Annotated in this window: 214 protein-coding genes, 5 tRNA genes and 1 pseudogene (2 of these 220 cut by a window edge); 160 read left to right on the top strand and 60 right to left on the bottom strand. The window is 70.5% G+C overall.

Features of this window, described 5'->3' with window-relative positions; all coding sequences use genetic code 11:
• Positions 1-701, top strand: partial view of a proline--tRNA ligase gene (locus tag ABIE38_RS05315; RefSeq protein ID WP_354054354.1) — the 3' portion only. It extends 1,051 nt beyond the left edge of the window; only the last 701 of its 1,752 coding nucleotides appear in the window; the start codon falls outside the window, past its left edge; its stop codon occupies positions 699-701.
• A 4-nt stretch (positions 702-705) separates the two neighbouring features.
• Here the strand turns inward: ABIE38_RS05315 and ABIE38_RS05310 are convergent, their stop codons facing one another.
• Positions 706-1,110 carry a DUF4439 domain-containing protein gene (locus ABIE38_RS05310; protein WP_354054353.1) on the bottom strand — a complete coding sequence of 135 codons (405 nt, stop codon included), beginning with the start codon at positions 1,108-1,110 and terminating at the stop codon, positions 706-708.
• Positions 1,107-1,580 carry a ubiquinol-cytochrome c reductase iron-sulfur subunit N-terminal domain-containing protein gene (locus ABIE38_RS05305; protein WP_354054352.1) on the bottom strand — a complete coding sequence of 158 codons (474 nt, stop codon included), beginning with the start codon at positions 1,578-1,580 and terminating at the stop codon, positions 1,107-1,109. Before ABIE38_RS05305 ends, ABIE38_RS05310 begins: the two co-directional genes overlap by 4 nt.
• 107 nt (positions 1,581-1,687) lie before the next feature.
• On the opposite strand from ABIE38_RS05305, the gene rimP reads away from it, so the two are divergent.
• The 22 genes from rimP (at position 1,688) to ABIE38_RS05195 (ending at position 26,827) form a co-directional block, all read left to right on the top strand.
• Entirely contained in the window at positions 1,688-2,233 is a 546-nt protein-coding gene (gene rimP, locus ABIE38_RS05300) for a ribosome maturation factor RimP (RefSeq protein ID WP_354054351.1), read from the top strand.
• Positions 2,230-3,216: a transcription termination factor NusA gene (gene nusA, locus ABIE38_RS05295; RefSeq protein WP_179525437.1), complete on the top strand. Its 987-nt coding sequence runs from the start codon at positions 2,230-2,232 to the stop codon at positions 3,214-3,216. The genes rimP and nusA overlap by 4 nt, the downstream gene beginning before the upstream one ends.
• Before the next feature lie 140 nt (positions 3,217-3,356).
• The gene (locus ABIE38_RS05290; protein ID WP_354054350.1) at positions 3,357-3,659 is read left to right on the top strand and encodes a YlxR family protein; all 303 of its coding nucleotides are present in this window, start codon (positions 3,357-3,359) and stop codon (positions 3,657-3,659) included.
• A 166-nt stretch (positions 3,660-3,825) separates the two neighbouring features.
• Positions 3,826-6,654: a translation initiation factor IF-2 gene (gene infB, locus ABIE38_RS05285; protein ID WP_354054349.1), complete on the top strand. Its 2,829-nt coding sequence runs from the start codon at positions 3,826-3,828 to the stop codon at positions 6,652-6,654.
• A gap of 112 nt (positions 6,655-6,766) precedes the next feature.
• A complete protein-coding gene (gene rbfA / locus ABIE38_RS05280; RefSeq protein ID WP_354054348.1) occupies positions 6,767-7,228 on the top strand; it encodes a 30S ribosome-binding factor RbfA in 462 nt (153 codons plus the stop codon).
• On the top strand, positions 7,225-8,193 hold the full coding sequence (locus ABIE38_RS05275) for a DHH family phosphoesterase (protein WP_354054347.1): 969 nt from the start codon (positions 7,225-7,227) through the stop codon (positions 8,191-8,193). Before rbfA ends, ABIE38_RS05275 begins: the two co-directional genes overlap by 4 nt.
• A 34-nt stretch (positions 8,194-8,227) precedes the next feature.
• Positions 8,228-9,571 carry an MATE family efflux transporter gene (locus ABIE38_RS05270; protein WP_354054346.1) on the top strand — a complete coding sequence of 448 codons (1,344 nt, stop codon included), beginning with the start codon at positions 8,228-8,230 and terminating at the stop codon, positions 9,569-9,571.
• Positions 9,568-10,494 (top strand): metallophosphoesterase family protein, encoded by a 927-nt coding sequence (locus tag ABIE38_RS05265; RefSeq protein ID WP_354054345.1) that lies wholly within the window; start codon positions 9,568-9,570, stop codon positions 10,492-10,494. The genes ABIE38_RS05270 and ABIE38_RS05265 overlap by 4 nt, the downstream gene beginning before the upstream one ends.
• Positions 10,491-11,198: a 4'-phosphopantetheinyl transferase family protein gene (locus ABIE38_RS05260; RefSeq protein ID WP_354054344.1), complete on the top strand. Its 708-nt coding sequence runs from the start codon at positions 10,491-10,493 to the stop codon at positions 11,196-11,198. Before ABIE38_RS05265 ends, ABIE38_RS05260 begins: the two co-directional genes overlap by 4 nt.
• 10 nt (positions 11,199-11,208) lie before the next feature.
• Entirely contained in the window at positions 11,209-12,120 is a 912-nt protein-coding gene (gene truB, locus ABIE38_RS05255; protein ID WP_354054343.1) for a tRNA pseudouridine(55) synthase TruB, read from the top strand.
• Between the two features lie 23 nt (positions 12,121-12,143).
• Positions 12,144-13,121 carry a bifunctional riboflavin kinase/FAD synthetase gene (locus tag ABIE38_RS05250; protein WP_354054342.1) on the top strand — a complete coding sequence of 326 codons (978 nt, stop codon included), beginning with the start codon at positions 12,144-12,146 and terminating at the stop codon, positions 13,119-13,121.
• A 113-nt stretch (positions 13,122-13,234) separates the two neighbouring features.
• Positions 13,235-13,504: a 30S ribosomal protein S15 gene (rpsO, locus tag ABIE38_RS05245; RefSeq protein ID WP_107747462.1), complete on the top strand. Its 270-nt coding sequence runs from the start codon at positions 13,235-13,237 to the stop codon at positions 13,502-13,504.
• 336 nt (positions 13,505-13,840) lie between these two features.
• The gene (locus tag ABIE38_RS05240) at positions 13,841-16,108 is read left to right on the top strand and encodes a polyribonucleotide nucleotidyltransferase (protein ID WP_354054341.1); all 2,268 of its coding nucleotides are present in this window, start codon (positions 13,841-13,843) and stop codon (positions 16,106-16,108) included.
• A gap of 98 nt (positions 16,109-16,206) precedes the next feature.
• Complete coding sequence (locus ABIE38_RS05235; RefSeq protein WP_354054340.1) at positions 16,207-17,526, top strand: M16 family metallopeptidase; 1,320 nt, start codon at positions 16,207-16,209, stop codon at positions 17,524-17,526.
• 34 nt (positions 17,527-17,560) lie between these two features.
• The gene (gene dapB, locus ABIE38_RS05230) at positions 17,561-18,310 is read left to right on the top strand and encodes a 4-hydroxy-tetrahydrodipicolinate reductase (protein WP_354054782.1); all 750 of its coding nucleotides are present in this window, start codon (positions 17,561-17,563) and stop codon (positions 18,308-18,310) included.
• 8 nt (positions 18,311-18,318) lie between these two features.
• Entirely contained in the window at positions 18,319-18,798 is a 480-nt protein-coding gene (locus tag ABIE38_RS05225) for a hypothetical protein (RefSeq protein ID WP_354054339.1), read from the top strand.
• Positions 18,795-19,247 (top strand): flavodoxin family protein, encoded by a 453-nt coding sequence (locus ABIE38_RS05220; protein WP_354054338.1) that lies wholly within the window; start codon positions 18,795-18,797, stop codon positions 19,245-19,247. Before ABIE38_RS05225 ends, ABIE38_RS05220 begins: the two co-directional genes overlap by 4 nt.
• A 36-nt stretch (positions 19,248-19,283) precedes the next feature.
• Positions 19,284-20,036 (top strand): FAD-dependent thymidylate synthase, encoded by a 753-nt coding sequence (thyX, locus tag ABIE38_RS05215; protein ID WP_354054337.1) that lies wholly within the window; start codon positions 19,284-19,286, stop codon positions 20,034-20,036.
• 58 nt (positions 20,037-20,094) lie between these two features.
• Positions 20,095-21,042 carry a 4-hydroxy-tetrahydrodipicolinate synthase gene (dapA, locus tag ABIE38_RS05210; protein WP_354054336.1) on the top strand — a complete coding sequence of 316 codons (948 nt, stop codon included), beginning with the start codon at positions 20,095-20,097 and terminating at the stop codon, positions 21,040-21,042.
• On the top strand, positions 21,039-23,273 hold the full coding sequence (locus ABIE38_RS05205; RefSeq protein WP_354054335.1) for a ribonuclease J: 2,235 nt from the start codon (positions 21,039-21,041) through the stop codon (positions 23,271-23,273). The genes dapA and ABIE38_RS05205 overlap by 4 nt, the downstream gene beginning before the upstream one ends.
• A 5-nt stretch (positions 23,274-23,278) precedes the next feature.
• Positions 23,279-23,935 carry a TIGR03085 family metal-binding protein gene (locus tag ABIE38_RS05200; protein WP_354054334.1) on the top strand — a complete coding sequence of 219 codons (657 nt, stop codon included), beginning with the start codon at positions 23,279-23,281 and terminating at the stop codon, positions 23,933-23,935.
• Positions 23,936-23,995: 60 nt separating this feature from the next.
• Positions 23,996-26,827 (top strand): DNA translocase FtsK, encoded by a 2,832-nt coding sequence (locus tag ABIE38_RS05195; RefSeq protein WP_354054333.1) that lies wholly within the window; start codon positions 23,996-23,998, stop codon positions 26,825-26,827.
• A gap of 11 nt (positions 26,828-26,838) precedes the next feature.
• Here the strand turns inward: ABIE38_RS05195 and ABIE38_RS05190 are convergent, their stop codons facing one another.
• Positions 26,839-27,120: a YciI family protein gene (locus ABIE38_RS05190; protein WP_354054332.1), complete on the bottom strand. Its 282-nt coding sequence runs from the start codon at positions 27,118-27,120 to the stop codon at positions 26,839-26,841.
• Positions 27,121-27,197: 77 nt separating this feature from the next.
• Between ABIE38_RS05190 and pgsA (ABIE38_RS05185) the strand changes: the two genes are divergently transcribed.
• The 9 genes and pseudogenes from pgsA (ABIE38_RS05185) (at position 27,198) to ABIE38_RS05145 (ending at position 33,950) form a co-directional block, all read left to right on the top strand.
• A complete protein-coding gene (gene pgsA, locus ABIE38_RS05185; RefSeq protein WP_354054331.1) occupies positions 27,198-27,785 on the top strand; it encodes a CDP-diacylglycerol--glycerol-3-phosphate 3-phosphatidyltransferase in 588 nt (195 codons plus the stop codon).
• A 19-nt stretch (positions 27,786-27,804) separates the two neighbouring features.
• A complete protein-coding gene (locus tag ABIE38_RS05180; protein WP_354054330.1) occupies positions 27,805-28,317 on the top strand; it encodes a CinA family protein in 513 nt (170 codons plus the stop codon).
• 16 nt (positions 28,318-28,333) lie between these two features.
• Positions 28,334-28,666, top strand: a complete 333-nt coding sequence (locus ABIE38_RS05175) for a helix-turn-helix domain-containing protein (protein ID WP_354054329.1) — start codon at positions 28,334-28,336, stop codon at positions 28,664-28,666.
• Positions 28,667-28,763: 97 nt separating this feature from the next.
• Positions 28,764-29,487 (top strand): annotated as a pseudogene (locus tag ABIE38_RS05170) (PspA/IM30 family protein); the annotation flags it as partial.
• A 173-nt stretch (positions 29,488-29,660) separates the two neighbouring features.
• Positions 29,661-29,855, top strand: coding sequence for a DUF3046 domain-containing protein (locus ABIE38_RS05165; RefSeq protein WP_354054327.1), 195 nt, complete (start codon positions 29,661-29,663; stop codon positions 29,853-29,855).
• A 222-nt stretch (positions 29,856-30,077) separates the two neighbouring features.
• Positions 30,078-31,184, top strand: a complete 1,107-nt coding sequence (recA, locus tag ABIE38_RS05160) for a recombinase RecA (RefSeq protein WP_179525417.1) — start codon at positions 30,078-30,080, stop codon at positions 31,182-31,184.
• A complete protein-coding gene (locus ABIE38_RS05155; RefSeq protein ID WP_354054326.1) occupies positions 31,184-31,792 on the top strand; it encodes a regulatory protein RecX in 609 nt (202 codons plus the stop codon). The genes recA and ABIE38_RS05155 overlap by 1 nt, the downstream gene beginning before the upstream one ends.
• 26 nt (positions 31,793-31,818) lie before the next feature.
• Complete coding sequence (gene miaB / locus ABIE38_RS05150; protein WP_354054780.1) at positions 31,819-33,387, top strand: tRNA (N6-isopentenyl adenosine(37)-C2)-methylthiotransferase MiaB; 1,569 nt, start codon at positions 31,819-31,821, stop codon at positions 33,385-33,387.
• Positions 33,375-33,950 carry an Rv2732c family membrane protein gene (locus tag ABIE38_RS05145; protein WP_354054325.1) on the top strand — a complete coding sequence of 192 codons (576 nt, stop codon included), beginning with the start codon at positions 33,375-33,377 and terminating at the stop codon, positions 33,948-33,950. Before miaB ends, ABIE38_RS05145 begins: the two co-directional genes overlap by 13 nt.
• Positions 33,951-34,025: 75 nt before the next feature.
• Here ABIE38_RS05145 and ABIE38_RS05140 read toward each other — a convergent pair whose 3' ends face one another.
• Positions 34,026-35,411 (bottom strand): DUF349 domain-containing protein, encoded by a 1,386-nt coding sequence (locus ABIE38_RS05140; RefSeq protein ID WP_354054324.1) that lies wholly within the window; start codon positions 35,409-35,411, stop codon positions 34,026-34,028.
• Positions 35,412-35,604: 193 nt separating this feature from the next.
• On the opposite strand from ABIE38_RS05140, the gene ABIE38_RS05135 reads away from it, so the two are divergent.
• The 3 genes from ABIE38_RS05135 to ABIE38_RS05125 are packed head-to-tail and all read left to right on the top strand — an operon-like array spanning position 35,605 to position 38,005.
• Positions 35,605-36,303, top strand: a complete 699-nt coding sequence (locus ABIE38_RS05135; protein ID WP_354054323.1) for a class III extradiol ring-cleavage dioxygenase family protein — start codon at positions 35,605-35,607, stop codon at positions 36,301-36,303.
• On the top strand, positions 36,300-37,262 hold the full coding sequence (gene miaA / locus ABIE38_RS05130) for a tRNA (adenosine(37)-N6)-dimethylallyltransferase MiaA (RefSeq protein WP_354054322.1): 963 nt from the start codon (positions 36,300-36,302) through the stop codon (positions 37,260-37,262). Before ABIE38_RS05135 ends, miaA begins: the two co-directional genes overlap by 4 nt.
• Complete coding sequence (locus tag ABIE38_RS05125; RefSeq protein ID WP_354054321.1) at positions 37,259-38,005, top strand: IclR family transcriptional regulator; 747 nt, start codon at positions 37,259-37,261, stop codon at positions 38,003-38,005. The genes miaA and ABIE38_RS05125 overlap by 4 nt, the downstream gene beginning before the upstream one ends.
• A 141-nt stretch (positions 38,006-38,146) precedes the next feature.
• Here ABIE38_RS05125 and ABIE38_RS05120 read toward each other — a convergent pair whose 3' ends face one another.
• Positions 38,147-40,327: a malate synthase G gene (locus ABIE38_RS05120; RefSeq protein WP_354054320.1), complete on the bottom strand. Its 2,181-nt coding sequence runs from the start codon at positions 40,325-40,327 to the stop codon at positions 38,147-38,149.
• A gap of 118 nt (positions 40,328-40,445) precedes the next feature.
• On the opposite strand from ABIE38_RS05120, the gene dapF reads away from it, so the two are divergent.
• Both dapF and hflX read left to right on the top strand, forming a co-directional pair.
• Positions 40,446-41,372 (top strand): diaminopimelate epimerase, encoded by a 927-nt coding sequence (dapF, locus tag ABIE38_RS05115; protein WP_354054319.1) that lies wholly within the window; start codon positions 40,446-40,448, stop codon positions 41,370-41,372.
• Between the two features lie 14 nt (positions 41,373-41,386).
• Positions 41,387-42,835, top strand: coding sequence for a GTPase HflX (gene hflX / locus ABIE38_RS05110; protein ID WP_354054318.1), 1,449 nt, complete (start codon positions 41,387-41,389; stop codon positions 42,833-42,835).
• 39 nt (positions 42,836-42,874) lie between these two features.
• Here hflX and lexA read toward each other — a convergent pair whose 3' ends face one another.
• On the bottom strand, positions 42,875-43,543 hold the full coding sequence (gene lexA / locus ABIE38_RS05105; RefSeq protein ID WP_179525407.1) for a transcriptional repressor LexA: 669 nt from the start codon (positions 43,541-43,543) through the stop codon (positions 42,875-42,877).
• A 289-nt stretch (positions 43,544-43,832) separates the two neighbouring features.
• On the opposite strand from lexA, the gene ABIE38_RS05100 reads away from it, so the two are divergent.
• The 3 genes from ABIE38_RS05100 (at position 43,833) to ABIE38_RS05090 (ending at position 45,333) form a co-directional block, all read left to right on the top strand.
• Complete coding sequence (locus ABIE38_RS05100) at positions 43,833-44,135, top strand: hypothetical protein (RefSeq protein ID WP_354054317.1); 303 nt, start codon at positions 43,833-43,835, stop codon at positions 44,133-44,135.
• Positions 44,136-44,249: 114 nt separating this feature from the next.
• Positions 44,250-44,705, top strand: a complete 456-nt coding sequence (nrdR, locus tag ABIE38_RS05095; protein ID WP_179525405.1) for a transcriptional regulator NrdR — start codon at positions 44,250-44,252, stop codon at positions 44,703-44,705.
• Positions 44,706-44,937: 232 nt separating this feature from the next.
• Positions 44,938-45,333, top strand: coding sequence for a glycosyl-4,4'-diaponeurosporenoate acyltransferase CrtO family protein (locus ABIE38_RS05090; protein WP_354054778.1), 396 nt, complete (start codon positions 44,938-44,940; stop codon positions 45,331-45,333).
• Between the two features lie 47 nt (positions 45,334-45,380).
• Here ABIE38_RS05090 and hrpA read toward each other — a convergent pair whose 3' ends face one another.
• Both hrpA and ABIE38_RS05080 read right to left on the bottom strand, forming a co-directional pair.
• A complete protein-coding gene (hrpA, locus tag ABIE38_RS05085; RefSeq protein WP_354054316.1) occupies positions 45,381-49,295 on the bottom strand; it encodes an ATP-dependent RNA helicase HrpA in 3,915 nt (1,304 codons plus the stop codon).
• Positions 49,296-49,342: 47 nt separating this feature from the next.
• Complete coding sequence (locus ABIE38_RS05080) at positions 49,343-49,531, bottom strand: hypothetical protein (RefSeq protein ID WP_354054315.1); 189 nt, start codon at positions 49,529-49,531, stop codon at positions 49,343-49,345.
• 48 nt (positions 49,532-49,579) lie between these two features.
• Here ABIE38_RS05080 and ABIE38_RS05075 point away from each other — a divergent pair, with 48 nt between their 5' ends.
• Positions 49,580-50,359, top strand: a complete 780-nt coding sequence (locus tag ABIE38_RS05075; RefSeq protein ID WP_354054314.1) for a hypothetical protein — start codon at positions 49,580-49,582, stop codon at positions 50,357-50,359.
• A 7-nt stretch (positions 50,360-50,366) separates the two neighbouring features.
• Here the strand turns inward: ABIE38_RS05075 and ABIE38_RS05070 are convergent, their stop codons facing one another.
• Together ABIE38_RS05070 and ABIE38_RS05065 are read right to left on the bottom strand one after the other, a co-directional pair.
• Positions 50,367-51,026 carry a potassium channel family protein gene (locus ABIE38_RS05070; protein WP_354054776.1) on the bottom strand — a complete coding sequence of 220 codons (660 nt, stop codon included), beginning with the start codon at positions 51,024-51,026 and terminating at the stop codon, positions 50,367-50,369.
• Between the two features lie 106 nt (positions 51,027-51,132).
• Positions 51,133-51,795 carry a potassium channel family protein gene (locus ABIE38_RS05065; RefSeq protein WP_354054313.1) on the bottom strand — a complete coding sequence of 221 codons (663 nt, stop codon included), beginning with the start codon at positions 51,793-51,795 and terminating at the stop codon, positions 51,133-51,135.
• 113 nt (positions 51,796-51,908) lie between these two features.
• On the opposite strand from ABIE38_RS05065, the gene ABIE38_RS05060 reads away from it, so the two are divergent.
• The 3 genes from ABIE38_RS05060 (at position 51,909) to dxs (ending at position 57,246) form a co-directional block, all read left to right on the top strand.
• A complete protein-coding gene (locus tag ABIE38_RS05060) occupies positions 51,909-53,900 on the top strand; it encodes an APC family permease (protein WP_354054774.1) in 1,992 nt (663 codons plus the stop codon).
• Positions 53,897-55,222 carry a class I SAM-dependent RNA methyltransferase gene (locus ABIE38_RS05055; protein ID WP_354054312.1) on the top strand — a complete coding sequence of 442 codons (1,326 nt, stop codon included), beginning with the start codon at positions 53,897-53,899 and terminating at the stop codon, positions 55,220-55,222. Before ABIE38_RS05060 ends, ABIE38_RS05055 begins: the two co-directional genes overlap by 4 nt.
• A 116-nt stretch (positions 55,223-55,338) precedes the next feature.
• Complete coding sequence (gene dxs / locus ABIE38_RS05050; RefSeq protein WP_354054311.1) at positions 55,339-57,246, top strand: 1-deoxy-D-xylulose-5-phosphate synthase; 1,908 nt, start codon at positions 55,339-55,341, stop codon at positions 57,244-57,246.
• Positions 57,247-57,258: 12 nt separating this feature from the next.
• Here dxs and ABIE38_RS05045 read toward each other — a convergent pair whose 3' ends face one another.
• Both ABIE38_RS05045 and ABIE38_RS05040 read right to left on the bottom strand, forming a co-directional pair.
• Positions 57,259-58,497, bottom strand: a complete 1,239-nt coding sequence (locus ABIE38_RS05045) for an HRDC domain-containing protein (protein ID WP_354054310.1) — start codon at positions 58,495-58,497, stop codon at positions 57,259-57,261.
• Positions 58,494-59,081: a DUF3000 domain-containing protein gene (locus ABIE38_RS05040; protein WP_179525398.1), complete on the bottom strand. Its 588-nt coding sequence runs from the start codon at positions 59,079-59,081 to the stop codon at positions 58,494-58,496. Before ABIE38_RS05040 ends, ABIE38_RS05045 begins: the two co-directional genes overlap by 4 nt.
• Positions 59,082-59,187: 106 nt before the next feature.
• Between ABIE38_RS05040 and hemE the strand changes: the two genes are divergently transcribed.
• The 3 genes from hemE to hemQ are packed head-to-tail and all read left to right on the top strand — an operon-like array spanning position 59,188 to position 62,388.
• Positions 59,188-60,303 carry a uroporphyrinogen decarboxylase gene (hemE, locus tag ABIE38_RS05035; protein ID WP_354054309.1) on the top strand — a complete coding sequence of 372 codons (1,116 nt, stop codon included), beginning with the start codon at positions 59,188-59,190 and terminating at the stop codon, positions 60,301-60,303.
• A 3-nt stretch (positions 60,304-60,306) separates the two neighbouring features.
• Positions 60,307-61,689, top strand: coding sequence for a protoporphyrinogen oxidase (gene hemG, locus ABIE38_RS05030; RefSeq protein ID WP_354054308.1), 1,383 nt, complete (start codon positions 60,307-60,309; stop codon positions 61,687-61,689).
• A 3-nt stretch (positions 61,690-61,692) separates the two neighbouring features.
• Positions 61,693-62,388 carry a hydrogen peroxide-dependent heme synthase gene (hemQ, locus tag ABIE38_RS05025; RefSeq protein ID WP_354054307.1) on the top strand — a complete coding sequence of 232 codons (696 nt, stop codon included), beginning with the start codon at positions 61,693-61,695 and terminating at the stop codon, positions 62,386-62,388.
• A 76-nt stretch (positions 62,389-62,464) separates the two neighbouring features.
• Here the strand turns inward: hemQ and msrB are convergent, their stop codons facing one another.
• The 4 genes from msrB to ABIE38_RS05005 are packed head-to-tail and all read right to left on the bottom strand — an operon-like array spanning position 62,465 to position 66,433.
• The gene (gene msrB / locus ABIE38_RS05020; protein WP_354054306.1) at positions 62,465-62,905 is read right to left on the bottom strand and encodes a peptide-methionine (R)-S-oxide reductase MsrB; all 441 of its coding nucleotides are present in this window, start codon (positions 62,903-62,905) and stop codon (positions 62,465-62,467) included.
• Between the two features lie 9 nt (positions 62,906-62,914).
• The gene (locus ABIE38_RS05015) at positions 62,915-64,111 is read right to left on the bottom strand and encodes a glycosyltransferase family 87 protein (protein WP_354054305.1); all 1,197 of its coding nucleotides are present in this window, start codon (positions 64,109-64,111) and stop codon (positions 62,915-62,917) included.
• 49 nt (positions 64,112-64,160) lie between these two features.
• Positions 64,161-65,690 carry an alpha/beta hydrolase gene (locus tag ABIE38_RS05010; RefSeq protein WP_354054304.1) on the bottom strand — a complete coding sequence of 510 codons (1,530 nt, stop codon included), beginning with the start codon at positions 65,688-65,690 and terminating at the stop codon, positions 64,161-64,163.
• On the bottom strand, positions 65,687-66,433 hold the full coding sequence (locus ABIE38_RS05005) for a dihydrofolate reductase family protein (protein ID WP_354054303.1): 747 nt from the start codon (positions 66,431-66,433) through the stop codon (positions 65,687-65,689). Before ABIE38_RS05005 ends, ABIE38_RS05010 begins: the two co-directional genes overlap by 4 nt.
• A gap of 50 nt (positions 66,434-66,483) precedes the next feature.
• Between ABIE38_RS05005 and zapE the strand changes: the two genes are divergently transcribed.
• Entirely contained in the window at positions 66,484-67,500 is a 1,017-nt protein-coding gene (zapE, locus tag ABIE38_RS05000) for a cell division protein ZapE (protein ID WP_354054302.1), read from the top strand.
• A gap of 25 nt (positions 67,501-67,525) precedes the next feature.
• Here the strand turns inward: zapE and ABIE38_RS04995 are convergent, their stop codons facing one another.
• From ABIE38_RS04995 to ABIE38_RS04975, 5 genes are all read right to left on the bottom strand, one after another.
• Positions 67,526-68,095 (bottom strand): GNAT family N-acetyltransferase, encoded by a 570-nt coding sequence (locus ABIE38_RS04995; protein ID WP_354054301.1) that lies wholly within the window; start codon positions 68,093-68,095, stop codon positions 67,526-67,528.
• A gap of 26 nt (positions 68,096-68,121) precedes the next feature.
• Complete coding sequence (locus tag ABIE38_RS04990; RefSeq protein WP_354054300.1) at positions 68,122-68,352, bottom strand: hypothetical protein; 231 nt, start codon at positions 68,350-68,352, stop codon at positions 68,122-68,124.
• A 110-nt stretch (positions 68,353-68,462) separates the two neighbouring features.
• Positions 68,463-68,537: transfer RNA gene (locus ABIE38_RS04985), tRNA-Val, on the bottom strand.
• A 28-nt stretch (positions 68,538-68,565) separates the two neighbouring features.
• Positions 68,566-68,639, bottom strand: a tRNA-Cys gene (locus tag ABIE38_RS04980).
• A 48-nt stretch (positions 68,640-68,687) separates the two neighbouring features.
• Positions 68,688-68,760: transfer RNA gene (locus ABIE38_RS04975), tRNA-Gly, on the bottom strand.
• A gap of 265 nt (positions 68,761-69,025) precedes the next feature.
• Here ABIE38_RS04975 and ABIE38_RS04970 point away from each other — a divergent pair.
• Positions 69,026-69,097: transfer RNA gene (locus tag ABIE38_RS04970), tRNA-Val, on the top strand.
• A 77-nt stretch (positions 69,098-69,174) separates the two neighbouring features.
• On the opposite strand, the gene ABIE38_RS04965 is transcribed toward ABIE38_RS04970, so the two are convergent.
• Positions 69,175-69,837: a DsbA family oxidoreductase gene (locus ABIE38_RS04965; RefSeq protein WP_354054299.1), complete on the bottom strand. Its 663-nt coding sequence runs from the start codon at positions 69,835-69,837 to the stop codon at positions 69,175-69,177.
• 159 nt (positions 69,838-69,996) lie between these two features.
• On the opposite strand from ABIE38_RS04965, the gene thrS reads away from it, so the two are divergent.
• The 18 genes from thrS to ABIE38_RS04875 all read left to right on the top strand — a co-directional run bounded on the left by thrS (position 69,997) and on the right by ABIE38_RS04875 (position 87,966).
• Positions 69,997-72,084, top strand: coding sequence for a threonine--tRNA ligase (gene thrS / locus ABIE38_RS04960; RefSeq protein ID WP_354054772.1), 2,088 nt, complete (start codon positions 69,997-69,999; stop codon positions 72,082-72,084).
• Entirely contained in the window at positions 72,081-72,659 is a 579-nt protein-coding gene (locus tag ABIE38_RS04955; RefSeq protein WP_502914717.1) for an ATP adenylyltransferase, read from the top strand. Before thrS ends, ABIE38_RS04955 begins: the two co-directional genes overlap by 4 nt.
• A 15-nt stretch (positions 72,660-72,674) precedes the next feature.
• Complete coding sequence (pgsA, locus tag ABIE38_RS04950; RefSeq protein WP_354054298.1) at positions 72,675-73,319, top strand: phosphatidylinositol phosphate synthase; 645 nt, start codon at positions 72,675-72,677, stop codon at positions 73,317-73,319.
• Positions 73,316-74,224 (top strand): phosphatidylinositol mannoside acyltransferase, encoded by a 909-nt coding sequence (locus ABIE38_RS04945; protein ID WP_354054297.1) that lies wholly within the window; start codon positions 73,316-73,318, stop codon positions 74,222-74,224. Before pgsA (ABIE38_RS04950) ends, ABIE38_RS04945 begins: the two co-directional genes overlap by 4 nt.
• A gap of 7 nt (positions 74,225-74,231) precedes the next feature.
• Entirely contained in the window at positions 74,232-75,347 is a 1,116-nt protein-coding gene (locus tag ABIE38_RS04940; RefSeq protein WP_354054296.1) for a glycosyltransferase family 4 protein, read from the top strand.
• Positions 75,337-75,924, top strand: coding sequence for a LemA family protein (locus ABIE38_RS04935; protein ID WP_354054295.1), 588 nt, complete (start codon positions 75,337-75,339; stop codon positions 75,922-75,924). Before ABIE38_RS04940 ends, ABIE38_RS04935 begins: the two co-directional genes overlap by 11 nt.
• A 95-nt stretch (positions 75,925-76,019) precedes the next feature.
• Positions 76,020-76,925: a pyridoxal 5'-phosphate synthase lyase subunit PdxS gene (pdxS, locus tag ABIE38_RS04930; protein ID WP_354054294.1), complete on the top strand. Its 906-nt coding sequence runs from the start codon at positions 76,020-76,022 to the stop codon at positions 76,923-76,925.
• 7 nt (positions 76,926-76,932) lie between these two features.
• Complete coding sequence (locus tag ABIE38_RS04925) at positions 76,933-77,850, top strand: acyl-CoA thioesterase (RefSeq protein ID WP_354054293.1); 918 nt, start codon at positions 76,933-76,935, stop codon at positions 77,848-77,850.
• Positions 77,847-78,464, top strand: a complete 618-nt coding sequence (gene pdxT, locus ABIE38_RS04920) for a pyridoxal 5'-phosphate synthase glutaminase subunit PdxT (RefSeq protein ID WP_354054292.1) — start codon at positions 77,847-77,849, stop codon at positions 78,462-78,464. Before ABIE38_RS04925 ends, pdxT begins: the two co-directional genes overlap by 4 nt.
• An 81-nt stretch (positions 78,465-78,545) precedes the next feature.
• Positions 78,546-79,298, top strand: a complete 753-nt coding sequence (locus ABIE38_RS04915; RefSeq protein WP_354054291.1) for a YebC/PmpR family DNA-binding transcriptional regulator — start codon at positions 78,546-78,548, stop codon at positions 79,296-79,298.
• 59 nt (positions 79,299-79,357) lie between these two features.
• Positions 79,358-80,029: a crossover junction endodeoxyribonuclease RuvC gene (locus ABIE38_RS04910; RefSeq protein WP_354054290.1), complete on the top strand. Its 672-nt coding sequence runs from the start codon at positions 79,358-79,360 to the stop codon at positions 80,027-80,029.
• The gene (ruvA, locus tag ABIE38_RS04905; protein ID WP_354054289.1) at positions 80,026-80,625 is read left to right on the top strand and encodes a Holliday junction branch migration protein RuvA; all 600 of its coding nucleotides are present in this window, start codon (positions 80,026-80,028) and stop codon (positions 80,623-80,625) included. Before ABIE38_RS04910 ends, ruvA begins: the two co-directional genes overlap by 4 nt.
• Positions 80,625-81,740 (top strand): Holliday junction branch migration DNA helicase RuvB, encoded by a 1,116-nt coding sequence (gene ruvB, locus ABIE38_RS04900; protein ID WP_354054288.1) that lies wholly within the window; start codon positions 80,625-80,627, stop codon positions 81,738-81,740. The genes ruvA and ruvB overlap by 1 nt, the downstream gene beginning before the upstream one ends.
• 96 nt (positions 81,741-81,836) lie before the next feature.
• Positions 81,837-82,142, top strand: coding sequence for a preprotein translocase subunit YajC (gene yajC, locus ABIE38_RS04895; protein ID WP_354054287.1), 306 nt, complete (start codon positions 81,837-81,839; stop codon positions 82,140-82,142).
• A gap of 147 nt (positions 82,143-82,289) precedes the next feature.
• Positions 82,290-83,951 (top strand): protein translocase subunit SecD, encoded by a 1,662-nt coding sequence (secD, locus tag ABIE38_RS04890; RefSeq protein ID WP_354054286.1) that lies wholly within the window; start codon positions 82,290-82,292, stop codon positions 83,949-83,951.
• Complete coding sequence (gene secF / locus ABIE38_RS04885; RefSeq protein ID WP_502914716.1) at positions 83,948-85,003, top strand: protein translocase subunit SecF; 1,056 nt, start codon at positions 83,948-83,950, stop codon at positions 85,001-85,003. Before secD ends, secF begins: the two co-directional genes overlap by 4 nt.
• The gene (locus ABIE38_RS04880; protein ID WP_354054285.1) at positions 85,000-85,557 is read left to right on the top strand and encodes an adenine phosphoribosyltransferase; all 558 of its coding nucleotides are present in this window, start codon (positions 85,000-85,002) and stop codon (positions 85,555-85,557) included. The genes secF and ABIE38_RS04880 overlap by 4 nt, the downstream gene beginning before the upstream one ends.
• A 45-nt stretch (positions 85,558-85,602) precedes the next feature.
• On the top strand, positions 85,603-87,966 hold the full coding sequence (locus tag ABIE38_RS04875; protein WP_354054284.1) for a RelA/SpoT family protein: 2,364 nt from the start codon (positions 85,603-85,605) through the stop codon (positions 87,964-87,966).
• A 22-nt stretch (positions 87,967-87,988) separates the two neighbouring features.
• Here ABIE38_RS04875 and ABIE38_RS04870 read toward each other — a convergent pair whose 3' ends face one another.
• Positions 87,989-88,918: a peptidylprolyl isomerase gene (locus ABIE38_RS04870; RefSeq protein WP_354054283.1), complete on the bottom strand. Its 930-nt coding sequence runs from the start codon at positions 88,916-88,918 to the stop codon at positions 87,989-87,991.
• A gap of 204 nt (positions 88,919-89,122) precedes the next feature.
• Between ABIE38_RS04870 and ABIE38_RS04865 the strand changes: the two genes are divergently transcribed.
• Positions 89,123-89,788 carry an MBL fold metallo-hydrolase gene (locus tag ABIE38_RS04865; protein ID WP_354054282.1) on the top strand — a complete coding sequence of 222 codons (666 nt, stop codon included), beginning with the start codon at positions 89,123-89,125 and terminating at the stop codon, positions 89,786-89,788.
• Positions 89,789-89,854: 66 nt separating this feature from the next.
• Entirely contained in the window at positions 89,855-91,117 is a 1,263-nt protein-coding gene (gene hisS / locus ABIE38_RS04860; RefSeq protein WP_354054766.1) for a histidine--tRNA ligase, read from the top strand.
• Positions 91,118-91,132: 15 nt separating this feature from the next.
• On the opposite strand, the gene ypfJ is transcribed toward hisS, so the two are convergent.
• Entirely contained in the window at positions 91,133-92,047 is a 915-nt protein-coding gene (gene ypfJ / locus ABIE38_RS04855; RefSeq protein ID WP_354054281.1) for a KPN_02809 family neutral zinc metallopeptidase, read from the bottom strand.
• A gap of 246 nt (positions 92,048-92,293) precedes the next feature.
• On the opposite strand from ypfJ, the gene aspS reads away from it, so the two are divergent.
• Positions 92,294-94,096 carry an aspartate--tRNA ligase gene (aspS, locus tag ABIE38_RS04850; RefSeq protein WP_354054280.1) on the top strand — a complete coding sequence of 601 codons (1,803 nt, stop codon included), beginning with the start codon at positions 92,294-92,296 and terminating at the stop codon, positions 94,094-94,096.
• Positions 94,097-94,107: 11 nt separating this feature from the next.
• On the opposite strand, the gene ABIE38_RS04845 is transcribed toward aspS, so the two are convergent.
• Entirely contained in the window at positions 94,108-95,412 is a 1,305-nt protein-coding gene (locus tag ABIE38_RS04845; RefSeq protein WP_354054279.1) for an alkaline phosphatase family protein, read from the bottom strand.
• Between the two features lie 174 nt (positions 95,413-95,586).
• Here ABIE38_RS04845 and ABIE38_RS04840 point away from each other — a divergent pair, with 174 nt between their 5' ends.
• The 6 genes from ABIE38_RS04840 (at position 95,587) to ABIE38_RS04815 (ending at position 102,649) form a co-directional block, all read left to right on the top strand.
• On the top strand, positions 95,587-96,939 hold the full coding sequence (locus ABIE38_RS04840; protein WP_354054278.1) for a replication-associated recombination protein A: 1,353 nt from the start codon (positions 95,587-95,589) through the stop codon (positions 96,937-96,939).
• A 92-nt stretch (positions 96,940-97,031) separates the two neighbouring features.
• A complete protein-coding gene (locus tag ABIE38_RS04835; protein WP_017836862.1) occupies positions 97,032-97,187 on the top strand; it encodes a hypothetical protein in 156 nt (51 codons plus the stop codon).
• A gap of 165 nt (positions 97,188-97,352) precedes the next feature.
• Positions 97,353-100,013 (top strand): alanine--tRNA ligase, encoded by a 2,661-nt coding sequence (gene alaS, locus ABIE38_RS04830; RefSeq protein WP_354054277.1) that lies wholly within the window; start codon positions 97,353-97,355, stop codon positions 100,011-100,013.
• Positions 100,010-100,483 carry a Holliday junction resolvase RuvX gene (gene ruvX, locus ABIE38_RS04825; RefSeq protein WP_354054276.1) on the top strand — a complete coding sequence of 158 codons (474 nt, stop codon included), beginning with the start codon at positions 100,010-100,012 and terminating at the stop codon, positions 100,481-100,483. The genes alaS and ruvX overlap by 4 nt, the downstream gene beginning before the upstream one ends.
• A gap of 92 nt (positions 100,484-100,575) precedes the next feature.
• Positions 100,576-101,748 carry an endolytic transglycosylase MltG gene (locus ABIE38_RS04820; protein WP_354054275.1) on the top strand — a complete coding sequence of 391 codons (1,173 nt, stop codon included), beginning with the start codon at positions 100,576-100,578 and terminating at the stop codon, positions 101,746-101,748.
• Positions 101,738-102,649, top strand: a complete 912-nt coding sequence (locus ABIE38_RS04815; protein WP_502914715.1) for a shikimate dehydrogenase — start codon at positions 101,738-101,740, stop codon at positions 102,647-102,649. Before ABIE38_RS04820 ends, ABIE38_RS04815 begins: the two co-directional genes overlap by 11 nt.
• A gap of 40 nt (positions 102,650-102,689) precedes the next feature.
• On the opposite strand, the gene ABIE38_RS04810 is transcribed toward ABIE38_RS04815, so the two are convergent.
• Complete coding sequence (locus ABIE38_RS04810) at positions 102,690-104,207, bottom strand: flavin-containing monooxygenase (RefSeq protein WP_354054274.1); 1,518 nt, start codon at positions 104,205-104,207, stop codon at positions 102,690-102,692.
• Positions 104,208-104,277: 70 nt separating this feature from the next.
• Here ABIE38_RS04810 and ABIE38_RS04805 point away from each other — a divergent pair, with 70 nt between their 5' ends.
• The 38 genes from ABIE38_RS04805 (at position 104,278) to secG (ending at position 143,422) form a co-directional block, all read left to right on the top strand.
• Entirely contained in the window at positions 104,278-105,351 is a 1,074-nt protein-coding gene (locus ABIE38_RS04805) for an AraC family transcriptional regulator (protein WP_354054273.1), read from the top strand.
• A 38-nt stretch (positions 105,352-105,389) separates the two neighbouring features.
• Complete coding sequence (gene aroC, locus ABIE38_RS04800) at positions 105,390-106,592, top strand: chorismate synthase (RefSeq protein WP_354054272.1); 1,203 nt, start codon at positions 105,390-105,392, stop codon at positions 106,590-106,592.
• A complete protein-coding gene (locus ABIE38_RS04795) occupies positions 106,589-107,140 on the top strand; it encodes a shikimate kinase (RefSeq protein ID WP_354054271.1) in 552 nt (183 codons plus the stop codon). The genes aroC and ABIE38_RS04795 overlap by 4 nt, the downstream gene beginning before the upstream one ends.
• Positions 107,141-107,197: 57 nt before the next feature.
• Positions 107,198-108,325, top strand: coding sequence for a 3-dehydroquinate synthase (gene aroB, locus ABIE38_RS04790; protein ID WP_354054270.1), 1,128 nt, complete (start codon positions 107,198-107,200; stop codon positions 108,323-108,325).
• Positions 108,322-109,422: a M24 family metallopeptidase gene (locus ABIE38_RS04785; protein ID WP_354054269.1), complete on the top strand. Its 1,101-nt coding sequence runs from the start codon at positions 108,322-108,324 to the stop codon at positions 109,420-109,422. The genes aroB and ABIE38_RS04785 overlap by 4 nt, the downstream gene beginning before the upstream one ends.
• Positions 109,423-109,497: 75 nt before the next feature.
• On the top strand, positions 109,498-110,061 hold the full coding sequence (efp, locus tag ABIE38_RS04780) for an elongation factor P (protein WP_182610780.1): 564 nt from the start codon (positions 109,498-109,500) through the stop codon (positions 110,059-110,061).
• A 2-nt stretch (positions 110,062-110,063) separates the two neighbouring features.
• Positions 110,064-110,609 carry a transcription antitermination factor NusB gene (gene nusB / locus ABIE38_RS04775; protein WP_354054268.1) on the top strand — a complete coding sequence of 182 codons (546 nt, stop codon included), beginning with the start codon at positions 110,064-110,066 and terminating at the stop codon, positions 110,607-110,609.
• 68 nt (positions 110,610-110,677) lie between these two features.
• Positions 110,678-111,262 (top strand): bifunctional pyr operon transcriptional regulator/uracil phosphoribosyltransferase PyrR, encoded by a 585-nt coding sequence (pyrR, locus tag ABIE38_RS04770; protein WP_354054267.1) that lies wholly within the window; start codon positions 110,678-110,680, stop codon positions 111,260-111,262.
• Complete coding sequence (locus ABIE38_RS04765) at positions 111,259-112,200, top strand: aspartate carbamoyltransferase catalytic subunit (RefSeq protein WP_354054266.1); 942 nt, start codon at positions 111,259-111,261, stop codon at positions 112,198-112,200. Before pyrR ends, ABIE38_RS04765 begins: the two co-directional genes overlap by 4 nt.
• A complete protein-coding gene (locus tag ABIE38_RS04760; RefSeq protein ID WP_354054265.1) occupies positions 112,197-113,513 on the top strand; it encodes a dihydroorotase in 1,317 nt (438 codons plus the stop codon). The genes ABIE38_RS04765 and ABIE38_RS04760 overlap by 4 nt, the downstream gene beginning before the upstream one ends.
• On the top strand, positions 113,510-114,058 hold the full coding sequence (locus ABIE38_RS04755) for a PH-like domain-containing protein (protein ID WP_354054264.1): 549 nt from the start codon (positions 113,510-113,512) through the stop codon (positions 114,056-114,058). The genes ABIE38_RS04760 and ABIE38_RS04755 overlap by 4 nt, the downstream gene beginning before the upstream one ends.
• Positions 114,055-115,278 (top strand): glutamine-hydrolyzing carbamoyl-phosphate synthase small subunit, encoded by a 1,224-nt coding sequence (gene carA / locus ABIE38_RS04750; protein WP_354054263.1) that lies wholly within the window; start codon positions 114,055-114,057, stop codon positions 115,276-115,278. Before ABIE38_RS04755 ends, carA begins: the two co-directional genes overlap by 4 nt.
• Positions 115,278-118,640: a carbamoyl-phosphate synthase large subunit gene (gene carB / locus ABIE38_RS04745; RefSeq protein WP_354054262.1), complete on the top strand. Its 3,363-nt coding sequence runs from the start codon at positions 115,278-115,280 to the stop codon at positions 118,638-118,640. Before carA ends, carB begins: the two co-directional genes overlap by 1 nt.
• Positions 118,637-119,488: an orotidine-5'-phosphate decarboxylase gene (gene pyrF, locus ABIE38_RS04740; protein WP_354054261.1), complete on the top strand. Its 852-nt coding sequence runs from the start codon at positions 118,637-118,639 to the stop codon at positions 119,486-119,488. Before carB ends, pyrF begins: the two co-directional genes overlap by 4 nt.
• Positions 119,489-119,927: 439 nt before the next feature.
• Complete coding sequence (gene mihF, locus ABIE38_RS04735) at positions 119,928-120,251, top strand: integration host factor, actinobacterial type (protein ID WP_007631925.1); 324 nt, start codon at positions 119,928-119,930, stop codon at positions 120,249-120,251.
• A 7-nt stretch (positions 120,252-120,258) separates the two neighbouring features.
• Positions 120,259-120,864 carry a guanylate kinase gene (gmk, locus tag ABIE38_RS04730; protein ID WP_354054260.1) on the top strand — a complete coding sequence of 202 codons (606 nt, stop codon included), beginning with the start codon at positions 120,259-120,261 and terminating at the stop codon, positions 120,862-120,864.
• Between the two features lie 71 nt (positions 120,865-120,935).
• On the top strand, positions 120,936-121,220 hold the full coding sequence (gene rpoZ / locus ABIE38_RS04725) for a DNA-directed RNA polymerase subunit omega (protein ID WP_107747549.1): 285 nt from the start codon (positions 120,936-120,938) through the stop codon (positions 121,218-121,220).
• The gene (gene coaBC, locus ABIE38_RS04720; protein ID WP_354054259.1) at positions 121,217-122,497 is read left to right on the top strand and encodes a bifunctional phosphopantothenoylcysteine decarboxylase/phosphopantothenate--cysteine ligase CoaBC; all 1,281 of its coding nucleotides are present in this window, start codon (positions 121,217-121,219) and stop codon (positions 122,495-122,497) included. Before rpoZ ends, coaBC begins: the two co-directional genes overlap by 4 nt.
• 58 nt (positions 122,498-122,555) lie before the next feature.
• A complete protein-coding gene (gene metK, locus ABIE38_RS04715) occupies positions 122,556-123,767 on the top strand; it encodes a methionine adenosyltransferase (protein ID WP_354054258.1) in 1,212 nt (403 codons plus the stop codon).
• A 43-nt stretch (positions 123,768-123,810) separates the two neighbouring features.
• The gene (locus tag ABIE38_RS04710) at positions 123,811-125,856 is read left to right on the top strand and encodes a primosomal protein N' (RefSeq protein WP_502914714.1); all 2,046 of its coding nucleotides are present in this window, start codon (positions 123,811-123,813) and stop codon (positions 125,854-125,856) included.
• An 81-nt stretch (positions 125,857-125,937) separates the two neighbouring features.
• Entirely contained in the window at positions 125,938-126,492 is a 555-nt protein-coding gene (gene def, locus ABIE38_RS04705) for a peptide deformylase (protein ID WP_354054257.1), read from the top strand.
• Between the two features lie 2 nt (positions 126,493-126,494).
• Positions 126,495-127,427 carry a methionyl-tRNA formyltransferase gene (gene fmt / locus ABIE38_RS04700; protein ID WP_354054256.1) on the top strand — a complete coding sequence of 311 codons (933 nt, stop codon included), beginning with the start codon at positions 126,495-126,497 and terminating at the stop codon, positions 127,425-127,427.
• Entirely contained in the window at positions 127,424-129,004 is a 1,581-nt protein-coding gene (locus ABIE38_RS04695) for an RsmB/NOP family class I SAM-dependent RNA methyltransferase (RefSeq protein WP_354054255.1), read from the top strand. Before fmt ends, ABIE38_RS04695 begins: the two co-directional genes overlap by 4 nt.
• A gap of 6 nt (positions 129,005-129,010) precedes the next feature.
• A complete protein-coding gene (locus ABIE38_RS04690; RefSeq protein ID WP_354054254.1) occupies positions 129,011-129,949 on the top strand; it encodes an alpha/beta hydrolase in 939 nt (312 codons plus the stop codon).
• An 84-nt stretch (positions 129,950-130,033) separates the two neighbouring features.
• Entirely contained in the window at positions 130,034-130,702 is a 669-nt protein-coding gene (gene rpe, locus ABIE38_RS04685; RefSeq protein WP_354054253.1) for a ribulose-phosphate 3-epimerase, read from the top strand.
• 50 nt (positions 130,703-130,752) lie between these two features.
• Positions 130,753-131,748 carry a bifunctional diaminohydroxyphosphoribosylaminopyrimidine deaminase/5-amino-6-(5-phosphoribosylamino)uracil reductase RibD gene (gene ribD / locus ABIE38_RS04680; protein WP_354054764.1) on the top strand — a complete coding sequence of 332 codons (996 nt, stop codon included), beginning with the start codon at positions 130,753-130,755 and terminating at the stop codon, positions 131,746-131,748.
• 42 nt (positions 131,749-131,790) lie between these two features.
• A complete protein-coding gene (locus tag ABIE38_RS04675) occupies positions 131,791-132,414 on the top strand; it encodes a riboflavin synthase (protein WP_354054252.1) in 624 nt (207 codons plus the stop codon).
• 75 nt (positions 132,415-132,489) lie between these two features.
• Complete coding sequence (locus ABIE38_RS04670) at positions 132,490-133,746, top strand: bifunctional 3,4-dihydroxy-2-butanone-4-phosphate synthase/GTP cyclohydrolase II (RefSeq protein ID WP_182609493.1); 1,257 nt, start codon at positions 132,490-132,492, stop codon at positions 133,744-133,746.
• Complete coding sequence (gene ribH, locus ABIE38_RS04665) at positions 133,743-134,219, top strand: 6,7-dimethyl-8-ribityllumazine synthase (RefSeq protein WP_354054251.1); 477 nt, start codon at positions 133,743-133,745, stop codon at positions 134,217-134,219. The genes ABIE38_RS04670 and ribH overlap by 4 nt, the downstream gene beginning before the upstream one ends.
• Positions 134,216-134,719, top strand: a complete 504-nt coding sequence (locus tag ABIE38_RS04660; RefSeq protein ID WP_354054250.1) for a PH domain-containing protein — start codon at positions 134,216-134,218, stop codon at positions 134,717-134,719. The genes ribH and ABIE38_RS04660 overlap by 4 nt, the downstream gene beginning before the upstream one ends.
• A 6-nt stretch (positions 134,720-134,725) precedes the next feature.
• Complete coding sequence (gene uvrC / locus ABIE38_RS04655; RefSeq protein ID WP_354054249.1) at positions 134,726-136,852, top strand: excinuclease ABC subunit UvrC; 2,127 nt, start codon at positions 134,726-134,728, stop codon at positions 136,850-136,852.
• 3 nt (positions 136,853-136,855) lie between these two features.
• Positions 136,856-137,728, top strand: a complete 873-nt coding sequence (gene rapZ / locus ABIE38_RS04650) for an RNase adapter RapZ (RefSeq protein WP_354054248.1) — start codon at positions 136,856-136,858, stop codon at positions 137,726-137,728.
• A gap of 4 nt (positions 137,729-137,732) precedes the next feature.
• Positions 137,733-138,734, top strand: a complete 1,002-nt coding sequence (locus ABIE38_RS04645; RefSeq protein ID WP_354054247.1) for a gluconeogenesis factor YvcK family protein — start codon at positions 137,733-137,735, stop codon at positions 138,732-138,734.
• Positions 138,735-138,756: 22 nt separating this feature from the next.
• Positions 138,757-139,740, top strand: coding sequence for a DNA-binding protein WhiA (gene whiA / locus ABIE38_RS04640; protein ID WP_179525331.1), 984 nt, complete (start codon positions 138,757-138,759; stop codon positions 139,738-139,740).
• 117 nt (positions 139,741-139,857) lie between these two features.
• On the top strand, positions 139,858-140,874 hold the full coding sequence (gap, locus tag ABIE38_RS04635; RefSeq protein ID WP_354054246.1) for a type I glyceraldehyde-3-phosphate dehydrogenase: 1,017 nt from the start codon (positions 139,858-139,860) through the stop codon (positions 140,872-140,874).
• Positions 140,875-141,027: 153 nt separating this feature from the next.
• Positions 141,028-142,245, top strand: a complete 1,218-nt coding sequence (locus tag ABIE38_RS04630; RefSeq protein ID WP_354054245.1) for a phosphoglycerate kinase — start codon at positions 141,028-141,030, stop codon at positions 142,243-142,245.
• A gap of 29 nt (positions 142,246-142,274) precedes the next feature.
• On the top strand, positions 142,275-143,060 hold the full coding sequence (gene tpiA, locus ABIE38_RS04625) for a triose-phosphate isomerase (RefSeq protein WP_354054244.1): 786 nt from the start codon (positions 142,275-142,277) through the stop codon (positions 143,058-143,060).
• Positions 143,061-143,188: 128 nt separating this feature from the next.
• Complete coding sequence (secG, locus tag ABIE38_RS04620) at positions 143,189-143,422, top strand: preprotein translocase subunit SecG (RefSeq protein WP_107747569.1); 234 nt, start codon at positions 143,189-143,191, stop codon at positions 143,420-143,422.
• 132 nt (positions 143,423-143,554) lie between these two features.
• Here the strand turns inward: secG and pgl are convergent, their stop codons facing one another.
• Genes pgl through tkt form a run of 5 tightly spaced genes read right to left on the bottom strand, consistent with a single transcriptional unit; the run spans position 143,555 to position 150,038 of the window.
• On the bottom strand, positions 143,555-144,277 hold the full coding sequence (gene pgl / locus ABIE38_RS04615; protein ID WP_354054243.1) for a 6-phosphogluconolactonase: 723 nt from the start codon (positions 144,275-144,277) through the stop codon (positions 143,555-143,557).
• 52 nt (positions 144,278-144,329) lie between these two features.
• On the bottom strand, positions 144,330-145,250 hold the full coding sequence (locus ABIE38_RS04610; RefSeq protein WP_354054242.1) for a glucose-6-phosphate dehydrogenase assembly protein OpcA: 921 nt from the start codon (positions 145,248-145,250) through the stop codon (positions 144,330-144,332).
• Positions 145,247-146,827, bottom strand: coding sequence for a glucose-6-phosphate dehydrogenase (zwf, locus tag ABIE38_RS04605; RefSeq protein ID WP_502914713.1), 1,581 nt, complete (start codon positions 146,825-146,827; stop codon positions 145,247-145,249). The genes ABIE38_RS04610 and zwf overlap by 4 nt, the downstream gene beginning before the upstream one ends.
• Positions 146,824-147,930, bottom strand: a complete 1,107-nt coding sequence (gene tal / locus ABIE38_RS04600; RefSeq protein ID WP_354054241.1) for a transaldolase — start codon at positions 147,928-147,930, stop codon at positions 146,824-146,826. Before tal ends, zwf begins: the two co-directional genes overlap by 4 nt.
• Positions 147,927-150,038, bottom strand: coding sequence for a transketolase (gene tkt / locus ABIE38_RS04595; RefSeq protein WP_354054240.1), 2,112 nt, complete (start codon positions 150,036-150,038; stop codon positions 147,927-147,929). The genes tal and tkt overlap by 4 nt, the downstream gene beginning before the upstream one ends.
• Positions 150,039-150,198: 160 nt before the next feature.
• Here tkt and ABIE38_RS04590 point away from each other — a divergent pair, with 160 nt between their 5' ends.
• On the top strand, positions 150,199-151,230 hold the full coding sequence (locus ABIE38_RS04590; RefSeq protein WP_502914731.1) for a heme o synthase: 1,032 nt from the start codon (positions 150,199-150,201) through the stop codon (positions 151,228-151,230).
• Between the two features lie 4 nt (positions 151,231-151,234).
• Here ABIE38_RS04590 and ABIE38_RS04585 read toward each other — a convergent pair whose 3' ends face one another.
• Complete coding sequence (locus tag ABIE38_RS04585) at positions 151,235-152,203, bottom strand: quinone oxidoreductase family protein (RefSeq protein WP_354054238.1); 969 nt, start codon at positions 152,201-152,203, stop codon at positions 151,235-151,237.
• A gap of 114 nt (positions 152,204-152,317) precedes the next feature.
• Here ABIE38_RS04585 and ABIE38_RS04580 point away from each other — a divergent pair, with 114 nt between their 5' ends.
• On the top strand, positions 152,318-153,919 hold the full coding sequence (locus ABIE38_RS04580; RefSeq protein ID WP_354054237.1) for a hypothetical protein: 1,602 nt from the start codon (positions 152,318-152,320) through the stop codon (positions 153,917-153,919).
• A gap of 80 nt (positions 153,920-153,999) precedes the next feature.
• On the opposite strand, the gene ABIE38_RS04575 is transcribed toward ABIE38_RS04580, so the two are convergent.
• The 4 genes from ABIE38_RS04575 to mptB are packed head-to-tail and all read right to left on the bottom strand — an operon-like array spanning position 154,000 to position 158,370.
• The gene (locus ABIE38_RS04575) at positions 154,000-154,998 is read right to left on the bottom strand and encodes a COX15/CtaA family protein (protein WP_354054236.1); all 999 of its coding nucleotides are present in this window, start codon (positions 154,996-154,998) and stop codon (positions 154,000-154,002) included.
• Positions 154,999-155,036: 38 nt separating this feature from the next.
• Positions 155,037-155,828, bottom strand: a complete 792-nt coding sequence (locus ABIE38_RS04570) for an ABC transporter permease (protein ID WP_354054235.1) — start codon at positions 155,826-155,828, stop codon at positions 155,037-155,039.
• Positions 155,825-156,760, bottom strand: coding sequence for an ABC transporter ATP-binding protein (locus tag ABIE38_RS04565; protein WP_354054234.1), 936 nt, complete (start codon positions 156,758-156,760; stop codon positions 155,825-155,827). The genes ABIE38_RS04570 and ABIE38_RS04565 overlap by 4 nt, the downstream gene beginning before the upstream one ends.
• A 23-nt stretch (positions 156,761-156,783) precedes the next feature.
• Positions 156,784-158,370 (bottom strand): polyprenol phosphomannose-dependent alpha 1,6 mannosyltransferase MptB, encoded by a 1,587-nt coding sequence (gene mptB / locus ABIE38_RS04560; protein WP_354054233.1) that lies wholly within the window; start codon positions 158,368-158,370, stop codon positions 156,784-156,786.
• 160 nt (positions 158,371-158,530) lie between these two features.
• On the opposite strand from mptB, the gene ABIE38_RS04555 reads away from it, so the two are divergent.
• From ABIE38_RS04555 to ABIE38_RS04520, 8 genes are all read left to right on the top strand, one after another.
• A complete protein-coding gene (locus tag ABIE38_RS04555; RefSeq protein ID WP_354054232.1) occupies positions 158,531-159,268 on the top strand; it encodes a helix-turn-helix transcriptional regulator in 738 nt (245 codons plus the stop codon).
• Complete coding sequence (gene sufB, locus ABIE38_RS04550; protein ID WP_354054231.1) at positions 159,265-160,722, top strand: Fe-S cluster assembly protein SufB; 1,458 nt, start codon at positions 159,265-159,267, stop codon at positions 160,720-160,722. Before ABIE38_RS04555 ends, sufB begins: the two co-directional genes overlap by 4 nt.
• A gap of 5 nt (positions 160,723-160,727) precedes the next feature.
• Entirely contained in the window at positions 160,728-161,936 is a 1,209-nt protein-coding gene (sufD, locus tag ABIE38_RS04545; RefSeq protein ID WP_354054230.1) for a Fe-S cluster assembly protein SufD, read from the top strand.
• Positions 161,937-161,991: 55 nt separating this feature from the next.
• Positions 161,992-162,762 carry a Fe-S cluster assembly ATPase SufC gene (gene sufC, locus ABIE38_RS04540; RefSeq protein ID WP_179525313.1) on the top strand — a complete coding sequence of 257 codons (771 nt, stop codon included), beginning with the start codon at positions 161,992-161,994 and terminating at the stop codon, positions 162,760-162,762.
• A gap of 18 nt (positions 162,763-162,780) precedes the next feature.
• Positions 162,781-164,040, top strand: coding sequence for a cysteine desulfurase (locus ABIE38_RS04535; RefSeq protein ID WP_354054229.1), 1,260 nt, complete (start codon positions 162,781-162,783; stop codon positions 164,038-164,040).
• On the top strand, positions 164,037-164,489 hold the full coding sequence (gene sufU, locus ABIE38_RS04530; protein ID WP_354054228.1) for a Fe-S cluster assembly sulfur transfer protein SufU: 453 nt from the start codon (positions 164,037-164,039) through the stop codon (positions 164,487-164,489). The genes ABIE38_RS04535 and sufU overlap by 4 nt, the downstream gene beginning before the upstream one ends.
• A gap of 6 nt (positions 164,490-164,495) precedes the next feature.
• Positions 164,496-164,966: a metal-sulfur cluster assembly factor gene (locus tag ABIE38_RS04525; protein ID WP_354054227.1), complete on the top strand. Its 471-nt coding sequence runs from the start codon at positions 164,496-164,498 to the stop codon at positions 164,964-164,966.
• A gap of 220 nt (positions 164,967-165,186) precedes the next feature.
• Entirely contained in the window at positions 165,187-165,843 is a 657-nt protein-coding gene (locus tag ABIE38_RS04520) for a DUF8692 domain-containing protein (protein WP_354054226.1), read from the top strand.
• Here ABIE38_RS04520 and ABIE38_RS04515 read toward each other — a convergent pair.
• Positions 165,840-167,006, bottom strand: a complete 1,167-nt coding sequence (locus tag ABIE38_RS04515) for a lycopene cyclase family protein (RefSeq protein WP_354054225.1) — start codon at positions 167,004-167,006, stop codon at positions 165,840-165,842. The two genes, ABIE38_RS04520 and ABIE38_RS04515, sit on opposite strands and share 4 nt — an antisense overlap.
• Before the next feature lie 30 nt (positions 167,007-167,036).
• Here ABIE38_RS04515 and ABIE38_RS04510 point away from each other — a divergent pair, with 30 nt between their 5' ends.
• The 3 genes from ABIE38_RS04510 (at position 167,037) to ABIE38_RS04500 (ending at position 170,374) form a co-directional block, all read left to right on the top strand.
• Positions 167,037-167,828 (top strand): thioesterase family protein, encoded by a 792-nt coding sequence (locus tag ABIE38_RS04510; protein WP_354054224.1) that lies wholly within the window; start codon positions 167,037-167,039, stop codon positions 167,826-167,828.
• Between the two features lie 118 nt (positions 167,829-167,946).
• Positions 167,947-169,578 carry an ABC-F family ATP-binding cassette domain-containing protein gene (locus ABIE38_RS04505; protein WP_354054223.1) on the top strand — a complete coding sequence of 544 codons (1,632 nt, stop codon included), beginning with the start codon at positions 167,947-167,949 and terminating at the stop codon, positions 169,576-169,578.
• A gap of 358 nt (positions 169,579-169,936) precedes the next feature.
• Positions 169,937-170,374, top strand: coding sequence for a universal stress protein (locus ABIE38_RS04500; protein WP_354054222.1), 438 nt, complete (start codon positions 169,937-169,939; stop codon positions 170,372-170,374).
• A gap of 55 nt (positions 170,375-170,429) precedes the next feature.
• Here the strand turns inward: ABIE38_RS04500 and ABIE38_RS04495 are convergent, their stop codons facing one another.
• Entirely contained in the window at positions 170,430-171,647 is a 1,218-nt protein-coding gene (locus tag ABIE38_RS04495; RefSeq protein ID WP_354054221.1) for an alpha/beta fold hydrolase, read from the bottom strand.
• 52 nt (positions 171,648-171,699) lie between these two features.
• A complete protein-coding gene (locus tag ABIE38_RS04490; protein ID WP_354054220.1) occupies positions 171,700-172,911 on the bottom strand; it encodes an ATP-grasp domain-containing protein in 1,212 nt (403 codons plus the stop codon).
• A gap of 102 nt (positions 172,912-173,013) precedes the next feature.
• Between ABIE38_RS04490 and ABIE38_RS04485 the strand changes: the two genes are divergently transcribed.
• Together ABIE38_RS04485 and ABIE38_RS04480 are read left to right on the top strand one after the other, a co-directional pair.
• A complete protein-coding gene (locus ABIE38_RS04485) occupies positions 173,014-173,715 on the top strand; it encodes a GAP family protein (protein WP_354054219.1) in 702 nt (233 codons plus the stop codon).
• A gap of 67 nt (positions 173,716-173,782) precedes the next feature.
• Entirely contained in the window at positions 173,783-174,130 is a 348-nt protein-coding gene (locus ABIE38_RS04480; RefSeq protein ID WP_354054218.1) for a hypothetical protein, read from the top strand.
• A gap of 72 nt (positions 174,131-174,202) precedes the next feature.
• On the opposite strand, the gene ABIE38_RS04475 is transcribed toward ABIE38_RS04480, so the two are convergent.
• The 5 genes from ABIE38_RS04475 to acnA form a co-directional block, all read right to left on the bottom strand.
• Entirely contained in the window at positions 174,203-175,747 is a 1,545-nt protein-coding gene (locus ABIE38_RS04475; protein WP_354054217.1) for a pyridoxal phosphate-dependent decarboxylase family protein, read from the bottom strand.
• Positions 175,744-177,123 (bottom strand): MFS transporter, encoded by a 1,380-nt coding sequence (locus ABIE38_RS04470; RefSeq protein ID WP_354054216.1) that lies wholly within the window; start codon positions 177,121-177,123, stop codon positions 175,744-175,746. The genes ABIE38_RS04475 and ABIE38_RS04470 overlap by 4 nt, the downstream gene beginning before the upstream one ends.
• Before the next feature lie 118 nt (positions 177,124-177,241).
• Entirely contained in the window at positions 177,242-178,084 is an 843-nt protein-coding gene (locus ABIE38_RS04465; RefSeq protein ID WP_354054215.1) for an aldo/keto reductase, read from the bottom strand.
• A 27-nt stretch (positions 178,085-178,111) separates the two neighbouring features.
• The gene (locus tag ABIE38_RS04460; protein ID WP_354054214.1) at positions 178,112-178,681 is read right to left on the bottom strand and encodes a TetR/AcrR family transcriptional regulator; all 570 of its coding nucleotides are present in this window, start codon (positions 178,679-178,681) and stop codon (positions 178,112-178,114) included.
• Between the two features lie 91 nt (positions 178,682-178,772).
• Complete coding sequence (gene acnA / locus ABIE38_RS04455) at positions 178,773-181,586, bottom strand: aconitate hydratase AcnA (RefSeq protein ID WP_354054213.1); 2,814 nt, start codon at positions 181,584-181,586, stop codon at positions 178,773-178,775.
• 250 nt (positions 181,587-181,836) lie between these two features.
• Here acnA and ABIE38_RS04450 point away from each other — a divergent pair, with 250 nt between their 5' ends.
• The 8 genes from ABIE38_RS04450 to ABIE38_RS04415 all read left to right on the top strand — a co-directional run bounded on the left by ABIE38_RS04450 (position 181,837) and on the right by ABIE38_RS04415 (position 190,128).
• Positions 181,837-182,367, top strand: a complete 531-nt coding sequence (locus ABIE38_RS04450) for an Rv1476 family membrane protein (RefSeq protein WP_354054212.1) — start codon at positions 181,837-181,839, stop codon at positions 182,365-182,367.
• A 392-nt stretch (positions 182,368-182,759) separates the two neighbouring features.
• Complete coding sequence (locus tag ABIE38_RS04445; protein WP_354054211.1) at positions 182,760-184,265, top strand: NlpC/P60 family protein; 1,506 nt, start codon at positions 182,760-182,762, stop codon at positions 184,263-184,265.
• 185 nt (positions 184,266-184,450) lie between these two features.
• Complete coding sequence (locus ABIE38_RS04440) at positions 184,451-185,515, top strand: AAA family ATPase (RefSeq protein WP_354054210.1); 1,065 nt, start codon at positions 184,451-184,453, stop codon at positions 185,513-185,515.
• Positions 185,512-186,492, top strand: coding sequence for a DUF58 domain-containing protein (locus ABIE38_RS04435; protein WP_354054209.1), 981 nt, complete (start codon positions 185,512-185,514; stop codon positions 186,490-186,492). Before ABIE38_RS04440 ends, ABIE38_RS04435 begins: the two co-directional genes overlap by 4 nt.
• Positions 186,489-187,469, top strand: a complete 981-nt coding sequence (locus tag ABIE38_RS04430) for a VWA domain-containing protein (protein WP_354054208.1) — start codon at positions 186,489-186,491, stop codon at positions 187,467-187,469. The genes ABIE38_RS04435 and ABIE38_RS04430 overlap by 4 nt, the downstream gene beginning before the upstream one ends.
• A gap of 54 nt (positions 187,470-187,523) precedes the next feature.
• Positions 187,524-188,255, top strand: a complete 732-nt coding sequence (gene fabG1, locus ABIE38_RS04425) for a 3-oxoacyl-ACP reductase FabG1 (RefSeq protein ID WP_354054207.1) — start codon at positions 187,524-187,526, stop codon at positions 188,253-188,255.
• Between the two features lie 2 nt (positions 188,256-188,257).
• A complete protein-coding gene (inhA, locus tag ABIE38_RS04420) occupies positions 188,258-189,082 on the top strand; it encodes an NADH-dependent enoyl-ACP reductase InhA (RefSeq protein ID WP_354054206.1) in 825 nt (274 codons plus the stop codon).
• On the top strand, positions 189,082-190,128 hold the full coding sequence (locus ABIE38_RS04415) for a ferrochelatase (RefSeq protein ID WP_354054205.1): 1,047 nt from the start codon (positions 189,082-189,084) through the stop codon (positions 190,126-190,128). The genes inhA and ABIE38_RS04415 overlap by 1 nt, the downstream gene beginning before the upstream one ends.
• 33 nt (positions 190,129-190,161) lie before the next feature.
• Here ABIE38_RS04415 and ABIE38_RS04410 read toward each other — a convergent pair whose 3' ends face one another.
• A complete protein-coding gene (locus tag ABIE38_RS04410) occupies positions 190,162-190,974 on the bottom strand; it encodes an Rv1486c family protein (RefSeq protein WP_354054204.1) in 813 nt (270 codons plus the stop codon).
• A gap of 77 nt (positions 190,975-191,051) precedes the next feature.
• On the opposite strand from ABIE38_RS04410, the gene ABIE38_RS04405 reads away from it, so the two are divergent.
• Positions 191,052-191,864: a DUF3097 domain-containing protein gene (locus ABIE38_RS04405; protein WP_502914730.1), complete on the top strand. Its 813-nt coding sequence runs from the start codon at positions 191,052-191,054 to the stop codon at positions 191,862-191,864.
• An 18-nt stretch (positions 191,865-191,882) separates the two neighbouring features.
• Here the strand turns inward: ABIE38_RS04405 and ABIE38_RS04400 are convergent, their stop codons facing one another.
• Entirely contained in the window at positions 191,883-192,539 is a 657-nt protein-coding gene (locus ABIE38_RS04400) for a TVP38/TMEM64 family protein (protein WP_354054202.1), read from the bottom strand.
• A 134-nt stretch (positions 192,540-192,673) separates the two neighbouring features.
• Between ABIE38_RS04400 and ABIE38_RS04395 the strand changes: the two genes are divergently transcribed.
• The 3 genes from ABIE38_RS04395 (at position 192,674) to meaB (ending at position 197,938) form a co-directional block, all read left to right on the top strand.
• A complete protein-coding gene (locus ABIE38_RS04395) occupies positions 192,674-194,521 on the top strand; it encodes a methylmalonyl-CoA mutase family protein (protein WP_354054201.1) in 1,848 nt (615 codons plus the stop codon).
• A 1-nt stretch (position 194,522) separates the two neighbouring features.
• Entirely contained in the window at positions 194,523-196,838 is a 2,316-nt protein-coding gene (gene scpA / locus ABIE38_RS04390; RefSeq protein ID WP_354054200.1) for a methylmalonyl-CoA mutase, read from the top strand.
• 134 nt (positions 196,839-196,972) lie between these two features.
• Entirely contained in the window at positions 196,973-197,938 is a 966-nt protein-coding gene (gene meaB, locus ABIE38_RS04385) for a methylmalonyl Co-A mutase-associated GTPase MeaB (protein ID WP_502914712.1), read from the top strand.
• Positions 197,939-197,962: 24 nt separating this feature from the next.
• On the opposite strand, the gene ABIE38_RS04380 is transcribed toward meaB, so the two are convergent.
• The 9 genes from ABIE38_RS04380 to ABIE38_RS04340 all read right to left on the bottom strand — a co-directional run bounded on the left by ABIE38_RS04380 (position 197,963) and on the right by ABIE38_RS04340 (position 205,487).
• The gene (locus ABIE38_RS04380) at positions 197,963-199,216 is read right to left on the bottom strand and encodes an RNA polymerase sigma factor (RefSeq protein ID WP_354054199.1); all 1,254 of its coding nucleotides are present in this window, start codon (positions 199,214-199,216) and stop codon (positions 197,963-197,965) included.
• Between the two features lie 40 nt (positions 199,217-199,256).
• Positions 199,257-199,604 (bottom strand): YciI family protein, encoded by a 348-nt coding sequence (locus tag ABIE38_RS04375; RefSeq protein ID WP_354054198.1) that lies wholly within the window; start codon positions 199,602-199,604, stop codon positions 199,257-199,259.
• A gap of 174 nt (positions 199,605-199,778) precedes the next feature.
• A complete protein-coding gene (locus ABIE38_RS04370; protein WP_182640207.1) occupies positions 199,779-199,976 on the bottom strand; it encodes a hypothetical protein in 198 nt (65 codons plus the stop codon).
• A 74-nt stretch (positions 199,977-200,050) separates the two neighbouring features.
• Positions 200,051-201,337, bottom strand: a complete 1,287-nt coding sequence (locus ABIE38_RS04365) for an acyltransferase family protein (protein ID WP_354054197.1) — start codon at positions 201,335-201,337, stop codon at positions 200,051-200,053.
• A 223-nt stretch (positions 201,338-201,560) separates the two neighbouring features.
• The gene (locus tag ABIE38_RS04360; RefSeq protein WP_354054196.1) at positions 201,561-202,559 is read right to left on the bottom strand and encodes a nucleoside hydrolase; all 999 of its coding nucleotides are present in this window, start codon (positions 202,557-202,559) and stop codon (positions 201,561-201,563) included.
• Positions 202,556-203,065, bottom strand: a complete 510-nt coding sequence (locus tag ABIE38_RS04355) for a mycothiol transferase (protein WP_354054195.1) — start codon at positions 203,063-203,065, stop codon at positions 202,556-202,558. The genes ABIE38_RS04360 and ABIE38_RS04355 overlap by 4 nt, the downstream gene beginning before the upstream one ends.
• A complete protein-coding gene (locus ABIE38_RS04350) occupies positions 203,059-204,507 on the bottom strand; it encodes an SDR family NAD(P)-dependent oxidoreductase (RefSeq protein WP_354054194.1) in 1,449 nt (482 codons plus the stop codon). Before ABIE38_RS04350 ends, ABIE38_RS04355 begins: the two co-directional genes overlap by 7 nt.
• A 33-nt stretch (positions 204,508-204,540) precedes the next feature.
• The gene (locus ABIE38_RS04345) at positions 204,541-205,236 is read right to left on the bottom strand and encodes a hypothetical protein (protein WP_354054193.1); all 696 of its coding nucleotides are present in this window, start codon (positions 205,234-205,236) and stop codon (positions 204,541-204,543) included.
• Between the two features lie 165 nt (positions 205,237-205,401).
• Positions 205,402-205,487, bottom strand: a tRNA-Leu gene (locus ABIE38_RS04340).
• A gap of 188 nt (positions 205,488-205,675) precedes the next feature.
• Here ABIE38_RS04340 and ABIE38_RS04335 point away from each other — a divergent pair.
• Positions 205,676-206,218, top strand: a complete 543-nt coding sequence (locus tag ABIE38_RS04335; protein ID WP_354054192.1) for a YbhB/YbcL family Raf kinase inhibitor-like protein — start codon at positions 205,676-205,678, stop codon at positions 206,216-206,218.
• A gap of 3 nt (positions 206,219-206,221) precedes the next feature.
• Here ABIE38_RS04335 and ABIE38_RS04330 read toward each other — a convergent pair whose 3' ends face one another.
• A complete protein-coding gene (locus ABIE38_RS04330; protein WP_354054191.1) occupies positions 206,222-207,289 on the bottom strand; it encodes a quinone-dependent dihydroorotate dehydrogenase in 1,068 nt (355 codons plus the stop codon).
• A gap of 34 nt (positions 207,290-207,323) precedes the next feature.
• Entirely contained in the window at positions 207,324-208,355 is a 1,032-nt protein-coding gene (locus tag ABIE38_RS04325) for a hypothetical protein (RefSeq protein WP_354054190.1), read from the bottom strand.
• Between the two features lie 150 nt (positions 208,356-208,505).
• Between ABIE38_RS04325 and ABIE38_RS04320 the strand changes: the two genes are divergently transcribed.
• From ABIE38_RS04320 to mshC, 5 genes are all read left to right on the top strand, one after another.
• Positions 208,506-209,375, top strand: a complete 870-nt coding sequence (locus tag ABIE38_RS04320; RefSeq protein WP_502914729.1) for an undecaprenyl-diphosphate phosphatase — start codon at positions 208,506-208,508, stop codon at positions 209,373-209,375.
• Between the two features lie 40 nt (positions 209,376-209,415).
• Positions 209,416-210,123, top strand: a complete 708-nt coding sequence (locus ABIE38_RS04315; protein ID WP_354054189.1) for a histidine phosphatase family protein — start codon at positions 209,416-209,418, stop codon at positions 210,121-210,123.
• Positions 210,124-210,184: 61 nt separating this feature from the next.
• A complete protein-coding gene (locus tag ABIE38_RS04310; protein WP_179525278.1) occupies positions 210,185-210,772 on the top strand; it encodes a DUF3090 domain-containing protein in 588 nt (195 codons plus the stop codon).
• Complete coding sequence (locus ABIE38_RS04305; protein WP_354054188.1) at positions 210,769-211,551, top strand: SCO1664 family protein; 783 nt, start codon at positions 210,769-210,771, stop codon at positions 211,549-211,551. Before ABIE38_RS04310 ends, ABIE38_RS04305 begins: the two co-directional genes overlap by 4 nt.
• A gap of 27 nt (positions 211,552-211,578) precedes the next feature.
• On the top strand, positions 211,579-212,829 hold the full coding sequence (gene mshC / locus ABIE38_RS04300; protein ID WP_354054187.1) for a cysteine--1-D-myo-inosityl 2-amino-2-deoxy-alpha-D-glucopyranoside ligase: 1,251 nt from the start codon (positions 211,579-211,581) through the stop codon (positions 212,827-212,829).
• Between the two features lie 26 nt (positions 212,830-212,855).
• Here the strand turns inward: mshC and ABIE38_RS04295 are convergent, their stop codons facing one another.
• Positions 212,856-213,782, bottom strand: a complete 927-nt coding sequence (locus ABIE38_RS04295; protein WP_179525275.1) for a PAC2 family protein — start codon at positions 213,780-213,782, stop codon at positions 212,856-212,858.
• Between the two features lie 49 nt (positions 213,783-213,831).
• Here ABIE38_RS04295 and metH point away from each other — a divergent pair, with 49 nt between their 5' ends.
• The 6 genes from metH (at position 213,832) to hisG (ending at position 221,955) form a co-directional block, all read left to right on the top strand.
• Complete coding sequence (gene metH / locus ABIE38_RS04290; protein WP_354054186.1) at positions 213,832-217,392, top strand: methionine synthase; 3,561 nt, start codon at positions 213,832-213,834, stop codon at positions 217,390-217,392.
• 64 nt (positions 217,393-217,456) lie between these two features.
• Entirely contained in the window at positions 217,457-219,364 is a 1,908-nt protein-coding gene (locus tag ABIE38_RS04285; protein WP_354054185.1) for a heavy metal translocating P-type ATPase, read from the top strand.
• Between the two features lie 112 nt (positions 219,365-219,476).
• Entirely contained in the window at positions 219,477-220,004 is a 528-nt protein-coding gene (locus ABIE38_RS04280; RefSeq protein ID WP_354054184.1) for a hypothetical protein, read from the top strand.
• Between the two features lie 75 nt (positions 220,005-220,079).
• Positions 220,080-220,796 (top strand): HAD family hydrolase, encoded by a 717-nt coding sequence (locus ABIE38_RS04275; RefSeq protein WP_354054183.1) that lies wholly within the window; start codon positions 220,080-220,082, stop codon positions 220,794-220,796.
• Positions 220,793-221,056, top strand: a complete 264-nt coding sequence (locus tag ABIE38_RS04270) for a phosphoribosyl-ATP diphosphatase (protein ID WP_354054182.1) — start codon at positions 220,793-220,795, stop codon at positions 221,054-221,056. The genes ABIE38_RS04275 and ABIE38_RS04270 overlap by 4 nt, the downstream gene beginning before the upstream one ends.
• 47 nt (positions 221,057-221,103) lie before the next feature.
• The gene (hisG, locus tag ABIE38_RS04265; RefSeq protein WP_354054181.1) at positions 221,104-221,955 is read left to right on the top strand and encodes an ATP phosphoribosyltransferase; all 852 of its coding nucleotides are present in this window, start codon (positions 221,104-221,106) and stop codon (positions 221,953-221,955) included.
• A 61-nt stretch (positions 221,956-222,016) separates the two neighbouring features.
• Here hisG and ABIE38_RS04260 read toward each other — a convergent pair whose 3' ends face one another.
• Entirely contained in the window at positions 222,017-222,784 is a 768-nt protein-coding gene (locus ABIE38_RS04260; protein ID WP_354054180.1) for a thioesterase family protein, read from the bottom strand.
• Positions 222,784-223,704: a RecB family exonuclease gene (locus tag ABIE38_RS04255; RefSeq protein WP_354054179.1), complete on the bottom strand. Its 921-nt coding sequence runs from the start codon at positions 223,702-223,704 to the stop codon at positions 222,784-222,786. Before ABIE38_RS04255 ends, ABIE38_RS04260 begins: the two co-directional genes overlap by 1 nt.
• 57 nt (positions 223,705-223,761) lie before the next feature.
• Between ABIE38_RS04255 and ABIE38_RS04250 the strand changes: the two genes are divergently transcribed.
• The 7 genes from ABIE38_RS04250 to ABIE38_RS04220 all read left to right on the top strand — a co-directional run.
• The gene (locus tag ABIE38_RS04250) at positions 223,762-224,601 is read left to right on the top strand and encodes a tRNA (adenine-N1)-methyltransferase (protein ID WP_354054178.1); all 840 of its coding nucleotides are present in this window, start codon (positions 223,762-223,764) and stop codon (positions 224,599-224,601) included.
• Between the two features lie 115 nt (positions 224,602-224,716).
• Complete coding sequence (gene arc, locus ABIE38_RS04245; protein WP_354054177.1) at positions 224,717-226,417, top strand: proteasome ATPase; 1,701 nt, start codon at positions 224,717-224,719, stop codon at positions 226,415-226,417.
• Positions 226,418-226,449: 32 nt separating this feature from the next.
• On the top strand, positions 226,450-227,931 hold the full coding sequence (dop, locus tag ABIE38_RS04240) for a depupylase/deamidase Dop (protein WP_354054758.1): 1,482 nt from the start codon (positions 226,450-226,452) through the stop codon (positions 227,929-227,931).
• Between the two features lie 45 nt (positions 227,932-227,976).
• Positions 227,977-228,153: a ubiquitin-like protein Pup gene (locus ABIE38_RS04235; RefSeq protein ID WP_354054176.1), complete on the top strand. Its 177-nt coding sequence runs from the start codon at positions 227,977-227,979 to the stop codon at positions 228,151-228,153.
• A gap of 6 nt (positions 228,154-228,159) precedes the next feature.
• Positions 228,160-229,566, top strand: a complete 1,407-nt coding sequence (pafA, locus tag ABIE38_RS04230) for a Pup--protein ligase (RefSeq protein WP_354054175.1) — start codon at positions 228,160-228,162, stop codon at positions 229,564-229,566.
• Positions 229,567-229,576: 10 nt separating this feature from the next.
• Entirely contained in the window at positions 229,577-230,545 is a 969-nt protein-coding gene (locus ABIE38_RS04225) for a helix-turn-helix transcriptional regulator (protein ID WP_354054174.1), read from the top strand.
• Positions 230,542-230,686, top strand: the start of a protein-coding gene (locus ABIE38_RS04220; protein WP_354054173.1) for a helix-turn-helix transcriptional regulator. It continues 827 nt past the right edge of the window; the window shows 145 of its 972 coding nt (coding positions 1-145); its start codon is at positions 230,542-230,544; its stop codon lies beyond the right edge, outside the window. Before ABIE38_RS04225 ends, ABIE38_RS04220 begins: the two co-directional genes overlap by 4 nt.

Below are 230,686 nucleotides of genomic sequence, written 5' to 3'. Positions count from 1 at the left end.
CCCTGCTCGCGGGCGGGGTCCGGTACCTGGTGGACCCGAGGGTGGTCGACGGGACAGCCTGGATCACCGGGGCGGACGAGCCGGGCAGACACGTCGTGGACCTGGTCTGTGGCCGCGACTTCACCCCCGACGGCACGATCGAGGCAGCCGAGGTCAGGGAGGGTGACGAGGCCCCCGACGGCCACGGCACGCTCACCCTCGCGCGAGGGATCGAGATCGGCCACATCTTCCAACTCGGCCGCAAGTACACCGACGCCTTCGGATTCGACGTCCTCGGCGAGAACGGGAAGCCCGCCCGGGTGACGATGGGCTCCTACGGAATCGGGGTGTCCCGGCTCGTCGCGGTGTTGGCCGAGCAGTACGCCGACGCCAAGGGCCTGGTGTGGCCGGCGGCCGCGGCTCCTGCCGATGTCCACGTGGTGATAGCCAACAAGGACGAGGCGGCGACCAGCGGAGCCGCGACGCTCGTCGAGGCTCTCGACCGGGCCCGCCTCGAGGTGCTGTTCGACGACCGCAAGGCCTCGCCGGGGGTGAAGTTCAAGGACGCCGAGTTGATCGGCGTCCCGTGGGTCGTCGTCGTGGGTCGGGGATGGTCGGAGGGGACGGTGGAACTCCGCGAGCGCGCCACCGGGGAGATCACCCAGGTGCCGGTGGACGGAGCCGCGGACGAGATCATCCGGCTCATCGGGGCCGGCCGCTAGTCAGTCAGGGCGGGGGAGGGAACCCGGGCAGCGCCTCGAACGGCGCGCCCGGCACCAGCGTCCGCCAGCGCTCGAGTTGAATCGAGGCGGCCGTGAGGGCGTCGAGGCAGAACCTCCGGATCTCGGTCGACCGCGCCGCCGCGATCTCCGTCCGCCACGCCACGCAGCAGTCCGATTCGAGACGGATCGCCAGGAGCACGGGCGAGGTCGGGGTGTCGGGGGTCGTCAGATAGCCGACAGGCGCGGGCGGGGAACCGGGCCACAGGGCCTCCGCGGCATCCCGGCGGGCGCGGTGGGCGGCGAGCTCCCGTCGGACCGCCGCCTGGATACCGCTGTCCGCCCCGGCCAGTACGAGGCCGTAGCCGAAGACGGCGGCGTCCTCGGACGCCAGCCCGGGTGGGGTCGTCATGCGAGCACCACCTCGACCGCCGTCGTGCAGGCCGCCGACACCGCGGCCGCGAGTGCGGCGCGCTCACCTCGAGAGGCCACGGCGACCTCCCCGGCTCGTCGGGCGTCGTCACGCAGTCGCGTGCGGACCTCCCCGATGGGTGGGCAGACGGCGGGCGGGCCCGCCGCGGCCCCGTTCGAGGGTGTCTCCCCGGTATCGGTGGGTCCGATCTCGGCGGAGAGCCGCTCGGCGTGCGTGCGGCGGGCGTCGGCCATCCGGTGGAGACGGGCGACGTCGTCCCCGTGAGAGGCATCCGCGGCGGCGAACTCGCGGGCGTCGCGGGCAGCGGCCGCGGCCAACGGCACCAGGGGGTCCGGCTCGTCGTCGACCAGCGGTAGGGCGCAACCCCCGGCCGCCGCCACTCCGGTGGCGACCGCGGTCATCGCGACGAACCGTCGGCGCGACACGGGGGTGGTGGAGGAAACGGGCACCCCGACATCCTGCCAGGGCCCGTCGGCCGCCGGACCGGGGGCGGTACAGTGATCCGGCCCGTCCGCAATCCGGATCGGCACCCACCAGCAGCGACGCCAGGAGCAACGTGATCGTCCCCGAGCCCGACAGGGCCCATATCCGTAGAGCGGTCGCCGACCGTGGACTCGAACTCGAGGAGATCCGGGAGGATTCACGGGCCGCCGACTGGCACGTGACCGTGGTCGTCGACGGCGACTCCGGTGTCACACTGGACGATCTCGCGAGACTGTCCACCGAGCTCGACGCCGTCGCCGAACAGTGGGGTGGGCCCGAGCGGGCCGTGACGTTCGAGGTGACGAGCCGCGGTGTGGACGCCCCGCTCGAGGCCCCCCGGCACTGGAGGCGGGCGCGAGGTCGCCAGGTCGACGTGAGTTATGTCGACGGTGTCACCGGCCCGGCCCGTGGGCGGATCGGAGACCTCGACGAGGCGACGGGAACCGTACGTCTGGTCTGCAGGTCGGGTCGTGGGATGCGTGTCGACTCGGTACCGTTGGACGACGTGGCACGCGCTGTGATCCGGGTCGAGTTCCGGCCCGCCCCGGAGGACGAACTCGCCCTCCTGTCGGAGCCCGCGAACCCCGGACGTGGCGTGCGAGAAGGAGAAGACAGTTGAACATCGACATGGCGGCGCTGAACATGTTGTCCCAGGAGCGGGAGATCCCCCTGGACGACCTGGTGAGGACCCTGGAGAACGCACTGCTCACCGCGTACAAGCGCACCGATGACGCGCACCGGGTCGCACGGATTCAACTCGACCGGAAGGCCGGGACCGTCGCGGTCATGGCGGCCGAGGTCGACGACGAGGGCAACCGGATCGGCGAGTTCGACGCCACCCCGTCCGATTTCGGCCGGGTGGCCGCGGCGACCGCCAGGCAGATCATCCTGCAACGCCTCCGCGAGGCCGAGACCGAGCGGATCTACGGTGACCTGGTCGCCCGGGAGGGCGAGGTGGTCAGCGGGGTCATCCAATCGGATTCCCGTGCGAACGCGCGGGGGATCGTCGTGGTGCACATCGGGCCCGAGAACGGCGGGACCGAGGGCACCATCGCACCGGCGGAGCAGGTCCCGGGCGAGACCTACCAGCACGGTGACCGCATCAAGTGCCACGTCGTGGGGGTTCACAAGGGGCCACACGGTGCCTCCGTCTCCCTGTCGCGCACCCACCCCGACCTCGTCCGTGGTCTGTTCGCCCTGGAGGTGCCGGAGATCGGTGACGGATCCGTCCGGATCTCGGCGATCGCCCGCGAGGCCGGCCATCGGACCAAGATCGCCGTGGAGACGACGGTGTCGGGCCTCAATGCCAAGGGAGCCTGCATCGGGCCGAACGGCGCCCGGGTCCGGGCGGTGATGGCGGAGCTCAACGGGGAGAAGATCGACATCGTCGACTTCGACGAGGACCCCACGGTGTTCGTCGGTAACGCGCTCTCTCCGGCGAAGGTCATCTCCGTGACCGTCGCGGACGCCGAGACGAGGGCTGCGCGCGTCGTGGTTCCCGATTACCAGCTCTCGCTCGCGATCGGCAAGGAGGGGCAGAACGCCCGCCTGGCCCACCGGCTGACGCAGTGGCGGATCGACATCCACAGCGACGCCGAGTGACGTCCGGCACGGGCGCGGTCCACGCGGTCGGGCGCGCCGTTAGTGTCGATAGTCAACGACCTGTAGACTCGGCTGATGTCACAGTGACTTCACGTCCACCCACTCGCGTGGGAGGGACGGCGAGAAACCGAGGCGGCCTCATGCGGGTGCATCACGACCAGCAGAAGGGCTCGGCCGAGGTGCCGGGTCCGGTAAGGACCTGCGTCGGCTGTCGCCGCCGGGATTCCGATTCCCGGTTACTGCGGATCGTTCACGATCCGCGGGCGTCAGCGCTCTCGCCGGACCCCGACCGGCGAGCGGTCGGGCGGGGAGCCTGGGTGCACCGTGATGAGCGGTGCATCGCGACAGCACTCGACCGCAGGGCCTTCACCAGGTCCCTGCGGGTCGCCGGGAACGTGTCCCAGGATGCGATCTCGGAGGTGCTCGGGACGCTATCGTCGTGAGCACGAGACCACCCGTCGGCCGCATGGGCCGACCGGGGGAGCACAAGAGAAGGAACGGACCAGACACGATGAGCACACCGTGAAGTTCCAGCGATGAACGTCCATCGAATGTAGACCGAGGTCGCGCGGCCAGCCCTGCCGTGAAGACCTCGCAGTGAGGAGAGCAGTGGCAGGCAAGCCCCGGGTACACGAACTGGCAAAAGAGTTCGGTATCACCAGTAAAGAACTTCTGACGAAACTCCGCGATCAGGGAGAGTTCGTCAAATCCGCATCGTCGACCCTCGAGGCCCCGGTGGTCCGGCGTCTCCGTGCGTCGCACGCACCGTCCGACGGTGGGAACGCTTCCGCACCGCCGACCCCCGGCTCCGGTGGACCCGCGGCGCCGAAGCCCGGCGCGGCGCCCACGCCGGCACCGGGCCCCCGACCGGGGGCGGATCCCCGCAAGGCGGCTCCGAAGCCCGCGGCCGATCGGCCCACCCCGGGCGCCAAGCCCGCGGCACCGGCCCCCAGGCCCGCGGCTGATCGGCCCACCCCGGGCGCCAAGCCCGCGGCACCGGCCCCCAAACCGGCGCCAGAGCGTCCGGCCCCGGAGGCCTCTCCCGAGGCCCCGGCCGCGCCTGCGGCCTCCCGCCCGGCGCCCGGCCCGCGTCCCGCGGGCCCGAAGCCGGGTCCGAAGGCCCCACGCGTCGGCAACAACCCGTTCTCGAGCGGCACCACTCCGGCGCCGCGTCCGCAGGGCGGTCCCCGTCCCGGTGGGCAGCGTCCGGCTCCCGGACAGGGCGGTCCCCGTCCGGCTCCCGGCCAGGGTGGTCCCCGTCCGGCTCCCGGGCAGGGCGGTCCCCGTCCGGCACAGCGCCCGGGCGCAGCGGGTCCGGGCGGTCCCCGTCCCAGCCCCGGCCAGATGCCCGGGCAGGTCGCACGTCCCGCCGCGGGCCGCGGTAGGCCGGGAGGCCCCGGTGGTCGTCCGGGTGGCGGAGGCTTCCGTCCCGGTGGCGGCGGCGCCGGTGCACCCGCAGCGGGTGGCGGCGGTTTCCGCGGTCGTCCCGGCGGCGGCGGAGGCAACCGTGGCCGCAGCGGTGCGGCCGGTGCGTTCGGCCGCCCCGGAGGCGCGCCCCGCAGGGGCCGCAAGTCCAAGCGGCAGAAGCGTCAGGAATACGACTCGATGCGGGCCCCCGAGGTCGGCGGCGTCCGGCTCCCCGACGGTCGTGGGCAGGTCCTGCGGCTGGCACAGGGTGCCTCGCTGAGCGATTTCGCGGACAAGATCGACGTCAACCCGTCGCAGCTGGTCCAGGCGCTGTTCAACCTGGGCGAGATGGTGACGGCCACGCAGTCCGTCACCCCGGAGACCCTTCAGCTCCTCGGCGAGGAGATGGGTTTCAAGGTCCAGGTCGTCAGCCCCGAGGACGAGGACCGCGAACTGCTCGACTCGTTCGATCTGTCCTTCGGTGAGGACGAGGGCGGCGAGGACGATCTCGAGATCCGTCCCGCGGTCGTCACCGTCATGGGTCACGTCGACCACGGCAAGACCAGGTTGCTCGACAGCATCCGGTCCGCGAAGGTCGGCGAGGGCGAGGCCGGCGGCATCACCCAGCACATCGGTGCCTACCAGGTCACCGTGCCGGTCGACGACATCGACCGGACGATCACCTTCATCGACACCCCGGGTCACGAGGCGTTCACCGCCATGCGTGCCCGTGGCGCCAAGTCGACGGACATCGCGATCATCGTGGTCGCGGCGGACGACGGCGTGATGCCGCAGACGGTCGAGGCGATCAACCACGCGCAGGCGGCCGACGTGCCGATCGTCGTGGCGGTCAACAAGATCGACAAGGAGGGCGCACAGCCCGACAAGATCCGTGGCCAGATGACCGAGTACGGGCTCGTCCCGGAGGAGTACGGCGGCGACACCATGTTCGTCGACATCTCCGCGAAGCAGGGGCTCAACATCGAGTCGCTCCTCGAGGCGGTCGTCCTCACCGCGGACGCGTCGCTGGACCTGCGGGCCAACCCGGACATGGACGCGCAGGGCGTGGCCATCGAGGCGCACCTCGACCGCGGACGCGGTCCGGTCGCCACGGTGCTCATCCAGCGCGGAACGCTGCGGGTCGGCGACTCGATCGTGGCGGGCGACGCGTACGGCCGGGTTCGTCGCATGGTGGACGAGCACGGGGAGGACGTCGTGGAGGCGACCCCGTCCCGTCCGGTCCAGGTGATCGGCCTGACCAGCGTCTGTGGCGCAGGCGACACCCTGATGGTGGTCGAGGAGGATCGCACCGCACGGCAGATCGCGGACAAGCGAAACGCGCGCAAGCGCAACGCGCTCGCCGCTCGGTCCCGCCGTCGGATCAGCCTCGAGGACCTGGATTCGCATCTCAAGGAGACGAGTCAGCTCAACCTCATCATCAAGGGCGACAACTCCGGTACGGTCGAGGCCCTCGAAGAGGCCCTCATGGGCATCGAGATCGACGACGAGGTGCAGTTGCGTGTAATCGACCGCGGTGTCGGTGCGGTCACCGAGACGAACGTCAACCTGGCGGCCGCATCCGACGCCGTGATCATCGGGTTCAACGTCCGCGCGGAGGGCAAGTCGACTGAGCTGGCCAACCGCGAGGGCGTGGACATCCGGTACTACTCGATCATCTACCAGGCGATCGACGAGATCGAGAGTGCGCTCAAGGGCATGCTCAAGCCGATCTACGAGGAGAAGAAGCTCGGTCAGGCGGAGATCCGCCAGCTGTTCCGCTCCTCCAAGCTCGGCAACATCGCGGGTTGCATGGTCCTCGACGGGATCATCCGACGCAACGCGAAGGCCCGTCTCATCCGCGACGGCAAGGTCGTCGTCGAGGAGATGACCGTCTCCTCGCTGCGGCGCGAGAAGGACGACGCGACCGAGGTCCGCGAGGGCTTCGAGTGTGGTCTGACCGTGACGTACTCCGACATCAAGATCGGCGACGTCATCGAGACCTACGAGCTCGTCGAGAAGCCGCGCGACTGACGTCGACGGCGACACCCGTGGGGGCAGGTTCCGTGGTCTGCGGGCCTGCCCCCGCGGCATTCTGGGTATCGAGCGGCTGCCAGGCGGCCGCACCACGTCAAGGAGGATCGCCATGGCCGGAAAGGGACGGGCCGGACGGCTCGGCAAACGGATCGGGGAGATCGTCGCGACGGCGATCGAGCACGAGATCAAGGATCCGCGTCTCGAGTTCATCACCATCACGGATTCGCGCATCACGGCGGACCTGAGGGTGGCCACCCTCTACTACACGGTCCGGGGGAGGACGCTCGACGAGGAGCCCGACATCGCTGACGCGGGCGAGGCCCTGGCGAACGCACGGGGCCGGCTGCGCACGATGGTGGGTAAGCAGACGGGGGTCAAGTTCACTCCCGAGCTGACCTTCCGGCTGGACTCCGTGCCGGATGCGGCGCGCCAGATGGAGGAGTTGCTCGCCAAGGCCCGCGCTCAGGACGAGGAGGTCCGCCGCGTGGCGGAGGGCGCGCGTCCCGCCGGGGACGAGGACCCCTACCGCAAGGACGACGAGGTGGGGCTACCGGAGGACGACGACCGGTGACCACCCTGGTGGACGCGGGTGGCGCGGCCGAGGTGCTCGCGCGGCACCGTGAGGTGACCGTGCTGTGCCACGTCCGCCCCGACGCCGACGCCCTCGGGAGTTCCGCGGGCCTGGCCCGTGCACTGCGGGCGATCGGCGTCGTCGTCCACCAGTCGTTCGACCCGGGCACGGTCCCGGAGGCGCTCCGGGTGATCCCGGGCACGGAACACGTGGTGCCGATCGGCGAGGTGCCGGAGCACGACGGCCTGGTGGTGACGGTGGACTGTGCCAGCCCGGACCGGGTGGGCGACTGGGGACGGCTGGCCCGCTCGGCGACCGAGGTCCTCGTGGTGGACCATCACCGTTCCAACCCGGGATTCGGGACGCACCTGCTGTTGGATCCCGAGGCCGCCTCCACCGCGACCCTCGTACTCGACGTCCTCGAGGCCGGTCGCTACCCGGTCGACCCGGACCTCGCCACCAGCCTCTACGCCGGTCTCGTCACCGACACCGGGTCCTTCCGGTGGGGTGGGGCGGGTTCGCACGACACGGCCCGCCGACTGCTGGCGGCCGGGGCGGAGTCGAGGGAGCTCGGTTTCGCGCTCCTCGACGCCCACCCGTTCTCCTGGCTGCGGGTGCTGGGGGATCTCCTGCGTACCGCCCGCCTCGACACGGACGCGGCGGGAGGGCGGGGCGCGGTGTGGTTGACGGTCCCGCACGATGTCGTCGCGTCGGTCGGCGAGGCCGACCTCGAGTCACTCGTATCCCACCTGCAGGGGGTCCGGGAGGCGGAGGTGGCGGTCCTCGTCAAGGAGATCCGGCCGGGCGAGTGCGCGGTCTCGCTCCGCTCCCGCGGTGGCGACGCCGTGGACGTCTCGGCCGTGGCGTCGACGCTCGGTGGGGGCGGACACCCGGCGGCGGCCGGGTGCACCGTGAGCGGCGACCTCGGACTCGTCACGGCGAGGCTCAGTGAGCTCCTCGCCTGACCCGGGGCGCCGGTCCACTGCTCCGGACGTCGGAGTGGGTGAGATCGGTCGCCGTCTGTGGTCGATCGCGCTGCCCGTGCTGCCGGTGCTCGCGGCCGAACCGATCTACCTGCTCGTCGACGGGATCGTCGTGGGCCGGCAGGGCCCCGAGGATCTCGCGGCGCTCGGGGTCGGCGCGCTCGTCCTGTTGGTGCTCGGAACCCAGATGAACTTCCTCTCGTACGGCACGACCGCCCGGGCGGCGCGACTCCACGGAGCCGGGCGACGTCCCGAGGCGGTGGCGGAGGGGGTGCAGGCGACCTGGATCGCGCTGTCGGTCGGGGTGGTCGTGGTGGCGGGTGTGCACGCGTCGCTGGGGCCCCTGACGCGCGTGCTGGCCGCGGACGCCGAGGTGGCGGCGGGCGCCGCGGACTGGCTGAGGGTGGCGGTGTGGGGAATCCCCTGCATCCTGGTCGCGTCCGCCGGACACGGGTGGATGCGGGGGGTGCAGCGATTCAGGACGCCTCTGGTCCTGGTGGCCGCGGGGATCGGTGTCTCCACCGTCGGCTGTGTGGTGCTGGTGCCCGGTCTCGGTCCCGCGCCCGCACTGGGTCTGGTGGGGAGCGCCTGGTCCAACCTGGCCGGCCAGATGATCATGGCCGGTGGGTTCCTCGGCGCACTGGTGATGGAGCACCGCGGCTCCCTACGTCCGCGGTGGACCGTGATCGCCGACCAGCTCCGTCTCGGGGTGGACCTGGTCATCCGCACCGCGTCCTTCCAGGTCACCTTCGCCGTGGCCACCACGGCCGCGGCGGCGGCGGGGGTCGACTCGCTCGCCGCGCACCATCTGGCCCAGCAGCTGTGGGCTCTGTACACCCTCGTCCTCGATTCGGTGGCGATCGCGGCGCAGTCGCTCGTCGGTGCGGCGCTGGGAGCCGGGCTGGCAGCCCACGGCCGCGCCCTGGCCCGTGCGGTGGTCGTGTGGTCGGTGGGCCTGGGTGTCGGGGTCGCGGTGGTCACGGTGCTCTTCCGCTCACCGATGTCCACCCTCCTGTCCGGTGACGCCGAGGTCGCGGGCCGACTCGTCGTGGCGTTGACCGGGATGGCGATCGTGGTGGTCCCGGCAGCCCTGGTGTTCGGGCTCGACGGAGTCCTCCTGGGCGCGGGGGACGCCGCGTACCTCCGCACCAGCACGGTGGTCGCGGCGCTCTTCGGCTTCCTCCCGGTTCTCCTGGCGACGAGGCACTTCGGGTGGGGACTCGCCGGCATCTGGTGGGGGATGGGCGTGTTCGTGGCGATGCGCCTCATCGCGGTCGTCGCGCGGGTCCGCGGCGACCGCTGGATGGTCCTGGGCGCGCAGACCCCGGCCCGTCGTGCCTCCGAGGGGGCTCCGGCGTGACGGGCCGACCGAGTCTGCGCGCGGTGTCCGACCTGCACGTCGGCCACCGGGGCAACGCGCACGTCATCGACGACATCCGGCCCGCACATCCGGGGGACTGGCTGATCGTGGCCGGAGACGTCGCGGAGAAGACCGACCACGTGGTCGGCGCGCTGGAACGCCTGGCCGACCGGTTCGAGCGGGTGATCTGGGTGCCGGGGAACCACGAGTTGTGGATCGCCTCCGACGACGACGGGATCACCTCCACCACCAAGTACGACCGCCTGGTGGACGCCTGTCGGTCGATCGGGGTGGACACCCCCGAGGACCCCTACCCGCTGTGGACCGGTCCGGGAGGCCCGGCGTGGGTCGTGCCGATGTTCCTGCTCTACGACTACTCGTGGACCCGCTCACCGGGCCAGTCCCGGGCATCGGCACTCGCGGGGGCGAGGGAGCGACGGGTGGTGGCGTCCGACGAGTTCCTCATCGATACCGCCCCGTACCCGGACGCCGCCTCCTGGTGTTCCGCTCGCCTGGTGGCCACGACCACCAGACTGGCGGCCCTGGACCCGGCGCACCCGACCGTGTTGGTGAACCACTGGCCCCTGCTGCGCGCACCCACGGAGGTCCTGCGGCACCCCGACTTCGCGCTGTGGTGCGGGACCGACCAGACCGCGGACTGGCACCGCCGGTACCGAGCGGTGGCGAGCGTCTACGGGCACCTGCACATCCCGCGCACCACCGTCCACGACTCGGTCCGGTTCGAGGAGGTCTCGCTGGGTTACCCGCGCGAGTGGGCGGCCCGCGGCCGCCCCGACCCACTCACCCGTCAGATCCTCCCCGCCCCCGACCACCCTCAGGTGAGGTGGATCCGGGACCGGGACGGGCTTCCGAGGATCGCCCGGCCCGGCGAGGACGGCCCCGACCTCGAGGAGGAACGGTGATCAGGGACGTACTGCCGGACGACGTGGTGGCCGTGGCGTTCGACGAACTCGGCATGACCGATGCGGCGGCGCTGGCCGCCATGTACCCCGTCGAGGTCGAGCAGATCGGCAGGGCGGTCGAGAGCCGCCGGATCGAGTTCGCCGCGGCGCGGGCCTGTGCGCGCGAGGCGATGAGCCGCCTGGGCGTGCCCCCCGGGCCGATCACCCGGGGTGGCAGGGGGATGCCGGTGTGGCCCCCGGGGGTGGTGGGCACGCTCACCCACACCGGCGGCCTGCGGGCGGCGGCGGTGGCGCCGGCCGAGCGGGTCCGGTCGCTCGGACTCGACGTCGAACCACACGGGCCGCTGTCGGAAGGGGTGCTCGAGGCGGTCTCGTTGCCCGAGGAGGCGGCGTGGGTGCGCGCGGCCCGCGGGGAGGAGGGGTCGGTCCACTGGGACCGGCTGCTGTTCACGGCCAAGGAGGCCACCTACAAGGCGTGGTTCCCCCTCACCCGGAGGTGGCTGGGATTCGCCGACGCCCACATCACCCTCACACCCACGGACGTCGACGGCGCGTCCTCCTCGGGCGTGCTGAGGTCGCGGATCCTCGTCGACCCGCGGGCCGCGGACGGCGGACCCGACCTGGTGGAGCTCCGCGGCCGGTGGGCGGTGCGGGACGGCTACGTCGCCTCGGCGATCGTGCTCCGTCCGGGCCGTGGGGGATAGCGTGTCCGGCGTGACCCCGCGCAGACCCGACCCCCGCCCCGCCCCCGCCCCGGGACTCGTCATCGTGGATAAACCGGGCGGCATGACCAGTCACGACGTCGTCGGGCGTCTGCGCCGGTACTTCGGCACCCGCAAGGTGGGGCACGCCGGCACCCTCGACCCGATGGCGACCGGCGTCCTGGTGGTGGGGATCGAGAGGGCCACCAAGCTCCTGGGCCTGCTCGCGTTGGAGACCAAGACCTATGAGGCCGCCATCCGGCTCGGCGAGACCACCACCACCGACGACGCGGAGGGCGAGACCACCGCGCGGGTCGACGCCTCCGCCGTCACCGACGCGGCGATCGACGCCGGGGTCACCGCGCTGACCGGGGAGATCGACCAGGTCCCGTCCTCGGTGAGCGCGATCAAGGTGGACGGTCGACGCGCCTACGACCGGGTGCGGGCCGGGGAGGACGTCCGGCTCGACGCGAGGACGGTGACCGTGTCGCGATTCGAGGTCCTCGAGCGCACGCGCTCCGGGGAGGTGGTGGACCTCGTCGTCGTCGTCGACTGTTCGACCGGCACCTACATCCGGGCGCTGGCACGCGACCTCGGCGCCGCACTCGGCGTGGGGGGTCATCTCACCGCGCTGCGGCGCACGTGCGTCGGCCCGTTCGGACTGGAGGTCGCCCGGACACTCGCAGAGCTCGAGGAGGACCCACGGTTGTCCATGGACCTCGACGCCGCCGCGCTGACCGCCTTCCCCCGCCGGGACGTCGACGCTGACGAGGCCGAGGGGTTGCGACACGGACGGTGGCTGGCGGCCCGCGGCGACGACGGGGTGGTCGCCGCCGTGGGACCGGACGGACGGGTCGCCGCCCTGGTCTCCGAGTCCGGGCAGCGCGCGGCTCCGGTCGTGGTCATGCGCCCGGCGGGCCTGTGAGACCCGGGCGTAAGGTGGTCGCCGTGCAGCTGTGGCGGACGTTCGACGAGATCGTGATCCCCGACGGCGGGACCTCCGTCGCACTCGGGGTGTTCGACGGACTCCATCGAGGTCACCGGGGTCTGGTGGAGCACGCGGTGGGTACCGGACGCCGGTCGGGGGCGAGCCCGGTGCTGGTGACGTTCGACCCGCACCCCGTCGAGGTGATCAGACCCGGTACGCATCCGCTCGTCCTCACCCCTCTGGAGCGGCGCGCGGAACTGGCCGGCGACCTCGGGGTCAATGCCGTCTTCGCCCTGCCCTTCGACACCGACATGGCCTCGTGGGAACCCGACGAGTTCATCGACCGCGTGCTGGTGCGGGGGCTGCGGAGTCGCTCCGTCACCGTGGGGAGCAACTTCTCGTTCGGCCGACGCGCGGCGGGCACCCCGGAGACGCTGCGCGAGCTGGGTGCCGAGCGGGGCATCGACGTCCGGGTGATGGATCTGCTGGAATCCGGGGGGGAGCCCGTCTCCTCCTCCCGGATCCGGCGTCTGCTCGCGGAGTCCGACGTCGCCGGCGCGGCGGCGATCCTCGGCCGTCCCCATCGCGTGTCCGGGGTCGTCGTGCACGGTGCCGGACGGGGTGGACGCGACCTCGGGTACCCGACGGCCAACCTGGACCTGCCGGAATACACGGCCGTCCCCGTCGACGGCGTCTACGCGGGGTGGTTCACCCTCCTCGACGATCACGAGGTCGACGGGTCGATCCGGCCCGGTCGGCGCTACCCGGCGGCGATCTCCGTGGGCACCAACCCGACGTTCGGGGACGCGGCGCGCAGCGTCGAGGCGTTCGTCCTGGACGAGTCGGCGGACCTCTACGGCCGGGTGGCGGCCGTCGACTTCGTCGACCACGTCCGCGACATGGAGAAGTTCTCCTCGGTCGACGAGCTCCTCGTGGCCATGGACCGCGACGTCGCCAGGACCAGGGCCGTTCTCGACGTGGACGCACGCCGCCGCTGATCATCGATTGGGGCGCCGGGGCCCTCCGCTGGTAACGTCTCCTGTCGGCCCTCCTGCGGTCCGCGGCGGCGGGGTCATTCATTTTCGCGGACTGGAACAACCAGGAGACACCCATGGCGATGACCACCGAAGAGAAGAAGGCCGTACTGGCCGAGTACGGGATCCACGAGACCGACACCGGTTCGCCCGAGGCCCAGGTCGCGCTGCTCACCAAGCGGATCAGCCAGCTGACCGAGCACCTCAAGAGCCACCAGCACGACCACCACTCGCGTCGCGGTCTGCTCCTGATGGTCGGGCGTCGTCGTCGCCTCCTCAAGTACATCGCCAAGGTCGACATCGCGCGCTACCGCTCGCTGATCGAGCGCCTCGGCCTGCGTCGCTGAGCGGAACCCGCCCGCACCTCCACTGTTCCCCGTCCTCGAAGAGGGCGGGGAACAGTGCTGTACGGGGGCGATGTCAGCGCGTCCCCCGGTGACCCGGTGTGTTCTCCCTGGTAGCCTGATCACGGCCGGTGCGCACGTACCGGGTGTCGACAGGTCCGATTGACGGTCCTCGGTAGTGGCTGCCGGAACCGCGGGTGCCCCGGGACGGGGCGCCGGTTCCGGCCGCTTCGATCGAAGACCGAAGTCGAACCGGGATTCCCTGACGTGTGACCCGGCGGGCCCGGCGGAGACGTCTCCGCCGTGAGGCCCCCAGTCACCGACAGAACAGGACTACACATGCCAGAGATCACGGCCGTCGAGGTCGAAGACGGAGTCTTCGAGACCGTCGCGACCATCGACAACGGCGACTTCGGTCGCCGCGAGGTGCGATTCGAGACCGGACGCCTTGCCAAGCAGGCCGCCGGGGCCGTCGTCGCGTACCTCGACGACGACACCATGATGCTGTCCGCCACCACGGCGGGCAAGCACCCCAAGGAGCATTTCGACTTCTTCCCCCTGACGGTGGACGTCGAGGAGCGGATGTACGCCGCGGGCCGCATCCCGGGCTCGTTCTTCCGCCGTGAGGGTCGTCCGAGCACCGACGCCATCCTCACGTGTCGCCTGATCGACCGGCCGCTGCGCCCCACCTTCGCGGACGGTGTCCGCAACGAGGTCCAGGTCGTGGTGACCATCATGAGCCTGGACCCCAAGGACCTCTACGACGTGGTGGCGATCAACGCCGCGTCCGCCTCCACGCAGCTGTCCGGCCTCCCGTTCTCGGGCCCGGTCGGAGGCGTGCGGATCGCGCTCATCCCGACGGCCGTCCGCCCCGAGGGGCAGTGGGTCGCCTTCCCGACCGTCGAGCAGCTCTCCGAGGCGGTCTTCGACATGGTCGTGGCCGGCCGCGTCGTGGGCTCCGGTGACACCGCCGACGTCGCTATCATGATGGTCGAGGCCGAGGCCACCGACACCGTCATCGAGAAGATCGCGGGCGGTGCCCAGGCGCCCACCGAGGACGTCGTGGCGCAGGGACTCGAGGCGGCCAAGCCGTTCATCTCCGAGCTGTGCGCCGCGCAGCAGGCACTGGCCACCGCGGCCCCGTCCGAGGCCCGGGAGTTCCCGCTCTTCCCGCCGTACCAGGAGGACGCGTTCACCGCGGTCTCCGAGGTGGCCGAGGCCAGGCTCGGTGAGATCATGTCGATCGCGGACAAGCAGGAGCGCGACGGGGCGACCGACCAGCTCAAGGCCGAGGTGCTCGACTCGCTCTCGGAGCGGTTCTCCGATCGCGTCGGCGAGCTCGGTGCCGCGTTCAAGTCGCTCACCAAGAAGATCGTCCGGAAGCGGATCCTCACGGACCACTTCCGCATCGACGGCCGCGGCATCCGGGACATCCGCGCGTTGTCCGCCGAGGTCGAGGTCATCCCGCGGGCCCACGGTTCCGCCCTGTTCGAGCGGGGTGAGACCCAGATCCTCGGCGTCACCACGCTCGACATGGTCAAGATGGCCCAGCAGATCGACTCGCTCGGTCCGGAGACCAGCAAGCGCTACATGCACCACTACAACTTCCCGCCGTACTCCACCGGCGAGACCGGTCGTGTGGGCTCGCCCAAGCGTCGCGAGATCGGCCACGGGGCGCTCGCCGAGCGTGCGCTCATGCCGGTCCTGCCGAGCGTCGAGGAGTTCCCGTACGCGATCCGGCAGGTCTCCGAGGCGCTCAGCTCCAACGGCTCCACCTCGATGGGGTCCGTCTGCGCCTCCACCCTGTCGCTGCTCAACGCCGGTGTGCCGCTCAAGGCCCCCGTCGCGGGTATCGCGATGGGCCTGGTGTCCGACGAGGTCGACGGCGAGACCCGCTACGTCGCCCTCACCGACATCCTCGGTGCCGAGGACGCGTTCGGCGACATGGACTTCAAGGTCGCCGGAACGGGCATGTTCGTCACCGCGCTGCAGCTCGACACCAAGCTCGACGGCATCCCGTCCGAGGTCCTCGCCGGCGCGCTCACCCAGGCCCGCGAGGCCCGGTTGACCATCCTCGACGTGATGGCCGAGGCGATCGACGAGCCGGACGAGCTCAGCCCGTTCGCGCCCCGCATCATCGCGATCAAGGTCCCGGTCGACAAGATCGGCGAGGTCATCGGGCCCAAGGGCAAGATGATCAACTCGATCACCGAGGAGACCGGCGCGTCCGTCTCGATCGAGGACGACGGCACCGTGTACATCGGGGCCACGGACGGCGAGTCCGCTCAGGCCGCGATCGACAAGATCAACGCGATCGCCAACCCGCAGCTGCCCAAGGTCGGCGAGCGGTTCCTCGGCACGGTCGTCAAGACCGCCCCGTTCGGCGCCTTCCTCTCGCTGCTCCCCGGTCGCGACGGGCTGGTGCACATCTCCAAGCTGGGCCAGGGCAAGCGGGTCGGCAAGGTCGAGGACGTCGTCAACGTGGGCGACAAGATGCAGGTCGAGATCGCGGATATCGACAACCGCGGCAAGATCAGCCTCGTTCCCGTCGGCGACGAGTCCGCGGCGGCGGACTCGACTGCCGACGCCGAGGGCGACGACAACTGATACACCGCCGGGGCGCGAACGCGCACCCCGGCACCTCACGAGGCACGCACCCCGGATCGCGGGGTGCGTGCCTCGTATCGCTGGAAGGGAGAGTCGACGTGGATCCGACGATCAGGGTGGACCGATCGATCCCCGGGCTCCGGGTGGTCACCGAGAACCTCCCGTGGTGCCACACCGCGGCGGTCGGGGTATGGATCGCGGCGGGTTCCGCCGACGAGGCCCCCGAGGAACACGGTGCCGCGCACTTCCTCGAGCACGTCCTGTTCAAACGGACCGCCACGGCGTCGGGTAGGGAACTCTCCGAGCGGATCGACCTCCTCGGGGGTGACCTCAACGCCTACACGGGCCGGGAGCACACCTGCTACCACGTCCACGTCCCGGCGGAGGGTCTGGCGACGGCCGTGGACGTGCTGGTGGACGTGGTGGCACGCGGGTCGTGCGACCCGGAGGACGTGGAGATCGAGCGGGACGTGGTGCTCGACGAGCTCGCCGGCCGGGCCGACGATCCCGAGGACCTCGCCTGCGAGCTCGCCACCGGCGCCGTGTTGGGCGATGACCCGCTCGCGCGCCCGATCATCGGGACCGAGGAGTCGGTGGTGGCCCTGGACGCTCAGACGCTGCGGTCGTTCCACCGCAGGGTCCTGCGTGCGGGTGACGTCGTGGTGGCCGCGGCCGGGCGCGTCGACCACGAGGAACTGGTCAGGCGCATCGCCGACGGCCCGCTGGCCGCCGTGGTCGCCGAGGGCCCGGCGGAAGCCGCGGCGGTCGGGTCCGCCGCACCCACCTCCGGCCGGGCGGCCGGGCACCCGGGCTGGGCTCCGTCGTCGGTGCTGGTGGGGGAGGACGACGACTCCGAACAGGTGCTCCTGGCGCTGTCACGGAGGACCCCCTCCCGCGATCACCGGGACCGCGCCGCCGCACAGGTCGCGACGGCGGTCCTCGGTGGCGGACTGAGTTCCCGACTGTTCCAGCGGGTCCGCGAAGAGCTCGGGCTGGCCTACACCGTGTACGCGTCGATGGACCAGTTCCGTGCGACCGGACTCGTCTCGGTCGTCGCCGGCAGTCCCGTCGGGCGGGTGGACGCCCTGAGCGGTGCGCTGGCCGAGGTCGTCGCGGGGATGGTCCACGATCCCCCGTCCGGCGACGAGGTCGACCGTGCGATCGGGCACCTCACCGGATCGATCAGGCTCGGGCTGGACGACCCCCTGTCGCGGATGACGCGGATCGGCCGCCACCTGTTGGACCGCGACACGGTGGTGACCGTCGGGGAGTCGCTCCACAGGCTCCGCACCGTGCACCGCGACCACGTGGCGGACTACTGGACGGGCGAGACCGCGCCCTGGTGTCTGGCGGCCGTGGGGCCGGGCATGCCCGATGCCGGCGGCGCGGCTGGGCTGCTCGCCGGCGTGGGCGGATAGGCTGGTGGGCGGTGTGACGACCCATGAGGAGACGATGACGGTGACGAAGGTCGGAGTGCTCGGTGCACGCGGCAAGGTGGGCACGGCGATCTGCGAGGCGGTTCGCGCGGCGGAGGACATGGAACTCGTCGCCGAGGTGGACCAGGGCGACCGGCTGCAGATGCTCACCGACGCCGGCGCGGAGGTGGTCGTGGACTTCACCCACCCCGATGTGGTGATGGACAACCTCGAATACTGCATCACGCACGGCATCCACGCCGTGGTCGGCACGACGGGCTTCACCGACGAGCGGTTGGAGACGCTGCGCGGACTGCTCTCGTCCCACCCGGACACCGGGGTGCTCGTGGCGCCCAACTTCGCGATCGGGGCCATCCTCATGATGCGCTTCGCGGTCCAGGCGGCGAGGTACTTCCCCTCGGCCGAGATCGTGGAACTGCATCACCCGAACAAGGCCGACGCTCCCTCGGGTACGGCACACCGCACCGCGGAGATGATGGCCGCCGCCCGCGCTGAAGCCGGGATGAGGCCCTGCCCGGACGCGACCTCCACCGAGCTGGAGGGAGCGCGGGGCGCCGACGTCGGTGGGGTGAGGGTGCACTCGGTCCGCGTGACCGGCCTGATCGCGCACCAGGAGGTCCTCCTGGGTACCCAGGGGGAGACCCTGACCATCAGGCACGATTCCCTCGATCGCTCCTCCTTCGCCCCCGGTGTGCTCCTGGGCGTGCGGTCGATCGCGGGCGCCCCGGGACTCACCGTCGGGCTCGACGCCTTCATGGATCTGTAGGCCGGCCCGTGGACAGAGTCGTCAAGCCGCTGGTCATGGCCCTCACGGCGGTGGGTCTGGTGGTGGCGTTCGGTTACCTGCTCTACCTCGGGTGGTCCATGATCAGCCGGTCCGAGTACCTCGCCATGCGTGGACTCGGCGTCGGGATCGTCCTGCTGACCGTCGTCGGGGCGTGGGCGATGTGGGCGATCCTGCGGAACGGATTCGAACTGCAGCGGATCTCCGCGGCGGCAGCCCAGGAGGGGATCGAACTCGACGTCTCCGACCTGGACCATCGCCCGTCCGGTCGACTCGAGCACGCCGCCGCAGACGACCTGTTCGACCGCGTCAGCGCGGAATACCAGGCGTCCCCGGATGACTGGCGCACCAATTACCGGTTGGCCCGCGCCTACGACCACGCCGGCGACCGCCTCCGTGCCCGTGAGGTGATGCGGGCGGCCATCGCGCTGCGGGAGGCGGAGTCCTCCGGGACTCCGGATCCGCGATGAGCACCGTCCTCGTGGTCCACCACGCGCCGTCGCCGCGACTGCGCCGGATCCTCGAGGCGCTCCTGGGAGGGCTCGCGCATCCCGACCTCGAGGGGATCGAGGTCGAATCGGTGCCGGCGCTGGCCACCACCGACGACCACGTTCTCCGCGCGGACGGCTACGTCCTGCTCACCCCGGCGAACTTCGGCTACATGTCCGGTGCACTCAAGCACTTCTTCGACCGCACGTACTACACCTGCGAGGGTGCGGTGGCCGGTCGGCCCTACGCACTCTGTGTGCACGGGGACAACGACACCTCGGGAGCGGTGACCTCGGTCGAACGGATCACCACCGGGTGGGACCTGCGCCAGGTCGCCCCGGCCCTTCAGCTCACCGGCGAGCCCGGTCGTGAGGAACTCGACACCGCGTCCGAGGTCGCCGCGACGGTCGCCGCACACCTTCTCGGCTGACCCGCCGGGCGACACGACACCAGAGGGAGTCCCACCATGTCCGAGCTCGTCCGGCGGCAGGTCCGCATGGTCGCGCACACCGCGTTCACCCCACCCGACGAGATCGGTTGGGAGACGGATGCGGACGGCGGTTCCGCCCTGGCCGAGTTCGCCGGCCGCGCCTGCTACCAGAGCTGGGACAAACCCAACCCGCGCACCGCGTCGAACGCCGGGTACCTGAGGCACATCCTCGAAGTGGGACACCTCTCGGTGTTCGAGCACGCGAGCGTGACGTTCTACATCACCGGTATCTCCAGGTCGTGCACCCACGAGCTCATCAGGCACCGCCACTTCTCCTACAGTCAGCTGTCGCAGCGGTTCGTCCCGGAGCATGATTCCAAGGTCGTGCCCCCGCCGGCGATCGCCGACGACCCGGAACTGGTGGAGATCTTCCGCCGCGCCACCGACGCGTCGCGAGAGGCCTATGCGGAGATGCTCTCCAAGTTGGAGGAGAGGTTCGCCGACGTCCCCAACCCGATGCTGCGCCACAAGCAGGCCCGGCAGGCCGCGCGTTCGGTCCTGCCCAACGCGACCGAGACCCGAATCGTGGTGACCGGCAACTACAGGTCGTGGCGGCACTTCATCGGAATGCGGGCGACCGAGCACGCGGACACCGAGATCCGAGGACTGGCGATCGACGTCCTGCGTCAGTTGCGGGAGGCGGCGCCGGCGGTGTTCTCCGATTTCGAGATCACCGCGCTGGAGGACGGCTCCGAGATCGCGGTGAGCCCCTACGTCCTGGAGGGATGAGCCGGTTCGCCGGGTCGGAATCGGGACTTCCCGTGGTCTGCGGGTAGTCTGGGAGGCCATGACACACGTGACCACTGGGGGCCCGACGTCGGCGGACGGTCGGCCGGACCCCGCCCGACCCGGACGCCCCGCGCCGTTCGGCACGGTGCTCACGGCGATGGTCACCCCATTCGGGTCCGACGGTTACGTCGACCTGAAGGCCGTCGCACGTGTCGCGGAACACCTCGTGGATTCGGGGTGCGACGGTCTTGTCGTATCCGGGACCACGGGAGAGTCACCCACCACCACGGACGCGGAGAAGATCGCGGTTCTCGAGGCCGTTCTGGCCGCGGTGGGGGACAGGGCGACGGTAGTGGCCGGAGTCGGGACCTACGACACCGCACACTCCGTGCACCTCGCACGCCAGGCGGCGTCCGTCGGTGCCCACGGCATGCTCGTGGTGACCCCGTATTACTCCAAACCCACCCAGGCCGGACTCGACGCCCACTTCCGGGCGATCGCCGACGCCACCGACCGACCGGTGATGCTCTACGACATCCCACCGCGGTCGGTGGTCCCGATCCAGGCGGAGACGCTCATCGGACTGTCGTCCCACCCGAACATCGTCGCCGTCAAGGATGCGAAGGGTGACTTCCATGACGCGGTCACGGTGATGTCCCACTGCGACCTCGTCTACTACTCGGGCGACGACCAACTCAACCTCCCGTGGCTGGCCGTGGGAGCGAGCGGTTTCGTCAGCGTGATCGGCCACGTGGCCGCCGGGCGCCTCGTCGAACTGCGCCGCGCCTTCCTCGCGGGCGATATCGACACCGCGCGACACATCAACCTCGGACTCCTCCCGCTCTTCGACGCCCAACGGGCGCTCGGCGGCGTGTCGATGTCCAAAGCAGCACTAGAACTTCTCGGGATCCCGGCCGGAGTGCCGCGACTCCCGCAGTTACCACCGACCACCGAGCAGCGGGACGCACTGGCGTCGCTGTTGCACAGAGCAGGAGTCATCAGATGACGGAGAACCCGACCAACAGCCGCGGACGCGGCCGGACCCGCCGCGCTGCCGGCCGCCCCACCGGCGAGCCCGCACCGGCGACCGCCGTGCAGTTCACGGAGCCCAAGCCCGTCTCGACCGCGCCCGCGGCGGACGGTGGAGACGACCACCCGGCCCGAGAACAGGGCAAGCAAGACCAGGCAAAGCAGGGTCAGAACAAGCAGGGTCAGAACAAGCAGGACCAGGAGCGACAGGGCGGCGGCCAGCAGGGCAGGAGCCAGTCCAAGGGACAGCAGAACAAGGGTCAGCAGGACCAGAGGCAGGACGCCCCCAAGGGCGCCTCACGTGGTCGCGGGCGCGGAGCGTCCTCCGACGGCGGCCAGAGCGGCGGCAACCAGGGCGGTGGCAACCAGGGTGGCGGCAACCAGAGCGGCGGCAACCAGGGTGGTGGCCAGAACGGTGGCGGCCGGGGCCGTGGTGGCCGGGGCCGGGGCCGGGGTAACGGGACCACCTCCACCGCCGAGTTCGGCGGCGTCAAGACCATGCAGGGCGGGGACATGACCGTCCGGCTGCCCAGCCCGCCCAAGCCTCGCAAGGGCGCGATGCGTCTGGTCGCGCTCGGCGGGATCACGGAGATCGGCCGCAACATGATGACCTTCGAGTACGACTCGAAGCTGCTGATCGTGGACTGCGGTGTCCTGTTCCCGAGTTCGACTGAGCCCGGTGTCGACCTGATCCTCCCGGACTTCGGCCACATCGAAGATCGTCTCGACCAGGTCGAGGCCCTCGTGCTCACGCACGCCCACGAGGACCACATCGGTGCGATCCCGTTCCTCCTCAAGCTGCGCCCGAACATCCCGGTCGTCGGATCCAGGTTCACCCTGGCGCTGGTGGCGGCCAAGTGCCGGGAGCACCGGATCAAGCCGGTCTTCCAGCAGGTGGACGAGTCGAGCGTGAGTTCCTTCGGCCCGTTCGAGGTCCGCTACTTCGACGTCAACCACTCGATCCCCGAGTGCCTGGGCGTGGTCGTCCGTGCGGGCGGCAACTCCGTGATGATGTCGGGCGACATCAAACTCGACCAGCTCCCCACCGACAAGCGGCCCACCGACCTGGCCAAGATGGCACGGTTCGGCGACGAGGGTATCGACCTGCTGCTGTTGGACTCCACCAACGCCACCACCCCTGGCGTCAGCCGCTCGGAGTCCGAGGTCGGGCCCGCTCTGCAGCGGCTCATCAGTGACGCCCGCAGACTCGTCGTGGTGGCCTGCTTCGCCTCCAACGTGTACCGCGTGCAGTCCGTCATCGCCGCCGCCGAGGCCTGTGGCCGGAAGGTCGCGCTCACCGGTCGGTCCATGATCCGCAACATGGAGATCGCGCTCGAACTGGGTCTGCTCACGGACCCGAAGGGCGTCCTGATCGACATGGACGCCGCCGCGAAGCTCCCCTCCGAGAAGGTCCTCGTGATGACCACCGGCACCCAGGGGGAGTCGATGGCCGGGTTGTCCCGGATGGCCCGCCGTGAACACCGGCAGATCAACCTCTCCGAGGGCGACACCGTCCTGTTCTCCTCGTCGATCGTCCCGGGCAACGAGGAGCCGGTCTTCAGCGTGCAGAACAGCCTGTCCCAGATGGGCGTGAACGTGGTGACCAGCCGCGATGCCAACATCCACGTCTCCGGACACGGGGACGCGGGCGAGCTGCTCTTCGTCTACAACGCCGTTCGGCCGAAGAACGCCATGCCCGTCCACGGTGAGTGGCGGCACCTGCGGGCCAACCGGGCCCTGGCGGTCGCGACCGGTGTCCCGCCGGAGAACGTGGTGCTCGCGCAGAACGGCGTGGTGGTGGACCTCGTCGACGGCAAGGCGTCCACCGTCGGCCAGATCCCGGTCGGCCACCTGTACGTGGACGGTCTGTCCACGGGCGACGTCGGCGACACCGTGCTGGCGGACCGCACCGCGCTCTCCGAGGACGGCTTCATCGTCGCCACGGTGGTGGTGGACCCCCGCACCGGTCGACCGGTGAGCAAGCCCCAGATCATCGCCAAGGGTTTCACCGACGAGCCGGGTGCGTTGGCGCCGGTCGTCGAGCTGGTCGAGAACGCACTGTGGGACCTGGCAGGGGAGGGCGAGACCGACCCCTACCGACTCGCGCAGGCGGTCCGCCGCACCGTGGGCACCTGGGTGTCCGACAAGTGGCGCCGTAAGCCGATGATCGTGCCCACCGTCATCACCTCCGTGGCAGCGCAGGACTGAGTCCGGTGGCCTCCGACCGGCGGACACTGGCGCAACGGGAGCGCAGCGCTCTCGTCGAGACGATGCGCGCCGCCGGGCCGGAGGCACCGACGCTGTGCGCCGGGTGGACGACCCGGGATCTCGCGGCACACCTGGTCGTGCGGGAGGCACGCCCCGACGCCGCCGCGGGAATCGTCCTGCCGGCGCTCGCCTCGCGGATGGAGGAGCTGCGCCTCCGTGAGGCGGAGCATCCGTGGGACGAGCTGCTCGAGAAGATCGCGGCGGGTGCGCCGTGGTACTCGCCGCTCCGCTACGCGGACCGGGTGGCCAACGCCGCGGAGTACCTCGTCCACCACGAGGACGTCCGCCGGGCCGGTGGCGAATGGACGACGCGGGAGTTCGACGTCGAGGACCTCGATCGCATCTGGGCGCTGGGCACCACGGTGGCCAGGACGTTCCTCCGGCGGGTGTCCGCCCGGGTCGACCTGCGCACCCCACCGGGGATCACGTTGACCAAGTCCGGTGCGGTGTCCACGGGCGCCGCGTTGGCCCCGGTGGTCAGCGTGACGGCCGCCCCTGTCGAGTTGATCCTGTGGGCGTTCGGCAGGGACGCGGTGGACGTGGACATCTCCGGAGCCCAGCAGGGCATCGACGCGGTCGACGCGGTCCCGAGGGGCTTCTGACCGACTCTTGCCCGTGTGGCTGCTGTTACCAATGGGGTCCGAGAAGATAGAGTGACCCCCATGGCACCCAGCTCGAACACGCGATCCACCCGTGCCCCCGGTGGACGACGCCCGGCCTCGACGGCCGGCGCACAGCGATCCACCGCGTCCACCTCGTCGTCGTCCCGGGGAGGCGGTTCCCGTCGCGGCGCCGTCGTCTCCACCCCGAAGTCGGGTACCCGCGGTGCTTCCCGCGCGGTCTCCGCACCTCCGGAGCGGACGTCCGGAGCCTTCGGCGCCGTCGGCCGAGGTCTGCGGGGCGGGTGGTCGGGTATGGCGAAGGGGGTCGGTTACGGGGTGCGCGGGCTGCGAGGCGGAACCGACGACGACCGTGTGGCACCGCCCCACCGACGTGACGGGCTCGGGTTGATCCTCGTCGGCATCGCGATCGTCTTCGCGGGAGCGGTGTGGTTCGGTGCGGCGGGGCCGGTGGGGGAGTGGTTCGACACCGGGATCCGCACAGTGGTCGGGACGCCGGGTGCCCTCCTGCCGTTGCTGCTCGGGGGCTGGGGGGTCCTCGTGATGGCACGGGAGCCACGTCCCGACGTCCAGTCCAGGTGGGTGGTCGGGACCACCGTGACCTCACTGGGGGTGCTGGGTCTCTGGCATCTGGGCTCGGGGTCGCCCTCGGACCCGGAGGGGGTCCGCGCGGGAGCCGGCGTCCTCGGGAGGATCGTCGGGGGCACGCTCGAGGCGGGTCTGTCCGTCTTCGTCGCCGTCCCGCTGCTCGTGTTGCTCGTGGCGTTCGGTGTCCTGGTGCTGGTGGGGCGCCCGGCGAGGGAGATCCCGGGCATCGTGCGCGGATTCTTCGGCTGGGACGGGAGCGGGGACATCGTGGACCACGACGACCCGGCGTCGGACTGGGACGACCCGGACGCCACCACCGCCTACCCGATCGCCGATACCGGGACACCGGTCGACCGGGAGCGAACCGCACCGCGGCGTCCGGCACGCCGCCGGGTGGCCGCCTGGACGGACACCCCGACCACCGGGGAGACGGTCGAGATGCCGGCAGCCGCAGTGGCATCCGCGGACCCGGCCGACGGGCCGGAAGACGCCCCCCCCGCCGGCGTTCGGCGCAGGGTCCGGAAACCGGCCGCGGCCACCGCGGTACTTCCGACGACCGGACCGGACGCCGCCGCAGCGGGTGCCGGAGCGCCGGTCGGGGACGCCACCAACGGGGCCACCGTCCGCCCGACGGAGGCGCGCGGTGCCGTCGACACGGCCGTGGTGCCGCAGACCAACACCCCGTCCACCCACACCGCGGCGGACAGCGACGTCGAGCGGCTCGACTCCCAGAAGCAGCTGCTCAACGGGGTCGAGTACTCCCTGCCTCCCGTCAGCCTGCTGACCGCGGGCGACCCGCCCAAGGAGCGCAGCGAGTCCAACGACCAGATGATCGACGCAATCCAGGGCGTCCTCGAGCAGTTCAAGATCGACGCCGCGGTCACCGGGTTCACCCGCGGGCCGACGGTCACGCGCTACGAGGTCGAGCTCGGCCCCGGCGTCAAGGTCGAGAAGATCACGGCGCTGCACCGGAACATCGCCTACGCGGTGGCCACGGACAACGTCCGTCTCCTCGCCCCGATCCCCGGCAAGTCCGCGGTGGGCATCGAGGTCCCCAACCTCGACCGTGAGCTGGTCAGGCTCGCCGACGTGCTCACCGATCCCAAGACCGCCACCAAGCACAACCCGATGCTCATCGGACTCGGCAAGGACATCGAGGGGGACTTCGTCACCGCCGACCTGTCCAAGATGCCGCACCTCCTGGTGGCCGGCTCGACCGGTTCGGGTAAGTCCAGCTTCGTCAACTCGATGCTCGTGTCGCTGCTCACCCGCGCGACACCGGACGAGGTGCGCCTGATCCTCGTGGACCCCAAGATGGTCGAACTGACGCCGTACGAGGGGATCCCCCACCTGATCACCCCGATCATCACGCAGCCCAAGAAGGCGGCCGCCGCGCTGGCGTGGCTGGTCGAGGAGATGGAACAGCGTTACCAGGACATGAAGTCCACGCGCGTGCGCCACATCACCGACTTCAACGAGCGGGTCAAGTCCGGTGCCATCACGACCCCGCCCGGCAGTGAGCGGGTGTACCGCCCGTATCCGTACATCGTCGCGGTGGTGGACGAACTCGCCGACCTCATGATGACCGCGCCGCGCGACATCGAGGACGCGATCGTGCGCATCACCCAGAAGGCCCGTGCCGCCGGGATCCACCTGGTACTGGCCACGCAGCGTCCGTCCGTCGACGTGGTGACCGGGCTCATCAAGACCAACGTGCCGTCGCGTCTGGCCTTCGCCACGTCCTCGCTCACCGACTCGAGAGTCATCCTGGACCAGGCGGGGGCGGAGAAGCTGATCGGGATGGGCGACGGACTCTTCATCCCCATGGGCGCGTCACGGCCCGTCCGCATGCAGGGTGCGTTCATCACCGACGAGGAGATCCACGAGGTCGTGGACTACGCCAAGAACCAGGCGGAGCCCGATTACGACGACACCGTCACCGCCGCCAAGGAGGAGTCCAAGAAGGACATCGACGGAGACATCGGGGACGACCTCGACGATCTGCTCGCGGCCGTCGAGCTCGTGGTCTCCAGCCAGTTCGGGTCCACCTCCATGCTGCAGCGCAAGCTCCGCGTCGGGTTCGCCAAGGCGGGTCGGCTCATGGACCTGATGGAATCCCGCGACATCGTCGGCCCCTCGGAGGGGTCGAAGGCCCGCGACGTCCTGGTCAAGCCGGAAGAGCTGGGGTCGGTCATCTGGATGATCAAGGGTGGCGCCCCTCCCGAGGAGGACCCGGGTGACCTGCCCGCCGGGAGCGAGAGTCTGGACGAGGCGCCGGTGGGCTGAGCCGCGCGGGGTCAGGCCAGCGCGCCGTACACCGGCTTCCACTCCCGGACGATGACCTCGGAGACCATTCCGCGCAGGCAGTGGGGGTCCTCCGCCACGAGCGCGCGCGCGGCGCCGGAATCCGCGGCCTCGACGACGAGCAGGGCGCCCGAGCCGTCCGTGTACGGACCCACTGATCGGATCGACCCCGCGTCGACCCGGGCGGAGAGCCACTCACGATGGGCGGGCTTGTTCGCCTCCCGGTCCTCGGTCTGATCTGGCTCGTACCGGTAGCTGACTGCGAAGAGCGGCATCGGTGTGGTCCTTCCTGGTCGCGGCGGGGGTGTTGTCGGATCAAGGGTATTCGGCCGGGTCTCGCTAAGGTGAGGGGGTGACACTTCCCATCACCGATGACGGACGCCCCGGCGCCGAGGTCCCCGTACTCAACATCGCCAACGTGCTCACCGTGCTGCGGATCGTGCTGGTCCCGGTGTTCGTGGTCCTCTTCTTCGTGGCCGACGCACAGGACCCGTGGTGGCGGGTGGGTGCGTTCGTCGTGTTCGCGCTCGCGATGGCGACCGACTACGTGGACGGGTACCTCGCGCGGCGACTGGGTCTGGTGACGGACTTCGGCAAGATCGCCGACCCGATCGCGGACAAGGCCCTCATGGCGGCGGCGATGATCTCGCTGTCGCTGGTCGACGAGCTGTTCTGGTGGGTGACGATCGTGATCCTCGTCCGTGAGGTGGGGATCACCCTCTGGCGACTGTTCGGTGTCGACCACGTGGTGGCCGCCAGTAAGGGTGGGAAGCTCAAGACCGTCACCCAGACCCTGGGGCTGGGCATGCTGATCCTTCCGTTGCCGCACTGGATCTGGCCCCTCGAGTGGGCGGTGATCGGCGTGGCGCTGGTCCTGACCGTCTATACGGGGATCGACTACCTGGTCAAGGCGCGTCAGGCCGCCAGGGCCGGGTACTGAGCCTCGGTTCCGGATTCCCATGATCTCCGGTGATCTCCCCGATCCGGGTGCCGTGGCCGCGGTGGCCGCGCTCGGCGGCCGCGGGTGGACCCTGGCGACCGCGGAGTCGCTGACCGCGGGTCTGCTCGCCGCCACGGTGGCGGGGGTTCCGGGCGCGAGCGCGGTACTCCGGGGCGGCCTGGTGGTCTACGCCACCGATCTCAAGCACGCCCTCGCGGGCGTCCCCGAGGACGTTCTCCGGGGGCACGGGGCCGTGTCGGGGGAGACGGCGCGCGCGCTCGCCGTGGGCGCGGCCCGGCGGTGCCGCGCCGACGTCGGAGTCGGTCTAACCGGTGTGGCGGGACCCGACCGGCAGGAGGGGCGGGCCGTGGGGACCGTTCACGTGGGGATCTGCGCGCCGGGAGTCGCGGCGCGGTCGACGGAGCTCTCCCTGAGCGGAGGTCGCGCCGAGATCCGTCGGGCGGCCTGTGCCGCCGCCCTCGATCTCCTGGTGGGGATCGTCGACGAGGTCGGGAACGAATCGGCGACGTGAGGCGTTGTACCCCGTGATGCCGAACATCCAGATGACCACGCTGCCCGGACCGGACCACAGGAGCGGACCCCCGCTGCTGCGTGAGACCCTCGGGACGGTCCTGCGCGGCCTGCGGGGCGATTCGGGGCGGACCCTGCGGGACGTCGCCGACGCGGCCCGGGTGAGCCCCGGGTACCTCTCCGAGATCGAACGTGGTCGCAAGGAGGCCTCGAGCGAGTTGCTCGCCTCCATCTCGGGTGCTCTCGACGTCTCGCTCGGCGAGATCCTCATCCGCGCGGCCCTCAAGGTCTCGCCCCCGGGTACCGTCTCGCTCCCGGGCACCGTCGCGGAGCCCGTCCTCGCGGCCTGAGCCCCACCCCGGCAGCGCCCGGTGGTCCCCCCCCGACCTTGTTCGGTACCGTGGTACCGACCAGTCGTCCGAATCGGCAGAAGGACACTACGCAGCGATGGCCAATCCGTTCACCAAGGCATGGCGCTACCTCATGGCGTTGTTCGATTCGAAGATCGACGAGAATGCTGACCCCAAGGTCCAGATCCAGCAAGCCATCTCGGACGCCCAGCGGCAGCACCAGCAGCTGTCCCAGCAGGCGGCTGCCGTCATCGGCAATCAGCGGCAGCTGGAGATGAAGCTCAACCGGCAGCTCGCCGACATCGAGAAGCTGCAGGGCTCCACCCGGCAGGCACTGCAGATGTCCGAGCAGGCCCATCAGAACGGCGACACCCAGAAGGCGACCGAGTACGAGAACGCCGCGGAGGCCTTCGCCGCACAGCTGGTCACCGCCGAGCAGAACGTCGAGGACCTCAAGGGACTCCACGACCAGTCGCTGCAGGCCGCCGCCCAGGCCAAGAAGGCCGTGGAGCAGAACGCGATGGTGCTCCAGCAGAAGGTCGCCGAGCGGACCAAGCTGCTCAGCCAGCTGGAGCAGGCCAAGATGCAGGAGCAGGTCAGCGCGTCTCTGCAGTCCATGTCCGAGGTCTCGTCGGGCGGGAACACCCCGAACCTCGACCAGGTCCGCGACAAGATCGAGCGGCGGTACGCCAACGCCCTCGGGTCTGCGGAGCTAGCCCAGAACTCCGTCCAGGGTCGGATGCTCGAGGTCGAGCAGGCCTCGACCCAGATGGCCGGGCACAGTCGTCTCGAGCAGATCAGGGCGTCGATGAAGGCCGAGGGTGGTCAGCTCGGACAGGGGACCGGCTCGGCATCCCAGCTCCCCGAGGGGCAGCCGCAGTCCGCCACCCCGCCTCAGCAGCAGGCGCAGACCGAACAGCAGTGAGTCGTCCGAGGACGGGCCGCCGGTGAACTGACCGGCGGCCCGTCCTCGTCCGTGGTGAAGGGGGCACACGTGACACTGACCGAGTTCAGGGCCCGGACCGTCGAGGCCTTCGGGGACCTGCGGGCCGATCATCTCGTGAGGTCCCATCATCTGGCCGAATTCGACGGGCGCACCGCCGGTGAGGCCATCGACGCCGGTGCCTCCGTCAAGCAGGTCTGGTTGGCGCTGTGTGCGGAGTTCGAGGTTCCCGACTCGCTACGCTGACGCCGTGGCGGCGTGTCGTTCGATCTCGAACACCCGTTCGTCTACACTCGGGTCATGTGATGACGGGATGACCCGTCCACAGGGCGACATCCCTCCACAGTGAAGGGTTGCCGGGCTCGTGCGAGACGTATCTGTCGTACCCGACCCGTAGCGTCCGCGAGCGAGCAGACCACACAGACCGTCCGGCACGACACCGGAGGTCGAGCACGAACGGAGAGCATCATGGCCCCCAAGACCACCGCCAAGTCAGGTACCAGGACGGGCGTGGCCCAGAACCGCGAGCAGGCGCTTGAGTTGGCGCTCGCGCAGATCGACAAGGCCTACGGCAAGGGATCGGTCATGCGGCTCGGAGACGACACCCGGCCGCCGGTCCAGGTCATCCCGTCCGGTGCCCTGTCCCTTGACGTGGCACTCGGGATCGGCGGGTTCCCGCGGGGACGCGTCGTGGAGATCTACGGTCCGGAGTCGTCCGGCAAGACCACCGTCGCGCTCCACGCGGTGGCCAACGCGCAGGCCGCCGGCGGGATCGCCGCGTTCATCGACGCGGAGCACGCGTTGGACCCGGAATACGCCCGCAAGCTCGGCGTGGACACGGACAACCTCATCGTCTCCCAGCCGGACACCGGCGAGCAGGCGCTCGAGATCGCGGACATGCTGGTCAGGTCAGGGTCCATCGACATCCTGGTGGTCGACTCCGTCGCGGCGTTGGTGCCGCGGGCGGAGATCGAGGGCGAGATGGGGGACAGCCACGTGGGTCTGCAGGCGCGACTGATGAGTCAGGCGCTCCGCAAGATGACCGGTGCGCTGCACAACACCAACACCACAGCGATCTTCATCAACCAGCTGCGCGAGAAGATCGGGGTGATGTTCGGCTCGCCCGAGACCACCACGGGCGGCAAGGCGCTCAAGTTCTACGCCTCGGTTCGCCTGGACGTGCGCCGGATCGAGACCCTGAAGGACGGCGCGGATGCGGTGGGTAACCGCACCAAGGTCAAGGTCGTCAAAAACAAGATCGCGCCGCCGTTCAAGATCGCGGAGTTCGACATCCTCTACGGCGAGGGCATCAGTCGCGAGGGATCCCTCATCGACATGGGTGTGGAGAACGGCTTCGTCAAGAAGTCGGGTTCCTGGTTCACCTACGGGGCGGACCAGTTGGGCCAGGGCAAGGAGAACGCCCGCCGGTACCTCAAAGAGAACCCCTCGGTTCGCGACGAGATCGAGCGGAAGATCCTCGACAAACTCAATATCGGGGCGGGCGCGGAGATCGCGGAGATCGAGGCGGAGTCCGATGAGGACGCGCCTATCGACGTGGTGCCCGTCGAGTTCTGATGAGCGCGCAGGACCCGCGTGCGGCCGAGCGGGGGCAGTGTGTCGACACGGACGACCTCCGCACCGCGATCGCGGCGGTGGAGGCGCGGCCGTCCAGTAGCTCGGACCTGCCTCCGTTGGCTCCCGAGGCCCACGATGCCGCGACGGCGGCTCTCCGGCTTCTCCGCCACCGACCACGGAGCCGACACGAATTGCGGGAGCGGCTCCTGGGTAAGGACCACGCGCCGGACGCGGTGGACGAGGCGCTGGACAGGGTTCGCGCCTGGGGTCTGCTCGATGACGCGGACTTCGCCTCGGAATGGGTCAGGGGTCGACGGCGTCGACGCGGACGGTCGCGGGGTGCACTCGAACGTGAGCTCCGCGAGAAGGGTGTCGCCGAGGTGCACATCGCGGGGGCGGTGGCCGACATCGACGAGGCCGATGACCGACAGCAGGCCACCGAACTCGTGCGCGCGCGGCTAGGTCGCAGCCCGGTCGACTCCGGTCCCGGGGCGGATCTCCAGGGAGAACGGCGCAGGCTGGTGGCGTTCCTCGCCCGCCGGGGCTATCCGACGGGGTTGGCGATGACGGTGGTCGACGCCGAATTGGCGGCCCAGGTGTCGCCCTGAGTACCCTGGCCTGCGTGGATTCTCTCGTGACCGACCTGCAGGCGACGGCCGGAGACACCGGTGTCGAGCGCGTCGAGGGGCGCACCTACCAGGTGCGGACCTTCGGGTGCCAGATGAACGTCCATGACTCCGAGCGGCTCTCTGGTGTGCTCGACGCGGCCGGGTACGTGCCGTTCGAGGGGGAAGCCGATCCTGCCCGGGGTGATCTGCCGGACCTCGTGGTGTTCAACACCTGCGCGGTCCGCGAGAACGCGGACAACCGCCTCTACGGCACGCTCGGCCACCTGCGGCCGTGGAAGGACGCCAATCCCCGACTGCAGATCGCGGTCGGGGGATGCCTGGCACAGAAGGACAAGGACGTCGTGGTCTCGCGGGCCCCGTGGGTCGACGTCGTATTCGGCACCCACAATCTCGGGCACCTGCCCACCCTGCTCCAACGCTCCCGGCACAACGAGCGGGCCGAGGTGGAGATCGCCGACTCGCTGCAGCACTTCCCCTCGACCCTTCCCGCCACCCGGGAGTCCGCCTACGCCGGCTGGGTCTCGGTGTCCGTCGGCTGCAACAACACCTGCACGTTCTGCATCGTCCCGTCCCTCCGCGGTAAAGAGGTGGACCGGAGACCCGGCGAGGTCCTGGCCGAGATGAAGGCACTGGCGGACGAGGGTGTCCTTGAGGTCACCCTGCTCGGACAGAACGTCAACGCCTACGGGCGGTCGTTCCACGATCCCGCCGAGCCATCCGACAGGGGCGCCTTCGCGAAGTTGCTGCGCGCCGCCGGTCGGGTCGAGGGTATCGAGAGGATCCGGTTCACCTCACCACATCCCGCGGAGTTCACCGATGACGTGATCGAGGCGATGGCCGACACCCCCGCCGTGTGCCCGCAACTTCACATGCCCCTGCAGTCCGGCTCGGACCGTATCCTGCGTGCGATGCGCCGTTCGTACAGGTCGGAGCGCTTCCTGGGCATCCTGGACCGGGTGCGTGCCGCGATGCCGCACGCAGCCATCACCACGGACATCATCGTCGGTTTCCCCGGGGAGACCGAGGAGGACTTCCAGGCCACCCTCGACGTCGTCGAGAAAGCGCGGTTCACGAGCGCGTTCACCTTCCAGTACTCGCCGCGACCGGGGACTCCGGCGGCCACGATGGGCCACCAGATCCCCAAGTCGGTCGTGCAGGAGCGCTACGAGAGGCTGATCGACCTGCAGGAGCGGATCACCCTCGAGGAGAACCGGAAGCAGGTCGGTCGCGAGGTCGAACTGCTCGTCACCGCCGACCAGGGCCGGAAGGACGCCGCCACCGCCCGGATGACCGGCAGGGCCCGGGACGGCCGTCTGGTGCACTTCGCCCCGGTGGGGGAGCACGCCGGGCGGGTCCGACCCGGCGACGTGGTCACCACCCGAATCAGCTCGGCCGCCCCGCACCACCTGCTCGCCGACGACGGCGTGCTGACGTGTCGGGCCACCAGGGCGGGCGACAGGCACGAGGCCGGTGAGAAGCCGGAGACCCCACCGATCGGCGTGGGGCTCGGACTGCCCACGCTGCGACGTGATGCCCTCGCCTCCGACACCACCCAGAAGGGATGCCTCAAGTGAACACCGCTGACCGCCCGGACCCCATCCAGGGGATCATGGAATCCAGCAGGACGGTGGATTCCGAGTTCCGACGCAGGGACAGGATGCTGGGCCACACCCTCGTCATCGGCAAGGCCTATCTTGCGTCGGCTCTCCTGATCGTGTTGCTCGCCGCCGCTCTCGCGCTTCCCCACAGCGACGGGGTGCGTGGCCTGGACGTGCTCTTCTTCACCGAGGCGGCCCGGGACCAACAGACCTCGCTGCCCTCCCACGTGTTCGTCCTGCTCTACTCGGTCGGCGCCATCCTGTTCGGTGCGCTCATGATCATCACCCAGAAGTGGTGGGCGGCGGGGATCGCCTGGGGCGCCAGTTGTGTGGCCACGGTGTACGGGATGCTGGCGATCTGGCTGCGGCAGTCCGGACGGGGCCCGAACCCCGACTTCCAGGACTTCGGTGCTCCAGGGATCGGCTTGTACGTCAGCGTGATCCTGGTGTTACTCCTGGTGATGACCCTGGCCGGCGTGCTGTGGGCGCGCACCCCCGAGCAGCGCGAGCTCGAGGACTCCGTCCGTCACCGCGACTGAACCGGGTCGCCGCACACCCCGGATCCACACCATGCAACAGGGCCCCACCGTGTCGGTGGGGCCCTGTCGGCGTGGTCAGCGGGTGTCGACCGCGTTCTCGGCGGCCTCGGCCCATTCCTTCCACTGCATTGCCTGCGCGCGGGCCTTCTCGGCGTCCTTCGACTTGCCCGCGGCGTCGGCCTTCGCCGCCTGTACCTCGAAATCGTCCACCCGCACCCAGAACTGGGCGGCGCGGGCCTTGGCCTCCGGGTCGGTACGCCGCCATTCGGCGTCGGCCGCGTCGGAGACGGACTTCTCCAGGGCCCGGATCCGTCCCTCGAGCTGCCCCATCCGCTCCCGCGGGACCTTGCCGATCTCCTCCCAGCGGGTCTGTAGCTCCCGGAGCGCGGAACGGGCCGCCTCGAGGTTCTTGTCCGGGTCGATCCGGCCCGAGAACTCGGTGAGCAGCGCCTCCTTGGCGTCCGCGTTGCCCTCGAACTCAGCGTCACGCTCGGCGGCCGCGGCGTGGCGGGCATCGAAGAACGTGTCCTGGGCCGCCTTGAAGCGCTTCCACAGGGCGTCGTCGGCCTCGCGGGGAGCGCGGCCCGCGGCTTTCCACTCGTCCATGAGGCGCCTGAACGCGGTGGCCGTGTCGTTCCAGTCGGTCGAGTCCGAGATCGCTTCGGCTCGTTCGACCAGCTCCTCCTTGACCCGCTTGACCGAGGCGCGGGTGCGGTCGAGTTCCGCGAAGTGGGAACCACGGCGTCGGTTGAACGCCTCGCGGGCCTTGGAGAAGCGCTTCCACAGGGCGTCGTCGGTCTTGCGGTCGATGCCGCGAATGGTCTTCCACTCGTCGAGGATCTCCCGGAGACGATCGCCGGCGGCCTTCCACTGGGTGGACGACTCACCTATCTCCTCCGCCTCGACGGCCAGCGCCTCCTTGCGGGCGATCGCGGTGGCGCGCTCCTCGTCCTTGCGCTGGCGTGCCTCGACCTCGACCGCGCCGGAGCGCTCGACCACAGTGGCGAGGCGGGCCGCGAGGGCGTCGAGATCTCCCACGGCCGCCGCGGACGGGAGCTGCTCGGCGAGGGCCTCGGCGGAGGCGCGGGTCTTCCGCGCGTCCTGCGGGTGCGAGTCGAGTCGCGCCTCGAGGAGCGAGACCTCCGCGACCAGGTCGTCGTACCGGAGACCGAAGTGGGCCAGGCCTTCCTCAGGCGCACCCGCCTGCCAGGAGCCGACCTGGCGTTCGCCCTCGGAGGTCCTCACGAACACGGCGCCGGAGTCGTCGACCCGGCCCCACTCGGACGGATCCGACGCCCGGACGATGCGTGACTCGGGGGCCGCCACCGGTCGAGGTGCCACCTTCCGGGCCAGCGCGGCGGGGGACGGTGCACCGGGACGCGGGCCCGGGGTCGGCGTGGGGGTCGGTGCGGAGGTTCCGGGGTTCGCCTCCCCGGGGGTGGTCGGTGACTGGTCGCTCATCTGGTCCTCGTTTCGTCCTGCCGCGTGACACGGCACCATCGCCGGAATCCCACCGGTCGTCGCCTCGCCGTCCCGGTGAGGGGTCGGCATCCTCCTAGTGTGTACCAACCGCCGCCCGGACGCCGGGGTATCCCCAGCGAGTCCGACAGAGTCCCGGGACGGTGCTCCTGCGGAGGTCAGTAAGGTGCTCCGTGTGAGCACCCCTGTCGTCCTGGTACCCGGCGCGCCGGTTCTGGTGCCCGAACTGTCCGGACAGGCGGCCGCGGAGAGCGCCGTCCAGGTCGACGCCGCGCTGGATCTCCTCCGGACGGCCTCGTCCGGCTGTGACCGGGTGTTCGTTCTCGGCTCGGATCCTGCGGGGCGGTCGGTGGGTGACGTCCGTTCCTCGCTGTCGAGGTGGGGGTCGGCGGTGCAGGTCGGGCGTTCCGGCGCGGTGGAGGCCGGGTACGAGGATGTCCCCGACGCGGCCCTGATCGCGTGGTGGCTACTCGACCGGGCCGGGATCGACACACCCCGGTCGTTCGCCGACGTCAGCGGCGGTGGCCGGGTCTCCCTCCCCCTTGGGCGCGACACCCTCGTGGTCGTCGTGGCGGACGGTCCCGCCTCTCTCACCCCCCGGGCACCCGTGCCCGAGGACCCGCGCGGCGTCGCCCTCGACTCGGATCTCACCGAGTGGCTGCGGCGCGGTGGCCCACTGCCTGATCCCGGTGAAGCGGTGGCGGAGGCCGTGGGGTGGTGGAGCCGACCCGCGTGGCTCGAGCTGGCCGGGATGGTCGAGCAGAGGTCTGCGGTGGAGTCGGTGTCCTGGGCGCCGTTCGGGGTGGGGTACCACTGCGCTCGCTGGGACCTCTCGTCGTCGTCGGAGGGCCAGGGTCAGGGAGGTCACGGGTGAGCGGCCCCGCACCGGTCGCGGTGGTGGGCCCGACCGGCACCGGGAAGTCCGACCTCGCCCTCGATCTGGCGCAGCGGCTGGGCGGGGAGGTGGTCAATTGTGACGCCATGCAGCAGTACCGTGGCATGGACATCGGCACCGCTAAACTCCCGCCGTCCCTCCGACGTGGGATCCCGCACCACAGGCTCGACGTCCTCGAGGTGACCGAGACCGCGAGCGTCGCCGACTTCCGTCGTGAGGCCGAACGCGAGATAGCAGAGATCCGGGGGCGAGGTCTCGTGCCGATCCTGTGCGGCGGGTCGATGATGTACATCCAGGCCCTGGTCGACGGTTGGTCCATCCCCGACACGGATCCCCTGGTCAGGGCACGCTACGAACGGCGCCTCGAGGAGATCGGGGTCCAGGCTTTGCACGCCGAGCTCGCCCGCGCGGATCCCGAGGCCGCTCGGACGATCTTGCCGACAGATCCCCGCCGGACTGTTCGGGCCCTGGAGGTGGTGGAGCTGACCGGACAGCCGTTCTCCGCCTCGAGACCGACGATCGGCGCACCTCGGTGGGGCACGCGGCTGCTGGGACTGCGGTGCGCGCTTCCCGAGCTCGATGACCGACTGGACGCCCGCACGGGGCGGATGTTCGCCGACGGGCTGATCGACGAGGTGCGTGGGCTCGTCGCGCTCGGACTGCTCGAGGGCGTGACGGCCCGGCGCGCCATCGGGTACGCGCAGGTTCTCGACGAGATGGACGACGAGCTCAGGATCGACGACGAGGGGGTGGCCCGCGCCCGGGAGCGCACCGTGATCGGCACCCGCAGGTACGTGCGCAGGCAGCGGTCGTGGTTCGGGCGTGATCACCGCATCAGGTGGATCGACACCGACACCCGCCGGGTCGACGGCACGCCCCGCTTTGGACGGACCCCTGTGGAGACCGCACTCGAACTCCTCGGTGAGGCTCCGCGATGAGCGCGTCGAACCCTGGCCGCGGCCGCGTCCAGTCGGTCGACCGGGCGTTCGCACTCCTCGACTCGTTGGCCCGCCGGGGCGGCCGCGCGTCCCTCGGGGAGTTGTGCGCCGACACGGGGCTGGCCGCGGCCACCGTGCACCGGCTGTGCGGGACCCTCGCCGAGTCGGGTCACCTCCGCCGGGATGCGCGCCGCGACTATCTGCTCGGCCCCCGGTTGCAGCGGATCGGCGAGATCGCGGGGCGGGCCACGTGGTCGTGGGTCCAGCCGGTGCTCGCGGCCGTGGTCGACGGGACCGGCGAGACCGCCAACCTCGCCGTTCGTGAGGGGGACGGTGTCGTGTACCTCGCCCAGGTCCCGTCGCCGCACTCGATGCGGATGTTCACCGAGGTGGGTCGTCGGGTGCACGTGCACTGCACGGCGGTGGGGAAGGCGTTGATCGCCCGGGACGACGACGACGAGGTCCGCGCGATGCTGGAACGGACCGGCATGCCCGGGTACACCGATGCCACGATCGTCGACCCGGGCCGGTTGCTCGACGAGCTCGCCCACATACGCCGGGTGGGGTTCGCCACCGACGAGTCGGAGCAGGAGGAGGGCGTCCGCTGTGTCGCGATCACGGTGGGGGTCGGGGACGCCGCGGTCGCGGTGTCCGCGTCGGGGCCCGAGGCGAGGTTCACCGAGGAGCGCCGCGACGCCGCCGTCGGTGTCCTCAGGGCGGCCGTCGCGGACCTGCACCCCTGACGCCGGGCGGCACCAGGGTCAGACGCCGGGCGGTACCAGGGACGACGGAATCCGCTACCCACCGTCCGGATTCGCTACCCTTCGACGGGTAGCGGATGCCGCACGTGGGTAGCGGATTCGGTTCTAGGGGAGGCCGGACTCCTACAGTCCGTTGGCGGCCTTGAACTCGCGGCGGCGGCGGTGCAGGATCGGCTCGGTGTAGCCCGAGGGCTGCCCGGTGCCCTCGAGGATGAGCTCGCGGGCGGCCTGCCAGGCGATGGACGAGTCGAAGTCCGGCGCCATGTTCCGGTACGCCTCGTCACCGGCGTTCTGCTGGTCGACGATCTCCGCCATCCGACGCAGCGAGTCCTCGACGTCCTCGGCCGTGATGATGTCGTGACGGATCCAGTTGGCGAGCATCTGCGAGGAGATCCGCAGGGTGGCGCGGTCCTCCATCAGGTTGACGTCGTGGATGTCCGGCACCTTCGAGACCCCGATGCCCTGTTCGACCCACCGGACGACGTAACCGAGGATGGTCTGGCACGAGTTGTCGACCTCCTCCTTCTTCTCGGCGTCGGTCCAGTTCGTGTCAGTCGCGAGGGGGACGCTGAGGATGTCGTCGACGCTCGCGCGCGGTCCGCCGGCGAGGAGCTCCTCTTGTCGGGACATCACGTTGACCCGGTGGTAGTGGGTCGCGTGGAGGGTCGCGCCGGTCGGGGACGGCACCCACGCGGTGTTGGCACCGGCCCTCGGCTGCCCGATCTTCTCGGCGAGCATCTCGGCCATGAGGTCGGTCTTGGCCCACATGCCCTTCCCGATCTGCGCGCGACCGCGCAGACCGCAGGCCAGGCCGGTGTCGACGTTGAAGTCCTCGTAGGCGGTCATCCAGCGGGCGGACTTCATCTCACCCTTGCGGATCATCGGGCCGGCCTCCATGGAGGTGTGGATCTCGTCCCCGGTCCGGTCGAGGAAACCGGTGTTGATGAAGACGACCCGATCGGTGGCCTCGGCGATGCAGGCGGCGAGGTTGACCGAGGTGCGGCGCTCCTCGTCCATGATGCCCACCTTGAGGGTGTTCTCCGGTAGCCCGAGGAGCGCCTCGACCCGGCCGAACAGCTCGGTGGTGAAGGCCACCTCGGCCGGGCCGTGCTGCTTGGGCTTGACGATGTAGATGGACCCGGTGCGGCTGTTGCCGCGCTCGTTGCCCGCGGCGATCCCGTGAATGCCGGCAAGCGAGGTGATCAGGGCGTCCAGGATGCCCTCGGGCAACTCGTTCCCCTCCGCGTCGAGGACCGCGGGGGTGGTCATCAGATGCCCCACATTGCGGACGAAGAGCATCGAGCGGCCATGGAGCCGGACTTCGCCGGACCCGTCGGGCGCGGTGAAGACCCGGTCGTCGTGGAGGACGCGGGTGAAGGTCTTGTCGCCCTTGCTGATCTCCTCGGAGAGGTCGCCCTTCATCAGGCCCAGCCAGTTGCGGTAGCCGTGGGTCTTGTCCTCGGCGTCGACGGCGGCGACGGAGTCCTCGAAGTCCATGATGGTGGAGACGGCGGACTCCAGGACCACGTCCTTGACGCCGGCGGTGTCGGTCGATCCGATCGGTGAGTCGGCGTCGATCTGGATCTCCACGTGGAGGCCGTTGTTGCGCAGGAGGACCGAGGTCGGGGCGGTGCCGTCGCCGAGGTAGCCGACGAACTGTGCGGGGTCGGCAAGGCCTGAGGTCGCCCCGTCGGCGAGTGTCACCTGCAGTCGGCCGTCGACCACGGTGTAGCCGGTGGTGCCGTCGTGACTGCCGGAGTCGAGCGGCGCGGCGTCGTCGAGGAACTCGCGGGCCCAGGCGATGACGCGGTCCCCGCGGACCTTGTTGTAGGACGACCCCTGCTCGGCCCCGCCGGACTCCGGGATCGCGTCGGTGCCGTACAGCGCGTCGTACAACGAACCCCACCGGGCGTTGGCGGCGTTGATCGCGAAACGCGCGTTCATGATCGGCACGACCAACTGGGGGCCGGCGACCGTGGCGATCTCGTCGTCCACGTTCCGGGTGCTGACCTGGACGGAGTCCGGCTCCGGGACCAGGTAGCCGATCTCCTGCAGGAACGCCCGGTAGGTGGCGGGGTCGATCGGGGCGGGGTTCTCGTGGTGCCAGGCGTCGATCCTCGACTGCAGATCGTCGCGGATGCCGAGCAGTTCGCGGTTGCGCGGGGCCAGGTCGGTGAAGATCTCGGAGACTCCCGCCCAGAACGCGTCGGGATCGACCCCGGTGCCCGGGATCGCCTGGGTGTTGACGAAGTCGTACAGGACCTCGTCGACCTGGACGTCGCCGACGGTGATGCGTTCGGACATCGATGCTCTCCTCAGATAGGGACCGTTCTCAGCTCCGACTCTAGTGCCCCCCTGCCGAGGGATCATCCGGGTTTTCCGCAGCGTGGAACGACGGTCGGGTTGGCTAGGATCTGGTGGCATGACCCCCGCACCTCCGACCGCTGCTCTCGACGGCCTCGCCTTTATCAAGGGGCACGGAACGCTCAATGACTTCGTGGTCCTGCCCGACGACCACGCAGAGGTGCACCTCGACGAGGAACTGGTGCGGGCCGTCTGCGACAGACGGGCCGGCCTCGGCGCCGACGGCGTGTTGCGCATCGCCACCGCCGGCGCACTTCTCGACCAGGGTGTCCTCGCCGTCCTCCCGGAGGGCGTCGACCCCGCGGACTGGTTCATGGACTACCGGAACGCAGACGGATCGATCGCGGAGATGTGCGGGAACGGGGTGAGGGTGTTCGCCCACGCCCTGGTGGCGACCGGCAGGGTCGGGGCCGGCCGGATCCCCGTGGGCACGCGATCAGGTCCCCGGCCCGCCGACGTCCTGGTCCATGACGGGAACCACGCCGAGGTCCGCGTGGACATGGGTGAGCCCGGCCTTCTCGGGGTCTCGTCAGTTGAACTCGGTGGCCGGGTGTACGCCGGCCTCGCCGTCGACGTGGGTAACCCCCACCTCGCGTGCGTGGTCCCGGGACTGGGGGTCGACGAGTTGCGCGAACTGCCGGTGCACGAGGCGCCGGTGTTCGACACCGGCTTCTTTCCCGCCGGCGTCAACGTGGAGATCGCGACCCCGCTCGCCGACGGACGGGTGTCGATGCGCGTCCATGAACGAGGATCCGGGGAGACGATGTCCTGCGGTACCGGGATCGTCGCCGCTGCCGTCGCGGCCCTCGCTGACGCCGGAGAGGCCACCGGGGACGTGGTGGTGTCCGTCCCCGGGGGAGAGGTCGCGGTGACCCTGACCGGCGCCGGTTCCACGCTGACGGGACCCTCCGCGATCGTCGCGGAAGGGTGGTACCGGCGTCCGGCACCCGTCCGCCGCACGGAGGCGTCCCGACCGGAATTGTGAGATGATGCCGGTGAATGACTATCGATGACACCGCCCCTGACCGGGCCACACGAGACCATGACCCTTCGGTCGGAGAATTCCAGCTCGAGGAGCGCTCCTCCCTGCGCCGGGTCGTCGGGTTGTCGACCGAACTCCAGGACGTCAACGACGCCGAGTACCGCCAACTCCGCCTTGAGCGGGTCGTTCTTGTCGGGGTCTGGACCGAGGGTACCGCCGCCCAGGCGGAGGCCGCGATGGCCGAGTTGGCGCAGCTCGCCGAGACCGCAGGCTCCGAGGTCTGCGACGCGCTGATCCAGCGCCGCGACAAGCCGGACCCCGCCACCTACATAGGTTCGGGGAAGGCCAAGACCCTGAAGGACGTGATCCTCGCGACGGGCGCGGACACGGTGATCTGCGACGGAGAACTCACGCCGGGTCAGCTCATCGCGCTCGAGAAGGTCGTCAACGTCAAGGTGATCGACCGCACCGCGTTGATCCTCGACATCTTCGCCCAACACGCGACCAGTCGTGAGGGCAAGGCCCAGGTGTCCCTGGCGCAGATGGAGTACATGCTCCCTCGCCTGCGCGGCTGGGGTGAGGCGCTCTCCCGGCAGGCGGGTGGCCGGGCCGGCAGCAACGGAGGCGTCGGACTCCGTGGTCCCGGTGAGACCAAGATCGAGACGGACCGCCGCCGGATCAGGGAGCGCACGGCGAGGCTGCGCCGTGAGATCAAGGGCATGAAGCAGGCCCGTGACACCAAGCGGCATCGGCGTCGCGCCACCCCTGTGCCGTCGATCGCGATCGCCGGGTACACGAACGCCGGGAAGTCGAGCCTGCTCAACCGCTTGACCGGCGCCGGCGTACTGGTCCAGAACGCGCTGTTCGCCACACTGGACCCCACCACCCGGCGTGCCGAGCTCCCCGACGGGCGGGTCGTGGTCTTCACGGATACCGTCGGATTCGTCCGACACCTCCCGACCCAGCTCGTCGAGGCGTTCCGGTCGACGTTGGAGGAGGTCGTCGACTCCGAGCTCCTCCTGCACGTGGTCGACGGTTCGGACGCCTTCCCTCTGCGCCAGATCGAGGCCGTCCGCACTGTCATCAACGACGTCGTGGAAGAGCAGAAGGCCGAGAGGCCGCGCGAACTCGTGGTGATCAACAAGGTCGATGTCGCTGACCCGGTGGTGTTGACGGAACTGCACCACGCACTGCCGGACGCGGTCTTCGTCTCGGCGGCGACAGGGGAGGGTTTCGACGAGCTCCTCGAACGAATAATGCGGGTGATCGCCTCCGAGGACACGGAGGTCACTCTCGAGATCCCGTTCACCAGAGGTGATGTGGTCTCCCGTGTCCACGCGGAGGGCGCCGTGGTGGACGAGGATCACACGAAGGACGGCACGAGGATCGTTGCACGGCTTCCGTCCTCCGTGGCGGGGGAGCTCGGGGAGTATCGGGTCCCCGGATCTCGTGACGGTGTCGCCTGACCCTCTCGACGGATCAGGCGACACCCGGTTCCGGCTGGCTCAGAGCTTGCGGAAGACCGTGACGACCTTTCCGAGGATCGTCGCGTGCTCCCCCGGAATCGGACTGAACGACGGATTGTGGGGCAGGAGCCACACCCCACTCGAATCCCTGCGGAAGGTCTTGACCGTGGCCTCCCCGTCGATCATCGCCGCCACGATTTCGCCGTTGTCCGCGACGTTCTGACGACGCACAACCACGTAGTCCCCGTCACAGATCGCGGCGTCGATCATCGACTCGCCGACCACTCTGAGCATGAACAGGTCCCCTGAACCCACCAGGTCGGAGGGGAGGGGGAAGACCTCTTCCACCGCCTGTTCGGCGAGGATCGGGCCGCCGGCCGCGATCCGCCCCAGGACCGGGACGTAGACGGGTTCCACGGCCCCGCTGGGTCGCGTCTCCTCCTGGGCGGGCGCACGTCGACCCCGGGACCGCTGCCCCGGGACGCCGTGGACGTCGACCGCCCGCGGCTTGTGCGGATCACGGGTCAGGAAGCCCTTCTTCTCCAGCGTCCGCAACTGGTGGGCGACGGAGGAGGTCGACTGCAGCCCGACGGCGTCACCGATCTCGCGGATGCTGGGGGGATAACCCCGGTCCTTGACCGTGTCGTGGATGTGCAACAGAACGCTCTTCTGGCGAGTCGTCAGGGCCTCGAAGTCGGGCTTGGGCATGTGGGGGTCCCTTCAGCGAATGGGTGTTCGACGTCGTCATCTGTGTACACCCTACTGCCCGTGGGGCGTGAGCGCCACACAGGTGTTCGAAGAAATGTCGCCGTGAATGTCGACTCTGTCGGACCCGCGTGATACAACTCTAGTCAGGTTCGGGTTCGAACAGATGTGCACAACAAGGCACACGGACGTGCGAACGATGTTCGCACACCGTATCGAGTTGGGAGTTCTCATGACCGTTATGGAGATGCAGCCACGATCGCGTCCCTCAGTGCCCTGGACGGAGGTCTGCGTGACCGATCATGACCGGCCCGTCTCGTCCAGGGTGCGACCCTGCCCTGACGCCGAGTTCCGCCCCGTCACCCGCACGCTCGACCGGCGGCGTCAGCCGGCCACGCGGTCGGTGGCGCCGGGGCGGCGAGTGCTCGTCAACCCCGCGTCCGCGGGAAGTGTCAGGGCATGCGGTAGCGAGGCGAGGTCGAGTGTGCCGGTGGTGGACGATGTGCCGACATGGGCATTGGTGGTCTGCGGAATCGTCTTCGGGATCCTGATGCTGCTGGCATTGGCACTCCTGGGCGGGCCCGCCTACGCGTGACCCTCGGTGTCGCCTCCTAGAATGAACCCGGGACGGCGGCCCGTCGCCCCCGCACCCCTGTCGGCTCCGGCCGGCAGACCGGTTCGGACCAGGTCGACGAATGGCGAAGCTGGAATGTACTGCCCCATATGTCACCACGAGGACTCACGGGTAATCGACTCCCGGTCGGTCGACGAAGGGCAGGCGATTCGGCGTCGACGCGAGTGCCCCGACTGCGGACACCGGTTCACCACTCTGGAGACCCCGTTGTTGACCGTTCTCAAACGCAACGGCGTGACCGAGCGTTTCAGCCGCGACAAAGTAGTCCGCGGTGTGCGCCGCGCGTGCCAGGGGAGGTCGGTCGACGAGGACGCGCTCCGGCGGCTCGCCCAGCAGGTCGAAGACGCCGTCCGGGCCGGCGGCGCATCTGAAGTCCCCGCTCACGAGATCGGACTGGCGATCCTGGGCCCTCTGCAGGATCTCGACGAGGTCGCATATCTGCGGTTCGCCTCGGTATACAAGCAGTTCAGTTCCGCTGCCGACTTCGAGAGCGAGATCATCGCCCTTCGCGAACGTCACGCCGCGCACTAGTGCACCCGAGAGTCTCACCTCGTCAGGCTCTGCGGACTATCCACGCGGTATTCCGCGGCACGGCGTTCGCCTAGCCTCAGTTCCATGCTTCGCGTAGTTCCGAGCGCCCTGCTCCTGGTGCTGTTCGTGTTCAGCGGGGCTGGTCATCGGACCGCATCACCCCGCGTTCGCGTGGGTGTTCTCAGTCGGTGTCGTCGGCATCCTGGGCGTCTCCGGCCACTGGCCTCAATCGATGGTCCCCCGGTGGGTGACCGCGACCACGCAGCGGACTATCGACCGTGGCGAGTCTTTGGGTATCCCTGGCTTACTTCGCACTCTGGATCGGGCGGGGTGGAACCGCGCCCTCGGGCGACGTGGCAGCGGGGTTCGCGGTCGAGCCGGCCTAGCGGTGATCCGCAAGGAGGCTACGCAGAGCCTTATCGCCCACGGGGTGGGCGCGGTTCTCCACCTGCTGGTGGCCATCGCGGTCGCCGTCGTGGGCGCCTGGTGGAATGCGGTGATCGTGCTGTCACTCGGTGTGCTGCTGCACCAGATCCCTGTCGCGATGCAACGGTACATAGTGGCGAGGATTGACCGGGTGGACCGAATGACACAGGCTCGGCGAGGAGAGAGCTGTCGGGATTCGTGACCGGTGCGGTGACTGGCTGCTCCCACGAATGGTCACTTCGTGTGGGCTCACCGCCCGGTCCGGCGGGCGAGCGCTGCGGCCACCGCCTTCTCGATCCTCTCGGCGGAGACCGGGCGCGCGGTTCCCAGAGACTGCGCGAAGAGGCCGACACGGTATTCGGCCAACATCCACCGGAGATCCCGGGAGGCCCGCGCCCCGCCCGGTCGGCGGCGGAGCGCCGCCGTCGCCTCCGCGACAGTGGCCTCCGACTTCTCCAACCGGGCGGCGAGCTCTCTGTACCTCGACGGCGATTTCTCCGCCAGGTCCAGCCTGAGGTCGATCGCCCTCACGTGACGCTCCAGTTGAGGGAGAACCTCCGCCGGGTGGCGGGCGAGGAATCCCTTGCCCACGAGGAAATCCAGAGCGGGCCGGACGTCGTCTGCGAGATCGCGTGGTACCTGGTCCAGCCGGGCGGAGACCGATTGTGCGGCGACCAGTGCCGGAAGAGCGGCGGAGATCGAGGCCGTGATGGCGGCCGGCGCCTCGGATCGGGCTCGCGCGAGCAACTCGTCGAAGTCGCGCACGGTGAGTACCGGAACTCCCTTCCGTCCGGCGATCAGCCGGCCGCACGCCGCCAGCGCCGCGTCCGAGACCAGTCCATCGGCACCCCCGTGGGGATACTGGGTGAGCGCGAGGCGTTGCTCGACCGGACGGCCCCGGACTATCGATGCCGCCGAGATCAGGTCCGCTGAGATCAGGGTCAGTACCGCGGTCGTCTGCGCGGCTCGCCGTTCTGCCTCGGTCGCACACGCGATCCGGTGGATGCCGTCGGGGCGGACCTGCAGCGCCGGGTAGACCGTCACCTCCACACCGTCGACCGTGCCGGTGATCGAGGGCGCCAGATCGCCTATCGTGTCCGCGGTCCACGCCCGATGAGGTCCGTCATCGGGAACGAGTCGGGAGTTGAGTGTGGCACGGACCTTGTCCACCAACTGACTGCGTAGTGCCCCCAGGTCCGTACCAGCCGCGACGACCTCCTCTCCGTCCACGACCTCGAATCGCATGCGCAGGTGGTCGGGAAGCTGTTCGGGGTGGAACTCGCGGGGTTCGACGGTCGTGCCGATGCGGGCCGAGAGCGCGGCGGCGAGCGCCACCGGGAGCGGTGCCGACCGCGGGGTGAGGTCGCCGGCCAGTAGCGCGGCGTACTCGGCGGGCGGGGAGCACAGACGTCTCAGGTACTTGGGGAGCGTCCGGAGCATCTCCGTGTACAGCTCCTCACGCAGGCCCGGTACGAGCCACTCGAAGCCGGACGTCGCGACCGAGGACAACTGGGGGAGAGGGATCCGCACTGTGATCCCGTCGGAGTCGACCCCCGGGTCGAATGAGTATCTGAGCTCGAATGTCCGCTCTCCCTGACGCCAGATCGGCGGGAACTCGGATGCGGCCGGAGCGGTGTCCGACGTGCGGATCTGCTCGGGGCGAAGACGCAGGTGGTCCGGATCCTCCCGGCCCTGCTTCCGCCACCACGATTCCAGGTGGCGACCGGAGGTGATGTCCGCGGGGAGCCGGTCGAGATAGAACCCGACCAGGGCGTCGTCGTCGATGACGAGGTCGCGGCGCCTGCTGCGGGTCTCCAGTTCCCGAGCCTGCTCCACGGCCACCGCGTTCTCCATGATCACCGGGATGCGGGTGGTCCATCGTCCCTCGACGATCCCGTGCCGGACGAGCATCTCCCGCGCGAGCGGTGCGTCGACCCGGGAGAGGAGGATGCGGCGCGCCTCGACCACGGGCAGCCCCAGGAGCAGCACCTTCTCATAGGCCATCGCCGCTCCCTGGGCGTCGGACCAGTGCGGCTCGGAGTACTGGGTGCGGACGAGGTGCCCCCCGAGTTGTTCGATCCACACCGGGTCGATGCGCGCGACGTCCCGGGCCCACAGTCTGGAGGTCTCGACCAACTCGGAGGCCATGATCCAGCGCGGCGGCTTGCGGGCGAGATCGGAACCGGGGAACACCTGGAAGCGGATACCGCGGGTGCCGCGGAACTCCCTGGTCTCCTCGTCCTTCATCCCGACGTTGGTGAGCAGTCCGGACAGGATCGCCTTGTGGAGGTCGTCCTCCGCGGCGTGGCCGGACGGCGGGTGCCAGCCCCGCTCGCGGCACATGCTGGTCAACTGCGCGGTGAGGTCCTGCCATTCACGGATCCGCAGCCAGTGCAGGTACTCGGCCTTGCACATCTTGCGGAACGCGCTTCCGGAGAGCTCGCGGCGCTGTTCGGTGAGGTAGCGCCACAGGTTGAGGTAACCCAGGAAGTCGGAGGACTTGTCGGCGAAGCGTCGGTGGAGCTGGTCCGCCTTGTCGCGCTCCTCTGCGGGCCGCTCGCGGACATCTTGCACCGTCAGGGCCGCGACCACCACCAGGACATCCCCCAGAGCGCCGTTTCGGTGGCCCTCCACCACCATCCGCGCCAGGCGCGGGTCGAGGGGGAGGGACGCCATGTCGCGGCCCACCCTGGTCAGGTGGGGCCGCTCGTCGTGGTCGAACCGGAGCGCCCCCAGCTCGGTGAGCAACGTCATGCCGTCTCGGACGGCCTTGCGGTCGGGCGGTTCGACAAACGGGAAGTCGTCCACGGCCCCCAGGTCGAGGTCGGCCATCGACAGGATGACCGACGCCAGGTTGGTGCGGAGGATCTCCGGGTCGGTGAACTCCGGCCGGGAATCGAAGTCGCCCTCCGAGTACAGGCGGATGCAGATGCCGTCGGCCACGCGGCCGCAGCGGCCGGCGCGCTGTGCGGCGGAAGCCTGTGAGATCGGTTCGATCGGCAGCCGCTGGACCTTGGTGCGGGTCGAATAGCGGGAGATCCGGGCGAGGCCGGTGTCCACGACGTAGCGGATCCCCGGGACCGTCACCGAGGTCTCCGCGATGTTGGTCGACAGGACCACGCGCCGTGTCGAGTGCTGACGGAACGCCCGTTGCTGCTCGGCGGCGGTGAGCCGGGCGAAGAGCGGGAAGATCTCGGTGCTCCTGAACCTCCGCCCCCGGAGCACCTCTTCGGCGTCGCGGATCTCGCGCTCCCCGGAGAGGAAGACGAGTACGTCACCGTCCCCCTCGGCCAGGAGCTCGCCGACCGCATCGGCGAGGGCGTCCAGGGGGTCGAGGTCGATGGTGCGGTCCGCGTGGTCGGCCTGGAGCGGCCGGTACCGGATCTCCACGGGGAAGGTGCGACCGGAGACCTCGATGACGGGGGCGGGGCGGCCCGCGGGATCCGCGAAGTGGCGGGCGAAACGGTCGGGGTCGATCGTGGCGGAGGTGATGATGAGTTTGAGGTCCGGCCGCCGGGGCAGGATCTGCCGGAGGTAACCGAGCAGGAAGTCGATGTTGAGACTGCGTTCATGGGCCTCGTCGATGATGATCGTGTCGTAGGCGCGCAGCAGCCTGTCCCGACGGATCTCGGCCAGCAGGATTCCGTCGGTCATCAGCTTGACCGCGGTGTCGGCGCCGGTACGGTCGTCGAAACGCACGGCCGAGCCCACCAGTCGGCCGGACTCCACCCCGAGCTCCTCGGCGATGCGCTCGGCGACGGACCGGGCCGCCAACCGGCGGGGCTGGGTGTGCCCGATCATCCCGCGCACCCCGCGGCCGAGTTCCAGACAGATCTTGGGGATCTGGGTGGTCTTCCCGGATCCGGTCTCACCGGCGATCACCACGACCTGGTTGTCGCGGATCGCCGCCGCGATCTCGTCCTTACGGGCGCTGACCGGCAGTTGTTCCGGGTACTCCGGGGTGGGAACCGACTCCGCGCGCCGACGCAGGCGAGCGGCGGCGGCGTCGATCTGCCCGCCCAGATCGTCCAGTTGGTCGGCGCGGGCCTTGCGGATCCGCGACCGGAGACGGTGGGCGTCGAGGATGCCGACGTCGTCGAGCCGGACCAGGAGATCGTGCCGGGCCCGGCGCAGTTCGGGGGCGGGCGCGGGAGACGTCGACATGGTGTCCGCCAGCGTATCGGGACCCGGTGTGGGGATCGATCCGGGTGTCAGGCCGGGCCACCCTCCCGGCGGGACTGGATGCGGGTGTAGCGCTGGTGCAGACGCTCCCGGATCTCCTCCGGCTCGTACGACTGCCGCCGACGTTCGGTCCGTGCGGCGAGGATCCCGGTCGCGGCCACACCGACAACCCCGGCCGCGCCGACCATCTTGAGCCACTGCCGTCCGCGGGGTGCCATGGCGTCAAGGGTAGATCCTCTCGGCGGGGCACCTGGCAGGATCGCACCATGAGTCTCGACACCGTCCCGCTGGCCGCCGCGGCCCACCGCACCAGGACAGGGGACCTGTGGTTGTTCCGTGGGCGCACGACCGCCGACCGCTTGATCCAGACCCTGACCAATTCCCCCGTGAACCACGTGGGGGTGGCGGTGGTCCTGGACGACCTGCCCCCGCTGCTCTGGCACGCGGAGATGGGCCGGGCGTTGACCGACGTGTGGACGGGGCGTCGGCAACGGGGAGTCCAACTCCACGACCTCGAGGCGGCGGTGCGTCAGTGGACGGGGCCCTACGGACAACGCGCGTGGTTCCGCCAGCTCTCCCCGGAGACCGGGTCCCCGCAGGAGGACGCGATCCTGGAGACGATCGCCCGCCTCAACGGCGTGTCGTTCCCGTCCGCGGGGCGGCTGACCGCACGGTGGGCCCGGGGTCGGTGGGCGGCCCGGGGACGCCACGCGCCCGATCGCGACGCCGACGCTGGGCCCGGGGCGGGACGGGGCGGCGGTGCCGGGGTGGGCAGCGGCGCCGGCGTCCCGAGGCTCCGGGGCGCCGGCCTCCCGTGGCGCCGACGTGCGGACACCGGGCCCGCACTCCGGGTGGAGGCCGCCTACTGCGCGGAGGTGGTCGGGATGACACTCGAGGCGATGGGTGTCCTGCTGCCGGCCGGCGACGCCAGTTGGTATGACCCCGGCCGATTCTGGAGCGGGGACGCGCTGCCGCTCGCCCCGGGATGGGACTACGGGCGGGAGGTCGCCGTCACCGTTCCCGGTGGAGAGAGCCGGGTTCGGTGAGCGGGAATCAACCGCCGAGGACCGCGGTGCTCAGGTCCTCCTCCGCGGCCTCGGGCGCCACGACCAGCAACTCGTCGCCGGGTTCGAACGGCACGTCGGGTTCGGGGGCGATCACCCTTCCCCCGCGGAGGATCGCCACCAGCGCCGCGTCACGGGGGAAGCGGACGCGCGAGACGGGTCTGCCCGCGAGGGGGGTCTGGTCCGGCAGCGTCACGCTCACCAGGTTGGCACCGCCGCGACGCAGGGTCATCAACCGCACGACGTCCCCGACGGAGACCGCCTCCTCGACGACGGAGACCATGAGTCGGGGGGTGGAGACGGCCACGTCGACGCCCCAGCGGTCGTCGAACAGCCACTCGTTCCGGGGGTCGTTCACGCGGGCGACCACGCGGGGCACGGCGAATTCCGTCTTGGCCAACAGGCTCACGACCAGGTTCGCCTTGTCGTCACCGGTGGCCGCGACCACCACGTCGGACTCCTCCGCCCGGAGTCGTTCGAGGAAGCTCAGTTCGCACGCGTCTCCGACGAGTTGCCGGGCACCGGTCACCCCGTCGCGGTCGAAGACGGCCGCGCGTTTGTCGACGAGCGTCACGGTGTGGTCGTTGGCCAGGAGTTCGCGAGCGATCGATCGTCCCACCACGCCGGCCCCGGCCACCAGGACCCGCATGGTGGAGGCGTGGAACGTGCGGGCGGGGGCGCGGCCCAGCAGGCCGGCCCCGTCGGCGTAGTCGGGGACCGAGCCGTCGGGGACGGGGTCGCCGGGTACGGGTCGGTCAGTCATCAGATGGTCCTCGCTCCAGGATGTCGTCGAGACCGTCGACCAGTCCCGAGGGGACGGCGAGGTGGATCAGGTCGTCGGCCTGCACGAGAGTGTTGCCGCCGGGTACCTTGCACTCCCCGAAGCGGGTGAGCGCGACCACGGTGCCACCGACCAGAGAGGCGAGAGAGGCCAGAGCGACCCCGACCCACACGGACGGAGGGACGACGGCGACAACCGACACCTCGCCGGTCTGATCCCGCCACACCACCGGGCTCGACCCGGAGGTGATGTACCGGATGAGGCGGCCGGTGACCCAGGGCACCGTGGCGACGGTGGGAATGCCCAGTCGCTCGTAGACCTCGGCGCGTCCGGCGTCGTAGATCCGGGCGATCACCCGCTCGACGCCGAAGGTCTCGCGGGCCACCCTCGCGGCGATGATGTTGGAGTTGTCCCCGGAGGAGACCGCCGCGAACGCGTCCGCCCCGTGGAGCCCGGCGTCCACGAGGACCTCGCGATCGAACCCGAGCCCGGTGACCGTACGTCCGTCGAACTGCTCCGCCAACCTGGCGAACGCGGCGGGGTCGCGGTCGATCACCACCACCTCGTGACCGCCCTCGTCGAGTTCGGTCGCGAGCGCCGCCCCGACACGCCCACAGCCCATGATGATGACCCTCATGGCGAGTACCGCTCCTCACGGTCCGCGACGCGCGGACCCGTGCGATCACGCTACCCTCGTCCGCCGCGCTGTCCCTGCGGCACGCGGAGCCCTACGATGTGTCGGTGTCCAGGATCTCCCGGGTCTCCGTAGGAACCAAGCGCCTGTTGTTGGGGCGCCCCTTCCGCAGCGACACCACCGGGGACACCCCGCTGCGCAAGCGGATCGCGTTGCCGGTCTTCGCCTCGGACGCGTTGTCCTCGGTCGCCTACGCCCCCGAGGAGATCTTCCTCATCCTGTCGTTGGCCGGGGTGTCGGCCCTGGCGTTCACCCCGTGGGTCGGGCTCGCGGTGGCGGTGGTCATGGTGGTCGTGATCGCCTGCTACCGGCAGAACGTCCGCGCGTATCCGTCGGGCGGGGGTGACTACGAGGTCGCCACCGTCAATCTCGGGCCGAACGCCGGACTCGGTGTGGGAGCGGCCCTGCTCATCGACTACGTGCTCACCGTGGCGGTGTCGATCTCGGCGGCGGCCGCCAACATCGGCTCCGCGATCCCGTTCGTGTACTCGAACGAGGTGGTGTTCGCCGTCATCGCGATCGTCCTGCTCACCGCGATCAACCTCCGGGGCATCCGGGAGTCCCGCGCGACGTTCGCCATCCCCGTCTACGCGTTCATGGCGGCCATGACCGCGCTGGTGGTGTGGGGGCTGTTCCAGGTCGGCGTCCTGGGTCGTGAGCTGAGGGCGGAGTCCGCGGACTTCGAGCTCGTCACACCCGACGGAGTGGCGGTCGCCGGGCTCGCGCTCGCGTTCGTGGTGGCCAAGTCCTTCGCCTCGGGCTGTGCCGCGCTGACCGGGGTCGAGGCCATCCACAACGGCGTGCCCGCGTTCCGTAGTCCCCGGGCCAGGAACGCCGCGACGACCCTGGTCATGCTCGGGGTGGTGTCCATCTCGTTCCTGCTCGGGCTCATCGTGCTGGCCAACCAGCTCGGGGTGCAGGTCGCGGAGGACCCGGCCGCGCAACTGATCGGTGCGCCGGAGGACTACCAGCAGAAGACGATGATCGCGCAGTTGGCCTACCCGGTCTTCGCGGGTCTCCCTGTCGCCTTCTACGTGATCATGACCATCACCGCCCTCATCCTGGTGCTCGCGGCGAACACCGCGTTCAACGGTTTCCCCGTGCTCGCCTCGGTGCTCGCGCGCGACAAGTACCTGCCGAGACAGCTCGCCACGCGCGGGGACCGGCTCGCGTTCTCCAACGGGATCGTCCTGCTCGCCGTGGCGGCGATCGTCCTGGTGGTGGCGTTCGACGCGCAGGTCACCGTGCTCATCCAGCTCTACATCGTCGGGGTCTTCGTGGCCTTCACCCTGAGCCAGCTCGGGATGGTCCGCCACTGGACCCGGCGACTGGGCAACGAGCAGATCCCCGCCGTCCGGCGGCGGGTGCAGCGCGCGCGGGCGGTCAACGCGGTCGGCTTCGTCCTCACCTCGGGTGTGCTCGTGATCGTCATGGGCACGAAGTTCTTCGCGGGTGCCTACATCGCGGTGCTGGCGATGCTGGCCGTGTTCGGGGTCATGAAACTCATCCACCGTCACTACGAGTCGGTCGCGCGCGAACTCGAGGACTCGTCCTGGGAGGTCGTCCTCCCGAGCCGCACCCACTGTGTGGTGCTGGTCTCCAAACTGCACCTGCCCACCCTCCGGGCCCTGGCCTACGCGCGGGCGACCCGACCGGACACCATCGAGGCGCTCACGGTGAACATCGAGACGGCGGAGACCCGGGTCCTGGTCCGCGAGTGGGAGAAGAGGCGGATCTCCGTGCCGCTCAAGGTGGTGGAGTCGCCGTACCGGGAGATCAACCGGCCGGTGGTCGACTACGTGAAGCGGTTGCGGGACCAGTCGCCCCGGGACGTCGTGATCGTGTACATCCCGGAGTACGTGGTGGGCCACTGGTGGGAGCAGCTCCTGCACAACCAGAGCGCGCTGCGACTGAAGACCCGCCTGCTGTACGAGAGGGGTGTCATGGTGACCAGCGTCCCGTGGCAGCTGTCGTCCTCGGACGGCCGCGCGGACCAGGCGCGCGACGAACCCATCATCGGGCGCTGGGGCGGACCGGAGGACCGATGACCCGGACGGAGAGAACCGACTGGACCGGGCGTGTGCTCCGGCTGCGCATCGAGGGCCCCGCGCAGGGGGGCGAGTTCGTGGCCCGGCACTCCGGACGCGTGGTGTTCTGCCGGGGCGGGATCACGGGCGAACTGGTCGAGGTCGTGGTCGAGGACGACCCGGGCCGAGCCTTCTGTCGCGGCACCGTGACCCGCGTACTCGAGAGGTCGGGGGATCGGATCGACCCTCTCTGCCCGGCTGCGGCGGCGGGGGCGGGGTGCTGCGACTGGAGCCACATCGACCCGGTGGCCGCCCGGGCGTTCTCGGGAACCATCCTGGCCGACCAGGCCCGCCGTATCGGACGGATCCACTCCACCCCCGATCGCGTTCCGGTCGAGGTTCCCGCCGCCGACGGCGCGAGCACCGGGTGGCGGACGGTGGCCCGGTGGGTGACGGGCGCCGACGGCGTGCCGGGCGTCCGACGGTCGCGGTCGCGCGAGGTGGTGACCGAACCCTGCGTCCAGGCGGACCCACGGATCACGGAGGCGGTCCGGACCGCGGGCGTGGGCCCGCACCGGGAGGTCCTCGGGGTCCTGGGGGACGACGGGGAGATCCACCTCGCTCACCGACCGGTCACCGAACCGGCGGGACGGGGGCGCGATCGCGGGTCCCGGAGGGGTGCGGCGACCCGGGCGCGGGCCCGGTCCTCCCGCGCCGGGGCATGGGAGCCCGTGACGGGTCCCCCCGTGGTCTCACGACGGGTGGGCGAGCGCACCTGGCAGTTGCCGGTCGACGCGTTCTGGCAGGCGCACAGATCCGCTGCCGCGCACTACTCCGATCTCGTCCGCCGCGCGGTGTCCGGTACCGCCGGGCTGCCGGCCGCGCCGGTGGTCTGGGATCTCTACGGGGGAGCGGGCCTGTTCTCCGCAGCGGTCCTCGACGTCGCCCCTCGCGCGCGACTGACCATCGTGGAGTCCTCACGTCCGTCTCTCGATGCGGTGGGGACCGCCCTCGACGTCGGCCCGGGGGTCGTCCCGGTGGGCGCGCGGGTCGAGACGTTCCTCGACCGGACGGGCGGGGGTCCCGAGCGGAACGGTGATCCCGATCTCGTCATCCTGGACCCGCCGAGGGGTGGCGCAGGGATCGACGTGATGGCCGCGCTCGCGGGCGGAACGGCGTCACGGATCATCCACGTGGGGTGCGATCCGGCCAGTCTGGCCCGTGACGTCGGGGTCCTGGTGACGGCCGGGTGGACGCTGACGGACCTGCGGGGGGTGGCCGCGTTCCCCGCGACGCACCACGTGGAGGGTCTCGCCGTCCTCGATTCCCCCCGTGCGCGCTGACCGACTCGGTGGCGCGCCCCGGCCGGTCGAGGCGCCGGCGGGGTCTCGCGCCGATTGCCCGTAGACTGGTGGTTCGACCCTGAGGGGTGCGGCCAGGGAAGGGGCAGTCGACGGCAATGAGTGTGCTCGATCAGGTGAACGGCCCCTCCGACCTCCGTGCACTCGGACCCGACGAGATGGTCAGGCTCTGCGGTGAGATCAGGGAGTTCCTCATCAGGAAGGTCTCCGCCACCGGCGGGCACCTCGGCCCCAATCTCGGAGTGGTGGAGTTGACGATCGCGCTGCACCGGGTCTTCGACTCCCCACGCGACCCCATCGTCTTCGACACCGGACACCAGTCATACGTCCACAAGATCGTCACCGGTCGGCGCGACCAGTTCGACGGGCTCCGCACCCGCGGCGGACTGTCGGGGTACCCGTGCCGTGCGGAGAGTGACCACGACGTCGTCGAGTCCTCGCACGCCACCTCGTCGCTGTCCTACGCCGACGGTCTCGCCAAGGCGTTCTCCCTGCGCGGGGAGACCGACCGCACCGTCGTGGCCGTGATCGGCGACGGCGCGATGACCGGCGGGATGGCCTGGGAGGCGCTCAACAACATCGCGGCCGGCAAGGACCGGCCCATGGTGATCGTCGTCAACGACAACGGACGGTCGTATTCCCCCACGATCGGAGGCCTGGCCGAACGACTCGGGGTCCTGAGGCTGCAACCCGCCTACGAGAAGGCGATGGATCACACTAAGCGCACCCTGGGCGCGCGCAAGGACATCGTCGGCAAGGCCGTCTACTCGATCCTGCACGGGATCAAGACCGGCCTGAAGGACGTGGTGTCCCCGCAGGAACTGTTCGCCGACCTGGGGCTGAAGTACATGGGGCCGGTCGACGGGCACAACCTCGCCGCCACCGAGGCGGCGCTGCGGCTGGCCAAGGACTTCGGCGGCCCGGTGGTGGTCCACGTGGTCACGCGCAAGGGTATGGGTTACGTCCACGCGGAGAACAACGTCGCCGACCTCATGCACGCGACCGGGGTCATCGACCCCGACACCGGGCGACCGCTCTCGGCGTCGTCCGCGGTCGACTGGACGTCGGTCTTCTCCGACGAACTGTGCGAGATCGGTGCCGAGCGGGACGACGTCGTGGCCATCACCGCGGCCATGGCCGGGCCGACCGGACTGACGGCGTTCGGTGACCGTTTCCCGGACCGCATGTTCGACGTGGGCATCGCCGAGCAGCACGCCGTGGCCTCGGCCGCCGGACTGGCGCTCGGGGGGATGCACCCCGTGGTGGCCGTGTACTCCACCTTCCTCAACCGTGCGTTCGACCAGCTGCTCATGGACGTCGCGCTCCTCGGGCAGCCGGTCACCCTGGTGCTCGACCGATCCGGTGTGACCGGCCCCGACGGCGCCAGCCACAACGGGATGTGGGACCTGTCGTTGACGGGGATCGTCCCCGGTGTCCGGGTGGCCGCACCGCGCGACGCCGAGACCCTGCGCGCGGAACTCCGGGAGGCCGTCGAGGTGACCGACGGGCCCACCGTCGTGCGCTTCCCCAAGGGGTCGGTCGGTGAGCCCGTCCCGGCACTCGCGACCAGTACCGACGGCGTCGACCGGGTGCACGGGTCCGGCGACGCCGACGTCCTGGTGGTGGGCGTCGGGTCGATGGTCGCGCCGTCGTTGGCCGCGGCGCGGGAGCTCGAGACCGCAGGTGTCACGGTCGACGTGGTCGATCCGCGCTGGGTCTATCCGGTCCCGCACTCGATCGTCGACTCCGCCCGGGGTCGTCAGCTAGTGGTGACCGTCGAGGACAACGGGCTCCACGGGGGCGTCGGGTCGGCGGTCTCGGCGAGTCTGGAGCGCGCCGGTGTCAAGGTCGACCGACTCGCCCTGGGTATTCCCCAGGAGTTCCTCGACCACGCCTCCCGCGGTGAGATCCTCGCCGACGCCGGGTTGACCGCGGAGGGTATCGCCCGCGGGATCCGCCAGCGCCTCGGCGACCGGGTCGAGAGCGGCGACCGGGTCGAGAGCTGAGTCCGCTCGCCCTCAGCTGTCCGCCCTGAACTCGTGTACGGCGTCCAGCAACGGGGTCTCCGTCAATTCGATCTGCCAGCGGCGGGCACCCTCGGCCTGCAGGACCCGGTGCAGTAGCGCCGCGTCGTCGGCGGTGTCGGTGGTGGCCGCCCGCCAGGCCCACAGTCGGAGAGTCGACGCCTTGAGCAGCAGGCCCTGTTCGATACCCAGCTCCTCGGCGAGCTCACCGAGCGCCTCGCGCGCGGAGTCCAGGAGCGCCGCGGCCCCCGGGTCGGTCCGCCTCCAGGCGGTGTGCGGGGGGTGCTCCCCGCGCGGCGCCTGGCGGGAGGGCAGGTCGCCACGCCCGAGTTCGGCGGCCCACTCCAGCGCCGCCAGCCACTCGTCCGCCAGGCGCCTGCGGTGCGGGCCGTCGAACCCCTCGATCGCGAGCAGTTCGGTGCGGTTCGCCGGCGCGGTGCGTGCCGCCTCGATGATCGCCGCGTCCGTGAGCAACCTCTTGGGGGCGATGTCGCGCTCCGCGGCCACCCGGTCACGCGCCATCCACAACTCCCGTGCCCGGGCGAGTTGGCGGGCGTCGCGCAGGGAGGTCAGGCGGGCCAGCCTGCGCCAGGGATCCTGGGTGGGGGCGGGCGGGTCGGAGTCGACGAGGTGGCGACACTCGGCCTCGAACCAGTCCCGGCGGCCGAGCTCGTCGAGCCGGGGGAGTACCGCGTCCGCCAGGTCGTGGAGGAAGAGCACGTCGTAGGCGGCGTAGTCGAGCCAGGATGCGGGCAACGGGCGTCGCGACCAGTCCGCCGCCGAGTGGGCCTTGGCCAACCCGATGCCCAGGTGCTCCGAGATCATCGCACCGAGGTTCACCCGTTCCATGCCCAGGAACCGGCCGGCCAGTTCGGTGTCGATGACAGACGTCGGCCTGATCCCGAGTTCACGGAGTGACGGCAGATCCTGGCTCGCGGCATGCAGGAGCAGGGGGCGCCCGGAGAGGACGCCCGCGAGCGGCCCGACCGTCTGGCCCGGCGTCTCGGGGTCCACCAGCAGCGCGGGTCCGCCGGCGGGGCGTAGTTGCAGGAGGAAGGCGCGCTCGGAGTAGCGGATCCCGGACGCGCGCTCGACGTCCACCGCGACCGGTCCGGCCGAGGACTCCACGACGGAGGCGACCGACCCGATGCCGGAGGCGTCGTCCACGAACTCGTACTCGGCCGGGGGCGGCGGCGCCCCGGGCGGGGTCTCTCCGCGTCGTCGGCCGCTCACGCCCGACGATGGAGGGAGGTCACGCCGACCGGCGGGAGTCCGGCGGCCAGGGAGAGCGTCTTGCAGAATGCAGAGGCGTGACCGGTCAGGTTCGACTCGAGGGCGGTCCACGACGCGCGCAACTCGAGCTGGTGGGCCTGGGGCGGTCCGGAGATATCGCCGTAGCGGACCGACGCGGTGCTGGTGACGGTTCCGCCCAGCGACGTGTACGGACCGGCGTCCTCGTCGAGCGCCTCGGTGAGCCAACTCCAGGCGACCTGGGGCAGCAGGGGATCGCCCGCGAGTGAGGCCTCCATGTCGGCCTGGATGTAGGCGACCAGCCGCAGCGTGCCGTTCCACGCGTCGTCCCCGGAGGGGTCGTGGAGGAGGATCAGCCGACCGAACGCGTCCCCGTCGGAGAACTCGGGCACGTCGTCCCCGGTCGGCGGGATGATCTCCACCCCGAGCGCGTGACTGTACGGCGCCAGTCTCTGCGGCGGACGGATCGGGCCGACGGAGATCTCAGGGCGGACCTCGAGCCGGGACAGCGACTCGACCGCTTCCCGGAAGACCTCGGGCTCGCCGTCATTGACCGATGTGCTCACGGGTCGTCACGCTAGCCACCACCCGGCGGCGCCCCGAGGAGGCGCGCCGTCGCCCACCGGGGTGGGGTGGAGCGCCCCGGTGGCGCACTCGTGGGACCATGGGGAGGTGCTGAACTCCGATGTGCCCTCGAATCCCAGGTCCGTTGACACCCAGGGCGCCGGCGGTGCGACCGCGCGCCGGGCCGGGACCGGCCCCTACCTCGACGAAGTCCGAGGCACCGGCGCCGCGCACACGCCGGTGTGGTTCATGCGTCAGGCGGGTCGCTCGCTTCCCGAGTACCGCGAACTCCGCGCCGGGAGCACCATGCTCGAGGCCTGTTTCGACCCCGAGATGACCTGCGAGGTCACCCTGCAGCCGGTCCGCCGTCACGGGGTGGACGCCGCGATCTTCTTCTCCGACATCGTCATCCCGCTGGCGGCGGCGGGTGTGGACATCGACATCGTGCCGGGCACCGGGCCCGTGGTGGCCGCGCCGATCCGCGACGAGGCCGGGGTCGCCGCGCTTCCCGATCTCACCCCGGACCGTCTCGAGAAGATCGGCGAGGCGGTCCGCATGGTGGTGGCGGAGCTCGACCCGCAGGTCGCGCTCATCGGCTTCGCCGGCGCCCCCTTCACCCTGGCTTCCTACCTCATCGAGGGCGGCCCCAGCCGCAACCACGAGCACACCAAGTCACTGATGTACTCCCGTCCCGACGTCTGGCATGCACTGATGTCCAAGTTGGCGGACCTGACCACGGTGTTCCTGCGCGCGCAGATCGACGCCGGCGTGGACGCCGTCCAGTTGTTCGACTCGTGGGCCGGGGCGCTGAGCCTGCGCGACTACCGCTCGATGGTGCTCCCGCACTCCACCGGGATCTTCGCCGACGAGGTGATCTCCACGGTTCCCCGCACCCACTTCGGCGTGGGCACCGGAGAACTGCTCGGGGCGATGGGCGAGGCCGGCCCCGAGGTCGTCGGTGTGGACTGGCGCATCCCGCTCGACGACGCCGCGGTGCGGGCGCCGGGCAAGGTGCTCCAGGGCAACCTCGACCCCGCCATGCTCTTCGCCGACCGTCCGGCGCTCGACTCCGAGGTCCGCAGGATCCTCGACGAGGGGGCGCGGGCACGAGAGCTGGGCGCCCGCGGACACGTGTTCAACCTCGGGCACGGTGTCCTGCCCGCCACCGACCCGGGTGCCGTGACCCACGTGGTCGAGCTGGTCCACGAGTTGACCGGGACTTAAGGGATGCCCCCACGTATCGCCGTGGTCGGTGGCGGTCTCAGCGGACTCACCGCCGCCTACCAGCTCTCCCTCGACCTGCCCGGCGCACGGATCACGGTCCTCGAGGCGTCGGACTCCCTCGGCGGGGCGTTGCACACCGTCGACTTCCCGTCCGGCCCCATGGAGCTGGGGGCCGAGGCATTCATCGGCCGCCGGCCCGAGGCCTCCGAGCTCGTCGCCGAGCTGGGGCTGACCGACACCCTGCGGCACCCCGGACCGCTCGGCCCGGCGATCCTCACCGACGGTCGACTGGTCCCGATGCCGGTCGGCACCCTCATGGGGCTGCCGTCCGACGTGGCCGGCCTGTCGGGTGTCCTGAGCCCCGCGGAGTCGGCCGTCGCCGCCCGTGAGACGGACGCGCCCCTGGAGTGGGAACCCGGCGGAGACGTCTCGCTGGGTCGGCTCGTTGCCGACCGGTTCGGCGAGGCGGTGGTCTCGCGGCTCGTCGATCCCATGCTCGGCGGGGTGTACGCCGCCCCCAGCTCGGGACTCGGCCTTCGGCAGGTCATCCCCGGTCTCGCCGAGGCGCTGGACCGGGGCGCGCCCACGCTGACCGCCGCGATCGGTGAGCTCGTGGGCAACCGGGTGCCGGGGCCCGTCTTCGCCACCCTCGACGGCGGGTACCGGGGGCTCGTGGCCGCGCTGGCCGAGGCCTCGGGTGCCACGGTGCGCTGTCACGCCACCTGCACCGCGATCCATCGCGAGACCTCCGGTTACGCCCTGACGGTCACCGGCGCCCGCGGATCGTGGGTGGAGGACGCGGACCTCGTCGTCGTCGCCGTCCCCGTTCCCCACGCCGCACCGCTCCTGGCCGCCGCCGGTGGGGTCGACGGCGCGGTGTCCGGCCTGTCCGGGATCCGGACCGCCTCGTCCGCCGTGGTGGCGATGGAGGTGGACCGGGGGCTCGACCTGCCCGAACTCTCCGGGGTGTTGGTGGCCACCGACGAGCCGGTCCCGTTCAAGGCGATGACCTTCACCAGTCGCAAATGGCCTCACCTCGACACCCGACCGGGTCACCTGGTGCGGGTGTCGTTCGGTCGGCTCGACGACGACGACGTGCTCACCGCAGACGACATCGCACTGGCCCGGATGGCCGAATCCGCCCTGGCCGGGGTGTGCGGATCCGCACCGACGATCCTGTACTCGCGTGTCCGCCGCTGGGAGGACGCGCTCGCCGAGATCGGTCCGGGACACGCCGACCGGATCGCGGGAGTTCGGGCCGAACTGGCGGACCGGTTGCCCGGGGTCGAGGTGGTCGGAGGTGCGACCGAGGGGGTCGGGGTGCCCGCGTGCATCGGTTCCGCACGGGCCGCGGCCCGGCGCCTGGCCGCAGGGTGGCAGGATTGACCCATGGCACGCCTTGACTACAAGAAGCTCAACTCGACGCTCCGCTACCTGATGTTCTCGGTCTTCACCGTGACGCCCGGGGAGCTGGGGGAGGACCGGGCCGCGGTCACCGCGGACCTGGAGCAGTTCCTCGCCCGGTTCGACGGCACCGACGTGGTGGTCCGCGGACTGTACGACGTGTCGGGGCTCCGCGCCGAGGCCGACTTCATGATCTGGACCCACGCCGAGCACATCGAGGAACTGCAGCGGTTCTACAACGAGTTCCGGCGCACCACCATCCTGGGCCGGGCCAGCACGGCCCACTGGTCCAACACCGCTCTGCACCGCCCCGCGGAGTTCAACAAGAGCCACATCCCGGCGTTCCTCGCCGAGGAGGAGCCGGGCGCGTACATCTCGGTGTACCCCTTCGTCCGCTCCTACGAGTGGTACCTGCTCCCCGACGAGGAGCGTCGCCAGATCCTCGCCGAGCACGGGCGCGCCGCCCGAGAGTATCCGGACGTCCGCGCCAACACCGTGCCGTCGTTCTCGTTGGGCGACTACGAATGGCTCCTGGCCTTCGAGGCCCCGCAGCTGGATCGGATCGTCGACCTGATGCGCGTCATGCGCAGCACCGAGGCGCGGCGTCACGTCCGCGAGGAGGTCCCGTTCTTCACCGGGCCCCGGGTCAGCGCCGAGCAGCTGGCCACCACGATGCCCTGAGGCAGCCCACCGCCGCGGGGATGAGCGAGGGGCCGGCCGGGACGACTGCGTCCCCGCCGGCCCCTCTGCCGTGCGATCAGTCCTCGGCGGGCTCGAGCGTCATGCTCAGAGAGTTGATGCAGTACCGCAGATCGGTGGGGGTGGGGTAGCCCTCGCCGGAGAAGACGTGACCGAGATGTCCGTGGCAGTTCGCACACACCACCTCGGTGCGGGTCATCCCGAGGGTCGTGTCGGTCCGCTCGATGACCGCCCCACCGGCCAGTGGCGTGAAGAACGAGGGCCAGCCGCAGTGGGAGTCGAACTTGGCGTCACTGCGGAACAGCTCGGCCCCGCAGCCGCGGCAGCGGTAGACCCCTTCGGTCTTGGTGTCGGTGTACTCCCCGGTATACGGCCGCTCGGTGCCGGCCCGGCGCAGGACCCGGTACTCCTCGGGGGTCAGCCTGCGGCGCCATTCCGCATCGTCGAGGGTGAAGTCCGGTTGTGGAGTGCTGGAGGGGGTGTCAATGCGCTCACTCATGTCCGCAGGTTACGCCGCCGCGGCGGCCGGTGCGATCCGCTCGTGCCGGCGCGGGTCCGTGCGCCGCCACAGCAGGATCACCAACACCGTGCCCAGCAGCAACAGCCATCCGAGCGTGGGATGGGCGAATTCCAGCAGGCGCCCGTAGTACGGCCACCGGGCCGACTCCCAGAAGTCCAGGGTGAAGAACCCGTACGCCGCCAGCCAGGCGGGCCAGTTGCGCACGAAGGACTTGTCCAGGACCACGGTGAGCATGATCGGGATGAGCATCATCGAGTAGTACATCTGCCCGAGGCTGGAGACCAGGAACACACCGGACAGGATGACACCGGAGGTGGTGGCCAACCACAGCACCTCGTGGTTGTGCCGGTAGTCCAGCAGGAGCCACACGGCCACCAGGGTGGCCACGACGACGAGGATCCGGGACACCAGGATGAGTGGTTCGGGGACGCCGTAATACAGGCCGAGGCCGGCGATGGAGCTGTTGTAGTAGTCGCGGACCTCGCTCATGTAGGGCGCGGTCACCTCGAGGTACCGCGCGGCGTCCACGGTGAGCGCCCAGCCCGCGGCCATGGCGGCGGCGGGGATCGCCACGGCGGCGACGAAGGGTTGCCACTGTCGGCGGATCAACGGGAGGACCAGTAGCGGGGCGAGCATCGGTTTGATCGCCAGGGACAGGCCCATGGCCACCCCGGCCCACCAGAGTCGCCTGCGGTGGAGGAGGTACAGGAATGCCACCTGGCACAGGAAGATCACACCGTTGACGTTGGTGAAGACCAGGGTGTTGGTGACCGCCTCGGTACAGAAGGCCCCCAGGAGGATCGCCGGGGCCGCGAACGACCGCACGTCGAGGTCGAACAATCTCATGAGCAGCCACAGGGCGCCGATGATCGCCGCGGTGTTGACGAGGATGAACAACCACCGCGCGACGGTGTAGTTGTCGATGACTCCGAAGGGGGCCAGCAGGAAGGTGCCGCTCGGGGCGTAGAGGTAGTGCGGCTGCACCGTGAGCAGATTCTCGCTGTACACGGGCTCGCCGGCGAGGAAGCGCCTGGTCGCCGCGTAGACGGTCCCGAAGTCGTTGGTGATCGACCCGTTGACGGCCTTGATCAGCACGCGATGGATCACGGTCATGATCGCCAGCGGCCACAGGATGTGGTTCAGCAGGCGGGGCACGGAGTCAGTGCTTCGGGTCGGCAATGGCACGGTGTGCAGGGTACCGGCCCGGGTCGCGTCCCCCACGCAGGCGCCCCGGTCAGGAGGGACAGGCCACGGATCGTTCGACGGTGGCCGGGTCGGCCAGGAACTCCGCGACGGTGGATCTGGCGCACGCGGAGTGGAGGACCACCCGCGATCCGGGTGCACCCCAGGTGAGGACGCGGATGTCCCCGGCCCCGGCGGCCGACAGCATCCCCGCAGTGGGTTCCAGCGCGGCGGCACCGGCGACGGGGTCCGCGATCCCACCCAGCAGGAGCACGGGAGCGGCGCCCGGCAACTCGAGGGGGGTCTGTACCGGGACGGGCCAGGTCGAACACGCGGACAGTTGGGCGGCGAGGATCTCCCCGAAGGGTGCGTTGTCCGTCCATTCGGCGGCGAGTTCCGGTACGCGGTTCACCGGCACCCGCCGGGGAAGGTCGGAGCACCCCGCGACGTAGGGCAGTGACGAGCTCGTCAACGCCTCCGCCCGGGCACGCACCGGGGATCCGAGGGAGTCCGTGCCCGGGCGCGCAGCCGCGATGTCGCCGAGGATCACGTCCCCCTCGGACGCCTCGGATGCGGACGCACCGGACAGGTCGGCGAGTGCGGAGCGGATGACGTCGGACAGGAGCGCGGCCGGCACGCGGGCACCCGGGTCCCGGGCCGCGTCGAGGGCGCGGGAGACCGCCTCGACCCTCTCGTCAGCGCCGCCCGGCCCGCACTCGGCACGGCTACAGGACGCGGCCCACAGACGCAGCGCGGCATCGGAACCGTCGAGCGCGGACCGCGCCGAGGACTCCTGGTCTCCGTCCCACGGTGCGGGGGAGTCCAGGACCAACAACGACACCCGGCCGGGGTGCGTCCCGGCGTACTCCAGTGCGGTACGTGCGCCCACCCCCACCGCGAGAACCGCGAGCCCCGGCACCTCCCACGACTGCCGGAGCACCTCGAGATCCTCCGCGGCGCCGGCGGCGCCGAAGTCGAGTTCCCGACCGGCCAGCTGGTCCGTGCAGGACTGGGCGGTCTGGGCGAGGTCGCCGCGGAGTTCCGGTGAGCCGGGGTCCGCGCCCCTCTCGGCGAGTCCGTCCAGGGTGCGACGAGCCGCGGGGGTCAGGCAGGTGCCGGCGGGTCCGGTCCGCCCCTTGTGGTCCACGATCACGACCGGATGCGACCCCGTGATCTCGGATCCGGCCGAGGCGAACCGGATGGCGAGCTCGTCTGCGGGACTGTCGGGACCGGCCACCACGACGAGGGGAGCCGAGTCGCCCGGTGTGTCCGCGGTGGTGAGCCGGAGGACCGGTGTCTCCCCGAGCAGGCCGCACTCGACCCGGGCGTCCTGCGGAAGACCGCGGGTCCCACCGTCCGCGCAGGGGATCCAGTCGAGCTCGGACCGCGGCGCGACCCAGTCGGGAAGTTCCGGGACGTCGCCCTGCGCGCCGGGTCCGGGCGAGCCACCGGGACCGTCGCCCGTGGCGAGCCGCGGTCCGGTGGCGGGCAGGGGCGCGCATCCGGCAACCGCCACGGCCAGAGCCGCGGCGACGGCCGCGAGCACGGTTCCGGCGGTCCGGGCGGGTCGTGCCGGGGTCAACGGAGGCCCTCGCCGACCGCCCAGCGGGTGTACAGACCCCCGCGCGGGCAGGTGAACGCCGAGACCACCCGCATGGGAACCCGGGTGCTGCCGGGGCCGGGGGCGAGGGTGGAGTCGTCACCTCCGACGATGAGCTCCGGCGCCACCGAGAGGACGAGATCGTCCACAGCCCCCTCCGAGAGCAGTGTCCCGAGGAGGCGTGGGCCGCCCTCGAAGTCCACCTCGCGGGCGTGGAGGCGGGACGCCAGCGCGCGCACCGCGGCGCCGGTCGGACCCGGGTCGAGTACGTGTACGGTCACGCCCCGCGCCCGCGCGGCCTCGATGCGCCGACGGCTCACCTCGTGTGCAGCGGCGATCCGGACCCGGTCGTCGGTGTCGGCGCAGAGGTCGATGAGTTGGTCGGGTAGCGACCTGGTGAGGACCAGGACGGGGGGCGGGGGTCCGCTGCGCCGGTCCGCCCAGACCGGGCTCACCTCGGCGGGGCCGTAGTGCTCGGCCAACGCCGTCCCGGACCCCACCAGGACGAGGTCGGCGCGGGCACGCATGGCGTCATAGACCAGGCGGTCGGTGGGCGTGCCCAGGCCCCCGCTCCGGCCGTCGACGGTGGTGGTCCCGTCGATGGAGGAGATCATGACGGCACGGATCACCAGCCCTCCGGAGGGCTGGTCCGGCTGGAGGGCGGCCCAGATCGCGTGGAGCGAAGCCGGGCCGTCGTCGAGCGCGGGGGGTCGGGTCGACAGCACCTGGGGCTCCTTCCGTTCTGACGCCTGTCGCCCCACGATAGGCTCATCGCATGGTCTCTCGCCTCGTTGACGTCACCCCGGTGGTCCCCGCCGACCAACTCGTGGCACAGATGGTCCCGCCGTCGATGTTCGATGACGTGAGTTTCGATTCCTACATCCCGGACCCCGCCGAGCCCTCCCAGGCCGCCGCGGTCAAGGCGTGTCGGGAGTTCGCCGAGGGCGTCGTGACCCGTCGTTCGCCCAAGAAGGGACTGTTCGGGCGTCGACCCAAGTCGGTGGAGGGGGCGGGCATCTATCTCGACGGCGGATTCGGTGTGGGCAAGACCCACCTGTTGACCTCGATCTACCACACCTGTCCCGAGCCCAAGGCGTTCGGCACGTTCGTCGAACTGACCCACGTGGTGGGTGCCCTCGGCTTCAACCGTGCGGTCGAGGAGCTGTCCGGACACTCGGTCCTGTGTATCGACGAGTTCGAGCTGGACGACCCGGGCGACACCATGCTGGTGTCCCGGCTCCTCGCGGAGCTCACCACGGCGGGCGTCAGCGTGGCCGCCACCTCCAACACCCTTCCCGAACAGCTCGGTGAGGGGCGGTTCGCGGCCAAGGATTTCATGCGCGAGATCCGCAAGATGTCGGGGATCTTCGAGTCGATCCGGGTCGACGGTCCCGACTACCGTCACCGGAATCTCCCTCCGGCGCCGGACCCGATGTCTGAGGCGGAGCTCGAGGCGGACGCCGGCGCGGACCCCGGGGCGACGCTGGACGACTTCGACGCGCTGTGTGGACACCTGGCCACCCTCCACCCGTCCAAGTACAACCGGCTCGTCGACGGGGTGACCAGGGTGTGCCTGCGCGACGTCGCACCGTTGCCCGACCAGGCCATCGCCCTGCGCCTGGTCGTCCTGGCGGACCGCCTGTACGACGCCGGGATCCCCGTCCGTAACTCGGGGGAGAAGCTGGACGCGATCTTCACCGAGGAGATGATCGCCGGCGGCTACCGCAAGAAATATCTTCGGGCCACGTCCCGCCTCCTCGCGCTCTCACGGTTCGAGAAGGTCGGCGGCTGAACGCTCAGCTCGGACGGTTGGACGCTCAGCCCGGACCCGCGGCCGTCCCGCTGAGCGCCCTCTCGTACACGACGTCGGTGTTGGATACGCCACCCACGTCGAACGTGCGGGTTCCCCGTTCGACGAACCCCTGCCTGGCGTAGAACCGCCGCGCCCTGATGTTGGCCACGTTGGTGGCGAGCCACAGACCGCGCACACCCCTGCCGACGCACCTCCGGACGACGTCGTCGAGCACCAGGGCCGCGAAGCCCGAACCGTGGTGGCCGGGGTCGACGTACAACTTGCTGATCCCGACGGTGGGTCGGTGGAGGATCTGATCGGCGCAGGTCGGGTCCATCTCGATCCCGTCCACGAGGAGGGCGTATCCGACGAGTCGCCCATCCGGCGTCCTGGCCGCGAGGAGGTCGTGCCCGGGGGTGTCCAGATGGACCCTCAGTGCCCCGGCGGAGAGGTGTCGGTCGATGAAGGCGTCGATCGAGGCCCGTGGGAGATCCGGGGGACACGCCAGCGGGAACGTGCGGGCCGCCAGCTCGGCTATCGGGCCGAGATCGGCCGCGACGGCCGGGTCGACTGTGGGTCCGAGGCTGGCGATCACCCCGTGAGACTAGCGGGGCGCGGGGATCAGGAATGCAGGTGCAGGTTCTCGGTCCCACCCACCCCGGACACCACCAGCCGTTCCGAATCGTCCCCGCCTCCGAGGACCATCGTGACCTCGTAGGTGTCCGTGGCCGTGCGGCGCAGATCGACCAGGATGCCTGTGGTGTGGCGGAGGTCGACGACCCGCCCCCGGACGTCCTCCAGAGCTATCGAGTCGACCGTCGTCGTGTGTGGAAGCCTGTGCGCGGTGGACATACTCTGATGATGAGTGATCCTCATCACGCGGCGAGCACAGTGCGGTACCGAACGGGGAGCGATACCGGCGAAATGCACGACGCCCCGGCGGTCAGCCGGGGCGTGTGTCGTGGTGCGCGATACTGGGATTGAACCAGTGACCTCTTCCGTGTCAGGGAAGCGCTCTCCCGCTGAGCTAATCGCGCGGGATTCACCGACCGGATCTCTCCGGCGTGGAGGTGGAGACGGGAATCGAACCCGTGTTGACGGCTTTGCAGGCCGCTGCCTCACCACTCGGCCACTCCACCGAAAAGGTATCGAGCCCGGTGAGGACTCCTGGCTCCTCGATCCCTCCGAGCGGATGACGGGATTCGAACCCGCGACCCTCACCTTGGCAAGGTGATGCGCTACCAGCTGCGCCACATCCGCACTGCTCCCCGGCTCGCTGTTGCTCACCGCGTTGCGAGAATGAACATTAGCCGAACCCGATCTTGGAACACAAATCGGGGGTCGGAAATGCACTCCACCTGCGTGGACACCCTGATTCGGGGTTCCGCGAGCCCGCGCGAACCGGCCCTCGGGAGGTGCGTCGGCGCCGCGCTGACGCGGCACCGGCATCTCGCCGACCCCGAATTGGGGCCACGGGCCCGGCTTGCTACAGTATTCCGGTGCCGATCGAGATCAGGCCACGCGCGGTCCTATAGCTCAGTGGAAGAGCGCTCCGTTCACACCGGAGAGGTCACTGGTTCGAACCCAGTTAGGACCACAACACACACGCAGCCCCCGCCCCGGTGACCGCCGGGCGGGGGCTGCGTCAGTATCCGGGCAGCCCGCCGCGTCGGGTCAGGCCTCTCGTGCGGCGAGGGCCTGTTCCAGGGCCTGTTCGAACACCTCGACGGGCTGCGCACCGCTGACGGCCAGCCTGCCGTCGAAGACGAAGAACGGCACCCCGTTCACGCCGATCCCGCGGGCCGCCTCGATGTCCTCACGGACCCGCTCGCCGTACCCGTCCCCGGACAGCAACCGGCCGACGGCGTCGGCGGGCAGCCCCGCTCCGACGCCGAGGCGCCCGAGAACCTCCGGGTCGGAGAGTCGCTCGCCGTCGGTGAAGTAGGCGCGGCGCAACGCCTCGTCGACCTCGTCCGCCTTCCCGTGGTCTGCGGCCAGCGCCGCCAGCCGATGGGCGTCGAAGGTCGAGGAGATCGTGGCGGACCGCCAGTCGAACTCCAACCCGAGTTCCCGGAACCGTCCCGCCATCTTTTCCTGCGCGGCCTCGGCCTCCGCCAGCGTCATGCCGTACTTGCGCGAGAGCATCTGCGCGCCGGACTCGTCGACGCCGCTCTCGCCGTGCCGCGGCGCCGAGGGGTCGAGTTCGAAGGCCCGCCAGGCCACGTCGACCTCCATGTCGGGATGGTCTACCCGGAAGGCCGCCAGCGCGGCCTCCAGGTGGCGTTTGCCTATCCAGCAGAACGGACAGACCACGTCTGACCAGATGTCTATGCGCATGGCGGGTACAACGGCTCGAGGCGGTCCGGGATTCCGCGGGCCGCCGGGTAGCATGGACCGGCCCAGGTCCGTCGCCGGAGCTGGTGCGCCCGTCACGGGTGGCCCACGGCCACCCGTCGTCCACTGCCGAGGAGATCTCCCCCCGTGTCCGAGAACCGCATGCCGGAAACCGACGTCGATGCGACGGGTGCGGGCACCGTGACCACCACCGTCATCCCGGCGGGGGAGCCGGCGGGCAAGATCCTCGCCGAGCGTGAGCTCCAGTCGAGGAGCGGCCCGGATACCGTCGTGGTGGTGCGCGACCCCGGGGGCGCGTTACGCGACCTGTCGTGGGCGCCCGAGGCGGACACCGAGGTCGAGCTCGTCCGCGCGGACACCGAGGACGGCAGGTCCGTGATCAGGCACTCCTGCGCCCACGTGTTGGCGCAGGCCGTCCAGGACAAGTTCCCCGAGGCCAAGCTGGGGATCGGCCCGCCGATCGAGAACGGCTTCTACTACGACTTCGACGTGGCCGAGCCGTTCACACCCGAGGACCTCAAGGACCTCGAGAAGCGGATGAAGAAGATCATCAAGTCGGGCCAGCGTTTCGCCCGGCGCGAATACGCCTCACTGGACGAGGCCCGCGCCGAGCTCGCCGGTGAGCCGTACAAGCTCGAGCTGGTGGAGGACAAGGGACGGGCGGACTCCGGCGACGCCGGGGGCGCCGAGGCCCTCGAGGACGCGGAGATCATGGAGGTCGGGGCCGGCGCACTGACCGCGTACGACAATCTCAACCCGCGCACTGGCGAGGTGGTCTGGTCGGATCTGTGCCGGGGGCCCCACACCCCCACCACCAAGTTCATCCCCGCGTTCACCCTCACCCGTTCCTCCGCGGCGTACTGGCGCGGGGACCAGAAGAACGCCGGCCTCCAGCGCGTCTACGGCACGGCGTGGGAGAGCACCGAGGCGATGGACGCCTACCTCGATCGCCTCGCCGAGGCGGAGAAGCGGGACCACCGCCGGTTGGGCACGGAGCTCGACCTGTTCAGCTTCCCGGACGAGATCGGCTCCGGCTTCCCGGTGTTCCACCCCCGTGGCGGGATCATCCGCAACGAGATGGAGCAGCACTCCCTCAAGCGGCACCTGTCCGCCGGGTACTCGCTGGTCAACACCCCGCACGTGACCAAGGGCGACCTCTTCCGCAAATCGCAGCACCTGAGCTGGTACTCGGAGGGCATGTTCCCCCCCATGGTCCTGGACGCGGAGTACGACGCCGACGGCAAGGAGACCAAGCCGGGGCAGGACTACTACGTCAAGCCCATGAACTGCCCCATGCACAACCTGGTCTTCGACTCCCGCGGCCGGTCGTACCGTGAACTGCCGCTGCGGATGTTCGAGTTCGGCACGGTGTACCGGTACGAGAAGTCGGGCGTGATCCACGGACTCACCCGCGCGCGCGGTTTCACCCAGGACGACGCCCACATCTACTGCACCGAGGATCAGATGGAGGGCGAGATCGCCTCCGTGCTGTCCTTCATCATCTCGCTGCTGCGCGACTACGGCCTCGAGGACTTCTACCTCGAGCTGTCGACCAAGGACCCCGAGAAGTATGTCGGCGGTGACGAGATCTGGGAGCGGGCCACCGAGACGCTCGAGCGGGTCGCCACCAACTCGGGCCTCGAGCTGGTCCCGGACCCGGGCGGGGCGGCCTTCTACGGACCCAAGATCTCGGTCCAGGCTCGCGACGCGATCGGCCGCACCTGGCAGATGTCCACGGTGCAGCTCGACTTCAACCTCCCCGAGCTGTTCGACCTCACCTACAACGCCGCCGACGGCACCAAGAAGCGCCCGGTGATGATCCACCGCGCGCTCTTCGGGTCCATCGAACGGTTCTTCGCCGTCCTGCTCGAGCACTACGCCGGGCTGTTCCCGGCGTGGCTCGCGCCCGTGCAGGTGGTGGGGATCCCGGTGGCCGAGGCGCACGAGAAGCATCTCGAGGACGTGATCGACGAGCTCCGCGGCCGGGGTATTCGCGCCGAACTCGATCTGGCCGACGAGCGGATGCAGAAGAAGATCCGCAACCACACGACCGGCAAGGTGCCGTTCATGCTGCTCGCCGGCGACCGGGACGTGGAGGCGGGCGCGGTGAGCTTCCGATTCCCCGACGGCACCCAGCTCAACGGGGTGTCCCGGAACGCCGCGATGGACAAGATCGTCTACTGGGTCAACTCGCGGCGCAACGACGTGCCCACGGCGGAGCGGGTGTGACGCCCCGGGAGCCGACCCCGACGGACGGGTACCGCCAGTACGGGGTGGGGGAGGACCGTCTGCAGCTGCTGTGGACCCCGTACCGGATGTCGTACATCGCGGAGTCCTCGCCCGAGCCCGCCGAGGGTATGACCGGGGAGCCCTTCCTCGACATTCCCCGGATGAGCGACGAGGACGGCCTGATGGTCGCCCGTGGCGCCCATGTCTACGTGGTACTCAACCTGTACCCGTACAACCCGGGACATGCCATGGTGGTGCCGTACCGCAAGGTGGCCGACCTGGAGGATCTCGACGACGACGAGGCGCGCGAGCTCATGTCGTACACCCAGCAGTTGATCCGGGTCGTCAAGGTCGTATCCCGACCCGATTCGTTCAACGTGGGGCTCAACCTGGGCAGTGCCGCGGGGGGTTCGCTGTCGGATCATCTGCACCAACACGTCGTGCCACGCTGGATCGGCGACGCCAACTTCATTACGGTGACCGGCGGAACCAAGGTGCTGCCTCAGTTGCTCCGTCAGACCAGACAACTGCTGGCCGAGGCGTGGTCGACGGTGCCCGGGCCCGACCACACCTGAAAAGCGGGGGAACAGATGCTGAGCGAGTTCGGAAGGTCGGGTGTCACCAAGGTGGCACACCCCTTCGCGACGTTCCTGGTCCGGATCGGGGTCACCGCGAACGGCATCACCCTGGCCGGGCTACTGCTGACCTGTGCGGCTGCGGTCGCGCTCTTCGGCAACGGCCATCTGGTCGCCGGGGCGATCGTGATCGCCCTGTGCACCCTGCTCGACCTGGTCGACGGCGCGGTCGCCCGGGCGGGTGACGGCGGGTCCCCGTACGGCGCGCTGGTCGACGCGGTCTCGGACCGGGTGGCCGACGGTGTGATCCTCGCGTCCCTGCTGTGGTGGCTGGTGGACGCCGAGCCGGACAACAAGTACGCGCTCGGCATGCTGTTGGCGTGCCTCGTGCTCTCCCAGGTCGTGTCCTACTCCAAGGCCCGCGCGGACGCCGGGGGGCTGCGCACGCCCGGCGGTCTCATGGAACGCGCCGACCGCCTGGTCCTGATCCTGCTGGGTGCCGGCCTGGAGGGACTCGGTGTGCCCTGGGCCCTCGAGGTGGCGATCACGGTGGTCGCGGTGGGCAGTCTCATCACGGTCCTCCAGAGGGTGTGGGGCGGACGTGCCGACCACCTCGGGCGGCTCGACCGGCTCGGTTCACCGACGGCGGGCGACCGATGACCCGGCTGGGCCAGCGGGCCTCGGACCTCGGGTACGCCGCGGGGTGGGCTCTTGTGCGCGCGCTTCCCGAACCGGTGGCACGGGCCCTGTTCCGGACCGGCGCCGACGTCGCCGCCCGACGTCAGGGGGAGGACTCCCAGCTGCGCAAGAACCTGTCCCGGGTCCTCGGGGTCACCCCGGCGGAGGTCCCCGACGACCTCGTCCGCGACTCCTTCCGGTCCTACGCACGCTACTGGCGTGAGGCGTTCCGTCTGCCCTCGATGGACCGCGAGGCCGTGGCCAGGGAGATGGACCGAACCATCGAGGGCGTCGACCACCTCGACGCGGCGCTGGCCCGGGGGCGCGGGGTGATCGTGGCCCTTCCGCACTCGGCCAACTGGGATCTCGGCGGGACATGGCTGGCACGGCGGTACGGCACCTTCGCGACGGTCGCCGAGAGGTTGGAGCCGGAATCCCTCTACCAGCGTTTCCTCGAGTACCGGGAGAGCCTGGGGTTCACCATCTATCCGCACACCGGTGGCGCGACGCCGCCGCTCGAGGCACTCCGCGAGTTCCTCGCCGGGGGCGGCATCGTGTGCCTGCCCGGCGAGCGGGACCTCCGTCGGACCGGCGTCCCGGTGACCTTCTTCGGTGAGACCACCCGCATGCCCGCAGGGGCTGCCAGGCTCGCCGTCGAGACCGGGGCGCCGTTCCTCGTGGCGCAGTTCTGGTATTCCGACGAGGAGACGATGCGGGTGCGGATCACCCCGCCCATCGACGTCTCCGGCGGCGTGGAAGCGTCCGTGCAGGCCATGGCCGACCTCTTCGCCGAGGGGATCGCCCGCCACCCGGCGGACTGGCACATGCTCCAACCCCTGTGGCTGGCCGACCTGTCCGCCGACCGACGCGCGCGGATCGAGGGCTGATCGACTCGTGCGCATCGGCATGATCTGCCCCTACTCCTTCGATGCGCCGGGCGGCGTCCAGGCCCATGTGGTGGATCTGACCGAGGAGTTGCGTCGCCGCGGTCACACGGTCCGGGTGCTCGCCCCCGGCCGCCCCGAGAACGCACCGGTCTCCGGGATGACGCTGACCGGCCCGGGGGTCCCGATCCCGTACAACGGGTCCGTGGCCCGGTTGAGCTTCGGCCCCGCGGCCTGGCGGACCACCCGCCACTGGTTGCGCAGCGAGCCGTTGGACGTGTTGCACATCCACGAACCCAACGCGCCGGGAGTCGGGATGTTCGCCCTGGCCATGTCCTCGGGACCCATCACGGCCACCTTCCACACATCCACATCCGGCTCGATGATCCTCGGTGCCGCGGACGGCGCCCTCGCACCGCTCCTGGAGAAGATCCGCGGTCGGATCGCGGTGTCGACCCTCGCCCGGCGATGGCAGATGGAGGCCCTCGGATCCGGCGCGGTCGAGATCCCCAACGGGGTGGACGTCGCGGCGTTCCGCGGGGTCGACGCCACGGCCGAGCGATCCGGTTCACCCACCGTGGCGTTCCTGGGACGCTACGACGAACCGCGAAAGGGAATGGACGTCCTGGTCTCCGCGCTCCCGGCTGTGCTGGAGGCCGTACCCGACCTCCGGTTGCGCATCATGGGTGACGGCGACGAGCGGGCACTGCGGGACCGGTTGCCGTCGGGTCTCGACGTGGACTTCCTCGGTCGTGTCGACGACACCCGCAAGGCCGCGGTGCTCGCGGCCGCGGACGTCTACTGCGCACCCAACACGGGCGGGGAGAGTTTCGGGATCGTCCTGGTGGAGGCGATGGCGTCCGGCACCGCCGTCGTGGCCTCCGATCTCGACGCGTTCCGCCGGGTCCTGGGAGACGGGGACTGTGGGGAGCTCGCCCCGGTGGGGGACCCCGATGGCCTGGCCACCGCCCTCGTCCGCGTGCTCGGCGACGACGGCCACCGGGCCCATCTCTGCGCGCGCGCCTCCGAGGCGGTCCGGGAGTTCGACTGGCCGGTCGTGGCGGAGCGGGTGATCCGCGTGTACGAGACGGTCCGTGGACCGGGGGAGACGATTCGTGTCCGCTGAAGCGATCGTCCTCGTCGTCGCCCTCGTCATCCTGGCGGTGACCGCCCTGCTCGCCGCCTACCTCACCGCACACCGTCTCGACAGACTCCACATCAGGACGGACCTGGCACGGTCGGCACTGATCGGCGCCCTGGAGCGCCGCCACACGGTGACGGCGGCGATCATCGCCGAGCTGGGCGGCCGGGACCCCGCATCGGCGCAGCGGTTGTCGCACGCCCTGGCGCTGGCCCGCGCCCATCCGACCGGTTCGGTCACCGGGACCGACCCCCGGCCTGAACCGGACCCGGCCCGGCCCGACCCGACAGTGGACGGCGGTGCACCGGACGTCGAGAGGGCGGAGAACACCCTCGGCACCCTGCTGTCCGGGCTGGACGTCGCCGTGCTGCCGGTCGACCTGGCCGCCGAACTCGAGGACGTGTCCGACAGGGTCGCGATGGCGCGGAGTTTCTACAACGACGCGGTCCGCGATACCAGGACCCTGCGCGAGAAGGGGACCGTCAGGGCGCTCCGACTCGCGGGGCGCGCCCCGATGCCCGACTACGTCGAACTCGTCGACCACCCACACGCGGGAGGCTGACCCGGCGCGGTGGGGCGGCGGTTGGGGAACCGAGGTCAGGGCGACCTACACTGGACGCCTACCACGAGTCATCGACGCCAGGAAAGGCCTATTTCGTGAGCGAGCCGCAGTCCACCGAGAACACCACCGGAACCGCACGCGTCAAGCGAGGTATGGCCGAGATGCTCAAAGGTGGCGTCATCATGGACGTCGTGACCGCCGAGCAGGCGAAGATCGCCGAGGACGCCGGCGCCGTGGCCGTCATGGCCCTCGAGCGGGTCCCCGCGGACATCCGCGCGCAGGGTGGCGTCGCCCGGATGAGCGACCCGGACCTCATCGACGGGATCATCGAGGCCGTCTCCATCCCCGTGATGGCCAAGGCCCGCATCGGCCACTTCGTCGAGGCCCAGATCCTCCAGGCGCTCGGCGTGGACTACGTCGACGAGTCCGAGGTCCTCACCCCGGCCGACTACGCCAACCACATCGACAAGTTCGAGTTCACCGTGCCGTTCGTCTGTGGCGCCACCAACCTCGGCGAGGCGCTGCGCCGCATCACCGAGGGCGCGGCGATGATCCGCTCCAAGGGCGAGGCCGGTACGGGTGACGTGTCCAACGCCACCACGCACATGCGCAAGATCCGCCAGGAGATCCGCCGCCTGCAGAACCTGCCCGAGGACGAGCTCTACGTGGCCGCCAAGGAGCTCCAGGCGCCGTACGACCTGGTCAAGGAGGTGGCGCGCAACGGCAAGCTCCCCGTGGTGTTGTTCACCGCCGGCGGCATCGCCACCCCCGCCGACGCCGCGATGATGATGCAACTCGGCGCCGAAGGCGTGTTCGTCGGCTCGGGCATCTTCAAGTCCGGCAACCCGTCCGAGCGCGCGAAGGCGATCGTCAAGGCCACCACCTTCCACGACGACCCGGAGACCCTGGCGAACATCTCCCGCGGTCTGGGCGAGGCCATGGTGGGCATCAACGTGGACGACATCCCGGAGCCGCACCGGCTCGCCGAGCGGGGCTGGTGACCCGCCGGTGGCCAAGATCGAGGACATCCTCGCGATCGAGCGCATCGACCGGGATCTCTACCGTGGTCACCCGATCGAGACCCACCTGCAGCGCACCTTCGGCGGCCAGGTCGCCGGTCAGACCCTGACCGCCGCGGTCAGCACCGTCGACGACGACAAGCACGTCCATTCGCTCCACGGCTATTTCATCCGGCCCGGGATCCCGTCGGCTCCCACCGTCTTCCAGGTGGACCGGCTGCGGGACGGTCGGAGCTTCGCCACCCGGCGGGTCACCGCGATCCAGGAGGGCGAGCCCATCTTCTCGATGTCGGCCTCCTTCCACCTCCGCGACCAGGAGGGGATCGAGCACCAGGATCCGATTCCGGACGTGATCGACGCCGAGGAGATCCCCGCGCCGCGGTACGAGGACCTGGACGAGACCCACCGTGTCTTCGTGGACGAGTGGGCGCAGTGGGACATCCGGATGGTGCCGCCCGAGAAGCTCCGCGGATCCTCGCAGATCGCCTCGCAGCAGCGGGTGTGGTTCCGGTGCGTCGACGAACTGCCGGACGACCCCAACTTCCACGTGTGCACGCTCGCCTACATGTCGGACATGACACTGCTCAGCTCGGCCAAGGTCATCCACCCGGATGAGCCCACCCAGGACGCCTCCCTGGACCACGCCATGTGGTTCCTGCGCCCGTTCCGGGCCGACGACTGGCTGCTGTACGACCAGACGTCCCCCTCCGCCTTCGGCGGCCGCGCCCTCACCCAGGGTCGCATCTTCGACCGGACGGGGCGCCTCGTCGCGGCGGTCACCCAGGAGGGGTTGTCGCGTCGCCTCCGGGAGGGTGCGCAGCCCTTCCCAGTGGACCTGTCGGGCAGCGAGACCGACCGCACCGGTGCCGCCCGCGGGGACGCCGGTTCCCGCGGGGGCCACAGGTGAGCGCGGCGAATCGCCCCCGGATCGGCGTGCTCGCCCTCCAGGGCGACGTCGCCGAACACCTTCGCCACCTGGAGACCGTCGGGGCGGAGGCCGTCACCGTGCGCCGCCGATCGGAGCTGGACACGGTCGACGGGCTGGTGCTGCCCGGCGGGGAGTCGACCGCGATGAGCCGTCTGCTCGACGTGTACGACATGTACCAGCCGGTGTCCGAGCGGATCTCGGGCGGGATGCCCGTGTACGGCTCGTGCGCGGGGATGATCCTGCTGGCCTCCGTGGTGCTCGACACCCGCCCGGACGCCACGTGGTTCTCCGCCATCGACATGACCGTCCGCCGCAACGCCTTCGGCCGGCAGGTCGACTCGTTCGAGGCGGACCTCGTCGTCGACGCCCTCGGCCCCGACCCGTTTCGGACGGTGTTCATCCGGGCACCGTGGGTGGAGACGGTGGGTCCGGACGTCGAGGTACTCGCCGGCGTACGCGCCTCGGACGGCGAGGATCACGTCGTCGCGGTGCGCCAGGGCAACGCGCTGGCCACCTCGTTCCACCCCGAGGTCACCGACGACGTGCGCGTCCATGGGTACTTCCTCGACATGGTCAGGGCCGCGACCTCGTAGAGTGGGCCGTCAGCGACACCCGTAAGTCACCCGGAGGTCATCCAGGCCTCTCCCCAGACACCCCGGAGGGCGGAACTCCCCATGTCAGGCCATTCCAAGTGGGCCACCACCAAGCACAAGAAGGCGGCGATCGACTCCAAGCGCGGCAAGCTCTTCGCCAAACTCGTCAAGAACATCGAGGTGGCGGCCCGCACGGGTGGCGGCGACCCCGACGGCAACCCGACGCTGTTCGACGCCATCCAGAAGGCCAAGAAGAACTCGGTCCCGGGCGACAACGTCGAGCGCGCGCGGCGGCGCGGCGCGGGCGAGGAGGCCGGCGGCGCCGACTGGGAGACCATCATGTACGAGGGCTACGGCCCGAACGGCGTGGCGATGCTCATCGAGTGTCTGACGGACAACCGCAACCGCGCGGCCATGGAGGTCCGGACGGCCATGACCCGCAACGGTGGCAGCCTCGCCGACCCGGGCTCCGTGGCCTACCTCTTCGCCCGGAAGGGTGAGATCGTCCTGGACAAGGGCGAGCTCGAGGAGGACGACGTCCTGATGGCGGTGCTCGAGGCGGGGGCCGAGGAGGTCAACGACCTCGGCGATCGCTTCGAGGTCATCTGCGAACCCACCGACCTCGTCCAGGTCCGCACGGCGCTCCAGGAGGCCGGGATCGACTACGACTCGGCCGAGTCGGGCTTCCGGGCCTCCGTCGAGGTCACCGTCGACTCCGAGGGGGCGGGGAAGATCTTCCGCCTGATCGACGCGCTCGAGGACTCCGACGACGTCCAGAACGTCTACTCGAACGTGGATATCCCCGACGACGTGCTGGCGGCCCTGGACTCCTGACGTCCGCGTCGCTGGTAGGGTCTCGAACGTAGGTTCTACCACTGGTCGGCGGAGGTTCGATGCGCGTCATGGGAGTGGACCCCGGGCTCACCCGGTGCGGTCTGGCGTTGATCGAGACCGCACCGGGTCGCGCCGTCACCGCTCTCGACGTGGACGTGGTGCGGACGAGTGCGGACGAACCGCTCGAGCGTCGCCTGCGGGCGGTGCACGAGGTGGCCGACGAGTGGATGGCCGTTCACCGCCCCGACGTGGTGGCCATCGAGCGCGTGTTCGCCCAGAACCAGGTGTCCACCGCGATGGGGACGGCGCAGGCGGCCGGGGTCGTGGCCATGGCCGCGGCGTACCGGGACATCCCGGTGGCGTTCCACACCCCCTCCGAGGTCAAGGCCGCCGTCACCGGCAGCGGCCGCGCCGACAAGAAGCAGATGACCCTGATGATCACGCGGATCCTCGGCCTCCAGAAGCCCCCGAGCCCGGCGGACGCCGCGGACGCCCTCGCGCTGGCGGTCTGCCACAGCTGGCGGGCGCCCATGCAGGGCAGGGTGGCCGCGCTCGACGCCCAGGTCTCGAGGTCACGGGCGGGGTTCCAGGCCAAGGTCGTCAAAGGCAGGGCGGCGGCGACCGAGGCCGCCGACGCCGGCCGGACCCGGGGCGGGAGCGGTTCCGCCGATCAGGAACGCGCCCGGGCAGCGGCACGGGCGATGGCACGAACGAAGGGAGTGCGCTGGTGATCGCCTCGATCAGGGGGAGAGTGGCCGAGATCGGTCTGGACCGCTGCGTGGTGGAGGCCGGCGGTGTCGGCGTCCTGGTCCACGCGACGCCGGCCGCGCTCGCGGGCCTGCGGCGGGGAGACGAGGGAACCCTGCACACCGAGCTGGTGGTGCGCGAGGACTCCCTGACCCTCTACGGCTTCGATTCCGTGGATGCACGTCGCCTCTTCTCGACGGTCCAGACGGTCTCCGGTGTCGGCCCGCGTCTGGCGCTGGCCATCCTGGCCACTCTCGAACCCGACCAACTGGTCAGAGCGCTGGGAACCGAGGACGTGAAGGCGCTCACGCGGGTTCCCGGGGTGGGCAAGCGCACCGCCGAGCGGATGGTGCTCGAACTCAAGGACAAGGTCGGCCCCGTGCACGACACCGCGGGCGGCGGCGACGGCCCGGGGATGCCGGGTGGCCCTGCGGCGACCGAGGTCGCCGGCGCGCTCGAGGGACTGGGCTTCTCCGTCACGGAGGCGGAGAAGGCCGCCACCGCCGTCCTGTCGACGGATCCGGACCTCGGCCCGGCGGAGGCCCTGCGGTTGGCGCTGCGTTCGCTCGGTAGGCGCTGATGACGGGGCCGTACGGGCACGGGGACGAGGAGCCGTACACGCCGGGGGCCGGTGACGGGGTGGACGTCGAGTTGTCCGCGACGTCGACCCCGTTCGACTCCGATGTCGAGGGCGCCCTGCGCCCGCGGAACCTGGGTGAGTTCATCGGGCAGGAGACGGTCCGCGAGCAGCTCGAACTGGTGCTCACCGCGGCGACCCGACGCGGTGTGGTCCCTGATCACCTGCTGTTCTCCGGGCCTCCGGGCCTGGGAAAGACCAGCCTCGCCATGATCGTGGCGGCCGAGCTCGGCGGGTCGCTCCGCATCACCTCCGGGCCCGCTCTCGAGCGACCGGGGGATCTCGCCGCGATGCTCTCCAACCTCATCGAGGGCGATGTCCTGTTCATCGACGAGATCCACCGCATCGCGCGCCCGGCGGAGGAGATGCTGTACCTCGCGATGGAGGACTTCCGCATAGACATCATGGTGGGCAAGGGTCCCGGTGCCACCTCGATCCCCCTCGAGATCTCCCCGTTCACGCTGGTCGGTGCCACCACGCGGTCCGGAGCGCTCACCGGCCCGTTGCGGGATCGTTTCGGGTTCACCGCGCACATGGACTTCTACTCGGACGCGGACCTGGCCAGGATCGTGGCCCGGGCGGCCGAGATCCTGGAGATCCCCGTGGAGCCGGAGGCGGCGATGGAGATCGCCGGGCGCTCCCGCGGGACGCCCCGGATAGCCAATCGCCTGCTCCGTCGCGTCCGCGACTACGCGGAGGTCCGGGCGGACGGGCGGGTCACGGTCCCCGTCGCGCGCGCAGCACTCCGCGTCTACGAGGTCGACGAATTGGGCCTGGACCGGCTCGACCGTGCGGTCCTGCGTGCGCTGCTGGTCCAGCACGAGGGCGGGCCTGTCGGTCTGAGCACGCTCGCGGTGGCCGTGGGGGAGGAGTCGAGCACTCTGGAAGAGGTCTGTGAACCGTTCCTCGTCCGTGCCGGGTTGCTCGCCCGCACCCCCCGGGGTCGGGTGGCCACCGCGGCGGCGTGGGAGCACCTGGGGCTGCGGCGCGCGAATCGTGACGCGGAAGAACCGATGCTGCCGGTGGAGACAGAGACGGGACCCGGCCCGCGCGGGTGACCACGTAGGTGGCATCCTCGAACGAGATCGGTCCGCTGCCCGGACCCGACACCTTCGGACCCCGAATCGACGGGTCCTGAACCGAGAGGACGCCGCATGGGACTGGAACTACTGCTGCCCGTGATGATCCTGGCGCTCGTCGCGCTGATGTTCTTCCAGAGTTCCAAGCAGCGACGGGCGATGAAGGAACTGCAGGAGATGCAGGCCTCCCTCTCGGTCGGCGATCAGGTGCTCACCACCTCGGGTCTGCACGCGACCGTGGTGTCGGTGGCCGAGGAGAGCCTGGTCCTGGAGATCGCTCCCGGCGTCCGGACGCAGTGGGACCGCAGGGTGATCCGCGAGAAGCTCGACTCCGGTACCTCCTCCGGGTCGACCGCCGGGACGGACGGCGCTGGTTCCTGACGACCGCCTACCGGCGAGTAGTGTGATGGGGCCGTCCAGCCGGAGGCCTCTGCTGAAGACCGAGAGAGATCACCTGTGTCACCAGTCCGTTCTCGACGCGTAGATGCCCGCCCCAGGCCCTGGGCACTGCTGTCCGTCTTCTCCCTGGTGTTTTTCATCCTCTTCCTCGCCGCGTTCGCCGTGGCCGAGAGAGGCCTCACACCCAAGCTCGGTATCGACCTGCAGGGCGGCACCCGGGTCACGCTGATCCCCATCGGGCAGCCGGACGAGCAGGACCTGCGCCTGGCCCAGGACATCATTCGCGATCGCGTCGACGGGCTCGGCGTGGCCGGGACCTCGGTCGTCATCGAGGGCAGCAACATCGTCCTCACGGTGCCCGGCGAGGACTCGAGCCAGGCCCGTGACCTCGGGACCACCTCGCAGCTGACGATCCGCCCCGTGCTCGAGGTCCAGCCGGTCGCCGAGGGGGACGTCGAACCCGTCGACGCCGCGGTCGGTGACCGGGAGGCGGTGGCGCGGGCGGTCGAGGAGGCCCTCGAGGTCCGGCAGGGCGATCCCCAGGAACTCGCCCAGCGCCTCCCGGAGTTCCGGTGCCCCGAGAGGGAGATCACCGCGGGCTTCGAGGACCAGGCGCAGGCGTTGATCGCGTGCGGCGAGGGCGCCAAGTACGTACTCGGCCCCGTGCCGTTGCTCGTCGGTGAACCGGAGGACGGGGAGCGCCTCGACGGCCAGCAGATCGTCAAGGACTCGGTGAGCTCCGGGTTCAGTCAGCAGGCCGGCCAGAACGAGGTCTCGTTCCGCTTCAACGCCGGCCCCGGCCAGCAGGGGAGCGCCACCTGGTCGCGACTGACCCAGGAGTACCTGCAGCGTCAGATCGCCATCCTCCTCGATGGTGAGGTCATCAGCGCCCCGGTGGTCCAGGGCGTGACACCGGTCGGATCGGCCACCTCGATCACCGGCAGTTTCACCATGGACGAGGCGGCGACTCTCGCCGGGAATCTCCGATTCGGTGCGCTGCCGATCTCCTTCGAGGACCCGAACGTCGACAACGTGCCCGCCTCGTTGGGTCTGGCCTCCCTCGAGGCCGGACTGCTCGCCGGCGCGATCGGTTTCCTCCTCGTGTTCCTCTATACGGTCCTGTATTACCGGCTCCTCGGCGTGATCGCCTTCTTCTCCCTGGCCGTCTCGTTCCTCGTCACCTACGTGATGCTCGTGTTCCTCGGGTACACGGTGGACTACAGCCTCGATCTCGCCGGCGTCGCCGGCCTCATCATCGGCATCGGGATGACCGCCGACTCCTACGTGGTCTTCTTCGAACGGATCAAGGACGAACTCAGGGACGGTCACCGGTTCAGATCCTCGGTTCCCAGGGCGTGGAAGAGCGCCAGTCGCACGATCATCACCGGGAACGTGGTGAGTCTGATCGGCGCCGTCGTGCTGTACCTCCTGGCCACCGGAGAGGTCCGGGGCTTCGCCTTCACCCTCGCCCTGAGCACGGTCATGGACGTCCTGGTGGCCTTCACGCTGCTCTGGCCCCTGGTCTACCTGGCCTCCACCAAACAGTTGTTCACCGCACCGTGGGCCAACGGCCTCGGGAGGATGGAGGCCCTGCGGGCCGACTCCGCCGAGCGCCGCCGTCTCGAGCAGGAGGCCGAGAAGGCCGAAGCCGATTCGGGTTCGGGTGGTCCCCGGGGTGTGTCGCCGACCGTGCGTGGTCCGGATGGGCCGCCCTCGGACCAGGGACCGGCAACCCCGGGCGTGACGATGATCCTGCCGCGCCGCGACGACTCCGAGGAGGAGGGCCGATGAGCGCTCCGGGAACGACCGACACCACGGACATGACGGGACCCGACCAGCCGGAGAGTCTGTTCAACCGCCTCTACACCGGCACCGGCGCGTTCCCAATCGTCCAGAAGCGCCGTCTGTACTTCCTCCTCACCGGCGCCATCGTCGCGATCTGCCTGGCGAGCATCATCTTCCGTGGGTTCACCTTCGGGATCGACTTCACCGGCGGCACCAAGTTGACGATGCCGGCGGGTGATGCGGATAAAGACCGGGTGGCCGTCGTCGTCGAGGAGACGATCGGTCAGGAGCCCCAGACGGTCCAGGTCGTCGGCGCCGGGGCCGCGCGCATCGTCGAGGTGGAGACCGGGTTCCTCACCAGTGACGAGATCTACGCGACCAAGCTCGCACTCCTCGAGGAGTTCCAGCCCGTCGCGGCGAGCGGCGAGGTCTCGATCGAGGCGATCGGGGATTCGGCCCGCAGCGAGAGCTGGGGCGGGCAGGTCACCGAGAAGGCGATCATCGCCCTCGTGGTGTTCATCGTGATCGTGTTCGGTTACATGGCGTTCCGCTTCGAATGGCGCATGTCGGTCGCCGGCGTGGTCGCGCTGTTCTTCGACGTCATCACCACGGCGGGGATCTATTCACTCCTGGGATTCGAGGTCTCGCCCGCCACGGTCATCGGCCTGCTCACCATCCTCGGTTTCTCCCTCTACGACACGGTCATCGTGTTCGACAAGGTGGAGGAGAACACCCGCGGAGCCAAACACTCGTCGACCAGCACCTATGCGGAAGAGGCCAACCTGGCCGTCAACCAGACGCTCATGCGATCGATCCACACCACCATCATCGGCATCCTGCCGCTGCTGGCCCTGCTCGTGATCGCGGTGTGGATCCTCGGGGTGGGCACACTGCTGGACCTGGCCATCGTCCAGGTGGTCGGGATCATCACGGGGACGTTCTCGTCGATCTTCCTCGCGACACCGTTGCTGGTGCTCCTCAAGGAACGCGACCCCGCCACGAAGCGCCAGACCGCCAAGGTCCTGGCCCGTCGGGAAAAGGTCGGGGCCACCGCATGACGGACTCCGCGGCCACAGGGGTGACGCCGGCGATCGTCGCCGCCGTCGAGAGACTGATGCGCAGGGTGGAGAACTTCCCGGCGGCCGGGGTGCAGTTCTGCGACCTGACACCGGTTCTGGCCGACCCCGACGGTTTCGACGCGGTTGTGGCGGGGCTCGTCGCGGGCCACGAGATCGGCTCGGTGGACTACGTGGCGGGGCTGGACGCCCGCGGCTTCCTGCTCGCCGGCGCGGTCGCGGTGCAGCTGCACACCGGAGTGCTGGCCATCCGCAAGGCGGGCAAGCTCCCCCCACCCGTGCACTCACGCTCGTACGAGCTCGAGTACGGGGCGGCGACGTTGGAGCTCCCCGCCGACGGTCTGGACCTCCGCGGCAAAAGGGTGCTCGTGGTGGACGACGTCCTGGCCACGGGAGGCACTCTCGGGGCGGCCGTCGGTCTCCTCGATGACTGCGGCGCCGTGGTGGCGGGGCTGTCCGTGGTGCTCGAGGTCCCCGGCCTCGGGGGTAGGGATAGACTGGCCGGCACACCGCTGACCTGCCTCACGGTCGCGTGACCACCGCCCGTCGTTGACGGATCGGACCCGGAGGGAGGAGCCGGCATGACCAATCGGCAGGATCCCGCCGCGAACGTCGGCGCCGGCCCGCAGCCGGTGCCCGCGGAGCAGCCCCAGCCCAACACGCAGCCGCTCCCCGTGATCCCGGGTGCGCGGCCCTCCGCCGGCAGGCGCGTCCGGGCCAGGTGGGCGCGCCGACTCACCTCCGGGTTGACGGTGACGTCCACGCCCGCCGTTCTCGAACCCCTCGTCCGAGTGCACCGGATCCACCACGCCAAGGCCGACGTGGGGCTGCTGGCACGGGCCTATGCTCTCGCCGAACGCCAGCACGAGGGCGTGTTCCGCAAGTCGGGCGACCCGTACATCACCCATCCACTGGCGGTCGCGACCATCTGCGCCGAGATGGGCATGGACACCACCACCCTCGTGGCGGCGCTGCTGCACGACACCGTGGAGGACACCGACTACTCCCTCGAGACCCTCGCGTCGGATTTCGGCGACGAGGTCGCCCATCTGGTCAATGGGGTCACCAAGCTGGACAAGGTCGACTTCGGCGAGGCGGCCGAGGCGGAGACGATCCGCAAGATGATCATCGCGATGGCGCATGACCCGCGGGTCCTGGTGATCAAGGTCGCCGACCGCCTGCACAACATGCGGACGATGCGCTTCCTGCCTCCGGAGAAGCAGGTCAAGAAGGCTCGCGAGACGCTCGAGGTGATCGCGCCGTTGGCCCACCGCCTCGGCATGGCCACCGTGAAGTGGGAGCTCGAGGACCTCGCGTTCGCGATCCTGGAGCCCAAGAAGTACCAGGAGATCGTGCGACTGGTCGCCGACCGGGCGCCCAGTCGGGACGTGTACCTGGGCACGGTGATCAACCGGGTCAGAGCCGAGCTGGAGAACGCCCACATCCAGGCCCGGGTCGAGGGACGCCCCAAGCACTACTGGTCGATCTACCAGAAGATGATCGTCCGGGGTCGCGAGTTCGACGAGATCCACGACCTGGTCGGCATCCGCGTGCTGTGCGAGGACGTGCGGGACTGCTACGCCGCGATCGGCGTGGTGCACTCCACGTGGAAGCCCATGCCGGGGAGGTTCAAGGACTACATCGCCCAGCCCAGGTTCGGCGTCTACCGCTCACTCCACACCACCGTGATCGGCCCCGACGGCAAGCCGTTGGAGATCCAGATCCGGACCCACGAGATGCACCGCAACGCCGAGTACGGGATCGCGGCGCACTGGCGGTACAAGGAGACCCGCGGCAAGCACCACGGCGACCCCGCCGAGGTGGACGAGATGGCGTGGATGCGCCAGCTGCTGAGCTGGCAGCGTGAGGCCGCCGACCCGGGGGAGTTCCTCGACTCGCTGCGGTTCGAGATGACCAGCAAGGAGATCTTCGTCTTCACGCCGAAGGGCGACGTGATCAACCTCCCCGTCGGCGCGACCCCCGTGGACTTCGCCTACGCCGTCCACACGGAGGTCGGCCACCGGTGCATCGGCGCGCGCGTCAACGGCAAACTCGTCGCGCTCGAGAAGCCGCTGGAGAACGGCGAGGTCGTCGAGGTCTTCACCTCCAAGGACCCCAACGCGGGCCCCAGCCTGGACTGGCAGAAGTTCGTCGTGTCGGGCAGGGCCAAGAGCTCGATCCGCCAGTGGTTCGCCAAGGAGCGGCGCGAGGAGGCCCTCGAACGCGGCAAGGACCTCATCACCCGCGAAGTGCGGCGCGGGGGGGTGCCCGTCCACCGGGTCTTCTCCAACGAGTCACTCGCCGGTGTCGCACGGGAGCTGGGATTCGCCGACGTCACCGCGCTCTACACGGCGATCGGGGAGAACCACGTCTCCGCCAAGCAGATCGTGGGTCGGCTCGTCGCCGCCCACGGGGGGGTCGACGAGGTCACCGAGGAGCTGGCGGACCGTTCGCGAGACAAGAACATCACCTCGAACCGGCCCGCGCCGGCGGGTCCCGGGATCCTCGTGGGCGGGGTCAAGGACGTGCACGCCAAACTCGCCCGCTGCTGCATGCCGGTACCCGGCGACGAGGTCCTCGGGTTCATCACCCGCGGCGGCACGGTGAGCGTCCACCGCACCGACTGCACCAACGCCTCCGACCTGCACCGCGAGCCCGAGCGACTGGTCAAGGTCGAGTGGGCACCCCAGCCGGGTGCGGTGTTCCTGGTGGCGATCCAGGTGGAGGCGCTCGACAGACACCGGCTCCTGTCGGACGTGACCAAGGTTCTGGCAGACGAGAAGGTCAACATCCTGTCCGCGTCCGTCCAGACGGCGGGAGACGATCGGGTGGCGATCTCGCGGTTCACCTTCGAGATGGCCGACCCCAAACACCTCGGACACGTCCTGCAGACGGTCCGAGGTGTCGAGGGGGTCTTCGACGTCAACCGGATGACGTCGAACTGAGCCGGGTGATCCGGCCCGCGGGTCACCTCTCGGGGAGCCCCGACTGGGCATCGACGACCACGGTCTCGATCGTGACGGGGCGCCGCGGCACCTGGTTGTTCCGGTCGGTCGGGTCGTCACTCTTCACACCGGTCTCGGCGATGTCGTCGAGGACCTCGAGGCCCGATTCCCCGACCGTTCCCATGACGGTGTACTCCGGCGGGAGGGCGGAGTCCTCGTAGACTAGGAAGAACTGGCTCCCGGCACTGTCGGGGGCCTGTGACTTGGCCATCGCCACGGTTCCACGGGGGTAGATGGCGGCGCCCGAACCGTCGTCGGCGAGCTCGAGGGCGTCGGCCGCGGGCGGCTCGTCGACCACGGAATAGCCGGGACCGGACAGGCCGGTCCCCGTGGGGTCACCGCACTGCAGGACCGACAGACCGGGCTCCTCCTCCGAGACGGTGAGGCGGTGGCACTCTGTGTCGTCGAAGTACTGCTGCTCGGCCAGGTGGACGAAGCTCGCGACATTGCAGGGGGCGCCGGACCGGTCGAGCGTGATCGGGATCTCACCGCGGTCGGTGGTGATGGTGATCTCCGCGAGGCCCTGCCTGGCCTGGTCGCCCGACGGCGGCTCGGCGTCACGCTTGGTGTCGTTGACGGTCTCGACCTGCTCGTTGAACTCCTCGACCTCCGCCACGACCTCGGCACCCTGGTCCTCGAACTCCGCGGGATCGAGCGGCTCGGGGGTCTCGGTGTCGGTGGGGTACTCGCAGGTCAGCCAGTTGGCGGCGTACTCTTCCGCGCGCTTGCGGTCGTAGTTGATCCAGGCGACCACCCCGACGATCCCCAGCAGGACCGCGACGACGACCGACGCCGCGACGATCTTGAGCTGCTTCTCACGACGGGCCTGCGCCTCCATCTGCTCGCGCAGGCGCCTGCGCGCCTCTGCTCGGCGTTCCTGGTTGGTGGACACTGACCCTCCTGGGTACCTGGACTAGGCTGGAACAGTCGGCTGACGCCGCGGTGGGGACTCACAGAGCAGACCACAGCGCTCCAGCCCAGGGGTCTTGTCTACCAGGTCGGGCCGAGACGGCTGAACACCACTCCGGTGTACCGCCCAGTCGGACCGGCAGTTCGCGACGGACGTCGTGGGCGATCGAGAAGAGGAGTTCAGGACGTGCAGATCATCGGGTTCCCAGCCGGGATGTTCCAGACCAACTGCTACATCGTGTCCGACGCCGCGGGGGACTGCGTGATCGTCGACCCGGGCCAGGACGCCGAGGAACAGGTGCGGCGGCAGGTCTCCGAAGCGGGACTCAGGCCCCGGGCGGTGCTGTTGACCCACGGCCACCTGGATCACATCTGGAACGCCCGGCAGGTCGCGGACCACTACGGCGTGCCGACGTACATCCACCCGGACGACCGCGCGATGCTCTCCGATCCGGGCAAGGGGCTGTCCCTCGACCTGTCGGCGATGCTCAAGGGCATGACCTTCACCGAGCCCGCCGAGGTGATCGAGGTCTTCGACGGCGACACTCTGAGATTCGGGTCGATGACCTTCGACGTGGACCACGTACCGGGACACAGCCCGGGGTCGGTGTCCTTCCGGATCGTGGTCGACACCGAGGAGGGCCGGCGAACGGTCGTGCTCGGGGGAGACGTGCTGTTCCAGGACGGGGTCGGCCGGACCGACCTGCCCGCGGGTGACACCGATGTGCTCATGCAGTCGATCGCCAAGAAGTTCCTCACGCTGGACGACGACGCGGTGGTGCTCCCCGGGCACGGACCCTCGACCACCGTCGGCCGGGAACGGCGGTCCAACCCGTTCCTCCGTGACCTCTAGAACTCCTTCCCCGAACCACCCATCGACAGACGCAAGGATCCACCACACGTGACCGGCACCCAGAAGATGACCGCGCTCAAGGCACCGAAGGGGGTGCCCGACTACGTCCCCCCGACCTCCGCCGCGTTCGTCGCGGTCCGGGACGCGATCACCACCGCCGCCCGGAGGGCGGGCTACGGGCACATCGAGTTGCCGATCTTCGAGGACACGGCGTTGTTCGCCCGCGGTGTGGGGGAGTCCACCGACGTCGTCTCCAAGGAGATGTACTCGTTCGAAGATCGTGGCGGCCGGAGCGTCACCCTCCGACCCGAGGGAACCGCCGGCGTCATGCGTTCGGTCATCGAGAACGGCCTGGACCGCGGTCAGCTCCCCGTCAAGCTCTGCTACGCCGGCCCGTTCTTCCGCTACGAGCGTCCCCAGGCCGGGCGGTACCGGCAGTTGCAGCAGGTCGGCATCGAGGCGATCGGGATCGACGACCCCGCCCTCGACGCCGAGGTGATCGCGGTGGCGGACGAGGCCTTCCGTTCCCTCGGGTTGACGGGGTTCCGGTTGGAGCTCACCTCGCTCGGGGACGACTCCTGCCGACCCGCGTACCGGGAACGACTACAGGCGTTCCTCGCCGGGCTGGATCTCGACGAGGCCACGCGGGAACGTGCACGGGTCAACCCGCTGCGTGTCCTCGACGACAAGCGCCCGGAGGTCCGTGCGCAGCTCTCGGGCGCCCCGCTGATGATCGACCACCTCTCCGAGGAGAGCGCCGCGCACTTCGCCGAGGTCCGGTCGCACCTCGACGCGCTCGGCGTGGCCTACGAGGTCAACCCCCGGATGGTCCGCGGCCTGGACTACTACACCAAGACCACGTTCGAGTTCGTCCACGACGGCCTCGGCGCCCAGTCCGGGATCGGTGGTGGCGGGCGCTACGACGGACTGATGGAGCAGCTCGGGGGACAGGCGCTGTCCGGCATCGGGTTCGGTATCGGCGTCGACCGCACGATGCTCGCGCTGCAGGCGGAGGGGATCGACCACGCCCCGGGCGGTCGGGTGGACGTCTACGGCGTCGCGCTCGGCGCGCCGGCCAGGGCCGCGCTGGTGCCCGTGCTGGCCGAGTTCCGTCGCGCCGGACTCCGCGCCGACATGGCCTACGGAGACCGCGGAATGAAGGGTGCGTTCAAGGCCGCCGACCGGTCGGGGGCCGCCGTCACCCTCGTCGTGGGCGAGAACGAGCTGGCGTCGGGCACCGTCGTGGTCAAGACGATGTCCACGGGTGAGCAGACCCCGGTCCCGCTGGACTCGGTCGTGCCCCACGTCACGGGTCTCGTCACTCCCTGATCCGCCCGCGCGGGGTCACACCGGCGCGCCGAAGGTGTCGCAGGCTTCCACGGACCCCTGTTCGTACCCGGTCAGGAACCACTGGCGCCGCATCTCCGACGAGCCGTGGGTCCACGAGTCGGGGTCGACCCGGGCGCCTCCGGACCGCTGGATGTGGTCGTCACCGATCGCCTCGGCGGTCCGGATGATCGCGTCGACGTCACTCGGTGTCAGGCTCTCCAACAGCGGCTCCCCGCCGTCGGGAGCGGGGGTCGAGGTGGCGTAGTGGGCCCACAGCCCGGCGTAGCAGTCGGCCTGGAGCTCGACCCGGACCGCGCCCGAGGACGCGCCCCGCGGATCCTGCTGGGAGCGGCGGATGTCACCGAGCATCGTCTGCAGGTGGTGCCCGAACTCGTGCGCGACGACGTACATCTGGGCCGCGCCGGCGGGTGAGCCCCCGAGCCGACCGACCAGGACCTCGTCGAAGAAGGCCGGGTCGATGTAGACATCCTGGTCCGCCGGGCAGTAGAACGGCCCGACGTCGGAGGAGGCCGCGCCGCAGGCGGTGTCGACGCCGCCGGTGAAGATGGTGGTGTGTGGCTGGACCCACCGCATCCCGACCTGGTCGGGGAGTTGGGTGCCCCAGACGTCCTCGAGGCTCTCAGTGGTGGCGACGATCCGGCAGATTGTATCCGCATTGGCCTGCCGGAGGTCGCACTGGTCGATGTGGGTCTGGAACCGCTGTGCCGAGTCGGAGGTCGGTCCCCGGCCGCCGTCGCCCTGGTCCAGACCGAGCAGTCCCGGGTCGACCCCGAGGAACAGCGCGACCAGGACGACGGCGAGGCCGCCGACACCTCCGCCGACCGCCACCCCCCGGCGACCCCCTCGACCACCGCGGCCCCCGCCGGAGACCCCGCTGGTGTCCAGGCTCCCGCCCTGCCGGAACGTCATGACCGCCGCCCTCCCGTCCACGGGGTCCCGTCCCGCCCGTGCGCTCCGCGTCACCCCGATCCGGAAGGGCACTGTAGTGGTCGACACTCTATTGGTCGCGGGAGGTCGGCCGCAGCCGACACCGGGAACGGCGACGGGTGGACGTAGACTGTCCGTCGTCCGAACCCGGGACCGACCGCACGATCCGCGGTGGGTCCGATCGCCGTTCGCCGACCACCCCGCTTTTCCGACGAGAGGACCACCGCAGTGCTGCGCACCCATTCCGCCGGCCAGCTCCGAGCCGCCGACGCCGGTGACACCGTCACCCTGGCCGGCTGGGTCGCGCGTCGCCGGGATCACGGCGGGGTCATCTTCGTCGATCTGCGAGACTCCACCGGTGTATGCCAGGTGGTGTTCCGCTCCGAGGAGATCGCGGAGCGTGCGCACCGTCTGCGGAACGAGTTCTGCGTCTCCGTCACCGGTGTCGTGGACCGCCGCCCCGAGGGGTCGGAGAACCCGAACCTCGCCTCCGGTGAGGTCGAGGTCGACGTGGTCTCGTTCGAGGTGCTCGGCGAGGCCGCGGCCCTGCCGTTCCAGCTCGACGACGAGGTGGGGGAGGAGGCGCGTCTCCGTCACCGTTACCTCGACCTCCGTCGCGAAGGGCCCGGTGCGGCACTGCGACTGCGGTCGAAGGTCAACTCCGCCGCCCGCGGCGTCATGGCCCGCCACGACTTCGTGGAGATCGAGACCCCGACCCTGACCCGGTCGACCCCCGAGGGCGCGCGCGACTTCCTCGTCCCCGCGCGCCTACAGCCGGGCACCTTCTACGCCCTCCCGCAGTCGCCCCAGCTGTTCAAGCAGCTCCTCATGGTGGCCGGGATGGAGAAGTACTACCAGATCGCCCGCTGCTACCGGGACGAGGATTTCCGTGCGGACCGGCAGCCGGAGTTCACCCAGCTGGACGTGGAGATGAGCTTCGTCGACCAGGACGACGTGATCGCGATCGCGGAGGAGATCCTCACCGAGGTGTGGGCCACGGCCGGGTACCGGATCTCGACCCCCATCGCGCGGATCACCTACGACGAGGCGATGCGTCGTTTCGGCTCGGACAAGCCGGATCTGCGGTTCGACATCGAGCTGGTCGAGTGCACCGAATTCTTCGCCGACACCCCGTTCCGGGTCTTCAAGGCTCCCTACGTCGGCGCGGTCGTCATGAAGGGCGGGGCATCGCAGCCGCGGCGCCAGCTCGATGCCTGGCAGGAGTGGGCGAAGCAGCGCGGAGCGAAGGGCCTGGCCTACATCCTCATCGGACAGGACGGCGAGCTGGGCGGCCCCGTCGCCAAAAACCTGTCGGACGCGGAGCGCGCCGGGATCGCCGCGCACGTCGGCGCGGAGCCGGGCGACTGCATCTTCTTCGGCGCCGGGGGGGTCAAGTCCACCCGTGCGCTCCTCGGTGCGGCCCGCGGCGAGATCGCGGACAAGCTCGGACTGATCGATCCGGAGGCGTGGGCGTTCACCTGGGTGGTGGACGCGCCCATGTTCGAGCCCGCCGACGACGCCACGGCCGCCGGTGACGTGGCGGTGGGCTCGGGGGCGTGGACCGCCGTGCACCACGCGTTCACCTCGCCCAAGCCGGAGCACCTCGACACCTTCGACACCGATCCGGGTTCGGCCCTGGCGTACGCCTACGACATCGTGTGCAACGGAAACGAGATCGGGGGCGGGTCCATCCGCATCCACCGCAAGGACGTCCAGGAGCGGGTGTTCGGCGTCATGGGTATCTCGCAGGAGGAGGCGCAGGAGAAGTTCGGCTTCCTGCTCGACGCGTTCTCCTACGGCGCCCCGCCGCACGGGGGCATCGCGTTCGGGTGGGACCGCATCTGTGCGCTGCTGGCCCACACCGACTCCATCCGCGACGTCATCGCCTTCCCCAAATCCGGCGGCGGTGTCGACCCGCTCACCGACGCCCCCGCGCCCATCACCACGCAGCAGCGCAAGGAGTCGGGAATCGACGCCAAGCCCGTGACCCGCGGCCAGGGGACCCAGGCGGAGCCCGCGTCAGCCGGGTAGGTCCCTCGGCGTCAGAGGTGGAAGGCCTCGAGCGCCGGGCGGCCGTCCATCCCGGCGTGGTCGAGGCCGAACAGCCGGGCGACCGTCGGTGCCACGTCGAGGGTGCGGACCGGGCGGTCGACGGTGCCACCCCGACGCACTATCCGGTGCCCGCCGCCGATGAAGAACGGGATCCCCAGGGTGACCTCGTGCCCGTGGTTGCCGGGGATCGGGTTGGAGAACGGGGTGGGGTCGGAGAAGCGCCAGCCGGGATGGCACGTGGCCACCAGGTCCCCGCCGCGTCGACCCAGTGAGAGCTCGGCCGGATCGTAGAGGCGGTTGACGCCCGGCAGTGCGCCGACGACCTCGCGCAGTCGTCGCAGCGAGGCGTCGCGCTCGTCCGCGGGCCCGAGGTAGGCGAACGTGTCCGCCCCGCCGTTCTGGGCGATCCCGAACCGCCCGCGGATCGCCGCGTCCGCCTCGATCGCGCCGGACGCGCTGATCAGGCTCAGCGGCTCCGACCAGTCCATCCCGTGATCGGCCAGGACGATGACCACCGAGCGCTCCCAGCGGCCGGTCGTGCGGAGGAACTGCTCGAAGTCCCAGAGCTTGTGGTCGGAGTTGGCGACCGCCTGGTTGCGCGCCAGTCGCAGTGAGGTCCCCGACAGGTCCATGTGTCCGAAGCGGTCCATGTCGCCGAGGTTGACGAAGGTCATCCGGGGGGCGTGGTCGGTGATGGTCTGCTTGAGAGCCTCGATGGTGAACCAGTCGAGGGAGTGGTCGGTGATGGGCACGAGCGGGAACGGCGCCCACTGGACGCTCGCGCGCCCGCCGAACAGTCCATGGAGGTAGTCCTTGCTCAGCACGCTCGCTGTGGTCAGGCCGGCCTCGGTGCGGATGCGGTCGAGCACGGTGGGAGCGCGGAGATCGTCCGGCCTGTCGAGAGTCCTGTCGGTGCCGGCGGCGTGGTCCCAGACCGAGTTGGCGGGAACCCCGTTGCGCTCGGGCAGCACCCCGGTGACCATGGCCGCGTGGTTGGGGAGCGTCTCGGCGATCATCACCGACGACGCGTCGGTGAACCTGGTCCCCTCCGCGGCCCACCGGTGCAGGGTGGGGGCCTGCACGGGGTTGAGTTCGTCGGGCCGCATGCCGTCGGTGACCAGGACATAGACGTCGAGGTCGTCGGCGACCGGTCGCGTGGGAGTGGCCCAGACCGGAGCCGGGTCGGCGAGGAGGGTGACCCCCACCGCGCCCGCGGCGGCGACCACACCGGCCCCGGCCAGCGCCTCCCGGCGGGTCAGGGTGGGGCCGTGGCAGGGGTCGTGGTGGCGGCTCATCGGGCGGGGCTCCTCGGGTCGGGACGTGACTGGTCACAGGTCTACCCCGTCGAGGCGGGGCACAGGCGGGTTCCAGACAACTCGACGGAGACGAACCGGGCCACCCCGACGGCCCGTTCGTCTCCTGATGTTCACCCGGGGGTGGTGTCAGGGGCCGTCGGTAGCCTGGGGCGCGTGAGTGATGACGCAGGGCTGTTCGCGGCCGGGGACGCGGGACCGGGCCCGGGGGAGGGGTCGGCACCGCCGCCGGCCGACCCGTCGGCCCCGCTGGCCGTGCGGATGAGGCCGCGCACGCTGGACGAGGTGGTCGGACAGCAGCACCTCCTCCGGGCCAACTCGCCGTTGCGACGACTGGTCGAGGGCCGGGGAGGGTCCTCGGTGATCCTCTACGGGCCGCCCGGGACGGGCAAGACGACGCTGGCCAATCTCGTGGCCACCTCGTCCGGCCGGCACTTCGTGGCGCTGTCCGCCCTGAGCGCCGGGGTCAAGGACGTGCGGGCGGTGATCGAGGACGCGCGGACACGCCAGATCCACGGCCGGCGCACGGTGCTGTTCATCGACGAGGTCCACAGGTTCTCCAAGAGCCAGCAGGACGCGCTTCTCGCCGCGGTGGAGAACGGCATCGTGCTCCTGGTGGCCGCGACGACGGAGAACCCGCATTTCTCGGTGATCGCCCCGCTGCTGAGCCGTTCACTCATCGCCGAACTGCAGGGATTGGACCAGGCGGGGGTGGCCACGGTTATCCGGCGGGCCGTGGCGGATGAGCGGGGTTACGCGGGGGCGCTCGAGGTGACCGATGCCGCGGTGGAGGACATCGTCCGGCTCTCCGGCGGGGACGCCCGCCGGAGCCTGACGATCCTGGAGGCCGCAGCGGGAGCCGCCGAGGACGACGTGGTGACCCCGGAGACGGTCGAGCTCAGCCTGGACGCGGCACCGGTCCGCTATGACCGGGACGGGGATCAGCACTACGACGTCACCAGTGCGTTCATCAAGTCGATCCGCGGGTCGGACGCCGACGCGGCACTGCACTACCTCGCGCGGATGCTGGTGGCGGGGGAGGACCCCCGGTTCATCGCGCGACGCCTGGTGGTGCACGCGAGCGAGGACATCGGGATGGCGGATCCCACCGCGCTGCTCGCCGCCTCCGCCGCGGCGGAAGTCGTGCAGAAGGTGGGACTCCCCGAATGTCGGCTCGCCCTGGCCCAGGCCACCATCCATCTGGCGACAGCGCCCAAGTCCAACGCGGTGATCTCCGCGATAGACGCGGCGATGGCGGATGTCCGCGCCGGGGGAGTCGGTGAGGTCCCCCGTCACCTCCGGGACGGTCACTACGCCGGGGCCAAGGGGTTGGGCAACGGAGTCGGCTACCTCTACGCGCACCAGTCCCCGGCCGGAGTGGTCACTCAGCAGTATCCTCCCGACGAGCTCGTGGGTCGGGACTACTACTCACCCGCCGGCCACGGGCACGAACGAGAACTGGCCGCCAGACTGACACGATTGCGGACGATCATCCGGGGGAAGACCTAGCCGCTCCCGCCCGAGTATGTGAAACTCATGAGGCCTGTATGAACACGAGCAACATCCAGGTATCCATGGACGCAAGCACTCTCGGAGGAATCATGAGCGGAATCGCGAGCATTTTCTCGACCCTGGTCGGCGTGGCCACCTCGGTCGGCGTGTGGGGGACCGGTGCCCACAGCCTGGGGCTGCTTCCCCAGGAGGCGTTCATCACCGCGGCCAACTTCGGCATCATCCTGCCCCCGATGCCGCGCTGACACACCACCTCATCTCGAACCGGACCACGGGCACGCACCCCACACTCGGGGTCCGTGCCCGTGTCGTCTGCGGACTCCTGCGGTCCGTTCCTCGACCCCCGGGGGCGCGCCGGTAGGCTGGGCAGTCGTCCGACCACCTCCTCAAGCCCACCAGTGAGGCCCCCTGTGCAGACCCATGAGATCCGGCGCCGATTCCTCGACCACTTCGTCAGGGCCGGTCACGCCGAGGTCCCCAGCGCATCACTGGTCCTGGACGACCCGAACCTGTTGTTCGTCAACGCCGGGATGGTCCCCTTCAAGCCCTACTTCCTCGGCCAGGAGACCCCGGAGCACGCCACCGCGACCTCCATCCAGAAGTGCGTGCGCACCCTCGACATCGAGGAGGTGGGCATCACCACGCGCCACAACACCTTCTTCCAGATGGCGGGCAACTTCTCTTTCGGTGACTACTTCAAGGAGGGGGCGATCCGCCACGCGTGGTCGCTGCTCACCTCGTCCGTGGACGACGGGGGTTTCGGTATCGACCCGGGGCTGCTGTGGGTCACCGTGTATCTCGACGACGACGAGGCCTACGGCATCTGGCGCGACGTGGTCGGCGTCCCCGAGGGTCGCATCCAACGTCGCGGCATGGCGGACAACTATTGGTCGATGGGCGTTCCCGGGCCCTGCGGTCCGTGCTCGGAGATCTTCTACGACCGCGGCCCGGCGTACGGTGTCGAGGGCGGACCGGAGGCCGACGAGGACCGCTACATCGAGATCTGGAACCTCGTGTTCATGCAGAACGAGCGCGGCGAGGGCACCGGCAAGGACGCGTTCGAGATCCTGGGCCCGCTTCCCAAGCAGAACATCGACACCGGGATGGGGATCGAGCGCGTCGCATTCCTGCTCCAGGGGGTCGAGAACGTCTACGAGACGGATCTGCTCCGCCCGGTGATCGACACCGCCGAGCGGCTCTCCGGCACCAGCTACGGGGTGGACAACGCCTCCGACGTGCGCTTCCGCGTGATCGCCGACCACGCGCGGACGGCGTACATGCTCATCTCCGACGGCGTGACCCCCGGCAACGAGGGGCGCGGGTACATCCTGCGGCGTCTGCTGCGGCGCATCGTCCGGTCCGTCCGGCTCCTGGGCGCGAGCGGGGACACGATGGCCGAGTTCATGACCACCGTGAAGGAGGCGATCGGCCCGTCCTTCCCCGAGACGGTCGCCGGGTACGAACGCATCGAGCGCATCGCCGTGGCCGAGGAGGTCGCCTTCCTCAAGACCCTCGAGTCGGGGACCCAGCTCTTCGAGCGTGCCGCCGAGGACGCGAGGGAATCGGGCGCGGCCACCCTGTCAGGCCGCCAGGCCTTCGCCCTCCACGACACCCACGGGTTCCCGATCGACCTGACGCTGGAAATGGCCGCCGAGGCCGGGCTGCAGGTGGACGAGGCGGGCTTCCGGTCGCTCATGTCCGAGCAGCGCGCCAGGGCCAAGGCCGACTCGCGATCCAAGAAGCACGCCCACGCCGATCTGTCGGTGTACCGCGATTTCCTCGACGCCGGCGAGACCGTCTTCACCGGCTTCACCGAACTCACCGACGAGTCCACCCTCCTCGGCATCGTGTCCGGCGGCGAGTCCGTGCCGGTCGCCCGCGACGGCGACACCGTCGAGTTCGTCCTCGACCGCACGCCGTTCTACGCCGAGTCCGGTGGGCAGCTCGGTGACCGCGGGATGATCTCCACCGCCGGTTTCCAGATGCAGGTCGACGACGTGCAGAAGATCGGCAAGAAGCTCTGGATCCACAAGGGCGTCCTCACGGGCGGCGAGGTCGAGGCCGGCCAGCTGGTCACCGCGGCCGTCGACCCGGAGTGGCGCAAGGGGGCCACGCAGGGCCACTCGGCCACCCACCTCGTGCACGCCGCCCTTCGTCAGATCCTCGGACCGGAGGCCGTCCAGGCCGGCTCGCTCAACAAGCCGGGGTACATGCGGTTCGACTTCAACTGGTCGGGTTCCATCCCGGCGGACGTCCTCGCACAGGTCGAGGAGATCACCAACGCAGCCGTCGACGCCGACTACGGCGTGAACACTATAGAGACCAGCCTCGACGAGGCCCGGCGGATGGGAGCCATGGCGCTGTTCGGCGAGAACTACGGGTCGCTGGTCCGGGTGGTGGAGATCGGCGGACCGTTCTCGATGGAACTGTGCGGAGGCACCCACGTGGCCAGTTCCGCGCAGATCGGCCCGGTGAGTCTGCTGGGCGAGGCCTCCGTCGGGTCGGGTATCCGTCGCGTGGAGGCGTATGTCGGGATGGACGCCTACCGGCACCAGGCCCGCGAGCGCGCTCTCGTGTCGGGCCTGGCCACCTCGCTCAAGGCGCCCGCCGACGAGCTGCCCGACCGGGTGGCCGCACTGACCGCGAAGCTACGGGAGGCGGAGAAGGCGCTGGAGTCCATGCGCGCCGCCCAGCTCGCCTCCCGGGCCGGGGATCTGCTGTCGTCGGCCGAGGATCTCGACGGGATCCGGTTCCTCGCCCACGACGACCCGGGGGGAGCGGCGGGCGACCTGCGCACCCTCGCCTCCGACCTCAAGGGCCGACTCGGCGGGAATGCCGGCGTCATCTTCCTCACCGCCGCGGGCTCGGAAAAGGTGCCGTTCGTCATCGCGGTGAGCCCCGCCGCCCAGGAGCGCGGCCTGCGCGCGGGCGATCTGGTCAAGGCCGTCGCACCGGCGCTCGGGGCGAGGGGTGGCGGCAAGCCGGACATGGCACAGGGGGCGGGCACCGACCCGGCCGGGATCGATGCGGCCGTATCTACGCTGCGCGACGCCGTCAGGGACGCCGGGTGACGGATTCGACCCCCGAGGTGCCCGGCTGGATCCGTGGGCGGCGGCTCGGCCTGGACGTGGGAACGGCACGGATCGGGGTCGCCACCTGCGATCCCGACGGGATCCTCGCGACACCTGTCGAGACGATCCGCGTCACCAGCGGTGATCCCGAGTGGACGGCGGAGGTGAAACGCCTGGGGGACCTGGTCGAGGAGTACGACGCCGTCGGTGTGATCGTCGGACTGCCCACTTCGCTGAGAGGCCGGGACACCGCCTCCACGGCGATGGCGCGGTCGTTCGCCGCCGCGCTCGGAGCCTCCGCGCCCGACCTCGATGTCGAATTCGTGGACGAGCGACTCACCACGGTGACGGCGGGAGCAGCGCTCCACGGCGCGGGCAGGAACACCCGACAGCAGCGGGGCGTGATCGACCAGGCCGCCGCCGTGGTGCTCCTGCAGGCGTGGCTCGACTCGCGGCGCGCCCGCCGATGATGGGCGTGTCGACCGGCGCGGCTGGATAAACTGCCCGTCAAGCACGATGCTGTCCGGCGGGCAGCTCCCTGAACCCCTGGCTAAGGAGCACGATGTCTGCGGCACGAGGACGCTCACGAACGAGTGGCACCACCCGGTTCATACTCCTTGCGGCCGTGGTCGGGGTGGTCCTGGCCTTCGCCGTGATGGTCTACCGCAACTCGGGCAACGAGGTCTCCGCCGCGCCCGACTTCGAGGGCGAGGGCTCCGGCAACGCGCTGTTGCACGTCGAGCCCGGGGACACCCTCGGCGTCGTCGGGGACCGCCTGTACGACATCGGCACCGTGGCCAGCACCCGGGCCTTCACGGGAGCGGCGGCCGGGACGTCGGTCGAGGGCATCCAGCCCGGCTACTACCAGGTCCGGGAGGAGATGAGCGCCGCGTCGGCGGTGGAGGCCCTGGCCGATCCCCGGAACAGGGTCGGCTTCATGGACGTCAAACCCGGCGGGCGACTCCTCGACACGGTCGTCGTCGGCGGCGGGACCGAGAAGGGCATCTTCACCCTGATCGCGGACGCGACCTGTCTCCGGGACCTGGACGACCCGGAGGCCCCACCCACGTGCCGCCTGCCGCAGGAGATCGTCGACGCGGCCGTGCAGGCCGACCCCGCCGAACTCGGGGTGCCGGACTGGGCCATCAACGAGGTGCGGGACGCACCGGACCCGGTTCGTCGACTCGAGGGCCTGATCGCGCCCGGAGTGCACAACGTCAGCCCCCAGTCCGAGCCCCTGGAGATCCTCCGTCAGCTCATCGACTCGTCGACCGACGCCTACGACTCCACCGGTCTCGTGCCCTCGGCCGAGAGGATCGGGTTGACGCCGTACCAGGTGGTCACCGCCGCGTCCCTGGTGGAGAAGGAGGGCACCCTGGAGGACTTCGACAAGATCGCCAGGGTGATCCTCAACCGGCTCGACGAGCCGATGCGCCTCCAGTTCGACTCGACGGTCAACTACGCCCTCGCCGACCAGGAGATCGCCACCACCGACGCCGATCGCGCAGCGGTCACGCCGTGGAACACCTACGCCATGGACGGACTGCCCTACGGTCCGATCGGCTCTCCCGGGCTCGATGCACTCCGGGCGATGGAGAACCCCGCCGAGGGGCGGTGGAAGTACTTCGTCACCGTCGACATGCAGGGCACCACCCGCTTCGCCGACGAGTACCCGGAGCACGAGCGGTACCAGAGTGAGGCGATAGCCAACGGGGTCCTGTCCAGTGGGCGTTAGCACCGCGGGTGCTGGTTCGGCCGGCGCTGGTCGGGATGTCGCTGGTCCGGATCGCGCTCCCTCCGACGGCCTCGCGGCCACAGCACCCCGCTCCGCGGCGGTGCTGGGCCATCCGGTCGACCATTCGCTCTCCCCGGTTCTGCACGGTGCGGCGTACCGGGCGCTCGGGCTCGAGGGATGGACATACGAGCGTATCGACTGCGATGCCGAACGTCTGCCCTTCGTGGTCGACTCCTCACCCCGACACCGGGTGGGTTATTCGGTGACGATGCCGGGCAAGTTCGCCGCCCTGGGGTACGCGACCGTGGTGAGCGACCGGGCCCGGATCGTCGGCAGTGCCAACACCCTCGTCCGGCGGGGGGACGGCTGGTTCGCCGACTGCACCGATGTGGACGGGGTGACCGGAGCACTCGCCGAGTTCGACGGACTGCCCCCGGAGCCTACGGCGGTCGTGCTGGGCGTCGGAGGGACCGCACGGCCGGTGCTGGCCGGGCTCGCCGGGGCCGGTGCGAGGCGGGTGGTGCTGGCGTCCCGCCGGGACAACGCCGGGCCCGCGGCCGAGTGCGGGCGGGCTCTGGGCCTGGAGATCCGCACCGTCCTGCTGTCCGATGAGTCCCTGGCCGATGAGATCTCGCGGTCGGACGTCCTCGTCAACACCGTCCCCGAGCCGGGGATCGGCGACCTCACCGGCCTCGTGGCCCGCGCCAACCGGGTCTTCGACGTCCTGTACGACCCCTGGCCCACCGCGGCGGGGTCGGTCGCGCTGGCCGCCGGGATCCCCGTCGTCGGCGGCGACGTGATGCTGTTGCATCAGGCCTTCGGTCAGGTGGAGCTGTTCACCGGACGCCCCGCGCCCCGCCGGGCCATGGCCTCGGCACTGGCGGCGGCGCTCGGTCGCTGAGAGCCGGGGACGACGGCGCCACCGGGCGCCCGGTGGGCGATCAGACCGCCGCCGACTCCTCCGAGCGGCGCGGCGCGACGGTCTCGTAGTCTTCCGTGTCCGCGGTGCGGGTCCGACGCTGGTACTCGTGGACCAACCCGGGCCAGTTGGTGGTCACCCTTCCGGAGTCCGCCCTGTACCAGGAGTCGCACCCGCTCCAGACCGAGTCGTCGAGGCGACGCAGGATCTCCGCGTCGTAGGCGTCGTCGACCTCGCGTCGGACCTCGAGGGCCACGGGCCGCTCAGCGCGAGCCAGATCCTCGACGATCTGGCGGATGTACCGGGCCTGCTGTTCCATCATGAGGATGATCGAGCTGCTCCCGAGGTTGGTGTTGGGGCCGTAGACCAGGAACATGTTGGGAAAACCCGGAACGGCCATCCCGAGGTACGCCCGCGCGCCCTCGCGCCACTGCTCGTGCAGGTCCCGTCCCCCGCGCCCTCGCACGGTGATGGGCGCCAGGAACTCGGTGGCCTTGAAGCCGGTCCCGTAGACGATGACGTCGGCGGGGTGCAGTCGTCCGTCGGTGGTGATGATCCCGTCGGGGACCACCTCGGAGACGCCGTCGGTCACCACGTCGACGTCCGGTTGCGCGAGCGCGGGGTACCACTCATTGCTGAAGAGCATCCGCTTGCACCCGATCGGTTCCGTCGGGGTGAGCGCGGCGCGCAACTGCGGATCGCGGACGGTCAGCCTGAGGTTGGCCCTGGCCAGCCCGCTGAGGATGCGGGCCAGGGGCCGCGCCGAGGTCAGGGCCAGGCCGATGGCCTCCGTGGCCTCCCAGATCGCCCCGCGCATCGCGGGGACGAGGCCGGGGACGCGGGCGAACGCGGTGCGGTGCGCATCGGTGTAGGCCCGGTCGGGCTTCGGCACCACCCACGGTGCCGAGCGTTGGTAGACGGTCACGTGGGACGCGGCCTCACGGATCCGGGGGACGAACTGGATCGCCGACGCCCCGGTACCGAGCACCGCGACCCGCTTGCCGGTGAGGTCCACATCGTGCCGCCACCGGGCGGAGTGGAACGACGGGCCCGCGAAGGACTCCAGCCCTGGGATGTCCGGGTAGGCCGGCCTGGACAGCTGGCCGATCGCGGGGACCAGCACGTCGGCCTCGAACGACTCGCCGGAGGCGGTGAGCACCGTCCACGTGGCGGTGTCCTCGTCGAAGGTGGCCGAGGTCACCTCCACTCCAGTGCGCACCTTGTCCCGTAGGCCGTACCGGTCCGCCGTCTCGCGGATGTAGGACAGGATGTCCGGCTGCTCGGCGTAGCGGCGGCCCCAGTCGGTCTTGCGGTGGAACGAGTACGAGTACAGGTTCGACGGCACGTCACAGGCCGCTCCCGGGTAGGTGTTGTCCCGCCACACCCCGCCCACGTCGTCGGCCTTCTCCAGGATCGTCACGTCCGCGAGGTCGTCACGGGTGAGTTCGTAGGCGGCGCCCAGGCCACCGAATCCGGCGCCGATGATGAGGACGCGGGGGCGCCGTCGGGTGCTGTTCGCGGGTGAGGCGGAGGAAGTCATGGTGCGACCGTATGGGGTCGGCCCGGCGTGGCCACAGACTTTCCCGGACGGATAATCCATAATTCCGGCCATGACCTCCTGGGACCGCCCCGCGGTAGCGCACTGGGACTTCCCGCGCTCCGCCACCGGGATCGGTGTGCTCGTCGAGGCCGGGGGCACCCTCGGCGTGGAGGCGGGGACCATCCTGCGCGGGGTGGGTCTCAGCCCCGCCGAGCTCGCGACCCCCGATCTGCTGGTGGCCCCGGCGCAGGAGCTCGCCGCGATCCGGAACCTGTGTGCTGCCGCGGGCGACCGCCCCGCCCTCGCCGCGGAGGTCGGCGCCGCCTATCGGTTGACGACCTTCGGGATCCTCGGCTACGCCCTGCTCTCCAGCCCCACGCTCCGCGACGTGATCGCCATGACCCTGCGCTTCATCGACCTCAGCTACATCTTCAGCGCGCTCGGTGTGGAGGCGACCGGTGACCGGATCGTCGTCCGGCTGGGGGGAGCGGCACTCCCGGAGGACGTCCGCGAGTTCCTCGTGGATCGGGATCTCTTCGCGATCGATTCCGTTCTCCGGGATCTCGTCCCCGGCGGCCTGCCCTTCACCGAGGTCACGTTCGCCGGCGGGCGCACCGACGAGACACTCGCCGCCTACGGCGAGCGCCTGGGCACGGTGCCGTCGTCGCCCGTCCGCGGCGACGGGGTCACGGCGGTCTTCGACGCCGTCCACCTCGACCGCCCCCTCCCGCAGGGCAGTGCAGGCGCGGTGGCGATGGCCGAGGCGCTCTGCCGGGACCTCGCCGCCGCCCGCCGGACCCGCGGGCCGGTGAGCAGCCGTGTCCGCGTCGAGATCACCGGGAGTCTCTCCCAGGGGGCACCCATGCCCTCCGTGGCCGCCGCACTGGGCGTGAGTCCCCGGACGCTGCGGAGGCGGCTGGCGGACGAGGGCACCTCGTACCAGCGCCTGCTGGACGACGTCCGGGTCGAGTTGGCGGAGCGGATGCTGGCCACCGGTCTGCTCTCGGTCGAGGACGTCGCGATCCGCCTGGGCTACGCCGAGGCGTCGAGTTTCATCCACGCGTTCCGGCGCCTCACCGGCACCACGCCGCACCAGGCCTCCGTCGCCTCACGGACCCGGACCTCGGCGGCGCCGCGGGCCTGATGTGCCGGGTGATAGCCGGACGTGGGATGATCGGCGGCGTGCTGAAGTGGACCACCGCCGGAGAATCGCATGGCCAGGCCCTAGTGACGATCGTCGAGGGCGTCATCGCGGGGGTCGAGGTGACGAGCGAGCAGATCGCCTCGCAACTCGCCCGCCGCCGCCTGGGCTACGGCCGCGGTGCCCGGATGAAGTTCGAGGCGGACGCGGTCAGGGTGCTCGCGGGCGTCCGGCACGGTCACACCATGGGCTCGCCCATCGCGATCGAGGTCGGTAACACCGAGTGGCCCAAGTGGGAACAGATCATGTCGGCGGATCCCGTCGAGCCCGACGCGATCGAGGACAAGGCCCGCGCGGCCGTGCTCACCCGACCCCGCCCGGGACACGCCGACTTCGCCGGCATGCTGAAATACGACTTCGACGACGCCCGGATGGTCCTGGAGCGCGCGAGCGCCCGCGAGACCGCTGCCAGGGTCGCCGCGGGGACGGTCGCCCGGGCGCTGCTGCGTGAAGTCCTGGGAGTGGAGGTCCTCTCGCACGTGATCTCGATCGGCGCCTCAGAGCCCTACACCGGTCCCGAGCCCACGTTCGCCGACCTGCCGGCCATCGACGAGAGTCCCGTGCGCGCGTTCGACGCCGCGAGCGGGGACCTGATGATCGCCGAGATCGAGGCGGCCAAGAAGGCCGGCGACACGCTCGGAGGGGTGGTCGAGGTGGTGGTCCACGGTCTGCCCATCGGACTCGGCTCTCACGTGTCCGGCGAGGAGCGCCTCGACGCCCAACTGGCGGGGGCCCTCATGGGGATCCAGGCGATCAAGGGGGTCGAGGTCGGCGACGGTTTCGAGACCGCCCGTCGCCGGGGCAGCGTGGCTCACGACGAGATGGTGCGCGGAGCGGACGGTGTGGGACGCCGGAGCAACCGTGCGGGTGGACTCGAAGGGGGGATGACCAACGGTCAGGCCCTCCGGGTCCGCGCCGCCATGAAGCCCATCTCCACGGTCCCCCGCGCACTGAGCACCGTCGACATGGCGGACGGCTCCGGTGCCACCGCCATCCACCAGCGCTCCGACGTGTGCGCGGTCCCCGCTGCGGGGGTGGTCGCGGAATCCATGGTCGCGCTGGTCCTGGCACGGTCGGTCCTGCAGAAATTCGGCGGGGACTCGGTGTCGGAGACCCGACGCAACGTACAGGGTTACCTCGACGCCGTCGCGGCGAGACTGGACTGGGACTCGGATCCGGTATGAGCGATCCGGCACGGCCGGTCGCCGTCCTGGTCGGTCCGCCGGGTGCCGGCAAGACGACGATCGGACGCAAGCTCGCCCGGAGACTCGACGTACCGTTCCGTGACGCCGATCAGATGATCGAGGAGTCCGAGGGGCGATCGATCCCCGAGATCTTCGCGGACGACGGTGAACCCGCGTTCCGCGCGATCGAGGAGAAGGTCGTGGGGGAGGCGCTCGCGTCCTTCGACGGTGTCCTGTCGCTGGGGGGCGGGGCGGTGCTCTCGGCCACCACCCGCGCCCGGCTGCGCGGTCACCGCGTGATCCATCTGACGATCGGGGTGGCCGAGGGTGTTCGTCGGTCGCGCGGTCCCGGCCGCCCTCTCCTCGCGGGCGGGGACGTGACGGCGCGCTACCAGGCGTTGCTGACCGAGCGGTCACCGCTGTACCGGGAGGTGGCGTGGTCGACCGTGAGCACGGAACGCCGGAGTTCGGGCAAGGTGGTGACGGAGATCGTCGACAGGCTCGAGTCCGGTGACCCGCACGCCCGGGGCGCAGCGGATCGATCGTGAGTCGGGCGAGAGTCGGGGTACGAGCGTGAGTAGTCGAGCGATGAGTGGGAGTCCATCATGAACCGAGACCGGAACGAAGCCGACCCCGTGGTGGTGGACGTGCGGTCCGCCGATCCGTACCCGGTGGTGATCGGCCGCGGACTGCTGCCGGAGATCCTCGAGGCGTGTTCGACGTCGCGCACTCTGGCGATCTTCCACCAGCCGCCGTTGACCCAGACCGCCGAGGCCCTGCGCGAGCAGCTCGCCGAGGCCGGCGTCAACGCGCACCGCGTGGAGATCCCCGACGCCGAGGCCGGCAAGGATCTGGCCGTGGCGGGGTACTGCTGGGACGTTCTCGGCAAGATCGGACTGGGCCGCAAGGACACCGTGGTGAGCCTGGGCGGCGGGGCGGCGACGGACCTCGCCGGCTTCGTGGCCGCCACCTGGATGCGCGGGGTGCGCGTGATCCACATCCCCACCACGCTGCTCGCCATGGTGGACGCCGCCGTGGGTGGTAAGACCGGGATCAACACCGACGCGGGCAAGAACCTCGTGGGCAGCTTCCACGAGCCGGCCGCGGTCTTCGTCGACACGGCGACACTCGAATCGGTTCCGCGTAACGAGCTGATCTCCGGGATGGCGGAGGTGGTCAAGTGCGGCTTCATCGCGGACCCGGTGATCCTCGATCTCATCGAGGCCGACCCGCAGGCGGCGCTCGACCCGACCGGGGAGACGATCGTCGAGCTCATCCGCCGGAGCATCCAGGTCAAGGCCGATGTGGTGGGCCGGGACCTCAGGGAGTCCGGTCCCCGGGAGAACCTCAACTACGGACACACCCTCGGCCACGCGGTCGAGCGGCGTGAGCAGTACCGCTGGCGGCACGGGGCGGCCGTGAGCGTGGGCATGTGCTTCGTGGCCGAGCTGGCCCGCCTGGCCGGTCGTCTGGACGACGCGACGGCCGACCGGCACGCGTCGATCCTGTCCTCTCTCGGCCTACCCACCGGGTACCACGACGACGCGTTCCCGCGGTTGCTCGAGCTGATGGCGGGGGACAAGAAGAACCACTCCGGCTTCCTCCGGTTGGTGGTCCTCGACGGACTGGCCCGGCCGGCACGCATGGAGGCCCCCGACCCGTCCCTGATGACCGCGGCCTACGCCGCGATCTCGGAGGGGAACAAGCCCGGCGGCGGCGGGGTCCTGCTGTGAACGACCGTCTGGCGGCCCGTCGACGTGCTGTCGCCTCCGCGACCGCCGAGGCGGGAGCCGGTGCGCTCCTGGTCACCGACCCCCGGAACATCGCCTATCTCACCGGGTTCCGCGGATCCGGCGGGGCCGTCCTCGTGGAGGACGGCGGCGAGGCGGTCCTGTGCACGGACTCGCGGTACGAGCTCCAGGTTGTCGAGCAGGCCCCGGATGTCGGTCACGTGATCTCGCGTGACTACGTCGCCGGGGTCCTCGGACGTCGCCGGGGTCCCGCGGACGCCCCACTCGCGGTGGAGGCGGACGACCTGACCCTGTCCGCGGCGTCCGCCCTGCGCCGCGTTCTCGAGGAGATCGGGGCCTCCGGGACACAGGTCGTCGAGACCAGCGGGCTGGTGGAGCAGGTCAGGCGGGCGAAGGACCCGGTCGAGATCGGACTCATCGAGCGTGCCTGCCGGGTCGTGGACGAATCCTGGGACCATCTGCTGGCCCACGGCCTGCTCGCCGAGGGCCGCAGCGAGCGGGAGGTCGCCGCCGATCTCGAGCACGCGATGCGTCGAGCGGGCTCCGACGGCGTGGCCTTCGAGACCATCGTCGCCTCGGGTCCCAACGGTGCGCACCCGCACCATGTCCCGGGGGACAGGCTTCTCGCCGCCGGGGATCTCGTCGTGGTGGACTTCGGAGCGACGGTGTCGGGCTACGCCTCCGACTGCACCCGCACCGTCGCCCTGGGCGACGCGGCCGACCGACTCCTCGACGCCTACGAGGTCGTCAGACGCGCCCAACTCGCCGGGGTGGCGGCGGTCCGGGAGGGACTGGCCTGCTGGGAACTCGACGGGGTGAGTCGCGGCATCATCGCCGACGCCGGGTTCGACGGATACTTCGGCCATTCGCTGGGACACGGGGTGGGGTTGGACGTCCATGAAGCGCCCGCGGTGTCGAGCAGGTCCGCGAGTACACTGTCCGACGGCGATGTGATCACCATCGAGCCGGGAATCTACCTCCCCGGCCTCGGAGGGATCCGAATCGAGGACACCGTGGCCGTCACCGGCGGGGGCGGTAGGTCCCTGACCACCACGTCGACGGCGCTCAGCGTGCTCTGAGCAGCCGTCCCACAGAACATGCGCGCGGCGCCGGTCCCCGGCCGCCCGCCGACGACTCGCGAAGGAGAACCGACCATGGCGTCCACCGCCGACTTCAAGAACGGCCTCGTCCTCAAGGAGGAGGGAAACCTGTGGCAGATCCAGGAGTTCCAGCACGTCAAGCCGGGTAAGGGTCCCGCCTTCGTCCGCACCAAGATCAAGAACGTCGTCTCCGGCAAGATCGTCGACAAGACCTACAACGCCGGCGTCAAGGTCGAGACCGCCACGGTGGACCGCCGCGACATGACCTTCCTCTACCGCGACGGTGAGGACTACGTGCTCATGGACGAGAAGGACTTCGAGCAGATCAACGTCTCGCCCACCGTGATGGGGGACGGTGCCCGGTTCCTGCTGGAGAACACCAGCGTCCAGGTGTCGATGCACGAGGGCGTGGCGCTCTTCGCCGAGATGCCCGTCGCCGTCGACCTGGTGGTCCAGCACACCGACCCGGGCCTGCAGGGGGACCGGTCGACCGGCGGCACCAAGCCCGCCACCCTCGAGACCGGCGCCGAGGTCCACGTGCCGCTGTTCATCAACACGGGCGACAAGCTGCGGATCGACACCCGCGACGGCCGGTACCTCAGCCGGGTGAACGCCTGACCATGGCGGATGACGCAGAACACCGGCGCCGGGGATCGAGGTTCCGGGCCCGCAAGCGCGCGGTGGCCCTGCTGTTCGAGGCGGAGCTACGTGACGCCGACGTGGTGGCACTCGCCGAGGAGCGCCGCCGGATGGGCGAGGAGTCGCAGGAGTTCCACGACGTCGCGTCCTACACCATGGACATCGTCACGGGTGTGGCGGAGCGGTTGGACCGGCTCGACACCATGATCGCCGAGCACCTGCGGGAATGGACGCTTGAGCGCCTCCCTGCAGTGGACCGGGCTGTGCTGCGCGCGGGAGCGTGGGAGCTGCTGTTCGGCACCGAGGACGTGGACTCGGCCATCGTGATCGACCAGTCGGTGCTGCTGGTCGCCGACCTGTCCGCCGAGAAGTCGGTGCCCTACGTCAACGCCGTCCTCGACCGCATCGCCGGGCTCGCCGAGCACATCCGGGCGGCCGAACGCGCGGTGTCCTCACTGGACCCGGCGCCGGCCGCAGACGTGTCGGAGGCCACCCCCGACCCGTCGGAGGCCGGAACCGAGGACTGATAGAGTTCGGTCCGAAAGCTATCCCTTTAACGAGCCGTCCAGCGAGGCGGACAAGGAGGTGGTGATCGGTGAGCGCTGACGGTTCGGAGACGACCTCGGTATCACTCTTCACGTCTGACGACGTCGCCAGGACCATATCCCGCCTGGCACACCAGATCATCGAACGCACGGCCGCGGACGCACCGGACTCGGGTCCGGTCGTCCTGCTCGGCATCCCCACCCGCGGCGTCCCGCTCGCGCACCGTCTGGCCGAGCGCATCAGGGAGTTCAGCGGAGCCGCCGTACACGCCGGTTCACTCGATGTGACCCTGTACCGCGACGACCTCGCCGGTGGCCCCCATCGCCCGATGAGCCCGACCACGGTCCCGGCGGAGGGCATCGACGGAGCGACCGTCATCCTGGTCGACGACGTCCTGTTCTCCGGCCGCACCATCCGGGCCGCCTTCGACGCGCTGCGGGACCTCGGCAGACCCGCACGAGTCCAGCTCGCGGTCCTGGTCGACCGCGGGCACCGCGAACTCCCGATCCGCGCGGACTACGTCGGGAAGAACGTCCCCACCTCGCGCGAGGAGGGCGTCTCGGTGCAGCTCACGGAGACGGACGACGTCGACGCCGTGGTCCTCAGAAGGCCGACACCGGAGGACGCCAGGTGAAGCATCTGCTCTCCGCCGCCGATCTGGACCGCGACGCGGCGCTGTCGATCCTGGACGAGGCGAGCCGTCTCAAGGAGACGCTCCTCGGGCGCGAGGTCCGCAAACTGCCCACCCTCCGGGGCAAGACCGTCCTGACGGTGTTCTACGAGAACTCCACGCGCACGAGGGTCTCCTTCGAGACCGCCGGCAAGTGGATGAGTGCCGACGTCATCAACGTCTCCGCGAGCGCATCCTCGGTGCAGAAGGGGGAGTCGCTGCGGGACACGGCCATGACACTGACCGCGGTCGGCGCGGACGCGCTCATCGTGCGTCATCCGGCCTCGGGGTCCGCCCTCCAGATCGCCGGCTGGGTCGCCCCCGGCGGTGCCGGTCCCTCGGTCATCAACGCCGGTGACGGCATGCACGAGCACCCGACCCAGGCGTTGCTGGACGCGATGACCATCCGCGAACGACTGGGGGGGATCGAGGGCCGCCGAGTGGTGATCGTCGGCGACATCCTGCACTCGCGGGTGGCCCGGTCGAACGCGCTGCTGCTGTCGACGCTCGGCGCCGAGGTCGTGTTGGTCGCGCCACCCACCCTGCTGCCGGTGGGGGTCGGGGACTGGCCGGTCCGGGCCTCGACGGACCTCGACGCCGAGCTCGCCGGCGCGGATGCGGTGATGATGCTGCGTGTCCAGGCCGAGCGGATGAACGGCGGGTTCTTCCCGTCCGCCCGCGAGTACGCGGTGCGGTACGGCCTGGGGCCCGCGCGTGCGTCCCGGTTGCCCGAGAACGCGGTCGTCCTTCATCCCGGACCGATGGTCCGGGGGATGGAGATCGGGTTCGACACGGCCGACGCCCCGTCGTCGGCGATTCTCCAGCAGGTCACCAACGGCGTCCACGTGCGCATGTCGGTCCTGCTCCACACCCTTGTCGGAACGGAAGGAAACCCCGAGTGAGCGCCCTCGAACCCCCGACCCTGCTGCTGCGCCGGGTCCGGCCCTACGGGGAGGGCGATCCCGTCGACGTGCTCGTCAGGGACGGGCTCATCGCCGCGATCGGACCGGACGCCGGTGACGATCTCCCTGACGACGCCGAGACCCACGACATGGCCGGCGCCGTCCTGCTGCCCGGGTTCGTCGACCTCCACACCCACTTGCGCGAGCCCGGACGGGAGGACACCGAGACGGTGGCCACCGGGTCGGCGGCGGCGGCGCGCGGCGGGTACACCGCGGTGTTCGCCATGGCCAACACCCAGCCTCCGCAGGACAACCAGACCGTCACCGACTCCGTGTGGCGGATCGGCCGGTCCGTGGGGCTGTGCGACATCCACCCGGTGGGAGCGGTCACCGTCGGACTCAAGGGGGAGCAGCTCACCGAGATGGGCCAGATGGCCTCCGGCGAGGCCCGGGTCAGGATCTTCTCGGACGACGGCATGTGCGTCTACGACCCGCTGGTGATGCGCCGCGCCCTCGAGTACTCGGCGGGCCTCGGCGTGCTGATCGCACAGCACGCGGAGGAGCCACGCCTGACCAAGGGTGCGGTGGCACACGAGGGGCCCACCGCCGCCCGCCTCGGACTGACCGGATGGCCGCGTTCGGCGGAGGAGTCCATCGTCGCGCGCGACGCGATCCTGGCCCGGGACGCCGGCGCGCGCGTCCACATCTGCCACGCCTCCACCACGGGCACGGTGGAGCTGCTGAAGTGGGCGAAGGCGCAGGGGATCTCGATCACCGCGGAGGTCACCCCCCACCACCTACTGCTCGACGACACGAGGCTCGAGTCGTACGACGGGGTGTACAGGGTCAACCCGCCGCTGCGCGAAGCCCACGACACTCTCGCCCTGCGTGACGCGCTCGTGTCCGGGGTGATCGACTGCGTCGCCACCGACCACGCCCCCCACGCCGCCCAGGAGAAGTGCTGCGAGTTCGCGGCCGCCCGCCCGGGCATGCTCGGGTTGGAGACCGCGTTGCCCATCGTGGCGGCCCTCCTGGTCGAGTCGGGGGAGATGGGCTGGCGCGATCTGGCCCGCGTGATGAGCACGCGGCCCGCCGAGATCGCCGGTCTCACCGACCAGGGACGACCGATCGAGGTCGGGGAACCCGCCAACCTCGCCGTCGTCGATCCCGACTCCCCGTGGACCGTCGTCGGGGAGGAGCTCGCAAGTCTGTCCGCCAACACCCCCTACGAGGGGATGACGTTCGCCGCCCGGGTCGTGGGCACCGTATACCGGGGCCGCATGACCAGCCGCGACGGAGAGGTACTCGCATGACACAGGACGTCTGGACCCTGGTGGCCGTGATCGTCGTCTTTCTCGGCCTGCTCGGGTTGATGGCATGGGGCTGGCGGAACCGCAGCCGCTCCCAGGCCGGCCTCTTCGACACCCTGCCGGAGGTTCCCGCCGAGACCGGTGACGTGGTGCTGGGACCGCTGACCGGCGTGTACATCGGCAGCACAGTGGCGGGTGACTGGCAGGCGAGGATCGCCCGGGCACCGCTCGGGCACCGCTCGGCCGCCACCCTCACCGCGTTCACCGGGGGACTCCGGCTCGACCTCGCCGACGCCACAGTATGGATCCCCCGCGCCGACCTGGTGGACGTGCGACGCGCGTCCGCCCTCGCCAACAAGACCGTGCCCGGTGGCGGGATCCTCGTCGCCCGATGGCAGGTCGACGGCCACGACGGCCCCACACTGATCGACTCCGGCTTCCGGGCCGACGACAAGGACTCGTACCCCCGCTGGGAGGCCCTGCGCGGCGACGCCACGCCGCCCACCCGGCCGGACACCCCCCGCAACACCTCCGAGGAGAAGAAGTGACACCGCACAACGGAACCACAGTCGCACCGGGGGGCCGCGCACCCGCCGCCCTCGTCCTCGAGGACGGCCGCATCCACCGCGGCACCGCGTTCGGGGCGACCGGGACCACCCTCGGGGAGGCGGTCTTCACCACGGGGATGTCGGGGTACCAGGAGACCCTCACCGACCCGTCCTACCACCGGCAGATCGTCGTCAGCACCGCTCCGCAGATCGGCAACACCGGGTGGAACGACGAGGACGGTGAGTCGCTGCTCGTCGGCCGGAACGGCGGCGGTCGGATCTGGGTGTCGGGTCTGGTGATCCGGGACCTGTCACGCCGCGCCTCCAACCACCGGTCCGAGCGCACGCTCGAGGACGAGTTGCTCGCCCAGGGCATCGTGGGGATCGCCGGGGTGGACACCCGGGCGGTCGTCCGCCACATCCGGGATCTCGGGGCCATGAAGGCCGGCATCTTCTCCGGCGAGGACCTGGTGGACGACGAGTCGATGCTCATGACCGTCCGGGCCCAGGAACCCATGGCCGGCGCGTCGCTGGCCGAGGCCGTCTCGACCGACACCGCCTACGTCGTCGAGCCCGAGGGGCGGGCACGCTATTCGGTGGCCGCGCTCGACCTGGGCATCAAGACCAACACCCCCCGCATGCTCACCGCGCGCGGCGTGCGGGTCCACGTGCTCCCGTCGGACGCGACCCTGCAGGACGTGCTCGACCTCGATGTGGACGGGGTCTTCCTGTCCAACGGCCCCGGGGATCCGGCCACCGCCGACGCCGCCGTACACCTGACCAAGGAGGTCCTGAGCCAGGGGATCCCGTTCTTCGGGATCTGCTTCGGCAACCAGATCCTGGGCAGGGCGCTCGGGCTCGAGACCTACAAGATGAGGTTCGGCCACCGCGGGATCAACATCCCGGTGGTCGAGAAGGCGACCGGGAGGGTCGCCATCACCTCCCAGAACCACGGATTCGCGCTCCGCGCCCCGGAGGCCGAGACCTGGGAGACACCCTGGGGTACCGCCACGGTCACGCACGTGTGCGCGAACGACGGGACCGTCGAGGGGGTCGCCCTCACCGACGGCTCCGCCTTCTCCGTCCAGTACCACCCCGAGGCCGCGGCGGGTCCCCGTGACGCCGCCGACCTCTTCGACCGCTTCGTCAGCCTGCTCGACTCAGCAACCGGTGACACCTCCGACAACGGTTCCGCAGACTCCAGAAAGGGCTCGAACTGATGCCCCGCCGCACAGACATCAACCACGTCCTCGTGATCGGTTCCGGCCCGATCGTCATCGGTCAGGCCTGTGAGTTCGACTACTCGGGCACCCAGGCGTGCCGGGTGCTCCGTGCCGAGGGACTGCGCGTGACGCTGGTCAACTCCAACCCGGCCACGATCATGACCGACCCGGAGTTCGCCGACAGCACCTACGTCGAGCCGATCACGCCCGAGTACATCGACAAGATCTTCGTCAAGGAGGCGGCGGACGGACACCCCGTCGACGCCGTCCTCGCCACGCTGGGAGGCCAGACGGCGCTCAACGCCGCCATGCAACTCGACGCGCAGGGGATCCTGACCAAGCACGGCGTGGAGCTGATCGGCGCCGACATCCCCGCGATCAACCGCGGTGAGGACCGACAGACCTTCAAGGACATCGTGGCCAGCGTCGGCGGCGACTCTGCACGCAGCGCCGTCTGCCACACCATGGACGAGGTCCACGCGACCGTCTCGGAACTGGGTCTGCCCGTCGTGGTCCGTCCGTCGTTCACCATGGGCGGTCTCGGCTCCGGCCTGGCCTACACCACCGAGGACCTCGAGCGGATCGCCGGCGGCGGGCTCTCCGCCTCGCCCACCGCGAACGTCCTCATCGAGGAATCGATCCTCGGGTGGAAGGAATATGAGCTCGAGCTCATGCGCGACAACAAGGACAACGTCGTGGTGGTGTGCTCGATCGAGAACGTCGACGCACTGGGCGTCCACACCGGCGACTCGGTCACCGTCGCCCCGTCGATGACGCTGACGGACCGCGAGTACCAGGACATGCGCGACCTCGGGATCGCGATCATCCGCGAAGTCGGCGTCGACACCGGCGGCTGCAACATCCAGTTCGCCATCAACCCCGTCGACGGTCGCCTCGTGGTGATCGAGATGAACCCACGCGTCTCACGGTCCTCTGCGCTGGCGTCCAAGGCCACCGGGTTCCCCATCGCCAAGATCGCCGCCCGGCTCGCCATCGGCTACTCGCTCGACGAGATCACCAACGACATCACCGGCGAGACCCCGGCGTGCTTCGAGCCGACCCTGGACTACGTGGTGGTCAAGGCCCCCCGCTTCGCGTTCGAGAAGTTCCCGGGTGCCGACGACACACTCACCACCACCATGAAGTCGGTGGGCGAGGCGATGAGCCTGGGCCGCAACTATCGCGAGGCGCTGGGCAAGGTGATGCGCTCGCTGGAGACCAAGGCGGCCGGCTTCTGGACCCTGCCCGACGAGACGATCGCTCCCGGTCGGTCGACCGACGTCGACGCCGTCCTCGCGGACCTCGTGCGCCCGACCGAGGGCCGGATGTACGACGTGGAACTGGCGCTCCGCCTCGGCGCGACCGTCGAGCAGGTCCACGAGGCCTCGGGGATCGACCCGTGGTTCCTCGAGGAGGTCGCCGCGCTGGTCGAGCTCCGACAGGAGATCGTCGACGCACCGGTGGTCGACGAGGCGCTGCTGCGCCGCGCGAAGCACAACGGACTGTCCGACGCCCAGGTGGCGGCTCTGCGGCCCGAGTTCGCGGGCGCCGAGGGCGTCCGGCGTCTACGTCACCGGCTCGGCGTGCGGCCCGTCTACAAGACGGTCGACACCTGCGCCGCGGAGTTCGAGGCAAAGACCCCGTACCACTACTCGACCTACGAACTCGACCCCGCGGCCGAGTCCGAGGTCGCCGCCCAGACCGAGCGCGAGAAGGTCATCATCCTGGGCTCCGGACCCAACCGGATCGGGCAGGGCATCGAGTTCGACTACTCGTGCGTCCACGCCGCGCTCACGTTGTCCGAGGCCGGGTACGAGACCGTGATGGTCAACTGCAACCCGGAGACCGTCTCGACCGACTACGACACGGCGGACCGTCTGTACTTCGAGCCGCTGACGTTCGAGGACGTCATGGAGGTCTACCACGCCGAGTCCGAGTCGGGAACCGTCGCAGGAGTCCTGGTCCAACTCGGCGGCCAGACCCCGCTCGGCCTGGCGGCACAGCTGGAGGAGGCCGGCGTCCCGATCGTGGGCACCAGCCCGTCGGCCATCGACCTCGCGGAGGACCGGCGTGAGTTCGGCGAGGTCCTGGTGAGGGCCGGTCTGCCCGCACCCGCGTTCGGGACGGCCATCAACGCCACGGAGGCCACGGAGATCGCGGCGCGCATCGGCTACCCCGTCCTCGTCCGACCCTCGTACGTGCTGGGCGGGCGGGGGATGGAGATCGTGTACGACGAGTCGTCGCTGCGGTCGTACATCGAGCGCGCCACCGAGATCAGCCCGGACCGTCCGGTCCTGGTCGACCGTTTCCTCGACGACGCGGTCGAGATCGACGTCGACGTGTTGTGCGACGGTACCGAGGTCTATCTGGGTGGGGTCATGGAGCACATCGAGGAGGCCGGCATCCACTCCGGGGACTCCGCGTGCGCGCTCCCGCCCATCACCCTGGGACAGGACGACATCGACCGCGTCCGCCGCTCCAGCGAGGCACTGGCGTTCGGCATCGGCGTCAAGGGATTGATGAACGTCCAGTACGCGATCAAGGACGACGTCCTGTACGTGCTCGAGGCGAACCCCCGGGCCAGTCGCACCGTGCCGTTCGTGTCCAAGGCGACCGGAGTGCACCTCGCCAAGGCGTGCGCCCGCATCATGATGGGTGAGACGATCGCCGAGCTCAAGGCCGAGGGGCTCCTCCCGTCCGACCGGGACGGCGGCTCGCTCCCGGCGGACGCGCCGGTCGCCGTCAAGGAGGCGGTCCTCCCGTTCAACCGTTTCCGCACCCCCGAGGGCAACCCCGTGGACTCGCTGCTCAGCCCGGAGATGAAGTCGACCGGTGAGGTCATGGGCATCGGACCCAACTTCGCCGTCGCCTTCGCCAAGGGTCAACTCGCGGCCGAGGGCGTGCTCCCGACGTCGGGGACCGTGTTCGTCTCGGTCGCGAACCGGGACAAGCGGTCCATGGTGTTCCCGGCACAACGCCTCGCCGCGCTCGGGTTCACGGTCCTTGCCACCGAGGGCACCGCGCTCATGCTGCGGCGCTACGGGATCGCGTGCGAGACCGTGGCGAAGCTGACCGAGGCCGGGGGCGGGCCGGTCGACGAACAGGGCGACCCGGTCCGGACGATCGTCGACCGGATCAACGCCGACGAGGTCGACCTGATCCTGAACATCGCCTCGTCCACCGGGGGTACCCGCGCCGACGGGCACGAGATCCGCTCGGCCGCGATCACCCGGAGGGTCCCGTGTATCACCACCGTGCAGGGCGCGACGGCGGCGGTGCACGGTATCGAGGCAATCCGGCGCGGTGACGTCACGGTGAGCCCCCTCCAGGAGCTGCACAGCGGGTTCGCCGCCCGATGACCGGGGGCACGCCCCGAGACCCCTTCGGTGCGCGGCTCCACTCGGCCGTCTCCGCACGCGGGAACCTCTGCGTGGGCATCGATCCCCACCCGGCGCTCCTCGAGTCCTGGGGGCTGGGGGTGGACGCCGCGGGGGTGCGCGAGTTCTCCCGCCGGTCCCTCGAGGCGTTCGGGGATCTCGTGCCGGCGGTCAAGCCCCAGGTGGCGTTCTTCGAGGAGCACGGTTCCGCGGGTTTCGCGGTCCTCGAGGAGGTCCTGGCGTCGATCGCCGAGTCGGGAGCGCTGTCGATCGCGGACGCCAAGCGCGGGGACATCGGTTCCACCATGGCCGGGTACGCCCGGGCGTGGTTGGCATCGGACTCGCCACTGGCCTGCGACGCCCTGACCGTGTCCCCGTACCTGGGGGTGGGCTCGCTGGAGGCCGCCTTCGACACCGCATCGGCGAACAACCGGGGGCTGTTCGTCCTGGCCCGCACCTCCAACCCCGAGGCGGGGGGGTTGCAGGCGGCCACCGGACCCTCCGGAACGGTCGCGCAGTCGGTCGTGGACGAGGTGGGCCACCGGAACACCGCGTCGGGGCCCGGCACGCCGGGTTCGTTCGGTGTCGTCGTGGGCGCGACGGTCGCCGACCCTCCGCGACTGGACGGGCTCTGCGGCCCGGTCCTCATGCCGGGAGTGGGGGAGCAGGGGGGGACGCTCGCGGACGTCCGGAGGATCGCCGGGCCCGCGTTGGCCCACACCCTCGTCAACGTCTCCAGGCACGTCCTGCGGTCGGGCCCGGACGTCCGGGCGATGCGGGCGGTGGTCCGCGATCTGGCCGGGACCTACCGTTTCGTCGGGTCCGCGTGAGCGGTCCGACGCCCCGGCGGAACGCTGGCGTCACACGGGACGGCTGGCGTCACAGGGGCCACGTCGCCGGGGGCACATGCCGTGACCCGGTCGCCCCATTTAGGGCGGTTCGGTTCGCGGGAGCGCGCGACCGGCGTTAGTCTTCTCCTCACCTCACACGTCAATCCGCAGTTCAGGCGGGGTGCCACGCCGGGCCCCGCGCGACGACGAGGCCATTCGGCCGCGTACTGTTGCTGAGGTCATCAGGCCCGACGCCGTGCCGGTCTCCCGCGAGGGGGGCGGAATCGCCCGGGTACGGTGAGCACGAGGGAGCGCCCGCTCCCGGCATGAGCCGCAGCCCGCGGACGCGCCGGGGTCGGTCACCGCACACCACACGTGGATGTCCTACGGTGGACACCCGCGTGAGTCATGAGACACACACGAACGAGACGGAGGAATTGTGGCCCTTCCCCAGTTGACCGATGAGCAGCGTGCCGCTGCTCTGGAGAAGGCGGCTGCCGCCCGTCGCGCCCGGGCTGAGCTCAAGGAGCGCCTGAAGCGTGGTGGCACCGACCTCAAGCAGGTGCTCAAGGATGCCGAGAGCGACGAGATCCTCGGCAAGATGAAGGTCTCGGCGCTGCTCGAGGCCCTGCCCAAGGTCGGTAAGGTCAAGGCTCAGGAGATCATGACCGAGCTGGAGATCGCACCGACGCGTCGCCTGCGTGGTCTCGGAGACCGCCAGCGCCGCGCACTGCTCGAGCGGTTCGACTTCACGGTCGACTGATCGACGCATGAACACACCGTCATCCGGGGTCTCGTCCCCGGAAGCGACGGCGAAGAGGGGCCGGCTGATCGTCTTGGCCGGCCCCTCCGCCGTCGGCAAGTCAACCGTCGTGGCACGCCTACGTGACCGCGTTCCGGACCTCTACTTCAGCGTCTCCATGACCACCCGGGACCCACGTCCCGGAGAGGTCGACGGGCGCGACTACCACTTCGTCAGCACCGAGGAGTTCCGCGAGGCCGTCGACCAGGGTCGGATGCTCGAGTGGGCCGAGATCCACCGGGGCCTCCAGCTCTCGGGTACCCCGGCCGACCCGGTCCGTCGCGCCCTCGACGAGGGCCGGCCGGTCCTCATCGAGGTCGACCTCGCCGGAGTCCGGCAGATCCGCGAGTCCATCCCCGAGGGACGCACCGTGTTCCTGTCCCCGCCGTCGTGGGAGGAACTCGAGGTCCGCCTCCGCGGCCGGGGTACCGAGCCGCACGAGGTCGTCACCCGCAGGCTCGAGACCGCGAAGGTCGAGATGGACGCCCGCGAGGAGTTCGACGAGGTCGTCGTCAACGACGAACTCGAGGTCGCGGTCGATGAGTTGGTATCATTGCTGGTCGGCCAAGACTGACGCCGAATCAGACGCTAGAGCACCACCCAGGCCAGAGCACCACCCAGGCTGTACCCAGAGGAGAACCCATAGTGGCCACCATCGAAGCCGCAGCGGCAGCCCCGTTGTACGACACCCCGATCGGCATCACCAACCCCCCGATCGACGAGCTCCTCGAGCGGGCGTCCTCCAAGTACGCCCTGGTGATCTTCGCCGCCAAGCGCGCACGGCAGATCAACTCGTACTACAACCAGATCGAGGAGGGCATCCTCGAGTACGTCGGTCCCCTGGTCGACCCCGGTCTGCACGAGAAGCCGCTCACGATCGCGCTGCGCGAGCTCCATTCCGACCTGCTCGACTGCGCCGAGGGAGAGTGACCCACTCCGGGGGCGACGTGCGCCGCACGCGCGTCGTCGTCGGGGTCGGCGGTGGAATCGCCGCCTACAAGGCCTGTGGCCTGATCAGACTCCTCACGGAGTCGGGGTGCCACGTCGACGTCGTCCCCACCGAGGCGGCGCTGCGGTTCGTCGGGTCCGCCACCTTCGAGGCACTGTCGGGGAACCCTGTCTCCACCGGGGTGTTCTCGGACGTGCCGTCGGTCCGCCACGTCGCCCTCGGGCAGCGGGCGGACCTGGTCGTGGTCGCCCCCGCGACCGCCGACCTGCTCGCGCGGGTCGCCTCCGGGCGCGCGGACGACCTGCTCACCTCCTCACTGCTGACCGCGCGGTGCCCCGTCCTGCTCGCGCCGGCGATGCACACCGAGATGTGGGAGCACCCGGCGACGAGGCGCAACGTCGACACCCTCCGGGGTGACGGCGTGCACGTCATGCCGCCCGCATCCGGGAGACTCACCGGGGCCGACACCGGCGCCGGCCGTCTGCCCGAGCCGGCCGACATCGCGCGTCTCGCGAGACTCCTGCTCGACGGTGGGGGGCTCCCGTGGGACCTGGCCGGTAGGCAGGTCGTGGTGACGTCCGGCGGTACCCGCGAGGAGATCGATCCCGTGCGGTTCCTCGGCAACCGCAGTTCCGGGAAGCAGGGGCACGCGATCGCCGCGGTCGCGGCGGCGAGGGGAGCGCGGGTCACGCTCGTGACCTCCTCCGACCTGCCGGTACCGGCGGCCGTGGACGCGATCCACATCGACTCCGCCCGCGAGCTGCGGGACGCCACCCTCGCCGCCGCGGCCGACGCGGACGTCGTGATCAAGGCCGCGGCGGTGGCCGACTTCCGCCCGACCGACGTGTCGTCCTCCAAGCTCAAGAAGGGCAGCGGGTCAGAACCGGCCGAGATCCGGTTGGAACGCAATCCGGACATCCTCGCCGAGCTCGTCGCCGGCCGCGGGTCCGGGGACGTCCCCGCGGACTGCGTCCTGGTCGGGTTCGCCGCCGAGACCGGTGACTCCTCGGGATCGGTCCTCGACCACGGCCGGGCGAAGCTCTCCCGGAAGGGGTGCGACCTCCTCGTCGTCAACGAGGTCGGGCGCGACACCACCTTCGGGCAGGACGTCAACGGCGGGTGGATCCTCGACGCCGCGGGCGGGGAGACGCCGGTGGACAGGGCGAGCAAAGATCTCCTGGCCAGCCGGATCCTCGACGCCGTGGTGTCCTGGGCCGCCGCCCCATCCGGGCGAACCACCACGGACCGCACCGACTAGTCTGTCCCCACGCGATCGACCGATCACACGCATCCGGCACCAGGAAGAGAGAACCACTGTGACGCAGGCACGTCGGCTGTTCACCAGCGAGTCCGTGACCGAGGGGCATCCGGACAAGATCTGTGACGCGATCTCGGACGCCATCCTGGACGCGATGCTGACGCAAGACCCCGAGGCCCGCGTCGCCGTGGAGACCATGGTGACCACCGGGATGGTGCACGTGGCCGGCGAGGTCAAGACGACTGGCTACGTGGAGATCCCGCAGCTCATCCGCGAGAAGATCGTGGAGATCGGATACGACTCCTCCGACAAGGGCTTCGACGGCGTCTCCTGTGGTGTCTCGATCTCGATCGGGCAGCAGTCCCCGGAGATCGCCCAGGGCGTGGACACGTCTCACGAGGCACGGACCTCCGCCGATCCGGTCGAGGACGCGATCGCCCGCCAGGGCGCGGGCGACCAGGGCCTGATGTTCGGTTACGCGTGCTCGGACACCCCGGAGCTCATGCCGCTGCCCATCGCTCTGGCGCACCGCCTGTCCCGCCGGCTGACCGAGGTCCGCAAGGACGGCACGTTGGCCTACCTGCGCCCGGACGGCAAGACCCAGGTGACCATCGAGTACGACGGCGACCGCGCGGTACGCCTGGACACGATCGTCATCTCGACGCAGCACGCGCCGGAGATCGATCTGGAGACGACGCTGCGCGACGACCTCACCGAGCACGTCATCGGCCCGGTCCTGGCAGAGGCCGCGGCCGGTATCGAGACGGGCGATCTCCGCCTCCTGGTCAACCCGACCGGACGGTTCGTGTTGGGCGGCCCGATGGGCGACGCCGGCCTGACCGGTCGCAAGATCATCGTGGACACCTACGGCGGGATGGCCCGTCACGGCGGTGGCGCGTTCTCCGGCAAGGACCCGTCCAAGGTCGACCGCTCCGCGGCGTACGCCATGCGGTGGGTCGCCAAGAACATCGTCGCCGCCGGCCTGGCCGAGCGGGTCGAGGTCCAGGTCGCCTACGCGATCGGCAAGGCCGCGCCGGTCGGACTGTTCGTCGAGGCGTTCGGGACCGAGAAGGTCGACATCGCGACCCTGCAGGAGGCCGTTACCGAGGTGTTCGACCTGCGTCCCGGCGCGATCATCCGCGACCTGGACCTCAAGCGTCCGATCTACGCCGGGACGGCCGCCTACGGTCACTTCGGCCGGACCGATCTGGACCTCCCCTGGGAGAGGACCGACCGCGTCGACGAGCTCAAGCAGGCCGTGGGGCACTGACGACCGTCCCGGTTGTCGGAGCGGGGTGCGAGAATCCGAGGCCGTGACCACGACGCGCCCAGCGGCCCGGGTCGCGGCGGCCCAGGCCCCCGTGGCCCGGGTCCTGCCGCTGCTCGGGGTTCCGCATCTGGACCGGGAATTCGACTACCTGGTCCCGGAGTCACTGGCCGACGATGCGATCCCCGGTACCCGGGTCCGCGTGCGGTTCGCCGGCCGCCTGGTCGACGGATACCTCGTGGAGCGCTCGGACGAGACGGATCACCGCGGGGAGCTCGCGTGGCTCGAGCGCGTCGTCTCGCCGGAGCCCGTGCTCACGCCGGAGTTGCTCCGGCTGGTCGACCTGGTCGCCCGACGGTGGGTGGGCGTGCGCTCGGACGTCCTGCGACTGGCGATCCCCCCGCGGCACGCCGCGGCCGAGAAGTCGGTGCCGGACCGCGAACCGCCGCTGGGTGTGACGGAGGGCCCGGTCGAGATCCCGGTCGGCTGGGGCGACCACCCGATGGTGACCCGGTTCCTCGACGCGGCGACCGGCGGGGTCCCCGCGCGGGCCGTGTGGACCGTGCCGCCCGGACGGGACTGGGCGCGCGCACTCGCCGCCCTGGCGGACTCCGTCAGGCGGAGGGGCCTGCAGGTGTTGCTGATCGTCCCTGACCAGCGGGACGTCGACCGGTTGACCGCGGAGTGTCGGCAGATCGTGGGCGGGGGCGCGGCGGGGCGGGACCTGGTGGTCGACCTGTCCGCGGGGATCGGCCCCTCGGCCCGGTACCGACGATGGCTGCGGGCGATCCGCGGGCACGCCCGGATCGTGGTGGGGACCCGCAGCGCCGTGTTCGCACCGCTCCCGGAGCCGGGGCTGATCGTGCTGCACGACGACGGCGACGACTCGTTCGTGGAGCCGCGCGCCCCCTATCCGCACACGAGGGAGGTCGCCGCTCAGCGGTCCGTGTTGGACGGCACCCCGCTGCTGCTGAGCTCGGTGGATCGGACCCCGGAGGTGGCCGAGTACGTGCGGTCGGGGTGGGCACACGAGATCCGGCCGGAACCCGGGCTCGTCCGCGCGCTCGCCCCGCGCGTCGTCGCGTTCTCCGACGCGGATCCGACCCAGGCCCGTGATGTGGCCGGCGGACGGACCCGGTTGCCCGCGGTGGCGGTGACGATGGCCCGGGAGGCCGTCGACGTGGACGCCCCGGTGCTCGTCCAGGTCCCGAGGAAGGGGTACATCCCGACCCTGCTGTGCGGGTCGTGCCGGACCCCGGCCCGGTGTCGCCGGTGCAACGGTCCGCTCCGCGCGGGGCGGATGGACGCGGTGTACGGCCCCGTGGATCTGGCCTGCGGCTGGTGCGGAGCCCCGGAGCCGGGTTTCCGGTGCGTGGCCTGCGGCTCGCGGGCCCTGCGCGCGGGTGTCGTGGGCGCGGGCCGGACTGCCGAGGAGCTCGGCAGGATGTTCCCCGGGGTCAGGGTGCGGACGAGCGGGGGAGGCGAGATCCTCGACACGGTGCCCGCCGCCCCCGCCATCATCGTGTCCACTCCCGGGGCCGAACCGGTCGCCGAGGGCGGATACGGAGCGGCGCTGCTCCTGGACTCGTGGGCCCTGCTGGGGCGCCCGGATCTTCGAGCGGTACAGAACGCCCTCCGGCACTGGGTGGGCGCCGCCTGCCTGGTCCGCCCGGCCGCCGACGGTGGCCGTGTGTTCCTGTCGGCGGATTCCGGGTCCCCGGTCGCGCAGGCCCTGGTGAGGTGGGACCCCCAGGGGTGGGCCGAGCGCGAACTCGCGGACCGCGCCGAGGTGGGGTTCCCGCCCGCCGTCCACATGATGGCGGTGGACGGCCCGGCCTCCGCCCTGGCCGAGATCCTCGACGAGCTCAGGATCCCGGACGAGGTGGAGGTGCTCGGGCCCGTCGACCTCCCACCGGGAGAGGAGTTGCCCGGACACGACGGGGTGGAGGACCCCGAGCGGGTGTTGCTCCGCGTCCCGCCACCACTGATCGGAGCGGTCTCCACCGAACTACGGGCGGTGGTCGTGGCGCGGTCGGGACGGCGGAACGCCGATCCCGTCCGGGTCCGACTCGACCCGGTACACATCGGCTGACCGGCCCGTGCGGTGGGTTGCTTGGAAAGCACCTAGAATGGGCGTTTCCCGTATCCCCGTCCGCGAGGAGTTCAGATACGCATGGCCGTCCATCCCGTCCGGCTCTTCGGTGATCCCGTCCTGAGGACCCCGACCGATCCCGTCACCTCGTTCGACGACAGGTTGGCGCGCATCGTGGCCGACCTCATGGACACGGTCCGCCACGAGGACGGGGCCGGGTTGGCCGCCCCCCAGATCGGCGTGTCCACCCGGGTGTTCGTCTACACCTGTGGAGGCCGGGAGGGCCACCTCGTCAACCCGGAGTGGGAACCGATCGGGGACGAGAAGACCCACGTCAACGAGGGGTGCCTGTCGATCCCCGGGGTCTCCGAGCCCACCGAACGCCACGCGCGTGTCGTGGCGCGCGGCGTGGACGTGCACGGGGAACCGGTGCGATTCGAGGCTGAGGGGATCCTCGCGCGCGCCGTGCAACACGAGACCGACCACCTCGACGGGGTCCTCTTCCTCCAGCGCCTCACCCCGGACCGGCGACGCTCGGCGATGGCCGGGATACGGTCGTCCGGATGGTTCGGTAGCGACGCCATCAGCGCCGGGGTCGTCTACGACCGACTCGCCGACGCGATGGCGGTGAGGTGACGGTGCGACTCGTCTTCGCCGGCACCCCACAGGCGGCCGTCCCCTCGCTCGAGGCCCTCCTGACCTCCGACCGTCACGACGTGGTGGCGGTGGTCTCCCGGCCCGATGCCCGGACCGGTCGCGGCCGGAGTCTGTCCCGCAGTCCCGTGGCCGCGGCCGCTGACACCGCGGGGATCGAGGTCCTCACGCCGCCCAACGCCCGCGACCCGCAGTTCGCCGAGCGCCTCCGCGAGCTCGCACCCGACGCGGTGCCGGTGGTGGCCTATGGGCACCTGGTGCCGCGACCCGTCCTGGACATCCCCGCACACGGCTGGGTGAACCTCCACTTCTCGCTGCTGCCGGCGTGGCGGGGTGCCGCACCGGTCAACGCCGCCATCGAGGCGGGAGACGAGGTGACCGGCGCCACGACCTTCCGCCTCGACGAGGGGATGGACACCGGTCCGGTGCTCGGGACGATGACCGAGACCATCCGTCCGCGCGACACCGCCGGTGATCTGCTCGGCCGACTGTCGGTGTCCGGCGCGGAACTGCTCCTGGCCACCCTGGACGCCCTGGAGGCGGGCGAGCTCCGCGCGGTCCCGCAGCCGAGCGACGGGATCTCCCGTGCGGGGAAGATCACCGTCGACGACGCGCGGGTCCGCTGGACCGATCCGGCGCTGGCGGTGGACCGCCACATCCGTTCCGTCACCCCGGCCCCGGGGGCGTGGACGACCCATGGCGGGGAGCGGGTCAAGATCGGTTCCACGACGCCGTCCGGCGAGGGGTCCCCGATCCTGGCGCCCGGGCGGATCCAGTGGGACAAGCACTCCTTCCTCGTCGGCACGGCCACCACTCCCGTCGTGGTGGACACTCTGCAGCCACCCGGGAAGAAGATGATGAACGCCGTCGACTGGGCGCGCGGGGCCCGACTCGACGACGGGGCGGAGTTCGCATGAGTGCCGACGGCGGGCGGGGTCGCGGTCCCGGAGGCAACGGCGGACACGGCAGCGGCAGGCAGAGCAGCGGCGGACCCGGACAGGGCCGTGGCGGACAGGGCCGCGGCGGGCAGGGCGGCGGCAGGTCGGGCGGGCGACGACCGGATGTTCCCCGATCCACCGATCGTCGGCGGGACGGGCCGGGACCTCGGCAGAGCCGCCCCGATGCCAGGACCGTCGCCCTCGCCGTGATGGCGGCGGTTCGCGAGCGCGCGGCGTATGCGAATCTCCTGTTGCCGTCCGAGCTCAGGAAGGCACGACTCGACACCCGGGACGCGGCTCTGGCCACCGAGCTCACCTACGGCACCCTCAGGACTCAGGGGTTGCTGGACCGCATCATCGCGGAGGCCGCCGGCCGATCGGTCGAGGAGATCGACCCACCGGTTCTGGACCTGGTGCGGCTGGGCGCCTACCAGTTGTTGTTCACCCGGATCGGGGCACATGCGGCTGTCGACACCAGCGTGGAGGCGGCACGGACGCAGGGTCTCGGCCGGGCCGGTGCGTTCGTCAACGCGGTGCTGCGCAAGGTCTCCGTACAGGACCTGGACGGCTGGGTCCGAGTGCTACGGAAGGACGTGAAGGACCCCGTCGCCCGGCTGGCGGTGGGCACCGCGCACCCAGAGTGGATCGCGCGTGCATTCGCCGAATCCCTCGGGGCGGACGCGGCGGAGCTGCCCGAGCTGCTGGCCGCCGATGACGCGCGCCCCAAGGTGCACCTGGCGGCGCTGCCCGGCGCCATCTCCGCGGAGGAGCTCGCGCTGGTGACCGGCGGCACCGAGGGTGTCGTGTCGCCGTACGCGGTCCACCTCGACTCGGGCGACCCCGGGACCCTCGAGGCGGTCCGCGATCGGCTCGCCACGGTGCAGGACGAGGGGAGTCAGGTCGTCGCGATCGCCGCATCCCGTGCACCGCTCGTCGGCGAGGACGGCGGCCGGTGGTTGGATCTGTGCGCCGGTCCCGGGGGCAAGGCCGTCATGCTGGGCGCGTTGGCCGAGATCGAGGGCGCGACGGTGACCGGTGTCGAGGTCTCCGACCACCGCGCCGACCTCGTGCGGGAGGCCACCCGGGACCTGCCGGTGACCGTACTCACCGCGGACGGTCGGGATCCCGGTCTGGAGCCGGGGTTCGATCGGGTCCTCCTCGACGCACCGTGTTCGGGTCTCGGCGCCCTCCGGCGGCGTCCCGAGGCCCGGTGGCGGAAGACCGCCGCAGACATCCCGGGACTGGTGGTGCTGCAGCGAGAGCTGCTGGAGTCCGCACTGCGTCTGGTGCGGCCCGGGGGCGTGGTGCTCTACGCGACGTGTTCCCCCCACCTGTCCGAGACGGTGTCCATGATCCGTGAGGCGAACCGGCGCGACGATGTCGAACTCCTCGACGTACGAGAGATCCTCGAGGGGATCGACGGTGCCTCCACCGAAGGCCTCGGAGACGGACCGTGGGTGCAGCTCTGGCCGCACCGACACGGCACCGACGCGATGTTCATGGCGGGGCTGCGCAGGGTCGCCTCCGACCCCACACCGCCGCCACGAGAGGACTGACAGTCGATGCCTTCAGCAGAGACGGAACAGGGCCGGGTCGACGCGACCTTCCTTTCCGGCGGAGCCGAGTGCGCGGCGTGGGTGTACCGCCCGGAGACCTCGTCGGACCCCGGTGAGACCGCCGCGCCGGCCATCGTCATGGCACACGGACTCGGGTGTATCCGCGATCTCCGACTCCCCGCCTACGCGGAGCGTTTCCGCGATGCCGGCTTCGTCGTCGTGGTCTTCGACTACCGGCACTTCGGTGCCAGCGACGGGCGGCCCCGTCAGCTCCTCGACATCGGCCGTCAGCTCGACGACTGGCGGTCCGCGCTCGCCTTCACCCGGTCGCTGGCCGGAGTCGACCCGGACCGTGTCATCGCGTGGGGCACGTCGTTCTCGGGCGGACACGTCATCACGCTCGCCGGCGCCGGGGAGCGACTCGCGGGGGTCGTCGCGCAGGTGCCGCATGTCAGCGGACCGGCCGCGGTCCGGGCGACGCCGCTGCGCTCGGCGGTCAGGCTCATCCCCGCGATCGTCGGCGACCTCTGGCGCGCGGCCCGGCGTCGGGAGCCCCGGTACGTGCCGCTGGTCGGGAAGCCGGGGGAGGCCGGTGCCATGACGAGTCCCGACGCCGACCCCGCGGTCGACCGCCTCTTGGCGGACTCCGGTCTGCGGCGTGGTGACTTCCCCGAGTACGTCGCCGCCCGGATCCTGCTGCGGATCGGCTCCTACTCTCCGATCCGTCGCGCGCGACGGATCGCGTGCCCCGTACTGGTGCAGATCGCCACCCGGGACGCCATCACGCCCGCCGCGACCGCGCGTCGGGCTGCGCGGCGGATGCCACGTGGGAGGTACCTGGAGTACCCGTGCGAGCACTTCGACCCCTACGTCGACCCGTACTTCGAGCAGATCGTGGCCGACCAACTCGAGTTCTGCCGCTCGGTCGTGGGCCCGGCCGCCTGAGAGTCCGGCCGCCTGGCAGCCCGAGGCGGCTCCGGTCCACGCCCAGGGACGTCCGCTCGCGCCTGCCCGCCTAGACTGGTCGGCATGTCGTACCAGCCGCTCATCGCGCCGTCGATCCTGTCCGCCGACTTCGCCCGCCTCGACCGCGAGATCGAGCGGATCCCCGCCGCGGACTGGATCCACGTCGACGTGATGGACGGCCACTTCGTCCCCAACCTGTCCTTCGGCGCCCCGGTCGCGAAGGCGGTCGGGAAGGTCACCGACAAGCCGATGGACTGTCACCTCATGATCACCGACCCGCTCCGCTGGGTCGGCGACTACGTCGACGCGGGTGCGGCCAGCATCACCTTCCACGTGGAGGCCACCGACGATCCGAAGGCCGTCGCCGATCTGCTGCACTCGCGTGGCTGCAGGGCGGGTGTCTCCATCAAGCCCGGGACCGCGGTCGAGCCGTACCTCGACCTGCTCGATCACGTGGACCTGGTCCTGGTGATGAGCGTCGAGCCCGGGTTCGGGGGCCAGTCGTTCATGCCGGAGGTGCTCGACAAGGTCCGCACGCTGCGCACGGAGATCGACCGGCGCGGGCTCGACGTGCTGATCCAGATCGACGGCGGGATCGACGCGCGCACGATCGGGGACGCCGCCTCCGCGGGCTGCGACGTCTTCGTCGCCGGATCCGCCGTCTACGGCGCGCCCGACCCCGACGCCATGATCGAGACCCTGCGCGCGGGGGCGGCGGACGCACGGGCGTGACGACGTCGGACGGGCCGCACGACGGTCGACGGCGCCGTGAGCGCGAGGTCCTGGCCGACGCCGTCGCCCTGTCGCGGTCCGCGCTGGGGGTCACCACACCCAACCCGCCGGTGGGCGCCGTGGTACTCGACGCCGCGGGTGCCGTGGCCGGACGCGGGGCCACCGAGGCGCCCGGAGGTCGGCACGCCGAGGTCGTCGCTCTCGACGCCGCGGGGGACCGGGCCCGGGGCGGCACACTGCTGGTGACCCTCGAGCCCTGCGATCACCAGGGCCGCACCGGCCCCTGTTCCGCGCGGGCCCTCGCCGCGGGCGTCGCGCGGGTGGTCTACGCGGTGGGAGATCCGAACCCCCTCGCCGCCGGCGGGGCGGAGACGTTGCGGCGGGCCGGGGTGGACGTGGCGCTGGCCGACGACGACGAGGTGGCCGCCGCCGAACAGGGTCCGCTGAAGGCGTGGCTGCACCGCCAACGCTCGGGCCGGCCGTTCGTCACCTGGAAGTACGCGGCCACCCTGGACGGCAGGGTGGCCGCGGCCGACGGAACCAGCCGATGGATCACCGGCCCCGAATCGCGACACCACGTCCACGGACGACGGCAGGAGATCGATGTCGTCGTCGTCGGTTCGGGGACCCGCGCCGCCGACGACCCCTCGCTCACCGCCCGGTCGGACGACGGCTCGCCCGCTGATCGGCAACCACTCCGGGCGGTGATGGGACTGACCCCGGTGCCCCCGGACGCCGCCGTGCGGGGTACCGACGGCCGGTTCAGGCACCTGGCCACCCGCGATCCCGCGGAGGCGCTCGCGATGCTCGGCGATGTCCAGCACGTCCTGGTCGAGGGCGGGCCACGGCTGGCCGGGGCGTTCCTCGCCGCCGGGCTCGTCGACGAGGTCGAGGCCTACCTCGCCCCGATCGTGCTGGGAGACGGTCGGTCCGCCGTCCAGGACGCCGGGGTCGGCACGCTCGCCGGCGCCCACGGCTTCGAGGTGCGCGAGAACGCGACCCTGGGACGTGATGTCTACCTCCGCATGATCAGACGCACCGCATGATCAGAAGCACCGCATGACCACATCCACGAGAGGACCACACTGATGTTCACGGGAATCGTCGAGGAGCTCGGCACGCTGGAATCGGTCGAGACCGTCGGGGACTCCGCGCGGCTGCGGATCCGCGGACCCCTCGTCACGTCGGACGCCCGTCACGGGGAGTCGATCTCCGTCAACGGCGTCTGCCTCACCGTCACGGAGTTCACCGCCGGAGAGGGCTTCGACGCCGACGTCATGGCCGAGACCCTGGACCGCACCGCCCTGGGTGCGCTGAGCCCCGGGGACCCGGTGAACCTGGAGCGGGCGATGCGGGCGGACGCGCGGTTCGGGGGTCACATCGTCCAGGGGCACGTCGACGGGACCGGCGCGGTGATCAGCAGGACGGAGCACGACCAGTGGCACGTCGTGCGCGTCTCGTTGCCGCAGGACCTGGCCCGCTACGTGGTGGAGAAGGGGTCGATCACGGTGTCGGGCACCTCCCTCACCGTGTCGGCGGTCAGTCCGCTGGACCAGCCCGAGCCGTGGTTCGAGGTCTCGCTCATCCCCACCACGCTGCAGGACACGATCCTGGGCGGCCTGACCCCGGGGGACGCGGTCAATCTCGAGGTCGATGTCCTGGCCAAGTACGTGGAGCGTCTGCTCGGCGGACGCGGTGGCCGGTCCCGGTGACCGGATGCGCCATACTTGTGGCCGTGCCCGCGGCCGACGCCCGGGTTTGATGAGTACCGAGGAGAACCCGCAGCAGTGACCACCTTCGACGGCATCGACCGCGCCATCGCCGACATCGCGGCGGGACGAGCCGTGGTGGTGGTGGACAGCGAGGACCGAGAGAACGAGGGCGACCTGATCTTCGCCGCCGAACTCGCGACGCCCGAGCTCATGGGCTTCCTCGTGCGCTACTCGTCGGGATACGTCTGCGTCGCGCTCGAGGCCGAGGACTGTCTGCGCCTGGATCTGCCGCCGATGCGGGCGATCAACGAGGACCGGCATGACACCGCCTACACGGTGACCGTGGACGCCCGTACCGGGGTCTCGACCGGCATCTCGGCCGCCGACCGCGCACGCACCGCCCGGATGCTGGCCTCCACCGAAGCCGTCCCCGGGGACTTCACCCGCCCGGGTCACGTGGTGCCGCTGCGCGCGCGGCCGGGCGGGGTGCTCACCCGGCCGGGTCACACGGAATCCGCGGTGGACCTCGCGCGCCTGGCCGGCCTGCGACCCGCCGGGGTGATCTGCGAGATCGTGTCCGAGGACGATCCGACCACCATGGCCCGTACCCCGGAACTGCGGCGTTTCGCCGACGAGCACGGCCTCGCGCTGATCACGATCGAGGCACTGCAGGACTGGCGGCGGGCGCACGAGGTGCAGGTGATCCACGAGGCCGCCGCGCGTATCCCCACCCCGGCCGGGACGATGACCGCCCACGGGTACCGAGACGTCCTCCAGGGGGTCGAGCACGTGGCCATGGTCGCCGGCGACATCTCGGGCGACGAACCCGTGTCGGTCCGCATCCACTCCGAGTGCCTCACCGGGGACGTCTTCCACTCGCTGCGCTGCGATTGCGGTCCGCAGCTCGACGCGGCCGTCGCCTCGGTGTGTGAGGAGGGGCGCGGGGTGGTCCTCTACATGCGCGGTCACGAGGGCCGCGGGATCGGCCTGGTGCAGAAGCTCCGCGCCTATCAGTTGCAGGACGACGGCCGCGACACCGTGGACGCGAACCTCGACCTCGGGCTGCCCGCGGATGCCCGGGACTTCAGCCTGGCCGCGCAGATGCTGCGCGATCTCGGGGTCACGCGCGTGCGGCTGATGACCAACAACCCCGCCAAGGCCGACGCCCTCCGTGCCGGCGGGGTCGAGGTGGTGGCGCGGGTCCCCATGCCCACCGCGGTCACCCCGGAGAACCTCCGGTACCTGCGGACCAAGCGGGACCGGATGGGTCATCTGCTCGAGGGCCTGGACGACGGGATCGACCCGGACACGAACGGAGAGGATCGGCGATGAGCGGCACCGGTAGGCCGGAACTGGTGATCCCCGACGCCCGCGGGCTGCGACTGGGCGTGGTGGCCTCCACCTGGCACGACGAGATCTGCGCGCAACTGATGGACCGGGCCCTCGCGGTGGCCGAGACCTCGGGCGCGGTGGTCACCGTCGCCCGTGTCACGGGGGCCGTGGAGCTCCCGGTGGTCGCCCAGGAGCTCGCCAGGTCGCACGACGCCGTGGTGGCCCTCGGGGTGGTCATCCGGGGCTCGACCCCGCATTTCGATTACGTGTGCAGCTCGGTGACCGACGGCCTGACCCGGATCGCGCTCGACGAGGCCACGCCGGTCGCCCACGGGGTCCTCACCACCGAGAACGAGTCCCAGGCCCGCGACCGTGACGGGCACGAGGGCGCCACCGAGGACAAGGGCGGGGAGGCGGTCGCCGCCGCCCTCCGGGCGGCCGTCACCCTGCGCGACCTCAGGGCCGGACGATGACCGGAGGTTCTGACATCGATCGCGCGGGCCTGACCCACTGGGACTTCGAGCACCGTCCACGACGACTCCGGATCGCCGTGATCGCGCTGGCGATCCTGATCATCGCCGCCCACGTCGTCTGGGCGGTCGTGCTGGTCCGCGACGACACCGGGGTCACCATCGGGATCGCCGACCAGCTCGCCTTCGTGGCGATCGGCCTGATCTTCGCCGGCGTCCTGCTCACCCTCCTCCGGATCAGGGTGCGGGTGGGCGAACAGGGGGTCGAGGTCCGCGGACCACTGCGGTCGCGGCTGTGGGACTGGCAGGACGTCGTGGGGATCACGTTCCCCCGGTCGAGCATGTGGCCGCGGCTCGAACTGCCGGCCTACGAGCACGTCGGCGTCTGGGCCATCCTCACCGTCGACGGTCAGGACGCGGTCGAGGCCATGGGAACCATGCGGGAGACGGTCCGCCGGTACAAGCCCTCGGCCGCCGACCCCGAGACCGTCGCCGACCGCTGAGGCGTCGTGGCCGACCCGCGCACCTACCGCCCAGCCCCCGGTTCCATCCCCACGGAACCGGGGGTCTACCGGTTCCGCGACGCCCAGGGCCGCGTCATCTACGTGGGCAAGGCCAAGAACCTCCGCAGCCGGGTCGGGTCGTACTTCGCCGACCTCGCCCTGCTCCACCCGCGCACCAGGCAGATGGTCACCGCGGCCGCGGGCGTCCAGTGGACCGTCGTCTCCACCGAGGTGGAGGCGCTCCAACTGGAGTACACGTGGATCAAGAAGTACGACCCCCGTTTCAACGTGCGGTACCGGGATGACAAGACCTACCCGCTCCTGGCGGTGACGGTGGGGGAGGAGTTCCCGCGCGCATTCGTCTACCGGGGTCCGCGACGGGCCGGGACCCGCTACTTCGGTCCCTATTCCCACGCGTGGGCGATCCGGGACACGCTCGACACCCTCCAACGGGTGTTCCCCGTGCGGTCGTGTTCGGCCGGGGTGTTCCGACGGCAGGCCCAGCTGGGCCGCCCCTGCCTGCTCGGCTACATCGACAAGTGCGCCGCCCCGTGTATCGGCCGGGTGACGGCGGACGAGCACCGCGAGATAGTCGACGAGCTCTGCGACTTCCTCGCCGGCCGGACCGACGTCATCATGAAGCGGATCGAGAAGCGGATGCTCGAGGCGTCCGAGGACCTGGACTTCGAGCGCGCGGCCCGGCTGCGGGACGATCTCGGCGCGATGAAGCGGGCCATGGAGAAGCAGGCCGTGGTCCTGGGGGACGGTACCGACGCCGACGTGGTGGGCGTCGAGGCCGACGAGCTGGAGGTCTCCGTCCAGGTCTTCCACGTCCGCAACGGGCGCATCCGGGGCCAGCGCGGATGGGTGGTCGAGCACGCGCACGGGGTGGACGCCGACGGCCGGTTCGACCCGGTGCTCGCGGTCCCCGGTGTCGTCTCGGACTACCTCGCCCAGTTCTACGGAGGGGAGGCCGACCTGGCCGGGGCCGCCGATTCGGGCGCCGATCTCGCCGCGGCCGTGCCACGGGAGGTACTGGTCCCGGCCCTCCCGGAGGACGCGGACGAGCTCGCCGACTGGCTCTCCACCCTGCGCGGATCACGTGTGTCGCTGAGGATCCCGCAGCGCGGCGACAAGCGCTCGCTGGCCGAGACGGTCCGACGCAACGCGGTGGAGGCCCTGACCCAGCACAAACTGCGCCGCAGCGGTGACCTGACCGCGCGGTCGGCCGCGCTGCAGGAGATCCAGGAGACCCTGGAACTCGACACGGCGCCGCTCCGGATCGAGTGCGTGGACATCTCGCACACCCAGGGCACCGACGTCATGGCCTCACTGGTGGTGTTCGAGGACGGGCTGCCCCGCAAGAGCGACTACCGCCTCTACCGGATCCGCGAGGCGGCCGGCGACGGCCACTCCGACGACGTCGCGAGCATCGCGGAGGTGACCCGCCGACGGTTCCGGCGGCACCACGAGGAACCGGCGGTGACCCCGGACGACACCGACGGACCCGTCGACGACCGGGCCGAGCCCGACGACGCGGGGGCGGGCAGGTCCACTCCGACCCGCCGATTCGCCTACCCTCCCCAGCTCTTCGTGGTGGACGGCGGCCGGCCTCAGGTGGAGGCCGCCGCCGAGGTCCTGTCCGAGCTCGGCGTCACCGATGTCCCGGTGATCGGGATCGCGAAGCGACTCGAGGAGATCTGGCTGCCCGGGGAGGAGTACCCGGTCATCTTCCCCCGGCACGGCGAGGGGCTGTTCCTCCTCCAGCGTCTGCGCGACGAGGCACACCGCTTCGCGATCCGCGCGCACCGGGGGGCCAGGTCGAAACGGATGACGACATCGGTCCTCGACGAGGTACCCGGGCTCGGACCCGCGCGCCGGGCCGCACTGCTGGAGACGTTCCCCACCGTGTCCGCTCTCCGGGCGGCCGGGATCGACGACCTATGTGCGGTTCCCGGGATCGGCCCCGGGGTGGCGGCCGCGATCCGGGCCACCCTGGGATCCCAGGACCCGCCGGTGACACCGGCGGCGGACGCGACGCCCGCCGACACACCGGGTCCGGACGGGTCCGGCGCCGACGTGGAAGACTCGGACCGTGCGGTCAGCGATGGCGGAACGAGCGACTCGAGGTGAACCATGGACATGAACGATGAGGGCCGCGAGCTCCTGCTCATCTGCGGGATGTCCGGTGCGGGCAAGGGCACGGCGTCGAAGGTGCTCGAGGAGTTCGGCTGGTACGTCGTGGACAACCTCCCGCTGAAGTTCGTCGGGGAGCTGGTGGATCGCCTCGGCGAGACGGAGGAGGAACCCAGGAGGTTCGCGATCGTCGCGGACGTCCGCAGCCTGGGGTTCGACGAGCACATCGGCGAGCTGCTGGGGCGCTTCGACGGACGCCCGCAGGCGAGGATCCTCTTCCTGGACGCCTCCGACGAAGCCCTGGTCAAGCGCTTCAACAACGTCCGGCGGTCCCACCCTCTGCAGTCGGGTGACGGCCTGATTGACGGTATCCAGCGGGAACGGAAGGTGCTGGAGGGGATCCGCGGCCGCGCCGACGTCGTGGTCGACACCACCGCGCTGAGTGTCCACGACCTCCGGCACCGGCTCGAGTTGCCGTTCGGTGACCTGGGGTTCGACTTCCACCTCACCGTCGAGTCCTTCGGCTTCAAGTACGGGGTACCGGTGGATGTGGACATGCTGCTCGACATGCGGTTCCTGCCCAACCCGCACTGGATCCCGGAACTGCAGGCGCACACCGGCCGCGAGAAGCCTGTCCAGGACTATGTGTTGGCGGACCAGTCGATCGAGGAGTATCTCCGCGCCGCGGAGACGATGATCGGTCTCGCGATGACCGGGTACCGGCGGGAGGGCAAGCGGTACATGACCATCGCGGTCGGGTGCACCGGCGGCAAACACCGGAGCGTGGCGATCTCGGAATCACTGGCCGGGCGGCTCGCCGGCCTCGACTCCGTCGACGTTCACGTCCGGCACCGTGACCTCGGACGAGAGTGATCGCATGACCAGCCAGGCCAGTGTGGGCGGATCGGACCGGATGGGATCACTCGTCGCCCTCGGCGGAGGACACGGGTTGTCGGCGACCCTGCGCGCCGGACGGATGGTGGCCGACCACGTGACCGCGGTGGTGACCGTGGCCGACGACGGCGGTTCCTCCGGGCGTCTCCGGCGGGAACTCGACATCCTGCCGCCCGGAGACCTCCGGATGGCGTTGTGCGCACTCGCGGCCGACGACGACGAGCACGAGCAGCTGACCAGCCTGTTCCAGCACCGCTACGGCGGAACCGGGGCGCTGGCGGGCCATGCCGTGGGAAACCTCGTCTTCGCGGGGTTCTGGGAACTCCTCGGCGATCCCGTCAAGGCGCTCGACGCCGTCGGGTCGATGCTCGGGGTGACCGGGCGCGTCCTTCCCATGTCACCGGTCGCCCTCGACATCGCCGCGGAGGTCGTCGGACTGGAAGCCGACGCCCGGGTCGTACGCACGATCATCGGCCAGGTCGCGGTGGCCACCACCCCCGGCAGCGTGCGTCGGGTGCGCCTCATCCCCGCCGACCCGCCCGTGGCGGAGGGCGTCGTGGAGGCCATCGAGGCCGCGGACATGGTCGTCCTGGGACCGGGATCGTGGTTCACAAGTGTTATCCCGAACGTGCTGGTGCCGGAGATCGCGTCCGCTCTGGCCCGCACGGCCGCGACCCGCGCGCTCGTCCTCAACCTGGCGCCGCAGCACGGGGAGACCGCGGGGTTCTCCGCCGAGCAGCACCTCCACGTCCTACGCCAACACGCGCCGGAGGTCGACGTCGACGTGGTCCTGGTCGACCCGCGGATGCCGCTCAGCGGGACCGAACGCGAGCACCTCGACCGCGCCGCGGCGGGCCTCGGCGCGCGGGTCATGGTGGCGGACATCGCCAGGACGTCACCGGATGGGACGATGAGACCCGTACACGACCCCGCACTGCTCGCCCGGGCGCTCGCCGCAACGGTGACGGCGGGGGCCGAAGAATGACCGGAGAACGAAGGAGCAGGGCGTGTCACTGACCGCACAGGTCAAGTCCGAACTGGTGAGGGTCCCGGTGGGCAACTCCGAGACCAGGAAGGCGGAGATCGCCTCTCTCCTTCGGTTCGCGGGCACCCTCCAGGTCCTCTCGGGACGCCTCGTCATCGAGGCGGAGGTCGATTCGGGCGAGATCGCCGACCGACTGTCCGGGGAGTTGGACTCGTTGTTCTCGGTCCCCTGCGAGATCCACCCGATCGGGGGATCCGGCGGGAAGCCGGCCAGGAAGTTCGTTCTGCGGGTGATCGACCGGGGGGCGGACCTGACCCGCCAGCTCGGCCTGGTCGACAGCGCCGGTCGCACGGTCCGGGGATTGCCCGCCGCGGTGGTCGGCGGATCCGTCGCGGCCGCGGAGGCGTCGTGGCGGGGGGCGTTCCTCGCCCACGGTTCCCTCACCAAACCCGGACGGTCGTCGGCCCTCGAGGTCACCGCCCCGGGCGCCGAGGCGGCGATGGCGCTGGTGGGGGCCGCGCGTCGGCTCGGAGTCACCGCGAAGGCCCGCGAGGTCCGCGGCGGCGACCGGGTGGTGATCCGCGACGGGGAGGCGATCGGGATCCTCCTCGCCCGGATGGGCGCCTCCGCCACCAGGGACATCTGGGAGGAGCGACGGTCCCGCGGGGAGGTCCGGGCGACCGCCAACCGGCTCGCCAACTTCGACGACGCGAATCTCCGCAGATCGGCCCGCGCCGCGGTCGCGGCGGCCGCCCGCGTCCAGCGCGCGCTCGAGATCCTTGCCGAGGACGTCCCGGACCACCTGTTGGCCGCGGGAGAGCTCCGCGTCCAACACCGTCAGTCCTCGCTCGAGGAACTGGGGCAGCTCGCCGACCCACCCATGACCAAGGACGCGGTGGCCGGACGGATCCGCCGGCTGCTGTCCATGGCCGACCGCAAAGCAGCCGATCTGGGCATCCCCGACACCGAGTCCGTCGTGACCGAGGACATGCTCGACGAAGACTGATCCATGCCCTGTGGACCCTGCACAGCCCCCACATGGGGCGGGTAGTCTGGGTCACGTCCCCGGGCACCACCCCGCCCTCAGGGGTTCTTTCTCGCACCACCTATAAGGAGACATCACGTGACCGTGCGCGTAGGCATCAACGGATTCGGACGTATCGGCCGCAACTTCTACCGCGCGGTGGAGGCGCTGAAGGCCGAGGGCAAGACGGATATCGAGATCGTGGCCGTCAACGACCTCACCACGAACGACATGCTCGCTCACCTGCTCAAGTACGACTCGATCCTCGGTCGCCTGGGCAAGGAGGTCACGTTCGACGACTCGTCGATCACCGTCGGTGGGACCAAGATCGGCGCCCTCGCGGTCAAGGAGGGCCCCGCGTCCGTGCCGTGGGGTGACTACGGCGTCGACGTCGTCGTCGAGTCCACCGGCATCTTCACCGACGCCGAGAAAGCCAAGGGCCACCTCGAGGGTGGCGCCAAGAAGGTCATCATCTCGGCGCCGGCCAAGAACGAGGACATCACCATCGTCATGGGGGTCAACGACCACGAGTACGACGGCTCGCAGACGATCATCTCCAACGCCTCCTGCACCACGAACTGCCTCGCGCCGGTCGCCAAGGTCCTCTCCGACGAGTTCGGGATCATCAAGGGCCTCATGACCACGATCCACGCCTACACCCAGGATCAGAACCTCCAGGACGCCCCCCACAGCGACATGCGCCGCGCCCGCGCCGCCGGCATCAACATGGTGCCCACCTCCACCGGTGCGGCCAAGGCGGTCGCGCTGGTCCTGCCCGAGCTCAAGGGCAAGTTCGACGGCTACGCCGTGCGCGTCCCGCTGCCCACCGGCTCGCTCACCGACCTCACGGTCGAGCTCGAGAAAAAGGCCTCCGTCGACGAGGTCAACGCCGCGATCAAGGCCGCCGCCGAGGGCCCCATGAAGGGCATCCTCAAGTACACCGAGGATCCCATCGTCTCCTCCGACATCGTCGGCGACCCGCACTCCTCGATCTTCGATGCGCCGCTGACCAAGGCCATCGACGGCCAGATCAAGATCGCCTCCTGGTACGACAACGAGTGGGGTTACTCCAACCGCCTCGCCGACATCATCGGTCTGGTCGGCAAGTCGCTGTAAGAGCCCTCGGGCCTGACGACCCTGCATCACACCGGGCCCGGTCCGGGAACGCCCAGAGCGTCCCGGCCGGGCCCGAAGTACATCCCCCGTACCGCCGCTTCCGAGCGACACCAGACCACATCATCACCGTCCTCCCGACAGGAGCCCCACCCCATGGCAGTGAGCACTCTGCAGGACCTGCTCGACGCAGGCGTCGAAGGTCGCAAGATCCTCGTCCGCTGCGACCTCAACGTCCCGCTCGACGGATCGACCATCACCGACTCCGGCCGGATCACGGCTTCATTGCCCACCCTCAACGCCCTCCTCGATGCCGGTGCCGCACTGGTGATCACGGCACACCTGGGCCGGCCGAAGGGTGCCGCCGATCCCGCGTTCTCGTTGGCCCCGGTGGCGGAGAAGCTGGGGGACGAGCTGGGCCGATACGTGCAACTGGCGGGCGACGTGGTGGGGCCGGATGCCCGTGAGCGCGCCAACGGACTGACCGACGGCGACGTGCTGTTGGTCGAGAACATCCGGTTCGACCCGCGTGAGACCAGCAAGGATCCCGCCGAGCGAGCCGCTCTGGCCGCCGAGTTGGCGAGCCTCGTGGGGGAGGACGGCGCGTTCGTGTCCAACGGGTTCGGGGTGGTCCACCGCGCCCAGGCCTCGGTTTACGACATCGCCGAGGTGCTGCCCGCCTACGCCGGTGACCTGGTCCAGAGTGAGGTCGAGGTCCTCGCCGGTCTGACCGGGGACGCCGAGCGCCCCTACGCCGTCGTGCTCGGCGGCTCCAAGGTCTCGGACAAGCTCGCCGTGATCGAGGCGCTCGCCCCCAAGGTCGACACCCTGGTCATCGGCGGCGGGATGTGCTTCACCTTCCTCGCCGCACAGGGCCACGGCGTCGGGTCATCGCTCCTGCAGGAGGAGATGATCGCCACCTGTAAGGACCTGCTCGACAAGTTCGGCGACGTGATCACCCTGCCGGTGGACGTCGTGGCGGCCGACGGGTTCGCCGCCGACGCGGCGCACACCACGGTGCCGGCGGACGCGATCCCCGACGGCAGGATGGGGCTCGACATCGGTCCCGAGTCGGTGGCGCTGTTCACCGAGAAGCTGTCCGCCGCCAAGACCGTCTTCTGGAACGGCCCGATGGGAGTGTTCGAGTTCGAGGCGTTCTCGGCCGGTACCCGCGGCGTCGCCGAGGCGATCATCACGGCCACCCGAAACGGCGCGTTCTCCGTGGTGGGCGGCGGCGACTCCGCGGCGGCCGTCCGGACGCTCGGGCTCGGGGAGGAGAACTTCTCGCACATCTCGACCGGCGGCGGAGCCTCACTCGAATACCTCGAGGGCAAGGAACTCCCCGGGGTCACCGCCCTCGAACGCAGCAACTGATCCGCACGCGCCAACCCACAGGAGACGACATGGCACGCACCCCCCTCATCGCCGGGAACTGGAAGATGAACCTCAACCACCTCGAGGCGATCGCACTCGTGCAGAAGGTGGCCTTCGCACTGCCCGAGAAGTACCTCGAGAAGGTGGAGGTGGCGTTCATCCCTCCGTACACCGACATCCGCGGCGTACAGATCGTGATCGAGGGGGACAAGCTCGGCTTCGCCTACGGCGCCCAGGACGTGTCGGTCCACGAGTCCGGTGCGTACACCGGTGAGATCTCGGCGGGGATGCTCGCCAAACTGGGGTGCACCTATGTGGTGGTCGGCCACTCCGAGCGCCGCGAGTACCACTCGGAGACCGACGAGTTGGTGGCCGCCAAGGCCGCGGCGTGCCACAAGCACGGCCTCAGCCCGATCGTCTGCGTGGGGGAGAAGCTCGAGACCCGGGAGGCCGGCGACCACGTCGGCGTCGTCGTGGAGCAGCTCAAGGGGTCCCTCGCGGGACTGGACAGGCACCAGCTGGCCTCCACCGTGATCGCCTACGAGCCCGTGTGGGCCATCGGCACGGGGAAGACCGCGTCCGCGGCGGATGCGCAGGAGGTCTGCGCCGCCATCCGTGGGGCCCTCACCGAGCTGGCCGGCCCCGAGATCGCAGATCAGATGCGGGTCCTGTACGGCGGGAGTGTCAACTCCTCCACCGTCGGCGAGTTGCTCGAGCAGCCCGACGTCGACGGCGGACTCGTGGGCGGGTCCTCGCTCAAACCCGACGAGTTCGCCCAGCTCTCGGCCATCGCCGCCGGCGGTCCGCTGCCCTGAGTCGACTGTCCCGGCGTGACCGCCCCGACACGGGCGGGCGCGCCGGGATTCGCCTCGACGACCTCACCGGGTAGTCTGGACCAGTCGTCCTCCGACCACCCCGACCCGACGTAAGGCCCGATCCGTACATGAAGCTCGCCCTGGACATCTTCCTCGTCGCCACCAGCCTGCTGTTGATGCTGTTCATCCTGCTGCACCGCGGCAAGGGGGGCGGACTGTCCTCACTGTTCGGCGGTGGGGTCCAGTCCAGCCTCTCAGGGTCCAGCGTCGTGGAGCGCAACCTCGACCGCGTGACCGTGGTCGTCGCCATCCTGTGGCTCATCGCCATCGTCGCCGTCGGACTCCTGGTCCGCTTCGGCTGATCGCCTGACTGTCGCGCCGCGCGGCGGGTCGACACGGGGTGCGCTCTTCCGCGGGGAGGAGCGCACCCCGTCGTCGTGGACACCCGGATGGGCGTGGCCGGGAGACGGGGCCCCGGCGGCCCGGCCGGCGGGTCAGCCCAGCGCGGACGCCGCGCCGACGTCGAGGTGATAGGTCGTGGACTCGGTGCCCACGGCGCCGGCGACCGGCCACTCCGTCGGTGAGGCCCCGCCGATTCCCTCCGCGACCGCCTCCGCCTTGCCCTCACCTGCGGCCACCACCAGGATGTGCCGCGAGCGACGCACCGCCGGGAGCGTGAACGTCAGCCGCTCCGGTGGCGGCTTGGGGCAGTCGCGGACCCCTACGACCAGCCGATCCGTCTCGGCGACCGCGGGGGTGTGCGGGAAGACCGAGTCGATGTGGCCCTCCGGTCCCATCCCCAGGATGGTCACGTCGAAGATCGGCTCGTCCCCGGCGGGGATCGTCAATGACTCGAGGAACCGCGCGGCGGCGGAGTCGACATCGTCGTCCTGCCCGGATCTCGCGGGCCAGCGATGCACCGTCGGACGGTCCCCCAGGGAGTCGAGCAGTGCCTCGTCCAGCTGGCCGTCGTTGCGTTCCGGGTGATCGGCGGGAACGAAGCGCTCGTCGCCGAAGAAGATCGTGACCTTCTCCCATTCCACGGTCGAGTCGGCGAGCGCGGCGGCGGTCTTGACCCCCACCGAGCCCCCGGTCAGCGACAGAGTCGCCCGACCCGCGGCGGTGATCCGTTCGGCCAGATGTTCTACCGCCGCCCGGGCGGCCGCGGTGGCGAGCGCGTCGGAGTCGGCGTGGACGTGATGACGGATGTGGGACATCGGTCCTCCTGTGGTGTCGGGTCTCGGTCGTCCGGTACGTGGGCGGCCCCGCTCAGCGGACGGAGGCCGAGGTGTAGATCACGCGATCGTGGTTCGCGAGTGCGTCGGCGTACACGCCGTCGGTGTCCATGCGGCGCAGCTCCTCGGCGAGGCAGTCCGCCACGCTCCGTTTCACCAGCGTGACCCGTGTGGGGGAGTGGCCGGTGATCCGCAGCTCCGCGGAGGTGGGGCTCACCTGCTCGATGACGATCGATCCGGAGGCACGCTCCAGGACGACCATTCGCGGCCCCACCGCGCGGTGGACGTCGATCCCGAGGCGGGAGGCGAGCCACCCACCGGCGAGGTCCACGGACGCGGCCCGTTCGGGGCCGCACACCGTGGCGCCGGTGATCGTCTCGAACGGCGGCCGGTCCAACGTGGCCGCCAGCAGTGAACGCCAGTGCGTGACCCTGGCCCAGGCCAGATCGGTGTCACCGGGGGAGTACCCGGCCGCCCGCTTGGCCAGTGCGTCCGTGGGGTGCCCCTCGGCGTCGGAGTCCACGATCCGGCGACGGGCGAGACGGCCCACCTTGTCCTCGGACAGCAGTGTCGGCGAATGCCTGGGCCACCACACCGCCAGAGGGGTGTCGGGGAGGAGGAGCGGGGTGACCAACGAGGCGGACTGCGACGCCATCGCCCCCGAGGTCCGCAGGACCACGACCTCGGCCGCTCCCGCGTCGCCTCCGACCCGGATCTGACCGTCGAGCCGGTCCGGTCTGGCACGGTTGCCGCGGATCACCACGATCACGCGGCACGGGTGCTCGCGGCTGGCCTCGTTGGCCGCCTCGATCGCGGATTCGCTGCCGCGGACGTGGTCGGTGAGGACGATCAGCGTGAGCACCCGGCCGATGGTGCTCAGCCCCGCGTCCTCGCGGATCTGCACGAGCTTCTTGGAGATCTCGCGGGTCGAGGTGTCGGGCAGGTCGATGATCACGGTCGCCTCCATGCGCGGCCACTGCGGGCCAGGATCTCGTCGGCACCACGAGGGCCCCACGTCCCGGCCTGGTACTGCTCCGGGGTTCCGCCGGCCGACCATTCGTCGAGGACGGGATCGAGCAGCATCCAGCTCAACTCCACCTCGCGCGAGACGGGAAAAAGCGACGGCTCGCCGAGCAGCACGTCCAGGATGAGCCGCTCGTAGGCCTCGGGCGAGGACTCGGTGAACGCCTCGCCGTAGGCGAAGTCCATGTTGACGTCGCGGACCTCCATCGCGGTGCCGGGCACCTTGGACCCGAACCGCAGCGTCACGCCCTCATCCGGTTGGACCCGGATCACCAGGGCGTTCTGCCCCAGTTCCTGGGTCATGGTCGCGTCGAAGGGCAGGTGCGGCGCGCGTCGGAAGACCACCGCGATCTCGGTGACGCGACGGCCCAGCCGCTTGCCGGTGCGCAGGTAGAACGGGACCCCGGCCCAGCGTCGGTTGTGGACCTCGAGGGTGATCGCGGCGTAGGTCTCGGTGGTGGAGGACGGATCGTATCCGTCCTCGTCCTTGAGCCCCACGACCTGCTCGGACCCCTGCCACCCACCGGAGTACTGGCCCCGGGCCGCGGTCTCGGAGATCGGCAGCGCCAGTGAGGTGGACTCGAGGACCTTGGTCTTCTCCGCCCGCAGTGCGGCGGCCGAGAAGTCCGTGGGTTCCTCCATGGCCACCAGGGCCATGAGCTGGATGAGGTGGTTCTGGATGACGTCGCGCGCCGCCCCAATCCCGTCGTAGTATCCGGCGCGGCCACCCAGACCGATGTCCTCGGCCATGGTGATCTGCACGTGGTCCACGTGATTGGCGTTCCACACCGGCTCGAAGAGCTGGTTGGCGAAGCGCAGGGCCAGGATGTTCTGGACGGTCTCCTTGCCCAGGTAGTGGTCGATGCGGAACACCGAGTCCTCGGGGAAGACGGCGCCCACCACCGCGTTGAGCTCGCGGGCACTCGCCAGATCGTGACCGAAGGGCTTCTCGATCACCACGCGGCGCCACGATCCGTCGACCGCCCGGGTGCATCCGGTCCGGTCGAGGTGCCGACAGACCGTGGGGAAGTCGTCCGGGGGGACGGACAGGTAGAACGCGTAGTTGCCGGCCGTGCCCCGTTCGACCTCCAGGGCGGTCAGCTGCTCCGCCAGGTGATCGAAGCCCTCATCGTCGTCGAAGGTCCCGGTGACGAACCGCAGTCCCGCCGCCAGTTGCTCCCAGACGTCCTCCCGGAACGGGGTGCGGCACCGTTCCCGGGCGTGTTCGCGGGCGAACTCGGCGAACTCGGAGTGGGTCCACCGGCGTCGACCGAAGCCGATGAGGGAGAAACCCGGGGGGAGCAGGCCCCGGTTCGCGAGGTCGTAGACGGCGGGGATGAGCTTCTTCTTGGAGAGATCACCGGTGACGCCGAAGATGACGAGCCCGGAGGGGCCGGCGATCCGTGGCAGTCGCCGGTCCCTCGGATCGCGGAGCGGGTTGGCCGACCCCTCCGCGCCGCCGACGGGGTCGCCGACGGCCGATGAGGGCCGACCGTCCGGGTCGATCACGACCCCGAGGGGATCTCGTCGATCCGCGAGGTCACGGTGGCGATGAGGTCGTCCCACGCGCTGACGAACTTGCTCACGCCCTGCTTCTCGAGCAGCGTGAAGACCTCGTCGAGGTCTATCCCCTGCGCACGCAGCGCGTCGAGGGTCTCACGCGAGGCCTCACCGGTGCCCCGCACCGTGTCCCCCTCGAGGACACCGTGGTCCGCGAACGCCTCCATGGTCGCGAAGGGCATGGTGTTGACGGTGCCGTGGGTGACCAGACCGCTCACGTACATGGTGTCGGGGTAGGCGGGGTCCTTGACGCCGGTGGACGCCCAGAGCAGCCGCTGGGGGCGGGCCCCCCGGGCGGCGAGATCGCCGAACCGACCGGCGGTGTCGTAGACCTCGTCGTAGACGTCCTGACACAGCCGCGCGTTGGCCAGTCCCGCCCTGCCACGCAGGTCGGAGTCCGCCGGCAGGCGGGAGTCGATCTCGGAGTCGAGCCGGCTGACGAACACCGAGGCCACCGAATGGATGCGGGAGAGGTCGCGACCGGCCGCCGCGGCTCGCTCCAGGCCCGCCAGGTACGCCTCCGCGACCGCGCGGTACTGGTCGGCCGAGAAGATGAGGGTCACGTTGACGTCGATCCCCCGGCCGATCACCTCCGTGATCGCCGGGAGACCCGCGGACGTGGCCGGGATCTTGATCATGAGATTGGGCCGGTCGACGACCTCGGAGAGTTCCACGGCCTGGGCGACCGTCCCCTCCGTGTCGTCCGCCAGCCGGGGATCGACCTCGAGTGAGACTCGTCCGTCGACACCGTCGGTGGCGTCGAACACGTCGGCCAGGACGGCACAGGCGTCCCGCACGTCCGCGGTGGTGAGCGCGCGGACGACGGAATCGACGTCCCTGTCGGCACGGACGGCCTCGGCGAGCGCGGACTCGTAGGCCGACGAGTCGCCCAGCGCGGCCTGGAAGATCGCGGGGTTGGTGGTGACTCCCACGACCGAGTAGGTGGACATCCGCTCCTCGAGCTCGCCCGAGGTGAGCAGCTGGCGGGACAGGTCGTCGAGCCAGACCGAGACGCCGGCGGCGCTCAGTGCGGCGAGATTGGCGTTGGTCATGATGCCTCCCCGTTGACGGCCGCGAGCGAGTCGCGGGCCGCGGCGACCACGGCGTCGCCGGTGATTCCGAATTCGGTGAACAAGGTCTGGTACGGGGCGGACGCACCGAAGTGCTCCAGCGACACCGCCCGACCCGCGTCGCCGAGGAAGCGGTACCACGGCATCGCGATCCCGGCCTCCACACTCACGCGGGCGCGGACCGACCGGGGCAGGACCGACTCGCGGTACTCCGGGTCCTGCTGGTCGAAGAACTCGACACACGGCATCGACACCACCCGGGTCGGCACGCCCTCGCCCTCGAGGACCTCACGAGCCTCGACTGCCAGGTGGACCTCGGAACCGGTACCCATCAGGATCACCTCGGGGGAGCCGGTCGACGCCTCCGCCAGCACGTAGCCACCGCGCTCGACGCCCTCGCGTGCCGACTCGGCGGTGCCCTCCAGGACAGGGATGTCCTGGCGGGTCAGACACAGCCCCTTGGGACCGTCGAGGGCCATGAGCATCGCGCGCCACGCCGCCGCCGTCTCGTTGGCGTCCGCCGGCCGCAGGAGGGCCAGGCCGGGGATGGCGCGCAGTGCCGCGAGCTGCTCGACCGGCTGGTGGGTGGGGCCGTCCTCACCGAGACCGATCGAGTCGTGCGTCCACACGTAGTAGGCGTTGCTGCCCTGGAGGGCGGCGAGCCGGACGGCCGGACGCATGTACTCGCTGAAGATGAGGAAGGTCCCGCCGTAGGGCCTGGTCGGACCGTGCAGGGCGATCCCGTTGAGGATCGCGCCCATGGCGTGCTCGCGGACGCCGAAGTGCAGGTTGCGCCCGTACGGGGACGCCGTCCACATCCCGGTGGAGATCGATGGGGGGCCGAAGGAGTCGGCGCCCTCGATCTGGGTGTTGTTGGACCCCGCCAGGTCCGCAGATCCACCCCACAGCTCGGGGAGGGTCCCCGCGAGCGCCTGGATGGCCTTGGCGGACGCCTTGCGGGTGGCCACGCCCTTGGGGTCGGCCTCCCACGTCGGCAGATTGGCGTCCCAGCCCTCCGGCAACTGGCCGGAGTAGAGGCGATCGAAGAGGTTCTTCGCCTCGGGATTGGCCTCGGCCCACGCGTGGAACATGTCGCTCCACTGCGCGTGGACGCGGGCGCCACGGTCGCGGGCCGCGCGGGTGTGGGCGATCACCTCGTCGTCGACGGTGAACGGCTCGGTGCCGCCCATGCCGAGCGCCTCCTTGACCGCGTCCACCTCGGCCTGCCCGAGCGCCGAACCGTGCGAGGCCCCGGTGTTCATCTTGGTGGGGGCGGGGTAGGCGATCACCGTGCGCAGGACGATCATCGAGGGCTTGTCCGTGACGGCGCGGGCATCGGCGATCGCACCCTCGATGGCCTCGATGTCCTCACCCCCGTCGACCGTCTGGACGTGCCAGCCGTAGGCCGCGTAGCGGGCGGCCACGTCCTCGGTGAAGGCGATCTGGGTGTCGTCCTCGATCGAGATCTTGTTGTCGTCGTAGACCGCGATGAGGTTCCCGAGCTGCTGGGTCCCCGCCAGCGAGCAGGCTTCGGCGGTCACTCCCTCCTGCACGTCCCCGTCCGAGGCGATGACGTACACGAAGTGGTCGAACGGGCTCTTCCCGGCGGGTGCCTCCGGATCGAACAGGCCCCGCTCGTACCGGGCGGCCATGGCCATTCCCACGGCGGATGCCAGCCCCTGCCCGAGTGGGCCGGTGGTGATCTCCACCCCGTCGGTGTGGTTCCACTCGGGGTGACCCGGGGTCTTGGATCCCCAGGTGCGCAGCGCCTTGAGGTCCTCGAGCTCCAGCCCGAATCCGGCGAGGTAGAGCTGGATGTACTGGGTGAGGGACGAGTGGCCGCAGGACAGGACGAAACGGTCACGCCCCACCCACTTCGGGTCCGACGGGTCATGGCGCATCACCCGCTGGTACAGCGTGTAGGCCAGGGGCGCCAGGCTCATGGCGGTGCCCGGGTGACCGCTACCGCAGTTCTGCACGGCCTCGGCGGCCAGGACACGCGCGGTGTCGACCGCCCGGGTGTCCAGTTCGGTCCAGTCGGACGGGTGGCGGGCGGTGGTGAGCTCGGTGATCTCCGACGCGCTGGTCACTTGTGGTTCTCCCGGGTCGAGGGTGCGGCGCGGATCCGCGCGTATGTCGTGGACCACCTTAGTGGTCACCGGCGCCCGGGGTCGGACGGTCCCCGCCCCCGCTCTTTCGCGGAGCGTGCAGGGGGGACGTAGTATCGGCCGGGTAGTGCGTTGACATCTGCTGCGAGGAGTTCCGGTGCACGATTCCACCCCGACCCGGAGTGGGGGGCCGTCCGTCTCCCCTCCAGAGTCCTCGGGGCGGCCGGCTCCGGCGAGCGGGCGCGCCCGCGTAGTCGACGTCGTCATGTCGTACATCGCTCTCACCAAGCCGCGCGTCATCGAGCTGCTCCTGGTGGCCGCCATCCCCGCGATGCTGCAGGCCGACCGGGGGCAGGTCCACCTCGGTTTAGTGCTGTTGACGCTGGTCGGCGGCTGGCTCGGCGCCGCCAGCGCCAACACTCTCAACATGGTCGTCGACGCCGATATCGACAAGGTCATGAAGCGGACCGAGCGGCGCCCCCTGGCCCGCCACGCAGTGACCCCCCGGGCGGCGCTGATTTTCGGCCTCGGGCTCGGCGCGGCCAGCATGCTGTGGCTGGGACTCCTGGCGCAGAGCTGGCTCGCCGCCCTGTTCATCCTGCTCACGATCTGCTTCTACGTCTTCGTCTACACGATGATCCTCAAGCGCCGCACCGCCCAGAACGTGGTGTGGGGTGGCGCCGCCGGTTGTATGCCCGTGCTCGTCTCGTGGGCGGTCATCACCGACCACCTCCCCGAGGGTCAGTCGAGCAACTGGTGGCAGGCGATCGTCCTGTTCCTCATCATTTTCTTCTGGACTCCGCCCCACACCTGGGCCCTGGCCATGCGGTACAAGGAGGACTACAAGGCCGCCGGGGTACCGATGTTGCCGGTTGTCATGTCGGCGGAGGGCGTCACCCGCCGCATCACCCTCTACACCTGGGCCACGGTCCTGTGCACCTTCGCGCTCATCCCGGCGGCGGGATGGATCTACGCGGCGGGCGCGGTCGGCTTCGGTGTGTGGTTCATCGTCATGGCCCACCGCCTCGAGGCCGGTGTCCGCCGAGGTGTCGAGGTCAAGCCCCTCAAGCTGTTCATCCTGTCGAACAACTACCTGGCAGGGGTGTTCGTGGCCCTGTCGATCGATGCCGTTCTCGGTCTCGAGACCCTGTCCGGGGCGTTCTCCCTGTTCTGATCGGTCATCTGGAGGGGTCGAGCGTGATCGACCCCGTGGTGCCCCGGGACTGCAACGCCCGATGCGCCTGAGCCGCGTCGGTGAGTCCGAAGGTCGACCCGACGTCGAGGACGAGCGACCCGTCGACCAGCCCCTCCATCACCTCGGCCGCACGTTCGCGGTACTCCTCGGCGGTCGCGATGAAGTCGCCGAGCTTGGGCCGGGTCAGGAACACCGATCCGGCGGCGTTGAGCCGCTGCGGGTCCACCGGCGGCACGGGGCCGCTCGCCGCGCCGAACAACACCAGTGTGCCGCGCCGCCCGAGCGAGGCCAGACTGGTGTCGAAGGTGTCCCGCCCGACCCCGTCGAACACCACTTCCACCCCGCCACCGGACAGCTCGCGGATCCTCTCGGGCGTCGCCTCCGGGTAGAGCAGGACGTGATGCGCGCCCAGGTCCCTGCAGATCTGCGCCTTCGACTCGGTCGAGGTGGTGGTGATGACCCGGTATCCACGGGCCACCGCCATCTGGATGAGGAGCTGCCCCACTCCTCCGGCGCCCGCGGTGATCAGTACCGCGTCGCCGCCGTGCGCACGATGGGTGTCGGTGATGAGGTAGTGCGCGGTGAGTCCCTGGAGGAGCATCGACGCGGCGACGCTGTCGGACACCGCGTCGGGGACGGCGACCAGGGCCTCCGCCGGGGCGACCACGTACTGGGCGTAGGAACCGGGCACCTGGCACCATGCCACCCGGTCACCGGTCACGAGGTCGGGCGTGCCCACCCCCACCGCGTCGACGACCCCGGCGCCCTCGCTCCCGGGGATGTACGGCAACGCGGTCTGATAGATGCCCTCCCGGAAGTAGGTGTCGATGTAGTTGACGCCGATGGATGTGGTCCGGACGAGCACTTCCCCGGGACCCGTTGAGGGAGTGCGGACCTCGACCGGCTCGAGGACGTCGGGGCCACCGTGTTCTGAGATCCGGACTGCACGCATGGGCCCAGTATCCGGCACACCCCGCCCCCCCGCAGCCCTGATTTCGCGGGTTCGAGCGCCGGCACCCCGGGAGCGGCGGGCAGCCGGGGAGACCGGAGGCGATAAGGTACCCCCATGAGCCTGCAGATCCTTTCCCAGTACGCCGGGGGACCGCGAGTCCGGGCGACCGGCCGGCCCGCCGTCACCACCGGCGGGTCCGGAGCCGTGTCGGAATCCGATCAGGCGCCCGCCGCCGTCGACGAGGTGGCCGCCGTCGACGAGGTGGTCGGCGGAGGCGAGGCCGCGGCACCGGCACCGGCACCGGCACCGGCCGAGGAGACCACGACCCAGGCCGCTCCCGACGCCGACGCACCGGCAGGCGAGGCATCGGCCGCCGACGCACCGGCCGAGCAGCCCACCCCCCGCACCGCTCCCGCGGCCGCGGCCGCGGCGGCGAGCTCCTCCAGCGGCGGGCTCAGCCTGGGGCGCCGTGCCCCGAAGGCCCCGGGCGGCGGCGCATCATCCCTGCACGGTTCGCGGATCTCGGAGCTCGAGGGGAGCGGGACCTCCTTGTCGGCGGACGCCGCCGCCCCCGCGGACACCGCCGCGGCCGGCAGCACCCCGGTCGCCGCGGACGCGGAGCCGAAGACGGAGGACGCGACCGCGACCGACACCGCCGCACCCTCGACCGAGCCGGCCCGGTCCGGTTCAGGAGGGCAGGAGGGGGAGTCCACGGCCTCGGAGCCCGCCGGGACGGACGCCTCACCCGCACCCGCCCGGGGCGGCCTGACGCTGGGTGGCCGCCAGGGGGCCAAGGCCCCGGGTGGCAAGTCCGTCGGCTCTCTGGTCCTGGGCGGTGGCGCGGGTGCGTCCGCGGCCGCCGACTCGGCACAGGCCGACGGATCCGGAGCGTCCGCCACCGCCTCGAGTGAATCCACCACCACGACCCCCGGCACCGACACACCGGCTGCCGATGCGCCCACCGACGCCGGAGCCGACGACACCGGCGACACGACGCCGGCCGGCGGGGCGTCCGCCGAGGGAGCACCGGCGGCGAAGAAGTCCGGCGGGCTCTCCCTCGGTGGCGGTTCGGGCGCCAAGGCCCCGGGCGGGGGCAAGCCGGGTGGTCTGTCGCTGGGTGGCGGGTCCAAGGCCAAGGCCCCCGGGGGTGGATCCGCGGGTCTGTCGCTGGGCGGCGGCGCCGCTGCATCCGGAGGGGACACGGCGTCCGCGGACACGTCCTCGGAGCCCGCGGCCTCCACCGAGGCGGATGCCGCGCCCTCCGCCGCCTCCCGGCCTGCCGACGCCCCTGCCGCGTCCCAGCCTGCTGCGACTCCTCCGGCGGACGAACCGGCCGCCGAGGAGAAGTCGGTCGAGACACAGGCGGCGGAGAAGGCGCCGTCGGAGAAGATCGATCCCATCACGGTCGAGCGTGTTCCGGCGGGCCCGACACCGCCCCCGGGCGCCGTGAAGTTCGTCAAGAAGTTCCTGGCGCGTCATGGCGGCGCGGCCGATCTGGTCCTGCAACCCACCGGTCGGACGGGGATCCGTCTGACGTTCGTGGGCGCAGACGGGGTCATGGACGACTACATGGTCGACACCCTCGCCGAGGCCGAGGCCGTGCGCGACTCGGTTCCCGGGCTCACCGGTTCGGACTGGACCCGTGAACTGGTCTCCCATACCGATGTGCCCGCGGGTCACTGGAAGCGCATGGCCGGCTCCGGATCCCTGCTCTGAGATCCCCGTAGGTCGAGAACGGCCCCGCCACGGCGGGGCCGTTCCGCATTCGCGTCAGGCGGGCCCTGCCGCCGGCCGGACTACGCGGGCCGCGGGCTCCCGTCCGCTCGGTCCCTGATGACCGCCGAGGCCCAGAGTGCACCGGTCACGGCGGTGATCGCCCCGGCCAGCGTCACGTGCAGAACCACAAGGATCTCGGGCACCCCCAGCTGGTACTGGGTTATCCCCACGACGGCCTGTGCCGCGATCAGCGCGATGAGGATCAGGCAGCGCCGGATGGCCGGTCCCTGAGCGCGCAACGCGAGAAGCCCGAACGCCAGACCGATGAGCAGGCAGACGTACCCGACCATCAGTTCGGCATGGAAGTGGACCAGCCACTGGATCGGCATCTGGAGGCGGTCGGCGGCCTCGATGCGGGCGTCACCGGCGTGGGGGCCGGCCCCGGTGACCATGGTGCCGGTCACCAGCACACCGGCCAGGAGCACGGCGGACAGGACGATGAGCCAGGACAACGGCGGGGGCAGGACACGGCGGGCGGGGGCGTCGTCTGCCTCCCCGATCCGGACGAACAGGACGGCCGCGAGCCAGGCCAGGATCATGGACGGGAGCAGGTGGAGCGCGACGGTCCACCACACCAGGCCGGCCAGGACCGTGATGCCCCCGATCACGGCCTGGGCCAGGATCCCTGCGGGCATCGCCCACGCGAGCACCTTGAGCCCGCGGCGACGACCGGCACGATGGATCGCGAGCAGCAGGGCGGCGGCTATAGCCACCAGCACGAACGTCAGGAGCCGGTTGCCGAACTCGATCGCCTGGTGCAGCGCGGGTCCGGCGCCGGCGACGGGCACGAAACTGTCCTGGTTGCACCGTGGCCACGTCTCGCAGCCCAACCCCGAGGCGGTCACCCGCACGGTGACCCCGGTGGTCATGATGCCGATCTGGGCGAAGACGTTGGCCAGTGCGAGGCCCTTCTGCAGCCGGATCGACGGCATCGGCAGACGGGACAGCGGTCCCGTCGGTCCGGAGGGTTCGCTCGTGGCATGGCTTCCGGGGTTCGGGGCGTGCGAAGTCGAGGTCACGCCCTCGATTCTAGGCGGGCGCGCGGACGGCTCCGGAATCAGGTGAAGGAGAAGTGCCGCACGGCCAGTCCGGCGCAGACCGCGGTCCACCCGGCCAGGACCAGGGCCGCCAGGGCGGGGAACCCGCCGTCGATCGCCGTGACCAGCGCGCTGGTCAGGGCGTACGAGGGGACGACGACGAGGAGATCGTGCAGCCACTCGGGCAGGGCCGCCACGCCGATCGCCAGACCGGCCGCGCCGATGAGGACGAACCAGATGAGGTTGGCCAGTGCCAACACGATCTCGGCCCGCAGGGTCCCCCCGAGGAGGAGCCCCATCGACGAGAACGCGATCGACCCGAACGCGATCATCACCGCGCCCACCGCCAGTCCGGCCGGTCCGGGTCGCCAGCCGAGCCCGGCCGCGATCGCACCGAGCAGGACCGCCTGGCCGGCGACCAGGATCAGCGTGGCCAGGATCTTGCCGCCGATGATGACGGTGGGCGGAAGCGGGGTGCCACCAAGTCTCTTCAACGCCCCGTAACGACGGTCGAAGCCGACGGCGATGGCCTGTCCGGTGAACGCGGTACCCATGACGGAGAGGGTCAGCACGGCCGTGATGGCGTAGTCGATCCTCGGCTGTGGGATCGAACCGAACTCGATCGCGGTGAGCGCGAACAACACTGCCACGGGGATCACCAGGGCGACCAGGAGCTGCTCACCGTTGCGCAGGAACAGCGTCAGCTCCATCCGGGTCTGCGATGCGGCCATCCGGAGGAGTGGGGCGGGCGCGGACGGGCGGGCGAACGTGCCCGGCGCGAAGCGGTTGGCGCCGGTCTGGGTGTCGGTCATCGCAGGTCCCGTCCGGTCAGGTCGAGGAATACCTCTTCGAGGCTCCTGGCGCGGGTGGCCAGGGAGGTGAGCTGGACGTCGGCCTTCTCTAGCGCCGCACACAGGGTGGTCATGAGTTCGGGGGAGACCGGGCCGTGGACCTCCAGGACCCCCGCCGCGGACCCCGTCGTCACCGTGTGGTCCGGACCGATGGCGTGACTCAGGAGAGTGGGGGAGGCCTCACCGTCGACGACCAGGGTCACGCCCTCGGACGTCCCCGCCCGAGCGAGTTCCGCCGGCGAGCCGGCGGCCACCCGGCGGCCGTGGTCGATGATCACGACCTCGTCGGCCAGGGCGGCGGCCTCGTCCATGAGGTGCGTCGTCAACAACACGGCGGCACCGTCGCGGCGCAACGCCCGGACCAGGTCCCACACGGCCCGCCGGGACTGCGCGTCGAGTCCAGCGGTGGGCTCGTCGAGGAACACCAGTTCAGGTCGGCCGATGACCGCGATGGCCAGAGACAGTCTCTGCTGCTGGCCACCGGACAGACGCCGGTAGGGGGTGGCGACGTGGTCACTGAGCCCGAGTTCGGCGAGCAGCCAGCCCGGATCGAGGGGGTCCGCGTAGTAGGAGGCGACCAGTCGGACCATCTCCCCGACACGCGCCGCGGGGTACGCCCCGCCGCCCTGCAGCATCATGCCGATCCGGCTACGGACCCGCTGACGGTCGGACACCGGGTCGAACCCCAGCACCCGGAGGGACCCGCCGTCAGGTCGGAGGAATCCCTCGCACACCTCGACCGTGGTGGTCTTGCCGGCGCCGTTGGGACCGAGGAGCGCCATCACCTCACCGCGGTCCAGTCGGAGGTCCAGCCCGGCCACGGCCGTGGTCTCCCCGAACCTCTTGACGAGTCCCTCGACATGGAGCGCGGGGGAGTCGGTGCGTGAGGTCACGGGAGCATTCTAGGCCGCGCCGACTACCGGAAGCGCAACAGCCCCGGCCAGCGGAACATCGCGGTCAGCAGGAACGTCACGGCCACGACGGTGGCCACCCACGCCTGGACGGTGACGAACGGAGGCAGGCCCGCACCCGGCGGGAGGGTGAAGCAGGCAAGCACGGCGCTGACCGCCACGACGGGGATCCGGAACTCCATCCGCGAGGCCCACGCCGCGAGCGGGATCAGGGCCCACAGGACGTACCAGGGCTGGACGACGGGGAAGCACAGGACGATGGCCGCCATCGACACCCCGAGGCCGCCGACCGGGTTGATCCGCCCGGCGGAGACCGCGAACAACATCCTGATGGTGAACACCCCGGCGAGCACGAGCGCCGCCGTCTGCACCATCACCAGGATCTGGGCGGTGTGGTCGCCCAGTCCCAGGTACTGCCCGATCCCGCCGACGATCACCCCCAGGGCAGTGGGCGGCGAGAGCCAGCTGCGTAGGGACGTGGCCGCCCCGAGCTTCGTGATCCACCCGAGTCCCGAGGAGGTCGCGAGCATGGCCAGTCCGGTGGTGACACCGCTGATGATCACCATCACCAGAGCCGCCCGCACGGTGGCGAGATAACCGCCACCCCAACGACGGGCGAGCGCCATCCCGACGAAACCCAGGGCGACGACGGTGGGCAGTTTCACCAGTGCCGACCCGGTGACCAGGACGGTCCCCACGACGAAGAGCATTGTGGTCCGAGGACCGGACCCCGGGGAGTCCACGGCGCGGAGGGCCAGCACGAGCCCGACGGCGAGCAGTCCCATCATGAGCGACTCGGAGTGGATACCGGACACCAGGTGGAACAGCACGAGCGGGTTGGCCACCGCCAGCCAGAGCGCGGCCACGTCCGACACCCCGCAGTACTCGGCCAACCGTGGAACCGCCCATCCCAGCATGAGGATCCCGATGATGGCCACCACCCGGTGCAAGATCGTGCCGGCCACCACGTCGTCCCCCGTGAGCGCGTGGATCACCTTCTGCACTCCGAGAAACAGCGGGCCGTACTGGTTCGGCGTGTCCCGCCAGATGTCCGGGACGTTGACCGTCAACGCGTGGGAGGTGCCCAGCGCCGACACCGGACCCAGTTCATACGGGTCGTCGAGCGTGTTACCGATGGCCCCCTGGGCGAGGTAGCTGTAGACGTCCTTGCTGAACATGGGCGGGGCCAGGGCGAGCGGCAGCGCCCACGACGCGATGATGCGGTCGAGGGTGGCCCGGTCGATGCGGCCGCTCAGCCGTCCCCGGCGATCCCGGCCCAGGACGTACGGGGCGAGCAACAGCCAGCAGAGCGTCACCACCACCATTCCGGTCATGACCACGGTCATGGAGGACTGTTGCAGCCTGAGCCAGAGGCCGAACAGTCGCTCGCCCGCGACGGGATTCTGCAGGACCGGCAGGGCGCCGGCGCCCAGAGCACCCACCGCCATCGCGACGGCCGCGGTGGTGCCGATCCTGCGGATGCGACGGAGCCGGGCCAGTTCAGCCGACGGTGGGGCCCCGGTGAACCGTTCCTCGGTGTGGAGTCGGGCGGTGACCGACCCCGCGCCGCGTACCGGGAACGTGGGTGCCACTGACCTCAGCCTCTCTCCACCGTGGGTGTCGCAGGTCACTTTCCGACGACACCGCCGGGCTCGCGGGGGGTGGGAATATTTCCGTCACGGAAGTGTTGCGTAATATGTGGTGGTGCGTCCCGCACGGGGCGCACCGAGCATAGCCGGAAGGGAGTGGCAGATGAGCGTGCAGCACGCGTACGAGAGCAGCACGCGGCCCGACACCCGCTCGGCCGTCCGTGAACTCCTCCTGGAACGAGGGGCGCTGACCGCCGTCGAGATAGGACGGGAACTCGGGCTGACCGCTGCCGGAGTCCGCCGACATCTGGACCAGCTGGTCGAGTCCGGTGAGGTCGAGGCCACCCGGACCCGCCCGGCCGGCACCCGCGGTCGGCCGGCCAAGGCGTTCCAGGTCACCGCGACCGGCCGCAGGTCGGCGCAGCACGGGTACGACCACCTGGCCGTCGAGGCACTGTCCGCCCTGCGACGCGTCGGCGGCACCGCCGCCGTCGCGGACTTCGCCCGCCAGCGCGTCCGCTCGGTCATCGGGCACGTCCGGCCGGCCGACGGCCCCGAGGACGTCGAGCGTGCGGCGACGGACATCGCCGTCGCCCTGTCGGACTCGGGATACGCCGCGTCGATCGAGGACGCCGGATCAGGCCTCCAGATCTGCCAGCACCACTGTCCGGTGTGGAACGTCGCGTCCCAGTTCCCCGAACTCTGCGAGGCCGAGCAGGAGGTGGTGGCCGAGATCGTGGGCACCCACGTCCAGCGCCTCGCCACCATCGCCGGCGGAGACTGCGCCTGCACCACGAACATCCCCACGGGGATGGTGACCGCCGGTGACCTGGCGGCGACCATCCCCGCAGCGGCCGACGCAGACGCGTCGGTTCCGACCCCCGAAAGGACTGTGCGATGACCATCACCCCAGATCAGGTGACGGCCGACGTCACCGTGCACGAGCCGACCACCGACGAGGAGCGGATCGCCTCACTCGGGCAGTACAACTACGGTTGGCACGATTCCGACTCCGCCGGTGCCACAGCCCAGCGCGGCCTCTCGGAGGCCGTGGTGCGTGACATCTCCAGCAAGAAGAGCGAGTCCGAGTGGATGCTCGCCAAGCGACTCAAGGCGCTGGCGACGTTCTACAAGAAGCCCATGCCCGGATGGGGTTCGGACCTGTCGGGGATCGACTTCGACAACATCAAGTACTTCGTGAGGTCCACCGAGAAGCAGGCCACCTCGTGGGAGGACCTGCCCGAGGAGATCAAGAACACCTACGACAAGCTCGGCATCCCGGAGGCGGAGAAGCAGCGTCTGGTCGCGGGCGTCGCGGCCCAGTACGAGTCCGAGGTGGTCTACCACCAGATCCGCGAGGACCTCGAGAGCCAGGGTGTCATCTTCATGGACACCGACACCGCACTCAAGGAGCACCCGGAGTACTTCGAGGAGTACTTCGGTTCCGTGATCCCGGCCGGCGACAACAAGTTCTCCGCCCTCAACACCGCCGTGTGGTCGGGCGGCTCGTTCATCTACGTCCCGCCGGGCGTCCAGGTGGACATCCCGCTGCAGGCCTACTTCCGCATCAACACCGAGAACATGGGCCAGTTCGAGCGGACGCTCATCATCGTCGACGAGGGCGCCTACGTGCACTACGTCGAGGGGTGCACCGCGCCGATCTACAAGTCGGACTCGCTGCACTCGGCCGTGGTCGAGATCGTCGTCAAGAAGGGCGGCCGCTGCCGCTACACGACCATCCAGAACTGGTCGAACAACGTCTACAACCTCGTCACCAAGCGCGCCCGGGCCGAGGAGGGCGCCACCATGGAGTGGATCGACGGCAACATCGGCTCCAAGGTGACCATGAAGTACCCGGCGGTCTGGCTCACCGGTGAGCACGCCAAGGGCGAGGTCCTCTCCGTGGCGTTCGCGGGGGAGGGTCAGCACCAGGACACAGGTTCGAAGATGCTGCACCTGGCCCCCAACACCTCGTCGAACATCGTCTCCAAGTCGGTGGCGCGAGGCGGCGGTCGTTCCGCGTACCGCGGGCTGATCCAGATCAACGCCGGTGCGAAGGGATCGAAGTCTAACGTCGAGTGCGACGCGCTGCTGGTGGACAACATCAGCCGGTCAGACACGTACCCCTACATCGACATCCGCGAGAACGACGTGACCCTGGGTCACGAGGCCACCGTCTCCAAGGTGAGTCAGGACCAGTTGTTCTACCTCATGAGCCGCGGCTTGGCCGAGGACGAGGCGATGGCCATGATCGTGCGCGGATTCGTCGAGCCGATCGCTAAGGAGCTCCCCATGGAGTACGCCCTCGAGCTCAACCGCCTGATCGAACTCCAGATGGAAGGATCGGTGGGCTGACCGCCATGACCGACACCACTTCACCCACCACCGCAACCGGCCCCACCCCGGTGACGGATCGCTACGGCGTCCCCGTCACCGCCACCAAGGGCGACCAGTTCTCCTCCTTCGACGTGGGCGCGTTCGAGGTCCCGAGCCACAAGGACGAGATCTGGCGCTTCACCCCGCTCAAGCGGCTGCGCGGGATCCATGACGGATCGCGCGTCACGGCCACCGGCAACGTGCTCGTCTCCGTCGCCGAGCGTGCCGGACTGACGGTCGAGAGCGTCGGGACCGACGACAAGCGGATCGGCGAGGCCGGGGCACCCCGCGACCGCGTTGCGGCGCAGGCCTTCAGCTCCGTGGACACCGCGACCGTGCTGACCGTGGCCAAGGAGACCGTGCTGGCCGACCCCGTGTACGTGACGGTCGACGGACCAGGGGAGGGCGAGCTGGCCTACGGCCACGCCCAGATCCGCCTGGAGCCGTTCGCCAACGCCACCTTCGTGGTGGACCAGCGGGGCGGGGGGACGATCGCCGAGAACGTCGAGTTCATCGTCGGCGACTCGGCCCACCTCGAAGTGGTGCTCATCCAGGACTGGGATGACGACGCGCTTCATCTGGCCAATCATCACCTGCAGGTCGGTCGCGACTCGACCCTCACCTACACCGCGGTGACCTTCGGTGGCGAACTCGTCCGGATCGCACCACTGGCGACGTTCACGGCCCCCGGGGGCACCGTGAACATCAACGGTCTGTACTACGCGGACGACGGCCAGCACATCGAACACCGGTTGCTCGTCGACCACTCGGTACCCCACTGCACGTCGCGGGTCCTCTACAAGGGCGCGCTGCAGGGCGATGCGACGTCGAACCTGCCCGACGCCCACACCGTGTGGATCGGCGAGGTCCTCATCCGCGCCGCCGCCGAGGGAACCGACACCTACGAGATGAACCGCAACCTCGTCCTCACGGACGGGGCCCGCGCGGATTCGGTGCCGAACCTCGAGATCGAGACCGGCGAGATCGCCGGCGCCGGCCACGCCAGCGCAGTGGGACGATTCGACGAAGAGCACCTGTTCTACCTCATGTCCAGGGGCATCGCCGAGGACGTCGCCCGGCGCCTGGTCGTCCGGGGCTTCTTCGGAGAGGTGATCAACCGCATCGGCGTGCCGGAGGTACGTGAGCGGATCGCCGAGGCCGTCGAGCTGGAACTGCAGTCCTCCGGGATCTGATCCCAGGCCCCGAGAGACCACCCCCGAAGACTTCACAAAGATTGCGAGCACACCAATGACCATTCTCGAGATCAAGGGCCTGACCGCCCGCGTCGCGGCGACCGCCGACTCGGCCGAGACCGTCGACATCCTCAAGGGCGTCGACCTGACCATCGAGTCGGGCATGACCCACGCCATCATGGGCCCCAACGGCTCCGGCAAGTCGACCCTCGCCTACGTCATCGCCGGCCACCCCAAGTACGAGGTGACCGGCGGGACCGTCACCCTCGACGGGGAGGACGTCCTGTCGATGGAGGTCGACGAGCGCGCCCGGGCCGGTCTGTTCCTGGCCATGCAGTACCCGACCGAGATCCCCGGGGTCTCGACCGCCAACTTCCTGCGCACCGCGGCCACCGCGGTCAGGGGCGAGGCGCCCAAGTTGCGGCACTGGGTCAAGGAGGTCAAGGAGGCCATGTCCGACCTCGACTTCGATCCGGCCTTCTCCGAGCGCAGCGTCAACGAGGGCTTCTCCGGCGGCGAGAAGAAGCGTCACGAGATCCTCCAGTTGGACCTGCTCAAGCCCAAGATCGCCGTGCTCGACGAGACCGACTCCGGTCTCGACGTGGACGCGCTCCGCGTGGTGTCGGACGGCGTGAACCGCTACCGGTCGGAGGAGAACGGCGGAATCCTCCTCATCACGCACTACACCCGCATCCTGCGGTACATCACGCCCGACCGCGTCCACGTCTTCGTGGACGGCCGGATCGCCGCCTCCGGCGGGGCGGAGTTGGCGGACGAGCTCGAGGCCGAGGGGTACGAGAAGTACCTCACGCCCGCGAACGCCTGATCGGACAGCTGGGAGAACATGACCTCGACCCTCGACATCACGGCCGTCCGCTCGGATTTCCCGATCCTGCAGCGGACGGTCCGTGACGGAAAGCCCCTGGTCTACCTGGATTCCGGGGCGACCTCGCAGCGCCCGATCCCGGTTCTCGACGCGGAGCGGGACTTCCTCCTGAGCTCCAACGCGGCCGTCCACCGGGGCGCACACCAACTGGCCGAGGAGGCGACCGACGCCTACGAGGACGCGCGTGCCGCGATCGCCGGGTTCGTCGGGGCCGACGTGGACGAGCTCGTCTTCACCAAGAACGCCACCGAGGCGCTCAACCTCGTCGCGTTCGCGCTCGGGGACGACCGGTTCGGTCCGTACTCAGTTGGCCCGGGTGACGAGGTCGTGATCAGCGAGCTCGAGCACCACGCCAACCTGGTGCCCTGGCAGGAGTTGTGCCGCCGCACCGGTGCCACGCTGAAGTGGTACGGAGTGACCGACGACGGACGGATCGATCTCGATTCCCTCCGGCTGACCGACGCGGTCAAGGTCGTCGCGCTGACCCATCAGTCCAACGTCACCGGCGCGGTGACCGACGTGGCGCGCGTCGTGGAGGCCGCGAAGGCGGTGGGAGCGCTCGTCGTGTTGGACGCGTGCCAGTCGGTCCCGCACATGGCCGTGGACTTCCACGGACTCGGGGTGGACTTCGCCGCGTTCTCCGGGCACAAGATGCTCGGCCCCACCGGTATCGGCGTCCTCTACGGACGGCGGGACCTGCTCAGGGCCATGCCGCCGGTGCTCACGGGCGGATCGATGATCTCCACCGTGACCATGGAGAAGTCGACCTACGCCGACCCGCCCCAGAGGTTCGAGGCCGGCGTGCCGATGGTGTCGCAGGCCGTGGGCCTCGCCGCCGCGGTGCGCTACCTCGAGGGCGTGGGGATGGAGACGGTCGCCCGGCACGAGGAGTCGCTCACCGCGGCCACCCTCGAGGCCCTCGGCCAGATCCCCGGAATCCGGATCGTCGGTCCCCGCGACATGGTCGCGCGGGGCGGTGCCGTCTCCTTCGTGGTCGACGGTGTCCACGCCCACGACGTGAGCCAGGTCCTGGACGACGACGGGGTCGCGGTACGGGTGGGACATCACTGTGCGTGGCCGCTGCACCGCCGACTCGGCGTGCAGTCCACGGTCCGGGCCTCGTTCGCTCTGTACAACACCCTCGACGAGGTCGAGGTGCTCGCCCGGTCGCTGCGCCGGGCACAGGAGTTCTTCGGAGTGGGAGGTGCGCGTTCGTGAAGCTCGAGCAGATGTACCAGGAGGTCATCCTGGACCACTACCGACACCCGCACCACAGCGGACTGCGGGAGCCCTTCGGGGCAGAGGTGCACCACGTCAACCCGACCTGTGGCGACGAGCTGACGCTACGGCTGCAACTCTCCGACGACCAGACGACGATCGAGGACGTGTCCTACGACGCGCAGGGCTGCTCGATCAGCCAGGCGTCCACCTCGATGATGGCCGACCTCATCGTCGGCCGCACGGTGTCGGAGTCCCTCGAGGCCTACGACGCCTTCCACGAGATGATCTCTTCCCGCGGGAAGCACGAGGGCGACGAGGAGATCCTCGACGACGCCGTCGCCCTGTCCGGGGTGTCCCGATACCCGGCGCGCGTCAAATGCGCGCTGCTGGGGTGGATGGCATACAGGGACGCACTCGGCCGACAGACCGAACAGCATCAGGAGTGAAGTGACATGACCGAGCAGATGACCCCGGCCAACGACCCGACGGTCGACGACGCGACGTCGGCGGAGGAGAACCCGACCGCGGCGGGCACCGTCTACAACGGTGAGTTCCGCCCCGATCCCAATCGTCCCGAGCAGTCGGAGGAGGACCTCGCGTTGGTCGCCGACCTCGAGGAGGCCATGCGGGACGTGGTCGACCCCGAGCTCGGGATCAACGTGGTGGACCTCGGGCTGGTCTACGACATCTGGGTCCGCCCGGGTGAGACCGAAGGGTCCACCATCGCGCGCGTGGACATGACGCTGACCTCTGCGGCCTGCCCGCTGACCGACGTGATCGAGGACCAGGCCCGAAGCGCGGTGGTGGGTTCCGACCTGGCCAACGACCTCGAGCTCAACTGGGTGTGGATGCCGCCGTGGGGTCCGCAGATGATCACGGACGACGGCCGGGAACAGCTCCGGGCGATCGGCTTCACGGTCTAGCTGCCTGCGGGAGGACCGCCCGCGACCTCCCGGGGTCGCTGGCGGTTCTCCGGGTGTTTACCCTGGCCGCATGGCCCCACCCGCGGATGACATACCGACCGGAGCGCCACCGGACCACACTCGAGACCCGGGAGTGACCGGCTATCGACTGTCCCGGGCCGCCAGGTGGCTACTGCTGCCCTCTATTCTCCTGGCTCCGCTGTCTGGGGTTCTATACGTCGTGGTCCGATCCACCGGGAGCTACGAGCGGGATCACGGGTGGAACCTGCTGTGGAGCGCGTTCGACATCGGGGGCGAGGGGAACATCGCGGTCTGGTTCGCGGCCACGATGTGGCTGCTCGTCGCCGCCCTGGCCGCGCTGGCAGCCCTCACCTCTGATCGGTTCCGGGCGTCGTGGTGGCTGTTCTCCACCGTGGCCGTGATCGCCTCCGCCGACGAGGCGGCGCAGCTCCACGAGCGACTCTTCTACGTGGGTGACCGCCTGGCGCCGGCGTTGCCGGGGGATCTCCACTACAGCTGGGTCATCCCCGGGACCGCCATCGCGCTGGTGGTCGCCGCGCTTCTCATCCGCCTGGTCCTCGCCCTTCGAACCCGGGTGACGGTCGGGCTGATCGGCTCCGCGGTGGTGTTCCTCCTCGGCGCGCTGGTCATCGAGTCAATCTCAGGGATCGTGGAACGCGACCAGGGGATGTCCGACCTGTATGTGGCGATCATGTACGTCGAGGAGACCTTCGAACTGATCGGTGTGGCGTGGGCCGCGATCGCGCTGGCCTCGATGTTCCGCCTGACCCGCGGCCCCGGGGCACTCGCCCTCACCTTCGACGGATTCCCCCCGTCGCCGGGTGATGCGGGGCCGGGGCGCCGAGTCTCGGGTTAGCCCGATCGAGCACCGTCGGCGGGACGGGGGCGCCGCCGGACGACTGCGGCGATCATCCCCACCTTGTCTCGTGCGGGCATGATCACCCACATGTCCCACATCGCCAGCGCCAGCTGGTACGAGGGGCTCGCGCCGTCGAGGAACCATCGCTGGCGACGAGCGTCGATCCGGCCGAATGCGCCGAACAGTTGCCTCAGGGTCCGGGCGTCGGCGCGCAGGAGAACGCGGAGCCCGATCCTGTGCAGCGCGGTGCTCGCGGGGGACCGGGGCGCCGGGATCGGGAATCCGGTGCCGAGGGCGTGCACCGCGCCGGGGACCGCCGCCAGCATCGAGGCCACCGAATACCCCGTCGCCGCGTGGCCGTGTCCCCCGGCGGTGCCGAAGGCCTCGATCCGGGGGGCTCCGGACCCACCACCGCGGGGCAGGAGCGGGATCCGCACCCGCTCCACCTCGAGCGGCGCATCGACGGCCGACCGCGCGACCCCGCGTCGCAGGAGCCTCGACCGCAGCCGGGCCTCCAGGTCGACGGGATCCGGTGCGGGCAGCCCCGCCAGACACGTCTCCTCCACCAGGACCCTGCCGGCGCCCAGGGGGATCGCGTACAGGAAGCTCGGGCCGAGTTCGTCGTCGTCGTAGTCCGTCCGCCAGTCCATGAACAGCGCCGGATCACCGGCGAGGGCGGGGGCGGCGTCCACCGCGTCCAGGACGATCCCGTAGGCGGTCTGGAGGGGCCCTCGGTTGGCGGAGCCACCGGCGCCGCGGCAATCCACCACGCGGTGCGCCCGGGCGGTCAGTGCGGGCAACCCGGCATCGTCGACGGCCGTGGTCTCCACCGTCACGCCGGCCCCGAGAGGCAGTGCCTCGCGCAGGGCGTCGTTGTCGAGCACGCTGTAGGCCCGGTCCACCACGGACCGGTCGGGGGAGTACTGCACCGGGGAGTGGACGGAGTGTGCCAGGACGTCGACACCGCACGACGCCACCGAGAGCCACGGGGGGAGCTGGTCGGCCCACAGGGAGAGCGTCTGGCGCCACGGCGCGTCCGGCTGCGGATCGATCGCGAGGACGCTCAGGCCCGCGGCGGCGCAGCGGGAGGCGAGCGCGCGGCCGGCCGGTCCCAGACCGACGACGGCGACGTCGTAGAGAGCAGCCCCCGTAGCATCCATCACGACAGACAGTACCGCCGACGAGAGGGCGTGGACGTGCCGGGAGCGTTCTACCACCAGGTCGCCGAGGGCCGATTCGAGTCCTCACCGTTGACGGCCGGTCCGTGGTCACCGGACTCACAGCACGCCGGCCCGCCCAGTGCGCTGCTGGTGCGGGCCATGGAGCGGTTCGAGCGGCGGCCCGTGGTGCGGCTGTCCCGGGTCTCGGTCGACGTCCTCGGCCCGGTGCCCGTGGCGGACCTGGAGATCGAGGTCCGCACCGTCCGGCCCGGCCGCAGCGTGGAGCTACTCGAGGCCACCGCCTCCGCAGGCGGGCGGCCCGCCCTGGTGGCCCGCGGATGGCGGATGCGGCCGACTCCGGAGGACTTCCCGGTGCACGGCGACCACACCGGTCCAGAGGTGCCGGACGCCCCGCGCGAACGGGGGGCGATGATGTCCTTCGCGTACGCGGACGGATACCTGTCCGTGGTGGACTTCTCGTTCGACCACGGCGACGGCGACGCCCTGGGGCCGGCCCGCGCGTGGGGTCGGAGCCGACTCGACCTGCTCGAGGGCGAATCGATGACCGGGTGGCAGCACACGATCCTGGTGGCGGACTCGGCGAGCGGGATCTCCCTGGCCACCGACCCGCTCACCCATCCGGCGGTCAACTGTGACCTGGTGGTCTCGCTGCACCGAGAACCCGAACCGGGGTGGGTGCACCTCGACTCCGAGACGGTGGGCGGCCCCGGTCGCGGCGTGATCACCGACACGCTCCTGTCCGACGACAGGGGACGGATCGGCCGCAGCGTCCAGAACCTGTACGGGCGCAGGGTCGGTTGAGAGCAGGGTCGGGGACGGGCGGAGACACAGGTCACCGGACTCGTCGCGCGTGTCGCACCGCAGGTAGAGTGGCAGGTCGGCCCGATTCCCCCCGATAGCAGACGAGGTACCCGCGCACGTGATCACCATCGACGACCTGGAGGTGCGCGCCGGCGTGCGCACCCTGCTCCACATGGACGGGTCCTCGTTGCGGGTCCAGCCCGGCGACCGGATCGGTCTGGTGGGCAGGAACGGCGCCGGTAAGACGACGACGATGAGAATCCTCGCCGGTGAGGGTGAGCCGTACGCGGGCACGGTCGTCTCGACCAGCGACGTGGGATACCTGCCTCAGGATCCCCGCGAGGGCAACATGGATCAGCTCGCGCGCAGCCGGGTCCTGTCGGCCCGCGGGTTGGATGTGCTGATGCTCCAGATGACCGAGGCCCAGGACGAGATGGTCGCCGCCCCGGATGACGCGGCGATGGACAAGGCCGTGCGGAAGTACGGCCGGCTCGAGGACGAGTTCTCCGCGCGGGGTGGGTACGAGGCGGAGAGCGAGGCCGCCCGCATCTGCAACAGCCTCGGGCTCGAGGAGCGGATCCTCACCCAGAACCTGGGCACGCTGTCGGGCGGTCAGCGCAGGCGGGTGGAGTTGGCCCGGATCCTGTTCGCCGCGTCCGACGGGGCGGGCAAGTCGCAGACCATGCTGCTGCTGGACGAGCCCACCAACCACCTCGACGCCGACTCCATCACGTGGCTGCGCTCGTTCCTCGAGAAGCACGAGGGCGGGTTGATCATCATCTCCCACGATGTCGAACTTCTCGAGGCCGTGGTCAACAGGGTGTGGTTCCTCGACGCCGTGCGCGGGGAGATCGACGCCTACAACATGGGCTGGCAGAAGTACCTCGACGCCCGCGCCACCGATGAGGCCCGGCGACGCCGCGAGCGTGCGAACGCCGAGAAGAAGGCCTCGGCCCTCAAGACGCAGGCCGCCAAGCTGGGCGCCAAGGCCACCAAGGCCGCCTCCGCCAAGCAGATGATCCGTCGCGCCGAGACCATGATGAACCAGCTCGACGCGGTGCGGGTGGCCGACAAGGTGGCGCACATCAAGTTCCCCACCCCGGCCGCATGTGGCAAGACACCGATGTTCGCCAAGGGCCTGACCAAGATGTACGGCTCTCTCGAGGTCTTCGCCGGGGTGGACCTGGCGATCGACAAGGGCAGCCGGGTGGTGGTGCTCGGCTACAACGGCGCCGGCAAGACCACCCTGCTCAAGCTCCTCGCGGGAGTCGAGCGCACCGACGGTGAGGGCGGCGTCGTCTCAGGCCACGGCCTGAAGGTGGGCTACTTCGCCCAGGAACACGACACCCTCGACATGGACGCCAGCGTGTGGGACAACATCCGTCACGCCGCGCCCGACGCCGGGGAACAGGACCTGCGCGGCCTGCTGGGCGCGTTCATGTTCACCGGACCCCAGCTCGAGCAGCCCGCCGGCACCCTGTCGGGCGGTGAGCGCACGCGCCTGGCGCTGGCCGGGCTGGTGTCCTCGGCGGCCAACGTGCTGCTGCTCGACGAGCCCACCAACAACCTCGACCCGATCTCGCGCGAGCAGGTCCTCGACGCCCTGCGCAGCTACGAGGGCGCGGTGGTCCTGGTCACCCACGACCCCGGCGCGGTGGAGGCCCTGGAGCCCGAGCGGGTCATCATCCTGCCCGACGGGACCGAGGACCTGTGGAGCCAGGAGTACATGGAGATCGTCGAACTCGCGTAACCGAGCGCAGCGAAGGCACGCGACGTTCGCGCACAAGATCGTCGAACTCGCGTAACCGAGCGCAGCGAAGGCACGCGACGTTCGCGCACAAGATCGTCGAACTCGCGTAACCGAGCGCAGCGAGGGCACGCGACGTTCGCGCACAAGATCGTCGAACTCGCGTAACCGAGCGCAGCGAGGGCACGCGACGTTCGCGCATAAGATCGTCGAACTCGCGTAGACGGCGACCAGCAGGGTCGGCTTCGATTTCTCGCCCACCACCGCACGGCATCGTGGCCGCAGGGCTACGGTGGGGATGTCGCCGGATCCGGCCGGACGCCGGGTACACCGACGACGGAGTCACCGAGGAGGTCGACCAATGGATGCACAGCCGGTCGTAGTCGGGGTCGACGGCGGACCCGATTCCCTGAAGGCCCTGTCCTGGGCCGCCGAGTACGCGGGCACGGTCGGGGCGCCCCTGATCGCACTGGCCGCCGTCGAGACCCCCGCCGTCGTCGGCCCGTACGCCATGGCCGGATGGGTGGACCCGTCGATTCTGGAGGACAGGGCGCGCACCATGCTCGCGGACGCCGTACGCGACACCCTGGGTGACGACGCCCGCGTCGATCAGACCGTGCTGCGCGGCCACCCTGCGGAGGCGATCGTCGCGGCCTCGCGGGATGCCCGGCTCGTGGTGGTGGGGAGCCGGGGGTGGGGTGGTTTCCGGGGGTTGCTCATGGGTTCGGTGAGCCAACACGTGGTCGCGCACTCGCGGTCCCCGGTCGTGGTCCTGCCGCGTCAGGCCGAGGACGTCTGAGCCCGGTCGGCGTCGCGCGACGAGCGCGACCAGTGCCTGCCGCTCCACGGACACGTCAGGAGTCCGTGTGTCGCACCAGACCCGCGAGCAGTGTCGGTAGCCGGGCCGTCACTCCTCGGCGGGGGAGAGCGTTCAGCACCTCGCCCTGACCGGAAAGCGCGTCGTACCGACCGCTCACCAGGTAGTCGAGCGCCATCAGCAGCGCCGCGGGATGGGTGTCCAGCGCACTGTGGCCGTTCTCGATTCTGGTGACCACCGCGTCCGGGGCGATCGACGCCACGCGGTCGGCGATGTCCGCTGGGGTGCGGAGATCCCTGCTGCCGCTGAGAAGGACCGTCGGCCAGGTGAAGCGGGACACCTCACGACTGAGGTCGACCGGTTCCGCGTCGAACGCGGGGAACACGTGCGCGAGGGGCGCATACGTGAGCGCGGGGTCCAGGGGCCGGCCGTCGGCCGGGGCGCCGTACCCCAGTTCACGGAAGCCGATCGCTCCGGCGAGGTCGAACTCGTAGACGCCGGGCACGCGGGCGAGCGTGCCTTCCCTGGTCGCGTACGCCTCGAGGAGTCGCCAGGCTGCACCGTCCGGCGCCGGCACGCTCCCGCGCGCCCGGCCCCGCACCCGGCCCTGCAGCAACGGACCGAGCAGCTCCGGGCCGCCCAACTCGTAGGCCGCGCGGACCACGTCGAGAAGCCGCCGGCCGTCCTCTCCACGCGTGTAGAGACGCCGCACATCCGCCGCGATCGCGGTGTCGGCATCCCAGAACAATGAGCGCACCGCCCGTCGCTCTAGGTCCATGTCGGTCGACGACTGCAGCGCCGAATCCAACAGCATGCCGGCGACGCGCTCGGGATACAGGGCGCCGACGCAGGACACCACGTAGCTACCGTAGGACGACCCGGCCAGGTAGGCCGTGTCCACAGCCTCCCGGTCGAGTACCGCAACGATGTCGTCAGCGACCGCGGCGACCCGCATCGCTGAGAGCGGCAGGTCGCGGCCGGCAGTGTCGGTGCGGGACAGTCCCACACCTCTGTGCTCGACCATGATCAGGTCGTGCCCGAGGCGGGCGGCCCCTCGCCGCAGCCCGCGGTACGGCAGTACCGACCCGAGACCCGGACCGCCGGGGACCACCACGGTCGGTCGCCGGGTGTGCGGGCCGGTCCGTACGTAGGTCAGGTCGAACGCGGGTCCGGTGTCATCGGCAGGTCGCCTGACGCTGCGCAGCCCGGTGGTGCCGAGTGCCAGGGCCGACACCAATCCGCGCGCCCGGGTCACCTCCACACCGACCGGAACACCGGAGCGTATTCGGATGCCGCTCGCGCGATTCTCAGACCCGCTGCTCGTGGACGTCCTCGAGCGCAGCGGCATCAGCGGCGCTCATCCCGGTGATGGGCTCTCCGTTCCACACGATGTCGTCGCCCAGAGCGCCCAGCAACTCCTTGCGCTGGCCGTGGCTCAGCTTGGCACCGTGAATGAGCGTCGCGGGGCTCCACATCATGGCGAAGGAGTCATGCCACCCCGAGCCGACGTCCTTCACGTGGAGCAGGTCGTGCAGCGACGTGGGCAGGTGCTTGAGCGGCTCGGCGAACGCGTCGGCGAGCACGGCCAGGCTGATCTGGCGCTCGACGCCCGGTTCGACGACGAACGCCTCGGGGTTCCGGCCGGTGAGCGCCTGCTCGAGCTGCTCCGCCTCGAGCAGGATGACGCCGTTGGTCGGGCGTGGATTGCACTCGATGGAGTAGAGCTGCCCGTCGTTGTCGACGAAGTCGAAGGAGAGCTGGCCCGTGAACCCCGGGTCGAGCGCGTCGACTATGCGCTGCGTGTAGTCGAGGGTGTCGGTGCTGTCCACAGCGAGGAAGGTGATGCCCGTGCTGTGCGCCCACTGCTCGGGCGCGCGGTAGGTGCAGTGCGAGGTGACCCGGCCGTCCACGATGGTGCTGTAGGTGCACACCATCGGGCCGTCGACGAACGGTTGCACCAGCCACGGCTGCTCTTCGGTGGGGTGGCAGTCGTCGACGGACATCTTCCCCGCCAGCGGCCCGGTGTTGGTCAACAGTCCCACGCCGCCGCGCGAGAACGCCGCCCGGGCGAAGAAGCGCGGGTACTTCTCGATCGCGGACACGAGCGAGGCGTGGTCGGTAGCCACGATGGTCTCGGGGATCGGCACTCCCGACCTCTCCACCAGGCGCTGGAAACTCGCCTTGTCGTGCAATTGCGCGAGTTTGGCGAAGCTCCCGCCGAACAGCGTCACCCCCTCGGGCAGGTTCGCGACCCGGGCGGCGAGGTAGAAGACCTCCTCGAAGGTCGGGATGATGAGGTCGATGTCGTATTCGGAGACGATCCGGTTGACGTCCCGGATGAACTGGTCGGTGTCGTAGCGGGGGGAGGCCGTGACGGCATGTCCCGCGAGGTACTTCGAGTGACTGCCCGTCGCGCCCGGGTAGGTGTCGCTCGCCACCACGGTGTGGCCACGGCTACCGAGCTTGCGGATGATGTCCAGGGCGAAGGTGTTCCTGGAACTGGTGACGAGTACGCGCATCATGGTCCTCTCGGGTCTGGTGACCGTCCGCTTATCCTAATCACGGCCACGGACGGGCCGGCGCCAATCGGTACTACTGTCGAGACGACGAAATGGGAGCACATGCACGAGGTGGCGAGATGGATCGCAGCCGTCCCGACACTTGTCGGGTTCGGTCTGGCGCTGGGCCTGAGCCCCGCACTGTATGGCGCGACCGCCGACATCCTCGCGAGGCACCAGAACGTGCGCGCGCGTCTGACATGGTTGCTCTCGGGTCTGGTGTCGGGGGCCACGGCCCTCGCGTTGCTCCTCCACGGCGTCAATCCCGCCAACCTGGTGGATCAGGTGCGCCAGCGCGGGGACGCGGTGGTGGAGAACCACGTCGTCGACCTGGTCGTGGGTGTGGTCCTGCTGATGGCGGCCTGTGCGATGGTGGTGTGGCTGCGGGTCGTTCCCGTGCGCCCGCAGCGTCCCGCGCGCGCACCCGATCAGAACTCCCCGCCGGCCGCGCTGTTCGTGCTCGGCTTCACCTCGGCCATCATCGGTCTGACCACCCTCCCGATCATGTACCTGACCGGCCGACTGGTCGAGAGCGTGAGCACCGATCCCGTACTCAGGCTGGGTGCCTATCTCGTCTTCGTGCTGGCCCTGGTCGCGCCGTTCGTCCTCCTCGCGTGGGTGTGGTCCCGATTCCCCGTCGCCACACAGAGGGTCACCGATGTGTACGAACGGATGCTCGGGTGGGACACACGGTGGGTGTCATTCGGCGTGATGACCTTCGGCGGGATCGCCCTGCTGGTGTTCGCGACGCTCCTGCACCGCTGACCCTCCGTCCCCGGTTAGGCGATCCTTAGCAACTACTGTGACCAGTGCGTTTGAGACACTTGTCCACATGGACCTCGTTTTCAACATCGTTCTGATCCTGCACTTCATCGGCCTGGCCGGCATCATCGGCGGGTGGCTCGCCACCATCAAGGCGCCTCACATGAACAAGGCGATCCTGCACGGGGCGATCCTCCAGGTGGTCACCGGTCTGCTGCTCGTCGGTCTGCGCGAGATGCAGGACGTGGACCTCAACCACATGAAGATCGGGATCAAGCTCGTCGTCGCGGTCGTCATCCTGGTCGTCGCGGTGGTGGGCGCGCGCAAGGAGGCCAGGGCGGCGGGCAGCACCGGGACCCTGGCCACCATCGCCGGCGTCCTCGGCGTGGTCAACGTCGCCATCGCCGTCCTGGTCTGACACGGTCCTGGTCTGCACCTCCGCACCACACCCCGCGCCGCCCCCCGACTCCGGTCGGGGGGCGGTTCGCGTTCACCCCTCCATCACCGCGGCGAGGTACGCCCGTACCAGCCGGGCACCCACCTCCGCCGGGAGGCGTTCGATCGCCGCGAGCAGAGCGGCCATCCCGCCGTCGTCCTCGTCGTCACCGGCGAGGACACCGGACACCATCGCGTGCACATCGTCCTCGGGCAGGGCGAGCAGGTCGCCAGGGGAGAGGGCGCCGGCCTCCAGCGCGGCGAGCACATCGGCGAACGCGGCCGGAGGCGCCGGGTCCGGCTTGCCGCGTACCGCGTCGGCAGCCGCGTGGGCCACCTCCAGTATCTCGTCCGTCAGGCGTTCGGTCACCGGGGTGATGGTGAGGTGCGACGACGACGGCAACGCGCCCCGCTCCTGGCGGTAGGCCGGTTGCGCCTGCACGGCGATGCCCCTGCGACCGCACTCGTCCGCCCACAGGTGGGGGTGGACACGTCGGGCGTCTCCCACCGAACCGTCGGCCACCACGGCGATCAGGGGTCCCGGATCGGAGTCGATCACGCGCAGTCCCTCGATGCCGGCCAGACCCTCCACGAGGCGTCCGGTCGCCCGGGCGGTGCGCGCCACGAGTTCGGACTGGCCGTCGTCGCCCAGGGCCTCGAGCACGGCCCACGCGGCGGCCGCGGGCTCGAGTGGCTTGGACCCCGACAGGGTGGGGTTGACCACCGGGTAACCCGGCCAGTCGACGGTGGAGAACCAGGATGCGCGATGCCGGGCGCGACCCCGACTGAGCAGCACCGAGGTCCCCTTGGGGGCGAACCCGTACTTGTGCAGATCGGCCGAGATGCTGGTGACGCGATTGACCCGGAGATCCCAGGTCGACCCCACCCCTCCCGGCCAGAAGGGAAGGACAAGCCCGCCCAGACAGGCGTCCACGTGCAACCCGATCCGCGGGTCGTGGTGCGCGTCGAGCCCGGCCGCGACCTGCTCCACCGGGTCGATCACACCGGTGGGGTAGGAGGAGGCCGAGCACACCACCAGGCAGGTGTCGTGATCCACAGCGGCCAGCAGGTCCTCGGCGGCCACCCGGCCCGTGGCGGGGTCCACCTCGACGCCGACGAACCGCAGCCCGAGGATGTGGGCGGCCTTGCGGAACGCCGCGTGGACGGTCACCGGGGCGACGATCGTCCCGCCACTGCCGGGGGCACGCCCGGAGATCTCCCGAGCCGCCAGACACGCCAGCACGCAACTCTCGGTGCCGCCCGACGTCACGACGCCGTGGACCTCGTCGTCGTCGCCCGGACCGTCCCCGGGGTCCCCGCCCAAGATCGTGCGGACCCTGCTGACGATCCCACCGTGGATCTGTGCGACCGACCCGAAGACGGTCGGGTCCAGGCCGTTGACCCCGTGCGCCAGACCGGCCGCACGCACGGCCAACCGGTCCACGCCCTCCATTCCCGAGTCGTAGACGTAGGAGAGCACCCTGCCACCGGTCGTGGGCGGGTCCGACGCCCGCAGCGCGGCCAGCGTCTCGAGGGCCGCCTCGCCCCTCCGGGCGATCAGGGCCTCCAGGGGGTCGGTGTCCGGGCGTTCGACTGTCATGCGGGCTCCGTCCAGCTGGGGTGTTCGCGTCCCAGGGCCCGGATGACCAGCAGGCTCGCAGCGGTCAGCAGGGCCGGGACCAGGGAGAAACCGAGGATGATGGCCCAGAGGGCCGGCTCGGGCTGATCGGCGACGCCGCCCGAGCGGAAGCCGGTCACCGCGAGCAGTGCCAGCACCACGACGGGTCCGAGCGCCATCGATCCCGTCTCGGACGCCGTCCACAGCCCGCTCATCGCCCCGCTGCGACGTCGTCCCCCCAGCTCGCGGTCCATGTCCGTGGTGTCGGGCAGCATGGACATGGGGAGAGCCTGCATCCCGGCGTAGGCGACTCCCGCGAACGCGACGGGGACGTGCACCCACATCCCGGGCCACATCCCCGCGGGGATGAGCATGAGAGCGGACACGGTGAACAGGATCGTCGCGGTCGCCAGAGCGGGAACCTTGCCCCGGGCGTGCGCCAGGCGTGCCCACAGCGGCATCACCAGCAGTGCGGGGGCGATCAGCGCGAGGAACAGCCCGGTCAGCGCGGCCTCGTTGCCCAGGATGTAGGTGGCGACGTACTGGCCACCCGCGAGCATCACGGCCGTGGCCACCGCCTGCAGGCAGAACAGGCCCACCAACAACCGGAACGGCCGGGTCACCCGCAGCGCGTCGAGTCCGTCGCGGTACTGCCGGCCCAGGTCGCCGACCTGCGCGTCCGCCCGCAGGACGGTGCGTCGACCGGATCCGAGCGTCGCCCACAGCATGCCGCCGAGCATCAGGGCGGACACGGCGACGGCCATCACCACGTACCCCGTCGCCCCTCCGCCCGCGGCCTCGCGCAGGGCCGGACCACCACCCCCCACCACGAGGATCGTCGCGGCCAGCACCGCGACGCGCCACGCGAGGATCGTCACCCGCACCCCCGAGTCGCCGGTCAGCTCCGCCGGTAGGGCGAGATAGGGGACCTGGAAACACGAGAAGGCCAGCGAGGCCAGGAGGAAGAAGCCCATGACCCAGACGCCGGCGAGCGCGGTGCCCCACTGCGTCGGCGCCGAGAAGGTGGCCACGAAGAGCAGGGGCAGCGCGAGCGCCCCGAACAGCATGAGTCCCGTCCGGTATCCGGTGCGGTGCGAGGCGCGGTCGGAGATCGCCCCGATGAGCGGATAGGCGAGCACGTCGACCACCTTGGGGACCAGCACCACCACCGTCGCCACCGCGGCGGCGACTCCGATCGAATCGGTGAGGTAGTAGGCCAGTACCAGCCCGGGCAGTGTGCTGAACGCTCCCGTACCAACGCTTCCGGCGGAGTACGAGGCGAGCATCCGGCCCGAGGGCCGCCCGGCGGACCGGCCGTCGTCACGCGCCGCCTCGCCGTGCGCCCGTGTGGTGGTCATGGACAGACTCTAGGGCGAGGGGACTGCGTCCGCCGTCGAAAAGGGCGTTCCGCGCACCTGGCTTCAACGAAACGTGTTCGGAACGCTCTTCTCGATGAGGAGTGTGCCGGGACCCGCCTCAGCCGCGCCAGTCGAAGGTGTCCGGATCCGGTCCGGAGCGCGTGCCGTTGTGCAAGGCCGATATCGAGGCCATCTGCTCGTCGTTCAGCTCGAAGTCGAACACGTCGAGGTTCTGACGCATCCGCTCGGGGCTCGAGGACTTGGGAAAGACGATGTCCCCGCGCTGGAGCACCCAGCGGAGCACGACCTGGGAGACCGAGCGGTCGACCTGCTCCGCCAACGCGGTGAGCTGCGGATCCCCGAAGACCGCGCCCTGCGCGAGCGGGCTCCACGCCTCCACGGCGATCCCGCGATCCGCGCACGCGGCGCGGACCTCGTCGTTGACGAAGTAGGGGTTCGACTCGATCTGGTTGACCGTGGGAGTACTGAGTCCCGCCTCTGACAGCCGCGCAAGGTTGGCGGGGGTGAAGTTGGAGACGCCGATCGAGTCCACCGCGAAGTCGGCGCGGATGCCCTCCATGGCCTCCCACACGCGGGCGACGTCGTCGTGCATCGCCAGCGGCCAGTGCACCAGGAACAGGTCGATCCGACCGCCGAGGGCCTCGAGCGAGCGTTCGGCGGAGTCGCGGGCGGCGGCGGGCTCGTGGAACGAGTTGTTGAGTTTGGTGGTGAGCCACAGCTCGTCACGAGGGATGCCAGAGGCCGCGATCGCGCGACCCACCCCGTCCTCGTTGCCGTACATCTGGGCGGTGTCCAGGTGCCGGTACCCGGCCTCGAGAGCGTCCGAGACGACCTTCTCGGTCTCGGCCGGGGGCACCTGGTAGGTACCGAAGCCGAGCTGGGGGATCGCACGGCCGTCGCCCAAGTCGATCAGCGGGATCTGCGGTGTGGAGTCGGTCATGCGCCCTACCGTACGCCCGTCCCGGGATCACTCGCGACCGGTGCGCAGCGAGGCCTCCACCAGGTCGAGCATCGCGCTCACGTGGGCCGTCCCGCGCCCTGTCGCGAGATGGGTGATGAGTCCGTCGAGCACGATGTCGAGGTAGACGCGCAGCACGTCATCGGGGACGTCCGTCCGCATCCTCCCAGAGTCCTTCTGCTCCCGTAGGCGCGCGAGGATGGCCTCGTCGAGCTCCGCCTGCCGGTCGGTCCACCGCTCCCGGAAGGCCGGGTCGGTGCGGATCCGCCGCGCGATCTCCAGTCGGGTGCCGAGCCACGAGAACTCGTTGGGGTCGGCCAGGATCTCCCGCATCACCTGGACCAGACCCTGCTCGGCCACCGTGGCCGCCATGGCGGCGGCGTCGTCGTGCGCCAACGCGAGGAACAGCGCGTCCTTGTCGTCGAAGTGGTGGAAGATCGCACCGCGGCTCAGACCGGTGGTCTCCTCCAGACGTCGGACCGTGGCACCCTCGAACCCGAACTCGGCAAAGCACTCGCGCGCCCCCGACAGGATCTCCCGACGCCGGGCGGCCATGTGGTCCTGACTGACCCTGGGCATCTCACAACCTTCCTACGGATACACCACGGCGGTACGCGGTTCTCCCTGTCTCACCGGGAGTTACCGCGCACCGCCGTCGGGGTGGAGGTGATCAGCCCTTGATCATGTTGCGCAGCACGTACTGCAGGATGCCGCCGTTGCGGTAGTACTCCGCCTCGCCGGGGGTGTCGATGCGCACCTTGGCGTCGAACTCGACCACCTGGCCGTCCTCCTTGGTGGCGACGACCTTCACCGTCTTGGGCGTGGTGCCGTTGTTCAGCTCCTCGATCCCGGTGATGTCGAACGTCTCCGTACCGTCCAGGCCGAGGGTCTCGTGCGACTCGCCCTCGGGGAACTGCAGCGGCATGACACCCATGCCGATGAGGTTCGAGCGGTGGATGCGCTCGAACGACTCGGTGATGACGGCCTTGACGCCGAGCAGGCTGGTGCCCTTGGCCGCCCAGTCGCGCGAGGACCCGGTGCCGTACTCCTTGCCACCGAGCACCACGAGCGGCGTGCCCTGCGCGGCGTAGTTCTGCGCGGCGTCGTAGATGAACGCCTGCGGGGCGCCCTCCTGCGTGAAGTCGCGCGTGTAGCCGCCCGTCACCCCGTCCAGCAGCTGGTTCTGGAGGCGGATGTTGGCGAACGTGCCCCGGATCATGACCTCGTGATTGCCACGGCGCGAACCGAACGAGTTGTAGTCCTGACGGGACACCCCGTTCTCGTCCAGGTACTGCGCGGCCGGGGTACCCGGCTTGATCGTCGACGCCGGCGAGATGTGGTCGGTCGTGACCGAGTCGCCGAGCTTGGCCAGGACGCGGGCGCCCTTGACGTCCTCGACCGGGGTCAGCTCCATCTGCATCCCGTCGAAGTACGGGGGCTTGCGCACGTAGGTCGACTTGGCGTCCCACTCGAAGGTCTTGCCGTCCGGGGTGCTGAGCCCGCGCCAGCGGTCGTCACCGGCGAAGACGTCGGCGTACTTGGACGTGTACTCCTTGGAGGAGATGGAGGCCTTGATGGTCTCCTCGATCTCCTCGGTGGAGGGCCAGATGTCCTTGAGGTAGACGTCGTTGCCGTCGTTGTCCTTGCCCAGGGAGTCGGACTCGAAGTCGAAGTCCATGGTCCCTGCGATGGAGTACGCGATGACCAGCGGCGGGGACGCCAGGTAGTTCATCTTGACGTCCTGGTTGATCCGGCCCTCGAAGTTGCGGTTACCGGACAGCACCGCGGTGGCGGTCAGGTCGTGCTCCTGGATCGCGTTGGAGATCTCCTCCGGCAGCGGACCGGAGTTTCCGATGCAGGTGGTGCAGCCGTAGCCCACGAGGTAGAAGCCGAGGGCCTCCAGGTCCGGCCAGAGTCCGGCCCGCTCGTAGTACTCGGTGACGACCTGCGAACCCGGTGCCATCGAGGTCTTGACCCACGGCTTGGCCTTGAGGCCCTTCTCGTGCGCCTTGCGCGCGAGGAGCCCGGCGCCGATCATCACCGACGGGTTGGACGTGTTGGTGCAGGAGGTGATCGAGGCGATGGAGACGATCCCGTGGTCCAGGACCATCTCGGTGCCGTCGACGGACACCTCGACGGCCTTGGAGGGACGTCCCTCGGAGCCGGCGGAGGCGTCGGCCCGGACCGAGCCCTCCTCGGCGTGCGAGAGGGTCGCGGTTCCGGTGTTGTCGGACGGGGCACCGCCCTCGGACTGCATCCGGCCCTTCTCGGTGTCACCGAGGGGGTTGACGCCGGCGTCCACGTAGTTGTGGATGTCCTTGCGGAACGCGCTCTTGGCGTCGGCCAGCTCGATGCGGTCCTGCGGACGCTTGGGTCCGGCGATCGACGGGACGACATCGCCCAGGTCGAGCTCGAGGTACTCGGAGAAGACGGGCTCCTCCGCGTCGGCGTGGAGCCACATGCCCTGCTCCTTGGCATATGCCTCGACCAGGGCGAGCTGCTCCTCGTCGCGACCCGTCAGACGCAGGTAGTCGATGGTCTCGCCGTCGATCGGGAACATGGCACAGGTGGAGCCGAACTCCGGGCTCATGTTGCCGATCGTGGCGCGGTTGGCCAGGGGCACAGCCGCGACACCGGCACCGTAGAACTCCACGAACTTGCCCACGACGCCGTGCTTGCGCAGCATCTCGGTGATCGTCAGGACGACGTCCGTGGCGGTGACGCCCGGCTTGATCGACCCGGTGAGCTTGAAGCCCACGACGCGGGGGATGAGCATGGAGATGGGCTGGCCGAGCATGGCCGCCTCGGCCTCGATACCGCCGACGCCCCAGCCCAGGACGCCGAGACCGTTCTCCATGGTGGTGTGCGAGTCGGTGCCGACGCACGTGTCGGGGTAGGCCTGCCCGTTCCGAACCATCACCGAGCGCGCCAGGTACTCGATGTTGACCTGGTGCACGATGCCGGTACCCGGGGGGACGACCTTGAAGTCGTCGAACGCGCCCTGGCCCCAGCGCAGGAACTGGTACCGCTCCTCGTTGCGCTGGTACTCGATCTCGACGTTCTTGTCGAAGGAGTCGCGACCACCGAAGGACTCGATGATCACGGAGTGGTCGATGACCATCTCGGCCGGCGCGAGGGGGTTGACCTTGTCGGGGTCGCCACCGAGGGTCTTGACGGCCTCACGCATGGTGGCGAGGTCGACGATGCAGGGGACACCGGTGAAGTCCTGCATGATCACGCGGGCGGGCGTGAACTGGATCTCGGTGTCGGGCTCGGCGGAGGGGTCCCAGCCGGCCAGGGCCTCGATGTGCGCCTTGGTGACGTTCTTGCCGTCCTCCGTGCGCAGCAGGTTCTCGGTGAGGACCTTGAGGGAATAAGGGAGCTTCGCGGCTCCCTCGACCGCCGAGAGGCGGTAGATCTCATAGGCTTGGCCGCCGACCTCTAGGGTCCCCTTGGCGCCAAAGCTGTCAATGCTTGCTGTCACGTCAGCTCCACTCGTGGTGTGAATGTCGATTCGTCATCCCTCCCGGTGTCGCCGCGTGTCTCGGGCGGCAACGCCGGGGGCGGACACAGGACCCATTGTGGACCCTCGCGCCCGGTTGCGGTCACCAATTTACCAGTACGCTCGTCCTGTATAGGTTCCGGCACGCCCGAAGGTGGGGGCGCGGAGCGGGTATCGCGCCGTCCGGCGCGCGTATTCGGTTCGACGACGACGAGATGGCACCATATCGGCCGTGGACAACTCCGACGATTCCGTGACCACGCTCGCCTACGAGGCCGAGCCGGTGATGTCACTGCAGGAGGGCGAGGTCCCGCAGTGGCTCGACTTCGAGGCCGTGTCCCGGGACCTGGCCGACGACGGCGTCTCCGCCCCGGAGCCGTTCGTCGAGGGTCTGCGGACCGTAGTCACCGAGGCGGGGGACCGCGGGATCGATCTCAAGGTGGTCTACACCGAGGCCCCGGCCGCCGTCTACACGGACGCCCGCGACCTCGCCGCCCTGCTGAACGAGGAGTACGAGGGCACGATCCTGGTCCGGACCCCGGTCTTCATCGGGAGTTCCAGCGATACCATCCCCCGCCACAAGCTCGAGGCCGGCCAGGATGACGCCTGGGAGGAGTTCGACCCGGTGGCCTCCGCCTCCGTCTTCGCGCACAAAGTCACCGCACCGGCTCCGCCCTGGGGCGCGTTCTCGGCGGTCGTGCTCGTGCTGGCGATCGTCGTGGCGGTCGCCTTCGCCGTCGCCCTCCGGCGCCGCCTGCGCTGACGCTCTCCGGCGCCGCCTGCGCTGACGCTCTCCGGCGACGCCTGGGCTGAAGCCGCGGGCGACGCTGCACTGGCGGGCGCGTTCCGCGGCATCACCCGACACGCCGTCTTTTCTCGCGTAATTAGAGTTACAGCAGTGTATTTTGCCGCCCAATGTTCCGGACGGGACTTCTGTGACCTACGGTGCTAGAGGAACCATCGGTTCTGCCGAGTTGGTATGAGGCTCTAGTGGCGCAGGGGAAGGCATCACCCGGACCTCACCCTCCTCGGTGACGCGACCCGCCGTGCGGGTCGCGCGGTCAGCCGCATCCTCGTGCGGTTATCGGAAGGTGAAACGTGAAGCCTGACCATTCATCAAGCCGCGCTCCGGGAGCGCGGAGACGGCGGGGTCCGGTGCGGACGCCCGGACACGCCCTCCTCGCGGCGGCGCTCGTCCTGGGGACCGCGTCGGGCGTGGTCCACGCACCGGTCGTCGCGGCGCAGGAGGTCCCGGCGGCCTCGCCAGCAGACATCAGCGGCCTGATCCGCGCGGTCGCGGACGCGTCCGCGAGGCTCGACGCGACCCGTCAGGACATCGCGGTCAAGCGGGAGGGCGTCAATAAGACCCTCGTCGACCTGCAGATGGCCCGGATCCAGCTCGACCGGGCGATAGCGGACGCCGACCGCACGGTCGCGGAGCGGGAACAGGCGGAGTCCGGTGTGGAGTCCGCCAGGGGCACCCTCGACGAGTACTCCCGGCTCCTGCACCGCCAGGGGACCGCACCCGGTGCGGCCTCGGCGATCCTGGACCCGGGCGGCCCCGCCGACGCCGGGCGACGCCAGGAGTTCCTCCAGCGTGCCGCCGCGGACCAGCGGCACGTGGTGGGGGACATGGTCGCGGCGGTCGACGAGGCGACCCGGCGCGAGTCCGACGCCGCGCTCGCCCGGACGGACGCGGAACAGCGCTATGCGGACGCCTCGTCACGGCGGGACGCGGCCGAATCCGAGGTGGCGACCGTCTATGCCGACGTCACCTCGTTGGAAGCCGAGGTCACCGAGCTGACCCGGGCGCTCGAGCAGAACCGCAGTGCGTTGGCCGAGTCGGGAGCCACTCCCGCGGGACCGCAGAACGCCGACCCGTACACGGTCGACCAGGACGCCGTGCGGGACGAGGCCTACCGCGCACTCGCCGCGGACCCACGGGCCGGACGGCAGGCCGCGGACATCGCCTCCGCCCTCCCGGGCCACCTCGACCTGGGTGCGGTCAGGCAGTTCGCCGGGGGTTCCTCGGACGGCGCGGCGCGGGCGGTCGGCGGTGCGATCGACGCCGGCAGCATCGGTGCCGCGATCGACGCGGGGGTCAACGGCGACACCGAGGCGATCATCCAACAGGTCGCCGACGCGATCGGACGGGCGGACTTCGGGTCCATCCAGCAGGGTCCGGGGGCGCCTCCTCCGGCGCCCGCCCCCGCACCAGGTCAGGGCGGCGGCAATTCGGGCACGCCGTCGAGCTCCGCCCAGGTGGAGACGGTCGTCAACCGGGCACTGTCCCAGCTCGGAGTCCCGTACGCCTGGGGCGGCGGCGACGCCAGGGGGCCCACGCGCGGCATCCGGGACGGAGGCGTCGCGGACAGCCACGGTGACTACAACAAGATCGGCTTCGACTGCTCCGGCCTGATGATCTACGCGTTCGCCGGAATCGGTAAGGCACTGCCGCACTTCACCGGGTACCAGTACACCGCGGGCCCGCAGTACCCGGTGGCCACACGGAAGCGTGGTGACATGCTCTTCTGGCCCGGCCACGTGGCGCTGTACCTGGGTGACGGCAGGATGGTGGAGGCGCCGCAGTCCGGTGACGTCGTCAAGATCTCGCCGGTCCGGATGGCCGGGATCTCACCCATGGTCGTCCGGTTGACCTGACGTGGTCGCACCGGGCCACCGCGCCGGACCCACCGCCCCGGACCCACCGCCCCGGACCCACCGTGCCCGGCCCGACCACTGGTCGGGCCGGGCACGGTCGTACACCGGTACTGTCAACCACAGCCCGTCCTGAGGGTCCGGCCCCAGGGCCACCGACCCCCCACCTCGCGAAGGAGCCCTCCGCGGTGAGCGATCCCCACACCGACCACTCGCCCGACCCGGGCTCAGGCCCCGCGGTCTCCGCGTCCTCCGCGGCCTCGGACGCCAGGCAGCTGGAGCAGGCGGTGTACGAGGTCAAGAAGGTCGTGGTGGGCCAGGACCGGCTAATCGAGATGATCCTGGTGGGTCTGCTCTCGCGCGGTCACATCCTCCTCGAGGGCGTTCCGGGTGTCGCCAAGACGCTCACCGTGGAGACGTTCGCCACTGTCGTGGGGGGCAGCTTCCGCCGCCTCCAGTTCACCCCGGACCTGGTTCCGGCGGACATCGTCGGCACCCGGATCTACCGGCAGGGCCGCGAGGAGTTCGAGGTCGAGCTCGGTCCCATCCTCGCCAACTTCGTGCTGGCCGACGAGATCAACCGCGCGCCCGCCAAGGTCCAGTCGGCGCTGCTCGAGGTGATGGCGGAGGGGCACGTCTCGATCGGCGGCCAGACCTTCCCGATGCCGACACCCTTCCTGGTGATGGCCACCCAGAACCCCATCGAGAGCGAGGGCGTGTACCAGCTCCCGGAGGCGCAGCGGGACCGGTTCCTGTTCAAGCTCGTCGTGGACTACCCGAGCCCCGAGGAGGAGCGGGAGATCGTCTACCGCATGGGAACACGACCGCCGGAGCCGTCCCGCGTTCTCGGGGTCGACGCGTTGATCCGGCTGCAGGACGCGGTCCGCGAGGTCTTCGTCCACCACGCGCTGGTCGACTACGTGGTCAGGGTCACCGTCGCCACCCGCGAGCCCGAGCGACACGGCCTCGAGGACGTGGCCAGGTGGCTCGCGTACGGCGCGTCCCCCCGGGCCACCCTGGGCGCCGTCACCGCGGCCCGCGCGCTGGCCCTCGTCCGGGGGCGCGACTACGTGGTACCCCAGGACGTCGTCGACGTGCTCCCCGCCGTGCTCCGCCACCGACTCGTCCTCACCTACGACGCGCTGGCGGACGAGATCACCGCGGACACCGTCGTGCGCCGCGTTCTCGAGGCCGTCCCGCTCCCACAGATCAGCGCGGTTCCCGCACAGCCCGGCCCGCCGTCCTCGCGGTGACCCGGGCAGTCGAGGGGACCCGCGACGACCCGGTCGCGGCGGCGTCCCGCGCCGCCCTGACGCAGCTGGAACTACTCGTCACCCGCCGTCTGGACGGGGTACTCAACGGCGACCACCGGGGTCTGCTGCCCGGGCCCGGAACCGAACCCGGGGAGGCCCGCGCCTACGAACCCGGTGACGACGTCCGGACCATGGACTGGTCGGTGACGGCGCGGACCACGGTGCCGCACATCCGTCAGACCATCGCCGACCGGGAACTGGAGACCTGGATCGTGGTGGACATGACGCCCAGCCTCGACGTCGAGGGGCGGTACGGCGCCAAACGTCGCCTCGTGGAGGCGGCCGCTGCGACCGTCGGGTTCCTGTCCGCCGGGGGTGGCAGTCGTGTGGGCATGGTCCTCACCGGCGCCGGGCGGCCCCGGGTACTCCAGGCCACGAGCGGGCGCGACCATGTCAGGCGACTGCTCGAGGAGATCACCCGCGCCACGGCCCGGGTCTCTCCCGGTGAGACCCTCGACGACGCACTCCGCGCCGCCCGGAACGCCGCCCGGCGGCACGGACTGGTGGTGGTGATCTCGGACTTCCTCGCCGAGGTCGACTGGGAACGGTCCCTCCGCGTCCTGGGGGCCCGGCACGAGTTCCTCGCGGTGCACACCGCCGACCCCCTCGACATCGCCCTTCCCGCGGTGGGCGCCGCGCTGCTCCAGGACCCGGCCACCGGCGAGGTGCTCGAGCTGGACGTCGACGACGCCCTCGCCGCCGACTACCGCCGGGCGGCGGACGCCCATCGCGCGGAGGTCCACGCCGCCCTACGACGCTGCGGCGCCCCGGTCCTCGCCCTGCGGACCGACCGGGACTGGATCAGGGACGTGATCGACTACGTCGGCGCACGCCGCCAGGGTGGCCTGCCCACCGGGGAGAACCTCGTCAGGGACCTGCCCGACGACCATCCGACACCGGGAGGACCGCCCCGATGAGCCTGTCGGAGTTCCAGCACCCGCTGTGGCTGGTCCTGGTGGTCGTGCCACTGGCCCTCGCGATCGGATACGTGATCGCGCTGCGATCCAAGAGGCGCAGGACCGTGCGCTTCGGCAACTTCGGGGTCCTGCGGACGGTCGACCGTGGCGGTCGACGCTGGTTCACCCATGTCCCCGCGGTGCTGCTCATCCTGTCGCTGCTCGCCCTGGTCGTGGCGCTGGCCGGGCCCCAGAAGGAACAGAAGGTGCCACGGAACCGGGCGACGGTCATGCTCGTCGTCGACGTCTCGCTGTCGATGGAGGCCACCGACGTCTCACCCTCTCGGATCGAGGCCGCCCAACAGGCCGCCACCACGTTCGCCAACAACCTCACCCCGGGCGTCAACCTCGGGTTGGTGTCCTACGCCGGCACCGCCTCGATGCTCGTGGCGCCCACCACCGACCGGGGGCCCGTCATCCGCGCCATCGATCGACTCCGTCTGGACGAGAGGACCGCCACCGGTGAGGCGATCTACACCGCCACCCAGGCCGTGACCACCTTCACCGAGAGCCTCGGTGGACCCGATCAGGCACCGCCGGCGCGCATCGTGCTCCTGTCCGACGGCAAGGAGACCGTCCCCGCCGACCCCACCGAGGAGCGCGGGGGTTTCACCGCAGCCGAACGGGCCGCGGAGGCCGGGATCCCGGTCTCGACCATCTCCTTCGGCACCCTCTACGGAACGGTCGACATCCAGGGTCGTCCCCAACCGGTCCCCGTCGACGACGCGTCGTTGCGCACCATCGCCGAGATCTCCGGCGGCGACTTCTTCACCGCCTCCAGCCTCGAAGAGCTCGACACCGTCTACCGCACCCTCGAGGAACAGATCGGGTACGAGTGGAAGAAGGCCGACGCCTCGCGGCCGTGGCTCGTCATCGGCTCGGTGTTGGCGATGCTCGCCGCAGCCGGATCTCTCGTGGCGCACCGCCGCATCCCGTGACGGGTCCGCGCACCCCCACCGGGTCACCCGCGACGGTTCGATAGGTTGGTGCGCATGGCTCCCGACAGAACGCCCACCCCCACCCCCCGGACGGTCCTGGTGACCGGGGGAAACCGCGGTATCGGACGCGCCGTGGCCGAACGACTCGCCGCCGACGGCCACCGGGTGGCGGTGACCCATCGGGGATCCGGGGCGCCCGACGGAGTGTTCGGAGTCCGGTGTGACGTCACCGACCCCGACTCCGTCGAGGCGGCGTTCACCGCGGTCGAGGCCGAGTTCGGCCCGGTCGAGGTGGTGGTGTCCAACGCCGGTATCACCGACGACACCCTCCTGATGAGGATGAAGGACGAGCAGTTCACTCGGGTCGTCGAGGCCAACCTGTCCGGCGCGTTCCGGGTGGCCAAGAGGGCCTCCAGGGGGATGTTGCGCGCCAGGTTCGGGCGCCTCATCTTCATCGGATCCGTGGTCGCCCAGTCGGGCACCGCGGGCCAGGTCAACTACGCCTCGTCGAAGGCGGGGCTCATCGGGATGGCCCGATCGCTGACCCGGGAACTCGGGTCGCGCAACATCACGGCCAATGTCGTGGCCCCCGGGTTCATCGACACCGACATGACCGCCGGGCTGGACGACAAGACTCAGGCCCTCGCCGTGGCGGCCATCCCGCTCGGCCGGAAGGGCAGCGCCGACGACGTGGCGGGTGCCGTCAGCTTCCTCGCGGGGGATGACGCCGGATACATCTCGGGTGCCGTCCTGCCCGTCGACGGTGGAATGGGAATGGGCCACTGACCATGAGCGACGACACCCGCACCGGGATCCTCTCGGGCAAGACCATCCTCGTCACCGGGGTGATCACCGACGCCTCGATCGCCTTTCACATCGCCAAGCACTGCCAGCTCCACGGCGCGACCGTCATCCTCACCGCGTTCGGCCGGCCGTCACTGGTCCGGGCGATCTCGAAGCGACTGCCCGACAGGCCCGCGGTGATCGAACTGGACGTGCAGAGCGAGGAGGACCTCGCGGCGCTCGAGGGCAGGGTGCGAGAACACGCCGATTCGCTCGACGGGGTGGTGCACTCGATCGGGTTCGCGCCGCCCAGTTGCCTCGGTGACCCGTTCCTCGACGCGCCCTGGAAGGACGTCTCGGTCGCCGTGGAGGTCTCCGCCTATTCGTACGCGTCACTCGCCAGGGCGGTGCGCCCGTTGCTCAACCCCGGCGCGTCGATCATCGGACTGGACTTCGACCCGCGGTTCTCCATGCCCTTCTACAACTGGATGTCCGTGGCCAAGAACGCCCTCGAGGCGGTCAACCGCTACGTGGCCCGGGACCTCGGTCCCGAGGGCGTCCGGTCCAATCTCATCGCCGCCGGCCCCGTCAAGACCCTCGCGGCCAAGGCCATCGCCGGCGACGCGCTCGGTCCTGGCGGAGAACTGGACCAGATGCAGGACGAGTGGGCCAAGCGCGCCCCCCTGGGGTGGGACGTGAACGACCCCACCGCGGTGGCGACCACCGCGGTGGCGCTGCTCTCGGACCTCATGTCCGCCACCACGGGAACAGTGATCTATGCAGACGGTGGAGCCGGCACCGTCTCCTTCAGCGGACAGGAGAGCTCCTAATGACCGATGGTGAACTCGAGGTGACAGGGCCCGTGGACGCCCTCCTCGTCCTGTCCTTCGGCGGGCCCGAGGGACAGGAGGACGTGATCCCCTTCCTCGAGAACGTCACCCGCGGACGAGGGATCCCGGCGGAGCGACTGGAGGAGGTCGCCACCCACTATCGACAGCTGGGTGGCCGCAGCCCGATCAACGACCTCAACCGCGAGATCATCACCCACGTGGAGGGGGAGTTGGCCCGCAGGGGCAGGGACCTGCCGGTGTACTTCGGGAACCGCAACTGGACCCCGATGATCGAGGAGACGGTCCGGCAGATGGCCGCGGACGGCGTCCACAAGGCGGCGGTGTTCGCCACCTCCGCGTGGGGCGGCTACTCCGGCTGTGCGCAATACCAGGAGGACATCGCCCGCGCGCGCGAGAAGGTCCCCGGTGCGCCCTCGATGGTCCGCCTGCGACAGTTCTACGACCATCCCCTGTTCATCGAGCGGTTCGCGTCCGACCTCCGCACCGCCCGGGCAGCAGCGGCGCCGGGAGCCCGCGTCATCTTCACCGCGCACTCGGTTCCCGAGGCGGCGGACGCCGTCGCGGGTCCGCCCACACTCGGAGGTCGTCTCTACAGCCGTCAGGTCGCCGAGGCGTCGAGGTTGGTCGCCCGGGCGGCGGGGGTCGACGATCATGACCTGGTCTGGCAATCCCGTTCCGGACCCCCGAGCGTGCCGTGGCTCGAGCCCGACGTGGTGGACCATGTCCGCGACCTGGCGGAGAACAGCGGCGTCCGCGACGTCGTGATCGTCCCGATCGGGTTCATCTCCGATCACGTCGAGGTGATCTGGGACCTGGACACCGAGCTGGTGGACGAGGTGCGCGAACTCGGCGTGACGGTCACCCGCTCCGCGACCCCCGGTCCGAGCCCGGAGTTCGCCCGGATGGTCCTGCAGCTGCTCGAGGAGGTCGAGTCCGGAGTGAGGGGCGACAGACTCGGCGACGTGCCCGCGCTGGGCTGCAACCGAGATGGTGCCCGATGCGCGGTGGGGTGCTGCTCCCGGTAGACGACACCGGGACCACGGTCCCCGGGGCGCTCCTCAGGCGCCGCGGGAGGCCGCGTCCCCCGCGGCGGCGACCGCCGCGCGACGAGCGGCGTCCTTCACTGCCACGAGGCGTCGCAGGACCGGTTCCCGGGCGGCCGGGTCGACGCCCACGTCCGGCTGTGCCAGCGCGACCGAGATGATCGCCTCCACCCTGTCGATCCTGTCCACCAGCTCGATCACGCGGGACGGCAGACCGGCGGGTAGCCGGGTGGCGTGGGAGTCCAGATCCAGATCGCCGACCTGACCCACCCGTGTCGTGGTCCGCTCGATCAACTCCGCCGCCTCGATCACGGCCTGCCCCAGGGCGAACAACGCCGCGGAGGGCCCGTCGGGCTGAGGAGGCACCGGACAGTCAGCGATGCCGCGCACACGCCAACGCAGGACGTCCGGGTGCGGGTGGACGCAGGTGAGGACGACCGCCTCGCGGCTCGCCGGATCGCGGACCAGGACCCCCCACCCCGACTCCGAGACGTCGGAGCGGAGCGAGGGCACCGCGGGGAGGCTCGACGAGTCCCCGGGCGCCGCGGTGAGCAGGGCCAGCGACTCCGGGGCGGGATGCGATCCAGCCGAGCGCCGGAGACCGGTGACGAGCCCGGGTAGCAGCGCGGTGGGCCCCGAGGCGGGGGAGATCCCGTCCAGCATCCGCACGGGCTCGCCGATGACCTCGACGAGGTGCGACCCTGCCAGGCCCGAGACATACCCGGTCAGTTCGTCAAAGGGCTGATCACCCCAGGCGGTGCGCAGGAGGAACAGCGGCAGCGGCCACGCGGGGGACAGCGCGGCGCTCCGGGTGAGGGGGCGGGACATGACGATCAATCCTACCGGTCGGTGCGCCGCCCGCCCCCCACGCGCGGATCCGGCTACCGTGTCGGCCCATGGCAGACATGTACGGATCCGACATCCTGTCCGGGACGGCGCGACGTCGACGACCGGAGCCCCCCGTCGTCGTCGCCGAGAGCGATCTGGTGGTGGAGCACGCGGACTCCGGCTACTGCGGTGCCGTGGTGGGGTTCAACCGCACCCCCGACGGCGACTTCGTCAAGCTCGAAGATCGGCGCGGCCTGGTCCGCCTCTTCGCCATGACCCCCTCGGCCTTCCTCATCGACGGCTCACCGGTGACGCTCCGGAGGCCCGGGCCGGTCGTGGCGGCCGGCCCGAAGGTCACGGCGTCCGGGTCCCGGAAGGTGGAGGGACTGCGTGCCAGGACCGCGCGCGCGGGCCGTATCTGGGTCGAGGGCATCCACGACGCAGCCATCGTCGAGAAGATCTGGGGCCACGACCTGCGGGTCGAGGGGATCGTCGTGGAGCCGCTCCACGGGATCGACGACCTGCCCGCGCTGGTGGCGGAGTTCGGGCCGACGCCGCAGGCGCGCCTGGGCGTCCTGGTCGACCACCTGGTCACGGGCAGCAAGGAGTCCCGGATCGTCGCCGGGCTCGGCGGCGACGTGCTGGTGACCGGCCACCCCTACGTGGACATCTGGCAGGCGGTCAAGCCCCGGGCCGTGGGGATCCACACATGGCCGGTCGTCCCGCGGGGGGAGGACTGGAAGACCGGCATCTGCGACCGGCTCGGGTGGGGCGAACCGGCCGACGGATTCCGACGGGTCCTGGGCGCGGTGAGCACGTACCGGGACGTGGAGCCGGCCCTGCTGGGTGCGGTCGAACGTCTGGTGGACTTCGTCACCGAGCCCGCCTGATCCCCACCCGGGGGCAGCTCACCCGGGTCTGCCGACCGCGTCGTCGTCTCCACGGACGGGCAGGCGGGCGTCCAGGATCATCCCGACCAGCCCCACCGCCGCGAACGCGCCCGTCGCCCACAGTGCGGCGGTCCCGTCGCCCTCGGTGAGGGAGTGCCCCAGCAGGATCGCCGCGACGGTCCCCGGGGTGCTGCCGATGATGGTCGCGGGAAGGAACTGACGGAACGGGATCGAGGTGAGGGCGGCCGCGTAGTTGACCACCGAGAACGGCGCTGCCGGCACCAGCCTCAGGCTCCCGACGGAGAGCCATCCGCGACGCCGGAGCCGCGCGTCCACCGCCGCGATGCGGGGATCCGCGCGCAGCGCGGCGGTACGGCGGTGGCCCAGACGGCGGACGCCGACGAAGGCGAGGGTGGCCGCTATCCCGGAGGCCACCAGTGACCACGGGATCGCCACCGCGGGCGCGAAGAGCACAGCGGCCGAATAGGTGAACGTCGACCGGGGGACCGGTGCCACGGTGACGAGCGCGTAGGCCGAGAAGAACGCGACCGGGAACCACGGGCCCAGCTGATCCGCCCACCCGCGCATCTGCTCCAGACCCGGGGTCGGGACGACGGTGGCCAGCACCACCAGGGCCAGGACGACCGCCACCCACCAGATCACCCGTCCGCGCACGGATCGACTGTAGTCGCCCGGCTCGCCGAGCCCTCCCCTGGTGACCCCGCACACATGGTCACGTCTCGACAGTGGGAGGGGCTGCATTAGAGTCCGTGGTGACCCCCTTCACTCCACAAGAGAACGAGGTACCGGTGTCCAGTCCGACCACAGGTCCCGACCTTCACTCCTGGTACGCCTCTGTGGGAGCCGTCCTCGCGAAGGCCGCCCGCAAGGATCCCTCCGAGATGCCCGAGGACGCGTGGCGCGCCCTCGTTGCCACCACCCGCGACGGGATCGAGGTGAACCCCCTCTACACGCGCGCCGACGAGACGCCCGAGCGCCCGGCTCCGGGGTCGTTCCCGTTCGTGCGGGGAGGGGACCGGTCGGGACTCCCGGAGAACGGCTGGCACGTCAGTGCCAGGGTCGAGGCCACGGGTGACCCGAGCGAGGTCAACACCTCGGTCCTGGACCTGCTCGGCCAGGGCGCGTCCGCGCTGTGGTTGCGGGTGTCGGCCGCCGACGTGGCCGCCGTCCTCAAGGACGTCTACCTGGACCTCGCGCCGGTGACCCTCGACGCCGGATCCGACCTCGTCGACGTCACCGAGGCGTTCCTCGAGCTGCTCGACCAGCGCAGGGCCGCAGGTGACGGGGTGACCGACCGGTCCGCGGTGATCGCCGACCTCGGCGCGACACCGGTCACCGCCGCGTACGCCTCGGGCCCGTCGTCGGAATCGGTCGACCTCGACACCGCGGTCGGCCTCGCCACCCGAGTGACCGAGCGCGAGGAGACCGTCCGGACCTTCGTGGCCGACGGCACCGTCTTCCACGCCGATGGCGCCGGGGACGCGCAGGAGCTCGCCTACGCGGTGGCCGCGGGACTGGAGTACGTGCGGGCACTGGTGTCGGCGGGGCTCGACGTCGAGGTCGCCCTGCGCCAGATCTCGTTCCGACTGTCCGCCACGGACGACCAGTTCGTCTCGATCGCCAAGTTCCGCGCCGGACGCCTGATGTGGGCCCGCGTCGCCGAGCTCCTGGGCGTACCCGACGCAGGGGATGCGCCGCAGCACGCCGTCACCTCCTCGGCCATGATGGCGCGACGCGACCCGTGGGTGAACATGCTGCGCACCACCCTCGCGTCGTTCGGGGCCGGGGTCGGCGGTGCCACCTCCGTCACCGTCCTGCCGTTCGACGCCTCCCTGCCCGGGGGGCTGGAGAGCGCCTCACCGGCCTTCGCCGAGCGCATCGCCCGCAACACCCAGCTGCTTCTGCTCGAGGAGTCGCACCTGGGCCATGTGGTCGATCCAGCCGGTGGATCCTGGTACGTCGAGTCGCTCACCGACTCGCTCGCCGAGGCCGCCTGGTCCGCGTTCCAGACCGTCGAGGCCGAGGGGGGACTCGCCGCCGCCATCGCCTCGGGGAGCGTCGCCGCCGCGATCGCCCGGGTCCGCGAGGCCCGCGACGCCGACATCGCTCATCGCACCGCGCCGATCACCGGGGTCTCCGAGTTCCCGAACCTCGCCGAGCCACCGCTCGACCCGTCTCGGCGCGGCGGGGAGGACTACCGGTACGGGCGCGACTTCGAGGCCCTGCGCGACCGTTCGGACGCGCACCTGGAGGCCACCGGCACCCGGCCGACGGTCCTGCTCGCCGGGCTCGGCCCCATGGCGGAGACCACGGGTCGGGTCACCTTCGTCGCCAACCTGCTCGCGGCGGGCGGGATCGAGGCCCGCAACCCCCTGGCCACCGCGGCCGAACAGTACGCCGGGGTCCGCGAGGGCGAGGAGATCGCCGTCCTCTGCGGCGCCGACAAGCGCTACGCCACCGAGGGCCCCGACGCCGTCCGTGCACTGCGTGACGCGGGTGTGACGACGGTGTACCTCGCCGGCGCGGAGAAGGGGTTCCCCGCCGACGCCGACGAGCGACCGGACGGGTACCTCGCCACCGGGATCGACGCCGTCGCCGCCCTTACCACCCTCCTCGACCAGCTGGGAGTGAAGTGAGATGACCACCTTCCCCGATTTCAGCATCTCCCCGCTCCGCGAGTCCACCGACGGCGCCCGCCGGCCGGGTTCCGTCGACGCGGGCCCCACGTGGGAGACCCCGGAGGGCATCGACGTCAAGCGGGTGTTCACCAAGGCGGACCGTGACGCGGTCGAGGCGGGCAGCGCCCCGACCGACGACGGCGAGAAGGTCACGCCCTTCCCGCTGGACACCGTCCCGGGAGCCGCGCCGTTCCTGCGCGGTCCGTACCCGTCCATGTACGTCAACCAGCCGTGGACCATCCGGCAGTACGCCGGCTTCTCCACCGCGGCCGAGTCCAACGCCTTCTACCGGCGCAACCTCGCGGCGGGCCAGAAGGGCCTGTCGGTCGCGTTCGACCTGGCGACCCACCGCGGGTACGACTCCGACCACCCCCGGGTCGCCGGGGACGTCGGCATGGCGGGGGTGGCGATCGACTCGATCCTGGACATGCGTGAGCTGTTCGACGGCATCGACCTGTCCGCTGTCTCCGTGTCGATGACCATGAACGGTGCCGTCCTGCCGATCCTCGCGTTGTACGTGGTGGCGGCCGAGGAGCAGGGGGTGGCTCCGGAACAGCTCGCGGGGACCATCCAGAACGACATCCTCAAGGAGTTCATGGTCCGCAACACCTACATCTATCCGCCCACGCCCTCGATGCGGATCATCTCGGACATCTTCGCCTACACCTCCCGCAAGATGCCCCGGTTCAACTCGATCTCGATCTCCGGATACCACATCCAGGAAGCCGGTGCGACGGCGGATCTGGAGTTGGCGTACACGCTCGCGGACGGCGTCGAGTACCTGCGCGCCGGGCTGGACGCCGGGCTGGAGATCGACAAGTTCGCCCCTCGGTTGTCCTTCTTCTGGGCGATCGGGATGAATTTCTCCATGGAGATCGCCAAGCTGCGGGCGGGCCGCCTGCTCTGGAGTGAACTGGTGGAGAAGTTCGGACCGCAGAACGAGAAGTCCAAGTCTCTGCGCACCCATTCCCAGACCTCCGGCTGGTCTCTCACCGCCCAGGACGTGTTCAACAACGTCGCCCGCACGTGTATCGAGGCCATGGCCTCGACGCAGGGGCACACGCAGTCGTTGCACACCAACGCCCTGGACGAGGCGCTGGCCCTGCCCACCGACTTCTCCGCCCGCATCGCGCGGAACACCCAGCTCCTGCTCCAGCAGGAGTCGGCGACGACCCGCCCGATCGACCCCTGGGCGGGGTCGTACTACATCGAGTGGCTCACCGCTCAGCTCGCCGACAAGGCCCGACTGCACCTCATCGAGATCGAGGAGGCGGGGGGCATGGCGCAGGCGATCGGAGAGGGGATCCCCAAGCTCCGCATCGAGGAGGCCGCAGCCCGCACGCAGGCGCGGATCGACTCCGGTCGCCAACCGGTGATCGGGGTCAACAAGTACGTCGTCACCGAGGACCAGGAGATCGAGGTCCTCAAGGTCGAGAACTCGCGCGTGCGCACGGAGCAGCTGGCCAAGCTGGACAGGCTCCGGGCTGAGCGCGACGAGGCAGCGTGTCAGGCGGCCCTGGACAGGCTCACCGAGGCCGCCGGCGGCGGGGCCGGGAGCGGTATGGAGAACAACCTCATGGCGTTGGCCATCGACGCCGCCCGCGCCCACGCCACCATCGGCGAGATCTCGGACGCGCTCGAGAAGGTCTACGGTCGACACAAGGCGGAGATCAAGACCCTGTCCGGCGTGTACCGGCAGGAGGTCTCGAAGGAGGGCGCGGTGGACAACGTCACCAAGGCGATGAAGATGGCCGAGGAGTTCTCCGAGCAGGAGGGTCGCAGGCCGCGCATCCTGCTGGCCAAGATGGGCCAGGACGGTCATGACCGCGGGCAGAAGGTCGTGGGGACCGCATTCGCCGACCTCGGCTTCGACGTGGACATGGGCCCGTTGTTCCAGACCCCGGAAGAGGTCGCCCAGCAGGCCGCTGACGCCGACGTCCACGTGGTGGGCGTGTCCTCCCTGGCCGCCGGTCACCTCACCCTGGTGCCGGCCCTGCGCGAGGCGCTCGCCGCCGTGGGCCGGGAGGACATCATGGTCACCGTCGGTGGCGTCATCCCGCCCGGTGACTTCCAGGAGCTCTACGACGCCGGGGCGACCGCCATCTATCCCCCCGGCACCGTGATCTCGGACGCGGCGATCGAACTGCTCGGGGCACTGGCCCGGGAACTCGGTCACGAGCTGCCCTCCGCCGGCCCGGAGTCCCCGGGCTCGGCCGCCGCGGGCTCGGCACCGGCGCGCGCCGACGAGGGGGCAGAGGCGGGGGCCGAGTCCTGAACCGCCTCGGCTCCGGTCCCGATCCCGCGGGCTCGGGCAACGTCTCGGGCAGCCTGTCGACCACTCTCGGTACGGGTGCGGTCCGCGGTCCGGTCCCGTCTGCGACGGGCCCGCGGCCGCGCCGGGAGATCGACGTGGCGGCCCTCCTCGAGGGGGTGCTCGAGGATGATCGTCCCGTCCTCGCCCGCGCCATCACGTTGCTCGAGTCCACGAACCCCGCACACCGCGAGAAGGCGCAGGAGCTGCTGCTCGGCGCGCTCCCGCACGCCGGCGGCGCGCTGCGCATCGGCATCACCGGGGTACCGGGCGTGGGCAAGTCCACGTTCATCGAGTCCTTCGGTCTGTACCTGGTGGAGAAGGGCCACAAGGTGGCGGTCCTCGCCGTCGACCCGTCCTCCACCCGCACCGGCGGTTCGATCCTCGGCGACAAGACCCGGATGGCCACGCTCTCGACGGAACCCCGCGCCTATATCCGACCGTCGCCGACCTCCGGCACGCTCGGAGGGGTGGCCAAGGCCACCCGCGAGACGATGGTGCTGCTCGAGGCAGCGGGATTCGACGTGATACTCGTCGAGACGGTGGGGGTGGGACAGTCCGAGGTCACCGTCGCCGGAATGGTCGACTGCTTCACGCTCCTCACCCTGGCCCGCACCGGAGACCAGCTCCAGGGCATCAAAAAGGGTGTCCTGGAGTTGGCGGACGTGGTCGCCGTCAACAAGGCCGACGGCCCCCACGTCAAGGACGCCAGGCGCGCCGCGCGGGAACTCGGCGCGGCGCTGCGGCTCGTGCGACCGGCGGACTCGGTGTGGAAGGTGCCCGTCCTGACGATGTCGGGGCTCGAGGGTGACGGTCTGGACGACTTCTGGGATGCCGTCCGATCGCACCAGGACACGATGGGGGAGATCGGCGAGGTCGAGGCCCGTCGGGCCCGTCAGCAGGTCGAGTGGACCAGGTCGATGGTGCACGACACCCTCATGGCGAGACTCGCGGCCGACCCCGAGGTGCGTCGGGTGACGGCCGATGTCGAGCGACGGGTCAGCGAGGGGACGTTGACGGCGGCCCTCGCTGCCCAGGCGATCATCGACGCCTTCGACCGCTGACGCGCCAGCTCGTCGGGGAGCGCGTCAGGCGTTCCACCACCGGCGAACCAGGTACTCGCGCTCGGAGGCGTTCTCCGTGAGCTGGTGGGCACGCGCCCAGGCCCGGCGGGCCTCGTCCCCGCGGCCGAGTTCCTCGAGCGTCGTCGCCCGCGCCGCGTGGAACGGGTGATGCCGCTCCAGCTCCGCCTCTCCGGCGAGGGCGTCGAGCTGCTGCAGGCCGGTCTGCGGTCCGTCGCGGCGTCCCACGGCCACTGCTCTCGCCATTCGGACGACGGGCCCGGGTGCGAGAGCCAGGAGGAGGTCGTACAGCACCACGATCTGTGCCCAATCGGTCGACTCGACGTCGCGCGACTCCGCGTGGACCGCGGCGATCGACGCCTGGACCGAGTAGGGCCCCGGCCCGCCGGCCGCGGCCTCCACGGCCAGGCCCAACCCCTCGTCCGACAGGAGACGGTCCCACCGGTCCCGGTCCTGTTCGCGCAGAGGGACGGGTAGGCCCTCGTCGTCGACCCTGGCCGGCGCGCGTGCCTCGGTGAGCAGGAGGAGGGCGAGCAGACCCGTCGCCTCCGGCTGCCCCGGTACGAGCCTGTACACGATCCGGGCGAGGCGGATCGCCTCCGTCGTGAGGTCCCCGCGCAGGTGGCCGTCACCGGTGGTCGCGGCGTATCCCTCGGTGAAGATCAGGTAGATCACCGCGAGCACCGCGGGCAGTCGCGCCGGCAGATCGTCCGGGCCTGGGGTGCGGATCGGGATCCGGGTGACCCGGAGGCGCTTCTTCGCCCGGACGAGGCGTTGCTGCACCGTCGTCACCGGGAGGAGGAAGGCGTGGGCGATCTCTATCGTCGTCAGCCCGCCGAGGTATCGCAGCATGAGCGCCACCTGCTCGTCGGTCTTGAGCGTGGGATGGCAGCACGCGAAGAACAGCTCAAGCCTGTCGTCGGGGATCTCGTCCGGGTGCACGACCGCACGGACCGGCGGCGCGAACGTTCGTCGGTCCTCCTCGACCCGGAGACGGGCGAGACGCTCGGTGAGCGCCTTCTCGCGTCGGAGCCGGTCGATCGCCTTGCGGGTGGCGGTGGTCGTGAGCCATGCGAGCGGGGAGTCCGGCACCCCGGTACGAGGCCAGGTCTCGATCGCCGCTTCGAGCGCGTCCTGTGCCGCGTCCTCGGCGAGATCCAGATCCCCGAAACGTGACGCCAGCGTGGCGAGGAGGCGCGAATGCTCCTCGCGCCGCAGTGCGGCGAGCACGTCCGACGCCGCCGGGCCCGGGGCGGTCACGGGGTCACCCCCGCGGCGCCCCGGGCCCGTCGGTCCGGCATCAGAACTCCAGCATCGCGCGGACCTCGACCCGTCCGCCCCTGGCGCCGGGGCACTTGGCGGCCCAGGCCAGCGCCTCGTCGATGTCCGCCACGTCGATGACGATCGTGCCGCCGACGAACTCCCTGCTCTCCGCGTACGGACCGGACGTGACGACGGCATCCGTCCCGCCCGCGGGGATCCTGACCGTAACGCCGGTCTCGGGGTCCTCCAGACCGAAACCACCGGCGAGGACGCCGGCCTTCTCCAGCTCGGCGTCGAAGGCCATGAACTCCTCGACGCCGGGGCCTTCATCCTCTCCGCAGCGCACGTCCTCGAGGTTGGCCATCAGCAGCAGTACGTACTTCATGTCGATCTCCTGATCGTGAGTGGTGGATGCCGGTCGCGGTGAAGTGCGCCGACACCTCCATGACGAACGGGCGCCGAAAGATCGACAGGTCCGCAGGATTATTCTCCGGAACGGGCCTCGGAAGACGACAGAGGGGGCGGTAGCGGTCGGCGCCCAGCCCGCCGACGCCCGGGCTCAGTACCGATCGTCAGGCACCCGGCGGCTCCGGGAGCGCATCGCGAACAGGAGACCGATCACGAAGAGCACCACACCGGCCACCATGAGGATCACCGCGAGGGTGTTCGAGTCGATACCCGGAATGTTCACCTCGACCGCGTACATGAGTATCGCGCCGATCACCACAAGGACCACTCCGCCGCCGATGTAACCCATGGCTCATCTCCTTCGTCGAGACCGCGCGCGTGTCCGCGGTCGTGCGCTCACCCTACGAGAACCCGGCGCCGAATTCAGGCGTGCGGAGAGAGGAGCTTTCGGGCCGGTTCCTCGATGAACCGGTAACTGGCCGCGCCCACGGCGATCGAACCGGCCACGGTGACGGGCCAGATCACGCCCATCCGCCGGGCCCACAGCGAGGTGCGGGTGAGCGGAAACGCGTAGTGCAGCACGATCAGGTGCCAGAGGAAGATCCCGTACGACCAGCGGCCGATCGCCTGTAGGGGTGCCGACTCCAGGACCCGGAACCTCGTGCCCGCCGGGGCCAGGACGACCGGCCCGAGGAAGAAGAACGCCATCGCCGCGGTGAGCCCGTTTCGCGAGGCGTATTCGCGTCCGCTCGGGTGGTGGAAACCCTCGGAGAACCAGCGGGTCGACGTGGTGGCGAGCAGCGCCCCGGCGCCAGCCGTCCACCAACCCCACCTCGCGTAGGGTCCCCGGCTCAGTCGGGCGAGCAGTCCCGGGCGGGCGGTGGCCAGCTCGGCCAGCAGCATCCCGGAGGCGAACCAGGCGGAGAACGACGGCGGCAGGATCTGGTCGTTGACGCCCCTGGGCAGGAGCCGGAGGCGCTGCCAGGGGATCAGCGGGAACAGCAGGCCGGAGAGCCCGAAGGCGCCGACGGCGGGCAGCCGCCATCGGGCTCGGTCGCCCCGCAGGTTCTTCATCCCGCTCCACAGCGCCGGGAGGGCCAGGTAGTAGGCCATCTCGACCGCGAGCGACCAGGCGTGCGTGAGCCCGGAGACGAGGAACTTCCGCTGGTAGATCTGCGTCAGGCTGAGGTTGCGCAGCCAGACCGCGGGGCCGTTGATCCGGTTCTGGGGTAGGAGCACCATGGCGACGGCGACGAGCACCGAGTACGCGGGCATGATCCGCACGAGCCGGGCCCGCAGGTAGGGGACCACCGCGCGGGCCGTTCCCGGCCGGCCGCGGCGGGCGTGGTCGGAGTGCGCCCGCCACAGCAGGAAGCCGGTCTTGGCGAAGAACACCGCCACCAGCATGTCCAGACGACCGTAGAGGCGGCGCACCGGCGTCCCGTAGGACATCCGGGTCACGAACGCGACGTGGGTGGTGATGATGCCGATCGCCGCGAGGCCGCGAAGACCTTCGAGCGCCGGGATGTGACCGCGAGCACCGGCGAGCCGCGGCTGCTGCACCCCGGTGGCCTCGGCTGCGGCGGTGTCGGGAGCGGCGACCAGGGTCGGAACTGTCGCCGTCGGCCGGGCGGGCTGCGCGAGGCGTCGCGCGGCGAACCCGGCCGCGACGGCTCCACCAGCGAGGGCGACGGCGGCGACAGGCCTCATGGACTCTCCCGGGGTTATTTCAAAGTGAGACGACGGTCCGTCGTCAGGCGACGGTGGTGCCGCCGCCAGGGCATCCGGACGAGATTAGCACCGGTTCCACACGGCGACCCCGGGGTGGTCAGCCGCGCTCGCACAGCACCTGGCCCACGGCGTTCAGCGCCCCGTCGTGCCGCCGTACCGGGCGTCTCGGGAGTGCTGGGGGAGCGGCCTGGTGGAGGTCATCTCAGCGCAGGTCCGCGATCGAGGCGGTGACCTCGTCCAACACCGCGACCGCACCACCGGGGACGGAGAGGTCGACGACGAGCTCGGCGTTCGCCGGCCGCCCACGGTGGCCACGGTGGTCCTCAACCGTCATCCCCCGGGTGTGCTCTCCCGCGCACTCGACGCGCAGATGGACGGGCTCGGTCAGGGCCGCCCCGGGGTGGAGCGCCAGCCAGGCCACCAGGGGATCATGCACCTGCGCGAGGTAGCCCTCGCCGACCGACTCGTGGAACTCGAAGTAGAAGCGCAGGGCATCCGCCAGGTGCCGGGACAGCGTCGATCCCTGTGCCGCCTCCACCAGGCGCCCGGAGCGCTCGGGCGTCCACACCGCCCGCTCCGTCAGGTCGAGCCCGCACCATCGGGCCGGCGCGACGGTCGGGTCGTCGGCACGCGCCGCCTCCCAGGCCAGGCACACACGGTCGGCGGCCTCGGGGTCCACGTCCACGTTCCACTCGCTCACGGGCGTGGTGTTGCCGGGGTGACCGCGGAAGGTTCCCCCCATCACGACGAGCCGCCGCAGCAACCGCGGGAGAGCGGGCTCGAGCTCCAGCGCGTGGGCCAGGGTGGACGAGGGGCCGGTCACCACCGCGACGAGCTCGCCCGGGTACGCGCGTGCCGCGTCCACCCAGAGCCGGGCGCCGTCCCGTGGAACGGTGGCCCTCGTCGTCGTCGGCAGGTCCGCGTGCCCCGCCCCGCGGGGGCCGTGCGTCTCGGGGGTCAGCACGTGGGGGACGGCGATCGGGCCGGACGCACCGGCGGCCACCGGGAGCTCCGGGGCGCCCGCGAGGTCCAGCCACACACACGCGTTGGCGACGGTGTCCTCGAGCCCGACGTTGCCGGCCGTGCACACGACCCCGGCCAGCTCGATCCGCCCGGCGAGGTGCTCGGCCACGAGGTAGGCGATCGCCAGGGCGTCGTCGATGCCCGGGTCGCAGTCGAGCAGTACCGGGGTCGGACTCACCTCGCGCGGCCCCCGGAGAGCAGGACGTCACGGGTCAGTTGCAGCTGCCCGGTGGGGGTGGCGACCTCGTGCAGCATGTGGCCCACGACCCAGTCCGGGGTGAAGGTCCCCGCGCGGCGCGCGGCGTCGACGTCGACCGTGGTCCCGGCCGGGTCGGCGAGATCCCCCCGCTCAGCCGCCGCGGCGGCCCACGCGGGCAGCCGGTCGATCAACGCCCCGAGCCGGGCGAGCTCGGGCTCCACCGGTCCGGCGAAGTCGAACTCCGCCTCGCGGTGCCGCACGATGTGCTCACCGCCGAGGCAGGCCGCGCCCCAGGAGGTGAGCACGCCGCACAGGTGGTGGACGAGCGCGGCGGCGGTGTTGGTGGGCCACTCGGAACCCTCGTCGGTGGGCCGTGAGTGCACCAGCGTGTCGGGCCGGTCGCCTCCGAGATCGGCCACCGCGGCGCGGATCGCGGGCAGCAGCTCGTCGGCCAGGATCCGCCGGGCGGCGTCGACGCTCACCACGGGCTGGGCTCGAAGTCCTTGAGGAAGCAGCCGTAGAGGTCCACTCCGGCCTCGCCGCGGACGATCGGGTCCACCACCCGGGCCGCGCCGTCGACGAGGTCCAGGGGCGCGTGGAAGCCCTCCTCGTGCAGCCGGACCTTGGTCGTGTGCGGACGCTCGTCCGTGATCCAGCCCGTGTCGACCGCGGTCATGAGGATGCCGTGTTCAGTGAACATCTCCTCGGCGGAGGTGCGGGTGAGCATGTTCAGACCCGCCTTGGCCATGTTGGTGTGCGGGTGCCCCGCACCCTTGTAGCGCCGGGAGAACTGCCCCTCCATGGCGGAGACGTTGACGACGTACTTGCGGCGGGCGTTCGACGCGGCGAGCGCGGGCCGCAGCCGGGAGACCAGGATGAACGGGGCGACCGAGTTGCACAGCTGCACCTCGAGCATCTCCATGGGCTCCACCTGCTCGACCGTGGCCACCCAGCTGTTGTGGTCGACAACGTCCGGCAGCAGCCCTCCGGCATCGATGGCGGTGCCGGCGGCCACCCGGTCCGGGGACGCCGACCCGGCCAGGAGCGCCTGCTCGGCGATGTGCCCGGCCTCGCGCTCGGCCTCATCGGAGCCGATGAGCGCGGACTCGCCGCCCATCAGCGCGGCCGGGTGCAGCTCGGAGGTGCGGCCCATGGTGATCATGGGGATGTCGGCGGCCCGTCCGGTGAGGGGCGCGGACTCCCCGTCCACGAGGCCGGAGTACGACCCGGGGGAGCGGCGCACCGTCTGGGCGGCGTTGTTGATGAGGATGTCCAGCGGCCCGGCGGCGGCGACCTCGTCGGCCAGTGCCACGACCTGCGCGGGATCGCGCAGGTCCACGCCGATCACGTGGACCCTGTCGGCCCAGTCCCCGTGGTCGGGCATCGAGGCGAACCGTCGGACGGCGTCGCGGGGGAAGCGGGTCGTGATGGTCACGTCGGCGCCCGCCCGCAGCAGCATGAGCGCGATGTACATCCCGATCTTGGCGCGACCCCCGGTGAGCAGGGCCCGCCGACCGGTCAGGTCCATGTCCGGGTCCCGCCTGGCACGGTTGGCCGCAGCACAGTCGGGGCATAGCTGGTGGTAGAAGGCGTCGACCTGGGTGTACAACTGCTTGCACACGTAACACGCCACCGCGCGCTGCAGGTGCCCGGCCACGGCACCCGGGGTGGTGGACACCAGTCGGATCCCGGCCGTCTCGTCGTCGATCCGCGACGGCGAACCGGTCGCGGTGGCCTCGATGACCGCCTTGTCCGCCTCCTGACGGGCGCGGCGGACCTCGTTCCGACGGGACTTCTTGAGCAACTTGAACATGTGGCCGACCGAGCGCTGTACCCGGATGGAATCGGGGTGGTCCTCCCCGAGCGCCGCCGCCTGGTCGAGGACGCGCTGGAGGGTCTCGAGGTCGTCCGGATCGATGCCTGTCACCAGGACACGGTACGACGACGAGGCCGTCGGTCCCTAAACCGCTCGCCCCGGCAGGGTGGGCGCGCGACCCGCCCTGAGCCCGGCGAGCGCCTCCTCCACGGCCCGCCGCTCGCGACTCTGCCTCCCGAGCGCCGTGGCCGGGGTGAACCCGTACCGGTGGGCGTAGGCCTCGGACACCAGTTGGGCGTGGGCCTCCACCGGGAATCCCCGCGGGGCACGGTCGCGGGGTGCACGGTCGGGGACGGCGCTGTCGAGCACCGCGCGCCAGTCGTAGGCCCGACGACCCTTCCGCGCCTGCTCGACCACTGCGATGACCACGTATCTGGGGCCGATGACCCGGCCCTGCCAGACGTGGACCAGCTCGTGCACGAGCGTCGGGGTGGCCCGCGGTCGCTCGACGCCCCGTCCACGCGGGCGCACGACTCCGGCGTCGGCGCCCAGGTAGATCAGGCCGGGCAGCGCGAACGCACGCCGGTGGGGCACTACGGGCACGTGTCCCCGACGGATCATCACCTCGGAAGGGTCGATGGTGTGGCCGAAGAACGCGCGCAGATCGTCGCGGACCTCGGGGGGCAGGTCGAGGGGTGGGGGAGCCAGGCCCAGGGTGTCGAGTCGCCGGTCGACGGCGCGGGCGGAGGCGTCGATCACCCGTCCCAGCGCATCCGCCGCCCGAGCGACGGCCGCCCTCGTCCGGCGGCGGTCACCGGACATCGATACCTCGCGGGTCACCGGTCCGTATGCGCCTAGTCTGCCTGGGACGAGTCTGCGCACTCGCTCGACGAGCCGCTGGTGCGCGGGCGGTGGCGGTGTGCGGGCCATCGGGAGTCCTCCCGGAAACAAGTGGGCCCCGGATCCTCACGGATCCGGGGCCACTTCTACTGTCTCGACACAGTGTGCGCGAGGGGGGACTTGAACCCCCACGTCCGTTAATAGGACACTAGCACCTCAAGCTAGCGCGTCTGCCATTCCGCCACTCGCGCTCGCACACTGGTGACCTGCACCGGTTCGTTCCCGGCTTGGTCGTGCGAGGAATGACACTAGCCGATGCGCGAACCGTGGGACAAATCGAACCCCGCTCACACGCGGCGCCTTCCGGTCATCGCTGGTAGACAAGGACGTGACCGGCTGGGGGATACCTCCCCACACCGTCCGACCCAGGAGGATGACGATGACCGACTTCCGCGTGCCGAACCCCTATGACGCCCTTCCGGATCTCCCCGCGCTCGAGGTGACGAGCGAGTCCTTCGCCGAGGGCTCCACCCTGTCGTCCGCGCAGCTCGGCGGGAAGATGGGCGTTGACGGCGGCGAGGACAAGTCCCCACAGGTGAGCTGGAGTGCCGGACCGGAGGGGACGCGGACCTACGTGGTGACGGTGTTCGACCCGGACGCGCCGACCGCCTCGGGGTTCTGGCACTGGTCGGTGGCCAACATCCCGGCCGACGTGACCTCGCTACCGGAGGGGGCGTGCACCGGCGACGACACCTCGGGCCTCCCGGGTGGGGCCGTCGTGGTCCGCAACGACGCCGGGTTCAAGGGGTTCGTGGGTGCGGCCCCACCGGAGGGCCACGGCCCGCACCGGTACATCCTCGCGGTTCACGCCGTCGGCGGCGAGATCGAACTCGGGGAGGACGCCTCCTGCGCCTTCGTCGGGTTCAACCTCTTCGGGCAGGGACTGGCCCGCGGGACCACCACGGCGCTCTTCGAACAGTAGTGGTCAGCCGACCGCGGAGCCGACGGCCTCCGCCAGGGAGGCGAACCCGCCCTGCCGGAGCCGTCGGGCGACGAGCTTGTTGGTCCCCCGGATGAGATCGGGACCGGTGAACACGAAGCCGGTGTAGGTCTGGACCAGATGGGCACCGTGGGTGATGCGGTCCCACACGTCCTCCGGGGTCTCGACGCCGCCGACCGAGATGATGACGATCCGATCGCCGGCCCGCTCGTGGATCCGGGCGAGCACCTGGCGGGACCGTTCCGCGACGGGCGCCCCCGAGATCCCTCCCGCCCCCATCGCCGCCACAGTGCTCTCCGGTGTCGTGAGCCCGTCGCGCGAGATGGTGGTGTTGGTGGCCACGATGCCCGCGAGACCGAGTTCCACGACCAGATCGGTGACCGCGTCGATGTCCGCGTCGTCCAGGTCCGGGGCGATCTTGACCAGAACCGGGATCGTCGCCACGTCACGGACCGCCGTGAGGATGGGTCGCAGCGATTCGACCGCCTGCAGGTCCCTCAGTCCGGGGGTGTTGGGGGAGCTGACGTTGACCACCATGTAGTCGGCCAGCCCGGTGAGCATGCTGGCCGAGGCCACGTAGTCGCGAACCGCGTCCTCCGCGGGCACCACCTTGGTCTTGCCGATGTTGATACCCACCGGGTCGCCGCTCCGCCGCCGTCGCAGGTTGTTGGCCGCATTGCCCGCGCCGTGGTTGTTGAACCCCATGCGGTTGAGGATGGCCCGGTCCTCCGGCAGCCGGAACAGACGGGGTGACGGGTTGCCGGGCTGGGGTGACGCGGTGACCGTGCCGACCTCACTGAACCCGAACCCGATCGCCCCCCACGAGTCGACGGCGGCCGCGTTCTTGTCGAAACCGGCGGCGAGGCCGAGCGGCCCCGGGAAACGGCGACCCAGGACATCCTGGGCCAGTACCGGATCCCGGACGCCGAGGAACCGGCGCACCAGGGAGCCCAGTGGCGGCACCAGGGTCAGCAGCTTGAGAAAGCCGAATACCAGGTGGTGGATCCGCTCCGCCGGAAAGCGGAACAGCACACTCTTCATCAGCGAGTACACGGTCCTCCTCGATGGGACGTGGGTGGTCCTTCGATCAGCTCGACGGCACGGGAAGTGATGGGCGCATCAGGTGGAGGCCGGCACCGTCGGAGGAACCGACGACCACGGTCCCGGAGGCTGTGACCACCAGTGAGTCCGGTTGACGTACCGTCGCGATCTCGGCACGCCGGACCCCTGTGCCGTCGCCGAGATCGTACGCCTGGACGGTGTTGGTTCCGGTGGAGGTGACCCAGACGACGTCCCGGGTGGCGTCACCGGCAACGGCCCAGGGGGCCGCTGCGACCGGGAACTGCTGGTGGAGCCGGATCGGCGAGGTCGAGTAGACGAGGAGCGTGTCACCCACGGTGTCGCTGGCCACGACCGTGCCCTCGCCGTACTCGGCGAGTCTCCCGGCTCCCTTCCCGGCGCGCAGGAGCGGACCGGCGCCGTCCTCGTCCAGGTCGATGCTGGCGATGACGGTGTCCGGTCGGCTGAACGCCGTGACCGAACCGTCCCGAAGCACACTGATCCGATCGACAGACGTCAGGCCTGCGAGGCGATGCTGTTCCGTACCGTCGGCGTCGCGGACGACCACGTCGCCGCCGGGGGCTCCCGTGAGCAGGCGGCCGTCGGTGGCCACGGCCGCCGCGGTGACCGGTCCGAGCCCCGGAATCACGCGTGTGTCACCGGCCGCCGTGACCACGACGACGCCGTCGCCGTAGGGGACCAGAACCGTCCCGTCGACCCCGGCAGTGGCGGTTCCCGCATTCGCGGGCAGCTCGACGGTCGTCTCCGGGATCCATCGGGTCCCGTCCACCCGGGCGATCTCCAGAGCCGGCGGGCCGTCGACCTGCGCCACCACCATGTCGCCCACTGCGACCAGCGATGACACTGAACCCGGGCCCGGGACGACCTCACCGCCCTCGGGATCGGAGACCTGGGGCGACGCGGCGGGACGGGCGTTGCCCTGCTCGATCCCGGTGTAGTCCTCCAGTTGGCTGGTGGTCGACGCGCAGCCGGCGAGCCCGACGGCGAGACAGAGCAGGGCGGCGGTCACAGCGGAGCGGCGGTGGACACGAAGGGGCACGGTGTTCCTTTCGACTTCTCCACAGTGTCCCCCACGCGGGTCCTCAGTCGCCGTCCAGGTCCGGACGACTACCCTCACGGCGGTGCGGCGAGACACCGCGCCCGTGCCGACGATCCCCGACAGAAAGCAGCGCCCGTGAACCCGACGGTCCTGGCCGCCCCCGCTTCGGACGGCATGTCCTGGCTCCAGGTGATCGTGCTCTCCGTGATCCAGGGGATCACGGAGTTCCTGCCCGTCTCGTCCTCCGGGCACCTGCGCATCTTCTCCACCTGGCTGTTCGGTGCGGACGCGGGCGCCTCGTTCACGGCGGTCATCCAGCTCGGCACGGAGGCCGCCGTGCTGGTGTTCTTCTTCAAGGACATCGTGCGGATCCTCGTCGCTTGGTTCCGGGGCGTGGTCGACCGCCGGCGCCGCGACGACCCGGACTACCGCCTCGGGTGGTACGTGATCATCGGATCGGTCCCCATCGCCGTGATCGGCTTCTTGGGCAAGGACCTCATCCGGGACGCCGCCCGGAACCTGTGGATCACGGCGATCGTCCTCATCGCGTTCTCGTTCGTGTTCCTCATCGCGGAGAAGGTCTCCAAGCAGGACCGCCCCGTCGACGGCCAGTCGCTCGAGGGTTTGACGATGAAGGACGCGGTGGTCATGGGGCTGGCCCAGTGCCTGGCGCTGATCCCCGGCGTCAGCCGCTCGGGCGGCACCATCTCCGCCGGACTGTTCCTCAACATGTCCCGCGAGGCCGCCGCGCGGTTCTCCTTCCTGCTGGCGATCCCGGCGGTCCTGGCCTCCGGGTTGTTCAGCCTCCCCGACGCGTTCGAGCCGTCCGTGGGGCAGTCCGCCACCGGGATCCAGTTGATCGTGGGATCGGCGATCGCGTTCGTGCTGGGCTACGCCGCCATCGCCTGGCTCCTGCGCTTCGTGCAGCACCACTCGCTGGCCTGGTTCGCCGGGTACCGCATCATCCTCGGCCTGGTCGTGATCGCGCTGCTGTCCACCGGCGCGATCCCCGCGACCTGACCGCACCACCGAAGTGGCGCGGCGTCGGTAACCTGCCGTTATGACCGTCATCCTCCTCCGCCACGGCCGCTCGACCGCCAACACCGCGCTCACCCTGGCCGGCCGCACGTCCGGGGTCGCGCTCGACGAGACGGGTCGGGCGCAGGCACAGGACCTCTGCCGACGTCTCGCCGGTCTCCCGGTCGAGGCGGTCGTCCGGTCGCCGCTCATGCGCTGCCGGGAGACTGTCGAGCCGTTGGCCGCCGCGTTCGGGGTGGAGCCCGTGGTCGAGGAGGGCCTGGTCGAGGTCGACTACGGCACCTGGACCGGTCGGACCCTGACCGAGCTCGCGTCCGAGCACATGTGGTCGGTGGTGCAGCAGCACCCGTCCTCGGCCGTCTTCCCCGGTGGCGAGTCACTCGCAGAGATGGCCACCCGGGCCGTCTCTGCCATCAGGGTGCACGACCGCCGCCTGGCCGAGGACGCGGGCCGCGACGTGCTATGGGTGGCGTGCAGTCACGGAGATGTGATCAAGTCGGTGATCGCCGACGCGTACGGGATGCATCTCGACCATTTCCAGCGCATCGTGGTGGAGCCGGGATCGGTGTCGGTGGTCCGCTACACCCCCCACCGGCCGTTCGTCCTCCGGGTCAACGACACCGGTGGAGACCTCGCCAGTCTCCGGGGGGAACCCGCCGGGCACGTGGGCAACGCCACCGCCGGAGACGCCAGCTCGGACGCGGTGCCCGGCGGGAACGTACCCTTATGAACCGCACCTCCACCCGGGACCACCCGGCACCACACGGCAGCACACGAGGGAGACGACCGGCATGAGCAGGGAAGTCCACGAGTTCCGCGACCCGGCCCGGTTCGTGGTGGGCACGGTCGGCCAACCCGGCGAGCGCGTGTTCTTCGTCCAGGCCACCGGCGGCGGGCGAACCGTCTCCGTCCGGTGTGAGAAGCAACAGGCCCAGATCCTCTCGGAGCGGATGGGGGATCTCCTCGACGAGATCGCCGCGAAGTCCGACGTCCCCGTCCCTCCGGCCGCCGGCGTCGTGGACGATCTGGCGCCGTTGGAGATGCCCGTCGACGCGGAGTTCCAGGTGGGCACGATGGGCCTGGGGTGGGACGGCGAGAAGAGCCAGATCGTCGTGGAGCTGCTGGCGGCGGACCCCACCGCCACCGACGAGTCGGTGGTCCTCTCGGACGCGGAGGACGCCCCGGACGCGCTCCGCGTGTTCCTGACCCCGCAACGTGCGCGGCAGTTCGTCCTGCGCAGCGAGAAGGTCGTCTCCGCCGGGCGGGCTCCGTGCCCTCTGTGCGGAGAGCCGATCGACACGACGGGGCACCTGTGCATCCGCCTCAACGGGTACCTCCCGCGCTCCGGCGACGCGCTCGCCGACCTCGTCGACCCGTGACCGCCCGCCCGCCGGGCCCCGAACTCACCGTTCTGCACCGGATCCCCTCGGGAAGCAACGCGGTGTACCGCTGTGTGGACGCCGAGGGCGGGCACTGGGTGTACAAACCGTCGGCGGGGGAGCGGCCGCTCATGGACTTCCCCGACGGCAGCCTGGCGGCCCGGGAGATCGCCGCGTACGCGGTGTCCGTGGCGCTGGGGTGGGACCTGGTGCCGGAGACGGTGGGGGCACACGGCCCCGGGGGGCCGGGGATGGCGCAACGATGGATCGACGAGCTCGACCGGAGTGAGGCGCCCGGCCACGACCCGGTGGACGTCCACCCGGTGGATGCGCTTCCTCCCGGCCGGGTGGCGGTGCTCCGCGGAGAGGGATCCCGCGGGGAGGACGTGGTGGTGGCGCACGCCCTCGACGAACGGCTCCGTCATATCGCGTTGTTCGACCACGTCGTCAACAACGCCGACCGTAAGGGCGGACACGTCCTCGTCGACACCTCCGGCGTGATCTGGGCGATCGATCACGGCCTGTCGTTCCACGCCGAGCCGAAGCTGCGCACCGTCCTGTGGGGGTGGGCCGGTCAACCGCTGCCCCCGGGGGATCTCGAGGGACTGGACAGAGTGCGCGACGGGTTGTCCGGGGACGCCCTCCTCGCGGAAAGCCTGCGTGACCTGCTGTCACCCGCCGAGGTACGCGCACTGGGCGCACGAGTCAGCGCACTGGTCGACGGCGAGGTGTTCCCCGTCCCGGGAGCGGGCTACCCGTTACCCTGGCCGCTCTTCTGATTCCGCGCGGTATCTAGACTCGCCCGCATGCACTCGTGGCCCCCGCCTGTCGTCCCCGCCGTCCCCGGCGACGGTGCCCCCTTGAAGTTGTACGACACGGCGAGCGGACAGATCCGGGAAGTGTCCGCCGGGCCCGTCGCCGGGATGTACGTCTGCGGCATCACCCCGTACGACACCACCCACCTCGGTCACGCGGCGACGTACCTGACGTTCGATCTGGTGTACCGACTCCTGCTGGACGCCGGACACGAGGTCCACTATGTCCAGAACACCACGGACGTCGACGACCCGCTGTTCGAACGGGCGGAGCGCGACGGCGTGGACTGGAGGGAACTCGGTGACCGCGAGACCGATCTGTTCCGCTCGGACATGGAAGCGCTCCGCGTGCTTCCCCCCCGCGACTACGTGGCGGCCACCGAGACCATCGACGAGGTCGTGGAGATGGTCACCGAGCTCGTCGACCGCGGCCACGCCTACCGGATAGATGCCGGGGTCGACGGGTACCCCGATGTCTATTACCGACACCGGGCCACCCCGGAGTTCGGGTACGAGTCGGGGTACGACGCGGAGGAGATGGCCGCCGCGTTCGCCGAGCGCGGCGGGGACCCGGACCGGCCCGGCAAGGAGCACCCGCTGGACGCACTGCTGTGGCGGGTGCAGCGACCGGGGGAGCCGTCCTGGCCCTCGCCCTGGGGGGCGGGCAGACCCGGCTGGCACATCGAGTGTTCGGCGATCGCCCGGAACCGCCTGGGCATGGAATTCGACATCCAGGGCGGGGGCAGCGACCTCGCGTTCCCGCATCACGAGTTCTCCGCCGCCCACGCGGAGGCCGCGACCGGCCGTTCCCCGTTCGCCCGCTTCTACGTGCACGCGGCGATGATCGGCCTCGACGGGGTCAAGATGAGCAAGTCGTTGGGCAATCTCGTCCGGGTCAAGACACTGCGTGAACAGGGGGTGGACCCGGCCGTCATCCGGCTCGCTCTGGCCGCCGGTCACTACCGCAGGGACCGCTCCTGGTCGGAGGACCTGCTCGCCGAGGCCCGCTCCCGGTGCGAGACGTGGTTCCGTGCGATCTCCCGCGGTTCGGGCGCCGACTCCGCCGCGACCATCGTCGCCGTGCGGGAACGACTCGCGGACGACCTCGACACCCCCGGCGCCCTGGCCGCGGTCGACAGCTGGGCCGAGGCGACCCTGGCCGGGGACGAGTCCGACCCGTCCGCAGGACCGTCCATCGCGACCGCCCTCGACGCCCTGCTCGGTCTCGCCCCCGCCACCTGACGGCGTTCCGGTGACAGGGCGACGATCTAGCCGGCGTCGGGCTCGTCCCGCTCACCTCGCAGGAAGCGCTCGAACTCCGCGGCGATCGACTCGCCGTCGACCAGCGGCATCGTCTCCCCGTCAGCGGCCCGACCACGGTCGGGCTCGGGGTCGACCCCCGCCCCGACCCCGTTCTCGTCGTCCATCCGGTCCTCCAGGGACTGGATGTAGTCGCGCAGGTCCTCGTCCTCGCCGGCGGCGGCGTCGACCTTCGCGACCCACGTGCGGGACTGCACGCGCAGTGCGTCCATCGGGACGGCGACCCCCAGGTTCTCCGCCAGCCAGGACAGCACCGCCTCGGTACCGCGCGGATTGGGCGGTGCGGCCACGTAGTGGGGGACACCCGCCCACAGACTCACCGTCGGCACCCCGGCCTCGGTGAGGAGCTGCTGGAGGACCCCGGTCATCCCGGTGGGCCCCTCGTAGTCGGAGGCCCGGACCCCCATCTCGGCCATCCGCTGCCGGTTGAACGCCGTCCCGGTGAGGGGAACAGGGCGAGTGTGGGGCACATCGGCGAGGTAGGCACCCAACAACACCACCTCGGTGACTCCCAGGGTGTCGACGAGGTCCACGAACTCGGAGGCGAACCGGCGCCACTTCAGCCCCGGCTCGGGCCCCCGGACCAGCAGGACGTCGTGGTCGAACCCGTCCGGTCGGCACGCGGACACGAGGATCTGCGGCCACTCGACCGACCGGGACACCCCGCCGGAGTGCCGGACAGTCGGACGCTGATCGAGGTAGTCGAAGAACTCGTCGCCACCGATCTCCGCGATCTGCCGCGCCTCCCAGGTCAGGGCGAGATGTTCGACGGTCCCGGTCGCGACGTCCGCGGCGTCGTTCCAGCCCTCGAAGGCCACGATCATCACCGGGCTCTCGAGATCGAGGTGCCCGTCGGGGGTCCATTCGACAGTCATCGGTACAGCCTACGGACGGACACTTCCAGGGCACCCATACACTGGGGCCATGTCTGTCGATTTCGATTCGCCCCTGTTGGACGCCGCCCGCCGGCGAGTACTGATCAGCGACGGGGCGATGGGCACGATGCTGCAGGCGGTGGACCTCGACGTCGACGTCGACTTCCTCGGTCTGGAGGGGTGCAACGAGATCCTCAACGCCACCCGCCCGGACGTCGTCGCGGACATCCACCGCGCGTTCTTCGAGGCCGGGGCCGATCTGGTGGAGACCAACACCTTCGGGTGCAACCTGTCGAACCTGGGGGACTACGACATCGTCGACCGCATCGGCGAGCTGGCCGAGAAGGGTGCCGCGATCGCGAAGAGGGTCGCCGACGAGATGGGCCCCTCCGAGGACGGCACCCCGCGGATGGTGCTCGGCTCCCTCGGCCCGGGGACCAAATTGCCCTCACTCGGGCAGGCCGCGTTCGAGGAGATGAGAGACGCCTACGCCCGCGCGGCGGAGGGCCTGGCCCGGGGCGGAGCCGACGCGTTCCTCGTGGAGACCAGCCAGGACCTGCTCCAGGTCAAGGCCGCGGTGCTGGGCTGCCAGGACGGCATGGCGGCCGCCGGGCGCCGGTTGCCCATCATCACGCACGTGACCATCGAGACCACCGGGACCATGCTCCTGGGTTCCGACATCGGCGCGGCGCTGACCGCGCTCGAACCGCTCGGCATCGACATGATCGGCCTCAACTGCGCCACCGGGCCCGCCGAGATGATCGAGCACCTGCGCTACCTCACCCAGCACGCCGGCGTCCCCGTCTCCGTCATGCCCAACGCGGGACTGCCCGAACTGGGCGAACACGGCGCCGTGTACCCGCTCGGTGCCGAGGCGTTCGGCCCCCAGGTCGCCGACTTCGTCTCCGAGTTCGGGCTGTCGATGGTCGGCGGATGCTGCGGCACCACCCCCGAACACATCACCCGACTCCGCGACGAGGTGAGGTCCCGCGCCAAGGCCGAGCGGCGCGTCGAGCCGGTCAACGCGGTCGCCTCCCTCTACAGCTCGACCCCGCTTCGGGCCGACGCCGGCATCCTCATGATCGGCGAGCGCACCAACGCCAACGGGTCCAAGCGGTTCCGGGACGCGATGCTCGCCGCCGACTGGGACACCTGCATGGACATCGCCAAGGAGCAGATGCGGGACGGCGCGCAGATGATCGACCTCTGCGTGGACTACGTCGGCCGGGACGGCTCGGGGGACATGGCCGAGTTGGCCGGACGACTGTCGACCTCCTCGACCCTGCCGATCATGCTCGACTCGACCGAACCCGAGGTCATCCGGACGGGCTTGGAGCACCTCGGCGGACGGTGCACCGTCAACTCGGTCAACTACGAGGACGGGGCCGGCCCGGACTCGCGATTCCAGAAGATCATGGAACTTGTCTCGCGCCACGGTGCCGCGGTGGTCGGTCTGGCCATCGACGAGGAGGGCCAGGCGCGCACGGCGGACCGCAAGGTCGAGATCGCCGAGCGGATCATCGCCGACCTCACGGAGAACTGGGGCATCGCCGAGGACGACATCATCATCGACTGCCTGACCTTCCCCATCTCCACCGGCCAGGAGGAGGTGCGACGGGACGGGATCGAGACCATCGAGGCGATCCGCAGGCTCACCGGGTCACACCCGAGGATCCACACCACGTTGGGACTGTCCAACATCTCGTTCGGCCTCAATCCCGCCGCACGTCAGGTTCTCAACTCCGTGTTCCTGCACGAGTGCATCCAGGTCGGCCTGGACACCGCCATCGCGCACAGCTCCAAGATCCTGCCCATGAGCAAGATCGACGATCGTCAGCGTGAGGTGGCGCTCGACCTCGTCTACGACCGCCGTAAGGAGGGGTACGACCCTCTCCAGGTGTTCATGGAGCTCTTCGACGGCGTCTCCACGGCGAGCACGAAGGACGCGAGAGCGGCAGAGCTCGCGGCGATGCCGCTCATGGACCGCCTGTCGGCGCGGATCGTCGACGGCGAGCGCAAGGGCCTCGAGGCCGATCTCGACGCGGCGATGGAGGAGATCCCCCCGCTCGAGATCATCAACACCCACCTGCTCAGCGGCATGAAGACGGTCGGCGAACTGTTCGGTTCGGGCCAGATGCAGCTGCCGTTCGTCCTGCAGTCGGCCGAGACCATGAAGACCGCGGTCGCCCATCTGGAACCCCACATGGAGGCGAGCGACGAGGACGGCAAGGGCCGCATCGTCCTGGCGACGGTCAAGGGTGACGTCCACGACATCGGCAAGAACCTGGTGGACATCATCCTGTCCAACAACGGGTACGACGTGGTCAACATCGGCATCAAGCAGCCGATCGCGGACATCATCTCGGCGGCCCGGGAACACAAGGCCGATGTGATCGGCATGTCCGGCCTGCTGGTCAAGTCCACCGTGGTGATGAAGGACAACCTGGCGGAGCTCAACTCTGAGGGCATCGCCGGCAATTTCCCCGTCCTGCTGGGTGGTGCCGCCCTGACGCGCGCCTACGTCGAGGTGGACCTCGCCGGGATGTACGAGGGCGAGGTGTTCTACGCCAGGGACGCGTTCGAGGGGCTGCGCCTGATGGACGAGGTGATGACGGCCAAGCGAACCGGCGTCCCCATGTCCGAGTCCTCGGACGCGTCGGCCAAGGCCGCCGAACGGCGCGAGCGCCGGGCGCGCAGCGAGCGGATCGCCGCCAAACGGGCCGCCGAGGCCGAGCCCGTCGTCGTCCCGGACAGGTCGGACGTCGCGGCGGACCAGCCGATCGCCACCCCGCCCTTCTGGGGGACGCGGATCGCCAAGGGCATCCCCGTGGCCGACTACGTTGGTCACCTCGACGAGCGCGCGCTGTTCTTCGGGCAGTGGGGACTTCGCGGAACTCGCAGCGGGGACGGCCCCGACTACGACGAGCTGGTCGCCACCGAGGGCCGGCCGCGCATGCGTTCGTGGATCGACCGACTCACCACCGAGAGGATCCTGGCCCACTCCGCGGTGGTCTACGGGTACTTCCCGGCCTACTCGGAGGGCGAGGACATCTGTGTGCTGGCCGAGCCCCGCCCGGACGCCGAGGTGGTGCACCGGATCTCGTTCCCCCGCCAGCAGCGGGGACGGTTCCTGAGCATCCCGGACTTCCTGGCCTCCAAGGAGCGGTGCGAGGCCGAGGGGACCGTCGACGTCCTGCCCTTCCAGCTCGTCACCATGGGGACCCCGATCGCGGACTTCGCCAACGAGCTGTTCGCGGCGGACAACTACCGCGACTACCTCGAGGTCCACGGCCTGTCGGTCCAGCTCACCGAGGCGCTTGCCGAGTTCTGGCACAGGCGGGTGCGCGACGAACTGCGCCTGCCCGAGGGCGCGGTCTCGGACGAGGACCCCGACACCATCCACGACTACTTCGACCTCAAGTACCGGGGAGCCCGCTACAGCTTCGGCTACGGCGCATGCCCGGACCTGGAGTCCCGCAAGGTCGTGGTGGACCTGCTGAAGCCCGAGCGCATCGGGGTCGAGCTCTCGGAGGAGCTGCAGCTCCACCCCGAGCAGTCGACGGACGCCTTCGTGCTCTACCACCCGGAGGCCAAGTACTTCAACGTGTGAACCGGGCACCCAGGGCAGCCTCTCCTGGCTGGTGGAGGCCGCCCTGCCGGGTGATGATGAGCAGATGGACACCGGCCGGGACGGGGCGCTGCGTACGTTCGTCGCCTCGCGGCAGGGCGTCCTCGCCCTGTCCACCGTCATGGCGATCGTGGTCCATCTGCTCGCCCGCGCAGTCGCCGGACCCGACGGTTCGTCAGCGGAGGAGTGGCTGATCCGCGCTCCACTGGTCGCCGTGGTGGTGGTCGGCGGTATCCCGCTCATCGTCGAGGTCCTCCGGTCCGCGGTGAGGAGCGCGGGCGGGGCCGACCTGCTCGCCGCGGTGTCGATCGTCACCGCGGTCCTGCTCTCCGAGTGGCTGGTGGCCGCGATCGTCGTCCTCATGTTGTCCGGCGGAGAGGCGCTCGAGGCCGCGGCGTCCCGGAGGGCGTCGGCGACTCTCGACGCCCTGGCCCGACGCAGCCCGACGATCGCGCACCGCCTCCGCGGGGACTCGGCCTCCGAGGGCGTCGACGACCTCCGTGCCGACGAGGTGCTGGTCGATGACCTTCTGCTCGTCCTGCCCCACGAACTGTGCCCCGTCGACGGCGAGGTGGTGGAGGGCAGAGGCGCGATGGACGAGTCGTACCTCACCGGCGAGCCGTACGTCGTCCCCAAGACACCCGGGTCCCAGGTGCTCTCCGGCGCTGTCAACGGCGAGTCGGCGCTGACCGTCCGCGCCGAACGGGTGGCCGCGGATTCCCGCTATGCGCAGATCGTCGGCGTGCTGAGGGAGGCGGAGGAGAACCGGCCCCCGATGCGTCGACTCGCCGATCGCCTCGGCGCCTGGTACACCCTCGTCGCGCTGGCGCTGGGCACCCTCGGCTGGGCGATCTCCGGAGATCCGACCCGCTTCCTCGCGGTGGTCGTGGTCGCGACCCCGTGCCCACTCCTCATCGGCGTCCCCGTCGCGATCATCGGTGCCATCTCGCTGGCCGCGAAGCGCGGCATCATCATCCGGAACCCGGCGATGCTCGAGGACGTCGGGCACGTCGAGACGATGATGTTCGACAAGACCGGCACGCTGACGTACGGGCGTCCGGTCCTCACGGAGATCCTCACGAGGCCCGGAACCGATCCCGACGCGGTGCTCGCCGCGGCGGCGGCGATAGAGGCATACTCCCGCCACCCGCTCGCCAGAGCCGTCATCGACGCAGCAGCCGAACGGAACCTCAGGATCCCGCCCACCACCTCCGTCACCGAGAAGCCCGGCGCCGGACTGGTCGGCGAGGTGGGTGGACACGTCATCCGCCTGACCAACCGTCGCGGGCTCGCCGGAGTCGATCCGGGTGCATCCAGCCTGCTCCCGGGATCGGAGACGGGGATGGAGGCGGTGATCCTCGTCGACGACCGGTACGCCGCGATCCTCCGGTTCCGCGACGAACCACGGGCCACTGCGGCTGACTTCATCGCGCATCTCCCGCGCGCACACGGGGTCACACGGATGATGATCATCTCCGGTGATCGTGAGGCCGAGGTCCACCGGTTGGCGGACCGGGTGGGCATCACCGAGGTGTACGGCGGGGTCACCCCCGAGGGGAAACTCGCGATCGTCCGCGAGCGCACGGAGGCGGGTCCCACCCTGTACCTCGGTGACGGGATCAACGACGCCCCCGCGATGACGGCCGCCTCGGCCGGGGTCGCCTTCGGCTCCGCGTCCGACGTGACCGCCGAGGCCGCCGACGCGGTGGTGCTGGACTCCTCCCTGGAGCGACTAGACGACCTCCTCCACATCGGGGCGCGAATGCGCCGGATCGCTCTGCAGTCGGCGTTGGGCGGGATGGCCGCCTCCGTGATCGGGATGCTTCTCGCGGTCTTCGGCCTGCTCAGCCCTCTCGCCGGAGTGATCGCGCAAGAGGTCATCGACGTACTCGCGATCCTCAATTCCGCGCGGGTCGTCGTGGCGCCACGACGACTCAGCGACTTCGAGGACTGACCCTCCGTTCAGCGGACCCGCACTGCTAACACCCGGTGTTGCCGGGTCGATGAAAAGAGAAGGACCCACTCGGCGACAGTGCACCGGGGTGGCGCGGGACGAGGAGCCAACGATGACCACGATCCGTCGATCAGGCGTCCTGACCTGTGCTGCGGCCCTGCTCGCCGGGGGAGCAGGCGTGGCACTCGCACCCGCGGTCTCAGCCCAGGTATGGCGCGAGTCGCCCGCCTGGGACGTCCGTATGCCGTATCCGCTGGGCGGTGAGCACACCGTTCGTTTCGGCGCCTTCACCACCTGCACGCTGGGCGGCGACGAGCGCTTCCACCAGGCGCTGAGCGCGAACGCCAGGGACCTCGACCAGCCCGTCGGCTCGTTCGACTTCTCGGCCGCCCTGTTCCCGTTCAACTCCGCGACCGTGGAGTGGCACAACATCGACACCGATGCGAGGGGTGTGCACACGGTCCGGTCGACCGGTCCCGAAATCGGCGTCGGAGGTGTGTTCACCGGGCACGGGCGGCTGGCGGTCACCATCACCACCAGCAAGTCCGCCCTGCCGACCTTCGCCCCCGGTTCCGTCGCACCGATCGCCTCCGCCACCCACACCGAGCGCTTTGTCGTCGCCGCGGGGACCTGCCATTGAACGGCGGTCGGCGAGGTGGCCAACGGGGCCCGTCACGGTACCCCCGGTGTCCCCATGTCGGGTAGACAGTAGGCCGTGACCAGCATTTCGTACGACCGTGTCCCCGCCGCCGTGTGCCTCGACATGGACGGCACACTCGTCGACACCGAGCGGCTGTGGGACATCGCCGTCTACGAACTCGCCGAGTACCTGGGCCGACCCCTCGACGAGGCGACCCGCGAGCGGACCCTGGGCAACTCGCTTCCCGGGTTCTTCGCGATCCTGGGCGAGTACACCGGGCGGACCATCGAGGGCGCCGAGTTCGATCGACTGGCCCACCGGCTCAAATCACGGGTCACCGAGCTGATGCGGTCCGACATGCGGTGGCGACCGGGGGCCGAGGAGTTGCTGGAGGACCTCGCCTCGGTCAGCGCCCCGGTCGCCCTGGTGACCAACACGACCGCGGACGTCGCAGCGGTGCCACTGGAGTTCATCGACCGTTCGCGGTTCGATGTGGTGGTGACGGGGTGCATGGTGGCCGACCCCAAGCCGGCCCCCGACCCCTACCTGCTGGCCTGCACGCGGCTCGGGGTCGAGGCGACCACCGCAGTGGCGGTCGAGGACTCCGTCACCGGGGCCACCGCGGCGGTCGCCGCGGGGTGCCGGGTGCTCTACGTTCCGTCAACCGACGGACAGCCGGACGTGGTCGGGGCGCACACCCACCCGAGCCTCACGGGCGTGAGCGCGTCCGGTCTCGTCGCCCTCACCTCGGGCGCGCCCGTGGCGTCGGCTGTGGGACAATCGGGCGCGTGAAGACCTTCGACTCCCTGTTCGCCGAGCTGTCCGAGCGCATCGCCGCGCGACCCGAGGGCTCCGGCACCGTCGCCGCCTTCGACCAGGGCGTGCACCATCTCGGCAAGAAGGTCAACGAAGAGGCGGGCGAGGTGTGGATCGCCGCCGAGTACCAGTCGGACGAGGAACTGGCCGAGGAGATCTCGCAGCTCCTCTACTGGACCCAGGTCATGATGCTCAAGCGCGGACTCGGTCTCGAGGACGTCTACCGACATCTCTGACCGACACCCCGACCACCCCTCCCGCACCGAATCCTGGAGCCGCCATCATGCTGCGTGTCGCAGTGCCCAACAAGGGCGCCCTGTCCGAGTCCGCCTCCGAGATGCTCTCCGAGGCGGGGTACCGCCGACGCACTGAGGGCAGCAAGGACCTCACGCTGATCGACCGTGAGAACGACGTCGAGTTCTTCTTCCTGCGGCCCAAGGACATCGCAGTCTACGTGGGCTCCGGGCGCCTCGAGCTGGGGATCACCGGCCGAGATCTGAGTATGGACTCGATGGCGGAGGTCGACGAGCTCCTCGACCTGGGCTTCGGACACTCCACCTTCCGCTACGCCGGCCCGTCCGGCAGCGGGTGGACCACGGACCGTCTGGCGGGGGCCCGCATCGCCACCTCGTACCCCAACATCGTCCGCCGCGATCTCGAACAGCGGGGGATCGAAGCGGAGGTCATCCGGCTGGACGGCGCGGTGGAGATCTCCATCCAGCTCGGGGTGGCGGACTGCATCGCCGACGTGGTGGGTTCGGGTCGGACACTCAAGGTGCACGGCCTGGAGGCGTTCGGGGACGTCCTGTGCGACTCGATGGGTGTGCTGATCTCCCGTGCCGGCGACGAGACGACCCCGGCGATGGCACAAATGCGGGCCCGGCTTCAGGGCGTCGTGTTCGCCCAGCAGTACATGATGCTGGACTACGACTGCCCCAAGGAGCTCCTGGAGGCGGTCTCCGCGATCACCCCTGGCATCGAGTCACCCACCGTCTCCCCGATGGCCGACCCGGCGTGGGTGGCGGTCCGGTCGATGGTGCCCCGCAAGAAGGTCAACTCGATCATGGACGAGCTCGTCGCGGCCGGCGCCAAGGCGGTCATCGCCACGGACATCCGGTCCTGCCGCATGGGGTGACCTCCCCCGGGCCCGGTGGGGCGGTGCGGTGGCGTGCGGCACGCCTCGACGCCCTGCCGGGTCAGGCCCGCTCGACGAGTAATGCCTGAAGCGTGTGCCCGATGGCGCCCACCTCGTCGTACAGGGTCCCGGACGTGGCGCCGACGCCGTCGGGGCCGATCGACGCGTCCGCGGTGACGCCAATCCATTCGCCGACGGGCCGCCGGTGCAGGTGGGTGACCAGATCGGTGTTGAGGAACCGCCACTCGTCGGGTTCCAGAACGGCCCCGACGCCGTTCGCGATGTCGGCAACCGACATGACCCGTTCCGCCGGCGTCATCTCCTCCCCGGAGACCAAAGGGAGCGTGGGACGGGCCCAGACGACCCCGTCCTCCGCACCGCGGATCTCCAGCGAGTCGATGTAGCCACTGGTCCACCGGTCGAAGAAACCACTGTCGCGATCCACCTCCGGGAGCTCGCGTGGGCGGTCGGCCGACTGCTCGACCTCGGTGGTGTCACCGACGGCCATCCGCCAGGCACTCGCCCGGGCGACGATCCGGCCCCTCGCCTCCAGTTCCGCCTCCAGCAGCTGGATCCGGCGACCGGGACGGACGACGCGCGCACGGGTGCGGACCTCACCCAGCGGCACCGGGCCCAGCAGGTCCACTGTGACTCGGGCGATCCGCGTCGTCTCCGTCCGCTCGAGGCGGTCCATGGCACGGGTGAGGACGGCCGACGGCGGCGACCCGTGCTGCAGATCCGGTCCCCAGGCGCTCACCGTGTGCGGGGTCGCCCGGAAGACCTCCCAGCCGTCACGTGCGCCCAACGGCTCGAAGTAGGCCTGCGTCATCATGTGCTCCTCGGTCCTGCGTGTCCCGTCCCGGGCGTCTCCGGATCGAGAGGTATCACGCGGCGCCCCGGCCATCCCGGGTACTCCGGCGGGGTACCCCCGAACGCCGGGCACAACGCCTGGTGGTGACACCAGTCGCACAACCGGGAGGTGCGCGGGGGGAAGATCCCGTTCTCGCCCGCCCGCTCTATCTCCGCCCACAGCGAATCGAGCTGGGACTCGGTCTCCACGAGAGTGGCGAGATCGGGGGAGAGGGTGAGCCAGCTGCCGTTCCTGAGGTAGATCAGCTTGAGCTGAGCGGGCATCACCCCGTGGATCCGCTGGTACATCAGAGCGTAGAACCGCATCTGGAACATCGCCTGGTCCTGATAGCGCGGACGGGGCGGCCGACCGGTCTTGTAGTCGACCACCCTGACCTCACCGGTCGGCGCCACGTCGACCCGGTCCAGGTACCCGTGGAGCGGGGTACCGGACGCGGTGGAGGTGATGAGGTACTGCTCGCACGCTGCGGGGGAGAAGCGCCGGGGGTCCTCGACCCCGTAGAGCGCGGAGACCAACGCGGCGACCTCCGTCTGGAACTCCGCCCGGTCGGCGAGCGGCACCACCTCGGCGCCGCCGCCGACCGCGTAGAAGTGCTCCACCGCCGCGGGGACCAGCTCCGCGGCGCGCTCCGGGGCGCGCTCCGACTGCTCCAGTGCGTACAGATCCTCGAGTACCGAGTGGACGACGGTGCCCAGGACCTGGGCGCGGGTCTTCGGCTCCGGGATCCTGTCGATCGCCTTGAGCCGGTAGAGCAGCGGGCACTGCCGGAAGTCCGCCGCCCGCGACGCCGACAACGCCAGGGGCCTGCGCTCCGGCGGGGGCACGCCATCCGGAGCGGCCGGGGAGCCGGTGCGGCCGATTTCCAGGGGATCCGTCACACCTGGCAGGGTAGACAACCGGTCGGACAACCGGCCGCCGTCCCCTGGAGGTCCACTGTGCAGCGATCCGGCCCGTTCGTCATCGGCGACCGCGTCCAGCTCACCGACACCAAGGGACGCAAGTACACCGTCGTCCTGGTCGAGGGAGCCGAGTTCTTCACCCACCACGGCGCCGTCCGCCACGACGACCTGATCGGTACCCCGGAGGGGTCGATCGTCAGGTCGTCGGGGGATGCCGACTACCTGGCGCTACGTCCTCTGCTCACCGACTACGTCCTGTCGATGCCGCGGGGCGCCCAGGTCATCTACCCCAAGGACGCGGCACAGATCGTCCACGAGGGCGACGTGTTCCCCGGCGCACGTGTGCTCGAGGCCGGCGCGGGCTCCGGCGCCCTGACCTGTTCGCTGCTGCGCGCGGTGGGTCCCGAGGGCCGGGTGCTGTCGTACGAGATCCGCGAGGACCACGCCGAGCACGCCGAGCGCAACGTCCGGACCTTCTACGGCGAACACCCCGAGAACTGGGACCTGCGGGTCGCCGATCTGGCGGAGACGTCGGTCGAGGCGCTGGGCGGTCAGGTCGACCGCGTGGTGCTCGACATGCTCGCCCCGTGGGAGTGCCTGCCCACGGTGAGCGAGGTCCTGGTCCCCGGGGGGGTCCTGGTGGTGTACGTCGCCACCACCACCCAGATGTCGGACGTCGTGGAGGCGCTGAGGCGCCAGGAGTGCTGGACGGAACCCCGGGCGTGGGAGTCGATCAACCGCGGGTGGCACGTCGTGGGCCTGGCCGTCCGCCCCGAGCACCGCATCCAGGGACACACCGCGTTCCTGGTCACCGCCCGTCGACTCGCGGAGGGCGTGACCACGCTCAAGCCCAGGCGCCGGGCCGGCAAGCACTGATTTCGGCCCGAGGCCGCGCACTCACCCGCCTCTCACCCGGCCACTCACCCCGGCGATAGGGTGGGGGCGACGACGACGAGGGTGTCGTCCGAGAGTCGGAGGGCAGGTGATCGAGGTGACCGAGGGACGTTCCCCGGACGAGCGGGGCGGCGACAGCGTGACGCTGGACCGGGTCGAGCTCGCGCGGCTGCGCAGGGCGGTCGACGAGGGGGCCCGCACGGACCGCGAGAAGTCGGTCAAGATCGACGCCCTCGGCGCCCGCAACGTCAGGCTCGCCGAGCTCCTCAAGGACTCGCGTGATCAGCTGGAGGCCCTCAAGGGCGAGGTCGAGCGCCTCGGCACACCGCCCAGCACCTACGGGATCGTGCTGCAGGAACCGACGGACTCCGAGACCGCGGAGGTCATGGCCGCCGGTCGGCGGATGCGGCTCACACTCGCGCCCGGGGTCGACACCTCCGTCCTCTCGGCGGGGGCCACCGTCCGGCTCAACGAGGCCATGACCGTCATCGAGGCCTGCACCGGACTCCCGGTCACGGGCGTGACCGCCGTCTTCCGGGACGTCCTGGCCGACGGCGTGCGGGCCCGCGTGGTGATGGGCAACGACGAGGAGCACGTCGTCCATCTGGCGACCGGCCTGCGCGGCGGGCGGACCGCCGATCACCCGGCTCCGGTGCGCCCGGGCGACGCGGTCCTGGTGGACCCCAAGGCCGGCGTGGCGTTCGAGGTCGTGCCCAAGGCCGAGGTCGACGAGCTCCTGCTCGAGGAGATCCCGATGGTCGAGTACTCCGACATCGGCGGTCTCGGCCCCCAGATCGAGCAGATCCGCGACGCCATCGAACTGCCCTTCATCCATCACGACCTGTACCGCGAGTTCCATCTCTCCCCGCCCAAGGGCGTCCTCCTCTACGGCCCTCCCGGGTGCGGCAAGACCCTGATCGCCAAGGCGGTCGCGCACTCGCTGGCGCTGGCCTCCGCGAGGTCGCGGGGGGAGGACGTCGCCGACGGCCGGTACCCCAACTCGTACTTCCTCTCCATCAAGGGCCCGGAACTGCTCAACAAGTACGTGGGCGAGACCGAGCGGCACATCCGCTCGATCTTCGAGCGGGCGCGGGAGAAGGCGACCGAGGGCAACCCGGTGATCGTCTTCTTCGACGAGATGGACTCGATCTTCCGCACCCGCGGATCGGGCATCTCCTCGGACATGGAGACCACGATCGTCCCGCAGCTCCTCGCCGAGATCGACGGTGTGGAGGACCTGCGCAACGTCATCGTCATCGGCGCCTCCAACCGGGAGGACATGATCGACCCGGCGATCCTGCGCCCGGGGCGTCTCGATCTCAAGATCCGCATCGACCGGCCGGACGCCGACGCCGCGGCCGACATCCTGGCCAAGTACATCACCCCCGACCTCCGTTTCGACCCGGACGAGGTCGGTTCGACGGCTGGCGAGGAGCACGTCCGGGGTCTCATCTCGCGCATCGTCGACCGGCTCTACACCAGGGACGAGTCCACGACCTACGTGAACCTGGTCTACGCGTCGGGCCGCCGGTCGTCCCTGTACCTCGCGGACCTGACCTCCGGGGCGATGCTGCGCAACATCGTGGACCGGGCCAAGAAGCTCGCGATCAAGGACATCGTGCACGGCACCGGGCAGGGTCTGACGACCGACGACTTCCTCGACGCCGTCGACGCGGAGTTCGCGGAGAACACCGACCTGCCCAACACCTCCAACCCGCAGGAGTGGGCGCGTCTGACGGGCGTCCGCGGTGAACGCGTGGTCGAGGTCACCGTCCCGAGCCGGGAGGACGACCGGTGACCCCGCCCGTCCGGACCACGTCCGGCGAGAGCATGCGTGGCCGGGTGATCGGGACCGAGATCGAGTTCGGGATAGTCGCGGTTGGCCAGCCGCTGCTCAGTTCGGTGGTCACCTCGACCCAGGTGGTCAAGGCCTACACCGACCCGGGCGAGGGTTCCGGGGCGACCGACGGGACCCGCTGGGACTACGGGTCCGAATCACCCCTCCGCGACGCCCGGGGGTTCGATCTCGGCTCCGCCCGCGCCTACGACCCCAGCGAGTTCGGGGTGACCAACCGGGTACTGACCAACGGCGCACGCTTCTACGTCGACCACGCGCACCCCGAGTACTCGTCGCCCGAGGTCGACTCGCCGATCGACGCCGTGATCTGGGACAAGGCGGGGGAACGGATCATGCACCGGGCCGGCCGCGAGTCGTCCGCCGTCGAGGGCAACGCCGAGCTCAAGCTCTACAAGAACAACGTCGACGGCAAGGGCGCGTCCTACGGCGCCCACGAGAACTACCTCGTGCGTCGCGACGTCGACTTCGACGCCCTGACGATGAGCCTGGCGCCGCATCTGCTCTCCCGCCAGGTGTACTGCGGGGCCGGTCGCGTCGGCCTCGGCCAGTCCGGCGAGGAGGCGGGTTTCCAGCTCTCTCAGCGTGCCGACTACATCGAGGTCCTCACCGGACTCGAGACCACCCTGCGCCGCGGGATCATCAACACCCGCGACGAGCCGCACGCCCCGGATGAGACATGGCGGCGTCTCCACGTCATCATCGGCGACGCGACCATGTCCGAGCTGGCCACCTACCTCAAGATCGGCACCACCTGCCTCGTGCTCGACGCGATCGAGGCCGGAGTCGACTTCTCCGACCTGGTCCCGGTCGACCCGGTCGAGGCGGTGCACATCATCAGCCACGACCCGACCCTCACCGCCACCGTCGCCCTGCCCGACGGACGGGAGTTCACGGGAATCGCCCTCCAGCGGGAGATCCTCGGCCGCGTCTCCGCGCTCGTCGGGGGCGGCACCGGGCGTCCCGGGTGGGCCGTCGACGTACTGGCCGAGTGGCGGGAGATCCTCGACGCGCTCGAGCGGAATCCGATGTCGTGCGCCGACCGCCTCGACTGGCCGGCCAAACTCCGGCTCCTGGAGGGGTTCCGGACACGGGACTCGCTGGGATGGGACCACGCGCGACTCGCCCTGATCGACGTCCAGTACCACGACCTCGACCCGGACCGCGGACTCTACAACCGTCTGGTGAGCAAGGGGGCCATGCGCAGACTGGTCACCGAGGCCCAGGTGGAGGCCGCGGTCACGACCCCTCCCGAGTCCACGCGGGCCTGGGCCAGAGGCCGCTTCCTGGCCGAGCTCGGCGACCGCATCCACGCCGCGGGATGGGATCACGTCGTCGTCGTCGATTCCCGCGGCGACCACCGTCACGTCGACCTGGCCGACCCGTACACGGGGAACCGGGCCCACTGCGACGCCCACCCGGAATTCCTCAGCCCCGACGGCCCGCCGGTCCACTGAGAACCCCGCCACCCCGCCCACACCGACACAGGAGCGACCCACACCATGTCCCAGATCCAGAAGAACGCCGGCAGCGGAGGCGAGTCGGACGACGAGGCCGGACAGGTCGCCAAGACCGCCCAGACCTCGTCCGCCGATTCGCTCCTCGACGAGATCGACGACATCCTCGAGACCAACGCCGAGGAGTTCGTGAAGTCCTACGTCCAGAAGGGCGGGCAGTAGAGAGCCATGATCCGTCGCATCGTCGGGATCGAGACGGAGTTCGGGATCACCAGCGTCGGTGGCGAGGGCTCGCGATCGCTCGGGCCCGACGAGATCGCCCGGTACTTCTTCCGACCCGTCGTCGAGCGGTGGCGCAGTTCGAACGTGTTCCTCGAGAACGGGTCCCGCCTCTACCTGGACGTCGGGTCCCATCCCGAGTACGCGACCGCGGAGTGCGACGGTCTGGAACAGATCGTGGCCCACGACAGGGCGGGGGAGCGGATCATCGACGATCTCGCCGTCCGCGCCGAGCAGTCGCTCGCGGCCGAGGGGATCGATGCCAAGGTCTACCTGTTCAAGAACAACACCGATACGGTCGGGAACTCCTACGGCTCCCACGAGAACTACCTCCTGGACCGCTCGACCCAGGTGAGGAGCATGGCCACCACGTTGCTGCCGTTCCTGGTGAGCCGGCAGCTGATCTGCGGCGCGGGCAAGATCCTGCCCGGGACCCCGCCCGGGGTGGGCGTCGCCGAGGACGAGGGTCCGGCGTTCTGCTTCTCGCAACGCGCCGAACACATGTGGGACGGCGTCTCCTCGGCCACGACCCGTTCGCGGCCGCTCATCAACACCCGTGACGAGCCGCACGCGGACTCGACCCGGTTCAGGCGGATGCACGTGATCGTGGGCGACTCCAACATGATCGAGACCACGACGCTGCTCAAGATCGCCAGCACGCGGCTCGTGCTGGAGATGCTCGAGGCCGGTGTCGAGCTGCGTCCGATGGCGATCGCCCACCCGGTGCGCGCGATCAGGGAGATCAGCCGCGACCTCACCGGAACCCGGCCGGTCGGGCTCACCGACGGAACCACGATGACCGCCCTGGAGATCCAGCGGGAGTTCCTGGCCGCCGTCCACCGCCACCTCGGTCGCGGCGGGTGGGAGCGCGACGACCGCCCCGTCGTGGAGCGATGCGTGGCCCTGTGGGAACGGGTCCTCGATGCCGTCGAGTCCGGCGACCACGACGCGATCGCCGCCGACATCGACTGGGCCGCGAAGCTCCGGCTGATCCGACAGGTACAGGACCGGACCGGGGCCGACCTCGATCACCCCAGGCTCGCCCAGATCGACCTGACCTACCACGACATCCGACCGGGACGTGGGCTGCACTCGGTGCTCGAGCGCCGCGGCCTGGTCTCACGGGTCGTGGGCGACCCCGAGATCGAGAGGGCCCGGCACTCCGCGCCGGAGACCACCCGCGCGGCATTGCGAGGTCGCTTCATCTCCGCCGCCGCCGGGGCCGGGCGGGACTACACGGTGGACTGGGTGCACCTGAAGGTGGCCGACGGCACCCTGCCCACGGTCGCTCTCACCGACCCGTTCGCGGCCGAGGACCCGCGTGTCGACGACCTCATCGCCGGGCTCGGGCGATAGCGTCCTGCCCGTGTCCACCTCCAAGTCGCAACGACTGGTCAATCTCGTCATCTGCCTGCGGTCGACCAGCGCCTACCTGTCCGCGGGCGAGATCCGCAGGATGGTCCAGGGATACGACGACTGCGAGAACGAGGCCGCCTACCTGAGGATGTTCGAACGGGACAAACGGGAACTCCGCGATGTCGGCGTCCCCCTCGAGCAGGGAGCCTCACTCGCGCCGGGGTCCCCGGCCGGGTACCGGATCCCCGCCCGGGGCTACGAGCTCCCGGAGATCACCCTCACCCCAGAACAGGCCGGTGTGTTGGCCGTGGCCTCGGAGGTCTGGCGCGAGGGGGAGCGGGCCGCACGGGCGGATGGCGCGCTGGCCAAGCTCACCGCCGCGGGGATCGACCCCGTCCACGACGCCGGCGCGACCGTGTCGGTGGAGGACCCGGCCGAACTCGCCGCCGCCGCGATCGTCGCGGAGGCGGTCGCGGAGAGCCGACTCCTCACGTTCGCACACACCCCTGCCGGGGCCACCGAGCCGAGCGCCCGGAGGATCGAACCGTGGTGGACCGGTTCCCGGCACGGACACTGGTACGTGGTCGGACACGACCTCGACCGCGGCGAGCCCCGCACGTTCCGCCTGGTGCGCGTCTCTGACGTGCGGGTGGGTCAGGCCCGCCGGACTGTCCCGGTCCCGCCGACGACCGACGTGCTCGCACTGCTCGACGACGCCATCTCCCGCCTGAACCCGGCCGTGGAGGCCACGGTGTGGGCGGCGGACGGCCACGCCGCCGAGCTCCGGGCGATGGCCCGCGGTTCCGAGCCCGCGACCCGGTTCGGTCGTGCCGGTATCGACCTGGAGGTGAGTGCCCCCCTGGGCGAACTGTCGTCGATGGTCGCCTCCCAGGGCGCTGACGCCGTCGCCCTCCGACCCGCCGAGCTCCGCGTCCGGGTCGTGACCATCCTCACCGCGGCGCAGGAGGCCGTCCGATGACCCCCCGTACCGTCCCACTGGCGACGCTGCTCAGCGTGGTCCCCTACTTCCACTCCCGGGGAGCCGTGCCCGTGGCCGACGCCGCGCGGGACCTCGGCATGTCGGACAAGCAGCTCCGGGACGCCCTGTGGCAACTGTGGT

This window comes from Dietzia sp. 2505 (genome assembly GCF_040546785.1).
Taxonomy (GTDB): domain Bacteria; phylum Actinomycetota; class Actinomycetes; order Mycobacteriales; family Mycobacteriaceae; genus Dietzia.
The sequence above is the reverse complement of the archived record's forward strand: the minus strand, read 5'-3'. Positions and strand labels throughout refer to the sequence as shown.

What these genes read in the sequence shown, in the direction of transcription:
- ABIE38_RS05310 (WP_354054353.1), bottom strand. Translation starts at nt 1,110, where the DNA reads ATGACGACCCCACCCGGGCTGGCGTCCGAGGACGCCGCCGTCTTCGGC.
- ABIE38_RS05290 (WP_354054350.1), top strand. Translation starts at nt 3,357, where the DNA reads ATGCGGGTGCATCACGACCAGCAGAAGGGCTCGGCCGAGGTGCCGGGT.
- rbfA (WP_354054348.1), top strand. Translation starts at nt 6,767, where the DNA reads ATGGCCGGAAAGGGACGGGCCGGACGGCTCGGCAAACGGATCGGGGAG.
- rpsO (WP_107747462.1), top strand. Translation starts at nt 13,235, where the DNA reads ATGGCGATGACCACCGAAGAGAAGAAGGCCGTACTGGCCGAGTACGGG.
- ABIE38_RS05240 (WP_354054341.1), top strand. Translation starts at nt 13,841, where the DNA reads ATGCCAGAGATCACGGCCGTCGAGGTCGAAGACGGAGTCTTCGAGACC.
- dapB (WP_354054782.1), top strand. Translation starts at nt 17,561, where the DNA reads ATGACGGTGACGAAGGTCGGAGTGCTCGGTGCACGCGGCAAGGTGGGC.
- ABIE38_RS05220 (WP_354054338.1), top strand. Translation starts at nt 18,795, where the DNA reads ATGAGCACCGTCCTCGTGGTCCACCACGCGCCGTCGCCGCGACTGCGC.
- thyX (WP_354054337.1), top strand. Translation starts at nt 19,284, where the DNA reads ATGTCCGAGCTCGTCCGGCGGCAGGTCCGCATGGTCGCGCACACCGCG.
- dapA (WP_354054336.1), top strand. Translation starts at nt 20,095, where the DNA reads ATGACACACGTGACCACTGGGGGCCCGACGTCGGCGGACGGTCGGCCG.
- ABIE38_RS05205 (WP_354054335.1), top strand. Translation starts at nt 21,039, where the DNA reads ATGACGGAGAACCCGACCAACAGCCGCGGACGCGGCCGGACCCGCCGC.
- ABIE38_RS05195 (WP_354054333.1), top strand. Translation starts at nt 23,996, where the DNA reads ATGGCACCCAGCTCGAACACGCGATCCACCCGTGCCCCCGGTGGACGA.
- ABIE38_RS05190 (WP_354054332.1), bottom strand. Translation starts at nt 27,120, where the DNA reads ATGCCGCTCTTCGCAGTCAGCTACCGGTACGAGCCAGATCAGACCGAG.
- ABIE38_RS05180 (WP_354054330.1), top strand. Translation starts at nt 27,805, where the DNA reads ATGATCTCCGGTGATCTCCCCGATCCGGGTGCCGTGGCCGCGGTGGCC.
- ABIE38_RS05175 (WP_354054329.1), top strand. Translation starts at nt 28,334, where the DNA reads ATGCCGAACATCCAGATGACCACGCTGCCCGGACCGGACCACAGGAGC.
- recA (WP_179525417.1), top strand. Translation starts at nt 30,078, where the DNA reads ATGGCCCCCAAGACCACCGCCAAGTCAGGTACCAGGACGGGCGTGGCC.
- ABIE38_RS05155 (WP_354054326.1), top strand. Translation starts at nt 31,184, where the DNA reads ATGAGCGCGCAGGACCCGCGTGCGGCCGAGCGGGGGCAGTGTGTCGAC.
- ABIE38_RS05145 (WP_354054325.1), top strand. Translation starts at nt 33,375, where the DNA reads ATGCCTCAAGTGAACACCGCTGACCGCCCGGACCCCATCCAGGGGATC.
- ABIE38_RS05140 (WP_354054324.1), bottom strand. Translation starts at nt 35,411, where the DNA reads ATGAGCGACCAGTCACCGACCACCCCCGGGGAGGCGAACCCCGGAACC.
- ABIE38_RS05125 (WP_354054321.1), top strand. Translation starts at nt 37,259, where the DNA reads ATGAGCGCGTCGAACCCTGGCCGCGGCCGCGTCCAGTCGGTCGACCGG.
- ABIE38_RS05120 (WP_354054320.1), bottom strand. Translation starts at nt 40,327, where the DNA reads ATGTCCGAACGCATCACCGTCGGCGACGTCCAGGTCGACGAGGTCCTG.
- dapF (WP_354054319.1), top strand. Translation starts at nt 40,446, where the DNA reads ATGACCCCCGCACCTCCGACCGCTGCTCTCGACGGCCTCGCCTTTATC.
- hflX (WP_354054318.1), top strand. Translation starts at nt 41,387, where the DNA reads ATGACTATCGATGACACCGCCCCTGACCGGGCCACACGAGACCATGAC.
- lexA (WP_179525407.1), bottom strand. Translation starts at nt 43,543, where the DNA reads ATGCCCAAGCCCGACTTCGAGGCCCTGACGACTCGCCAGAAGAGCGTT.
- nrdR (WP_179525405.1), top strand. Translation starts at nt 44,250, where the DNA reads ATGTACTGCCCCATATGTCACCACGAGGACTCACGGGTAATCGACTCC.
- ABIE38_RS05090 (WP_354054778.1), top strand. Translation starts at nt 44,938, where the DNA reads ATGGTCCCCCGGTGGGTGACCGCGACCACGCAGCGGACTATCGACCGT.
- hrpA (WP_354054316.1), bottom strand. Translation starts at nt 49,295, where the DNA reads ATGTCGACGTCTCCCGCGCCCGCCCCCGAACTGCGCCGGGCCCGGCAC.
- ABIE38_RS05080 (WP_354054315.1), bottom strand. Translation starts at nt 49,531, where the DNA reads ATGGCACCCCGCGGACGGCAGTGGCTCAAGATGGTCGGCGCGGCCGGG.
- ABIE38_RS05075 (WP_354054314.1), top strand. Translation starts at nt 49,580, where the DNA reads ATGAGTCTCGACACCGTCCCGCTGGCCGCCGCGGCCCACCGCACCAGG.
- ABIE38_RS05070 (WP_354054776.1), bottom strand. Translation starts at nt 51,026, where the DNA reads ATGCGGGTCCTGGTGGCCGGGGCCGGCGTGGTGGGACGATCGATCGCT.
- ABIE38_RS05065 (WP_354054313.1), bottom strand. Translation starts at nt 51,795, where the DNA reads ATGAGGGTCATCATCATGGGCTGTGGGCGTGTCGGGGCGGCGCTCGCG.
- ABIE38_RS05055 (WP_354054312.1), top strand. Translation starts at nt 53,897, where the DNA reads ATGACCCGGACGGAGAGAACCGACTGGACCGGGCGTGTGCTCCGGCTG.
- dxs (WP_354054311.1), top strand. Translation starts at nt 55,339, where the DNA reads ATGAGTGTGCTCGATCAGGTGAACGGCCCCTCCGACCTCCGTGCACTC.
- hemG (WP_354054308.1), top strand. Translation starts at nt 60,307, where the DNA reads ATGCCCCCACGTATCGCCGTGGTCGGTGGCGGTCTCAGCGGACTCACC.
- hemQ (WP_354054307.1), top strand. Translation starts at nt 61,693, where the DNA reads ATGGCACGCCTTGACTACAAGAAGCTCAACTCGACGCTCCGCTACCTG.
- msrB (WP_354054306.1), bottom strand. Translation starts at nt 62,905, where the DNA reads ATGAGTGAGCGCATTGACACCCCCTCCAGCACTCCACAACCGGACTTC.
- zapE (WP_354054302.1), top strand. Translation starts at nt 66,484, where the DNA reads ATGGTCTCTCGCCTCGTTGACGTCACCCCGGTGGTCCCCGCCGACCAA.
- ABIE38_RS04990 (WP_354054300.1), bottom strand. Translation starts at nt 68,352, where the DNA reads ATGTCCACCGCGCACAGGCTTCCACACACGACGACGGTCGACTCGATA.
- ABIE38_RS04965 (WP_354054299.1), bottom strand. Translation starts at nt 69,837, where the DNA reads ATGCGCATAGACATCTGGTCAGACGTGGTCTGTCCGTTCTGCTGGATA.
- thrS (WP_354054772.1), top strand. Translation starts at nt 69,997, where the DNA reads ATGCCGGAAACCGACGTCGATGCGACGGGTGCGGGCACCGTGACCACC.
- pgsA (WP_354054298.1), top strand. Translation starts at nt 72,675, where the DNA reads ATGCTGAGCGAGTTCGGAAGGTCGGGTGTCACCAAGGTGGCACACCCC.
- ABIE38_RS04945 (WP_354054297.1), top strand. Translation starts at nt 73,316, where the DNA reads ATGACCCGGCTGGGCCAGCGGGCCTCGGACCTCGGGTACGCCGCGGGG.
- ABIE38_RS04915 (WP_354054291.1), top strand. Translation starts at nt 78,546, where the DNA reads ATGTCAGGCCATTCCAAGTGGGCCACCACCAAGCACAAGAAGGCGGCG.
- ABIE38_RS04910 (WP_354054290.1), top strand. Translation starts at nt 79,358, where the DNA reads ATGCGCGTCATGGGAGTGGACCCCGGGCTCACCCGGTGCGGTCTGGCG.
- ruvB (WP_354054288.1), top strand. Translation starts at nt 80,625, where the DNA reads ATGACGGGGCCGTACGGGCACGGGGACGAGGAGCCGTACACGCCGGGG.
- yajC (WP_354054287.1), top strand. Translation starts at nt 81,837, where the DNA reads ATGGGACTGGAACTACTGCTGCCCGTGATGATCCTGGCGCTCGTCGCG.
- secF (WP_502914716.1), top strand. Translation starts at nt 83,948, where the DNA reads ATGAGCGCTCCGGGAACGACCGACACCACGGACATGACGGGACCCGAC.
- ABIE38_RS04880 (WP_354054285.1), top strand. Translation starts at nt 85,000, where the DNA reads ATGACGGACTCCGCGGCCACAGGGGTGACGCCGGCGATCGTCGCCGCC.
- ABIE38_RS04875 (WP_354054284.1), top strand. Translation starts at nt 85,603, where the DNA reads ATGACCAATCGGCAGGATCCCGCCGCGAACGTCGGCGCCGGCCCGCAG.
- hisS (WP_354054766.1), top strand. Translation starts at nt 89,855, where the DNA reads ATGACCGCGCTCAAGGCACCGAAGGGGGTGCCCGACTACGTCCCCCCG.
- ypfJ (WP_354054281.1), bottom strand. Translation starts at nt 92,047, where the DNA reads ATGACGTTCCGGCAGGGCGGGAGCCTGGACACCAGCGGGGTCTCCGGC.
- ABIE38_RS04845 (WP_354054279.1), bottom strand. Translation starts at nt 95,412, where the DNA reads ATGAGCCGCCACCACGACCCCTGCCACGGCCCCACCCTGACCCGCCGG.
- ABIE38_RS04835 (WP_017836862.1), top strand. Translation starts at nt 97,032, where the DNA reads ATGAGCGGAATCGCGAGCATTTTCTCGACCCTGGTCGGCGTGGCCACC.
- ABIE38_RS04820 (WP_354054275.1), top strand. Translation starts at nt 100,576, where the DNA reads ATGTCTGCGGCACGAGGACGCTCACGAACGAGTGGCACCACCCGGTTC.
- ABIE38_RS04810 (WP_354054274.1), bottom strand. Translation starts at nt 104,207, where the DNA reads ATGACTTCCTCCGCCTCACCCGCGAACAGCACCCGACGGCGCCCCCGC.
- ABIE38_RS04805 (WP_354054273.1), top strand. Translation starts at nt 104,278, where the DNA reads ATGACCTCCTGGGACCGCCCCGCGGTAGCGCACTGGGACTTCCCGCGC.
- ABIE38_RS04795 (WP_354054271.1), top strand. Translation starts at nt 106,589, where the DNA reads ATGAGCGATCCGGCACGGCCGGTCGCCGTCCTGGTCGGTCCGCCGGGT.
- aroB (WP_354054270.1), top strand. Translation starts at nt 107,198, where the DNA reads ATGAACCGAGACCGGAACGAAGCCGACCCCGTGGTGGTGGACGTGCGG.
- efp (WP_182610780.1), top strand. Translation starts at nt 109,498, where the DNA reads ATGGCGTCCACCGCCGACTTCAAGAACGGCCTCGTCCTCAAGGAGGAG.
- nusB (WP_354054268.1), top strand. Translation starts at nt 110,064, where the DNA reads ATGGCGGATGACGCAGAACACCGGCGCCGGGGATCGAGGTTCCGGGCC.
- ABIE38_RS04755 (WP_354054264.1), top strand. Translation starts at nt 113,510, where the DNA reads ATGACACAGGACGTCTGGACCCTGGTGGCCGTGATCGTCGTCTTTCTC.
- carB (WP_354054262.1), top strand. Translation starts at nt 115,278, where the DNA reads ATGCCCCGCCGCACAGACATCAACCACGTCCTCGTGATCGGTTCCGGC.
- pyrF (WP_354054261.1), top strand. Translation starts at nt 118,637, where the DNA reads ATGACCGGGGGCACGCCCCGAGACCCCTTCGGTGCGCGGCTCCACTCG.
- gmk (WP_354054260.1), top strand. Translation starts at nt 120,259, where the DNA reads ATGAACACACCGTCATCCGGGGTCTCGTCCCCGGAAGCGACGGCGAAG.
- def (WP_354054257.1), top strand. Translation starts at nt 125,938, where the DNA reads ATGGCCGTCCATCCCGTCCGGCTCTTCGGTGATCCCGTCCTGAGGACC.
- ABIE38_RS04695 (WP_354054255.1), top strand. Translation starts at nt 127,424, where the DNA reads ATGAGTGCCGACGGCGGGCGGGGTCGCGGTCCCGGAGGCAACGGCGGA.
- ABIE38_RS04690 (WP_354054254.1), top strand. Translation starts at nt 129,011, where the DNA reads ATGCCTTCAGCAGAGACGGAACAGGGCCGGGTCGACGCGACCTTCCTT.
- rpe (WP_354054253.1), top strand. Translation starts at nt 130,034, where the DNA reads ATGTCGTACCAGCCGCTCATCGCGCCGTCGATCCTGTCCGCCGACTTC.
- ABIE38_RS04675 (WP_354054252.1), top strand. Translation starts at nt 131,791, where the DNA reads ATGTTCACGGGAATCGTCGAGGAGCTCGGCACGCTGGAATCGGTCGAG.
- ribH (WP_354054251.1), top strand. Translation starts at nt 133,743, where the DNA reads ATGAGCGGCACCGGTAGGCCGGAACTGGTGATCCCCGACGCCCGCGGG.
- ABIE38_RS04660 (WP_354054250.1), top strand. Translation starts at nt 134,216, where the DNA reads ATGACCGGAGGTTCTGACATCGATCGCGCGGGCCTGACCCACTGGGAC.
- rapZ (WP_354054248.1), top strand. Translation starts at nt 136,856, where the DNA reads ATGGACATGAACGATGAGGGCCGCGAGCTCCTGCTCATCTGCGGGATG.
- ABIE38_RS04645 (WP_354054247.1), top strand. Translation starts at nt 137,733, where the DNA reads ATGACCAGCCAGGCCAGTGTGGGCGGATCGGACCGGATGGGATCACTC.
- ABIE38_RS04630 (WP_354054245.1), top strand. Translation starts at nt 141,028, where the DNA reads ATGGCAGTGAGCACTCTGCAGGACCTGCTCGACGCAGGCGTCGAAGGT.
- tpiA (WP_354054244.1), top strand. Translation starts at nt 142,275, where the DNA reads ATGGCACGCACCCCCCTCATCGCCGGGAACTGGAAGATGAACCTCAAC.
- secG (WP_107747569.1), top strand. Translation starts at nt 143,189, where the DNA reads ATGAAGCTCGCCCTGGACATCTTCCTCGTCGCCACCAGCCTGCTGTTG.
- pgl (WP_354054243.1), bottom strand. Translation starts at nt 144,277, where the DNA reads ATGTCCCACATCCGTCATCACGTCCACGCCGACTCCGACGCGCTCGCC.
- tal (WP_354054241.1), bottom strand. Translation starts at nt 147,930, where the DNA reads ATGACCAACGCCAATCTCGCCGCACTGAGCGCCGCCGGCGTCTCGGTC.
- ABIE38_RS04585 (WP_354054238.1), bottom strand. Translation starts at nt 152,203, where the DNA reads ATGCGTGCAGTCCGGATCTCAGAACACGGTGGCCCCGACGTCCTCGAG.
- ABIE38_RS04580 (WP_354054237.1), top strand. Translation starts at nt 152,318, where the DNA reads ATGAGCCTGCAGATCCTTTCCCAGTACGCCGGGGGACCGCGAGTCCGG.
- ABIE38_RS04570 (WP_354054235.1), bottom strand. Translation starts at nt 155,828, where the DNA reads ATGACCGACACCCAGACCGGCGCCAACCGCTTCGCGCCGGGCACGTTC.
- ABIE38_RS04555 (WP_354054232.1), top strand. Translation starts at nt 158,531, where the DNA reads ATGAGCGTGCAGCACGCGTACGAGAGCAGCACGCGGCCCGACACCCGC.
- sufB (WP_354054231.1), top strand. Translation starts at nt 159,265, where the DNA reads ATGACCATCACCCCAGATCAGGTGACGGCCGACGTCACCGTGCACGAG.
- sufD (WP_354054230.1), top strand. Translation starts at nt 160,728, where the DNA reads ATGACCGACACCACTTCACCCACCACCGCAACCGGCCCCACCCCGGTG.
- sufC (WP_179525313.1), top strand. Translation starts at nt 161,992, where the DNA reads ATGACCATTCTCGAGATCAAGGGCCTGACCGCCCGCGTCGCGGCGACC.
- ABIE38_RS04535 (WP_354054229.1), top strand. Translation starts at nt 162,781, where the DNA reads ATGACCTCGACCCTCGACATCACGGCCGTCCGCTCGGATTTCCCGATC.
- ABIE38_RS04525 (WP_354054227.1), top strand. Translation starts at nt 164,496, where the DNA reads ATGACCGAGCAGATGACCCCGGCCAACGACCCGACGGTCGACGACGCG.
- ABIE38_RS04515 (WP_354054225.1), bottom strand. Translation starts at nt 167,006, where the DNA reads ATGGATGCTACGGGGGCTGCTCTCTACGACGTCGCCGTCGTCGGTCTG.
- ABIE38_RS04500 (WP_354054222.1), top strand. Translation starts at nt 169,937, where the DNA reads ATGGATGCACAGCCGGTCGTAGTCGGGGTCGACGGCGGACCCGATTCC.
- ABIE38_RS04490 (WP_354054220.1), bottom strand. Translation starts at nt 172,911, where the DNA reads ATGCGCGTACTCGTCACCAGTTCCAGGAACACCTTCGCCCTGGACATC.
- ABIE38_RS04485 (WP_354054219.1), top strand. Translation starts at nt 173,014, where the DNA reads ATGCACGAGGTGGCGAGATGGATCGCAGCCGTCCCGACACTTGTCGGG.
- ABIE38_RS04480 (WP_354054218.1), top strand. Translation starts at nt 173,783, where the DNA reads ATGGACCTCGTTTTCAACATCGTTCTGATCCTGCACTTCATCGGCCTG.
- ABIE38_RS04475 (WP_354054217.1), bottom strand. Translation starts at nt 175,747, where the DNA reads ATGACAGTCGAACGCCCGGACACCGACCCCCTGGAGGCCCTGATCGCC.
- ABIE38_RS04470 (WP_354054216.1), bottom strand. Translation starts at nt 177,123, where the DNA reads ATGACCACCACACGGGCGCACGGCGAGGCGGCGCGTGACGACGGCCGG.
- ABIE38_RS04465 (WP_354054215.1), bottom strand. Translation starts at nt 178,084, where the DNA reads ATGACCGACTCCACACCGCAGATCCCGCTGATCGACTTGGGCGACGGC.
- ABIE38_RS04460 (WP_354054214.1), bottom strand. Translation starts at nt 178,681, where the DNA reads ATGCCCAGGGTCAGTCAGGACCACATGGCCGCCCGGCGTCGGGAGATC.
- ABIE38_RS04430 (WP_354054208.1), top strand. Translation starts at nt 186,489, where the DNA reads ATGAGCCTGTCGGAGTTCCAGCACCCGCTGTGGCTGGTCCTGGTGGTC.
- fabG1 (WP_354054207.1), top strand. Translation starts at nt 187,524, where the DNA reads ATGGCTCCCGACAGAACGCCCACCCCCACCCCCCGGACGGTCCTGGTG.
- inhA (WP_354054206.1), top strand. Translation starts at nt 188,258, where the DNA reads ATGAGCGACGACACCCGCACCGGGATCCTCTCGGGCAAGACCATCCTC.
- ABIE38_RS04415 (WP_354054205.1), top strand. Translation starts at nt 189,082, where the DNA reads ATGACCGATGGTGAACTCGAGGTGACAGGGCCCGTGGACGCCCTCCTC.
- ABIE38_RS04410 (WP_354054204.1), bottom strand. Translation starts at nt 190,974, where the DNA reads ATGTCCCGCCCCCTCACCCGGAGCGCCGCGCTGTCCCCCGCGTGGCCG.
- ABIE38_RS04405 (WP_502914730.1), top strand. Translation starts at nt 191,052, where the DNA reads ATGTACGGATCCGACATCCTGTCCGGGACGGCGCGACGTCGACGACCG.
- scpA (WP_354054200.1), top strand. Translation starts at nt 194,523, where the DNA reads ATGACCACCTTCCCCGATTTCAGCATCTCCCCGCTCCGCGAGTCCACC.
- ABIE38_RS04375 (WP_354054198.1), bottom strand. Translation starts at nt 199,604, where the DNA reads ATGAAGTACGTACTGCTGCTGATGGCCAACCTCGAGGACGTGCGCTGC.
- ABIE38_RS04370 (WP_182640207.1), bottom strand. Translation starts at nt 199,976, where the DNA reads ATGGGTTACATCGGCGGCGGAGTGGTCCTTGTGGTGATCGGCGCGATA.
- ABIE38_RS04365 (WP_354054197.1), bottom strand. Translation starts at nt 201,337, where the DNA reads ATGAGGCCTGTCGCCGCCGTCGCCCTCGCTGGTGGAGCCGTCGCGGCC.
- ABIE38_RS04335 (WP_354054192.1), top strand. Translation starts at nt 205,676, where the DNA reads ATGACCGACTTCCGCGTGCCGAACCCCTATGACGCCCTTCCGGATCTC.
- ABIE38_RS04315 (WP_354054189.1), top strand. Translation starts at nt 209,416, where the DNA reads ATGACCGTCATCCTCCTCCGCCACGGCCGCTCGACCGCCAACACCGCG.
- ABIE38_RS04310 (WP_179525278.1), top strand. Translation starts at nt 210,185, where the DNA reads ATGAGCAGGGAAGTCCACGAGTTCCGCGACCCGGCCCGGTTCGTGGTG.
- mshC (WP_354054187.1), top strand. Translation starts at nt 211,579, where the DNA reads ATGCACTCGTGGCCCCCGCCTGTCGTCCCCGCCGTCCCCGGCGACGGT.
- ABIE38_RS04295 (WP_179525275.1), bottom strand. Translation starts at nt 213,782, where the DNA reads ATGACTGTCGAATGGACCCCCGACGGGCACCTCGATCTCGAGAGCCCG.
- metH (WP_354054186.1), top strand. Translation starts at nt 213,832, where the DNA reads ATGTCTGTCGATTTCGATTCGCCCCTGTTGGACGCCGCCCGCCGGCGA.
- ABIE38_RS04285 (WP_354054185.1), top strand. Translation starts at nt 217,457, where the DNA reads ATGGACACCGGCCGGGACGGGGCGCTGCGTACGTTCGTCGCCTCGCGG.
- ABIE38_RS04280 (WP_354054184.1), top strand. Translation starts at nt 219,477, where the DNA reads ATGACCACGATCCGTCGATCAGGCGTCCTGACCTGTGCTGCGGCCCTG.
- hisG (WP_354054181.1), top strand. Translation starts at nt 221,104, where the DNA reads ATGCTGCGTGTCGCAGTGCCCAACAAGGGCGCCCTGTCCGAGTCCGCC.
- ABIE38_RS04260 (WP_354054180.1), bottom strand. Translation starts at nt 222,784, where the DNA reads ATGACGCAGGCCTACTTCGAGCCGTTGGGCGCACGTGACGGCTGGGAG.
- dop (WP_354054758.1), top strand. Translation starts at nt 226,450, where the DNA reads ATGCGTGGCCGGGTGATCGGGACCGAGATCGAGTTCGGGATAGTCGCG.
- ABIE38_RS04235 (WP_354054176.1), top strand. Translation starts at nt 227,977, where the DNA reads ATGTCCCAGATCCAGAAGAACGCCGGCAGCGGAGGCGAGTCGGACGAC.
- pafA (WP_354054175.1), top strand. Translation starts at nt 228,160, where the DNA reads ATGATCCGTCGCATCGTCGGGATCGAGACGGAGTTCGGGATCACCAGC.